At 71.5% G+C, this 229,810-nt stretch carries 204 protein-coding genes, 3 tRNA genes and 1 riboswitch (1 of these 208 cut by a window edge); of the genes, 112 read left to right on the plus strand and 95 right to left on the minus strand.

Annotation, left to right across the window (positions count from 1 at the left end; all coding sequences use genetic code 11):
- The first annotated feature begins 121 nt into the window (after positions 1-121).
- From ACFXGN_RS04700 to ACFXGN_RS04735, 8 genes are all read left to right on the plus strand, one after another.
- A complete protein-coding gene (locus ACFXGN_RS04700) occupies positions 122-937 on the plus strand; it encodes a YcnI family protein (RefSeq protein ID WP_384853456.1) in 816 nt (271 codons plus the stop codon).
- 48 nt (positions 938-985) lie between these two features.
- On the plus strand, positions 986-1,726 hold the full coding sequence (locus ACFXGN_RS04705) for an SCO family protein (protein ID WP_384853459.1): 741 nt from the start codon (positions 986-988) through the stop codon (positions 1,724-1,726).
- On the plus strand, positions 1,723-2,190 hold the full coding sequence (locus tag ACFXGN_RS04710) for a copper chaperone PCu(A)C (RefSeq protein ID WP_384853462.1): 468 nt from the start codon (positions 1,723-1,725) through the stop codon (positions 2,188-2,190). Before ACFXGN_RS04705 ends, ACFXGN_RS04710 begins: the two co-directional genes overlap by 4 nt.
- Positions 2,191-2,234: 44 nt before the next feature.
- The gene (locus ACFXGN_RS04715) at positions 2,235-4,274 is read left to right on the plus strand and encodes a copper resistance CopC/CopD family protein (RefSeq protein ID WP_384853464.1); all 2,040 of its coding nucleotides are present in this window, start codon (positions 2,235-2,237) and stop codon (positions 4,272-4,274) included.
- A 3-nt stretch (positions 4,275-4,277) separates the two neighbouring features.
- A complete protein-coding gene (gene efeB, locus ACFXGN_RS04720; RefSeq protein ID WP_384853467.1) occupies positions 4,278-5,573 on the plus strand; it encodes an iron uptake transporter deferrochelatase/peroxidase subunit in 1,296 nt (431 codons plus the stop codon).
- A 27-nt stretch (positions 5,574-5,600) separates the two neighbouring features.
- The gene (gene pheA, locus ACFXGN_RS04725) at positions 5,601-6,536 is read left to right on the plus strand and encodes a prephenate dehydratase (RefSeq protein ID WP_384853469.1); all 936 of its coding nucleotides are present in this window, start codon (positions 5,601-5,603) and stop codon (positions 6,534-6,536) included.
- 509 nt (positions 6,537-7,045) lie between these two features.
- The gene (gene serS / locus ACFXGN_RS04730; RefSeq protein WP_384853471.1) at positions 7,046-8,335 is read left to right on the plus strand and encodes a serine--tRNA ligase; all 1,290 of its coding nucleotides are present in this window, start codon (positions 7,046-7,048) and stop codon (positions 8,333-8,335) included.
- A complete protein-coding gene (locus ACFXGN_RS04735; protein WP_384853473.1) occupies positions 8,332-9,138 on the plus strand; it encodes an HAD family hydrolase in 807 nt (268 codons plus the stop codon). Before serS ends, ACFXGN_RS04735 begins: the two co-directional genes overlap by 4 nt.
- A gap of 123 nt (positions 9,139-9,261) precedes the next feature.
- Here the strand turns inward: ACFXGN_RS04735 and ACFXGN_RS04740 are convergent, their stop codons facing one another.
- Positions 9,262-9,879: a rhomboid-like protein gene (locus tag ACFXGN_RS04740; RefSeq protein ID WP_384854486.1), complete on the minus strand. Its 618-nt coding sequence runs from the start codon at positions 9,877-9,879 to the stop codon at positions 9,262-9,264.
- Positions 9,880-10,018: 139 nt separating this feature from the next.
- Positions 10,019-11,422, minus strand: a complete 1,404-nt coding sequence (gene lpdA / locus ACFXGN_RS04745; RefSeq protein WP_366445316.1) for a dihydrolipoyl dehydrogenase — start codon at positions 11,420-11,422, stop codon at positions 10,019-10,021.
- 121 nt (positions 11,423-11,543) lie between these two features.
- Here lpdA and ACFXGN_RS04750 point away from each other — a divergent pair, with 121 nt between their 5' ends.
- Positions 11,544-12,224 carry a FadR/GntR family transcriptional regulator gene (locus ACFXGN_RS04750; RefSeq protein ID WP_384853477.1) on the plus strand — a complete coding sequence of 227 codons (681 nt, stop codon included), beginning with the start codon at positions 11,544-11,546 and terminating at the stop codon, positions 12,222-12,224.
- 143 nt (positions 12,225-12,367) lie between these two features.
- Positions 12,368-13,636, plus strand: a complete 1,269-nt coding sequence (locus ACFXGN_RS04755; RefSeq protein WP_384854489.1) for a CynX/NimT family MFS transporter — start codon at positions 12,368-12,370, stop codon at positions 13,634-13,636.
- A gap of 87 nt (positions 13,637-13,723) precedes the next feature.
- Here the strand turns inward: ACFXGN_RS04755 and ACFXGN_RS04760 are convergent, their stop codons facing one another.
- The 4 genes from ACFXGN_RS04760 to ACFXGN_RS04775 form a co-directional block, all read right to left on the minus strand.
- The gene (locus ACFXGN_RS04760) at positions 13,724-14,443 is read right to left on the minus strand and encodes an ABC transporter permease (protein WP_384853480.1); all 720 of its coding nucleotides are present in this window, start codon (positions 14,441-14,443) and stop codon (positions 13,724-13,726) included.
- Positions 14,444-14,457: 14 nt separating this feature from the next.
- Positions 14,458-15,369, minus strand: a complete 912-nt coding sequence (locus ACFXGN_RS04765) for an ABC transporter ATP-binding protein (protein WP_366445311.1) — start codon at positions 15,367-15,369, stop codon at positions 14,458-14,460.
- 79 nt (positions 15,370-15,448) lie between these two features.
- Complete coding sequence (locus tag ACFXGN_RS04770; protein WP_384853483.1) at positions 15,449-16,360, minus strand: ABC transporter permease; 912 nt, start codon at positions 16,358-16,360, stop codon at positions 15,449-15,451.
- Positions 16,357-17,322 carry an ABC transporter ATP-binding protein gene (locus ACFXGN_RS04775; protein WP_384854492.1) on the minus strand — a complete coding sequence of 322 codons (966 nt, stop codon included), beginning with the start codon at positions 17,320-17,322 and terminating at the stop codon, positions 16,357-16,359. The genes ACFXGN_RS04770 and ACFXGN_RS04775 overlap by 4 nt, the downstream gene beginning before the upstream one ends.
- Before the next feature lie 283 nt (positions 17,323-17,605).
- Between ACFXGN_RS04775 and ACFXGN_RS04780 the strand changes: the two genes are divergently transcribed.
- The 6 genes from ACFXGN_RS04780 (at position 17,606) to ACFXGN_RS04805 (ending at position 23,671) form a co-directional block, all read left to right on the plus strand.
- Positions 17,606-18,451: a M24 family metallopeptidase gene (locus ACFXGN_RS04780; RefSeq protein ID WP_384853486.1), complete on the plus strand. Its 846-nt coding sequence runs from the start codon at positions 17,606-17,608 to the stop codon at positions 18,449-18,451.
- The gene (locus ACFXGN_RS04785; protein WP_384853488.1) at positions 18,451-20,313 is read left to right on the plus strand and encodes an SDR family oxidoreductase; all 1,863 of its coding nucleotides are present in this window, start codon (positions 18,451-18,453) and stop codon (positions 20,311-20,313) included. Before ACFXGN_RS04780 ends, ACFXGN_RS04785 begins: the two co-directional genes overlap by 1 nt.
- A 138-nt stretch (positions 20,314-20,451) precedes the next feature.
- On the plus strand, positions 20,452-21,399 hold the full coding sequence (locus ACFXGN_RS04790; RefSeq protein ID WP_384853490.1) for a MerR family transcriptional regulator: 948 nt from the start codon (positions 20,452-20,454) through the stop codon (positions 21,397-21,399).
- Positions 21,400-21,524: 125 nt separating this feature from the next.
- Positions 21,525-22,100, plus strand: a complete 576-nt coding sequence (locus ACFXGN_RS04795) for an RNA 2'-phosphotransferase (RefSeq protein WP_384853492.1) — start codon at positions 21,525-21,527, stop codon at positions 22,098-22,100.
- A gap of 15 nt (positions 22,101-22,115) precedes the next feature.
- Positions 22,116-22,568, plus strand: a complete 453-nt coding sequence (locus ACFXGN_RS04800) for a hypothetical protein (protein WP_384853495.1) — start codon at positions 22,116-22,118, stop codon at positions 22,566-22,568.
- A gap of 209 nt (positions 22,569-22,777) precedes the next feature.
- On the plus strand, positions 22,778-23,671 hold the full coding sequence (locus ACFXGN_RS04805; protein ID WP_384853496.1) for an LLM class flavin-dependent oxidoreductase: 894 nt from the start codon (positions 22,778-22,780) through the stop codon (positions 23,669-23,671).
- 128 nt (positions 23,672-23,799) lie between these two features.
- Here the strand turns inward: ACFXGN_RS04805 and ACFXGN_RS04810 are convergent, their stop codons facing one another.
- Positions 23,800-24,045, minus strand: a complete 246-nt coding sequence (locus ACFXGN_RS04810) for a hypothetical protein (protein ID WP_384853499.1) — start codon at positions 24,043-24,045, stop codon at positions 23,800-23,802.
- 172 nt (positions 24,046-24,217) lie between these two features.
- Positions 24,218-24,736, minus strand: a complete 519-nt coding sequence (locus ACFXGN_RS04815) for a MarR family winged helix-turn-helix transcriptional regulator (RefSeq protein ID WP_384853501.1) — start codon at positions 24,734-24,736, stop codon at positions 24,218-24,220.
- A 68-nt stretch (positions 24,737-24,804) separates the two neighbouring features.
- Here ACFXGN_RS04815 and ACFXGN_RS04820 point away from each other — a divergent pair, with 68 nt between their 5' ends.
- From ACFXGN_RS04820 to ACFXGN_RS04835, 4 genes are all read left to right on the plus strand, one after another.
- The gene (locus ACFXGN_RS04820; RefSeq protein WP_384853502.1) at positions 24,805-25,617 is read left to right on the plus strand and encodes a hypothetical protein; all 813 of its coding nucleotides are present in this window, start codon (positions 24,805-24,807) and stop codon (positions 25,615-25,617) included.
- A gap of 4 nt (positions 25,618-25,621) precedes the next feature.
- The gene (locus ACFXGN_RS04825; RefSeq protein ID WP_384853505.1) at positions 25,622-26,650 is read left to right on the plus strand and encodes an SGNH/GDSL hydrolase family protein; all 1,029 of its coding nucleotides are present in this window, start codon (positions 25,622-25,624) and stop codon (positions 26,648-26,650) included.
- A complete protein-coding gene (locus ACFXGN_RS04830; protein WP_384853508.1) occupies positions 26,647-27,357 on the plus strand; it encodes an NAD(P)-dependent oxidoreductase in 711 nt (236 codons plus the stop codon). Before ACFXGN_RS04825 ends, ACFXGN_RS04830 begins: the two co-directional genes overlap by 4 nt.
- Before the next feature lie 199 nt (positions 27,358-27,556).
- Positions 27,557-28,417: an HAD family hydrolase gene (locus tag ACFXGN_RS04835; RefSeq protein ID WP_384853510.1), complete on the plus strand. Its 861-nt coding sequence runs from the start codon at positions 27,557-27,559 to the stop codon at positions 28,415-28,417.
- Positions 28,418-28,436: 19 nt separating this feature from the next.
- On the opposite strand, the gene ACFXGN_RS04840 is transcribed toward ACFXGN_RS04835, so the two are convergent.
- The 5 genes from ACFXGN_RS04840 to hisC all read right to left on the minus strand — a co-directional run bounded on the left by ACFXGN_RS04840 (position 28,437) and on the right by hisC (position 38,278).
- Entirely contained in the window at positions 28,437-30,191 is a 1,755-nt protein-coding gene (locus ACFXGN_RS04840) for a GAF domain-containing sensor histidine kinase (protein ID WP_384853513.1), read from the minus strand.
- Positions 30,192-30,368: 177 nt separating this feature from the next.
- A complete protein-coding gene (gene cydD, locus ACFXGN_RS04845) occupies positions 30,369-34,079 on the minus strand; it encodes a thiol reductant ABC exporter subunit CydD (protein WP_384853516.1) in 3,711 nt (1,236 codons plus the stop codon).
- Between the two features lie 20 nt (positions 34,080-34,099).
- Entirely contained in the window at positions 34,100-35,101 is a 1,002-nt protein-coding gene (gene cydB / locus ACFXGN_RS04850) for a cytochrome d ubiquinol oxidase subunit II (RefSeq protein ID WP_384853519.1), read from the minus strand.
- 18 nt (positions 35,102-35,119) lie between these two features.
- The gene (locus ACFXGN_RS04855) at positions 35,120-36,628 is read right to left on the minus strand and encodes a cytochrome ubiquinol oxidase subunit I (RefSeq protein ID WP_384853521.1); all 1,509 of its coding nucleotides are present in this window, start codon (positions 36,626-36,628) and stop codon (positions 35,120-35,122) included.
- A 552-nt stretch (positions 36,629-37,180) separates the two neighbouring features.
- Positions 37,181-38,278: a histidinol-phosphate transaminase gene (gene hisC, locus ACFXGN_RS04860; protein WP_384853522.1), complete on the minus strand. Its 1,098-nt coding sequence runs from the start codon at positions 38,276-38,278 to the stop codon at positions 37,181-37,183.
- A 417-nt stretch (positions 38,279-38,695) separates the two neighbouring features.
- Between hisC and ACFXGN_RS04865 the strand changes: the two genes are divergently transcribed.
- The 3 genes from ACFXGN_RS04865 (at position 38,696) to ACFXGN_RS04875 (ending at position 42,373) form a co-directional block, all read left to right on the plus strand.
- Entirely contained in the window at positions 38,696-39,802 is a 1,107-nt protein-coding gene (locus ACFXGN_RS04865; protein WP_351783227.1) for a LacI family DNA-binding transcriptional regulator, read from the plus strand.
- A 298-nt stretch (positions 39,803-40,100) separates the two neighbouring features.
- Positions 40,101-41,567 (plus strand): metallophosphoesterase, encoded by a 1,467-nt coding sequence (locus tag ACFXGN_RS04870; protein ID WP_384853525.1) that lies wholly within the window; start codon positions 40,101-40,103, stop codon positions 41,565-41,567.
- A 161-nt stretch (positions 41,568-41,728) separates the two neighbouring features.
- On the plus strand, positions 41,729-42,373 hold the full coding sequence (locus ACFXGN_RS04875; RefSeq protein ID WP_384853528.1) for a hypothetical protein: 645 nt from the start codon (positions 41,729-41,731) through the stop codon (positions 42,371-42,373).
- 37 nt (positions 42,374-42,410) lie between these two features.
- Here ACFXGN_RS04875 and thiC read toward each other — a convergent pair whose 3' ends face one another.
- A complete protein-coding gene (thiC, locus tag ACFXGN_RS04880) occupies positions 42,411-44,192 on the minus strand; it encodes a phosphomethylpyrimidine synthase ThiC (RefSeq protein WP_384853529.1) in 1,782 nt (593 codons plus the stop codon).
- A riboswitch (TPP riboswitch) is annotated at positions 44,186-44,332 on the minus strand. (Overlaps the previous gene by 7 nt.)
- A gap of 71 nt (positions 44,333-44,403) precedes the next feature.
- On the opposite strand from thiC, the gene ACFXGN_RS04885 reads away from it, so the two are divergent.
- Positions 44,404-45,786, plus strand: coding sequence for a YibE/F family protein (locus ACFXGN_RS04885; RefSeq protein ID WP_384853532.1), 1,383 nt, complete (start codon positions 44,404-44,406; stop codon positions 45,784-45,786).
- Between the two features lie 175 nt (positions 45,787-45,961).
- Here ACFXGN_RS04885 and ACFXGN_RS04890 read toward each other — a convergent pair whose 3' ends face one another.
- From ACFXGN_RS04890 to ACFXGN_RS04905, 4 genes are all read right to left on the minus strand, one after another.
- Positions 45,962-46,405 (minus strand): SsgA family sporulation/cell division regulator, encoded by a 444-nt coding sequence (locus ACFXGN_RS04890; protein WP_351783574.1) that lies wholly within the window; start codon positions 46,403-46,405, stop codon positions 45,962-45,964.
- 136 nt (positions 46,406-46,541) lie between these two features.
- On the minus strand, positions 46,542-47,267 hold the full coding sequence (locus ACFXGN_RS04895; protein WP_384853533.1) for an IclR family transcriptional regulator: 726 nt from the start codon (positions 47,265-47,267) through the stop codon (positions 46,542-46,544).
- 283 nt (positions 47,268-47,550) lie between these two features.
- Positions 47,551-47,769: a DUF5326 family protein gene (locus tag ACFXGN_RS04900; protein ID WP_384853536.1), complete on the minus strand. Its 219-nt coding sequence runs from the start codon at positions 47,767-47,769 to the stop codon at positions 47,551-47,553.
- A 212-nt stretch (positions 47,770-47,981) separates the two neighbouring features.
- Positions 47,982-48,299 carry a cupin domain-containing protein gene (locus tag ACFXGN_RS04905; protein ID WP_366445286.1) on the minus strand — a complete coding sequence of 106 codons (318 nt, stop codon included), beginning with the start codon at positions 48,297-48,299 and terminating at the stop codon, positions 47,982-47,984.
- Positions 48,300-48,350: 51 nt separating this feature from the next.
- Between ACFXGN_RS04905 and ACFXGN_RS04910 the strand changes: the two genes are divergently transcribed.
- From ACFXGN_RS04910 to ACFXGN_RS04930, 5 genes are all read left to right on the plus strand, one after another.
- A complete protein-coding gene (locus tag ACFXGN_RS04910) occupies positions 48,351-48,740 on the plus strand; it encodes a phage holin family protein (RefSeq protein WP_384853539.1) in 390 nt (129 codons plus the stop codon).
- A 9-nt stretch (positions 48,741-48,749) separates the two neighbouring features.
- Positions 48,750-49,241, plus strand: a complete 492-nt coding sequence (locus ACFXGN_RS04915) for a low molecular weight protein-tyrosine-phosphatase (protein ID WP_384853542.1) — start codon at positions 48,750-48,752, stop codon at positions 49,239-49,241.
- An 11-nt stretch (positions 49,242-49,252) separates the two neighbouring features.
- Positions 49,253-50,383: a cystathionine gamma-lyase gene (locus tag ACFXGN_RS04920; protein WP_384854495.1), complete on the plus strand. Its 1,131-nt coding sequence runs from the start codon at positions 49,253-49,255 to the stop codon at positions 50,381-50,383.
- A 236-nt stretch (positions 50,384-50,619) separates the two neighbouring features.
- Complete coding sequence (locus ACFXGN_RS04925; RefSeq protein WP_384853545.1) at positions 50,620-51,516, plus strand: LysR family transcriptional regulator; 897 nt, start codon at positions 50,620-50,622, stop codon at positions 51,514-51,516.
- 35 nt (positions 51,517-51,551) lie between these two features.
- Entirely contained in the window at positions 51,552-52,031 is a 480-nt protein-coding gene (locus ACFXGN_RS04930) for an NUDIX hydrolase (RefSeq protein ID WP_351783247.1), read from the plus strand.
- Here the strand turns inward: ACFXGN_RS04930 and ACFXGN_RS04935 are convergent.
- Both ACFXGN_RS04935 and ACFXGN_RS04940 read right to left on the minus strand, forming a co-directional pair.
- Positions 51,974-53,380 carry a globin domain-containing protein gene (locus tag ACFXGN_RS04935; RefSeq protein ID WP_384854498.1) on the minus strand — a complete coding sequence of 469 codons (1,407 nt, stop codon included), beginning with the start codon at positions 53,378-53,380 and terminating at the stop codon, positions 51,974-51,976. The two genes, ACFXGN_RS04930 and ACFXGN_RS04935, sit on opposite strands and share 58 nt — an antisense overlap.
- A gap of 5 nt (positions 53,381-53,385) precedes the next feature.
- Positions 53,386-54,039 (minus strand): HAD family hydrolase, encoded by a 654-nt coding sequence (locus ACFXGN_RS04940; RefSeq protein ID WP_384853548.1) that lies wholly within the window; start codon positions 54,037-54,039, stop codon positions 53,386-53,388.
- Between the two features lie 99 nt (positions 54,040-54,138).
- Here ACFXGN_RS04940 and ACFXGN_RS04945 point away from each other — a divergent pair, with 99 nt between their 5' ends.
- From ACFXGN_RS04945 to ACFXGN_RS04955, 3 genes are all read left to right on the plus strand, one after another.
- Positions 54,139-55,002: a GNAT family N-acetyltransferase gene (locus tag ACFXGN_RS04945; protein WP_384853551.1), complete on the plus strand. Its 864-nt coding sequence runs from the start codon at positions 54,139-54,141 to the stop codon at positions 55,000-55,002.
- 97 nt (positions 55,003-55,099) lie between these two features.
- Positions 55,100-55,558 (plus strand): MarR family winged helix-turn-helix transcriptional regulator, encoded by a 459-nt coding sequence (locus ACFXGN_RS04950; protein WP_384853554.1) that lies wholly within the window; start codon positions 55,100-55,102, stop codon positions 55,556-55,558.
- 105 nt (positions 55,559-55,663) lie between these two features.
- Positions 55,664-56,116 (plus strand): GNAT family N-acetyltransferase, encoded by a 453-nt coding sequence (locus tag ACFXGN_RS04955; RefSeq protein WP_384853557.1) that lies wholly within the window; start codon positions 55,664-55,666, stop codon positions 56,114-56,116.
- 47 nt (positions 56,117-56,163) lie between these two features.
- Here ACFXGN_RS04955 and ACFXGN_RS04960 read toward each other — a convergent pair whose 3' ends face one another.
- Complete coding sequence (locus ACFXGN_RS04960) at positions 56,164-57,543, minus strand: serine hydrolase domain-containing protein (protein WP_384854501.1); 1,380 nt, start codon at positions 57,541-57,543, stop codon at positions 56,164-56,166.
- Positions 57,544-57,713: 170 nt separating this feature from the next.
- Entirely contained in the window at positions 57,714-59,195 is a 1,482-nt protein-coding gene (gene dnaB / locus ACFXGN_RS04965) for a replicative DNA helicase (RefSeq protein WP_384853559.1), read from the minus strand.
- Positions 59,196-59,617: 422 nt separating this feature from the next.
- Between dnaB and ACFXGN_RS04970 the strand changes: the two genes are divergently transcribed.
- Entirely contained in the window at positions 59,618-60,955 is a 1,338-nt protein-coding gene (locus ACFXGN_RS04970; protein ID WP_384853562.1) for an MATE family efflux transporter, read from the plus strand.
- Positions 60,956-61,102: 147 nt separating this feature from the next.
- Here the strand turns inward: ACFXGN_RS04970 and rplI are convergent, their stop codons facing one another.
- From rplI to rpsF, 4 genes are all read right to left on the minus strand, one after another.
- Entirely contained in the window at positions 61,103-61,549 is a 447-nt protein-coding gene (gene rplI, locus ACFXGN_RS04975; RefSeq protein WP_351783263.1) for a 50S ribosomal protein L9, read from the minus strand.
- A gap of 18 nt (positions 61,550-61,567) precedes the next feature.
- On the minus strand, positions 61,568-61,804 hold the full coding sequence (gene rpsR, locus ACFXGN_RS04980; protein ID WP_003956534.1) for a 30S ribosomal protein S18: 237 nt from the start codon (positions 61,802-61,804) through the stop codon (positions 61,568-61,570).
- Between the two features lie 57 nt (positions 61,805-61,861).
- Positions 61,862-62,464: a single-stranded DNA-binding protein gene (locus ACFXGN_RS04985; RefSeq protein ID WP_384853566.1), complete on the minus strand. Its 603-nt coding sequence runs from the start codon at positions 62,462-62,464 to the stop codon at positions 61,862-61,864.
- A 74-nt stretch (positions 62,465-62,538) separates the two neighbouring features.
- On the minus strand, positions 62,539-62,829 hold the full coding sequence (gene rpsF, locus ACFXGN_RS04990; protein ID WP_015034882.1) for a 30S ribosomal protein S6: 291 nt from the start codon (positions 62,827-62,829) through the stop codon (positions 62,539-62,541).
- A gap of 285 nt (positions 62,830-63,114) precedes the next feature.
- Between rpsF and ACFXGN_RS04995 the strand changes: the two genes are divergently transcribed.
- The 3 genes from ACFXGN_RS04995 to ACFXGN_RS05005 all read left to right on the plus strand — a co-directional run bounded on the left by ACFXGN_RS04995 (position 63,115) and on the right by ACFXGN_RS05005 (position 65,793).
- Positions 63,115-63,429 (plus strand): hypothetical protein, encoded by a 315-nt coding sequence (locus tag ACFXGN_RS04995; protein ID WP_384853568.1) that lies wholly within the window; start codon positions 63,115-63,117, stop codon positions 63,427-63,429.
- 120 nt (positions 63,430-63,549) lie between these two features.
- The gene (locus ACFXGN_RS05000; protein ID WP_384853571.1) at positions 63,550-64,668 is read left to right on the plus strand and encodes a lipid II:glycine glycyltransferase FemX; all 1,119 of its coding nucleotides are present in this window, start codon (positions 63,550-63,552) and stop codon (positions 64,666-64,668) included.
- Positions 64,669-64,761: 93 nt separating this feature from the next.
- Complete coding sequence (locus ACFXGN_RS05005) at positions 64,762-65,793, plus strand: alanine racemase (RefSeq protein WP_351783271.1); 1,032 nt, start codon at positions 64,762-64,764, stop codon at positions 65,791-65,793.
- Positions 65,794-65,808: 15 nt separating this feature from the next.
- Here the strand turns inward: ACFXGN_RS05005 and ACFXGN_RS05010 are convergent, their stop codons facing one another.
- Together ACFXGN_RS05010 and ACFXGN_RS05015 are read right to left on the minus strand one after the other, a co-directional pair.
- Positions 65,809-67,317 (minus strand): glycosyltransferase family 87 protein, encoded by a 1,509-nt coding sequence (locus tag ACFXGN_RS05010; RefSeq protein WP_384853573.1) that lies wholly within the window; start codon positions 67,315-67,317, stop codon positions 65,809-65,811.
- Between the two features lie 116 nt (positions 67,318-67,433).
- Positions 67,434-70,193 carry a transglycosylase domain-containing protein gene (locus ACFXGN_RS05015; protein WP_384853576.1) on the minus strand — a complete coding sequence of 920 codons (2,760 nt, stop codon included), beginning with the start codon at positions 70,191-70,193 and terminating at the stop codon, positions 67,434-67,436.
- Between the two features lie 371 nt (positions 70,194-70,564).
- Here ACFXGN_RS05015 and ACFXGN_RS05020 point away from each other — a divergent pair, with 371 nt between their 5' ends.
- From ACFXGN_RS05020 to ACFXGN_RS05030, 3 genes are all read left to right on the plus strand, one after another.
- Positions 70,565-71,245, plus strand: coding sequence for a helix-turn-helix transcriptional regulator (locus ACFXGN_RS05020; protein WP_384853579.1), 681 nt, complete (start codon positions 70,565-70,567; stop codon positions 71,243-71,245).
- Between the two features lie 47 nt (positions 71,246-71,292).
- A complete protein-coding gene (locus ACFXGN_RS05025; RefSeq protein ID WP_384853582.1) occupies positions 71,293-72,375 on the plus strand; it encodes an inositol-3-phosphate synthase in 1,083 nt (360 codons plus the stop codon).
- A gap of 76 nt (positions 72,376-72,451) precedes the next feature.
- Entirely contained in the window at positions 72,452-73,711 is a 1,260-nt protein-coding gene (locus tag ACFXGN_RS05030) for an MFS transporter (protein WP_384853585.1), read from the plus strand.
- Between the two features lie 100 nt (positions 73,712-73,811).
- Here the strand turns inward: ACFXGN_RS05030 and ACFXGN_RS05035 are convergent, their stop codons facing one another.
- Positions 73,812-75,278 carry a CCA tRNA nucleotidyltransferase gene (locus ACFXGN_RS05035; protein WP_384853587.1) on the minus strand — a complete coding sequence of 489 codons (1,467 nt, stop codon included), beginning with the start codon at positions 75,276-75,278 and terminating at the stop codon, positions 73,812-73,814.
- A 214-nt stretch (positions 75,279-75,492) separates the two neighbouring features.
- Between ACFXGN_RS05035 and ACFXGN_RS05040 the strand changes: the two genes are divergently transcribed.
- The 7 genes from ACFXGN_RS05040 (at position 75,493) to trxA (ending at position 85,426) form a co-directional block, all read left to right on the plus strand.
- Positions 75,493-77,940: a DUF6049 family protein gene (locus ACFXGN_RS05040; protein ID WP_384853590.1), complete on the plus strand. Its 2,448-nt coding sequence runs from the start codon at positions 75,493-75,495 to the stop codon at positions 77,938-77,940.
- A 45-nt stretch (positions 77,941-77,985) separates the two neighbouring features.
- On the plus strand, positions 77,986-80,346 hold the full coding sequence (gene murJ, locus ACFXGN_RS05045) for a murein biosynthesis integral membrane protein MurJ (RefSeq protein ID WP_384853592.1): 2,361 nt from the start codon (positions 77,986-77,988) through the stop codon (positions 80,344-80,346).
- Between the two features lie 117 nt (positions 80,347-80,463).
- Positions 80,464-82,188, plus strand: coding sequence for a protein kinase family protein (locus ACFXGN_RS05050; RefSeq protein ID WP_384853595.1), 1,725 nt, complete (start codon positions 80,464-80,466; stop codon positions 82,186-82,188).
- Between the two features lie 105 nt (positions 82,189-82,293).
- A complete protein-coding gene (sigM, locus tag ACFXGN_RS05055) occupies positions 82,294-83,004 on the plus strand; it encodes an RNA polymerase sigma factor SigM (RefSeq protein ID WP_384853598.1) in 711 nt (236 codons plus the stop codon).
- The gene (locus ACFXGN_RS05060; protein ID WP_384853600.1) at positions 83,001-83,942 is read left to right on the plus strand and encodes a hypothetical protein; all 942 of its coding nucleotides are present in this window, start codon (positions 83,001-83,003) and stop codon (positions 83,940-83,942) included. Before sigM ends, ACFXGN_RS05060 begins: the two co-directional genes overlap by 4 nt.
- Positions 83,943-84,080: 138 nt before the next feature.
- A complete protein-coding gene (trxB, locus tag ACFXGN_RS05065) occupies positions 84,081-85,046 on the plus strand; it encodes a thioredoxin-disulfide reductase (protein ID WP_384853603.1) in 966 nt (321 codons plus the stop codon).
- Positions 85,047-85,093: 47 nt separating this feature from the next.
- Entirely contained in the window at positions 85,094-85,426 is a 333-nt protein-coding gene (gene trxA, locus ACFXGN_RS05070; protein WP_384853606.1) for a thioredoxin, read from the plus strand.
- 132 nt (positions 85,427-85,558) lie between these two features.
- On the opposite strand, the gene ACFXGN_RS05075 is transcribed toward trxA, so the two are convergent.
- The 9 genes from ACFXGN_RS05075 to rpmH form a co-directional block, all read right to left on the minus strand.
- A complete protein-coding gene (locus ACFXGN_RS05075) occupies positions 85,559-86,176 on the minus strand; it encodes a GNAT family N-acetyltransferase (protein WP_384853609.1) in 618 nt (205 codons plus the stop codon).
- A gap of 157 nt (positions 86,177-86,333) precedes the next feature.
- Positions 86,334-87,413, minus strand: coding sequence for a ParB/RepB/Spo0J family partition protein (locus ACFXGN_RS05080; RefSeq protein ID WP_384853612.1), 1,080 nt, complete (start codon positions 87,411-87,413; stop codon positions 86,334-86,336).
- Positions 87,410-88,489, minus strand: a complete 1,080-nt coding sequence (locus ACFXGN_RS05085; protein ID WP_351783304.1) for an AAA family ATPase — start codon at positions 88,487-88,489, stop codon at positions 87,410-87,412. The genes ACFXGN_RS05080 and ACFXGN_RS05085 overlap by 4 nt, the downstream gene beginning before the upstream one ends.
- Positions 88,490-88,725: 236 nt before the next feature.
- On the minus strand, positions 88,726-89,442 hold the full coding sequence (gene rsmG, locus ACFXGN_RS05090) for a 16S rRNA (guanine(527)-N(7))-methyltransferase RsmG (RefSeq protein ID WP_384853615.1): 717 nt from the start codon (positions 89,440-89,442) through the stop codon (positions 88,726-88,728).
- Between the two features lie 117 nt (positions 89,443-89,559).
- The gene (locus tag ACFXGN_RS05095; RefSeq protein ID WP_351783308.1) at positions 89,560-90,069 is read right to left on the minus strand and encodes a R3H domain-containing nucleic acid-binding protein; all 510 of its coding nucleotides are present in this window, start codon (positions 90,067-90,069) and stop codon (positions 89,560-89,562) included.
- Positions 90,070-90,098: 29 nt separating this feature from the next.
- Positions 90,099-91,409, minus strand: coding sequence for a membrane protein insertase YidC (gene yidC / locus ACFXGN_RS05100; RefSeq protein ID WP_384853617.1), 1,311 nt, complete (start codon positions 91,407-91,409; stop codon positions 90,099-90,101).
- Between the two features lie 3 nt (positions 91,410-91,412).
- The gene (yidD, locus tag ACFXGN_RS05105; RefSeq protein ID WP_329855968.1) at positions 91,413-91,739 is read right to left on the minus strand and encodes a membrane protein insertion efficiency factor YidD; all 327 of its coding nucleotides are present in this window, start codon (positions 91,737-91,739) and stop codon (positions 91,413-91,415) included.
- Positions 91,736-92,107, minus strand: coding sequence for a ribonuclease P protein component (gene rnpA / locus ACFXGN_RS05110; RefSeq protein WP_384853620.1), 372 nt, complete (start codon positions 92,105-92,107; stop codon positions 91,736-91,738). The genes yidD and rnpA overlap by 4 nt, the downstream gene beginning before the upstream one ends.
- Before the next feature lie 22 nt (positions 92,108-92,129).
- The gene (gene rpmH, locus ACFXGN_RS05115) at positions 92,130-92,267 is read right to left on the minus strand and encodes a 50S ribosomal protein L34 (RefSeq protein WP_006381191.1); all 138 of its coding nucleotides are present in this window, start codon (positions 92,265-92,267) and stop codon (positions 92,130-92,132) included.
- A gap of 395 nt (positions 92,268-92,662) precedes the next feature.
- Here rpmH and dnaA point away from each other — a divergent pair, with 395 nt between their 5' ends.
- From dnaA to ACFXGN_RS05165, 10 genes are all read left to right on the plus strand, one after another.
- Positions 92,663-94,417: a chromosomal replication initiator protein DnaA gene (gene dnaA / locus ACFXGN_RS05120; RefSeq protein WP_384853622.1), complete on the plus strand. Its 1,755-nt coding sequence runs from the start codon at positions 92,663-92,665 to the stop codon at positions 94,415-94,417.
- Between the two features lie 1,145 nt (positions 94,418-95,562).
- A complete protein-coding gene (gene dnaN, locus ACFXGN_RS05125; protein WP_366443574.1) occupies positions 95,563-96,693 on the plus strand; it encodes a DNA polymerase III subunit beta in 1,131 nt (376 codons plus the stop codon).
- Positions 96,694-96,862: 169 nt separating this feature from the next.
- A complete protein-coding gene (gnd, locus tag ACFXGN_RS05130; protein WP_351783320.1) occupies positions 96,863-97,741 on the plus strand; it encodes a phosphogluconate dehydrogenase (NAD(+)-dependent, decarboxylating) in 879 nt (292 codons plus the stop codon).
- A gap of 56 nt (positions 97,742-97,797) precedes the next feature.
- On the plus strand, positions 97,798-98,919 hold the full coding sequence (gene recF / locus ACFXGN_RS05135; protein WP_384853627.1) for a DNA replication/repair protein RecF: 1,122 nt from the start codon (positions 97,798-97,800) through the stop codon (positions 98,917-98,919).
- Positions 98,916-99,467 (plus strand): DUF721 domain-containing protein, encoded by a 552-nt coding sequence (locus ACFXGN_RS05140; protein ID WP_384853630.1) that lies wholly within the window; start codon positions 98,916-98,918, stop codon positions 99,465-99,467. Before recF ends, ACFXGN_RS05140 begins: the two co-directional genes overlap by 4 nt.
- A 712-nt stretch (positions 99,468-100,179) precedes the next feature.
- The gene (gene gyrB / locus ACFXGN_RS05145) at positions 100,180-102,207 is read left to right on the plus strand and encodes a DNA topoisomerase (ATP-hydrolyzing) subunit B (RefSeq protein ID WP_384854503.1); all 2,028 of its coding nucleotides are present in this window, start codon (positions 100,180-100,182) and stop codon (positions 102,205-102,207) included.
- A 41-nt stretch (positions 102,208-102,248) separates the two neighbouring features.
- Positions 102,249-104,870: a DNA gyrase subunit A gene (gene gyrA, locus ACFXGN_RS05150; RefSeq protein ID WP_384853633.1), complete on the plus strand. Its 2,622-nt coding sequence runs from the start codon at positions 102,249-102,251 to the stop codon at positions 104,868-104,870.
- 4 nt (positions 104,871-104,874) lie between these two features.
- A complete protein-coding gene (locus ACFXGN_RS05155) occupies positions 104,875-105,537 on the plus strand; it encodes a DUF3566 domain-containing protein (RefSeq protein ID WP_384853636.1) in 663 nt (220 codons plus the stop codon).
- Positions 105,538-105,636: 99 nt separating this feature from the next.
- Positions 105,637-105,710: transfer RNA gene (locus tag ACFXGN_RS05160), tRNA-Ile, on the plus strand.
- 157 nt (positions 105,711-105,867) lie between these two features.
- Positions 105,868-106,002 (plus strand): DLW-39 family protein, encoded by a 135-nt coding sequence (locus ACFXGN_RS05165; protein WP_003958712.1) that lies wholly within the window; start codon positions 105,868-105,870, stop codon positions 106,000-106,002.
- Positions 106,003-106,479: 477 nt separating this feature from the next.
- On the opposite strand, the gene ACFXGN_RS05170 is transcribed toward ACFXGN_RS05165, so the two are convergent.
- On the minus strand, positions 106,480-107,028 hold the full coding sequence (locus tag ACFXGN_RS05170) for a DNA-binding protein (protein ID WP_351783332.1): 549 nt from the start codon (positions 107,026-107,028) through the stop codon (positions 106,480-106,482).
- A gap of 129 nt (positions 107,029-107,157) precedes the next feature.
- On the opposite strand from ACFXGN_RS05170, the gene ACFXGN_RS05175 reads away from it, so the two are divergent.
- Positions 107,158-107,230, plus strand: a tRNA-Ala gene (locus ACFXGN_RS05175).
- 132 nt (positions 107,231-107,362) lie between these two features.
- On the opposite strand, the gene ACFXGN_RS05180 is transcribed toward ACFXGN_RS05175, so the two are convergent.
- On the minus strand, positions 107,363-107,728 hold the full coding sequence (locus ACFXGN_RS05180) for a hypothetical protein (protein ID WP_384853639.1): 366 nt from the start codon (positions 107,726-107,728) through the stop codon (positions 107,363-107,365).
- 205 nt (positions 107,729-107,933) lie between these two features.
- Here ACFXGN_RS05180 and ACFXGN_RS05185 point away from each other — a divergent pair, with 205 nt between their 5' ends.
- Both ACFXGN_RS05185 and ACFXGN_RS05190 read left to right on the plus strand, forming a co-directional pair.
- A complete protein-coding gene (locus ACFXGN_RS05185; protein WP_384853642.1) occupies positions 107,934-108,200 on the plus strand; it encodes a GlsB/YeaQ/YmgE family stress response membrane protein in 267 nt (88 codons plus the stop codon).
- A gap of 178 nt (positions 108,201-108,378) precedes the next feature.
- The gene (locus ACFXGN_RS05190) at positions 108,379-108,762 is read left to right on the plus strand and encodes a DUF6344 domain-containing protein (protein ID WP_384853645.1); all 384 of its coding nucleotides are present in this window, start codon (positions 108,379-108,381) and stop codon (positions 108,760-108,762) included.
- Between the two features lie 717 nt (positions 108,763-109,479).
- Here ACFXGN_RS05190 and ACFXGN_RS05195 read toward each other — a convergent pair.
- Positions 109,480-110,181 (minus strand): DUF5324 family protein, encoded by a 702-nt coding sequence (locus ACFXGN_RS05195; protein WP_384853648.1) that lies wholly within the window; start codon positions 110,179-110,181, stop codon positions 109,480-109,482.
- A gap of 209 nt (positions 110,182-110,390) precedes the next feature.
- Between ACFXGN_RS05195 and ACFXGN_RS05200 the strand changes: the two genes are divergently transcribed.
- Both ACFXGN_RS05200 and ACFXGN_RS05205 read left to right on the plus strand, forming a co-directional pair.
- On the plus strand, positions 110,391-110,918 hold the full coding sequence (locus ACFXGN_RS05200; RefSeq protein ID WP_384853650.1) for a peptidylprolyl isomerase: 528 nt from the start codon (positions 110,391-110,393) through the stop codon (positions 110,916-110,918).
- 23 nt (positions 110,919-110,941) lie between these two features.
- On the plus strand, positions 110,942-111,826 hold the full coding sequence (locus tag ACFXGN_RS05205; RefSeq protein ID WP_384853653.1) for a rhomboid family intramembrane serine protease: 885 nt from the start codon (positions 110,942-110,944) through the stop codon (positions 111,824-111,826).
- Positions 111,827-112,217: 391 nt separating this feature from the next.
- Here the strand turns inward: ACFXGN_RS05205 and crgA are convergent, their stop codons facing one another.
- Positions 112,218-112,472 (minus strand): cell division protein CrgA, encoded by a 255-nt coding sequence (gene crgA / locus ACFXGN_RS05210; protein WP_306329356.1) that lies wholly within the window; start codon positions 112,470-112,472, stop codon positions 112,218-112,220.
- A gap of 140 nt (positions 112,473-112,612) precedes the next feature.
- Between crgA and ACFXGN_RS05215 the strand changes: the two genes are divergently transcribed.
- The 6 genes from ACFXGN_RS05215 to ACFXGN_RS05240 all read left to right on the plus strand — a co-directional run bounded on the left by ACFXGN_RS05215 (position 112,613) and on the right by ACFXGN_RS05240 (position 116,907).
- On the plus strand, positions 112,613-113,380 hold the full coding sequence (locus ACFXGN_RS05215; RefSeq protein ID WP_384853656.1) for a DUF881 domain-containing protein: 768 nt from the start codon (positions 112,613-112,615) through the stop codon (positions 113,378-113,380).
- A gap of 64 nt (positions 113,381-113,444) precedes the next feature.
- A complete protein-coding gene (locus tag ACFXGN_RS05220) occupies positions 113,445-114,131 on the plus strand; it encodes a class E sortase (RefSeq protein ID WP_384853658.1) in 687 nt (228 codons plus the stop codon).
- Between the two features lie 65 nt (positions 114,132-114,196).
- Complete coding sequence (locus ACFXGN_RS05225; protein WP_351783356.1) at positions 114,197-114,358, plus strand: hypothetical protein; 162 nt, start codon at positions 114,197-114,199, stop codon at positions 114,356-114,358.
- On the plus strand, positions 114,355-114,993 hold the full coding sequence (locus tag ACFXGN_RS05230) for an aminodeoxychorismate/anthranilate synthase component II (protein ID WP_384853661.1): 639 nt from the start codon (positions 114,355-114,357) through the stop codon (positions 114,991-114,993). Before ACFXGN_RS05225 ends, ACFXGN_RS05230 begins: the two co-directional genes overlap by 4 nt.
- Positions 114,990-116,192, plus strand: a complete 1,203-nt coding sequence (locus ACFXGN_RS05235; protein WP_384853664.1) for a class E sortase — start codon at positions 114,990-114,992, stop codon at positions 116,190-116,192. Before ACFXGN_RS05230 ends, ACFXGN_RS05235 begins: the two co-directional genes overlap by 4 nt.
- 40 nt (positions 116,193-116,232) lie before the next feature.
- Positions 116,233-116,907, plus strand: coding sequence for a class E sortase (locus ACFXGN_RS05240; RefSeq protein WP_384853667.1), 675 nt, complete (start codon positions 116,233-116,235; stop codon positions 116,905-116,907).
- Positions 116,908-117,044: 137 nt separating this feature from the next.
- On the opposite strand, the gene pknB is transcribed toward ACFXGN_RS05240, so the two are convergent.
- The 6 genes from pknB to ACFXGN_RS05270 form a co-directional block, all read right to left on the minus strand.
- Entirely contained in the window at positions 117,045-119,084 is a 2,040-nt protein-coding gene (gene pknB, locus ACFXGN_RS05245; RefSeq protein WP_384853669.1) for a Stk1 family PASTA domain-containing Ser/Thr kinase, read from the minus strand.
- A gap of 142 nt (positions 119,085-119,226) precedes the next feature.
- Positions 119,227-120,693: a peptidoglycan D,D-transpeptidase FtsI family protein gene (locus tag ACFXGN_RS05250; protein WP_384853671.1), complete on the minus strand. Its 1,467-nt coding sequence runs from the start codon at positions 120,691-120,693 to the stop codon at positions 119,227-119,229.
- Positions 120,690-122,132, minus strand: coding sequence for an FtsW/RodA/SpoVE family cell cycle protein (locus ACFXGN_RS05255; RefSeq protein ID WP_384853674.1), 1,443 nt, complete (start codon positions 122,130-122,132; stop codon positions 120,690-120,692). Before ACFXGN_RS05255 ends, ACFXGN_RS05250 begins: the two co-directional genes overlap by 4 nt.
- Positions 122,133-122,158: 26 nt before the next feature.
- Positions 122,159-123,643 carry a Stp1/IreP family PP2C-type Ser/Thr phosphatase gene (locus tag ACFXGN_RS05260; protein ID WP_384853677.1) on the minus strand — a complete coding sequence of 495 codons (1,485 nt, stop codon included), beginning with the start codon at positions 123,641-123,643 and terminating at the stop codon, positions 122,159-122,161.
- 215 nt (positions 123,644-123,858) lie between these two features.
- A complete protein-coding gene (locus ACFXGN_RS05265) occupies positions 123,859-124,383 on the minus strand; it encodes an FHA domain-containing protein (protein ID WP_384853679.1) in 525 nt (174 codons plus the stop codon).
- Positions 124,384-124,393: 10 nt separating this feature from the next.
- Positions 124,394-125,251, minus strand: coding sequence for an FhaA domain-containing protein (locus ACFXGN_RS05270; protein WP_384853682.1), 858 nt, complete (start codon positions 125,249-125,251; stop codon positions 124,394-124,396).
- Positions 125,252-125,783: 532 nt separating this feature from the next.
- On the opposite strand from ACFXGN_RS05270, the gene ACFXGN_RS05275 reads away from it, so the two are divergent.
- Positions 125,784-125,867 (plus strand) — tRNA-Leu (locus ACFXGN_RS05275).
- 364 nt (positions 125,868-126,231) lie between these two features.
- Here ACFXGN_RS05275 and ACFXGN_RS05280 read toward each other — a convergent pair.
- On the minus strand, positions 126,232-128,364 hold the full coding sequence (locus tag ACFXGN_RS05280) for a peptidoglycan recognition protein (protein ID WP_384854506.1): 2,133 nt from the start codon (positions 128,362-128,364) through the stop codon (positions 126,232-126,234).
- Positions 128,365-129,274: 910 nt separating this feature from the next.
- Between ACFXGN_RS05280 and ACFXGN_RS05285 the strand changes: the two genes are divergently transcribed.
- The 5 genes from ACFXGN_RS05285 to ACFXGN_RS05305 all read left to right on the plus strand — a co-directional run bounded on the left by ACFXGN_RS05285 (position 129,275) and on the right by ACFXGN_RS05305 (position 135,721).
- Positions 129,275-131,014, plus strand: coding sequence for a sensor histidine kinase (locus tag ACFXGN_RS05285; RefSeq protein WP_384853685.1), 1,740 nt, complete (start codon positions 129,275-129,277; stop codon positions 131,012-131,014).
- Positions 131,015-131,051: 37 nt separating this feature from the next.
- Positions 131,052-131,711 carry a response regulator gene (locus ACFXGN_RS05290; protein ID WP_384853688.1) on the plus strand — a complete coding sequence of 220 codons (660 nt, stop codon included), beginning with the start codon at positions 131,052-131,054 and terminating at the stop codon, positions 131,709-131,711.
- Between the two features lie 448 nt (positions 131,712-132,159).
- Positions 132,160-133,617, plus strand: coding sequence for a DUF2252 domain-containing protein (locus ACFXGN_RS05295; RefSeq protein ID WP_384853690.1), 1,458 nt, complete (start codon positions 132,160-132,162; stop codon positions 133,615-133,617).
- 881 nt (positions 133,618-134,498) lie between these two features.
- The gene (locus ACFXGN_RS05300; RefSeq protein ID WP_384853693.1) at positions 134,499-135,320 is read left to right on the plus strand and encodes a hypothetical protein; all 822 of its coding nucleotides are present in this window, start codon (positions 134,499-134,501) and stop codon (positions 135,318-135,320) included.
- A 56-nt stretch (positions 135,321-135,376) separates the two neighbouring features.
- Positions 135,377-135,721, plus strand: coding sequence for a rhodanese-like domain-containing protein (locus tag ACFXGN_RS05305; protein ID WP_384853696.1), 345 nt, complete (start codon positions 135,377-135,379; stop codon positions 135,719-135,721).
- A gap of 40 nt (positions 135,722-135,761) precedes the next feature.
- Here the strand turns inward: ACFXGN_RS05305 and ACFXGN_RS05310 are convergent, their stop codons facing one another.
- The 6 genes from ACFXGN_RS05310 to paaA all read right to left on the minus strand — a co-directional run bounded on the left by ACFXGN_RS05310 (position 135,762) and on the right by paaA (position 140,889).
- On the minus strand, positions 135,762-136,895 hold the full coding sequence (locus ACFXGN_RS05310) for an acyl-CoA dehydrogenase family protein (protein WP_384853699.1): 1,134 nt from the start codon (positions 136,893-136,895) through the stop codon (positions 135,762-135,764).
- A 196-nt stretch (positions 136,896-137,091) separates the two neighbouring features.
- Positions 137,092-138,180 carry a 2Fe-2S iron-sulfur cluster-binding protein gene (locus ACFXGN_RS05315; protein WP_384853702.1) on the minus strand — a complete coding sequence of 363 codons (1,089 nt, stop codon included), beginning with the start codon at positions 138,178-138,180 and terminating at the stop codon, positions 137,092-137,094.
- Positions 138,181-138,678 (minus strand): 1,2-phenylacetyl-CoA epoxidase subunit PaaD, encoded by a 498-nt coding sequence (gene paaD, locus ACFXGN_RS05320; protein ID WP_384853704.1) that lies wholly within the window; start codon positions 138,676-138,678, stop codon positions 138,181-138,183. It abuts the gene before it with no gap.
- Entirely contained in the window at positions 138,672-139,379 is a 708-nt protein-coding gene (gene paaC / locus ACFXGN_RS05325; protein WP_384854509.1) for a 1,2-phenylacetyl-CoA epoxidase subunit PaaC, read from the minus strand. Before paaC ends, paaD begins: the two co-directional genes overlap by 7 nt.
- A gap of 203 nt (positions 139,380-139,582) precedes the next feature.
- Positions 139,583-139,870: a 1,2-phenylacetyl-CoA epoxidase subunit PaaB gene (gene paaB, locus ACFXGN_RS05330; protein WP_384853707.1), complete on the minus strand. Its 288-nt coding sequence runs from the start codon at positions 139,868-139,870 to the stop codon at positions 139,583-139,585.
- Complete coding sequence (gene paaA, locus ACFXGN_RS05335) at positions 139,867-140,889, minus strand: 1,2-phenylacetyl-CoA epoxidase subunit PaaA (RefSeq protein ID WP_384853710.1); 1,023 nt, start codon at positions 140,887-140,889, stop codon at positions 139,867-139,869. The genes paaB and paaA overlap by 4 nt, the downstream gene beginning before the upstream one ends.
- 111 nt (positions 140,890-141,000) lie before the next feature.
- Here paaA and ACFXGN_RS05340 point away from each other — a divergent pair, with 111 nt between their 5' ends.
- The 3 genes from ACFXGN_RS05340 (at position 141,001) to ACFXGN_RS05350 (ending at position 144,061) form a co-directional block, all read left to right on the plus strand.
- The gene (locus ACFXGN_RS05340; protein WP_384853713.1) at positions 141,001-141,858 is read left to right on the plus strand and encodes a DUF5819 family protein; all 858 of its coding nucleotides are present in this window, start codon (positions 141,001-141,003) and stop codon (positions 141,856-141,858) included.
- A gap of 272 nt (positions 141,859-142,130) precedes the next feature.
- A complete protein-coding gene (locus ACFXGN_RS05345; RefSeq protein WP_384854511.1) occupies positions 142,131-143,387 on the plus strand; it encodes an HTTM domain-containing protein in 1,257 nt (418 codons plus the stop codon).
- Positions 143,384-144,061 carry a TrmH family RNA methyltransferase gene (locus ACFXGN_RS05350; RefSeq protein ID WP_384853715.1) on the plus strand — a complete coding sequence of 226 codons (678 nt, stop codon included), beginning with the start codon at positions 143,384-143,386 and terminating at the stop codon, positions 144,059-144,061. Before ACFXGN_RS05345 ends, ACFXGN_RS05350 begins: the two co-directional genes overlap by 4 nt.
- Positions 144,062-144,223: 162 nt before the next feature.
- Here ACFXGN_RS05350 and paaN read toward each other — a convergent pair whose 3' ends face one another.
- Positions 144,224-145,921, minus strand: coding sequence for a phenylacetic acid degradation protein PaaN (gene paaN / locus ACFXGN_RS05355; RefSeq protein ID WP_384853718.1), 1,698 nt, complete (start codon positions 145,919-145,921; stop codon positions 144,224-144,226).
- Between the two features lie 124 nt (positions 145,922-146,045).
- Between paaN and ACFXGN_RS05360 the strand changes: the two genes are divergently transcribed.
- Together ACFXGN_RS05360 and ACFXGN_RS05365 are read left to right on the plus strand one after the other, a co-directional pair.
- Positions 146,046-147,608, plus strand: coding sequence for a 3-hydroxyacyl-CoA dehydrogenase (locus tag ACFXGN_RS05360; protein ID WP_384853721.1), 1,563 nt, complete (start codon positions 146,046-146,048; stop codon positions 147,606-147,608).
- On the plus strand, positions 147,605-148,198 hold the full coding sequence (locus tag ACFXGN_RS05365) for a TetR/AcrR family transcriptional regulator (protein ID WP_384853724.1): 594 nt from the start codon (positions 147,605-147,607) through the stop codon (positions 148,196-148,198). Before ACFXGN_RS05360 ends, ACFXGN_RS05365 begins: the two co-directional genes overlap by 4 nt.
- Positions 148,199-148,494: 296 nt before the next feature.
- Here the strand turns inward: ACFXGN_RS05365 and ACFXGN_RS05370 are convergent, their stop codons facing one another.
- Positions 148,495-149,085, minus strand: a complete 591-nt coding sequence (locus tag ACFXGN_RS05370; RefSeq protein WP_384853727.1) for an Lrp/AsnC family transcriptional regulator — start codon at positions 149,083-149,085, stop codon at positions 148,495-148,497.
- 177 nt (positions 149,086-149,262) lie between these two features.
- Here ACFXGN_RS05370 and pdhA (ACFXGN_RS05375) point away from each other — a divergent pair, with 177 nt between their 5' ends.
- From pdhA (ACFXGN_RS05375) to ACFXGN_RS05405, 7 genes are all read left to right on the plus strand, one after another.
- Positions 149,263-150,420 (plus strand): pyruvate dehydrogenase (acetyl-transferring) E1 component subunit alpha, encoded by a 1,158-nt coding sequence (gene pdhA, locus ACFXGN_RS05375; protein ID WP_384854513.1) that lies wholly within the window; start codon positions 149,263-149,265, stop codon positions 150,418-150,420.
- Positions 150,420-151,466: an alpha-ketoacid dehydrogenase subunit beta gene (locus ACFXGN_RS05380; RefSeq protein WP_384853730.1), complete on the plus strand. Its 1,047-nt coding sequence runs from the start codon at positions 150,420-150,422 to the stop codon at positions 151,464-151,466. The genes pdhA (ACFXGN_RS05375) and ACFXGN_RS05380 overlap by 1 nt, the downstream gene beginning before the upstream one ends.
- Positions 151,466-152,908, plus strand: coding sequence for a dihydrolipoamide acetyltransferase family protein (locus ACFXGN_RS05385; protein ID WP_384853733.1), 1,443 nt, complete (start codon positions 151,466-151,468; stop codon positions 152,906-152,908). The genes ACFXGN_RS05380 and ACFXGN_RS05385 overlap by 1 nt, the downstream gene beginning before the upstream one ends.
- 487 nt (positions 152,909-153,395) lie before the next feature.
- A complete protein-coding gene (locus ACFXGN_RS05390; RefSeq protein ID WP_384853736.1) occupies positions 153,396-154,244 on the plus strand; it encodes an NTP transferase domain-containing protein in 849 nt (282 codons plus the stop codon).
- Positions 154,241-155,764 carry a molybdopterin molybdotransferase MoeA gene (locus tag ACFXGN_RS05395; RefSeq protein ID WP_384853738.1) on the plus strand — a complete coding sequence of 508 codons (1,524 nt, stop codon included), beginning with the start codon at positions 154,241-154,243 and terminating at the stop codon, positions 155,762-155,764. The genes ACFXGN_RS05390 and ACFXGN_RS05395 overlap by 4 nt, the downstream gene beginning before the upstream one ends.
- Entirely contained in the window at positions 155,761-156,846 is a 1,086-nt protein-coding gene (locus tag ACFXGN_RS05400; RefSeq protein ID WP_384853741.1) for a potassium channel family protein, read from the plus strand. Before ACFXGN_RS05395 ends, ACFXGN_RS05400 begins: the two co-directional genes overlap by 4 nt.
- A 48-nt stretch (positions 156,847-156,894) precedes the next feature.
- The gene (locus tag ACFXGN_RS05405) at positions 156,895-157,881 is read left to right on the plus strand and encodes an NAD(P)H-quinone oxidoreductase (protein WP_384853743.1); all 987 of its coding nucleotides are present in this window, start codon (positions 156,895-156,897) and stop codon (positions 157,879-157,881) included.
- A 224-nt stretch (positions 157,882-158,105) separates the two neighbouring features.
- Here the strand turns inward: ACFXGN_RS05405 and ACFXGN_RS05410 are convergent, their stop codons facing one another.
- The 6 genes from ACFXGN_RS05410 to ACFXGN_RS05435 form a co-directional block, all read right to left on the minus strand.
- The gene (locus tag ACFXGN_RS05410; protein WP_384853746.1) at positions 158,106-158,651 is read right to left on the minus strand and encodes a bacterial proteasome activator family protein; all 546 of its coding nucleotides are present in this window, start codon (positions 158,649-158,651) and stop codon (positions 158,106-158,108) included.
- Between the two features lie 98 nt (positions 158,652-158,749).
- Entirely contained in the window at positions 158,750-161,614 is a 2,865-nt protein-coding gene (locus ACFXGN_RS05415) for an ABC transporter permease (protein WP_384853749.1), read from the minus strand.
- Positions 161,611-162,345, minus strand: coding sequence for an ABC transporter ATP-binding protein (locus tag ACFXGN_RS05420; protein WP_384853752.1), 735 nt, complete (start codon positions 162,343-162,345; stop codon positions 161,611-161,613). The genes ACFXGN_RS05415 and ACFXGN_RS05420 overlap by 4 nt, the downstream gene beginning before the upstream one ends.
- 310 nt (positions 162,346-162,655) lie before the next feature.
- Entirely contained in the window at positions 162,656-163,375 is a 720-nt protein-coding gene (locus tag ACFXGN_RS05425) for a PadR family transcriptional regulator (protein ID WP_384853755.1), read from the minus strand.
- Between the two features lie 96 nt (positions 163,376-163,471).
- The gene (locus ACFXGN_RS05430) at positions 163,472-164,176 is read right to left on the minus strand and encodes a hypothetical protein (protein ID WP_384853758.1); all 705 of its coding nucleotides are present in this window, start codon (positions 164,174-164,176) and stop codon (positions 163,472-163,474) included.
- Positions 164,177-164,632: 456 nt separating this feature from the next.
- Positions 164,633-166,267 carry a protein kinase gene (locus tag ACFXGN_RS05435; RefSeq protein WP_384853761.1) on the minus strand — a complete coding sequence of 545 codons (1,635 nt, stop codon included), beginning with the start codon at positions 166,265-166,267 and terminating at the stop codon, positions 164,633-164,635.
- Between the two features lie 277 nt (positions 166,268-166,544).
- Here ACFXGN_RS05435 and ACFXGN_RS05440 point away from each other — a divergent pair, with 277 nt between their 5' ends.
- Positions 166,545-168,149 carry a protein kinase gene (locus ACFXGN_RS05440; RefSeq protein ID WP_384853764.1) on the plus strand — a complete coding sequence of 535 codons (1,605 nt, stop codon included), beginning with the start codon at positions 166,545-166,547 and terminating at the stop codon, positions 168,147-168,149.
- A gap of 109 nt (positions 168,150-168,258) precedes the next feature.
- Here ACFXGN_RS05440 and ACFXGN_RS05445 read toward each other — a convergent pair whose 3' ends face one another.
- The 3 genes from ACFXGN_RS05445 to ACFXGN_RS05455 all read right to left on the minus strand — a co-directional run bounded on the left by ACFXGN_RS05445 (position 168,259) and on the right by ACFXGN_RS05455 (position 170,707).
- A complete protein-coding gene (locus ACFXGN_RS05445; RefSeq protein WP_384853767.1) occupies positions 168,259-169,338 on the minus strand; it encodes a phosphotransferase in 1,080 nt (359 codons plus the stop codon).
- 15 nt (positions 169,339-169,353) lie between these two features.
- Positions 169,354-169,836, minus strand: coding sequence for a pyridoxamine 5'-phosphate oxidase family protein (locus tag ACFXGN_RS05450; protein ID WP_384853770.1), 483 nt, complete (start codon positions 169,834-169,836; stop codon positions 169,354-169,356).
- Positions 169,837-170,047: 211 nt separating this feature from the next.
- On the minus strand, positions 170,048-170,707 hold the full coding sequence (locus tag ACFXGN_RS05455) for a response regulator transcription factor (RefSeq protein ID WP_351783435.1): 660 nt from the start codon (positions 170,705-170,707) through the stop codon (positions 170,048-170,050).
- A gap of 367 nt (positions 170,708-171,074) precedes the next feature.
- Here ACFXGN_RS05455 and pdhA (ACFXGN_RS05460) point away from each other — a divergent pair, with 367 nt between their 5' ends.
- From pdhA (ACFXGN_RS05460) to ACFXGN_RS05480, 5 genes are all read left to right on the plus strand, one after another.
- A complete protein-coding gene (gene pdhA / locus ACFXGN_RS05460; protein ID WP_384853774.1) occupies positions 171,075-172,256 on the plus strand; it encodes a pyruvate dehydrogenase (acetyl-transferring) E1 component subunit alpha in 1,182 nt (393 codons plus the stop codon).
- Positions 172,257-172,258: 2 nt separating this feature from the next.
- On the plus strand, positions 172,259-173,239 hold the full coding sequence (locus tag ACFXGN_RS05465; RefSeq protein WP_384853775.1) for an alpha-ketoacid dehydrogenase subunit beta: 981 nt from the start codon (positions 172,259-172,261) through the stop codon (positions 173,237-173,239).
- A gap of 31 nt (positions 173,240-173,270) precedes the next feature.
- Positions 173,271-174,722 (plus strand): dihydrolipoamide acetyltransferase family protein, encoded by a 1,452-nt coding sequence (locus tag ACFXGN_RS05470; RefSeq protein ID WP_384854516.1) that lies wholly within the window; start codon positions 173,271-173,273, stop codon positions 174,720-174,722.
- 280 nt (positions 174,723-175,002) lie between these two features.
- Positions 175,003-175,656 (plus strand): GntR family transcriptional regulator, encoded by a 654-nt coding sequence (locus ACFXGN_RS05475; protein WP_384853777.1) that lies wholly within the window; start codon positions 175,003-175,005, stop codon positions 175,654-175,656.
- Complete coding sequence (locus ACFXGN_RS05480; protein ID WP_384853780.1) at positions 175,653-176,972, plus strand: nitrate/nitrite transporter; 1,320 nt, start codon at positions 175,653-175,655, stop codon at positions 176,970-176,972. The genes ACFXGN_RS05475 and ACFXGN_RS05480 overlap by 4 nt, the downstream gene beginning before the upstream one ends.
- A 154-nt stretch (positions 176,973-177,126) precedes the next feature.
- On the opposite strand, the gene ACFXGN_RS05485 is transcribed toward ACFXGN_RS05480, so the two are convergent.
- The gene (locus ACFXGN_RS05485; RefSeq protein WP_384853783.1) at positions 177,127-177,954 is read right to left on the minus strand and encodes a maleylpyruvate isomerase family mycothiol-dependent enzyme; all 828 of its coding nucleotides are present in this window, start codon (positions 177,952-177,954) and stop codon (positions 177,127-177,129) included.
- Between the two features lie 155 nt (positions 177,955-178,109).
- On the opposite strand from ACFXGN_RS05485, the gene ACFXGN_RS05490 reads away from it, so the two are divergent.
- Positions 178,110-178,913 (plus strand): carbon-nitrogen family hydrolase, encoded by an 804-nt coding sequence (locus ACFXGN_RS05490; protein ID WP_384853786.1) that lies wholly within the window; start codon positions 178,110-178,112, stop codon positions 178,911-178,913.
- Between the two features lie 19 nt (positions 178,914-178,932).
- Here the strand turns inward: ACFXGN_RS05490 and ACFXGN_RS05495 are convergent, their stop codons facing one another.
- Genes ACFXGN_RS05495 through ACFXGN_RS05505 form a run of 3 tightly spaced genes read right to left on the minus strand, consistent with a single transcriptional unit; the run spans position 178,933 to position 181,875 of the window.
- On the minus strand, positions 178,933-179,424 hold the full coding sequence (locus ACFXGN_RS05495) for an LURP-one-related/scramblase family protein (RefSeq protein WP_384853789.1): 492 nt from the start codon (positions 179,422-179,424) through the stop codon (positions 178,933-178,935).
- 58 nt (positions 179,425-179,482) lie between these two features.
- The gene (locus ACFXGN_RS05500; protein WP_384853791.1) at positions 179,483-180,235 is read right to left on the minus strand and encodes a hypothetical protein; all 753 of its coding nucleotides are present in this window, start codon (positions 180,233-180,235) and stop codon (positions 179,483-179,485) included.
- A 2-nt stretch (positions 180,236-180,237) separates the two neighbouring features.
- A complete protein-coding gene (locus ACFXGN_RS05505) occupies positions 180,238-181,875 on the minus strand; it encodes a hypothetical protein (RefSeq protein WP_384853792.1) in 1,638 nt (545 codons plus the stop codon).
- A gap of 480 nt (positions 181,876-182,355) precedes the next feature.
- Here ACFXGN_RS05505 and ACFXGN_RS05510 point away from each other — a divergent pair, with 480 nt between their 5' ends.
- Positions 182,356-184,170 carry an NHL domain-containing thioredoxin family protein gene (locus tag ACFXGN_RS05510; protein ID WP_384853794.1) on the plus strand — a complete coding sequence of 605 codons (1,815 nt, stop codon included), beginning with the start codon at positions 182,356-182,358 and terminating at the stop codon, positions 184,168-184,170.
- Between the two features lie 36 nt (positions 184,171-184,206).
- On the opposite strand, the gene ACFXGN_RS05515 is transcribed toward ACFXGN_RS05510, so the two are convergent.
- The 3 genes from ACFXGN_RS05515 to ACFXGN_RS05525 form a co-directional block, all read right to left on the minus strand.
- Entirely contained in the window at positions 184,207-184,551 is a 345-nt protein-coding gene (locus tag ACFXGN_RS05515; RefSeq protein WP_384853796.1) for a hypothetical protein, read from the minus strand.
- Between the two features lie 81 nt (positions 184,552-184,632).
- A complete protein-coding gene (locus ACFXGN_RS05520) occupies positions 184,633-185,940 on the minus strand; it encodes a M18 family aminopeptidase (protein WP_384853799.1) in 1,308 nt (435 codons plus the stop codon).
- A gap of 343 nt (positions 185,941-186,283) precedes the next feature.
- A complete protein-coding gene (locus ACFXGN_RS05525; RefSeq protein ID WP_384853801.1) occupies positions 186,284-188,113 on the minus strand; it encodes an acyl-CoA dehydrogenase in 1,830 nt (609 codons plus the stop codon).
- Between the two features lie 142 nt (positions 188,114-188,255).
- Here ACFXGN_RS05525 and ACFXGN_RS05530 point away from each other — a divergent pair, with 142 nt between their 5' ends.
- The 3 genes from ACFXGN_RS05530 to ACFXGN_RS05540 all read left to right on the plus strand — a co-directional run bounded on the left by ACFXGN_RS05530 (position 188,256) and on the right by ACFXGN_RS05540 (position 191,183).
- Entirely contained in the window at positions 188,256-188,768 is a 513-nt protein-coding gene (locus ACFXGN_RS05530) for an SseB family protein (RefSeq protein WP_384853802.1), read from the plus strand.
- Positions 188,769-188,914: 146 nt separating this feature from the next.
- The gene (locus tag ACFXGN_RS05535; protein WP_384853804.1) at positions 188,915-189,877 is read left to right on the plus strand and encodes a pirin family protein; all 963 of its coding nucleotides are present in this window, start codon (positions 188,915-188,917) and stop codon (positions 189,875-189,877) included.
- Between the two features lie 211 nt (positions 189,878-190,088).
- A complete protein-coding gene (locus ACFXGN_RS05540; protein ID WP_384853807.1) occupies positions 190,089-191,183 on the plus strand; it encodes an AI-2E family transporter in 1,095 nt (364 codons plus the stop codon).
- 99 nt (positions 191,184-191,282) lie between these two features.
- Here the strand turns inward: ACFXGN_RS05540 and ACFXGN_RS05545 are convergent, their stop codons facing one another.
- Positions 191,283-193,400, minus strand: coding sequence for a SpoIIE family protein phosphatase (locus ACFXGN_RS05545; RefSeq protein WP_384853809.1), 2,118 nt, complete (start codon positions 193,398-193,400; stop codon positions 191,283-191,285).
- A 403-nt stretch (positions 193,401-193,803) separates the two neighbouring features.
- Between ACFXGN_RS05545 and aspS the strand changes: the two genes are divergently transcribed.
- Positions 193,804-195,588, plus strand: coding sequence for an aspartate--tRNA ligase (aspS, locus tag ACFXGN_RS05550; RefSeq protein ID WP_384853812.1), 1,785 nt, complete (start codon positions 193,804-193,806; stop codon positions 195,586-195,588).
- A 101-nt stretch (positions 195,589-195,689) separates the two neighbouring features.
- Here aspS and ACFXGN_RS05555 read toward each other — a convergent pair whose 3' ends face one another.
- From ACFXGN_RS05555 to ACFXGN_RS05580, 6 genes are all read right to left on the minus strand, one after another.
- Positions 195,690-196,241, minus strand: coding sequence for a YceI family protein (locus ACFXGN_RS05555; protein ID WP_384853814.1), 552 nt, complete (start codon positions 196,239-196,241; stop codon positions 195,690-195,692).
- Between the two features lie 216 nt (positions 196,242-196,457).
- On the minus strand, positions 196,458-197,204 hold the full coding sequence (locus tag ACFXGN_RS05560; RefSeq protein WP_384853817.1) for a hypothetical protein: 747 nt from the start codon (positions 197,202-197,204) through the stop codon (positions 196,458-196,460).
- Positions 197,205-197,361: 157 nt separating this feature from the next.
- Complete coding sequence (locus ACFXGN_RS05565) at positions 197,362-197,610, minus strand: hypothetical protein (RefSeq protein WP_384853820.1); 249 nt, start codon at positions 197,608-197,610, stop codon at positions 197,362-197,364.
- Positions 197,611-197,615: 5 nt separating this feature from the next.
- Positions 197,616-198,542 carry a hypothetical protein gene (locus ACFXGN_RS05570; RefSeq protein ID WP_384853822.1) on the minus strand — a complete coding sequence of 309 codons (927 nt, stop codon included), beginning with the start codon at positions 198,540-198,542 and terminating at the stop codon, positions 197,616-197,618.
- Positions 198,523-199,566 carry a helix-turn-helix domain-containing protein gene (locus ACFXGN_RS05575; protein WP_384853825.1) on the minus strand — a complete coding sequence of 348 codons (1,044 nt, stop codon included), beginning with the start codon at positions 199,564-199,566 and terminating at the stop codon, positions 198,523-198,525. The genes ACFXGN_RS05570 and ACFXGN_RS05575 overlap by 20 nt, the downstream gene beginning before the upstream one ends.
- A 247-nt stretch (positions 199,567-199,813) precedes the next feature.
- Positions 199,814-200,287, minus strand: a complete 474-nt coding sequence (locus ACFXGN_RS05580; RefSeq protein ID WP_384853827.1) for an ATP-binding protein — start codon at positions 200,285-200,287, stop codon at positions 199,814-199,816.
- A 156-nt stretch (positions 200,288-200,443) separates the two neighbouring features.
- Between ACFXGN_RS05580 and ACFXGN_RS05585 the strand changes: the two genes are divergently transcribed.
- Positions 200,444-201,286, plus strand: coding sequence for a helix-turn-helix domain-containing protein (locus ACFXGN_RS05585; RefSeq protein ID WP_384853829.1), 843 nt, complete (start codon positions 200,444-200,446; stop codon positions 201,284-201,286).
- Positions 201,283-201,492 carry a DUF397 domain-containing protein gene (locus ACFXGN_RS05590; protein WP_384853832.1) on the plus strand — a complete coding sequence of 70 codons (210 nt, stop codon included), beginning with the start codon at positions 201,283-201,285 and terminating at the stop codon, positions 201,490-201,492. The genes ACFXGN_RS05585 and ACFXGN_RS05590 overlap by 4 nt, the downstream gene beginning before the upstream one ends.
- Positions 201,493-201,579: 87 nt before the next feature.
- Here the strand turns inward: ACFXGN_RS05590 and metG are convergent, their stop codons facing one another.
- Positions 201,580-203,184, minus strand: coding sequence for a methionine--tRNA ligase (gene metG / locus ACFXGN_RS05595; protein WP_384853834.1), 1,605 nt, complete (start codon positions 203,182-203,184; stop codon positions 201,580-201,582).
- 90 nt (positions 203,185-203,274) lie between these two features.
- Between metG and ACFXGN_RS05600 the strand changes: the two genes are divergently transcribed.
- Complete coding sequence (locus ACFXGN_RS05600; protein ID WP_384853837.1) at positions 203,275-203,931, plus strand: response regulator transcription factor; 657 nt, start codon at positions 203,275-203,277, stop codon at positions 203,929-203,931.
- Positions 203,932-203,980: 49 nt separating this feature from the next.
- Complete coding sequence (locus ACFXGN_RS05605) at positions 203,981-205,120, plus strand: sensor histidine kinase (RefSeq protein WP_384853840.1); 1,140 nt, start codon at positions 203,981-203,983, stop codon at positions 205,118-205,120.
- Between the two features lie 210 nt (positions 205,121-205,330).
- Here the strand turns inward: ACFXGN_RS05605 and ACFXGN_RS05610 are convergent, their stop codons facing one another.
- Entirely contained in the window at positions 205,331-207,613 is a 2,283-nt protein-coding gene (locus ACFXGN_RS05610; RefSeq protein WP_384853843.1) for a VWA domain-containing protein, read from the minus strand.
- A gap of 255 nt (positions 207,614-207,868) precedes the next feature.
- Here ACFXGN_RS05610 and ACFXGN_RS05615 point away from each other — a divergent pair, with 255 nt between their 5' ends.
- Positions 207,869-209,944: a PhoX family protein gene (locus ACFXGN_RS05615; protein WP_384853846.1), complete on the plus strand. Its 2,076-nt coding sequence runs from the start codon at positions 207,869-207,871 to the stop codon at positions 209,942-209,944.
- A gap of 56 nt (positions 209,945-210,000) precedes the next feature.
- On the opposite strand, the gene ACFXGN_RS05620 is transcribed toward ACFXGN_RS05615, so the two are convergent.
- From ACFXGN_RS05620 to ACFXGN_RS05630, 3 genes are all read right to left on the minus strand, one after another.
- Positions 210,001-210,987: a hypothetical protein gene (locus ACFXGN_RS05620; protein WP_384853849.1), complete on the minus strand. Its 987-nt coding sequence runs from the start codon at positions 210,985-210,987 to the stop codon at positions 210,001-210,003.
- 115 nt (positions 210,988-211,102) lie between these two features.
- Positions 211,103-212,581, minus strand: a complete 1,479-nt coding sequence (locus ACFXGN_RS05625; protein WP_384853851.1) for an APC family permease — start codon at positions 212,579-212,581, stop codon at positions 211,103-211,105.
- Positions 212,582-212,776: 195 nt separating this feature from the next.
- Positions 212,777-214,732 (minus strand): FUSC family protein, encoded by a 1,956-nt coding sequence (locus tag ACFXGN_RS05630; RefSeq protein ID WP_384853853.1) that lies wholly within the window; start codon positions 214,730-214,732, stop codon positions 212,777-212,779.
- Between the two features lie 27 nt (positions 214,733-214,759).
- Between ACFXGN_RS05630 and ACFXGN_RS05635 the strand changes: the two genes are divergently transcribed.
- Together ACFXGN_RS05635 and ACFXGN_RS05640 are read left to right on the plus strand one after the other, a co-directional pair.
- On the plus strand, positions 214,760-214,900 hold the full coding sequence (locus tag ACFXGN_RS05635; protein ID WP_384853856.1) for a hypothetical protein: 141 nt from the start codon (positions 214,760-214,762) through the stop codon (positions 214,898-214,900).
- A 341-nt stretch (positions 214,901-215,241) separates the two neighbouring features.
- On the plus strand, positions 215,242-216,459 hold the full coding sequence (locus ACFXGN_RS05640; RefSeq protein ID WP_384853859.1) for a serine hydrolase domain-containing protein: 1,218 nt from the start codon (positions 215,242-215,244) through the stop codon (positions 216,457-216,459).
- Between the two features lie 47 nt (positions 216,460-216,506).
- Here the strand turns inward: ACFXGN_RS05640 and ACFXGN_RS05645 are convergent, their stop codons facing one another.
- From ACFXGN_RS05645 to ACFXGN_RS05655, 3 genes are all read right to left on the minus strand, one after another.
- The gene (locus ACFXGN_RS05645; protein WP_384853862.1) at positions 216,507-216,743 is read right to left on the minus strand and encodes a DUF2630 family protein; all 237 of its coding nucleotides are present in this window, start codon (positions 216,741-216,743) and stop codon (positions 216,507-216,509) included.
- A gap of 87 nt (positions 216,744-216,830) precedes the next feature.
- A complete protein-coding gene (locus tag ACFXGN_RS05650; protein WP_384853865.1) occupies positions 216,831-217,262 on the minus strand; it encodes a hypothetical protein in 432 nt (143 codons plus the stop codon).
- Between the two features lie 35 nt (positions 217,263-217,297).
- On the minus strand, positions 217,298-217,735 hold the full coding sequence (locus ACFXGN_RS05655) for a hypothetical protein (RefSeq protein ID WP_384853868.1): 438 nt from the start codon (positions 217,733-217,735) through the stop codon (positions 217,298-217,300).
- Positions 217,736-218,067: 332 nt separating this feature from the next.
- On the opposite strand from ACFXGN_RS05655, the gene ACFXGN_RS05660 reads away from it, so the two are divergent.
- The gene (locus ACFXGN_RS05660; RefSeq protein ID WP_384854517.1) at positions 218,068-218,457 is read left to right on the plus strand and encodes a RidA family protein; all 390 of its coding nucleotides are present in this window, start codon (positions 218,068-218,070) and stop codon (positions 218,455-218,457) included.
- Positions 218,458-218,537: 80 nt separating this feature from the next.
- Entirely contained in the window at positions 218,538-218,942 is a 405-nt protein-coding gene (locus ACFXGN_RS05665; protein WP_384853870.1) for a hypothetical protein, read from the plus strand.
- 60 nt (positions 218,943-219,002) lie between these two features.
- Here ACFXGN_RS05665 and ACFXGN_RS05670 read toward each other — a convergent pair whose 3' ends face one another.
- The 3 genes from ACFXGN_RS05670 to ACFXGN_RS05680 form a co-directional block, all read right to left on the minus strand.
- Entirely contained in the window at positions 219,003-219,437 is a 435-nt protein-coding gene (locus ACFXGN_RS05670; protein ID WP_366443477.1) for a universal stress protein, read from the minus strand.
- Between the two features lie 61 nt (positions 219,438-219,498).
- Entirely contained in the window at positions 219,499-220,122 is a 624-nt protein-coding gene (locus ACFXGN_RS05675) for an FMN reductase (protein WP_384853874.1), read from the minus strand.
- 4 nt (positions 220,123-220,126) lie between these two features.
- On the minus strand, positions 220,127-221,218 hold the full coding sequence (locus ACFXGN_RS05680; RefSeq protein ID WP_384854519.1) for an LLM class flavin-dependent oxidoreductase: 1,092 nt from the start codon (positions 221,216-221,218) through the stop codon (positions 220,127-220,129).
- Between the two features lie 318 nt (positions 221,219-221,536).
- Here ACFXGN_RS05680 and ACFXGN_RS05685 point away from each other — a divergent pair, with 318 nt between their 5' ends.
- The 3 genes from ACFXGN_RS05685 to cobM all read left to right on the plus strand — a co-directional run bounded on the left by ACFXGN_RS05685 (position 221,537) and on the right by cobM (position 223,952).
- Entirely contained in the window at positions 221,537-221,665 is a 129-nt protein-coding gene (locus tag ACFXGN_RS05685) for a DUF6126 family protein (RefSeq protein ID WP_384853877.1), read from the plus strand.
- Between the two features lie 317 nt (positions 221,666-221,982).
- On the plus strand, positions 221,983-223,206 hold the full coding sequence (cbiE, locus tag ACFXGN_RS05690) for a precorrin-6y C5,15-methyltransferase (decarboxylating) subunit CbiE (protein ID WP_384853879.1): 1,224 nt from the start codon (positions 221,983-221,985) through the stop codon (positions 223,204-223,206).
- A complete protein-coding gene (cobM, locus tag ACFXGN_RS05695; RefSeq protein WP_384853882.1) occupies positions 223,203-223,952 on the plus strand; it encodes a precorrin-4 C(11)-methyltransferase in 750 nt (249 codons plus the stop codon). The genes cbiE and cobM overlap by 4 nt, the downstream gene beginning before the upstream one ends.
- 23 nt (positions 223,953-223,975) lie before the next feature.
- Here cobM and ACFXGN_RS05700 read toward each other — a convergent pair whose 3' ends face one another.
- Complete coding sequence (locus tag ACFXGN_RS05700; protein WP_384854521.1) at positions 223,976-224,050, minus strand: 50S ribosomal protein bL37; 75 nt, start codon at positions 224,048-224,050, stop codon at positions 223,976-223,978.
- Positions 224,051-224,173: 123 nt separating this feature from the next.
- Here ACFXGN_RS05700 and ACFXGN_RS05705 point away from each other — a divergent pair, with 123 nt between their 5' ends.
- Both ACFXGN_RS05705 and ACFXGN_RS05710 read left to right on the plus strand, forming a co-directional pair.
- Positions 224,174-224,446: a CopG family transcriptional regulator gene (locus ACFXGN_RS05705; RefSeq protein ID WP_384853884.1), complete on the plus strand. Its 273-nt coding sequence runs from the start codon at positions 224,174-224,176 to the stop codon at positions 224,444-224,446.
- Positions 224,443-224,862 (plus strand): hypothetical protein, encoded by a 420-nt coding sequence (locus tag ACFXGN_RS05710; protein WP_384853887.1) that lies wholly within the window; start codon positions 224,443-224,445, stop codon positions 224,860-224,862. Before ACFXGN_RS05705 ends, ACFXGN_RS05710 begins: the two co-directional genes overlap by 4 nt.
- Before the next feature lie 23 nt (positions 224,863-224,885).
- On the opposite strand, the gene ACFXGN_RS05715 is transcribed toward ACFXGN_RS05710, so the two are convergent.
- Entirely contained in the window at positions 224,886-226,010 is a 1,125-nt protein-coding gene (locus ACFXGN_RS05715) for a cobalt-precorrin-5B (C(1))-methyltransferase (protein ID WP_384853890.1), read from the minus strand.
- Positions 226,011-226,022: 12 nt separating this feature from the next.
- Here ACFXGN_RS05715 and ACFXGN_RS05720 point away from each other — a divergent pair, with 12 nt between their 5' ends.
- The gene (locus ACFXGN_RS05720) at positions 226,023-226,754 is read left to right on the plus strand and encodes a cobalt-precorrin-6A reductase (RefSeq protein WP_384853893.1); all 732 of its coding nucleotides are present in this window, start codon (positions 226,023-226,025) and stop codon (positions 226,752-226,754) included.
- Positions 226,755-226,757: 3 nt separating this feature from the next.
- Here ACFXGN_RS05720 and ACFXGN_RS05725 read toward each other — a convergent pair whose 3' ends face one another.
- Complete coding sequence (locus ACFXGN_RS05725; protein ID WP_384854524.1) at positions 226,758-228,458, minus strand: PA14 domain-containing protein; 1,701 nt, start codon at positions 228,456-228,458, stop codon at positions 226,758-226,760.
- Between the two features lie 487 nt (positions 228,459-228,945).
- Positions 228,946-229,810, minus strand: partial view of a precorrin-2 C(20)-methyltransferase gene (locus tag ACFXGN_RS05730; RefSeq protein WP_384853896.1) — the 3' portion only. Its footprint extends 638 nt past the window's final position; 865 of the gene's 1,503 nt are visible here — the last part of the coding sequence; the start codon falls outside the window, past its right edge; the stop codon is at positions 228,946-228,948.

Below are 229,810 nucleotides of genomic sequence, written 5' to 3' on the forward strand. Positions count from 1 at the left end.
CCGCCCGCGGACCGCTCGACACGAGAGCGCGACCGCGATCGTCCGCACGCCCGTGGAGGCTCCTTCCTCCGTCCGGCGCGCCGGACGCCACCCCTTCTCTCCTCGCTGGAGTGTTTCCGCCATGACCGTTCTCCGTGCCTCCTCCCCCTCCCGGGTCTCCGCCTCCCGGATCTCCGCCTCCCGCTCCCGGGTCTCCGCCTCCCGGGTCGCCCTCGCCGGTGGCATCGCCCTCTCCTCCGTCGTACTGCTGTCCGGCCCGGCGTTCGCCCATGTGAGCGTCCAGCCGCAGGGCGAGGCCGCCAAGGGCGGCTACGCGACCGTCAACATCAAGGTCCCCAACGAGCGCGACGACGCCTCCACCGTGAAGCTGGAGGTCAGCTTCCCGCTCGACCACCCGCTGGCCTCCGTCATGCCCCAGCCCATCCCCGGCTGGAAGGCCGAGGTGACCAGGACCAAGCTCAGCAAGCCGCTGGAGCTGCACGGCAAGAAGATCAACGAGGCCGTGTCCAAGGTGACCTGGACCGCCGACGGTTCGAAGATCGGCCCCGGCCAGTTCCAGCAGTTCCCGCTCTCCCTCGGCCAGCTGCCCGAGAACGCCGACCAGCTCGTCCTCAAGGCGATCCAGACGTACGACAACAAGGAGGTCGTGCGCTGGATCGAGGAGCAGAAGGAGGGCGCGGAGGAGCCGCAGAGCCCCGCCCCCGTCCTGAAGCTCTCCGCCGCCTCCGAGGACCACCACGGCGGCGCCGCCCCGTCCGCGTCCGCCGACGCGGGCAAGAAGGACGGCCACGACGGCAAGGCCGGTCACGACGGCGAGGAGAAGGCCGCCGCCGACTCCTCCGACACCACCGCCCGGATCCTCGGCGTCATCGGCATCCTCGTCGGTGTGGCCGGTGTCGCCTTCGGCGTCCTCGCCGGTCGCCGCCGCTCGGCCTGACGGCCGCCCCTCATCCCGAACACCCGGAAAGAAGCGGAAAGAACCAGCATGTCCGCAGAGAAGACATCCACCCCGAAGTCCGGTGACACCGACGAGGCCGCCCGCCCCGGCCGTCGCACCCCGCTGATCGTCGCCGCGGTCGCGATCGTCGCGGCGATCGGCGTCACCGCGGCGGTCGGCCTCGGCGGCGACGGCGACAAGGCGCCCGGCGCGGGCCCCGGCTCGGTCGCCGTGGTCTCCGGCGGCTCCGACTCCACCAAGGCGGCCACCGTCCTGGACCGGCCGTTCACCAAGCCCGACCTCGTCCTCACCGACACCGAGGGCAAGCCCTACGACCTGCGGGAGCGGACCAAGGGCAAGCCGACGCTGATCTACTTCGGCTACACCCACTGCCCCGACGTCTGCCCCATGACGCTGGGCAACATCGCCATCGCCATGAAGAAGCTCCCCCCGGCCGACCAGGAGAAGCTCCAGGTCGTCTTCGTCACCACCGACCCCGAGCGGGACACCCCGGCCTCCCTCGCCAAGTGGCTCCCGGCCGCGGGAGACGCCTCCTTCACCGGTCTCACCGGCGACTTCTCCACCATCCAGGCGGGTGCCCGCCAGATCGGCATCGGCATCGACCCGCCGAAGAAGCTGCCGGGCAACAAGGTCGTCTCCATGCACGGGGCCCAGGTGGTCGCCTTCTCGCCCACCACCGACCAGGGCTACGTCCTGTACGGCGAGGACGCCTCCGTCGACGACTACACCAAGGACCTGCCGAAGCTCGTCAAGGGGGAGAACCCGTGATCCGCCGCACCACCACCCTGTCCGCCGTCGTGGCGCTCGCCGCCGCTCTCGCGCTGACCGGGTGCTCGTCCTCGTCCGACGGCGCCACGGACGGCAAGCCGAAGCTGGAGGTCAGCGGCGCGTTCATGCCCCAGCCCGTGATGGACATGGCCGGTGGCTTCCTCACCGTCAAGAACACGGGCGGCACGGCCGACAAGCTGACGTCGGTCACCAGCCCGATCTCGGACGACATCACGATCCACGAGACGAAGAACCAGAAGATGCTGGAGGTGAAGTCCTTCGACATCCCCGCGAACGGCGAACTGAGGCTCTCCCGTGGTGGCAACCACATCATGTTCATGGAGCTGAAGCAGAAGCCCAAGCAGGGCGAGAAGGTCAGCATCGAGCTCCACTTCGAGAAGTCCGACCCCATCAAGGTCGACCTTCCCGTCGAATCCGCCGGCCACAACCCGCAGCAGCACTGAGCGAGTTGACGTAGTTCAGACAGAACTGACGGAGTGACCCAGAGATGACAACCACCGCCCCGCGCCTCGGCACCGCCCTGGCCCGGCTGCTGATCCTGGCAGCCGCGCTCCTCGGCACGCTGCTCGCCGGTGCCGCCCCCGCGTCCGCGCACGCGGCGCTGACCGGAAGCGACCCGAAGGACGGGGCGGTGGTCGCCACCGCGCCCGAGGAGGTCAACCTGACCTTCTCCGAGCAGGTCGCCATGAGCACCGACTCGATCCGGGTCCTCGACCCGGCGGGCCGCCGGGCCGACACCGGCGAGATACGCGACCTGTGCAGCGGCGCCATCGTCCGTTACGGAGTGGGGCTCCGGGCGGGTCTGCCCGACGGCACCTACACCGTGGCCTGGCAGACCGTCTCCGCCGACAGCCACCCCATCTCCGGCGCCTTCACCTTCTCCATCGGCGCCCCCTCCACCACCTCCGTCGCCCTGCCCGACCGGTCGGCGGGCGGCGGGATCGTCGGGACCCTCTACGGTCTCGCCCGCTACCTCTCCTACGCCGGTTTCGCCGTCCTCGTCGGCGGCGGAGCCTTCGTCCTGGCCTGCTGGCCGCGCGGCGCGAGCGTCCGGCCGGTCCAGCAGACCGTCGTACGGGGCTGGCTCACCCTCACCGGCGCCACCCTCGTCCTGCTGCTGCTGCGCAACCCCTACACCGGATCCGGCGAACTCTCCGACGCCTTCGACCTGGCCGGTCTGAAGTCCGTCCTGGAGACCAAGACCGGGGCCGCGCTCACCTCCCGGCTGCTGCTGCTCGGCGCTGCCGCGCTCTTCGTGGCCGTCCTCTTCGGCTCCTACGCCCGGCGCACCGACCCGAAGGAGAAGAAGGACCTCTCCTTCGGCCTGGCCCTCGGCGGCACGGTCGTCGCGGCGGGAATCGCCGGCACCTGGGCGCTGGCCGAGCACGCCTCGACCGGCATCCAGCCCGGCATCGCCATGCCGGTGGACATCCTGCACCTGCTCGCGGTCGCCGCCTGGCTTGGCGGTCTGACCGTGCTGCTCGTCTCCCTCTACCGCACGCCGTACGTCGACCGCTCGGCGGTCGAGCGGTTCTCCCGGGTCGCCTTCGGCGCCGTGCTGGTCCTCGCGGCCACCGGGCTCTACCAGTCCTGGCGCCAGGTCGGCTCCTGGTCCGCGCTCACCGGGACCCGCTACGGGCAGCTGCTGCTCGTCAAGATCGGTCTGATGTGCGTGCTCATCGGCATCGCCTGGATCTCGCGCCGCTGGACCCGCCGCCTGGCCGACGCCAAGCCCACCGGGGAAGCGCCCGAGAAGACCGGTCAGGCCGAGGAAACCGCTGAGACCGCTGAGACCGAGAAGGCCGAAGAGACCGGTGGGACCGGTGGGACCGGTGGGACCGGAGAAGCCGGTACGACCGGGGGCTCCGGGGAGGCCGGGGAGACGGCTGACGAGACGGCGACGGAGGCGGGCGACCCCGCGACGGACGAAGCCGCCACCGATCCCGAGCGGGCCGCGCAGCTCGCCCGGCAGCGGGTCGCCGTCGCCACCGCGCGGCGCAAGCGCGAGCGGGACGCCGACCCCGAGCGGGCCGGGCTGCGCCGCTCGGTGCTCACCGAGGCGGCCGTCGCCGTCGTCCTCCTCGCCGTGACCACCGTGCTCACCTCGACCGAACCCGGCCGCACCGAGGAGGAGGCGGCGGCGCGGGGCGGCAACGCCTCCTCCGGTCCCGCCGCCGTGCCCGACCGGCCCGTCGACATCCGGCTGCCCTTCGACACCGGCGGCGTCGAGGGCAAGGGCATCGTCCGGCTCAGCCTCGACCCCGGCCGCACCGGCGCCAACGCGCTCCACCTGTACGTCGAGCGCCCCAACGGCAAGCCTCTCGACGTGCCCGAGGTCAAGATCGCCCTCACTCTGGACGCGAAGGACATCGGCCCGCTGCCCGTCGCCCCCGACCGCATCCAGACAGGACACTGGAGCGCGAGCGGCGTGCAGATCCCGATCTCCGGCGACTGGCGGATCCAGGTGACCGTCCGTACCTCCGAGATCGACCAGACCACCGTCGAGAAGAACGTGAAGATCGGCTGATCCGTGACCGAGAACGACAACCTTGAGATCTCCCGGCGACGGCTGCTGGGCACCGTCGGCGCGGCGGGCGCGGCCGGACTCGTCATCGGCGCGGCCGGTGGCGTCGGGATCTCCGCGTCCGGGTCGGACGACGACGCGGGCGCCAACGGCCCCGGAGGCTCCCCGGCACTGACCTCCGTCGGGGCGACCGAGGTGATGTTTCACGGGAAACATCAGGCGGGCATCACCACACCGCTCCAGTCCCGGGGCCATCTGGTCGCCTTCGACCTGGCGCCGGGCGCCGGGCGCAAGGAGGCCACCGCCCTGCTGCGCCGCTGGTCGGCGACGGCGAAGGCGCTGATGGCGGGGAAGGCCCCGGCCGGGGACACCGGGATCGCCCTCGACGCGGGCCCGTCCTCCCTCACGGTCACCTTCGGCTTCGGCCGGACGTTCTTCGACCGCACCGGGCTCGCCGCGCGGCGGCCGGCCGCCCTCGACCCGCTGCCCGCCTTCTCCGCCGACGCGCTGGACCCCCGGCGCTCGGAGGGAGATCTGTGGGTGCAGATCGGTGCCGACGACGCCCTGGTCGCCTTCCACGCGCTGCGCGCCGTCCAGAAGGACGCGGGCGACGCGGCCCGGGTCCGCTGGCAGATGAACGGCTTCAACCGCTCGGCCGGGGCCACCCCGAGGCCGATGACCGCCCGGAACCTGATGGGCCAGGTCGACGGCACCGCCAACCCCAAGCCCACCGACCCCGACTTCGACGGGCGGATCTTCGTCCCGGCCGGAGCGGCCGGGACAGCCGGAGCGGCCGAGGCCACCGGGGCCGAGGAGTGGATGGCCGGAGGCTCGTACGCGGTGGTGCGCCGCATCCGGATGCTCCTCGACGACTGGGAGAAGCTGCCGCTCGGCGAGCAGGAGAAGGTGATCGGGCGCCGGAAGTCCGACGGGGCCCCGCTCACCGGCGGCTCCGAGACCACCGCGCTGGACCTGAACAAGTTCGGTCCCGACGGACAGCTGGTCATCCCGGACAACGCCCACTCCCGGATCTCCGCCCCCGAACAGAACGGCGGGGCGGCCATGCTGCGCAGGCCGTTCTCCTTCCACGACGGCATCGGTCCGGACGGGGTGCCGGACGCCGGGCTCCTCTTCGTCTGCTGGCAGGCGGACCCCCTCAAGGGCTTCGTCCCCGTGCAGCGCAAGCTCGACCGGGGCGACGCCCTGTCCACGTTCATCCGCCACGAGTCCAGCGGCCTCTTCGCGGTCCCCGGCGGCCCTGCCCGGGGCGAGTACGTGGGCCAGCGGCTCCTGGAGTCCTGAGCGTCCCGGGCCCATTAGGGTGACGGTATGTCCGCCACCCGGTACACGTATCTCGGCCCCGAGGGCACCTTCACCGAGGCCGCGCTGCGTACGCTGCCCGAGGCCGCGACACGGGAACTCGTCCCCATGGTCTCGGTCCCGGCCGCGCTCGACGCCGTACGGAACGGGGAGGCCGCCGCCGCGCTCGTGCCGATCGAGAACTCGGTCGAGGGCGGCGTGACCTCCACCCTCGACGAGCTGGCCTCCGGCCGCCCGCTGATGATCTACCGCGAGGTGCTGCTCCCGATCGCTTTCGCCCTGCTCGTACGGCCGGGGACCAAGCTCTCGGACATCAAGACGGTCACCGGTCATCCGGTGGCGCAGCCGCAGGTGCGGAACTGGCTGCGGGCGCATCTGACCACGGCCGTGTGGGAGTCGGCCGCCTCCAACGCGGACGGGGCCCGGCTGGTGCAGGAGGGCCGGTTCGACGCGGCCTTCGCGGGCGAGTTCGCGGCGGCGACGTACGGCCTCGAAGCGCTGGTGACGGAGATCCACGACGCGCAGAACGCCGAGACGCGCTTCGTGCTGGTGGGCAGGCCCGCCCGTCCGGCGGCTCCGACCGGCGCGGACAAGACCTCGGTGGTGCTGTGGCAGGGTGACGATCACGCGGGTGCCCTCCTCGAACTGCTCCAGGAATTCGCGGTGCGCGGGGTGAACCTGATGCTGATCCAGTCCCGGCCCACGGGGGCGGGGATCGGGAACTACTGCTTCGCCGTGGACGCCGAGGGCCATATCGCGGACCGCCGGGTGAGCGAGGCGCTGATGGGGCTCAAGCGGATCTGCCCCCAGGTGCGCTTCCTCGGCTCGTACCCGAGGGCGGGGGTCTCGGTCGAGCAGGTGCCGCCGCTGCGGCGCGGTACGTCGGACGAGGAGTTCACTTCGGCCTCCGACTGGTTGGCGAGGGCCCAGGACGGTCGGGCTTGATCCGATGATGGACGACCGCTCCCGAAGGCGGGAGCGGTCGTCCACAGGTACGAACCACTAGTCCTACCTGCGTATTTTCAGCTACCCGTAGCAGTTATCCACAGGTTCCCTCTTCGGCCTGGGGACAAGTCGACAGCCCACCCCGACAAGGTCGACAAATCGCCCTAGCCACATCCATGGCAGGGGCATCTGTCCACAGCCCCTCTCGCGCGACTTCGTCAGCACCCCTCGCCCCACCAACTCGTTGGAGCGAGGAGTTCCCACCCAAATGAGTGGCTCAATGGTGTTTGATCACGGAATTCCCAGGCTCGAAGCGGGAAATCCCCATGATGTTCTCCGTAGTCCACAGATCTTCCGCACAGCCTGTGGATAACTAAATGCACCTGCTCGGATCCCGGTATTCCCACGGGTATCAAAAGGGATGAAACGGCACACAGGGCATCCCGGGTGACAACACGCGTGACGTTATCCGGTAGGGGCCCGCGAACACGCACCGGTAGCCTGGTGGGGTGATTGACCTTCGCCTGCTCCGTGAGGACCCCGACCGTGTTCGCGCCTCCCAGCGCGCCCGTGGAGAGGACGTCGGCCTCGTCGACGCCCTGCTCTCCGCCGATGAGCGGCGCAGGTCGTCCGGCGTCCGCTTCGACGAACTCCGCTCCGAGCAGAAGGCGCTCGGCAAGCTGATCCCCAAGGCCTCTCCCGAGGAGCGCGCCGAGCTGCTCCAGAGGGCCGAGCAGCTCAAGGCCGACGTCAAGGCCGCCGGTGCCGAGCAGGACGAGGCCGACGAGACGGCCAAGTCGCTGCTGCTCAAGCTCGGGAACATCGTCCACACGGACGTCCCGGTCGGCGGCGAGGAGGACTTCGTCGTCCTGGAGACCCACGGCACCGTCCGCGACTTCGCGGCCGAGGGCTTCGAGCCCAAGGACCACCTGGAGCTGGGCGAGGCGCTCGGCGCCATCGACATGGAGCGGGGCGCCAAGGTCTCCGGCTCGCGCTTCTACTACCTCACCGGCGTGGGCGCCCTCCTGGAGCTCGCCCTGGTCAACGCGGCGATCGCGCAGGCCACCGAGGCCGGCTTCATCCCGATGCTGACCCCCGCGCTGGTCCGTCCGCGCGCCATGGAGGGCACCGGTTTCCTCGGCCAGGCCGCGGAGAACGTGTACCACCTGGAGAAGGACGACTACTACCTCGTCGGCACCTCCGAGGTCCCCCTCGCCGCGTACCACATGGACGAGATCATCGACGCCGACAAGCTGCCGCTGCGGTACGCGGGCTTCTCGCCCTGCTTCCGCCGCGAGGCGGGCACGTACGGCAAGGACACCCGGGGCATCTTCCGCGTCCACCAGTTCGACAAGGTCGAGATGTTCTCGTACGTCGCTCCGGAGGACGCCGAGGCCGAGCACCAGCGTCTCCTGGACTGGGAGAAGCAGTGGCTGACCGGCCTCGGGCTGCCCTTCCAGGTCATCGACGTCGCCACCGGCGACCTCGGCGCCTCCGCCTCCCGCAAGTACGACTGCGAGGCGTGGATCCCGACCCAGGGCAAGTACCGCGAGCTGACCTCCGCCTCGAACTGCGACAGCTTCCAGGCCCGCCGGCTCTCCGTCCGTATGCGGGACGAGCAGGGCGGCAAGAAGACCGTGCAGCCGCTGGCCACCCTGAACGGCACGCTGTGCGCCGTACCGCGCACGATCGTGGCGATCCTGGAGAACCACCAGCTCGCCGACGGCTCCGTACGGGTGCCCGAGGTGCTCAGGCCGTACCTCGGCGGCCGTGAGGTCCTGGAGCCGATCGCCAAGTGAGCCCCTTCCCCTACCGCCTGGTCGCGACGGATCTCGACGGCACGCTGCTGCGCGCCGACGAGTCCGTCTCCGACCGCACGCGGGAAGCGCTCGCCGCCGCGACGGCGGCGGGCGCCGCGCACATCGTCGTCACCGGCCGGGCGGTGCCCTGGACCCGGCACATCCTCGACGACCTCGGTTACGAGGGGATCGCGGTGTGCGGTCAGGGCGCGCAGGTCTACCACGCGGGCGAGCACCGGCTGCTGACCTCGCTGACCCTGGACCGGCAGCTCGCCGGGCTCGCGCTCTCCAAGATCGAGGCGGAGGTCGGCCCGGTGGCGCTGGCCGCCAGCCGGGACGGTCTGGAGGGCGAGGTCCTGATGGGCCCCGGCTACCAGGTGCAGGAAGGCCCGCTGCCGTACGTCCCGTACGAGGACCCGGCGGAGCTGTGGGCGGCCCCGCTGACCAAGCTCTACCTCCAGCACCCGACCCTGACGGACGACGAGCTGACCCGGACCGCCCGGGAGACCGTCGGCGGTCTCGTGGACGTCGTCATGGCGGGTCCCGGCATCGTGGAGATCCTGCCCCTCGGACTGAGCAAGGCGACCGGTCTCTCGCTCGCCGCGCGTCGGCTGGGCGTCAAGGCGGCGGAGACGATCGCCTTCGGCGACATGCCGAACGACATCCCGATGTTCGGCTGGGCGGCCCACGGCGTCGCCATGGGCAACGCGCACGAGGAACTGCGCGCGGTCGCCGACGAGGTGACCACGTCGAACGAGGAGGACGGCATCGCCGTCGTCCTGGAGCGTCTGCTGGCGGGCTGACGGCCCGCCGGAGACCTCCGGAAGCCCGGCGGAAAGGGGAAGGGGCGGCCTCGCGCGGACCAGGTCCACGCGCTCGAAGCGGCCACCCCTCCCTCCGGGAGATCCCCCGTTCCTCCCGCACAACTAGTGTGCGACGAGACCGTGTTCACGGGCGACCGGTTTTCCGCGGGTGAGCGGATAGCAGGCCAGGCCGATCGCGAGCGAGATCAGATGCCCGAGGTCGGTGTACGTACGGTCGGTGACGAACGGTACGACGAAGAAGGCCACCGCCCCCATCAGGTAGAACCAGCGCCAGGGCCGGGCCAGCCGGTAGGTGAGGACGCCCGCGGCGGCGGCGAGCCCGTAACTGACCCCGATGTCCACGACGTGCGCCATGCTGCGCGGGACGTCGTGGTGGCGGATGGCGGCCAGGACGACCTGCTGGCTGATCAGGGTCGCCGCGATGTGGGCCGTACCGACGGTGAAGAGCCATCTGGGGGTCCCCAGCCAGCGCTCCACGGGGGCGTGGAGCAGCTCGAACAGCATCGCGTACAGCAGTAGGTCGGCCGGGTTCTCGATCCAGAAGGCGCTGCCGAGCAGGGCGCGCACCGGATGGTGGGACAGCTGGTGCAGATTGCTGCTGTTGCGGTGGAGGAGGTAGGTCTCCAGGCCCTGTGGCGCGAGGGCGATGACGAGGCTGGTGATCGCGATGATCAGGAGCCAGACATGGGTGCCGGGTGACGAACGCACCCACGACCTGATCGGTCGGGACGGTTCGCCACCCGGTGCGGATCGGCTCTTCCCGCTGCTTCCGTCGACTCCGTCGTTTCCGTCGACTCCACTGGTTCCGCTGGCTTCGGTCGGCACCCTTCAGTGCCTATCACCCGGAGCCGGGAGAAACTCAGAAATTGATCATGTGTCCGGAAATGCCGTGGATCGCTTCCTTCACGGCCTCGCCCAGCGTCGGGTGGGCGTGGACGTTGCGCGCGACCTCGTGGACGGTGAGGTCCCACTGCTGGGCCAGGGTCAGTTCGGGCAGCAGTTCGGTGACGTCCGGGCCGATCAGGTGAGCGCCGATGATCTCGCCGTGGGTGCCGTCCGCGATGATCTTGACGAAGCCGGTGGCGTCGCCCAGACCGTGGGCCTTGCCGTTCGCCACGAACGGGAACTTGGCGACCTTGACGTCGAAGCCCTTCTCGCGGGCCTGCGCCTCGGTCCAGCCGAAGCTGGCGATCTGCGGCTGGCAGTAGGTCGCGCGGGGGATCATCGGGTAGTCGAGTTCCATCGTCTCGGCGTCCCCGATGGTCTCGGCGGCGATCACGCCCATGGCCTCGGCGGTGTGCGCGAGCATCAGCTTCGCGGTGACGTCGCCGATGGCGTAGATGTGCGGCACGGAGGTGCGGCAGCGGCCGTCCACGTCGATCGCGCCGCGCTCGGTGAGGGCCACGCCGGTGGCCTCCAGGCCGTAACCGGTGACGTTCGGCGCGAAGCCGATGGCCTGGAGGACCTTGTCGGCCTCCAGGACCTTGCTGACGCCGTCCTTGCCGGTGACGGTGACGCGGACCTGCGGGCCCGACTCGTCGATGGCCTCGACGCGGGTCGAGGTCAGGACGTCGATGCCGAGCTTGCGGTACTGCTTCGCCAGCTCCTTGGAGACCTCTTCGTCCTCCAGCGGCGCGATCCGGTCGAGGAACTCGACGATCGTGACCTTGGTGCCGTAGTTGCTGAGGACGTACGCGAACTCGATGCCGATGGCACCGGCGCCGGCGATGACGATCGACTTCGGGGCGTCCTCGGCGAGGATCTGCTCCTCGTACGACACGACGCGCTCGCTGCGGGCGGTGCCGGGGAGCAGCCGGGGGGTGGCTCCGGTCGCGATGACGCAGTTGTCGAAGGTGATCGTCTCCGAGGTGCCGTCGGACTTGGCGACCTGGAGGGTGTGCGCGTCGAGGAAGGTGCCCCGGCCGTCGAACTCGGTGATCCCGTTCTTCTTCATGAGGAAGTGGACGCCCTTGACGCGGCCGTCCGCGACCGAACGGCTGCGGCGGAACGCCTCCGTGTAGTCGAAGGAGACGGTGCCGTCGACCTTGATGCCGAAGGTCTTGGCCTCGTGCTGGAAGATGTGGGCGAGTTCGGCGTTGCGCAGCAGCGCCTTGGTGGGGATGCAGCCGACGTTCAGGCAGACCCCGCCCCAGTACTTCTCCTCGACGACCGCGACCCGCTTGCCCAGCTGGGCGGCGCGGATGGCGGCGACGTAGCCGCCGGGGCCAGCTCCGAGTACGACGACGTCGAAGCGGTCTGACATGACTGACTCCCGAGGGTGGTGAGGGTGTTCGGTCCGCGTACGGCCCCACAGTAGTCGGGAGTGCCCCGTCGAGTCAGTTGTAGGATGACTGGGCAACCGGGCAAATGAAGGGTGGGGCGGCATGGCTCTGAAGGCGGCGGGACGGACCTCGCTGGTGGACTCCGTGGTGGAGCAGCTACGGGCCCAGCTCGCGGGCGGGGAGTGGGCGGTCGGCGACCGCGTCCCGACCGAGCACGAGCTGGCGCAGCAGCTCGGCGTGGGCCGCAACACGGTCCGGGAGGCCGTCCGCGTCCTGGTCCACGCCGGTCTCCTGGAGTCCCGCCAGGGCAACGGCACCTTCGTCAGGTCGCACGCCGATCCGGCCGCCGTGCTGCGCGGGGTCCGGCACGCGGGCGCCTCCGACGTCCTCGAACTGCGGATCGCCCTGGAGGCCGAGGCCGCCCGGCTGGCCGCGGCCCGCCGGGACACCCATGACCTGCTGCGGCTGCGGGCGGCCCTGACCACCCTGCGCGAGGAGGGCGACCGGGACGCCGACGCGGACCTCGCCTTCCACCTCGCGGTCGTCGGCGCCACCCACAACACGGCCTTCGTCGAGGTCTACCGCTTCTTCTCGGCCCAGGTCCACGAGGTCCTGGTGGAGGCCCTCGGCGACCAGGAGATGCCGTCGGTCGACATCGACGCCCACGAGGCGCTGGTCACCGCGATCGAGGCGGGCGACCCGGACGCGGCGGAACGCCAGGCCCGCGAACTGCTCCGGCTCCCCATGGAGACGGTCGCGGCCCTGACGGAGCACTCCCGATGAGCACGGGGACACCGACGACGGGCCCGGGCCCGGGCCCGGCTACGGCTACGGCTACGGCTACGGCTACGGCTACGGCCAGCGATACGGGCGCGGTGGACGCCTTCGGTACCGGGCCGGGCGCGATGGAGGCCGGGCCCGGCGCGATGGGTGCCGGCGGGCCGTCGCCGCTCGTGGACGCCGGGGCCGGGGCAGCCGGGACCACGGCGGGGGCGGCCACCCGGCGGGCCCTGCTCGCCCACCCGGCGCTGCTGCTCGTCGGCATCGTGCTCGCCTCGCTGAACATGCGGGTCGCGCTCGCGAGCGTGGCGCCCCTGGTCGGCGAGGTGTCCGACACCTTCGGGCTCTCCGCGACGGCGAGTTCCCTCGTCACCTCGGTGCCGGTGCTCTTCCTCGGCGTCGGCGCCCTGGTGGCACCGTGGCTGGGCCGCCGCTTCGGGGCCGAACGCGTCCTCCTCGCGGCGCTGCTCCTGCTCGCCGTCGGCATCCTCGTGCGGCTGGGGCCCTCCGCCGCCGCGCTGTACGGCGGCGGTGTCCTCGTCGGCACCGCCATCGCCCTGCTCAATGTGCTCATGCCGGGTCTGATCAAGCGGGACTTCCCCGACCGGGCCGCGGCGATGACCTCCGTCTACACGGGCGCGATGATCGCCGGAGCGACGGTCGCGGCGGCAGCCGCCGTGCCCCTGGAGAAGGCCCTGGGCGGCGGCTGGCGGGCCTCGCTCGGCTTCTGGTCCCTGCTCGCCGTGGTCGCGGCGGTCTCCTGGCTGCCTCAGGTCCTGATCGCCCGGGGCCGGACGGGCCGTGCGGTGCGGGCCGTCCCGGCCACCGGGGCCGTCGCCCGCCCGGTGAGCGTCTGGCGCTCGGCCCTCGCCTGGCAGGTCACGCTGTTCATGGGGTTGCAGTCGCTCTGGTCGTACGTGCTGATCGCCTGGATGCCGACGATCTTCACCGATCACGGGATGAGCCGCTCCACGGCCGGTGTCGTCTTCGCCTTCAACAACCTGATCCAGGTCGCGGGCGCCTTCGTCGTGCCGCTGCTCGCCGGGCGGATGAGGAGCCAGCGTCCGCTGGTCGTCCTCGTCACCACGCTCGTCGCCGCCGGATACGCCGGTCTGCTGGTGGCCCCGGTGGAGGGGGCCTGGCTCTGGTCGGCGGTCCTCGGGGTCGGCCAGGGCGGTGCGGTCGGGCTCGCCCTGACCCTGATCGTGCTGCGCTCCGGGGACGCGGCCACCGCCGCCCGGCTCTCCGGGATGGCGCAGACGGTCGGCTATCTGCTGGCCGCCGCGGGGCCGCTCGCGGCCGGTGTCCTCCATCAGGCCACCGGCTCCTGGACCCTGCCGATCTGCGTGGTCCTGGTGGTCTGCGCGGCAGCCCTCGGTGTCGGACTGCTCGCCGCGCGGGACCGGGTGGTGTGAGAGGGGGGCGGTGCGGCTCCCGGTGGGGCCCACCGAGGTGGTGACCCGGAGGTCCGGAGCCGTACCGCTTCCGTCTCTTCCCCGGGCCTACTCCTCGCCCGCGAGGGTCAGTCTGCTGAGCTTGTGACCGGCGAACCAGGTCGCGGCGACCGTGACCGCCGCGAGGAGCGCGACCGCCGTCGGGAGGCCGACCTCGGAGCTGACCAGGCCGTCACCCGTGACCTTCTCGGCCAGGGCCAGCGCCCACTGCTGCACGCTGAGGGTCTTCGCCCCCGCGATCAGGGAGCCGAACAGGGCCTCCCACACCAGGGCGTAGACCAGGCCGATGACGACCGCGTGCCTGCTGACCGTGCCGAGCAGCAGGAACACCGCGCTGTACGTGATGGAGGCCACGAGCGCCGCCACCGTGTACGCCACGGCCACCTGCTGGCCGTTGCCGTTGAGGATGAACCCGGCGATGAACGTCGGCACCGCCGAGAAGACCATCGTCACCGCCACCGCCACGATCAGCTTGGTGAAGATGATCGAGTGCCGTTTCACCGGCTTCGACAGCAGATAGACGATCGAACCGTCGTCGATCTCGGGCCCGATCGCTCCCGTGCCCGCGATGACACCGATCAGCGGCACCATCGTGGCCAGGGCGAACCCGCCGAGGACATCGGCCGCCACCTGGTCGTCCGCCCCGTTGAAGAGGCGGACCGCCACCGCGATCAGCAGCAGGACGGCGGGCAGCAGGAAGAGGATCAGCGCCCTGCGGCGGCCGAGGAGGGCCCGGTAGGTGAGCCGGGCGACTGTGGGGTTGTACATCGGTCAGGCTCCTTTCAGGCCGCGACGAGGTACGAGAAGACCGATTCGAGGGACTCGTCCGAGGGCGAGACCGTCAGGAGCCGGATGTCCCGCTCCCGCGCCACCTTCGGCAGCAGCTCCGTGAACCGCCCGAAGTCCACCGCCTGCACCCGCAGTCCGCCGTCCGCCAGGTCCACCTCGATGCCCGCCGTGGACGGGTCGGCGATCAGCGCGGCGGCGAGCGCCCGGTCGTCGCTGGAGCGGACCAGATAGCGGTGCGGCCGGTCCGTCATCAGCCGTCGGATCTTGCGGAAGTCACCGGAGGCCGCGTGCCGTCCGGCCACGATCACCTCGATGTGCGAGGCCAGCTGCTCGACCTCCTCCAGGATGTGCGAGGAGAACAGGACCGTGCGCCCGTCCGCGCCCATCCGCCGCAGCAGGTCCATCAGCTGCATCCGCTGACGCGGGTCCATGCCGTTGAACGGCTCGTCGAGCAGCAGCACCGAAGGCTCGTGCACGAGGGCCGAGGCCATCTTCACGCGCTGCCGCATCCCCTTGCTGTACGTGGAGATCTTGCGGTCCTGCGCGTACTCCATCTCGACGGTGGCCAGCGCCCGCTGCGCCTCCTCGGCGCCGAGTCCCTGCAGTTCCGCGTTGGCCAGGACGAACTCGCGTCCGGTCAGGAAGTCGTACATCGCCTCCCGCTCGGGCACCACGCCTATCTCGCGGTAGACCGACTCGTTCCCCCAGATCGACCGGCCGTCGAGCGTGACGCTGCCGGTGGAGGGGTCGAGGAAGCCTCCCATCATGTTGATCAGCGTGGACTTCCCGGCGCCGTTGGGCCCGAGGAGGCCGGTGACGCCCGGACCCACCGTCATCGTGACGTCGTTCACGGCCACGACGTTCCCGAACCAGCGGGACACGTGGTCGATGGTGAGGATGCTCATGGGCGCTGCCCAATCCTTGGAAGGGTGGTGGCGGGCGACGGGACGCCGGTCGGGCACGGCCCGTTCGACGGGAGGGCGGTCACAGGCCGACCTTTCGGTAGCGGCGCATCAGGATGCCGTAGGTACCGGCGATGAGCGCGAGGACGACCAGCAGATAGACCGCGCCGGTCCCGGCACCCGGTCCCTCCCCTCCGGGGAAGGAGGAGGGCGCCCCGAGGAAGGCGGTCTGCACCCCGTCGATGAGGGTGATCGGCGAGAACAGGCCGAGCCAGGTGATGGCGTCCGGGTTGTCCGTGCCGTACGCGATGCCCTGGAGGGTCGAGACCGCCCCGTACGAGATGGTCAGCGCGGCGATCACGGCGGCGACGCCGAAGCCCCGGCGCGGGGTCAGGGCCGCCATGACCAGTCCGATGCCGCCGAAGAGCAGCGAGAGCAGCGTCACGGACACCAAGCCCTGGCCGAACATCTGCGTCTGGGTGCCGAAGTCCATCTTGGCCAGCAGCGAACCGATCCAGAGGATCACCAGCGGCACGGAGGTCAGCAGGAAGAGCGCCGAGGCCATCGCGGCGAACTTCGCGAACACGTAGTCCGCGCGCTCGATCGGACGGCAGAAGTACAGCGGGACCGTCCGGAACCGCAGGTCCCGGGAGACCGACTGCGGCGCCTGGGAGGCCAGATAGATGCCGATGACGAGCTGGAGGAAGATCGCGTACTGCGTGTACTCCAGCGACAGCTTGCTCTGCTTGGTGGCGACCGCGACCGCGACGATGATCAGCGCGGGCACGCACATCACCCCCGCCAGCAGCATCGGCAGGACCTTCGACTTGGCGCTGCGGCCCAGGCCGTAGGCGCCGCGCAGCGACTGCGAGAACAGCGACCTGCGCGCGTACGCCCGGCCGAGGCGCGGGCCGTCGTAGGACCGGTATCCGATGTTGTGGATGCGGGTCGTGTCGGGAGCGCCCTGGGCGGGCTGGGGGAGCTGGGTGCTCATCGGGCCGGCACCTCCTCGTGCTGCGGGGCCGCGTCGGGGCGGAAGACCTCGGCGATGTGGTGGCGGCGCTGCTCCATGCGGACCAGACCGAGGCCGAGACCGGCGACGGTGTCCCGCACGAGGTCGTACGTCTCCTCGCCGGGGGCTTCCAGGAGCAGGATGTGGCCCGCGCCGGGCAGGCCCTCCTCCACGCCCGCGTGGAGGGTCGCTCCGGCGGCAGTGAGGGCCGCGCGGAGCGCTGCCGCGCCGTCGGGGTGGGCGTCGGAGTCGGTGACCTCGACCGCGAGCGTCGCGGTCTGCCGGGTGAAGTCGCTGGTGGAGCTGGAGCGCAGGAGACGTCCGCCGTCGATGACGACGACGTGGTCGCAGGTGCGCTCCAGTTCGCCGAGGAGGTGCGAGGTGACGAGGACGGAGATGCCGAAGTCCGTCCAGACCCGCCGGATCAGGCCGAGCATCTCGTCGCGGCCGACCGGGTCGAGGCCGTTCGTCGGCTCGTCGAGGAGGACCAGTTTCGGGTCGTGGACCAGCGCCTGGGCGAGTTTCACCCGCTGCTTCATGCCCGTCGAGTAGCCGCCCATGGGGCGGTAGCGCTCCTCGTACAGACCGACGTGGCGCAGGGTGTCGGCGGTCCGCTCGCGGGCGGCGGTCGCGGGCAGCCCGGACATCCGCGCCATGTGGACGACGAACTCGGTGGCCGAGACGTCCGGTGGGAGGCAGTCGTGCTCGGGCATGTATCCCACGCGCTCGCGGATCTGGGCGCCGGAGGTCCGGACGTCCAGTCCGAGCACCTCCGCGCGGCCCTCCGTGGCGGGGGAGAGTCCGAGCAGGATCTTGATCATGGTGGACTTGCCGGCCCCGTTGGCACCCACGAGTCCGGTCACACCGGGCCCGATGTCCAGGGAGAGCCGGTCAAGAGCGGTCACCCGGGGGAACCGCTTGCTGAGGCTTTCGGTCGCGATCACAGTCACGATTCGAAGGTAGTGGCGTGCGCCACAGGAGTCGTCAGCCCAACGGCTCGATCCTTCTCCGACCAGAGGAGTACAAGCCAGTAGGGGAGGTCGCGACGAAAGTCTCTCGCTTTCGGGGTTTCGGGGGGCGGGGGCGCTGCTTCCGGCCGCCTTTCCGAGGGTTTTCCACAGGCCGCCGTCCGACCTCTTGACGCAGCCGCCGAGCATTGTCACATTCATCGATGTCAAGTTACGGACGCGTAGCGCAGTCGGGCGCTCACACGGGACGGCGGATGGCATGGCCTCAGCGTTGACAGGGGAACTCGCGGCGGAGCTGCGGGGGTTCAGGGAAGTGCAGCGGCTCTCCTACGAGTGCGCGGAGGCCGTCGCGGCGCAGCTCAGGCCCGGGGTGACCGAGCGCGAGGCCGCCCGGATGCAGCGCGAGTGGCTGTACGGGAGAGGGGTGCGGGACTGGTTCCACCGGCCCTTCGCCTGGTTCGGGGACCGTACGGCCTTCGTCGACTTCAAGGTGCCGCTCCAGTTCTTCCCGACGAACCGGCCGCTGGAGGCGGGGATGCCGTTCATCCTCGATATGGCGCCGGTCTACCGGGGGCACACGGCCGACATCGGCTACAGCGGCTGTCTGGGGCTCAACCCGCTGCACGACAGACTGCTCGCCGACCTCAGGGACCACCGCGAGCTGATCCTGCGGGAGGTCCGCGAGCGCCGCACGCTCCGCGAGATCTACCAGGACGTCGACCGGCTGATGGTCCGCCAGGGGTACGCGAACCGGCACCGGGCCTATCCCTTCGGCGTCATCGCCCACAAGATCGACCGGGTGCGGGAGCGCCGCTGGTCGCCGACGGTCTTCGGGTTCGGCGTCCAGGCGCTCAAGGGCCTCGCGGGCGACGCCCTGCACGGGCACCGGGACGGCTGGTCGCCGCTCTGGTCGCCGTACAAGTTCTCCGACCATCCTCCGCAGCCCGGTCTGTGGGCGGTCGAACCGCACCTCGGGTTCCGGGGTACGGGCGCGAAGTTCGAGGAGATCCTGGTCGTCACCGACTCCAGGGACCCCGAGCAGAGCGCTTTCTGGCTGGACGACGATCTGCCGCACGTGCGGCGCTGGAACGAGGGGGCGGTCTGATGGGGCGCGACGACCTGACGGCGGGGAGCGGCGGCGGCACGACCGGACGCGAGGCCCCCGGGTCCGGACCCGGGGGGCTCGCGGGGGCGCGGGAGCGGTGGGTCCGGACCGGCGGGATCGAGCTGTGCGTCGCCGAGCTCGGCGATCCGGACCGGCCCACCGTCCTCCTCGTCCATGGCTATCCGGACTCCAAGGAGGTCTGGTCGGAGGTCGCGGTCCGGCTCGCCGAGGACTTCCACGTGGTGCTCTACGACGTCCGGGGCCACGGCCGGTCCACGGCTCCGGCGCCGCTGCGCGGCGGCTTCACCCTGGAGAAACTGACGGACGACTTCCTTGCGGTCGCCGACGCCGTCAGCCCGGACCGGCCGGTCCACCTCGTCGGGCACGACTGGGGGTCCGTGCAGTCCTGGGAGTTCGTCACCGTCGCGCGCACCGAGGGCCGCGTCGCCTCCTTCACCTCGATGTCCGGGCCCTCCCTGGACCACTTCGGGCACTGGATCAAGCGCCGGATGACCCGCCCCACTCCGCGCCGGGTCGGCCAGCTCCTCGGCCAAGGCGCCAAGTCCTGGTACGTGTACCTGCTGCACACGCCCTACCTGCCGGAGCTGGCCTGGCGGGGGCCGCTCGGGAGGCGCTGGCCGAAGATGCTGGAGCGGGTCGAGAAGGTGCCCGCCGGTGACTACCCGACGCCCTCCCTGCCGAGCGACGCGGCGCACGGCGCCTGGCTCTACCGGGACAACGTCCGGGCCCGTCTCGGCAGGCCCCGCCCCGACGCGTACGCCCACGTGCCCGTGCAGCTGATCACACCGACCGGGGACGCCTTCCTCTCCGAGCGGCTCTACGACGACCTGGGCACCTGGGTGCCGGACCTGACCCGGCGCACCCTGCCCGCGAAGCACTGGGTGCCGCGCACCCGGCCGGACCAGCTGTCCGCCTGGATCGGCGCGTTCGTCCGGGCCAACGAGGGCCCGGCGGGTCGGGCGGCCGAGCCGCTCGCCGCGGCGGCGGCCAGAGGCGGGGTGAGGCCGGAGTACGCGGAGCGGTTCGGCGGGCAGCTGGTCCTGGTCACGGGGGCGGCCGGAGGCATCGGCCGGGCCACCGCCTTCGCCTTCGCGGAGGCAGGCGCCCGGGTCGTCGCCGTCGACCGGGACGCCGAGGGCGCGGGCCGCACGGCCGAGATGGCCCGGCTGATCGGCGCGCCCGACGCCTGGGGCGAGACGGCCGACGTCGCCGACGAGCAGGCGATGGAGAAGCTGGCCGCGAAGGTGGCGAGCGAGTACGGCGTCGTCGACGTCCTCGTCAACAACGCGGGGATCGGGCTCACCGGCTCCTTCTTCGACACGACGAGCGAGGAGTGGCAGCGGGTCCTCGACGTCAACCTGTGGGGCGTGATCCACGGTTGCCGGGTCTTCGGCGCCCAGATGAAGGCACGCGGGCAGGGCGGTCACATCGTGAACACCGCGTCCGCCGCCGCGTTCCAGCCGTCCCGGGCGCTGCCCGCGTACAGCACGTCGAAGGCCGCGGTGCTGATGCTCAGCGAGTGCCTGCGCGCCGAACTGGCCGACCAGGGCATCGGGGTGTCCGCGATCTGCCCCGGGATCGTCAACACCGGCATCACGGCGACCACGCGGTTCGCCGGGGTCACCGACGAGGCGGAGGAGAAGCGGCGCCAGAAGAAGGCGTCCCGGCTGTACGGCCTGCGGAACTATCCGCCGGAGAAGGTCGCGGACGCGGTCCTGGGGGCGGTCCTGCACGACCGGGCGGTGGTCCCGGTGACCCCCGAGGCCCGGGGCGCGCACCTCCTGTCCCGGCTGAGCCCGGGAGTGCTGCGGTCCCTCGCCCGGTGGCAGCCGCCGACGTAGCGGGCGGGGGCGCGCGGTCACGCGGGGGTGGGGGCCGGGGCGCTTCCGCGCGGGGCCGGAGGTGGTGGCACGGTCGTACGATCCCTGGTGGGAGGGCCCCGCGACGGCGGGGTGGGCGAGCGGTCGGTGGGAGCGGGTTTGTCCGAGCAGTCAGCACAGCCGGAGTACCGGATCGAGGATCTCGCCCATCACAGCGGGGCCACGGTCCGGACGATCCGTGCCTACCAGGACCGTGGCCTGCTGCCCCGTCCGGAGCGGCGGGGCAGGTCGAACGTGTACGGGGACGCCCACCTCGCGCGGCTGCGGCAGATCGCCGACCTCCTCGACCGGGGCTACACCCTGGCCTCGATCAAGGAACTCCTGGAGGCCTGGGACACCGGCCGGGGTCTCGGCGGGGTCCTCGGTCTCGTCGCGGAGGTGCACGGCCCCTGGACGGACGAGGAGGCGGCCCGCATCTCCCGCGCGGAGCTGGACGCCCGCTTCGGCGGCGCCCCGGACGAGACGGCCATCCGGGAGGCGGTCGAGCTGGGCGTACTGGAGCGGCTCACGGACCGGGAGACCGAGGAGTACCTCGTACCGAGCCCCCAGGAGCTGGCGGTGGCCGTCGAGTTGTACGCGGCCGGGGTCCCGCTGCCCGCGATCACCGGGCACCTGAGGGAACTTCGGGACCAGGTGGAGCACATCGCCTCCCGTTTCCTGGAGTTCACGACGGAGTACGTGTTCGCGCGCTATCTGGAGCACCGGCCCCCGACGGACGCGGACGCGGTCGAGGCGGCGGCGATGGTGCGGCGGCTCCGTCCGCTCGCCCAGCAGACCGTGGACGCCGAACTGGCCCGTGCCATGCAGATCCTGGCGACCCGTCACCTTCAGTCACATCTGTCGCCCGAAGCGCCCCCCGTGAAGGACGACGAACCGCGTTCCGTACCGCTTCCGGCCGCCACCCTCAGGGCCGTTCAGGATCTGACAGGCCCCGACGGGGTCACCGCCTTCGTCGCCGCCGCCACCGAACGAGAAGTACAGAAAAGAACATTGGATACGCTTTGCTCAATAGACCCAGAAAGTCAAGAACTTGGGCAAATGCCCTGAAAAGCGAGACTCGTTGTCCACAGAAAAGCCAACTTGCCTGTGGATAAGTCGGGTTGACTGTGGACCAAACCTGCTCAGACGAAAATTGATGGATCGAAACGATCGGGCTCCGGCATCCTGACGGGATGCATCCCCACCGGAAGGACCGAGAGCGCTCACCGGACGAGCTCCGCAGGGTGAAGGTCTCGAAGTACCTGTCCAAGCACCTGCGCCACCAGCCCGAGCGCATCGGTCTCGTCCTCGACGCCCACGGCTGGACCGAGATCGACGCACTGCTCCGGGCCGTCGAGCGGCACCGCTTCCCCGTCAGCCGCGAGGAACTCGACCGTGTCGTCGCCGATGACGACAAGAAGCGCTACGCGATCGAGGGCACCCGCATCCGGGCCAACCAGGGACACACCGTCGCCGTGGACCTGGACCTGCCGCCCTCGGAGCCGCCCGCGCACCTCTACCACGGCACGGTCGCGGTCCGGCTGCCCTCGATCCGGGCCGAGGGACTGCTCCCCATGGCCCGCCACCATGTGCACCTCTCCTCCGACCGTGAGACCGCGACCCGGGTCGGCGCCCGCCGGGGCCGACCGGTGGTGCTCGGCGTCGACGCGGGTGCCATGCACCGGGCCGGACACGTCTTCCACGTCAGCGCCAACGGGGTCTGGCTGACCGACGCCGTCCCACCGGAGTTCCTGCGCCTCCCGGGCTGAGGCAGGATCATGCCCATGGCACATCCGCACCTGCCCAGCACAGAGGCCGCCGTCGTCGCGCTCCGGGCCGTCGCCCAAGAGTTCGGTCTGGAGATGAGCGTGACCGACGACATCGGCGCCGACCAGACGTCCCGGCGCACCTCGTCCGGCGCCTTCTCCGTCCTCGACACCGACGGTTCACTGCCCCACGAGGCCTTCGTCGAACTGGGCGGCTCCCCCTCGGTCGACGTCCAGATCTATCCCGAGGACGACGCCCGGATCACCGTGGACGGCATCGAGTTCGCCGATGTGCCGCGCGACGCGGTCCCCGCCTTCGTCCGCTCCGTCCACGGCGGCCTCGCGCATGTGAAGGGCCGTCTCTTCCCGCCCGGCTGGTGGCTGGTCGTCCCGCTGCCCGGCGACGAGACGTACAAGGAACTCGTCCCCGGTGTCGCGCTGACCCCGTGGATGAGCGGCCGGACCCGCTGACCCGGACCCGCTGACCGGCGCACGACCGAATCGCTTCCCGAGCGACATCCATCGCGCGTCCGTCCCTCATCCGTCCCTCGTCTGTCCCCCATCCGACGCCCGGCCACGTCCGGACCGCGCCCGGACCGCGCCCGGACCGCCTCGGGTCCCCGACCAGCGCCGGAGGGAAGGCCCGTGCCGAGGAGGGGCGGCGCGCGTAGGGTGACGCCATGCGCTTGAGTACGGTGATCCTCCCCATCCACCGGTGGAGCGAGGGCCAGAAGACCTGGCGGCGGGCCGAGGACCTCGGATTCCATGCCGCGTACACCTACGACCACCTCTCCTGGCGGACCTTCCGGGACGGCCCGTGGTTCGGCGCCCTGCCCACGCTCACCGCGGCGGCGACGGCCACCGAGCGGATCCGGCTCGGCACGCTCGTGACCTCGCCGAACTTCCGGCACCCGGTGACCCTCGCCAAGGAACTGATGTCGCTCGACGACATCTCCGACGGCCGGGTCACGCTCGGCATCGGCGCGGGCGGCAACGGCTTCGACGCGACCGCGCTGGGCCAGGAGCCGTGGACGCCGAAAGAACGGGCCGACCGCTTCGCCGAGTTCGTGGCACTGCTCGACCGGCTGCTCACCGAGGAGTCGGTCACCGAGCGCGGCACGTTCTACTCCGCCGACGAGGCCCGGAGCATCCCCGGCTGCGTCCAGCGCCCGCGCCTGCCGTTCGCGGTCGCGGCGACCGGGCCGCGCGGGCTGAAGCTGGCAGCGCGGTACGGGCAGGCATGGGTGACGACCGGCGACCCGAAGATCTTCGAGGAAGGCACCCCGGAAGAGTCGGTGGCGGCCCTGCGCGGCCAGATCGAGAAGCTCGGCAAGGCCTGCGCCGAGACCGGACGCGAGGTGGCCGCGCTCGACAAGGTGCTGCTGACCGGGTTCACCCCGGACCGCAACCGGCCGCTGGAGTCCGTCGACGCCTTCGTCGACTTCGCCGGTCGGCACCGTGAGATCGGCTTCACCGAGATCGTGATCCACTGGCCGATCCCCGACTCCGACTTCGCCACCGACCAGGCGGTGTTCGAGCGGATCGCCACCGAGGCCCTCGCCCAACTGGGCTGATCCACAACGCACGGAACCGGACCGCCCGGCGGCTCGTACCGCATGTCACGACCGCCCGGCGGTCCCTGCATACGTCAGCCCGACCGGCGGGCCCTCCCGATGTCAGCCGGACCGGCGGTCCCCGTACGTCACCCGGCGCCCGGCGCGTCGGGCGAAGCGACGCACGCGGTGCCGGGACCGGACGGGCCCGGTGAGGACAGCGGCCTTCCGTGGCCCACGACGTCGACCAGACTCGCCAGGACATCGCCGACCAGCACCGGTTCACGGGCGGGATGACCCGCGCCCGACCCCTCGCACTCCGGGCAGAGCACCATGCCGAGGCTCCCGACCCACATCCCGTACGGGGCGCCGCAGGAGTCGCACATGTCGCTCAACCATCCCGAGTCCATACCCCCGCCCCCCTGAGACGCCTGCCCTTCCCAGAGGTCTTCCCCGTCACGGCGAAAACGAACGGATGTTTACGGCCACGTAGGGACAGACCGTCGCACGTCCCACGGCGCCGGGTGCCCACGGTCCGGGATTCCGCAGTTCAGGGCCCCGCGCCGCTCAGCCGCGCCCCGGCCGCTTCGGCAGACCCCGGTAGCCGGGGTGCACCCCGGGCGTGAGCCCCTGCTGCTCCGCGACCCGGCCGAGCAGATCGGTCAGCCGGGCCCGGTCCTCCGCGTCCAGCGCCGCGAAGAGGTCGTCCTCGTGCGCGGCGGCCACCTCCCGTACGCCCTCAAGGGCCCGTCGGCCGCCCTCGGACACGTACAGCTCGTGGTGGCGACGGTCCTCGACGCTACGGCGGCGCTCCACGAACCCCCTGCGCTCCAGATTGTCGATGAGCGCGACGACCCGGCTCGGCACGACGCCGAGGTCCGCCGCGAGGGAGCGCTGACTCCTGCCGGGCTCCGTGGCGATCATCCGCAGCAGGCCGACGTCCGGCGGCGCGAGGCCGAGTTCGCCGACGCGCTCGCCGAAACGGCCCGCCGCGTGCGCCCCGAGCTGGGCCAGCAGAAACGCCCCTCCGCGTGGGGGCGGAGGCGTTGTCCCGGGATCTTCCGCTGCTTGCCGGTCGCTGCTCACGGGGTTATCGTACGCGAAAAGAATGATTCTCCACTGTGAACCATTCAATCAAGAGAACGGATAGTGCCGTGTCCACAGAGAGCTGGAGCGCATCCCGGCCGACCGAGGCCCACCACGAGCGCAGGGACGCCCAGGGAGGACCGCCGCCGGGCGTGCTCGCCGTGGTGTTCACCGCGCTCTTCCTGGTGGGACTCGTCCTCAGCACCGTGCTCGCGGGCGGCGAGCCGTTCCCCTCCCCCTTCGGCGACACCGCCGAGATCGTGGCCTGGTTCCGCGCCCACCCCGACGCCGTCCAGGTCTCCGGCGCCCTCCAGTTCGGCGCCTCGGTGCCGCTGGCCATCTACGCCGCCACCGTCTCGGCCCGGCTGCACCGGCTCGGTGTCCGCGCCCCCGGCGCGACCATCGCCCTGGCCGGCGGCCTGCTCGCCTCCGGGTTCCTGGCCTGCTGCGGCCTGATCAGCTGGACCCTGTCCCGTACGGAGGTCCTCGAACTGCCGCAGCTCGTCCGCGCCCTGCAGTACCTGGCCTTCGCCACCGGAGGCCCCGGGCACGTGGTCGCGCTCGGCCTGCTCGTGGCCGGGATCGCCGTGCCCGGACTCCTCGCCGGACTGCTCCCGCGCACCCTGGCGCTGACCGGCCTGGTCCTCGCGGCCGTCGCCGAACTGTCCGCCCTCACCCTGCTCCTCGACGGCGCCGCGCTCCTGCTGCCGCTGGCCCGGTTCACCTGCCTCGGCTGGCTGATCGCCGCCGGGTTCCTGCTGCCGCGCCACCGCTCCCAGGCCCGTGCCGCAGCCCGCAGGGGAGGCACCGGCGGCTCCGCCCGTACCAGCGTCACCACGAACACCGCCGACTCCACCAGCCACAGCCATGAGGAGGCCTGAGCCCGTGCCCGAGAACGAAAACGAGCCCATGTCCGAGTCCCTGCCCGAGCCCGAGAACGACACCGGCCGGGCCGGGCCGAGCAGCCCGGCCGACCCCGCTGAGCCGAGCAGCGCGGCCGACCCCGCCGTCCCGGCCCGGCCGAAGGACCGGACCGGGGAACCGTCACCGACCGCCAAGCTCCTGCGTTTCCAGCAGCCGGAGAAGACCCTGCGCTACCTCGGCGAACTCTCCGACGACCGGATCGCCGGGCTCTTCGGCCTGGACGGCGACGCCTACCGCGCCCGACTGCGCGCCTACGACGACCAGGTACGGGAGACGGCCGCCGGACTCCTCAAGGACCCCGGCTTCGCCGACCGGGTCGGCCGACTGCCCTTCCGGCCCGGCCAGCTGGTCGTGGCACTCGGCGAGAGCACCACCGCCGACCGGCTGTCCTGGTGCGAGGTCCTGCGCCACCTCCTCCCGCAGGACGTACGGCTCGTGAACCTCGCGGTCTCCGGACAGACCACCACCCAGGCCCTCGCCCAACTGCCCCAGCTGTCCCGCTTCCGCCCCGACTGGGTCCTGTGCATGATCGGCGCGAACGACACCCAACGCCTCGGCAGCTCCCCGGGAGCACCCGGCACCCGGCTGGTCAGCGCGGCGGAGACCGAGCGCAATCTGCACGCCCTGCGCGCGCTCGCCGCCCCGGACGCGGCCGACCGCTGGGTCTGGCTCACCCCGAGCGGGGTGGACCAGGAACGCGCCGACTCCTACCCGCACTTCCTCCGCGCGGGGATCGGCTGGGCCGCCCAGGACATCGACGGCATCGCCGACTTCCTCCTCGGCCGTCCCGAACCCACGGTCGACACCCGGCGGGTGACGGCCGGTCTGCACCTCGACGACGGGATCCACCTCACGCCGGAGGGCCAGCGGGCCGTCGCCGTCGCCCTGGTCGACACGCTCGCGGAACGCACCCCGCCCGGCGCCACCACGGCCCGGATCGCGCCCGGCGCCTCCGTGGAAGCGGGCCCTTCCCGACCGGTGGCGCCATGAGGCTGCTGCTCTTCGGCGTCACCGGCGGGACCGGGGCGCACCTGCTCTCCCAGGCACTCGCCGCCGGACACCGGGTCACCGCCGTCGCCCGCGACCCCGCCCGGGTACGGACGGGCGACCCGGAGGGCGGTCCCCCGGCCGGAGGCCCCGGTGCCGGACCGTCGGCCGGGTACGGAAGTCCCGAGGCCCGGCTGACGGTCCTGCGCGGGGACGCGCTGGCCCCCGAGGGCTGGCGGGAGGCCGTGGCCGGGCACGACGCCGTCGTGTCCTGCCTCGGCAGCACCGACCGCAGGCACCCGACGACCGTCTACTCGCAGGGCACCCGGCACCTCGTCGAGGCCATGCGCGCGTCGGGGGTGCGGCGGCTGCTCTGCCTCTCCTCGGCCGGACTCGAAGTCACCCCCGACCTCCCGCTGCCGCAGCGGCTCGTCACCCGGCATGTGATCCAGCGGCTCTACCGGCACGGTTACGCCGACATGGCCCGGATGGAGGGCCTCCTGTCCTCGGCGGTCGCGGAGGAGACGCTCTGGACCGTGGTACGGCCCCCGATGCTCACCGACGGACCGGCGACCGGCCGCTACCGGACCGTCGTCGGCGGACACCTGGAGCGCCCGAAGTCCCTCTCCCGCGCCGATCTCGCGCACTGCCTGCTCGGCCTCGTCGAAGACCCCCGCACCCATCGGACCGTGGTGGAGGCCGCGTACTGAACCAGCCGCCCGGCGCCCGAGAACCGGGGGCTGGGGGCCGGGGGCCGGGGCCCAGGGACCGGCATCCGACGACTGCCGTCCGACATCCGACGACCAGCATCCGACGACTGCCATCCGACCGGCTGAAACCGGACAACGGGATCCACTCATATGTGCGGCTCCCCGCACGCCCGTGCGCCCGGTGCGGAAGAATGGGGCGGTGACCTCTCCCCGTGCCCCGCGCACCTCCGCCCCGGCGCCCCGGCTGATCGCCACCGACCTCGACGGCACACTGCTGCGTGACGACAAGACCGTCTCCGCGCGCACGGTCGCCGCCCTCGCCGCCGCCGAGCGGGCGGGCATCGAGGTCTTCTTCGTCACCGGCCGCCCGGCCCGCTGGATGGACGTCGTGAGCGAGCACGTACACGGCCACGGCCTGGCGATCTGCGCGAACGGCGCCGCCGTCGTCGACCTCCGCGCGGGAGGCACCTTCCTGAAGGTGCGCCCGCTGGAGCGGCCGGTCGCCCTCGATGTCGTACGGGCCCTGCGGGAGGCCGCACCCGGCATCTCCTTCGCGGTCGAGCAGACCACCGGCATCCACTACGAGCCGCTGTACCCGCCGTTCTTCCTCGACCCCGGCGCGACCATCGCCACCGCCGAGAACCTCCTCTTCGAAGAGGCGCCGGGCGCCGCCGCCCCCGTACTGAAGCTGCTCGCGAAGCATCCCGAACTCGATCCCGACGAGTTCCTCGCGGTGGCGCGGAAGGCCGCCGGACACCTGGCCGCGTTCACCCGGTCCAGCCCCACCGCCCTCATCGAGATCAGCGGTCCCGGTGTCTCCAAGGCCTCCACCCTGGCCCGGTGCTGCGCCGAGCGCGGGATCACCGCCGAGGAGGTCGTCGCGTTCGGCGACATGCCCAACGACATCGAGATGCTGAGCTGGGCGGGCCGCTCGTACGCGATGGGCAACGCCCACCCCGACGTGATCGCCGCCGCCACCGACCGCACCTCCGCCAACGACGAGGACGGGGTGGCCGCCGTCATCGAGCAACTGGTGGCCGAGGTCGCCGCCGCCCGCTGAACCGGTGCCGTCGAGGCCCCTACAGCGGGGCCTCCCACACCACCGTCGTGCCGCCGCCGTCCTCGCCGAGGCCCGGCCCGCACCAGCTCGCGCCGCCGAGCGACTCGGCCCGGCGCGCCAGATTGCGCAGACCGCTGCGCCGGCCTCCCTCGGGGAGGCCGATCCCGTCGTCCGCGACCGAGAGCCGTACTCCCGAGGAACCGTCGGGCAGGGTGACACCGGCGTCGACGACCACCTCGATCCTGCTCGCCCGCGCGTGCCGGAAGGCGTTGGAGAGCGCCTCGCGCAGCGCCGCGATCAGGTTCTTGCCGGTGAGCTCGCCGACCGTCGCGTCGATCGCGCCCAGGAAACGGTGGGCGGGCTTGAAGCCGAGCGGCACCGCCGCCATGTTGATCTCCCGCAGCACCCGGGTGCGCAGCCCCGACGGGGCCTCGGCGGGCCCCTGCTGGAGCGCGAAGATCGCCGTACGGATCTCCTGGATGGTCACGTCCAGCTCGTCCACGGCCTTGCCGACACCCTCGCGCACGGCCGGGACGATCGACCTGCGCTGTGCGCTCTCCAGCATCATGCCGGTCGCGAAGAGCCGTTGGATGACGAGATCGTGCAGGTCACGGGCGATCCGGTCGCGGTCCTCGTACACGGCGAGGCGCTCCCGGTCCCGCTGGGCGTCCGCCATCATCAGGGCCAGTGCCGCCTGCGAGGCGAACTGGGTCGCGAGCGTCCGTTCGGCCTCGGTGAACTGGCGCGCGCCGCGCACCCGGGGGGTGGCGAGCGCGCCCAGCACCCGCCCGCCGCTCTGCAGCGGCAGCATCATGCTCGGCCCGTACGAGGAGTTCAGCCGGGTGATCATGCGCGGGTCCGTCGACGCGTCCGCCACGAAGACGGGCTCGCCGTCCAGCAGCAGCCGGGCCACCGCGCTCTCCGGCGGGATCACCACGCCCAGCGATCTGGTGGACCTCGGCGAGGAGACGGCGACGATCTCCAGCCCGCCGTCCTCGGCGGGCAGCAGCACGATCCCCGCGTCCGCGTCCGCGAGGCGCCTGGCCTGCTCGGCGACGACGGAGAGGGCGTCGTCGGCGTCACCGCCGGAGAGCAGCGCGGTGGTGACGGCGACCGAGCCGTCGATCCACCGCTCGCGCTGCCGGGCCGCCTCGTACAGCCGGGCGTTGCCGATGGCGATGCCCGCCTCGGTGGCGAGCACCCTGACCATGTGGACGTCGTAGTCGTTGAACTCGCCGCCGCCGTGCTTCTCGGCCAGGTACAGATTGCCGAAGATCTCGCCCTGGACGCGGATCGGGACGCCGAGGAAGGTCCGCATCGGAGGGTGGCCCGGCGGGAAGCCCGCCGAGCGGGGGTCGGTGGACAGATCGGCGAGGCGGATCGTCCGGGGGTCCCGGATCAGCGCGCCGAGCAGCCCCGCGTGCCCGTCCGGCCGGTGCCCGATGCGGCGGGCCACGTCCTCGTCGACGCCGAAGGTGACGAAGTCGGAGAGGCCCTTGCCCTCGTCGTCGACGACTCCGATCGCCGCGTAGCGGGCGTCGGCGAGTTCGGCGGCGGTCTCGCAGATGCGGTCGAGCGTCGTGTGGAGTTCGAGCCCGGTGCCGACCGACCGCATGGCCTCCAGGAGCTGTGGCACGCGTGCGGTCAGCTCGGTGGACAGCCCCTGGAGGCTGCGGGTGGCCCGGGTGGCTGCCTCCAGGGGGTCCTGGACTGCTTCCGAGGTGTCCGGGTCGTCTTCCAGGGGGTCCGGGGCGTCGGACGCTGCGGCGGTCATGGGGTTGAGCCTAGTAAGTCCCATTTGACGAGAAAAGTCGAACGTCGGCCCCGGACCGGATGGGGGCTGGGGGAACGGCCGCCGCTGATGACGAAGACGACGCGGATCACTCGCCACGGCCCCGTACCCAGGGCCCGGCCCCGGGTGCGTACCGGGGCCGGGTACAGCCGCCGGGCCTCAGGCCGGGACAGCCGTGGCTTCCGCGATCCCCGCGTCCTCCGTGGTCTCCGTGATCTCCTTGGTCTCCGCGTCCTCCGCGCCGACGACGAGCAGATCGGTCGCGCGTTCCTGCTCCAGCATCCGGCGCAACGGGCCGTCCACCGATGCCAGCTCCGCGTACGGGCCGTGCTGCACGGTCCGGCCCTCGTCCAGGACGATGACCTCGTCGACCGCGTCGAGCCCGTGCAGCCGGTGGGTGATGAGGACGGTCGTACGGCCCTCGGTGGCCCGCAGCAGATCGTCGGTGAGCGCGTCGGCGGTGGGCAGGTCCAGGTGCTCGGCGGGCTCGTCGAGGACGAGGACGGGGAAGTCCGCGAGGAGCGCGCGGGCCAGCGCGAGCCGCTGCCGCTGCCCGCCGGAGAGCCGGGAGCCGTGTTCACCCACGAGGGTGTCGAGACCGTCCGGCAGACCGTCCGCCCAGTCGAGCAGCCGGGCCCCGCGCAGTGCCTCGCGCAGTTCGGCGTCGTCGGCGTCGGTACGGGCGAGGCGCAGGTTCTCGCGGACGGAACTGTCGAAGAGGTGCGCGTCCTGGGCGCAGAGGCCGACGAACCGCCGTACCTGGTCGCCGTCGAGCGCGCCCGCGGGCACCCCGCCGATCCGGTACGCGCCGTGCTCCACGTCCAGGAAGCGCAGCAGCACCTGGGCGAGCGTGGTCTTGCCGGAACCGGAGGCGCCGACCACGGCGACCCGGCGCCCGGCGTCCAGGGTCAGCCGGAAATCGGCGAGCGCGGCCCGCTCCTGCCCGGCGTGCCGGGCGGAGAGCCCGTCGAGCTCCAGCGGGAAGGGGCTCTCCGGGGGCGTCTCGGGCCGGACCGGCTCCCGTACGGGCACGGGCGCGTCCAGCATGTCGAAGACCCGCTCGGAGCTGTGCTTGACGCGCTGCCGGTACTGGACGGCGAGGGGCAGTCCGTTGACCGCCTCGAAGGCGGCGAGCGGTGTCAGGACGACCACGGCGAGGGACACCCCGCCGAGCCGCCCGTCCGCCACCGCCTGGACGCCGACGACCGCGGCGGCCACCACTGTCAGACCGCAGACCAGGGCGGAGAGACCGGCGCCGAGGGCTGCGGCGGCGGCCTGCCGGGAGGCGATACCGGTCAGGGTCCGGTCGGCGCTCCTGGCCCGCTCGATCCGGCCGCGCAGCGCACCGGCCACGGTCAGCTCGGCGCAGCCCCTGAGCAGATCGGCCACGGCGGTCGCGAGGGCGCCGCGCGCGGGGGCGAGCCGGCGTTCGGCACGGCGGGCCAGGGTGCCGCTCGCCAGGGGCACGAGGATGCCCGCGACCAGCAGTCCGACGGCGAGGACCGCACCTGCCTCGGGGAGCAGCCAGGCGGTGAAGCCGACGGAGCCGAGGCCCACGAGGAGCGCGGCGCCCGCCGGGAGCAGCCAGCGCAGCCAGTAGTCCTGGAGCGCGTCGACGTCCTGGACGAGCCGGGCGAGCAGATCGCCCCTGCGGGTGCGGGCCAGCCCGGCCGGGGCGATCCGCTCCAGGCGCCGGTAGACGGAGACCCGCAGTTCGGCGAGCATCCGCAGTACGGCGTCGTGCGAGACGAGCCGCTCGGTGTACCGGAAGAAGGCCCGCCCGATGCCGAAGGCACGGGTGGCGGTGACGGCCATCATCAGATAGAGCACGGGCGGCTGTTCGGAAGCACGGGAGATGAGCCAGCCGGACACGGCCATGAGCCCGACGGCGGAGCCGAGGGCGAGGCTGCCGAGCAACAGGGCGAGCGCCATCCGCCCCCTGAGCTCCCCGGCCATGCCCCGCACCCGCCCGAGCACGGACCCACCGGCGGCCCGGGGGACGGACCCGGCCTGAGACCCGGCCTGAGATCCGGCCTGAGATCCGATCTCGGCCCCAGACCCGGGCTCGAACTCGAACCCGAACCCGCCGAAGACACCGGCCCGAGCATCGACATCAACACCGGCACCGGCACCGGCACCAGTCAGGCCGGTACCGCCGACCCCGGCACCTTCGAGAGCCGCTCCCACCCGGGCCCCCGCCGGAACGGGCTGCGCCGGAACGGGCTCCGCCGGGGCGATCCGTACCACCCGGTCGGCCACCGCGAGTAGTGCCGGGCGGTGGACGACGAGGAGCACCGTCCGGTCGGCGGCGAGGCGGCGGACCGCCTCGACCACACCCGCCTCCGTCTCGCCGTCCAGCGCGGCCGTCGGCTCATCGAGCAGCAGCAGGGGCCGGTCCGCGAGGAACGCGCGGGCGAGCGCGAGACGCTGTCGCTGCCCCGCCGACAGCCCGGCGCCGTCCTCGCCGAGCGGCGTCTCGCTCCCCTGCGGGAGTCCCGCGACGAACCCGTCCGCCCCGGCGTCCCGCAGCGCCCGCAGCACCTCCTCCTCGGAAGCGTCCGGTCGGGCCAGCCGTACGTTCTCGGCGACCGTGCCCGCGAAGAGGTACGGGCGCTGCGGAACCCAGGCGATCCGCGACCGCCAGGCCTCCAGGTCGAGCGTGGCGAGGTCCTCGCCGCCGACGCGGACGGAACCGCCCGGCTCCGGCACGGCGAACCCGAGCACGACATCGAGCAGCGTCGACTTCCCGGTCCCGCTCGGACCCACCAGGGCCACCGTCTCACCGGGTTCGACGGTCAGCGTCGTCACGTCGAGCGAGGGCTCGGCGCGTCCGGGATGGCGTACGGTCACGCCGTCCAGCTCCAGGCGCACCGAGTCCGGGACCGCGCCCGAGCCGCCCGCCCGTACCGGGTGCTCCAGGACCTCGAAGATCTCCTCCGCCGCCGCGAGGCCCTCCGCCGCCGCGTGGAACTGGGCCCCGACCTGACGCAGCGGGAGGTACGCCTCCGGGGCGAGCACGAGGATGACGAGTCCGGTGTACAGATCGAGGTCGCCGTGGACGAGCCGCATACCGATGGTCACGGCGACGAGCGCGACCGACAGGGTCGCGAGGAGTTCCAGCGCGAAGGAGGAGAGGAAGGCGATCCGCAGGGTGCGCATCGTCGCCCGGCGGTACTCCGAGGTGATCGCGCGGATCGACTCGGCCTGGGCCTTCGCCCGGCCGAAGATCTTGAGGGTGGGAAGTCCGGCGACGACGTCCAGGAAGTGGCCGGAGAGCCGGGAGAGCAGCTTCCACTGACGGTCCATGCGGGCCTGGGTGTACCAGCCGATCAGGACCATGAAGAGGGGGATGAGCGGCAGGGTGCCGACGATGATCGCCGCCGAGACCCAGTCCTCAGTGACGACCCGGGCCAGGACGGCCATCGGAACGACCACCGCGAGACCCAACTGAGGGAGGTAGCGGGCGAAGTAGTCGTCCAGGGCGTCCACGCCCCGGGTGGCGAGGGCGATCAGCGAGCCCGTCCGCTGCCCGCTCAGCCAGCCGGGTCCGAGGGCGGCTGCCCGGTCGAGCAGACGGCCGCGCAGTTCGGACTTGACCGCCGCGCTCGCCCGGTGGGCGGCGAGTTCGGTCAGCCAGGAGACCAGCCCCCGTGCCAGCGCCACTCCGGCGAGCAGCAGCAGGGGCGTGGTCAGGGCGGAGACCGACCGGTCCTGTTGGAAGGACCCCACCACGATCTCGGCGATGAGCATCGCCTGGGCGATGACCAGCGCCGCTCCGACGAGACCGAGCACGACCACCGCGAGCAGGAAGACACGGGTGGCCCTGGCGTACCGGAGCAGACGCGGATCGATCGGTTTCACGTGAAACATTGCTCCCTGGAGAGGACCGGCTAGTGGGCGTCGGCGATGTGCTGGGTGCCGATCCGCTTGCGGAACACCCAGTAGGTCCAGCTCTGGTAGAGCAGCACCAGCGGGGTCGCGATCCCCGCGCACCAGGTCATGATCTTGAGCGTGTACGGGCTCGACGACGCGTTCGTCACGGTGAGGCTCCACTCGGGGTTCAGCGAGGAAGGCATGACGTCCGGGAAGAGAGCCAGGAAGAGCATCGCCACGGCGGCGGCAATGGTGACGCCCGAGAGCGCGAACGACCAGCCCTCGCGCCCCGCCTTGATCGCGACGATCGCTCCGACCAGGGCCACCACGGCGATCAGCATCGCCGCGAGGCTCCAACTGTCCCCCGTGTCGGCCTGGGTCCAGATCAGGAAGCCGAGCGCGAGCACCGCCGCACCGAGCCCGAGCTTGAGCGCGAGCGCCCGCGCCCGGGTCCGGATGTCACCGACCGTCTTGAGCGAGACGAAGACCGCCCCGTGGAAGGTGAAGAGGGTGAGCGTGACCAGACCGCCGAGGATCGCGTAGGGGTTGAGCAGGTCCCAGAAGGTGCCGACGTACTCCATCTCCGCGTCGATCTTCACGCCCCGGACGATGTTGCCGAAGGCCACGCCCCAGAGGAACGCGGGGATCAGCGAGGTCCAGAAGATGGCCTGTTCCCAGTTGCGCTGCCAGTTCTCCTCGGGCCGCTTCGCCCGGTACTCGAAGGCGACGCCCCGGATGATCAGACAGACCAGGATGATCAGCAGCGGCAGATAGAACCCGGAGAAGAGCGTCGCGTACCACTCGGGGAACGCGGCGAAGGTCGCGCCTCCGGCGGTGAGCAGCCACACCTCGTTGCCGTCCCAGACGGGTCCGATGGTGTTGATGAGGACCCGCTTCTCGGTCCTGCCACGGGCGAGCAGCTTGGTCAGGATGCCGACCCCGAAGTCGAAGCCTTCGAGGAAGAAGTAGCCGATCCAGAGGACGGCGATGAGTACGAACCAGACGTCGTGGAGTTCCATGCCTCGATCTCCTGAGCCTCAGTACGAGAAGGCCATGGGGCGGTCGGGGTCACGAGAGTCCCCGCCGATCTTGGTGGGCGGGTTGAGGTCGTCCTCGGTGAGCTCCGGCGGGCCCGCCTTGACGTACTTCACGAGCAGCTTGACCTCGATCACGGCGAGGATCGCGTAGAGCGTCGTGAAGATGATCATCGAGGTGAGGACCTCGCCCTGGGAGACGCCGGGGGAGACCGCGTCCTTGGTGCGGAGCACGCCGTAGACGACCCAGGGCTGACGGCCCATCTCGGTGAAGATCCAGCCCCAGGAGTTGGCGATGAGCGGGAACGCCATGGTCCAGAGGGCGATGATCCAGTACCACTTGCCCAGCCGGGGGCTGAGCGCCTTCCGCCGGAACAGGACCAGGTTCGGCACTTCGTCCTCACCGGTCCTCAGGCCGGGTGCCAGCAGGAACTTCCTTCGGGTCAGCCAGAGCCCGATCAGACCGATGGTCAGCGAGGCCATGCCGAAGCCGATCATCCAGCGGAAGCCCCAGTAGGCGACGGGGATGTTGGGCCGGTAGTCGCCGGGCCCGAACTTCTCCTGCTCGGACTTGTTGACGTCGTTGATGCCGGGGACGAAGGAGTCGAAGTCACCGTTGGCGAGGAAGGACAGCAGGCCGGGGATCTCGATGGCGACCTTGTTGTGCCCCTCGTCGACATCGCCGTAGGCGAAGATCGAGAAGGGGGCCGGGGCCTCGCCGTCCCAGAGGGCCTCGGCGGCGGCCATCTTCATCGGCTGCTGCTTGAACATGACCTTGCCGAGCAGGTCACCGCTGATGGCGGTGCCGAGACCGGCGATGATCAGGGTGACCAGGCCGACCCGGAGCGAGGTCCGCATCACCGGGATGTGCTTCTTGCGGGCCAGGTGGTAGGCGGAGATGCCGACCATGAACGCGCCGCCGACCAGGAAGGCGGCCGTCATGGTGTGGAAGAACTGGGTGAGGGCGGTGTCCTGGGTGAGCACGCGCCAGAAGTCGGTGAGCTCCGCCCGGCCGCGCTCCTCGTTGATGCGGTAGCCGACGGGGTGCTGCATCCAGGAGTTGGCCGCGAGGATGAAGTACGCGGAGAGGACGGTGCCGATCGACACCATCCAGATGCAGGCGAGGTGGATGCGCTTCGGCAGCTTGTCCCAGCCGAAGATCCACAGACCGATGAAGGTCGACTCGAAGAAGAAGGCGATGAGGGCCTCGAAGGCGAGCGGCGCCCCGAAGATGTCACCGACGAACCGGGAGTAGTCGGACCAGTTCATGCCGAACTGGAACTCCTGGACGATGCCGGTGACGACACCCATGGCGATGTTGATCAGGAAGAGCTTGCCCCAGAACTTCGTCGCCCGGAGGTACTTCTCCTTCTCCGTCCGCACCCAGGCGGTCTGGAGTCCGGCGGTGAGCGCGGCGAGGGAGATCGTCAGGGGGACGAAGAGGAAGTGGTAGACGGTGGTGATGCCGAACTGCCAACGCGCCAGGGTCTCTGGCGCAAGAGCGAGGTCCACGTCGTTTTCTCCTTACATCGCCGTGGTCACACCGGCAGTTTGCCCTGCTAATCCCATGAATTACGGGATGAACCAGGACACGCTTGTGAACGCGTTCACATTCACAAGCATTATGGACCATACGAAATCCGTATCTTCGACCGGGGGTCCCCTCCTGGAGACCACCCTGGCCGGCCGATCGGTCCGCCCCCCGTCGACGACTTCCCGGCGACTTCACCGCCTGCCGGATCCCGGGCCCGACCCTCGGACACGCGTCGTCGGACACGCGCCGTCCGGCCCGCCGGACACACCACGGCGACCCTGACGGAGACCCCCACGAGCACGGCACCCGTGAGAAGCCTCCCGCTCTCCTCCGTCACCCACGTCCAGGGCGAGAAGGTCTCCTCCGACGGCGACCCCGGCCCCCAGGTCCCGGCCCCCAGGTCCCGGCGCCCAGGCCCGGCCACCGGACCCAGACCCCCGTCCGCGAAGGCGACCCGATCCGGGTGGAACACGTACGGGGCCGGTCACCGGACCCACCGGCGACCGGCCCCGCAGCTCACCGGCAGCCGGTCAGCCCTCCCGGCGGAAGCCCTCCGCCGCCTTCAGGAACAGGTCGTTCGCCTCGGTCTCACCGATCGTGACGCGCACGCCCTCGCCCGCGAACGGCCGCACCATCACACCGTGCCGCTCGCACTCCGCCGCGAAGTCCGCCGTCCGCTCGCCGAGCCGCAGCCAGACGAAGTTGGCCTGCGTGTCCGGCACCGTCCAGCCCTGGGCCACGAGCCCCGCGTGGACCCGCTCGCGCTCCGCCACCAGGGAGCCGACCCGCCCGAGCAGCTCGTCCTCGGCGCGCAGCGACGCCACCGCCGCGTCCTGCGCCAGCTGGCTCACCCCGAACGGCACCGCCGTCTTGCGCAGCGCCGCCGCGACCGGCTCGTGGGCGACCGCGAAACCGACCCGCAGCCCCGCCAGGCCGTACGCCTTCGAGAAGGTGCGCAGCACGGCGACGTTCGGCCGGTCGCGGTACAGCTCGATGCCGTCCGGGATCCCGGCGTCGCGGACGAACTCGCGGTAGGCCTCGTCGATCACGACCAGGACGTCGGAGGGGACCCGGTCGAGGAAGCGTTCCAGCTCGGCCCGGCGCACAGCGGTGCCCGTGGGGTTGTTGGGGTTGCAGACGAAGATCAGCCGGGTCCGGTCGGTGATCGCCCCGGCCATCGCGTCGAGGTCGTGCACCTCGCCCTCGGTCAGCGGCACCTGCACCGAGGTCGCCCCGCTGATCTGCGTGATGATCGGGTACGCCTCGAAGGAGCGCCAGGCGTAGATCACCTCGTCGCCGGGGCCCGAGGTCGCCTGAAGCAGCGACTGGGCGACGCCGACCGAGCCGGTGCCGGTGGCCAGGTGCGAGACGGGGACGCCGAAGCGGTCGGCCAGTTCCTCGGTGAGGCCCGCGCAGGCCATGTCCGGGTACCGGTTGAAGTTCGCGGCGGCGGCCAGCGTGCTCTCCAGGACACCGGGCAGCGGCGGGTACGGGTTCTCGTTGGAGGACAGCTTGAAGGCCACGGGGCCGCCCGCCGCCGCGGGCCTGCCCGGCTTGTAGGTGGGCACGCCGTCCAGCTCGGCGCGCAGCTTCGGGCTGCCGGTGCTCGTCCCGCTGGTCTCGCTCACAGTGTGGCCTCCTCGACCGTACGTACCGCCAATGCTCCTCACCTTAAGAGGATTCGCCCCCGCTGCGAATGGCCTGTGGACAACCCGCCGCGAACGACCTGTGGACAACGGGAGGGAAACGCCCCGGACGCGCCACCCCTTCCTGCCCGACAGACCAGGGGGCGCACGCATGGGTAGCGCGCGCCGGTGGCGAGCGCCGTAGCGCGCATCCCCCGTAGAGGTGAGTTGAGACCTCTTCGAGACCTCGCCCTCTCGCCAGGTCGACGTGGTCCAATTCCGATGGAACCCACGACAATCACTCTAACTGCCTTTGATTTATTGGGCCTTGATGCTTTTCGATCATGCAGAAACGTGCCTGTCAACGCCTGCATATGCGACCGGCCGAACCCCCCTTTGTCGCCCTACTATCGGCTCGCCATGACAGCAGCAGGGAAGCACCAGGTGAGCCGGGCACAGACCCGGGGAAGCCGGCAGGGCCGAGCAGGCATCCGGGACGTGGCCGCCGCCGCCGGGGTCTCCATCACGACTGTCTCCGACGCGCTCAACGGCAAGGGCCGACTCCCCGACGCCACCCGGCGCCACGTCCGCGAGGTCGCCGACCGGCTGGGGTACCGCCCCTCCGCGGCGGCCCGCACGCTCCGCACCGGCAAGTCGGGACTCATCGGCCTGACCGTGACCACGTACGGGGATGAACCTTTCACCTTCACCGAATTCGCGTATTTCGCGGAGATGGCCAGAGCCGCCACATCGGCCGCACTCGCCCGGGGCTACGCCCTGGTCATCCTCCCCGCCACCTCCCGCCATGACGTCTGGTCGAACGTCGCCCTCGACGGCACCGTCGTCATCGACCCCTCCGACCACGACCCGGTCGTCACCGAACTGGTCCGCCAGGGCCTGCCCGTCGTCTCCGACGGACGTCCCGCCGGCACCCTTCCGGTCACCGCCTGGGTCGACAACGACCACGAAGCCGCCGTCCTCGACCTGCTCGACCACCTCGCCGACGCCGGCGCCCGCCGCATCGGCCTTCTCACCGGAACCACCACCGACACGTACACCCGCCTGTCCACCACCGCGTACCTGAACTGGTGCGAACGGGTGGGCCAGGACCCCGTCTACGAGGCCTATCCGGCGCACGACCCGTGCGCGGGCGCCGTCGCGGCCGACCGGCTGCTCGCCCGCCCGGACCGGCCGGACGCCGTCTACGGACTCTTCGACCCCAACGGAACCGACCTCCTCGCAGCCGCGCGCCGCTACGGACTCCGCGTCCCGGACGACCTGCTGCTGGTCTGCTGCAGCGAGTCGACCGTCTACGCCACCACCGAACCGCCCATCACGACGCTCTCGCTCAAGCCACGCCGGATCGGCACCGCCGTCGTCCAGCTCCTCATCGACGCCATCGAGGGGATCGAGACCGACGGCCCGGTCGAGCAGGTGATACCGACCGAACTCATCGTCCGCACCTCCTCGCAGCGCCGCTCGCCCCGTACGACGGTCAGCCCGCCGCGCTCGCCCTCGAAGGACTGAGAAGTCCCGACGGAACGCCCCGCACCGGAACCTCCGACGGGGCGCCACCCCACCGCCGTCCCGCCCCTGCCCGTGGGCCGGGACGGCCAAACCGGCCGACGCACCGGCCTCTACCCTGGACTAGACCTTCCCAAATCGGGCGAATCAACCAGTGAACCCGGAGTGGACCCGGATTCACCACCCCTGGTGCGTCACACAGCACGACCCTCATTCCTATGATGGGCGCACGACATCGCGGGCCACCCCCACCAGGCCGGTCCGCGATGTGCAGGGCATCGCGACGGTGGTGGAGGGGTCCATGACTCAGGGGGCCGGGCAGGAGCCCGTGGCGCGCACGGCGACATTGCGTGACTTCCGAGTACCGCCGTACGCGCGCGTGCCCGTACAGGGCCACGCCTCCGAGCCGACCTCCGGGGAACCGCTGCCGGTCCCGCCACCGGTCGAGGCCCCGCCAGCCGAGCAGCCGCACCACACGGCGCCCGAGCGCCCCCCGGCCCCCCCGCACCCGGTCGACCACGACCCCCGTACGGCCCCGATGCCCACCACCGCGCCCGAGCAGCCGTGGCACCCGGGACACCCGCACGCCCCGGCCGCCCCGGGACAGCAGGACCAGGCCGACCACGCCGCCGGACACCAGCTCCCCCCGTACCCGTCCGAGCCGCCCCGGCACCCCGCGGGACCCCCGCCCAGCGCCCCCCCGCCCTCCGAGCCGACCCTGCTCCTCGGCCACCGCACCCCGCCCGCGTACCCCGCCCCGGCCGCCTCCGCGATCGTCTCCGTCGCCACCGGCCACCCCGGCAACGCCTTCCCGGACGGCGAACTCCCCGAGGGATACACCCCGACCGAGCGCGACCTGCCCGTCATCGGCCCCGGCGACACCCTCCGGCTCTCCGTCGCCCCCGAGGCCGTCACCGCGGCCGAACCCTCCTCCGGGAACGGCGAGGGACCCGGCCCGCTCTTCGTCGTCGGTGACGTCCACGGCTACCTCGACGAACTGACCTCCGCCCTCCACGCCCAGGGCCTCATCGACGAGAACGGCGACTGGTCCGCCGGGAACGCCCGCCTCTGGTTCCTCGGCGACTTCACCGACCGGGGCCCCGACGGCATCGGCGTCATCGACCTCGTCATGCGCCTGTCCGCCCAGGCAGCGGCTGCGGGCGGCTACTGCAAGGCCCTCATGGGCAACCACGAACTGCTGCTCATCGGCGCCAAGCGGTTCGGCGACACCCCGGTCAACTCCGGCGCGGGCACCGCCACCTTCCAGGCCGCCTGGCTGCTCAACGGCGGGCAGAAGCACGACATGGACCGCCTCCAGGACGTCCACCTCCAGTGGATGTCCCGGCTCGACGCCGTGGTGCGGGAGGACGACCACCTCCTGCTGCACTCCGACACCACCGCGTACCTGGAGTACGGCGAGACCATCGAGGACGTCAACGACACGGTCCACGAACTCCTCAACCGGAACGACGCCGACGAGGTCTGGGACCTCTTCCGCAAGTTCACCAAGCGCTTCGCCTTCCGCGACGAAGGCGGCCCGCAGGCCGTGCGGGAGCTGCTCTCCACCTACGGCGGCCGACGGATCGTGCACGGCCACAGCCCCATCCCGTACCTCCTCGGCCAGGTCGGCGCGGAGGACGGCGAGGACGACACCAGACCGGTCGTCGACGGACCGCACGTCTACGCCGAGGGCCTCGCCATCGCCATGGACGGCGGAGTGACCATGGCCGGAAAACTCCTGGTCGTCCAACTGCCCCTGACCGGCTGACGCGTCACCCTGCGCATCCGGGGACGTCGAATTCCGGAAACACCCTGTCAGCCCGTGGGGCCCCCGTCCTACCATCGGGGTCCATTGGTAGCAGGCTCTCCTCCGTTTCCGCTCGACCGACCGTTCGCCACGGCTGATCCGCGGCCACGGACCATCGGGGGATGCACATGAACGTGGCTCCGCACCTGCTGACCGAGGACCGCGCCGAGTACGAGCGGGTCCTCGACGACGCACTGAACACCGCCCGCACCCGTCCGGATCTCGACGGAGCGGGCGACCGCCTCACCCTCGTACAGCTGCGTGCCCTCACGCTGAACGCGACCACTCTGGTCACCAGCGCGGCGGCGAGCGAGTACGAGCACTACGTGAAGGTCCGCGAGCAGCACCGCGCGGCCCTCGGCAGCCGCCCCTCGACCGCCGACCGTCCGGGACCGGACGGCGCGGGTGTCGTCGCCGTCCTCACCGTCATGGTGCCCGTCCTCGCGGGCGCGGCGGCCGTCATCCTCCTGCTGACGGGCGCGGTCCTGCACGCCCTCACCCCGACCGTGGCGTTCGGCGCGACGCTGCTCACCGCCGGTCTGGTCTTCGGGACGGTGGCCGCGGCGGGACTGCTCTGCGCCGCCGTGGGACTCCTCGTGACGGCCCTGCGCAACGGCCCCGCGGAGGTGGGCGAGGACGTCGTGGAGGACGAGCTGTCCCGCGCCCGGGAGGCCTGGCGCCTGGCCCTCCTCGAACGCGGGATCGTGCCCTTCCTCCACGACGTCCTCGCCGCCGCCGCACCCGGGCCCGACACCCCGGACGGCTGAGACCGGTACCGGTACCGGTCTCAGCGACGGCGGTGGATCAGTCCGCGAGCGGGAGGTACACGCGGTTGCCGCTCGCGGCGAACTCCTGGGACTTCCCGGCCATCCCCGCCTCGATCTCCTCCTGGGTACCGCCGTGCTCCCGCCGGATGTCCTGCGAGATCTTCATCGAACAGAACTTCGGCCCGCACATGGAACAGAAGTGCGCCGTCTTCGCGGGCTCCGCGGGCAGCGTCTCGTCATGGAACTCACGCGCGGTGTCGGGGTCGAGCGCCAGGTTGAACTGGTCCTCCCAGCGGAACTCGAACCGCGCGTCGGACAGCGCGTCGTCCCATTCCTGCGCGCCCGGATGCCCCTTGGCCAGGTCCGCCGCGTGCGCCGCGATCTTGTACGTGATGACACCGGTCTTCACGTCGTCCCGGTTCGGCAGCCCCAGGTGCTCCTTGGGCGTGACGTAGCAGAGCATCGCCGTGCCCCACCAGGCGATCATCGCCGCGCCGATGCCGGAGGTGATGTGGTCGTACGCGGGCGCCACGTCCGTCGTCAGCGGACCGAGCGTGTAGAACGGCGCCTCCTCGCAGATCTCCTGCTGGAGGTCGATGTTCTCCTTGATCTTGTGCATCGGGACGTGCCCGGGGCCCTCGATCATCGTCTGCACGTGGTGCCGCTTGGCGATCGTGTTCAGCTCGCCGAGCGTGCGCAGCTCCGCGAACTGCGCCTCGTCGTTGGCGTCCGCGATCGAACCGGGGCGCAGTCCGTCGCCGAGCGAGTACGTGACGTCGTAGGCCGCGAGGATCTCGCAGAGCTCCTCGAAGTGCGTGTAGAGGAAGTTCTCCTTGTGGTGCGCGAGGCACCAGGCGGCCATGATCGAGCCGCCGCGCGAGACGATGCCGGTCTTGCGGCGCGCGGTGAGCGGCACGTACGGCAGGAGTACGCCGGCGTGCACGGTCATGTAGTCCACGCCCTGCTCGGCCTGTTCGACGACCGTGTCCTTGTAGATCTCCCAGGTCAGTTCCTCGGCCCTGCCGTCGACCTTCTCCAGCGCCTGGTAGAGCGGCACGGTGCCGATCGGTACGGGGGAGTTGCGCAGGACCCACTCGCGGGTGGTGTGGATGTTGCGGCCGGTGGACAGGTCCATGACCGTGTCGGCGCCCCACTTGGTCGCCCAGGTCATCTTCTCCACCTCCTCCTCGATGGAGGAGGTGACGGCGGAGTTGCCGATGTTGGCGTTGACCTTCACCAGGAACCGCTTGCCGATGATCATCGGCTCGATCTCGGGGTGGTTGACGTTCGCGGGCAGCACCGCGCGGCCCGCCGCGATCTCCTCCCGCACGACCTCGGGGGAGACGTTCTCCCGGATCGCCACGTACTCCATCTCCGGGGTGATCTCGCCCCGGCGGGCGTACGCGAGCTGGGTCACCGCCCTGCCCTCGCGGCCCCGGCGGGGCAGCCGGGGCCGGCCGGGAAAGACGGCGTCGAGGTTCTTGAGCCCGCCGCGCGGCGAGGTGTGCTTGATGCCGTCGTCCTCGGGGCGGACCGGGCGCCCCGCGTACTCCTCGGTGTCACCGCGCGCGACGATCCAGTTCTCGCGCAGGGCCGAGAGGCCCCGCCGCACATCGGTGTCGACGGTCGGGTCGGTGTACGGGCCGGAGGTGTCGTACAGCGTGACGTCCCGGCCGTTGGTGAGGTGCACCTGACGGACCGGCACCCGGAGGTCGGGGCGCGAGCCCTGGACGTACCCCTTGTGCCAACCGGGCGTGCGCTGCTGCCCGTCGGCCCGGTTCTGGTCGGAGGCAGGCGTGCGTGCATCCTGAATGGTCATGAGACCGATCTCCCTACGCCGGCATTACCCGGTAACAGGTTCGGCGGTCGGCGCAGCCCTTTCCCGTACGTACATCAGTACGCGCGTACGGTGATCAGCGCCCTCTCAGCCCGGTGCTCCGAGCTCCCGCGTGTGCAAAGGTGCCACCACGCTAGCGCCATCCCTGGCGTGCTGAACAGTGGGCCCCTGCCGTTCTTGCGATGATCGGTCGGTGACTTCCCCCCATCAGACCCCCGAACCGCACGGCCACGGGCACGGCCATGGGCACAGCCACAGCCACGGTCCCGCCGCCCCGGTCTCCCGCCATCTGCGCAAGGTCATCGCCGCGATCCTGATCCCGTTCGCCACCGCCGTGGTGGTCGGTCTGGTGGTGCTGTGGCCGGGCGGCACCCCGGCGCACGAGCGCACCGGAGTCGGCTTCGACCGGCAGACGGAGCAGGGCAAGGTCGTCTCCGTGCAGTACGTCGACTGCGCGTCGGTCAATGCCGGGCAGGTCCCGCCGACCGGAGACACCTCCACCCCGGAGGGGCGCGAGGCCGTCGACTCCCGGCGGGGGCAGTGCGCGAAGGCGACGGTCGAGGTCGCCAGCGGGCCGGAGAAGGGGCGGCGGTTCACCGAGATCGTGCAGCCGGACGCGCCCCGTCAACTCCACCAGGGACAGGGCGTGGTGGTGGCGTACGCCCCCGACGCGCCCCACGATCTCCAGTACTCCGTGACGGACGTCAACCGGAAGCTGCCGATCGCCCTGCTCGCGGGGATCTTCGCGCTCGCGGTGGTGCTCGTCGGACGGCTGCGGGGCCTGATGGCGCTCGTCGCGCTCGTCATCAGCTTCCTCGTGCTGACGTTCTTCATCCTGCCCGCGATCCTGGAGGGATCGAATCCGCTGGTCGTGGCGGTGGTCGGATCGAGCGTGATCATGCTGGCCGCGCTCTATCTGTGCCATGGCCTCTCGGCCCGCACCTCGGTCGCGGTGCTCGGGACGCTGATCTCGCTGCTGCTGATCGGTCTGCTCGGGTCGCTCTTCATCGACTGGGCCTCGCTGAGCGGCAACACCGACGACAACACCGGACTGATCCACGGCCTCTACCCGGACATCGACATGTCCGGTCTGCTGCTCGCCGGAATCATCATCGGATCGCTCGGTGTGCTCGACGACGTCACGGTCACCCAGACCTCGGCCGTCTGGGAACTGCACCAGGCCGACCCGGACATGGGGCCGCGCGCGCTGTACCGGGCCGGGATCCGGATCGGCCGCGACCACATCGCCTCGGTGGTGAACACCCTGGTGCTGGCGTACGCGGGCGCCGCCCTTCCGCTGCTTCTCCTGTTCTCGATCGCGCAGAGCAGCATGGGGACGGTGGCCAACAGCGAGTTGGTCGCCGAGGAGATCGTCCGGACCCTGGTCGGCTCGATCGGACTGGTCGCCTCCGTGCCGCTCACCACGGCGCTCGCGGCCCTGGTGGTCTCCGCCGACCGGGAACGGGCCGGAGGCGCGGGGCGTGCCGGGGGGCCGACGGCGGCCGGTGACCGTACGGGAGCGGGCGCCCGGAGGGCGACTGGCGCGCGGGGCGGGCGCCGTCGCCGCGCCAAGTGAGGGCCGCGGGACGGCGGGTACCGGCGAACAGCCAGGACAGGAGGCCCGTTCACACCGGTCGGTACGGGAAAGGTGTCACCGTGCTGGTGGGTACGGGGACGGTGAGGGCGTCGTCGTGCGGGACGCCCCGGGCGCGGGGGAAGATGTCGGCCCCGTGCCGGGTGGTGGGCGCCGGTCAGGCCGCCGGGCCCGCGCTCTCCTCGGCGAGGATGCGGCCGAGCGCGGCTTCCAGATTGTCCTCGAAGTCGCCCAGGTTCCGTTCCTGACCGAGCGGGACCAGCTTGTCCGTGCGGTCGAGGAACGCGACGAGCGGTGGCGCGCTGGCCCGGAACAGGGCCCGGTCGCTTCCGACCTGGAGCCTGATGGAGACGTCCGAGAGACCCTCCGGCTCCGTCGGGGCGATGTGCACATCGCCCTCCCCGCTCGGCCTGTTGATCCCGTCGAGCAGCAGTTCCCGGCCGAACGCCCAGGTCACCGGAGCGTCTCCGGGGAGATGGAAGGTCATCCGCACCGCGTAGGGATCACGGGTCTCGTACCGCAGTTCCACCGGGATCCTGAACGAGAGCTCCTCGGAGACGAGGAAGCTCATCAGGACCTCGGCCTGAACCGACTCTCGCATCATGTACCCCGCAGTAGATGAAGCAGTTGTGTAAACAGCTGCTGAAAGCTGTGACCGAAACGGCCAGGAATGATCCCCCGTGGCCCTCTTGACGCAATCGTGCTGTACGCGCTAGCAGATCACAAGGAGTGATTTTTCAGATACTGATAGAGAAAGCGAGGGAGTTGAAGAGCTTTCCGATCTCCATGCGTAGCCGCTCGATTGCTGGGAGCAACCGTTCTTCCTGGTGGAGGGGCAAGGAAATCGCCACAGTGGCGGCTGTGGAGCCTGCCGTGATGGGGATCGCGGCACAAACCGTGCCGAGCGCATATTCCTGACGCTCCACCAGGGGCTCCATTCGCCCCAAACCACCCAAACGCTCCAAAAGAGCACGATGGTTACGCAGCGTATACGGCGTGATGGCTTCGACCGGATGTCGGTCGAGGTGGTCTTGACGAGATTTCAGATCGAGTTGGCTCAACAGACACTGCCCGATCGCGTGGGCGTGCGCGGTCTCGCGGAAGTCGGCCCACTCCTCCACTGCGGGGGAGGAGGGGGTGTCCGCGACCGAGACGAGTTCGACCTCGCCGTCGCGGTAGAGGGCGAAGTAGACCGGCACACCGATCTCGTCCCGCCAGCGCGCCAGGGAGTCCTCGATCTTGATGCGACGATTCTGCACAGCTCCGCCACCGGCGAGCCGGACGGCTGCCTCCCCGAGGAGGAACACACCCTTCTCGCGGCGCAGATAGCCCTCATGCGTCAGGGTGCGCAGCAGGTGGTACGTGGTGGGCAGCGGAAGGCCCGTCTCACGGGCGAGCTGTTTGGCCGGAGCGCCGTCCGTGTGTGAGGCCACGGCCTCCAGGAGTCTCAGCGCTCGCTGCACCGAGCCGATCAGGGTAGGCGCAGAAGTCTGCGTAACCGTGGCCAAAGGTCACCCCCAGGCGAGACGACGGATGCACCGCACCCGCCCGCGGGGGCCGCCCCCGCGCGCCCGCCGGGCCTGGGAAACCGCCGGTCAGAACGGAGGTCTACGCCTGTAGTCCCCAACGCGGCGGAGAGATTCCACTCTAGTGGCAGCCCCAGGGCCCCTGTCCTGATTCAGCCGGTGCGTTCCCCCGGCCGGGCTAACGCGCCACAACGGCTTCGTACCCGATGAGCGGCATGTGCTACCAGTCCTCCTTGGAGCGGCCGGAGGAGCTGAACTTCCGTACGACGTAGATCAGTCCGGCGACGAGGGCCACGAAGAGCAGCACCTTGAAGAGCAGACCGATCACGAAGGTCAGGACGCTGGTGATCAACCCGCCGAAGACGATCAGGACCAGGGCCGGTATGGCGACCCACTTCACCCACCAGGGCATCCCCGCGAGAATCTGCTGTACGGCCATCGTCCTACCTCGCTCTCGAATCCGTTCCGCGCACTCCGCGCCGAACACTCCCAAGGCTAGGTGTCGCAAGCGGCCCTTGGGGGCCCTGCGGCCCCCGCTCTCCCCTGATCCGCCCCCTAGGGGCCAGCCCCCTCCGGAGCCCCTGCCTCCGGGCCGACCCCTAAGGGCTCGCCCCGGAGGGCCCGGCGCTCCACCGGGCGGACGGCCCGCGCTCAGCCCTCCGGCGGCGAGAAGACCACGAGCACCCGCAGGTCCTCGCTGATGTGGTGGAACTTGTGCTCCACCCCTGCCGGTACGTAGACCACACTGCCCCGCGCCACCTGGGTCGTCTCCGTCCCCACCGTGATCGACGCCCGTCCGCTCACCACGAAGTACACCTCGTCCTGACGGTGCGGCTGCTGCGGATCGAGCGCCCCGGCGTCCAGCGCGTACAGGCCCACCGACATGTTCCGCTCCCGCAGGAACTGGAGATAGGCGCCCTGATTCGCGGCACGCTCCGCCTCCAGTTCGTCCAGTCGGAATGCCTTCATCGCCTGTCAGCCCCTGCCCTCGGCCCGATCGTGTCTGCCACGATCAGACACATGAAGAATTTCGTAGTCAAGACGCTCGCCAACGCGGGCGCCCTGGGAGTCGCCATCTGGCTGCTCCAGGACATCACCCTGACCGGCGACGACCCGAACGCGACCACCGGCAACAAGATCCTGTCCCTCATTCTCGTCGCCCTGCTCTTCGGGCTCGTGAACTTCCTGGTCAAGCCGGTCGTCAAACTGCTGACGTTTCCCCTCTTCATCCTGACCCTCGGTCTGATCACCCTCGTGGTGAACGCCCTGATGCTGCTCCTGACCTCGTGGCTGGCCGAGCAGTTCGACCTCAGTTTCCACGTCGAGGGCTTCTGGACCGCCGTCCTCGGCGGCCTGATCATCTCCATCGTGTCGTGGGCGCTGAACGTCGTGCTCCCCGACGGCGACTGAGCACGACCCGTGACCTATCGCGTCTGCTTCGTCTGCACGGGCAACATCTGCCGCTCGCCGATGGCCGAGCACGTCTTCCGCCGGTATCTGGAGGACGCCGGTCTCGGCGACGCGGTGGTGGTCGACAGCGCGGGCACCGGCGGCTGGCACCAGGGCGACCCCGCCGATCCCCGTACCGTCTCCGTGCTCGACGGGAACGGATACTCCTCCGCGCACGCCGCACGCCAGTTCCGGGCCTCCTGGTTCCCGGCCCTCGACCTGGTGATCGCGCTGGACGAAGGGCATCTGCGGGAGCTCCGCGGACTCGCCCGTACGCCCGGGGAAGCCGGGCGAATACGCCTGCTGCGCTCCTACGACCCGGCCGCGGGGGACACGCTCGACGTCCCCGACCCCTACTACGGGGACCGCGGGGGCTTCGAGGAGTGCCTTGAGATGGTGGAGGCCGCGAGCGAGGGACTGCTCGCGGCCGTACGCCGAGAACTGGAGAACCGGACACCGTGAACCAGCACCACATGGGCGACGGCACACGCGCCGTGCGCGCCGGGCTGCCCGAGCCCGTGAAGTACGAGCCGACCCTGCCGGGACCGGTCTTCGCCGCGCACTACCACCTGCCCGGCGAACCGACCGGCCCGTACGCCTACGGCCGCGACGACAACCCCACCTGGACCCATCTGGAGCGGGCGATCGGCGAACTGGAGGCGCCGGGGGAGCGGGACGTCGAGACGCTGGTCTTCGCCTCCGGCATGGCCGCGATCTCCGCCGTCCTCTTCTCCCAGCTGAGGGCGGGCGACACGGTCGTGATGCCGACCGACGGCTACCAGGCCCTGCCCCTCCTCCATCAGCAGCTGCGGGCCTTCGGCGTCGAGGTCCGTACCGCGCCGACCGGCGGGGACGCCCAGCTCGACGTGCTGGACGGGGCCAAGCTGCTCTGGATCGAGACCCCCTCCAACCCCGGGCTCGACGTCTGCGACGTCCGGCGCCTGGTACGCGCGGCGCACTCCGGGGGGACCCTCGTCGCCGTCGACAACACCCTCGCCACCCCGCTCGGCCAGCGTCCGCTGGAGCTGGGCGCCGACTTCTCCGTCGCCAGCGACACCAAGGGCATGACCGGACACGGCGACGTCCTGCTCGGTCACGTCAGCTGCCGCGACCCCGAGCGCGCGGCGGAGGTACGCCGCTGGCGCAAGGTCGTCGGTGCCGTCCCCGGCCCCATGGAAGCCTGGATCGCGCACCGCTCGCTCGCCACCCTCCAACTGCGGATCGACCGCCAGTGCTCCACGGCGCTCGCGCTCGCCCAGGCGCTCGCCGGGCGCTCCGACGTGACCGGACTGCGCCACCCCGGTCTTCCGGACGACCCCTCCCACCAGGTCGCCGGGCGCCAGATGCGCCGCTTCGGCTCCGTGGTCTCCTTCGAGCTGGCGGACCGCGAGCGGGCCGAACGCTTCCTCGGAGCGCTGCGGCTCGTGGAGGAGGCCACCAGTTTCGGCGGTGTGCGCTCCACGGCGGAGCGACGCGGGCGCTGGGGCGGGGACGCCGTCGCGGAGGGCTTCATCCGTTTCTCGGTCGGCGCCGAGGACCCGGAGGACCTGATCGCCGACGTGCTGCGGGCGCTCGACGAGACCGGGGGAGCGGCGGGAACCTGATCCCGCCGCTCCTGCGCCCAGGCACACGGAACGGGGTGTTCCGAGCCTCCCCCCTCATGGCTCGGAACACCCCGGTTCCGGCGCGGAAACCGCTTGAACAAGGCTAGTTGACTGTGTGTCGGTGTCCAATCACGGTAGCGACAGAGGCCTATCGACTTATTTATAGTTGGACGGTCCTGAGGCGCAGTCAGCCGACCGCCTGAGTCGAACGGCCCCACGGCCGGGAGGGGGCGGACATGGATCTGGCCCTGCTGCGCACGTTCGTCGCGGTGCACCGGGCCGGTTCCTTCACCCGCGCCGCCGCACTCCTCGGACTCTCCCAGCCGGCCGTCACCAGCCAGATCCGGACCCTGGAACGGCAGCTCGGCCGCCCACTCTTCCTCAGGCAGGCCCGCGGGGTCACCCCCACCACCGTCGGCGACGAACTCGCCCACCGGGCCGCGCCCCATCTGGACGCCCTCGTCGAGATCGCCGACACCGGTCTCGACCGGGAGAACGGCGTCCGCACCCTCCATCTCGCGGGCCCCCCGGAGTTCACCGCGCTCCGCGTCCTGCCCGCCCTCACCCCCCTGGTCGGCCAGGGTCTCGCCGTACGGGTGTCCTTCCTCGGGAACACGGAGGAGATCCTCGACGGGCTCGCGGCCGGTCACCACGACCTCGCCGTCACCACCGCCCGCCCCCGGGGCGGACTCCTCGTCGCGACCCCGCTCTGCGACGAGGAGTACGTCCTGGTCGCCGCGCCCCGCTGGGCCGCCCGGCTCACCCCCGACGTCCTGCTCGCCAAGGGCGCGCTGGTCCTGGAGCAGCTGCCGGTGGTCGAGGTGCACGAGTCGCTGCCGTTCGTCGCCCGCTACTGGGCGAGCGTCTTCGAGACCAGACCGGCGGTCGCCGCCACCGTCATCGCCCCCGACCTGCGGGCCGTCCGCGACTCCGCGGCCTCGGGCGCGGGCCTGGCCGTGCTCCCCCGGTATCTGTGCGAGGAAGCCCTGGCCCAGGGGCGGCTCGTGGCCCTGCTCGAACCCCCGGTCCCTCCGCTGCGGACCTACTTCCTCGTGGTGCGGACGGGCACGCTCGCGCTGTCGCCCCTCGCCCGCGCTCACGAGGGCCTGCTGCGCGCCGCTGCCGCCTGGTGAGTTTCAGTACCGCCCGGACGGGCCATTTTCTTCCCATGAACGAACGGCCCGTGATCAAGCGCACCGCACGCGCCATCCTGCTCGACGGGGACGACCTCGTCCTCATCAAGCGCACCAAGCCGGGGATGGATCCCTACTGGCTCACGCCCGGCGGCGGCGTGGAACCCTCCGACCCCACCGTCGTCGAGGCCCTGCACCGGGAGGTGCACGAGGAACTCGGCGCCAAGATCACCGATGTGGTGCCCTGTTTCGTCGACACCGTCGAGCACATCGTGGACGGCGGCGTCTCCGGAGTGAAGGTCCAGCACTTCTTCGTGTGCAGGCTCGACTCCATGGACACCTCGCTGCGTCACGGCCCCGAGATCGAGGAACCGGTCGGCGAGTACGAGATCGTCCGGGTCCCGTTCAGCCGGGTCGGCATCGCCGCCGTGCACCTCGTCCCCCTCTCCCTGCGCCACTACCTCGACGGCAACATCGAGGGCGTCCGCGCCATGCACGCCCCCGACCTGGGCTGATCCACCGGAGTCAGCTCGGCGAGGAAGTCGTGCCGGATGCGCTCGGCGGGGACGCCCGCGCCCCGCAGCACGTCCACGCCCCGCCGGACCATGCCGAGCGGGCCCGAGAGATAGGCGTCGCGCCCGTCCCAGGGGCCGAGGCCGCCGATCGCCTCGGGCAGCCGCCCCTGCTTCTCGGTCACCGGATGGACCGAGAGCCACGGGAAGGTCCTCTGGAGCCGCAGCATCGTGTCGATGTCGTAGAGGTCGTGGCCGCTGCGCGCCCCGTAGAAGACATCGACCGGGCGCCGGTCCCCGTGCTCCGCCACGTCCTCGACCAGAGCCTTGATCGGCGCTATCCCGGTACCCCCGCCGAGGCAGAGCAGCCCGGTGTCCGTGGCGTGGTCGACGGTCATGGAACCGGCCGGGGGGCCGAGCCGGAGGACGTCCCCCGGGCGGGCCCGGTGGACCAGCGCGTTGGACACCCAGCCGGCCGGGACCGCCTTGACGTGGAGGGAGATCAGCCCGTCGGGCCGGGGCGCGGAGGCGAACGAGTAGTGCCGCCAGACCCGGGGCCACCACGGGGTCTCCAGCGTCGTGTACTGCCCCGCCAGGAAACGGTACGGCTGATCGGGCCGGAGCGTGACGACGGCGATGTCCGGGGTGCGCAGGTCGTGGGAGACGACCTCGGCGTGCCACCAGGAGGGCGCCGAGCGCTCGTCCACCGCCGCCGCGTCGATCATGATCTGCGAGATCGTCGTGTACGTACGGACCCAGGCCGCCTCGGTCTCCTGGTCCCAGCTCGTCGTCGCGTACCGCGAGAGCGCCCCGATGAGCGCCTCGCCGACGGCCGGATAGTGCCCGGAGTGCGTGCCGTACTTACGGTGCCCCCGGCCGAGGTTCTCCAGGTACGCGGTGAGCACCGGGGTGTCGTCGAGGTGCTCCGCCGCCGTCAGGAGGGCCTGGAGGAGCCGGTCCCGCTGGGTGTCCATGGCGGCCGGAAACATCTCGCGCAGCGCGGGGTTCCCGATGAAGAGCAGGGCGTAGAAGTACGAGGTCACCCGGTCGGCGATCGGGGCGATCTCGGCCAGGGTGCGACGGACGAGCAGCGCGTCGGCGGACGCTCCCCCGGCTGCCCGGGGCTCGTTCCCGGCCGCCGGAACCGCCCCGGAGCCGTCCCGCGACGGTGTCCCGTACGTGTCCGTCGCCCCGGGCCCGCGGCCGTCCACGGCCTCCGGAGCCCTCGTGGTGGTCGGAGCATCCATCATGTGCCTCGCCCTCGCGCTGGCCTGGCTTCCGTGCTCGAAGCATGAGCCCCTTCGGCAATGCCCCGGACGGAAAGCGGCGTTCTCGGGCCAGAGAGCGGGGATTCTGGTTAAGCTGCGCGGTTTTGGACCAGGGCGTAGGCCTCGCGCAGATCTCCTCCCGTATAGCTGTGCCGCGACAACCCGGCGAGATGGTGGTCCGCGTTCACCGCCACGGTGTCCGGCACGATCGCGAAGAGTTCCGCGTCGGACATCGAGTCCCCGTAGGCGACGCAGTCGGCCGCGTCGATGCCGTACTCCGCGCAGAGCCGCCGGGCGATCCGCACCTTCGCCCTCGCGTCGAGGATGCCGGGCCGGTGGATCTGCTTGGTGAAGGGGACGGCCGGCCAGCGCGAACCGTGCGTCGCGTCGGCGCCCCAGTCGAGCAGCCGCTCCACGAAGAAGTCGGGCGAGAGGGAGATCACCGCACAGCGGTCACCCCGCTCCCTGATGTCGGCCCAGACCTCACGGATGCCGTCGAGCCAGGGCGCCCCTTCGAAGGCGGCCGTGACCTGTGCGACGGTCAGCTCGGACCAGAGCGCGCGGGCCCGGACGGCGAACTCGTCCGGGGTGAGCCCGCGCAGGAAGCCCTCTTCCAGGGCGGCGATCTCCTCGACCAGACCGAGCTGCCGGGAGATCTCCACGGCTGCGGCCGACCCCCGGATCAGTGTGCCGTCGAGGTCGAAGAGATGGAGGCGTCGCTTGCGAGGTTCCACGTGAAACATCGTGCTCGTCCCACGGGATGGAATCAACACCCCTCGGATCTCGGTCAGATCCCCTAAAACGGTGGACGGAAGATCACTCCATCGGACAGCCTGGAAGACATGCCGATCTCCCCCGCCGCGCTCGCTCAGCTCCCCGTCCGGCGTCTCACCTCGAACGACCTCCTCGCCTGCGCCGACCTCTCCGAGAACCGGGGCTGGCTGCGCGAAGAGCACAAGTGGGGCCTGCTGCTCACCGCGGGAACCGGGTACGGCATCGACGACCCCGACGGCTCCGGGCTGGCCGCCTGCTCCGTCGTCACCTCCTACGGTCCCGGGCTCTCGGCGATCGGCATGATGCTCGTCGCCGAGCGCTACGCGCGCCAAGGCGTGGGACGTCGGCTCATGCGGCACGTCCTGACGGAGATCGGAGACACCCCGGCCACCCTGTACGCCACCGCCAACGGGCAGCCGCTGTACGAGCAGCTCGGTTTCACGGAGATCAGCCGGTCGGAGATGGTCCGGGGCCGCTTCACCTTCGCCGAACCCGACCCCGACGTCACGGTCCGCCCGGCCACGGCGGACGACCTTCCGGCGATCCTGCGTCTGGACCACGAGATCTTCGGCCTCGACCGGACGCACATCATCACCCGGCTCCCCGCGTTCGCGGACCACCTCCGGGTCGCGGAGGGGAACGGCGGGCTCACCGGTTTCGCGGCGAGCTGGCCCAACATGGACACCCATGTCGTCGGGCCGCTGATCGCCCAGGACCCGGACACCGCCAAGGCGCTGATCGCCTCACTGGCCGCAGCGACCGAGCGACCGCTCCGCACGGACATCGATGTGCGCCACACCTCCCTCCTGACCTGGCTCAAGGGGAACGGCATCGATTCGATCGCCAACAACTCGGTGATGGTCCACGGCCTTCCCGACCTCCCTGGCGACCAGCTCCGCCGTTTCGCGCCCCTGACGGTCGCAGCCGGATAGCGCACGGCAGCACCCCGAGAATTACTTGCGCACGCGCACTATTGCGTCGCATCGTCTACCCTGGGCCGGGAAGCCACTCCGGCGCCGAGGAGAGAGCATGACCGCGACGGACCCCGCACTCACCGCGCTGTCCCAGCGCTGGTGCGCCCTCAGCCTGCTGCACGGCCGGATCGAGTCGCACATCGAGCGCGCCCTGGAGAGCCGTCACGGTCTGAGCGTGCGCGAGTACTCCCTCCTCGACGTCCTCAGCCGCCAGCACAACGGGCCCGGCGGGCACCTGCAGATGAAGCAGGTCGCCGACGCGGTCGTCCTCAGCCAGAGCGCCACCACCCGGCTGGTCACCCGCCTCGAAGACCGGGGGCTGCTCACCCGGTACCTCTGCACCACCGACCGGCGCGGCATCTACACAGACGTCACCGAGACCGGGCAGAAACTCCTCGACGAAGCCCGCCCCACCAACGACAGCGCACTGCGCGAAGCCCTCGACGAGGCGGCGAAGAACCCGGAGCTGACACCGCTGGTCCAGGTGCTGGAGGGCCAGGCCGCCTCCGCGTGATCAGGACGTCCCCCCGCTGACCGGACCGTCTCCGCATCGCGCGGCGACCAGCGGCGATGCCGTCCAGAGACGCCACAGCAGACGCTCCCGCGTACCCTGCGGGTCATGAGCGATCTTGAGATACGGCCCACGACCGCCGGAGACCTCCCCGCCATCGTCGCGATGCTCGCGGACGACCCGCTGGGCGCACAGAGAGAGTCCCCCGAAGACCTCACGCCGTACCTCGCGGCCTTCGACGTCCTCGCGGACGACCCCCACCAGCATCTCGTGGTGGCCGTCCGCGGAGGCCAGGTCGTAGGGACCCTCCAGCTGACAGTGATCCCGGGACTCTCCCGCCGGGGCACCGTCCGCTCGATCATCGAGGCCGTACGCGTCCGCGCGGACGAGCGCGGCAGCGGTCTCGGGACCCAGCTCATCGAGTGGGCCGTCGAGGAGTCCCGGCGCCTGGGCTGCCGACTCGTCCAGCTGACCTCCGACGTCAGCCGCACGGATGCCCACCGCTTCTACGAACGTCTCGGCTTCGAGGCTTCCCACGTGGGCTTCAAGAAGAGCCTCTGACGCACTCCGGGACACGGGGGTGTTTCACGTGAAACACCCCCTCCGGCTCAGAGGCCGCGCCAGCCCGCCTCGTCCACCCCGCCCGGAACCGCGTCCGAGGGGGCGTAGGGCTCCCGCGTGAAGACGAACGAGCCGAGGTCGAGATGGCTGACACCGCCGTCGGCACGCCGTACCACCCGGAGGGTCTCCCCCTCGTAGTAGCCGTTCAGTCCGACCCAGCCGCCGTCGGGCAGCGCCCGGAAACTCGCCCCGCGCCCGACCCCCCGCAGGGGTTCGAGAACGACACTCCGCTCAGACCCGACGCGCAGCCCATAGGCGTACGTGCCCCAGTACCAGGGCCCGGTCAGCGACAGCAGCTCCTCGTCGGCCTCGCCCTCGGGAAGCGGCCTCCAGGGCTCCGGGAAGCGCGGCTCGGCCTCCGCCACGATCCGGATGAGATCGGCGGCCACAGCCCCCGGCTGCGGCCCCGAGGTGGCATTGGCGAGGACGATCCCCGCCAGCCCCTCCTCCACGCACACCCACAGAGCGGCGAGGAAGCCCGGGAGCGAACCGGTGTGACCGATGAAGGTCAGGCCGTCCCTGCGCGCCAGCTGAAGGCCGAGCCCGTAGCTCAGCTCCCACTCCCCCTCGGCTCCGGGCGCACCCGGGGCCCGCATCTCCTTCACGGTGGCGGCGGCGAGCACCCGCTCGTCACCGGCCGCGAGGAACGCGCCGAACCGGGCGAGGTCCGCCGCCGTCGACCACAGCTGCCCGGCAGGTGCCATCAGGCCCAGGTCCTCGGACGGCTCGGGCAGCATCACATCGGCCCAGGGGTGCACGGCCCAGCCACCGGCGTGCGGGGCGACCGGCTCCGGCGTCGTCCGGTCCATCCCCAGAGGCTCCAGGATCTCGCTGCGCAGCGCCTCCGTCCAGGGCACCCCGCGCACGGCCTCGACCAGCGAACCGAGGAGGGTGTAGCCCGGGTTGGAGTAGTGGTGGCGGCGCCCAGGCGTCCTCAGGAACGGCTGATCCCCCAGCACGTCGGAGAGCTCGGGCCGCAACGCGGCCGAGGACCGCTCCCACCACGCACCGGGCGTCTCGGCGGCGAGACCGCCACTGTGACCGAGGAGCTGGGCGATCGTCACCTCGCCGACGCCCGTGCCCTTGAGATGCCGCTCCAGCGGATCGTCGAGCCCCAGGAGCCCCTCGTCCCGCAGCCGCATCACCAACACGGCGGTGAACACCTTGGTGAGGGAGCCGATCCTGAACTGTGTGTCCGCGTCCGGCGCGTGCCCGTCCACGCAGCTGCGCGACCCGCTCCACACCAGCGCCCCGTCCCGCACCACGGCCCCCACCACCGAGGGGGCCCGCCCCTCGGCCTGCGCGACGGCGACCCGATGCGACAGCGCCCGCTCGGTTCCGGGCAACAGCCCGTCAGAAGAAGTCATCATGCCCCCATCCAACGCCACCCGCCCGCGGAAATCCCCCGAAGGCTCAGCCGCTCCACCCCGAGACGGCCCGCCGGGCCACCACCCGAAGCGGAAGCCGAGCCCTCCTCACCCTGAGCGGCCCGGGCCGGACGCGGGCCTTCCGCGGCGCCGCTCCCGGGGGCGGACCGTCACGTCTGTGCCATGTCGACGAAGCGGGAGTAGTGGCCCTGGAAGGCGACGGTGATCGTGGCCGTCGGGCCGTTTCGGTGCTTGCCGACGATGATGTCGGCCTCGCCCGCGCGCGGGGACTCCTTCTCGTAGGCGTCCTCGCGGTGGAGCAGGATCACCATGTCGGCGTCCTGCTCGATGGAGCCGGACTCACGCAGGTCGGAGACCATCGGCTTCTTGTCGGTGCGCTGTTCGGGGCCACGGTTCAGCTGGGAGAGCGCGATCACCGGCAGTTCCAGCTCCTTGGCGAGGAGCTTGAGGTTTCGCGACATGTCGGAGACCTCCTGCTGACGGCTCTCCTGCCGCTTCGAGCCACCCGACTGCATCAGCTGGAGGTAGTCGATGATGACGAGCTTGAGGCCGTTGCGCTGCTTGAGCCGACGGCACTTCGCACGGATCTCCATCATCGACAGGTTCGGGGAGTCGTCGATGAAGAGCGGCGCCTGCGAGACGTCCGGCATCCGGCGGGCCAACCGCGTCCAGTCCTCGTCGGTCATCGTTCCGGAGCGCATGTGGTGGAGCGCGACCCTCGCCTCGGCCGAGAGCAGACGCATCGCGATCTCGTTGCGGCCCATTTCGAGGGAGAAGATGACGCTGGGCAGGTTGTGCTTGATGGACGCCGCCCGCGCGAAGTCCAGGGCGAGCGTCGACTTACCCATGGCGGGACGGGCCGCGATGATGATCATCTGACCGGGATGGAGACCGTTGGTGAGCGAGTCGAGGTCGGTGAAGCCGGTCGGCACCCCCGTCATCTCGCCGCTTCGGGAGCCGATCGCCTCGATCTCGTCGAGCGCCCCCTCCATGATGTCGCCGAGCGGCAGGTAGTCCTCGGTGGTGCGCTGCTCGGTGACCGCGTAGATCTCGGCCTGGGCCGAGTTCACGATCTCGTCGACGTCCCCGTCGGCCGCGTATCCCATCTGCGTGATCTTGGTCCCGGCCTCCACGAGGCGCCGCAGGACGGCCCGCTCGTGGACGATCTCCGCGTAGTACGAGGCGTTGGCCGCCGTCGGCACCGACTGGACCAGGGTGTGGAGGTAGGAGGCACCGCCGACACGGGTGATCTCACCGCGCTTGGTGAGCTCCGCGCCGACCGTGATCGGGTCGGCCGGCTCACCCTTGGCGTAGAGGTCGAGGATCGCCGCGTAGACGGTCTCGTGCGCGGGCTTGTAGAAGTCGTGGCCCTTGATGATCTCGACGACGTCCGCGATGGCGTCCTTGGAGAGCAACATGCCGCCGAGGACCGACTGCTCGGCGTCGAGGTCCTGCGGCGGAACACGTTCGAAGCCGGAGAGCCCGCCGTCCCAGGGACCGTCGCCCCCGCGCTCGTGCTGGTCGTCACGCCCTCGCCCGCGACCACGCCCCTCACCCCGGGTACGGGTGGGCAGCCGGTCGCTCGGTCCGCTGTCCGCCCAGGGGTCGTCCATCGGCTCGGGAACGCTCACCAAGCACCTCTTCCCGTCCGCTCCGCGGACCTCGCCGTGCCACTCTTCCTTACGCCACGCCTTGATCGACGAGTGGCTGCGCGACCGCTTCTGGCGCGTCGGGCGCCGGACCACGGTAGGCCCGCGAGGGGCATCAGCCAATCTGGTTATCCACAGGCCCTGTGGGTGAAGGCCCCAATACTGTGGAGAACTCCCCGGAACCTGTGCACGGAGCGGGGGACAGCCATGTGGACAAACTCATAAGGGTCCTCCCAACACCGCCCTGACCTGCAATTTCACCATCCACCGGCTGTGGGGGAGAAAAACTTTCCCCGCTGGATCAAGATCAGAACAAACGGCCCACACCCGAAGCCCCTCACCCTCGACAAGTAAGGGATGAAGGAGCATTGCATCTCTTACCTGTGGAAGATTAGATTGCTCCCATGACCCAGGCCCCCGCGACCTCCAGAGCCGTCCGCCGGCAGCACGACCGAGAGATCGTCTCCCTCGCCCTGCCCGCGTTCGGCGCCCTCGTCGCCGAGCCTCTCTTCCTCATGGTCGACAGTGCCATCGTCGGGCACCTCGGCACGCCGCAACTCGCGGGTCTCGCGATCGCCGCCGCTCTGCTCTCCACCGCCGTCAGCGTCTTCGTCTTCCTCGCCTACGCCACCACCGCCGCCGTCTCCCGACGCGTCGGCGCGGGTGACATCGCCGCCGCCATCCGGCAGGGCATGGACGGCATCTGGCTCGCGATCCTCCTCGGTGCCGCCGTCGTCGCGCTGACCTTCCCCACGGCACCCTGGCTCGTGGACGTCTTCGGCGCCTCCGACACCTCGGCCCCCTACGCGATCACCTATCTGAGGATCTCCAGCCTCGGCATCCCGGCGATGCTGGTGGTCCTGGCCGCCACGGGCGTCCTGCGCGGCCTCCAGAACACCCGTACACCGCTCTACGTGGCCATCGGCGGCTTCGCGGCCAACGGCGCCCTCAACCTCGGACTGGTCTACGGAGCGGGGTTCGGCATCGCCGGTTCCGCCTGGGGCACCGTCATCGCCCAGTACGGCATGGCCGCCGTCTACCTCGTCGTGGTCGTCCGGGGCGCCCGGCGCCATGGCGCCTCCCTCCGTCCCGACACGGCCGGCATCCGCGCCTCCGCCCAGGCAGGCATCCCTCTCCTGGTCCGTACGCTCTCGCTCCGCGCGGTCCTGATGATCGCCACAGCCGTCGCGGCACGGATGGGAGACACCGAGGTCGCCGCCCACCAGATCATCCTGTCCCTGTGGAGCCTGATGGCCTTCGCCCTCGACGCGATCGCCATCGCGGGCCAGGCCATCATCGGGCGGTACCTCGGTGCGGGCGACACCGACGGCGCCCGTCAGGTCTGCCGCCGCATGGTCCAGTGGGGCGTGGTCTCCGGAGTGGTGCTCGGCGCGCTGCTGATCGCGGCCCGCCCCCTCTTCGTACCGCTCTTCACCGATGACGCCACCGTCCAGAACGCTCTGCTCCCCGCCCTGCTCGTGGTCGCGGTCTCCCAGCCGATCTCCGGGGTCGTCTTCGTCCTCGACGGCGTTCTGATGGGCGCGGGCGACGGCCCCTACCTGGCCTGGGCCATGCTGCTGACCCTGGCCGTCTTCGCCCCGGTCGCCCTTCTGGTTCCCGCACTCGGCGGCGGACTGACCGCCCTCTGGTGGGCGATGACCCTGATGATGTCGGTCCGTATGGCGACGCTCTGGCTGCGGTCCCGCTCCGGCCGCTGGATCGTCACGGGCGCCACCCGCTGACGTTTCACGTGAAACACCCCTTCGTGGAACATCCGAACGTTTCACGTGAAACGCGACGCACCGAGCAGGTCACCACACAGCGGAAGGGCCGCACCCCGAGGGGTACGGCCCTTCCTCACTGCTGAGCGCAGACTGCCCGGGGCAGCGTTACGCGGCGACGACCTCGACGCCGAGCTTCGCGGCAACCTCGGGGTGCAGACGCACGGACACCTGGTGCGAGCCCAGGGTCTTGATCGGCGAACCGAGCTCGACGCGACGCTTGTCGACGTCGGGGCCACCCGCGGACTTGATCGCCGTGGCGATGTCGGCCGGGGTCACGGAGCCGAAGAGACGGCCGGCGTCGCCGGAGCGAACGGCCAGGCGCACCTTCGTACCCTCGAGGCGGGCCTTGATCTCGTTGGCCTGCTCGATGGTCGCGATCTCGTGGATCTTGCGGGCGCGGCGGATCTGCGCCACGTCCTTCTCGCCACCCTTGGTCCAGCGGATCGCGAAACCACGCGGGACCAGGTAGTTGCGAGCGTAGCCGTCCTTGACGTCGACGACGTCGCCAGCGGCACCGAGGCCAGAAACCTCGTGGGTCAGGATGATCTTCATTGGTCGGTCACCCTTTCCTTATCGCGCGGTGGACGTGTAGGGCAGCAGCGCCATCTCACGGCTGTTCTTGACGGCCGTGGCGACGTCACGCTGGTGCTGCGTGCAGTTGCCGGTCACGCGGCGGGCACGGATCTTGCCGCGGTCGGAAATGAACTTCCGCAGCATGTTCGTGTCCTTGTAGTCCACGTACACGGTCTTGTCCTTGCAGAACGCGCAGACCTTCTTCTTAGGCTTGCGCACAGGCGGCTTCGCCATGGTGTTTCTCCTGTGTGATCAAGAAGTGGGGGTACGAGCTGCTTCCGGGGCTTCGCCCTAGAAGGGAGGCTCGTCCGAGTAGCCGCCGCCGCTGCCGCTGCCGCCGCTGGAGTTTCCACCCCAGCTGCCGCCGCCACCCTGCTGCTGGCCGCCGGAGGGGCTGCCGGTCGCCCACGGGTCGTCGGCGGGAGCACCGCCGCCGCCCTGCTGGGCACCGCCGCCGGAGTTTCCACCCCAGCTGCCGCCTCCGCCGCCCTGCTGCTGACCGCCGCCGTAGCCGCCCTGGCCGCCTCGACCGGTGGTCTTGGTGACCTTGGCCGTGGCGTTCTTGAGGCTGGGGCCGACTTCCTCGACGTCCAGCTCGTAGACCGTGCGCTTGACGCCCTCACGGTCCTCGTAGGACCGCTGCTTCAGCCGGCCCTGCACGACGACGCGCATACCTCGCTGAAGCGACTCCGCGACGTTCTCCGCCGCCTGACGCCAGACCGAGCAGGTCAGGAAGAGGCTTTCGCCGTCCTTCCACTCATTGGTCTGACGGTCGAAGGTGCGGGGGGTGGACGCGATACGGAACTTCGCGACCGCCGCACCGGACGGGGTGAAGCGCAGCTCGGGGTCGTCGACAAGATTGCCGACGACCGTGATGACGGTCTCGCCTGCCATGGGGGTACCTCTCGGCGGGATTGCTTCTGGCTGCTTTGCTGCTACTCGGACCCGATGACCACTGAGCTAGAAGCTCAGTGGGTCTCGGGACGGAGGACCTTGGTCCGGAGGACCGACTCGTTCAGGTTGAGCTGGCGGTCGAGCTCCTTGACGACCGCAGGCTCGGCCTGCAGGTCGATGACCGAGTAGATGCCCTCGGGCTTCTTCTTGATCTCGTAGGCGAGACGACGACGGCCCCAGGTGTCGACCTTCTCGACCTTTCCGTTGCCCTCACGGACGACAGAAAGGAAGTTCTCGATCAGCGGGGAGACAGCGCGCTCCTCGAGATCGGGGTCGAGGATGACCATCACTTCGTAGTGACGCATGTGGAACCCACCTCCTTTGGACTCAGCGGCCACGGTCGTTCCGTGGCAGGAGGGTCGTGATGCGTGCGCAACGGTATCGGCGACCACTGACGATCCGCCCCCGTGAACGAGGGAGGAACCGCCGATCCAGGACGGACCAGGGCAGACACCGCTGCAGACCGTACAGACTACCCGCACATCGCCCTGCGGTTGAAATTCACCGGTGAGGGGACGCAATCTGTACACAACGGATGACGGCGGCGCTACGATGCGCCGCCTTCCGGCAAGCACGCCAGGAGGTGCCCCATGGCACAGGCAATGCGACCCGACCCCGGCCACTCCCTCTTCGCGACCGACGGCAAGCCCCATCCGATCCAGGACACCCTGGTCGGAGTGACACTGGTGCTGGGCGTCCTCGCCTTCGTCACCGCGCAGTTCTCCAGCCTGCACCTGCTGAGTTCCTGGGCAGGCCTGGTCGGCATCCTGACCGGCGGCTACGGACAGTTCATCTCCGTGACCACCCGCGAGCGCTTCCTGCTGATCGTCGGTCTGGGCATGTCAGCGGTGGGCTTCTTCCTCGGAATGGCCCACGGCGGACTCTTCGGCGGCGTCATCGGCTAGGCCGAGCGGCACGTCAGGGCATACGCGCCCCTCCGGGGCGCTCCTCGGTCACAGTAGGCTTCGGCGCGAGAGCCGGAGCCCCTGACCGAATGGGGACACACCTGCCGAGGAGCGCCCCGCATGAGCCTGACCCTGAGGACCATCAGCCGTGAGCAGCATCTGGCATTCATCCAGAGCCAGCCCGCCGCGAGTCACTGCCAGGTCCCGGCATGGGCTGATGTGAAGACGGAGTGGCGCTCGGAGAACCTCGGCTGGTTCGACAGGACCGGCGAGCTCGTGGGCGTCGGCCTCGTGCTCTACCGCCAGCTCCCGAAGATCAAGCGCTATCTGGCCTACCTGCCCGAGGGCCCGGTCATCAACTGGCACGCGCCGAACCTCGACGAGTGGCTCCAGCCGATGCTGGCGCACCTCAAGCAGCAGGGCGCCTTCTCCGTGAAGATGGGCCCGCCGGTCGTCATCCGGCGCTGGAACTCGGCCGCCATCAAGTCCGGCATCCAGGACCCGGACGTCAAGCGCCTCAAGGACGTCGAGGCCTCCCACATCGAGCCGCGCGCCTTCGAGGTCGCGGACCGGCTGCGGAGGATGGGCTGGCAGCAGGCCGAGGACGGCGGGGCCGGCTTCGGCGACGTACAGCCCCGGTACGTCTTCCAGGTGCCGCTGGCGAACCGCTCGCTCGACGACGTCCTCAAGGGCTTCAACCAGCTGTGGCGCCGGAACATCAAGAAGGCCGAGAAGGCGGGTGTCGAGGTCGTCCAGGGCGGCTACGAGGACCTGGCCGAGTGGCAGCGCCTGTACGAGATCACGGCCGTCCGGGACCACTTCCGGCCGCGCCCGCTCTCGTACTTCCAGCGCATGTGGACCGTCCTCAACAGCGAGGACCCCAACCGCATGAGGCTGTACTTCGCACGGCACGACGGCGTGAACCTCTCCGCGGCGACGATGCTCGTCGTCGGCGGACACGTCTGGTACTCCTACGGTGCCTCCGACAACATCGGCCGTGAGGTCCGGCCCTCGAACGCGATGCAGTGGCGCATGTTGCGCGACGCGTACGCGATGGGCGCGACCGTCTACGACCTGCGGGGCATCTCCGACTCGCTCGACGAGACCGACCACCTCTTCGGTCTCATCCAGTTCAAGGTCGGCACGGGCGGCGAGGCCGTCGAGTACGTCGGCGAGTGGGACTTCCCGCTGAACAAGCTGCTGCACAAGGCCCTCGACATCTACATGTCGCGCCGCTGACCCGTGTCGTACCGCTGACCTTTCCGTAGTCTCGTACATACCTTTGAATCACCGCTGAATCACCGCTGCCATCAGAAAGGTTCCGGGCCGGCCATGGCGCTCTCCCTCTACGTCGACACCGCTCGCTGGCGCGCGCACCAGAAGAGCGTCCTCGACCAGTTCCCGGGGGTCATCCCGGTCTGCAAGGGCAACGGATACGGCTTCGGCCACGAGCGCCTCTCGGAGGAGGCCGCCCGGTTCGGTGCCGACATGCTCGCCGTGGGCACCACCTACGAAGCCGCGCGCATCAAGGACTGGTTCAGTGGCGACCTGCTGGTCCTGACCCCGTTCCGACGGGGTGAGGAACCGGTTCCGCTGCCCGACCGGGTCGTCCGTTCCGTGTCCTCCGTCGACGGGGTCCACGCCCTCGTGGGCGCCCGGGTCGTCATCGAGTGCATGAGCTCGATGAAGCGGCACGGCGTCCGCGAGGAGGAGCTCCCGCAGCTCCACGCCGCCATCGAGGACGTACGTCTGGAGGGCTTCGCGCTGCACCTCCCGCTGGACCGGCCGGACGGCACCGACGCCGTCGAGGAGGTCATCGGCTGGATGGACCGGCTGCGGGCCGCCCGGCTGCCGCTGCACACCCTGTTCGTGAGCCATCTGCGGGCCGAGGAGCAGGCCAGGCTCCAGCAGCAGTTCCCGCAGACCCGGTTCCGGGCGCGGATCGGCACCCGGCTGTGGCTGGGTGACCACGAGTCCACGGAGTACCGGGGATCCGTCCTCGACGTGACCCGGGTCACGAAGGGCGACCGCTTCGGCTACCGCCAGCAGAAGGCGGCGTCGGACGGCTGGCTGGTCGTCGTCGCCGGTGGCACCTCGCACGGTGTGGGCCTGGAGGCGCCCAAGGCGATGCACGGCGTCATGCCGCGCGCCAAGGGTGTCGCGCGGGCGGGTCTGGCCACCGTGAACCGGAACCTGTCGCCGTTCGTCTGGGCCGGGAAGCAGCGCTGGTTCGCCGAACCGCCGCACATGCAGGTGTCGATCCTGTTCGTGCCCGCGGACGCGCAGGAGCCCCGGGTCGGCGACGAACTGGTGGCGCATCTCCGCCACACCACGACGCAGTTCGACCGGCTCGTCGAGCGCTGAGCCGGCCGGTCCCGCTCACCCCCGGGGGGTCTCCTCCCCGGGGGTTCCCCATGCCACCCGCCGCATCCCGTCCCCGGCCGGGGACGGGGACGGCGGCAGGGCCCTGTCCGCGGCGACGACGTCCTCCGCACCGTCCAGGACGCCTCCGGAGGGGTCGTCCGAGCCGTCCTGCCGGACGGGGTCCTTCTCGGGCTTGAGGATGTCCCGTACGACCATCACGCACAGGTACAGGGTGCCGAGCAGGTGCAGGACGATCGCGAACTGGTAGCCGTCCACCGGCAGGCCCTGCTTGTTGCCGCTGGTGGTGAACGCCAGGTACATCCAGACGCCGACGAAGTACATGACCTCGCACGCCTGCCAGATCAGGAAGTCGCGCCAGCGCGGCCGGGCGAGGGCCGCCAGCGGGACCAGCCACAGGACGTACTGCGGTGAGTAGACCTTGTTGGTCAGGACGAACGCGGCGACGACCAGGAACGCCAGCTGCGCGAAGCGGGGCCTGCGGGGCGCCGTGAAGGCCAGGTAGGCGAGGCCCGCGACCGCCATCACCATGAGCACCAGGGCGTACAGGTTGGCCCGCTCCGGCGGGATCCCCTGGCCCGTGCGCTGGCTGATCAGCAGCCAGACCGAACCGAAGTCGACGTTCCGGTCCCGGCTGAAGAGGTAGAACTGCTTCCAGCCCTCGGGGGCGAGCAGCATCACGGGCAGGTTCACCACCAGCCACGCCCCGGCCGCGCCGAGCACGGCGGTGCCGAACTCTCGCCACTTCCCGGCCCGCCAGCAGAGCAGGAGCAGCGGGCAGAGGAGCAGGGCGGGGTAGAACTTGGCGGCGGTCGCGAGGCCGAGCAGGACCCCGAAGGCGAGCGGACGCTCCCGCGACCACATCATGACGGCGGCGGCGGTCAGGGCGACGGCCAGCAGGTCCCAGTTGATCGTGGCGGTGAGCGCGATCGAGGGCGCCAGGGCGACGAGCAGGCCGTCCCAGGGGCGCAGGCGGTGGGTGCGGGCCACACAGACCGCGAGAACGGCCGCGCAGACCATCAGAAGGCCCGCGTTGGCCAGCCAGTACCCCTGCTCGCGCTGCATGGTGTCGCCGCCGCCCGGCGTCAGCCAGGCCGCGACCTCCATGAACAGCCCCGTGAGGACGGGGTACTCCAGGAACGGTATGTCGCCGCCCAGCCGGTCGAAGTAGGGGACCAGGCCGTCCGCGAAGCCCCGCCCCGTGAAGAGGTGCGGGATGTCCGAGTAGCAGGCGTGGGTGTACTGGGAGGTCGTGCCGCGGAACCAGGCCCAGTTGTAGCAGGGGAGCTTCTGCACCATGCCGAGGGCGAACATCCCGATGGCCACGAGAGCGATCACCCGCACCGGGGTCACCTGTCCGGTGCGGGTGACGGCCCGGCGGCCGTAGGGCCCGCCGATCAGTTCGCTGCCCGCGGCGGCCACTTCGTCCCGGCGGGTGGGGGCGACCGTCCGCGAGCGGCCCTGCGGCCGGTCCTGCGGCGCGCTCGTCTTCTGGAGGCTCGGCATGGGGGACATCCTGCCGTACGTCCCCGGGAATGCGGCGAGGACCGCCGCGGCCGGCCCCGTACGGAAGGTACGGAGCGACCGCGACGGCCCTCGGGTGGTGCGCTGGTGGAGCGGGATCAGGGGATCCAGGACCCGTCACCGGGTCTTCCTGGTCCGCCGCTTCCGTTCCCCGGCCCGTTGCCATCCGTCGGTGTGTCGGTCGGTGTCGGTGATTCGGTCTCGGGTGGCGGAGTGGTGGTGGGCTGTCCCGTGTTGCCCCCGGGGTTGCCCGGGTTGTTGCACTCCCAGTCCCAGACACCGCACGTCGTCTTGCCCGGCTTGGGCGTCTTCGTCGCCGGGGGGGTCGTCGTGGCGGTGGCCGGGGGAGTCGTCGTCGGCGTCTCGGAGTCGGTGGGAGTCGGCGTGGGAGTCGGCGACGGGGTCGGGCTGGTGGCGCCGCCGCCGTAGACCGGCTCGGCGTTGTCCAGGTCCATCGGTTCGGGGAACTTGACCTTCGGCATCTTCTCGACCGCCGTGGTCATGTAGTCCTTCCAGATCCGCGACGGGAACGACGAGCCGTGGATCTTCGGCTGGTCGCCCGTGCCGTACATCTCCTCGAACTCGCGGTTCTTCTTCGTCTCGTCGTCGTCGAAGCGGTACATGTCGATCGCGGTCGACAGCTGCGCGGTGTAGCCCACGAACCAGGCGGACTTGTTGCCGTCGGTGGTACCGGTCTTGCCCGCCACGTCACGGCCCGGGATGGCGGCCTTGCGGCCGGTGCCCTTCGGGTCCTCCACGACGTCGCGCAGGATGTCGGTGACGTTGCTGGCGATGGCCGGGGAGAAGGCCTCGTTGGACTTCGCCTTGTGTGTGTAGATCTCCTCGCCGCCCTTGCGGACCTTCCTCACCGAGAACGGATCGTTCTGCTCACCGCTGTTGGCGAAGGTCGCGTAGGTGCCCGCCATCCGGATCGCGCTCGGGCTGGAGATGCCGAGCGAGAACGAGGGCACCTCGCCCTGGACGAGCGAGTCCTTGCGCAGACCGGCGGAGATCGACGCCTCGCGGACCTTGTCGATGCCGACGTCCATGCCGAGCTGGACGTACGGCGAGTTCGCCGAGCGGATCATGGCCTCGCGAAGGGTCATGTCGCCGTAGCTCGCGCCGTCGTCATTGGTCTGGCGCCACTCGTCGCCCTTCTCGTTGTGCCAGACGTCGCCGTTGTAGCGCCTGACCTGCAGCTTGTCCTTGCCGGAGTAGCGGCTCTTGTCCGGATTGACGAGCGTCCGGGAGGACGCGTCCTGAACGTTGCCCAGCTTCGGATCCCGTACGCCGTACTTCATCGCGGCGGCCAGCACGAAGGGCTTGAACGTCGAGCCGACCTGGGCACCGGTCGTGTCGGCGTTGTTGGTGAAGTGCTTGGTGGCATCGACACCGCCGTAGATCGCGACGATCGCACCGGTCTTCACATCCACCGAGGCACCGCCGAACTGCACGTTGGTGTCGGTCTTCGGCCGCTTCTTCGGGTCGATGTACTCGTCGAGGATCTTCGTGACGGACTTCTCCAGGGCCTGCACCTTCGGCTTCTCGAAGGTGGTGTGGATCTCGAAGCCGCCGCGCTCCAGTTCCTTGGCCCCGTAGCCCCTGTCGTTGTTGTTGATGAAGTTCGCCTTGGCCGTGCTGACGAGGTAGCCGATCTGGCCGGTCAGCTGGGCGTCCTGCTTGCGCTTCTGGACCTTCGGGAAGGTCGTGTACTTCGCGCGCTCCTCGGCACTGATCTTCTTGTCTTTGACCATCTCGTTGAGGATCCACTTCCACCGCTTGGTGGCCCGGTCGAGGTTCTTCTCGGGGGTGGCCCTGGCGTCGTACTCCGGATAGCCGGCCGGGTCGTAGTAGGTCGCGCCCTTCAGGACCGCGGCGAGCAGCGCCGACTCGCTGACGTTGAGCTCCTCCGCGTCCTTGTCGAAGTAGGCGCGGGCCGCCGCCTGGATGCCGTAGGCACCCCGGCCGTAGTACGCGGTGTTGAGGTATCCGGCCATGATGTCGGACTTCTCGAGCTCGTTGCCGACCTTCATGGAGATGAAGAGTTCCTTCACCTTCCGGGTGACGGTCTGCGACTGGTCGTTGAGCCGGTTGTTCTTCACGTACTGCTGGGTGATGGTCGACCCGCCCTGGGTGTCACCGCCCTTGGCCATGTTCCACACGGCGCGGCCGATGCCCTTCGGGTCGATGCCCGAGTCGTCCCAGAAGGTCTTGTTCTCGGCCGAGATCACGGCCTCCTGCATGACCTTCGGGATATCCTCGATCCCGATGATCTGCCGGTTGGCACCGCTGCCGGTCGCGACCATGCGGGTGTCGTCGGCCCAGTAGTAGATGTTGTTCTGCGAGGTCGCTTCCACGTCCTCCTTCGGGATGACCACGTTGTAGTACGCGAAGACCGAGCCGCCCAGCAGGACGCCGAACCCGACCAGGAACGTGCCCGTCACGAGCTTCCACGACGGCATCCAGCGACGCCATCCGTACTTTCCGTGACGGGGATAGTCGATGATCCGCTTCCTGCCCGGCGGAGGTCCGCCGGAGCCCCGCCCGGGACCGCCGCCACGGCCTCCTCCGCCGCCGCCACCGCGTCGGCCGCCACCGGGGCCACCGGGACCCGTGTCGGCCCCCTTCCTGCGGCTGCCGCGCTGGGCGGCCCTGCGGGCCTCCGCGCGACCCCCGTAGGGGCGCGGCTCCTCTCCGGCGGGAGAAGAGGGTCCGTACGAGGCCGACGGGGCCTCCGTACCGACGTCCTGGGCCGGGGCCGACCTGCGGCCCATCGGCTGCTGGGCAGCGCGCCGTGCCGCCGCGCGACCGCCCGTGGGCGGCTGCTGCGGCGGCATTTTGCGACGGTGCTCGCTCATCGAACGACTACTCCTCGGGCAGGCGCGTACGCCTGGAAGCGGCAGTTGAGTTCCGGTCCCCCGAAATGCGCACGGCCGGAACCCCATCGGAGGCCCCTCCGTACCGCAGCCGGTCACCCGCAGCACTGACGCCTGACGGCGTCTCTCGGTTCCCGGTGGTCTGCATGTCGCACACCCTACGCACGGCCAAAACCCGTCCAGGACCGGACTTCCCCTCAAATCAGGCAAGTCGATCCCTGTGAATCGATGATGTGACGCCGGTCACGGTGCTCCCACTTGTCGAGACCTCCGGCCCGTTCTATCGTGCTGATGTATCGAGTCGATACATCAGCACGACATAAGGGTCCCGTGGACGGAGGAGGAGGCGACGAATGAGCAGACGCTCCGGCATTCTCGAGTTCGCCGTTCTCGGCCTGCTGCGCGAGGCCCCGATGCACGGATACGAGCTGCGGAAGCGCCTCAACACCTCGCTGGGCGTCTTCCGGGCGTTCAGCTACGGGACGCTGTACCCCTGCCTCAAGACGCTGGTCGCCAACGGCTGGTTGATCGAGGAACCGGGCAGCGCTCTTGAGGACGCCCTCGCCGCTACGCTCGCGGGACGCCGGGCCAAGATCGTCTACCGGCTGACCCCGGCAGGCAAGGATCACTTCGAGGAACTGCTCTCCCACACCGGCCCGGACTCCTGGGAGGACGAGCACTTCGCCGCACGCTTCGCCTTCTTCGGGCAGACCGAGCGCGAGGTGCGGATGCGCGTCCTGGAGGGCCGCCGCAGCCGGCTGGAGGAGCGCCTGGAGAAGATGCGCGCCTCTCTGGCCCGTACCCGCGAGCGCCTCGACGACTACACGCTTGAGCTGCAGCGCCACGGCATGGAATCCGTGGAGCGCGAAGTGCGCTGGCTGAACGAGCTCATCGAGAGCGAGCGGGCGGGACGGGACCAGCGGTCCGGTCCCGACGCCCCCGCTCCGCACGACAACGATTCTGGAGAGACGGGCGGCCTGCCCCGGCACGGGGGCAGTACCCGGCCGGATCCGTCCGACGACACCGCCAAGTGAAGCCCGCGCACAGCAGGGCTTCCACGATTACACAGGGAGCAATCGGAATGGGTTCGGTTCGCGTAGCCATCGTCGGCGTGGGCAACTGCGCCGCCTCGCTGGTGCAGGGCGTCGAGTACTACAAGGACGCCGACCCGGCGGCCAAGGTCCCCGGCCTGATGCACGTCCAGTTCGGCGACTACCACGTCGGTGACGTCGAGTTCGTCGCCGCCTTCGATGTCGACGCGAAGAAGGTCGGCCTCGACCTCTCCGACGCCATCGGCGCCAGCGAGAACAACACCATCAAGATCTGTGACGTCCCGAGCAACGGCGTCACGGTCCAGCGCGGCCACACCCTCGACGGTCTCGGCAAGTACTACCGCCTGACCATCGAGGAGTCCGCCGAGGAGCCGGTCGACGTCGTCCAGATCCTCAAGGACCGTCAGGTCGACGTTCTCATCTGCTACCTGCCCGTGGGTTCCGAGGCCGCCGCGAAGTTCTACGCGCAGTGCGCCATCGACGCCAAGGTCGCCTTCGTCAACGCCCTCCCGGTCTTCATCGCCGGCACCAAGGAGTGGGCGGACAAGTTCACCGAGGCGGGCGTCCCGATCGTCGGTGACGACATCAAGTCGCAGGTCGGCGCGACCATCACGCACCGCGTGATGGCCAAGCTGTTCGAGGACCGCGGTGTCCGCCTGGAGCGCACGATGCAGCTCAACGTCGGCGGCAACATGGACTTCAAGAACATGCTGGAGCGCGACCGCCTGGAGTCCAAGAAGATCTCCAAGACCCAGGCCGTCACCTCGCAGATCCCCGACCGCGAGCTGGGCGAGAAGAACGTCCACATCGGCCCGTCGGACTACGTGGCCTGGCTGGACGACCGCAAGTGGGCGTACGTCCGTCTCGAGGGCCGTGCCTTCGGTGACGTCCCGCTGAACCTCGAGTACAAGCTCGAGGTGTGGGACTCCCCGAACTCCGCCGGTGTCATCATCGACGCCCTGCGCGCCGCGAAGATCGCCAAGGACCGCGGTATCGGCGGCCCGATCCTCTCCGCGTCGAGCTACTTCATGAAGAGCCCGCCGGTCCAGTACTTCGACGACGAGGCCCTGGCCAACGTCGAGAAGTTCATCAAGGGCGAGGTCGAGCGCTAAAGCGCCCCACCGATGACGTCGAGGGCCCCCGGAGCATGTGCTCCGGGGGCCCTCCTCGTATGTGAGTCTTGCTGCCATGTCCGTCGTACGTGATCTGCGCGTACTCCTGCGCCTGACCGACTTCCGCCGTCTGCTCGCCGTCCGGCTGCTCTCCCAGTGCGCCGACGGCGTCTACCAGGTGGCCCTGGCCACGTACGTCGTCTTCTCCCCCGAGAAACAGACCTCCCCCGCGGCGATCGCATCCGCCATGGCGGTCCTCCTGCTCCCGTACTCCCTCGTCGGCCCCTTCGCGGGTGTCCTCCTCGACCGCTGGCAGCGCCGTCAGGTCTTCCTGTACGGCAACCTCCTGCGCGCCCTGCTCGCCTTCGGGACGGCCGCGCTCGTCCTCGCGTCCGTCCCCGACTGGCTGTTCTACGCCTCCGCGCTCTCCGTCACGGCCGTCAACCGCTTCGTTCTCGCTGGGCTCTCCGCCTCGCTCCCGCGTGTCGTCGACAAGGAGCGGCTCGTCGTCGCGAACTCGCTCTCCCCCACCGCGGGCACCCTCGCCGCGACCCTGGGCGGCGGCCTCGCCTTCGGTATCCAACTGCTCGCCGGTCATTCCGACGCCGCCGTGGTCGCCTTCGGGGCCGTGCTCTATCTGTGCGCCGCCCTCGCCTCGCTCCGCATGTCCCGGGAACTCCTCGGACCCGATCCGGGCAGCACTCCGCCGTCCCTCGGCTCGTCCCTGGTCATGACTGCCCGAGGTCTCATCGCCGGACTGCGGCACCTCTCCGAGCGACGGCCCGCCGCCCGCGCCCTCGTCGCGGTGACCCTCATGCGCTTCTGTTACGGCGCCCTGTTCGTCACCGTGCTCATGCTCTGCCGGTACGCCTGGAGTTCCACGGAGTCCGAGGGGCTCAAGCTTCTGGGGCTGGCCGTCGCCATGTCCGGCGCGGGGTTCTTCGCGGCCGCCGTCCTCTCCCCGTGGGCGGTGGGACGGCTCGGTCCCTTCGGGTGGATGGCCGTGTGCGCCGGGACGGCCGCCGTACTGGAACCGGTGCTGGGTCTGACCTTCGCCCCCGTACCGTTCCTGATCGCCGCCTTCGTCCTCGGGCTCATCACCCAGGGAGGGAAGATCGCCACGGACACGGTCGTCCAGACATCGGTGGACGACGCCTACCGGGGCCGGGTCTTCTCGCTGTACGACGTGCTGTTCAACGTCGCCTTCGTGAGTGCCGCGGGTGTCGCGGCCCTGATGCTGCCACCCGACGGCCGGTCCGCCCTGCTGATCGTGCTGGTGGCCGTGATCTACGCGGCGATCGCGCTGGCCCTGCGCGGGGGACGCGCAAAGGGGTGATGTTCCACGTGAAACATCACCCCTCGACTCTTCGGCGCTGCCCGTGGTCGACGTCTCACGCTCCGCGTTTCACGTGAAACATCGACGGGCCACGTCCGGCTCAGCTCTGCTCGGCCCACCACTCCTTGAGCGCGGCGACGGCCTGGGCGTGCTCCATCGGACCGTTCTCGAGGCGCAGCTCCAGCAGGAACTTGTACGCCCGGCCGATGGCCGGCCCGGGGCCGATGCCCAGGATCTCCTGGATCTCGTTGCCGTCGAGGTCGGGACGGATCGAGTCCAGCTCCTCCTGCTCCTGGAGCTGGGCGATGCGCTCCTCCAGGCCGTCGTAGGCGCGGGAGAGCGCGGCTGCCTTGCGCTTGTTGCGGGTGGTGCAGTCGGAGCGGGTGAGCTTGTGAAGACGGGAGAGCATCGGTCCGGCGTCGCGGACATAGCGGCGCACGGCCGAGTCGGTCCACTCCCCGGTCCCGTAGCCGTGGAAGCGCAGATGCAGCTCCACCAGCTGCGAGACATCCTTGATCATCTCGTTGGAGTACTTGAGCGCGGTCATGCGCTTCTTGGTCATCTTCGCGCCCACCACCTCGTGGTGGTGGAAGGAGACCCGGCCGTCCTTCTCGAAGCGACGGGTCCGCGGCTTGCCGATGTCGTGGAACAGGGCCGCGATCCGCAGCACCAGGTCCGGGCCGTCCTCCTCCAGGTCGATCGCCTGGTCGAGGACGGTCAGCGAGTGCTCGTAGACGTCCTTGTGCCGGTGGTGCTCGTCGCTCTCCAGCCGCAGTGCCGGCAGCTCGGGGAGGACATGGTCGGCGAGACCGGTGTCCACGAGGAGCGCGAGGCCCTTACGGGGGTGCGCGGAGAGGAGCAGCTTGTTGAACTCCTCGCGGACGCGTTCGGCGGAGACGATCTCGATCCGGCCCGCCATCTCCTGCATCGCCGTGACGACCTCAGGGGCGACGTCGAAGTCCAGCTGCGCGGCGAAGCGCGCGGCCCTCATCATCCGCAGCGGATCGTCGGAGAAGGACTCCTCGGGCGTGCCCGGCGTACGCAGCACCCGGGCCGCGAGGTCCTCCAGACCGCCGTACGGGTCGATGAACCGCTTCTCCGGGAGGGCCACGGCCATGGCGTTGACCGTGAAGTCGCGTCGGACGAGGTCCTCGTCGATGGAATCGCCGTAGGAGACCTCGGGCTTCCGCGAGGTCCGGTCGTACGCCTCCGAGCGGTACGTGGTGACCTCGACCTGGAAACGCTGCTCCACGTCCCCGACCTGGGCGTCCTTCTGGCAACCGACCGTCCCGAAGGCGATGCCGACCTCCCACACGGCGTCGGCCCATGGGCGGACGATCTTCAGTACGTCCTCGGGGCGGGCGTCGGTGGTGAAGTCCAGGTCGTTGCCGAGCCTGCCGAGCAGCGCGTCGCGTACCGAGCCGCCGACGAGCGCGAGGCTGAACCCGGCCTCCTGGAATCGGCGGGCGAGGTCGTCGGCGACGGGGGACACACGCAGCAGTTCACTGACCGCTCGGTGCTGCACCTGGCTCAGTGCGGTCGGGATGTCTTCGTTGGCGTTCGGCACAACAGAAAAGGGTACGTGCCCCGGCTCGCGACGTTGTCCCCGTTTTTTCTCCGGGCACCGGCACCCGGACCGGGCGCCCGGAGGGCGGACGAAGATCGCCTGGAGCACTCCCCGGCACTTGCCCCCGGGATGCCTCGTTACCATGCCTGGACACAGCAACCGGGAAGCACCCACCCCACGGGCATCACGGGCAACGACGAGGACGGGCGAACGCGTGGCCGAGGCGGCAGACATCCAGGGAACAAGTCCCTCACCTGCTCGCCGGTGGCTACGGCGCACCATCACCGTGGCCGTGGGGGCACCGCTCCTCGCCGGACTGCTCCAGGCGCCCGCGGTCACGTCCACGGCGTCCGCCGCCGAGGACGCCACCGGTTCGAAGACCGTCGACGTGTCCCTCGACACACTGAGCCCCAGCGCGCCCGTCGAGGGGGACACGGTCAAGGTCACCGGGACGGTCACCAACCGGGGCAAGAAGACGATCACCGACGCGACCGTGGATCTGCGGGTCGGGCCCCGGATGACGAGCCGCAGCGAGATCGACCAGGCGACGGACCGGACCGGCTACCGGGACGACAGCGACCCGGCGCCGCTCGAAGACGCCCCGGTGGTGAAGATTCCCCGGCTCGCCGCCGGTCTCAGCGCGGACTTCTCGTTCTCCGTGCCGGTCTCCGAACTCGGGCTCGACGACGCGGGCGTGTATCAGCTGGGCGTGTCCCTCACCGGGCAGACCTCGGACCGGCGCTACGACCGGGTCCTCGGCATCGAGCGGACGTTCCTGCCGTACCAGCCCGATCCCACCGAGAAGAAGACCCGGCTCACCTACCTCTGGCCGTTGATCTCCTCCGCCCATGTCTCCGCGGAGACCGCCACGGACGACCAGCAGACCCCCGTCTTCGAGGACGATGCCCTGGCCACCGAGCTGAAGCCGGGCGGGCGCCTCGACCAGCTCGTCTCCCTCGGCAAGGACCTCCCCGTCACCTGGGTGGTCGACCCGGACCTGCTGGCCTCCGTCGACGCCATGGCGAACGGCTACCGGGTCAAGGAGGGGTCCCTGCACGTCCCCGGCAAGAACCAGGCCGTCGCCAGGAGCTGGCTGGACGCGCTGGAGAAGGCGGTCCAGGGCCGCAAGGTCGTCGCGCTCCCCTTCGCGGACCCCGACCTCGCCTCCCTGGCCCACCGGGGCAAGGACGTCCCCGGCTCCCTCGAACACCTCCAGTCGGCGACCGCGCTCGCCGGGATCACCGTCGAGACCGTGCTGCACACCCGTGCCGCCACCGACTTCGCGTGGCCCGCCGACGGGGCCGTGGACCCGTCCATCGTGGCCGTCGCGACCTCGGCGGGCGCCGACAAGGTGATCGCCCGCAGCGACAGCGTCCGCGACGAGCTCTCCTACACACCGACGGCGGCCCGCCCCTTCGGCACCGGGAGCACCACGGCTGTCGTGAGCGACGCCCTGCTGTCCACGGCGTTCGAAGGGGACATGCTCCGCGCCGAGAACTCCACCCGGGCGGTCCAGGAGTTCCTCTCCCAGTCCCTCGCGGTCACCCTGGAGCAGCCGGAGGACCAGCGGAGCATCGTCGTCGCCCCCCAGCGGGTGCCGAGCATCTCCCAGGCACAGACCATGGCGAGCGCGCTGAAGGGCCTGTCCGGTCGCCGTTGGACCCAGCCGAGCGACCTCGTCGCCGCCGCCGCGGCCAAGCCCGACCCGGACGCCTCCACCCGGGTGCCCAGCAGCTCCCGCTACCCCAAGAAGCTGCGCGACCGGGAGCTGCCCGTCCAGGCCTTCCGCGACATGAAGACCACCCGCGACGAGCTGGACGACTTCAAGGTCATCCTGACCCAGCCGGACCGTGTCGTGACGCCCTTCGGCAACGCGATCAACCGCGAGATGTCCACCTCGTGGCGGGGGCAGGCCAGGGCTGCCGCGCTCTACCGGATCAACGTCCTGGAGTACCTGCAGACCCTCACCGAGGGGGTGCAGCTCGTCGACAAGTCGGACCTCACTCTTTCGGGCCGCAGTGCCACCATCCCGGTGACCGTCCAGAACAAGCTGCTCCAGGGCGTGGAGAACCTGGAACTGCGGCTCGTGTCCAGCAACAAGGGCAGGCTCAAGCTCAACGGTGACGAAGGCGTCGCCGAACTCCCCGTGAAGGTCAACGGCGGCCACAGCCAGTCCGTGAAGTTCACCGCCACCGCCAGCGTCAACGGCCAGGTGCCGATGACCGCCCAGCTCTACACCGGGGACGGCACCCCGTACGGGCAGCCGATGACGTTCATCGTGAAGGTCTCCGAGATCACCGCCACGGTGATGCTGGTGATCGCCGGTGGTGTCCTGCTGCTCGTCCTCGCAGGAGTACGGATGTACACCCAGCGCAAGCGGGTGGCCGCCCGCAACGCCGAGGCCGGAACGGCGGAGGCAGAGGCGGCGGAGGCGGACACTCAGCAGGCCGAGGCCACCGAGGACATCGAGAACGCCGACGCCCAGAGGACGGACGACGATCCGGCCCCGGACGACAGCCCGCCCCCGGTCCCCGGGGCGGCTTCCGGGACGGTGCCGGAGCGGGCGGACAGCGACGAAGCCGAGCAGCCGAGTGACCCGGAGCCGGACACCGGGTCCGAAAGCGGCGACCCGTCGGGCCCAGGTGAGAAAGTGGACCGTTGAGCGATGCCGTGGCCGGTCGGCCGGGGACGATGAGGTGGGGTAACCATGAACGCGCCGTACGACGGTGACCGCGGCCAGGGCGCTGGTGGCGCCGCGCCGTCCGGTGGGACGCCCGCGGCACCCTCCGGTCCCGGCCACCCGCCGGTGCCGCCCCCGCAGGAGCAGAACCCCTACGCGCAGGGCGCCCCGCCACAGACCCCGTACGCCCCGTACCAGGGACAGACCCCGTACGACCAGGGTCCGTACCCCCAGCCCCACGCACAGGGGCAGTACGCCCCCAACCCTGGACAGGGCCAGTACGCCCCCGTCCAGGGGCAGGGGCAGGGACCGTACGAGCAGAATCCGTACGCGCAGGACCCCTACGTCCAGGACGCCTACACCCACGACCCCTACCGGGCCCAGGACCTCTCCGCGCAGGACCCCGTGTCCGAGGCGCTCTACGACCGCGCCGCGCACCCCCCGCCCCCGCCCGGCACCTACCAGGAGCCCCAGCCGCTCTACGCGCAGCCGACCGCTCCCCAGCACGCCCCCGACCCCCGGGTCTGGGCGCAGACCCCGGCACCGGAGCCCGACGGCACCTCCCGCCATCTGCCCTATGGCGACGACGCCCGCACGGTCCAGTTCACCGGCGTCGACGACCTGGTGACCCGGGCAGGCGAGGACGGCCCGGAGCCGGACGCCTTCGCCCACCTCTACCGGGACCAGCAGACTCCCGGCCAGGTGCCCCCGCCCACTCCGGAGCCCGACCCGCTGCCCGCCCCCGCACCCAAGAAGTCCGGCCGTGCCTCCGGACTCCTGAAGTCGAGCGCGGTGATGGCCGCGGGCACCCTGGTCTCCCGGCTCACCGGCTTCGTCCGCAGCCTGGTCATCACCGGCGCGCTCGGCGCCGCCCTGCTCGGCGACACCTTCACCATCGCCTACACGCTGCCGACGATGATCTACATCCTCACCGTCGGCGGCGGCCTCAACTCGGTCTTCGTCCCGCAGCTCGTCCGGTCGATGAAGAACGACGAGGACGGCGGCGAGGCGTACGCCAACCGGCTGCTCACCCTCGTCATGGTGGCGCTCGGCCTGATCGTCGCCGTGGCCGTCTTCGCCGCGCCGCTGCTCATCCGGCTGATGTCCAACACCATCGCCGACGACGCCGCCGCGAACAGCGTGGCCGTGACGTTCGCCCGCTACTGCCTGCCCACGATCTTCTTCATGGGCGTACACGTGGTGATGGGCCAGATCCTCAACGCCCGCGGCAAGTTCGGCGCGATGATGTGGACGCCGGTCCTCAACAACATCGTCATGATCGTCACCTTTGGGCTGTTCATCTGGGTCTACGGCACCTCCGCCGAGTCCCAGATGGGCGTGCAGACCATCCCGGACGACGGCATCCGGCTGCTGGGCATCGGCACCCTGCTCGGCCTCGTCGTGCAGGCCCTGGCGATGATCCCGTACCTGCGCGAGACGGGCTTCCGCTTCCGGCCCCGCTTCGACTGGAAGGGCCACGGGCTCGGCAAGACCGTCAAGCTCGCCAAGTGGACCGTCCTCTTCGTCCTCGCCAACCAGGCGGGCGTCCTCGTCGTCACCCAACTCGCCACCGCCGCCGGTGAGGAGTCCGGGATGAACGGCGCCGGCTTCCTCGCCTACTCGAACGCCCAGCTGATCTGGGGGATGCCGCAGGCCATCATCACGGTCTCCGTGATGGCCGCGCTGCTGCCCCGCATCTCCCGCGCCGCCCACGACGACGATCCGGGCGCCGTCCGCGACGACATCTCGCAGGGCCTGCGGAACTCCGCCGTCGCGATCGTCCCAGTCTCCTTCGCCTTCCTGGCGCTGGGCGTCCCGATGTGCACCCTCCTCTACGCGTCCAGCGGCATCGAGGCCGCCCAGGGCATGGGCTTCATCCTGATGGCCTTCGGCCTCGGCCTGATCCCCTACTCCGTGCAGTACGTCGTGCTCCGCGGCTTCTACGCCTACGAGGACACCCGGACGCCCTTCTACAACACGGTCATCGTCGCCGCCGTCAACGCGGCGGCCTCGGCGCTCTGCTACGTCGTCCTGCCCGCCCGCTGGGCCGTCGTCGGCATGGCAGCCTCGTACGGCCTCGCGTACGCGGTCGGCGTCGGCATCGCCTGGCGCCGCCTCCGGAAGCGGCTCGGCGGCGACCTGGACGGCACGCACGTGCTGCGGACCTACGCCCGGCTCTGCATGGCCTCCGTGCCCGCCGCGATCGTCTCCGGCGCGATCGGCTTCGGTCTGCTGAAGCTCCTCGGTGAGGGCGCGCTGGGCTCGCTCGTCGCCCTGCTCGTCGGCGGAGCGGTCCTCCTCGGTGTCTTCTTCCTGGCCGCCAAACGTATGCGGATCGCGGAGCTGAACACCCTGGTCGGCATGGTGCGCGGACGACTCGGACGCTGATCCGGTACGGCAGGGCAACCATCGGGGGGAGCCGCGTGTCGTGCATAGCGTCCGACTGTGGGCACAATTGGCTTGGCTGTTGGATGTGGCGCAACGGATGGGGAGGCAGGAACGACGGTGGCGGAACGTAGCACGGCCGCCGTCGACGTGGCCGACAACAGCGGTGACGACCCGCTGACCGCCAAGGCGGACACGGCCGCGACCGACGGGGTGGCGGAGGAAAAGAAGACGGCGGAGAACACCGCCGAGGCCACGGAGAAGAAGGCGGTCGAACGACAGAGCGGCGAACAGCCCTCGATCACGGCTCCCGAGCTGCACAGCGGCCACAAGCTGGCCAGGCGCTACCGGCTGGAGGAGTGCGTCACCCGTCTGGACGGCTTCAGCAGTTGGCGTGCCGTCGACGAGAAACTGCGGCGCGCGGTCGGGGTCCACCTGCTGCCCGCGGACCATCCACGGGCCCGCTCGGTCCTCGCGGCGGCCCGTTCCTCGGCGCTGCTCGGCGACCCCCGGTTCGTCCAGGTCCTCGACGCCGTCGAGGAGAACGACCTGGTCTACGTCGTGCACGAGTGGCTGCCCGACTCCACCGAGCTGACCGCGCTGCTCGCGGCCGGTCCGCTGGAGGCCCACGACGCCTACCAGCTCGTCAGCCAGGTCTCCCAGGCCATGGCCGCCGCCCACCGCGAGGGCCTCTCGCACCTCCGGCTCACGCCGAGCGCCGTCCTGCGCAGCTCCACCGGCCAGTACCGCATCCGTGGCCTGGCCGTGAACGCCGCCCTGCGCGGCATCACCGCCGAGCGCCCGCAGCGCAGCGACACCGAGGCCATCGGCGCCCTCCTGTACGCCGCCCTCACCCAGCGCTGGCCGTACGACAGCGACGCCTACGGCCTCTCCGGGCTTCCCAAGGGCATCGGGCTGCTCCCGCCCGACCAGGTCCGGGCAGGGGTCCACCGGGGCCTGTCGGAGATCGCCATGCGCGCCCTGGCCAACGACGGGGCCACCGCCTCGCGCCAGGAGCCGCCCTGCACCACCCCGGACGAACTGGCCAAGGCCGTGGCCGCGATGCCGCGGGTGAAGCCGCCGGAGCCGGAGTTCACCGCCCCGCCCGAGTACCAGCGCACCACCTACCAGCAGGGCACCTACGGGCGCCCCCAGCCCCGCCCGGTGATCACCCAGCCGGTGATCGTCCCTCCGCACCCGTTGCAGAGCCGTACGGGCAAGGCGCTCAAGTGGACCGTCTCCGCTCTGCTGATCGCCGCCCTGGGCATCGGCAGCTGGCAGATCGCGGACCAGCTCATCGGCAAGAAGCCCACCGTCGAGACGCCGACGACGGCCCCGACCCTCGACGACGAGAAGCCGGAGCCGCCCAAGCCGCTGACGATCACCTCGGCCCAGGAGTTCGCCCCCGACGGCAAGCCGCAGAACCTGGAGAGCGTCGGCGACACCTACGACAACGACAGCTCGTCGTACTGGCGCACCAGGACCTTCCTCGACGGCCCCGTCCTGGCGCCGTACAAGCAGGGCGTCGGCATCGTCTACGACCTCGGGAGCGAGCAGAACGTCTCGTCCGCCTCGATAGCGCTCCGCTACGGAGGCCCGAAGACCGCGATCACCCTGTACGCGGCGGACTCGCTCTCCCCGTCCGGCACCCCGGACTCCATGAAGAAGATCGCCGCGGTCGAGACCTCGGGATCGACCGCGAACCCGGAGACGAAGACCCCGGTCAAGGCCCGTTACGTGCTGCTCTGGATGACCTCCGTGCCGTACTCCACGGGCGACCAGTACTTCGGCGCCGGTTACAAGCAGGCCATCACCAACGTGTCGTTCCAGGGCACGCCCCGGTAACCGACCGTGCACCACCATGAGCGCCGGGCCCCGCCCGGCGCTCATTTACTTCCGGGCACGGACCGGATTGAATGCCTGCACGGCTGCCGAGCGAGGAGGGGACCCGTGACGCCTGCGGCTGACGACCTCCGGACCGCCGCCGACGAGGATCTCCTGGCCCGCCATGTCGCCGGGGACCCCGACGCCTTCGGTGAGCTGGTCCGGCGGCACCGCGACCGGCTGTGGGCCGTGGCCCTGCGGACCATGAGGGACCCCGAGGAGGCGGCCGACGCCGTCCAGGACGCCCTGGTGTCCGCCTTCCGGTCCGCCCACACCTTCCGTGGCCGGTCGGCCGTCACGACCTGGCTGCACCGGATCACCGTGAACGCCTGTCTCGACCGGGTGCGCAGGACCGCCTCGCGCAGGACCTCACCCGTCGACGACACCGCCCGCTTCGAACAACTCCTCGAACCCCATGAGTCCGCCGAGGCCCCGGCCGAGCGCCAGGACCTGCACCGGGAACTCCTCGCCGCCCTCGGCACCCTCACCCCCGACCAGCGCGCCGCACTCGTCCTGGTCGACATGCAGGGATATCCGGTGGCGGAGGCGGCCCGTATCCTCGACGTTCCCACCGGCACCGTGAAGAGCCGCTGTGCGCGCGGGCGGGCACGCCTGCTGCCACTGGTCACTCATCTGCGCGCCGACACCGTGGGTAACGAGCCCCTTGAAGGGGGAAGGAACCGGACGCCGGGGGCATCCGTCCCAACGGTGCCGGGACCGAAGGACATCGGACCGACTGATTCAGCTGCTGTGAAGGGCGGAGGTGGGCGCACGTGACTTCCACGGCCGGCAGGGCCGACACCACACAGCACCCGGACGTCTCGGAGATCTCCGACCTGACCGAGGGACTGCTTCCACCGAGCCGCTCCACGGTCGTCCGCAGACATCTGGAGGGCTGTCCCCTCTGCGACGACGTGCGGGCCTCCCTGGAGGAGATCCGGGGCCTGCTGGGCACCCTGCCCGGTCCGCCGCGTATGCCCGCCGAGATCGCGGGCCGGATCGACGCCGCTCTGGCCGCCGAGGCCCTTCTCAGCGCCACCAGGCCCGAGAACGACAGCGATGTTCCACGTGAAACATCGCGCATCCCCGTGAAGGTGTCTCCCTCCACCCCCTCGTCCCCCGCCGTCGACCGTCCCGGTGGCCGCTCCGGAGCGGCTACCGGCCCCGGACGGGGTGCTCGGCCTCGGCGTCGACGCGTCACCCTGCTGGCCACGATCGGCGCCGCCTTCGGCGCCGTCGTCCTCGGAGCGGGTCTGTATCTCAGCCAGGCCCACGATCCGACCTCGAACAGCACGGCGGCGGACACCAGGAAGGCCGACATGGCCGCCGGAGCGGCCTTCACTCCGTTCTCCGGGTCCCCGGTCGAAGACCGGGTGCAGACCCTCCTGCACGAGAACGGCACCGCCAAGACACCCCAGGGCGTCGGGCCCGGGTCGATGTCCACCGGAACCGACGGCCCGACTCCCCGGCAGAACAGGGAAGCCGCCGTCCCCGGCTGCGTCCTGGCGGGGACCGGACGCACCGACGCGGTACTGGGCCAGGAACTCGGCGAGTACCGGGGAACACCGGCCTACCTGCTCGTTCTGACCGACCCCGCGGACAACAACCGGGTCCAGGCGTATGTACTCGACGCCTCCTGTGCGAACGACTCCGCCGGTGGGGCCGGAAACACGACCGCCCGTGTCCTGTTCAGCGAGACGTACGCCCGCTCCTGACCCTTCCTCCCGCCGGGCTCAGATGCCATGCGGCGGTCTCGGGAATGCACGCCCCTTAGTATCCGTTGGGTGGGGTGAGAGTGACCGAGACAATCGCCCCGTAGGCAGTGGCAGTCTGCAGAGACAAGGAAGAAACCCGTGAGCGACGTCCGTAACGTGATCATCATCGGCTCCGGGCCCGCGGGATACACCGCTGCCCTCTACACGGCCCGCGCGTCGCTGAACCCCCTCGTCTTCGAAGGAGCGGTCACCGCGGGTGGCGCCCTGATGAACACGACCGAGGTCGAGAACTTCCCCGGATTCCGTGACGGCATCATGGGCCCCGACCTCATGGACAACATGCGCGCCCAGGCCGAGCGCTTCGGCGCCGAGCTGGTTCCCGACGACGTCATCGCCGTGGACCTGACCGGTGACATCAAGACCGTCACCGACACCGCCGGCACCGTGCACCGCGCCAAGGCCGTCATCGTCACCACCGGCTCGCAGCACCGCAAGCTCGGTCTCCCCAACGAGGACACTCTCTCCGGCCGCGGTGTCTCCTGGTGCGCGACCTGCGACGGCTTCTTCTTCAAGGACCAGGACATCGCCGTCGTCGGCGGCGGCGACACCGCGATCGAAGAGGCCACCTTCCTCTCGCGCTTCGCCAAGTCCGTCACGATCGTCCACCGCCGGGACACCCTGCGCGCCTCGAAGGCGATGCAGGATCGCGCCTTCGCCGACCCGAAGATCTCCTTCGCCTGGGACAGCGAGGTCACCGAGATCCACGGAGAGCAGAAGCTCACCGGGGTGACCCTGCGCGACACGAAGACCGGCGAGACCCGTCAGCTGCCCGTCACCGGCCTCTTCATCGCCGTCGGCCACGACCCGCGGACCGAGCTCTTCAAGGGCCAGCTGGACCTGGACGACGAGGGCTACCTCAAGGTCTCTGCCCCCTCCACCCGCACGAACCTCACGGGTGTCTTCGGCGCCGGTGACGTCGTCGACCACACCTACCGTCAGGCCATCACGGCAGCCGGTACCGGCTGCTCCGCCGCCCTGGACTCCGAGCGCTTCCTGGCCGCCCTCGCGGACAGCGAGAAGCTGGCGGAGACCCCTGCGGTCTGAACCCGACTCTCCCCACCCCTACACCCCGCGAGATCAAGGAGGCCGCTGTGGCCCTCAAGTCTGTGACCGACGCTTCCTTCGACGAAGACGTCCTCAAGAGCGACAAGCCCGTCCTGGTGGACTTCTGGGCTGCCTGGTGCGGCCCGTGCCGTCAGATCGCGCCGTCGCTGGAGGCCATCGCCGCCGAGCACGGTGAGATCGAGGTCGTGAAGCTCAACATCGACGAGAACCCGGCCACCGCCGCCAAGTACGGCGTGATGTCGATCCCGACGCTGAACGTGTACCAGAACGGCGAGGTCGTGAAGACGATCGTCGGTGCCAAGCCGAAGGCCGCCATCCTGCGCGACCTGGAGGGCTTCGTCGAGCCGACCAAGGCCTGACACCCTCGTTGTTTCACGTGAAACAGCGGCAACGTTTCACGTGAAACAGAAACGGCCCGCCCCTGCCAGGGGCGGGCCGTTCTCGTACCCCGATACCAGGACCACGCACGTCTGGTCTGCTCGGCAGGGTTCTCAGAGCGGTCGCAGGACCGGCTCCTTCTGGACCGCCCCGAGAAGACGGTCGAGCGCCATCTCGACGTCCTCCTTCCAGGAGAGCGCCGTTCGCAGTTCCAGCCGCATCCTCGGAAAGGCCGGGTGCGGCCGTACGGTCTTGAAGCCCACCGCGAGCAGATGATCGGCCGGCAGCACACAGGCCGGTTCCTTCCAGCGGGCGTCCCCGAAGGCCTCGATCGCCTTGAATCCCCGCCGCAGCAGATCCTTGGCCACCGTCTGCACCACCACCCGTCCCAGCCCCTGCCCCTGGTAGCCGGGCATGATCCAGGCGGTCATCAGCTGTGCCGCGTCGGCCGCCACCGGACTCGTCGGGAAAGCCGTCGATCGCGGTACATAGGCCGGGGGAGCGTAGAGGACATAGCCGACCGGCACCTCGTCGACATAGACCACCCGTCCGCAGGAACCCCATTCCAGGAGGACGCCCGAGATCCAGGCTTCCTTCTCCCGCTCGGCGCGACCCGCCTTCATCGCCGCCTCACCGCTGACCGGGTCGAGCTCCCAGAAGACGCAGGAGCGGCACCGCTTGGGCAGGTCCGGAAGGTTGTCCAGCGTGAGCGGTACGAGCCGACGCCCCACGGCTGCTCCTCGTTTCCTCGCGGACGAGTACGGATACGCCTCTCGGAATCGTATCGACCGGGAGATCCGTACGACACCGCCCGCAGGCAAAGGGCGAGCCGCGTTCCGGTGGAAACCGGAGCACGGCCCGCCCTGGGCACGCGGACGGCGGAAGGGATCAGCCCTGCCTGCCCTCCCCCGCGTTCTTCTGGTCCATGACCCGGCCCTCGCCGGGGGCGAGGCTCGACAGGATGCGCTCCAGATCCTCCATCGAGGCGAACTCGACGACGATCTTGCCCTTCTTCTGGCCGAGGTCGACCTTCACCCGGGTCTCGAAGCGGTCCGAGAGACGAGAGGCCAGATCCGTGAGCGCGGGCGACACCCGGGCACCCGCGCGCGGCCCCTTCGGCTTGACGGCACCGGCGGGCTCCTCGGAGCCCATGAGGCTCACGATCTCCTCCACGGAACGCACCGAGAGCCCCTCGGAGACGATCCGGTACGCCAGCTTGTCCTGGGCCTCGGAATCCTCCACACCGAGCAGCGCACGGGCGTGTCCGGCGGAGAGCACTCCGGCGGCGACCCGCCGCTGCACCGTCGGCGAGAGACGCAGCAGACGCAGGGTGTTGGAGATCTGCGGCCGGGAGCGTCCGATCCGCTCCGCGAGCTGGTCGTGGGTGCAGCCGAAGTCCTTGAGGAGCTGCTCGTAGGCGTGCGCCTCCTCGATCGCGTTCAGCTGGGCGCGGTGCAGATTCTCCAGGAGGGCGTCCAGGAGCATCTTCTCGTCGTCGGTGTCCCGCACGATCGCGGGAATGGTCTCCAGACCGGCCGCCTTGGACGCCCGAAGCCGCCGTTCGCCCATGACGAGCTCGTAGCTCTCGGCATCGGTCCTGCGGACGACGACGGGCTGGAGGAGACCGACCTCCTTGATGGAGACGACCAGCTCCGCGAGGGCGTCCTCGTCGAAGACCTCACGCGGCTGATGCCGGTTGGGGGTGATGCTGGCGAGCGGAAGCTCGGTGAAGTAGGCACCGGCCGGAGGCTGGGGAAGACCCTGGTTCCCGGCGCCGTTCCACGTCTCCGGGGACCGCGTGCTCTGCGGGAGGTTCGCCAGTTTCGCGGCGGCCACCCCCCGGACCGGTGCGAGTACCGGGGCTCCGGTGGGGGAGGCCCCGTTGTCGGCCTGCGCCTGCCGTTCCTGGGAAGCGGCGGGGATCAGCGCACCGAGCCCACGCCCCAGTCCTCTACGTCGCTCACTCACTGGATCCCCTCCGACATGCTGTGCTGGTTGTTCCGGTGCCCGACATGGTGGGCGTGCTGCGGGTCGTAGTGCACGGCGGCCCCCCGCAGGGCGATCTCACGGGCCGCTTCGAGGTACGACAGGGCACCACTGGAGCCCGGGTCGTAGGTGAGCACGGTCTGTCCGTAGCTGGGTGCCTCCGAGATGCGGACCGATCGCGGGATGCTGGTCCGCAGGACCTCCTCGGCGAAGTGGGTGCGCACTTCTTCGGCGACCTGCGAGGCGAGCCTCGTCCTGCCGTCGTACATGGTGAGCAGGATCGTCGAGACATGCAGTCCGGGGTTGAGGTGTCCCCGCACGAGATCGACGTTCCGCAGGAGCTGACCGAGCCCCTCCAGCGCGTAGTACTCGCACTGGATCGGGATCAGGACCTCGGCACCGGCCACCATCGCGTTGACCGTGAGGAGACCGAGGGAGGGCGGACAGTCGATCAGGATGTAGTCGAGCGGCTGCTCGTACGCCTGGATCGCCCGCTGGAGCCTGCTCTCCCGTGCCACCAGCGACACCAGCTCGATCTCCGCACCGGCGAGATCGATGGTGGCGGGTGCACAGAAGAGACCTTCGACATCCTTGACGGGCTGGACCACTTCGGAGAGCGGCCTGCTGTCCACCAGGACGTCGTAGATCGAGGGGACCTCGGCGTGATGATCGATGCCCAGCGCCGTGGAGGCGTTGCCCTGCGGGTCCAGATCGATGACCAGGACACGGGCACCGTGCAGTGCCAGGGAGGCGGCGAGATTGACCGTCGTGGTCGTCTTGCCCACGCCGCCCTTCTGGTTGGCGACCACCATCACGCGCGTCTGAGCGGGGCGGGGAAGTCCCTCACCGGCACGGCCCAGGGCCTCTACGGCCAGCTGGGCAGCGTGCCCCATGGGGGTGTCGTCCATCGGGGGCGGTGTTTCACGTGAAACATCCTCCCCCGCCGATTCGATTCGGGGACCGGGGACCGCATCGGTCATCGGTCCCGCGATGTTGGCGTCGGACCGCAAGGATTCACTCTCCTCGGCTTCAGGCTCGCGATGGGAAGAGCCTGTCATGCTTTCGGGGTCGTGAACCAGCGAGGTCGGTGGTTCTGTGGATGAATCCACCTCTGTGAACAACCCCGTGACCCTCGTGGGTGGATTCAGCCGGGGGCGACGGTCCCGAGGCGCGGCGGCCGCGCGCCCGCGATCGATGATCCCTTGCAGCAGTGAGCGACGTTTCACGTGAAACACCTTGCCCCCGCTGCCGCACCAGGACCGTCCGACACTCCGAAATGGGACGTATGCGGACTTCAGCGACGCCGACGGGTCTTACTCGTCCGCGCGGCCTTGGCCCGCTTGGCGGCGAACCGCACACCACCGGGGCTCTCGCCGACCTCCACCCGGACGACCGTGGACAGTGGATCGACGATCCCCTCGCCCACGTGCAGGATCGAGGTCTCCACCACGCCGAGACGGGCGAGCGCGGCACGTGCTCCGCTGATCTCCTCCTCGGCGGTGTCGCCCTTGAGCGCGAGCATCTCGCCGTACGGACGCAGCAGGGGGACGCCCCAGCCCGCCAGCCGGTCCAGCGGGGCCACCGCTCGGGCGGTCACCACATGCACGGGGGTGATCTTGCCGAGCATCTCCTCCGCTCGTCCCCGGGCCACGGTCACATGGTCGAGCCCGAGCAGTTCGACGACCTCCTGGAGGAAGTTCGTCCGACGCAGAAGGGGCTCAAGGAGCGTGATCTTCAGATCGGGCCGGACCAGAGCCAGCGGGATGCCGGGCAGGCCGGCGCCTGAGCCCACATCGCAGACCGTGACGCCCTCGGGGACGACCTCCGAGAGGACGGCACAGTTCAGCAGGTGGCGTTCCCAGAGACGCGGAACCTCACGCGGACCGATGAGGCCGCGCTTCACACCCGCGTCGGCCAGGAGCTCCGCGTACCGCACGGCCTCCGGGAAGTACTCACCGAAGACTGTCCGCGCCTGCTCCGGAGCCTCGGGGAGCTCCGCTTCCTCCGTCACGGGAACCGTCCTTCCGTACCGCACGTCCAGCGTGCGAGCGCACTGTGGTGGCTGACTATCGGGCTGACAAAGATCGGCCCCGCCTGCGAACAGACGGGGCCGACACTACGTGAGGGTTCAGGCCGGAAGCACGACGACGAAGCGCTGCGGCTCCTCGCCCTCGGACTCGCTGCGCAGACCGGCGGCGGCGATCGCGTCGTGCACGACCTTGCGCTCGAACGGCGTCATCGGGTCCAGCTTGACCGGCTGGCCCGAGGTCTTCACCTCGTTCGCGGCCTTGGCGCCCAGTTCGGCGAGCTCGGCGCGCTTCTGGGCGCGGAAGCCCGCGATGTCCAGCATCAGGCGGCTGCGGTCACCGGTCTCACGGTGCACGGCCAGCCGGGTCAGCTCCTGAAGGGCCTCCAGGACCTCACCGTCGCGGCCCACGAGCTTCTGCAGTTCGCGGCCGTTGGAGTCGCTGATGATCGAGACCGCGGCGCGGTCCGCCTCGACGTCCATGTCGATGTCGCCGTCGAGGTCGGCGATGTCGAGCAGGCCTTCGAGGTAGTCGGCCGCGATCTCACCCTCCTGCTCCAGGCGGGTCAGGGTGTCGCCCTCGGCAGCGGCGGTGGTGGTGCCTTCCGTCACGGATGGACTCCTTCTTGCTTCTGGGCGGCTTACTTCTTGGAGGACGGGTGCTTGGGCCGCTGCTGGCCCTTGCGCTGACCGGACTTGCCCTGGCGGGAGCCTCCGGAGTTGGCACGGCTCGGGCGGCCGGGCTTGTCGGCCGGTGCCGCGTCCTTCGACTCGTCCTTGGCCGTGGACTTCTTCACGAGCGAGGGGCCCTCCGAGGGGCCCTCGTCCTCGGCGGCGGGCTCGGAGGTCTCCTCGGTGTCCGCTGCCGCGTCCTTGGACGCGCCGGCCTGGCGCTGGGCCTTGGTCTGGCGCTTGGGCTGCTGACGCTTGGCCGCACCGCCCTCGGCCTCGGCGGCGACCGTGTCGCTCTTGAGCACGTTGCCGTCGGTCTGGGCGGCGAAACCGGCCTTGGCGAGGCCTGCGAAGAAGCGGCGCTCGTTCTCGTTGCGGTCGCCGCCCTTGGCCACGATGGCCTTGACGATGTTCTTCCGGCGACGGCCGCGGACCTCACCGTGCTGCGTGACGTTCTTCAGCAGCCGCTGGAGGTAGGAGTCCTGCGCCTTGCTGCCCGGGGTCGGGTTCTGGCTGATCACGTACATCTGCTGACCCATGGTCCACACGTTGGTGGTCAGCCAGTAGACGAGGACACCGACGGGGAAGTTGACACCCATGACGGCGAAGATCACCGGGAAGATGTACATGAGCATCTTCTGCTGCTGCATGTACGGCGTCTTCACCGAGAGGTCGACGTTCTTCATCATCAGCTGGCGCTGGGTGAAGAACTGCGAGGCCGACATCAGGACGATCATGATCGCGGTGACGATGCGGACATCGGTGAGCGAGGCCTGGAGCGCTGCGACCTTCTCGGCGCTGTCCGTGAACTTGGCGGCCAGCGGGGCACCGAAGATGTGGGCCTGACGGGCGCTCTCCAGCAGCGGCTGGTCGATGACGCCGATGACCTTGCCCGAGGCGATCGAGGACAGCACGTGGTACAGCGCGAAGAAGAACGGCGACTGGGCCAGGATGGGAAGGCACGAGGAGAGCGGGTTGGTGCCCGTCTCCTTGTACAGCTTCATCATCTCTTCGGACTGACGCTGCTTGTCGCTCTTGTAGCGCTCCTGGATCGCCTTCATCTTCGGCTGGAGCGCCTGCATGTTCCGCGTCGACTTGATCTGCTTGACGAACAGCGGGATCAGACAGATGCGGATCAGCACCACGAGGGACACGATGGACAGGCCCCAGGCCCAGCCCGTGTCAGGGCCGAAGACCGCCCCGTACACCTTGTGGAACTGGACGATGACCCAGGAAACAGGCCAGGTGATGAAGCTGAACAGACTGGCGATCGTGTCCACTAATCAGGCTCCTTGAGCATTGGGCGAGGTCTCGGCGGCCGGGCTCGTCTCGGCGGGGGACCCGCCCTTGTCGCCACGCAGCGCGTTCCGCAGCATCTCGTGCCAGCGGGGGCGCTTGCGCGCGGGGACGTGGTCCACTCCGCCGGGCGACCACGGATTGCACCGCAGGATGCGCCAGGCGGTCAGGGCCGTGCCCTTGATCGCGCCATGCCGGTCGATGGCCGTGAATCCGTAGTGGGAACACGACGGGTAGTACCGGCAGACGGGCCCCAGAAGGGGGCTGATCGTCCACTGGTACAGCTTGATGAGAGCAAGGAGCGGGTACTTCATCGCGCGCCCCCTCCCAGTAGCCGCTGAAGAGCGGCGTCCAGGTCTCGGGCCAGCTGTGCGTGGTCGGCGTCACCGGCGCCGGGCAACGCCCGTACGACCACCAAGCTACCGGGGGGCAGCTCGGTGAGACGGTCTCGCATGAGATGGCGGAGGCGACGCTTCACCTGGTTGCGTACGACCGCACCGCCTACGGCTTTGCTCACGACGAAACCCGCACGCGTCAGGGGAGCGCTCTCCCCAGGCGCGTGCGGGTCCGTTGCACCGCTGCGTAGGTGGACGACAAGGAGCGGGCGCCCGGCCCTGCGTCCTCGTCGTACCGCAGTTGCGAAGTCCTCGCGCCGCCTCAGCCGATTCTCGGTAGGCAGCACGTCATGACCTGTTTGAGATGGATCAGGCGGACAGGCTCGCGCGACCCTTGCCACGGCGGTTCGCCAGGATGGCGCGGCCGGCACGGGTGCGCATACGCAGACGGAAGCCGTGGGTCTTCGCACGACGACGGTTGTTCGGCTGGAAGGTGCGCTTGCTCACTCGGGGGCTCCAGAAATGATTCGTAGATGGCGGGACATCGCCTGGCTGTCACCGTGCGCCCACGAGTAGCTCGCAATACGCCCGAGTGCACCGCTTCACAATCACAGACCGTGATCTTTGCCCATCGGAGGCAGGCGGCAGCAGCCATCGACAACTCGACCTGGTCACGGTACGCGCGGCTACGCCATCCGGTCAAACCGACCTGTCGCCACCTCCCATTGTGCACAGGCTGTGGACAACAACTTGAACCACGTCAGGCGGCGCGACTACCTTGGACAGACTCCACAATCTTTTCCGTTCTGTCCTCTCCTGTCCTCACGGACCCGTCCTCACGGACACCGACCCACCGTCCCCGAGAACCACACCATCGTGGGACCTGCGAGAAAGCGTGCCCTGTGGCTGACGTACCTGCCGATCTTGCCGCAGTGTGGCCACGCGTCCTGGAGCGTCTCCTCGCCGAGGGCCAGCAGGGGATCGAGCCCAAGGACAAGCAGTGGATCGAACGCTGCCAGCCGCTCGCCCTGGTCGCCGACACGGCGCTGCTCGCCGTCCCCAACGAGTGGGGCAAGCGCGTCCTGGAGGGCCGTCTGGCCCCGCTGATCAGCGAGACCCTCAGCCATGAGTGCGGCAGGCCGATCCGGATCGCGATCACCGTCGACGAGTCGGTCGGGGAGCCGTCGCCGCCCGCTCCCCCCGCGCAGCAGCCGCAGCAGTCCCGGTACGACGAGCGCGGGCAGTCGGAGACGTACGAGAAGTACGACGGCTACGGTCACCGGCCGATGCCCGACGACGGGCTGCCCACCGCGCGCCCCGCCTACCCGGACTACGGGCAGCAGCGGCCCGACCCCGGCGCCTGGCCGCGGACCCAGGAGGACCTGTCCTGGCAGCAGCCGCGGCTCGGCGGCTACCAGGAGCGCGCGCCGTACACCGGACCCGAGCAGTCCCGGCAGCCGCGCTACGACGAGCCGTCCCGGGGCTACGAGCCGCAGCGGCCCGAGCGCTCCGAGCTGCCCGACCCGCAGGGCCACGGCGCCCGCCCCGGCCCCCGGCCGGGCGGTCCCGTGCCGGGCCCGGGTTCCTCCTCCACCGGGCAGGGCGCGGGCGCGCCGGGCGAGCAGCACGCGCGGCTGAACCCCCGGTACCTCTTCGACACGTTCGTGATCGGTTCCTCGAACCGGTTCGCGCACGCCGCCGCCGTCGCGGTGGCGGAGGCGCCGGCGAAGGCGTACAACCCGCTTTTCATCTACGGCGAGTCGGGCCTCGGCAAGACCCACCTGCTGCACGCGATCGGGCACTACGCGCGGAGCCTCTACCCGGGCACGCGCGTGCGGTACGTGAGCTCGGAGGAGTTCACCAACGAGTTCATCAACTCGATCCGGGACGGCAAGGGCGACGCCTTCCGCAAGCGCTACCGCGATGTGGACATCCTGCTCGTCGACGACATCCAGTTCCTCGCGAGCAAGGAGTCGACGCAGGAGGAGTTCTTCCACACCTTCAACACCCTGCACAACGCGAACAAGCAGATCGTGCTCTCCTCGGACCGGCCGCCCCGGCAGCTGGTGACCCTGGAGGACCGGCTCCGCAACCGCTTCGAGTGGGGCCTCACCACCGATGTGCAGCCGCCGGAGCTGGAGACCCGGATCGCGATCCTCCGGAAGAAGGCGGTGCAGGAGCAGCTGAACGCCCCGCCGGAGGTGCTGGAGTTCATCGCCTCCCGGATCTCGCGGAACATCCGCGAGCTGGAGGGCGCGCTGATCCGGGTGACCGCCTTCGCGAGCCTCAACCGGCAGCCGGTGGACCTGGGGCTGACCGAGATCGTCCTCAAGGACCTGATCCCGGGCGACGACGACTCGTCGCCGGAGATCACCGCACCGGCGATCATGGCGGCCACGGCCGACTACTTCGGGCTCACGGTGGAGGACCTGTGCGGATCGTCGCGCAGCCGCGTCCTGGTGACGGCACGGCAGATCGCCATGTACCTGTGCCGGGAGCTGACGGACCTGTCGTTGCCGAAGATCGGCGCGCAGTTCGGCGGGCGTGACCACACGACGGTGATGCACGCGGACCGGAAGATCCGCGCGCTGATGGCGGAGCGGCGCTCCATCTACAACCAGGTCACCGAGCTGACCAACCGCATCAAGAACGGCTGACGGGCGGGCGGCGCGACCGCCGGACCCAAGGGCGCCCCGGGACACCTCCCGGGGCGCCCTTCGCCGTTCCCGGACCTCTTGTCCCGTACGCGGTCGAGGGGCGGCCGGCCCGGCGTACGGCCGGGCCCGGACGTCGGCCTGGCCCGGCCCGCTCGGACCCGGTCCTGGCGCCGAGGGGCCCGGATCCCGTCCCGAGCGGAGTCCCCCGGCGCAGCGACTGAGGCGGGTCCCGAGCCGCCCCGTGACGCTCCCCGAGCCGTCCCCTGACGTTCCCGAGCCCTCTCCAGAACCGCTCCAGAACCGCTCCAGATCCTCCTGAGCCCTCTTCGGACCCCCTCCGAACCCCCTCCGGACCCCTTCTCGGAGCCTTCCGGAGCGCCTGCGGGGCCGTACGCGGCTGTGCACGGACAGTCGCAGGGGCGCCGGGCTGTTCGATTAAGCCGCTCCGGTGGCAGGTTCTCCACAGATTGGGGGATGATCTCCCGTCCACAGGGTGGGGACTACGAAGTTATCCGGATCGTGTCCACAGACCCGGCTGGTGACAGATCATCACCCCAGGTCAGCACCCTGTGGAATTGTGCATAAAAGATCTCCACAGGCTGTGGATAAAACTTTCGTCCACAGGAGGCTCCGAAGGTTGTCCACCGGCAACCCACAGGCAGCGGCCCGTTGCCCACAGCTTCTCCACACCTCTGTCCACTGTTCGGCAACAAAACGGCCATGGTCACCGCGCCGAGTGAAAGCCGTCACACCGAGGTGGACGGTTGGGCTGTGGGGAACCTGGGTAAAGCTGGGGACATCGCTGGGGAGAACTCACCCTCGCCTGTGCATGGCCTGTGCAGAACTTTCGGGTGTCCACAGAGACACCGGGTTTTCCACCGGCTCCACCCACAGGCTCGGTGGACAAAAAACAGGGCCTGACCTGCGAATACGGGGTTATCCACCGTTTCCACAGGCCCTACTACTACTCCTACTTAGAGTTAGCTAGGAATCCGCTTCGAAGTGGGGCCTGTGCACAACTCGCCGCCGGAGCTCGGACGCCTGCTCGACCCGACTTGACCCCGAGCAGCACCGAGTGTCGGCGGCGTACGTCAGACTGGTTCTCGCAGTCGACGAAGAGCCAGCAACAGCAGGAGGCGGTTCCGGTGAAGATCCGGGTGGAGCGCGATGTACTCGCGGAGGCGGTGGCCTGGGTGGCCCGCAGCCTTCCGGCCCGTCCGCCGGCGCCCGTGCTCGCGGGCCTTCTGCTGAAGGCCGAGGACGGCGCGCTGAGCTTCTCCAGCTTCGACTACGAGGTCTCGGCCCGTGTCTCCGTCGGCGCGGAGGTCGAGGAGGACGGCACCGTCCTGGTCTCCGGCCGTCTGCTCGCCGACATCTGCCGCGCCCTCCCCAACCGCCCGGTGGAGATCTCCACCGACGGCGTCCGGGCGACCGTGGTCTGCGGCTCCTCCCGCTTCACCCTCCACACCCTGCCCGTGGAGGAGTACCCCGCGCTGCCCGAGATGCCGACCGCCACCGGCACCGTCCCCGGTGAGGTCTTCGCCTCCGCCGCCGCGCAGGTGGCCATCGCCGCCGGCCGTGACGACACGCTGCCCGTCCTCACCGGTGTGCGCATCGAGATCGAGGGCGACACCGTCACCCTGGCCTCCACCGACCGCTACCGCTTCGCGGTCCGCGAGTTCCTGTGGAAGCCGGAGTCCCCGGACGCCTCCGCCGTCGCCCTGGTGCCCGCGAAGACCCTCCTGGACACCGCGAAGGCGCTCACCAGCGGTGACACGGTCACCCTGGCGCTCTCCGGCTCCGGCAAGGGCGAGGGCCTGATCGGCTTCGAGGGCGCGGGCCGCCGCACCACCACCCGGCTCCTCGAGGGCGACCTGCCGAAGTACCGGACGCTCTTCCCGACCGAGTTCAACTCGATCGCCGTGATCGAGACCGCGCCGTTCGTCGAGGCCGTCAAGCGCGTGGCCCTGGTGGCCGAGCGCAACACCCCGGTGCGGCTGAGCTTCGAGCAGGGCGTGCTGATCCTCGAGGCCGGTTCCAGCGACGACGCACAGGCTGTGGAGCGGGTCGACGCGAAGCTGGAGGGCGACGACATCTCGATCGCCTTCAACCCGACCTTCCTGCTCGACGGACTGAGCGCGATCGACTCCCCGGTCGCCCAGCTCTCCTTCACGACCTCCACCAAGCCCGCGCTGCTCAGCGGCAGGGCGGCCGTGGACGCCGAGGCGGACGAGGCGTACAAGTACCTGATCATGCCGGTGCGGCTCTCCGGCTGACCCCGGGTCCGGGGACGCCCCCGGAGGCCGCCCGTGGCCGGTGCGGCCCTCCGGCCGAGCGCCCCGTACGGGGCTTCGCCTGAGCGGCTGACCCCACAGGTGTGCACCCGCGTCCGGGCGTAGGCTCGGACGCGGGTACGAACCGCACACGACGCTTAAGGAATCTCTGATGGAGCTCGGTCTCGTCGGTCTCGGCAAGATGGGCGGCAACATGCGCGAGCGCATCCGCCGCGCAGGCCACACCGTCATCGGATACGACCGCAACCCGGACCTCGCCGATGTCCACAGCCTGGAAGAGCTTGTGGGCAAGCTCAAGGGTCCGCGCGTCGTGTGGGTGATGGTCCCGGCCGGTGCCGCGACCCAGTCCACCATCGACGAGCTGGCCGAACTGCTCTCCCCCGGCGACATCGTCGTGGACGGCGGCAACTCCCGCTGGACCGACGACGAGAAGCACGCGGAGGAGCTGGCGGCCAAGGGCATCGGCTTCGTCGACTGCGGTGTCTCCGGCGGCGTCTGGGGCCTGGAGAACGGCTACGCGCTGATGTACGGCGGCTCCGCCGAGGACGTGGCGAGGGTCCAGCCGATCTTCGACGCCCTCAAGCCCGAGGGAGAGTTCGGCTCGGTCCACGCGGGCAAGGTCGGCGCGGGCCACTTCGCCAAGATGGTCCACAACGGCATCGAGTACGCCATGATGCAGGCCTACGCCGAGGGCTGGGAGCTCCTGGAGAAGGTCGACTCCGTCACCGATGTGCGCGAGGTCTTCCGCTCCTGGCAGGAGGGCACGGTCATCCGTTCCTGGCTGCTCGACCTCGCGGTGAACGCGCTGGACGAGGACGAGCACCTGGACGCGCTCCGGGGCTACGCGCAGGACTCCGGCGAGGGCCGGTGGACCGTCGAGGCGGCCATCGACAACGCGGTGCCGCTCCCGGCGATCACCGCCTCGCTGTTCGCGCGGTTCGCCTCGCGGCAGGACGACTCCCCGCAGATGAAGATGATCGCCGCGCTGCGCAACCAGTTCGGCGGCCACGCGGTCGAGTCCAAGAAGTAGTCCACAGGCTGTGCACCCGGTGGTGCGCAGCCACCGGGGAAGGTCGGCGCCCAACCATGCACGTCACGCATCTCTCGCTGGCCGACTTCCGCTCGTACGCCCGGGTCGAGGTCCCGCTCGACCCGGGCGTCACCGCTTTCGTGGGCGCCAACGGCCAGGGCAAGACCAATCTGGTCGAGGCCGTCGGCTATCTCGCGACCCTGTCCAGCCACCGGGTCGCCTCCGACGCGCCGCTGGTGCGGAGGGGAGCCGAGCGCGCCGTCGTGCGCGCCGCCGTCACCCAGGGCGAGCGCTCCCAGCTCATCGAGCTCGAACTCAACCCGGGCCGCGCCAACCGCGCCCGTATCAACAGGTCCTCGCAGGTCAGACCGCGTGACGTGGTCGGCATCCTGCGGACCGTGCTGTTCGCGCCGGAAGACCTCGCCCTGGTGAAGGGCGACCCGGGCGAGCGCCGGCGCTTCCTCGACGAACTCATCACGGCGCGCACGCCGCGCATGGCGGGCGTGCGCTCCGACTACGAGCGCGTGCTCAAGCAGCGCAACACGCTCCTGAAGTCGGCGGCGATGGCCCGACGGCACGGCGGTCGCGGCATGGACCTGTCGACGCTCGACGTCTGGGACCAGCACCTGGCCCGTACCGGGGCGGAGCTGCTCGCCCAGCGGCTCGACCTGATCTCCGTACTCCAGCCGCTCGCGGACAAGGCGTACGAGCAGCTGGCGCCCGGCGGAGGACCGCTGCTCCTCGAGTACCGGCCGTCCGCGCCCGGCGCCGGACACACCCGCGAGGAGCTGTACGAGCAGGTGCTCGCCGCCCTGGGAGAGGTGCGCAAGCAGGAGGTCGAGCGGGGCGTCACCCTGGTCGGTCCGCACCGCGACGAACTGCTCCTCAGTCTCGGCGACCTGCCCGCCAAGGGGTACGCGAGCCACGGCGAGTCCTGGTCGTACGCGCTGGCGCTCCGGCTCGCCTCGTACGACCTGCTGCGGAGCGAGGGCAACGAACCGGTCCTCGTCCTCGACGACGTCTTCGCCGAACTCGACGCACGGCGGCGCGAACGGCTCGCCGAGCTGGTGGCGGACGGCGAGCAGGTCCTCGTCACCGCGGCCGTCGACGACGACGTGCCGGGTGTCCTCGCCGGGGCGCGTTACACGGTGACGGGCGGGACGGTCGAGCGGACATGAGCGAAGGTTCCCCACAGCCTGTGGACAGGCCCGCGGTCCCCGAACCCTCCGGGGTGGACCTCGCGAGGGTCGCCCTGCGCGCCGCCAAGGAGCAGGCGAAGGCGCGGGGCGCCGCCGCCCAGCAGAAGAAGCAGGCCCGGCGCGGGGGCGGACTGCGCTCCGGCGCGCGCGCCGACGGGCGCGACCCGATGGAGCTGGGCGCCGCGATCAACCGGCTGATCACCGAGCGGGGCTGGGAGACGCCCGCGGCCGTCGGCGGAGTCATGGGCCGCTGGCCGCAGATCGTCGGCGAGGACCTGGCCAAGCACTGCGTACCGCTGAAGTTCGACGACGAGCCGGACGCGCGCGTGCTGACCGTGCAGTGCGACTCGACCGCCTGGGCGACCCAGCTGCGGCTGCTCGCCCCCCGGCTCGTCGCCCGCCTCAACGAGGACCTGGGGCACGGCACGGTACGGGTGATCAAGGTCCTCGGCCCCGGTGCGCCCCGGCGCGGCTACGGACCGCTCAGGGCCCCCGGCAGCGTCGGGCCCGGGGACACGTACGGGTAGGGCCGCCCTTCCACGAGGCGGGGCGAGGTGTGGGGCGCGAGGCCGTGAGGCGGGGCGAAAGGGGCGTGCGCCGCGCGCCCGCCGAAAGTGTGCGCGCCCTCACACGAGCCGCCCCCGCACACCCCCCCGTACGACCCGCCCCACCCGGATCGCTCCCACCGGATCGCCCTCACCTCGGGCCGTCGTCGCTCCAGGCAGCCCCCACCCGGCCGTCCTCCCGCGCGGGCGCCCCGGCGCGGTCCGCCTTCCCGCGCCCCCGCGCCCGCCCCACCCGGCTCCTCGGCGGACGGCCCGTCATCGCGCGCCCCTACCCCCCACCCGCCCCGCGCGCCCATGTGCCCGCGCCCGGGCGCTCGTACACGCGCGTTCGTACGGATGTCCCGATTCCACCGCACCCCGCCCCGCCGCCCGGGGGTTCCGTCCGGCCCCCGCCCGCCCGTTCCACCCCCGCGGGTCGGTGCCCGTGACCCGGCGGGCCGGACACCCACAGCGAGACATCGACCCCGAAGCGCTGGGTGGCCGTCAGGGGGCTCTGAAGCCCCTGTCCGGATATGGGGAGTCGTCTCGCTCCCGCTCAGGGCGGCACATGCGGACTCAGGTACCGGCAAACCCCCATGACTGTCGGCGCTACCGGTAGACTGGAAGGTAATCCCGCCACCCCGCGGAAATGTCGAACGACGCAGCCGGCTCCCGTATGCCCGGAGAACGGCCTGTGCTGTGCCAGAAAGGGCGCTTCGTGGCCGATTCCGGCGACCCCAACGAGAACAACCAGTACACCGCCAACAACATCCAGGTCCTCGAGGGCCTGGATGCGGTGCGCAAGCGCCCCGGCATGTACATCGGCTCGACCGGCGAGCGCGGTCTGCACCACATGGTGCAGGAGGTCGTCGACAACTCGGTCGACGAAGCCCTGGCCGGTCACGCCGACACCATCGACGTGACGATCCTGCCCGACGGCGGCGTGCGCGTGATCGACAACGGCCGCGGCATCCCGGTGGGCATCGTGGCCTCCGAGGGCAAGCCGGCCGTCGAGGTCGTCCTGACCGTGCTGCACGCGGGCGGCAAGTTCGGCGGCGGCGGCTACGCCGTCTCCGGCGGTCTGCACGGCGTCGGCGTGTCGGTCGTGAACGCCCTGTCCACGAGGATCGCCGTCGAGATCAAGACGGACGGTCACCGCTGGACGCAGGAGTACGCGATGGGCGTCCCGACCGCCCCGCTCGTCCAGCACGAGGCGACCGAGGAGACCGGCACCTCGGTCACCTTCTGGGCCGACCCGGACATCTTCGAGACCACCGAGTACTCCTTCGAGACGCTCGCGCGCCGCTTCCAGGAGATGGCCTTCCTCAACAAGGGCCTCACCCTGACGCTCACGGACGAGCGCGAGTCGGCGAAGGCCACGGTCGGGGCGGACGTCCCCGCCACGGAGTCCACCGAGCCCGCCGCCCGCACGGTGAAGTACCACTACGAGGGCGGCATCGTCGACTTCGTGAAGTACCTCAACTCGCGCAAGGGCGAGCTGATCCACCCCACGGTGATCGACCTGGAGGCGGAGGACAAGGAGAAGAGCCTGTCCCTCGAGGTCGCGATGCAGTGGAACAGCGGCTACAGCGAGGGCGTGTACTCCTTCGCCAACATCATCCACACCCACGAGGGCGGCACGCACGAGGAGGGCTTCCGGGCGGCGCTGACCTCGCTGATCAACAAGTACGCGCGCGACAAGAAGCTGCTCCGCGAGAAGGACGACAACCTCACGGGCGACGACATCCGCGAGGGCCTGACGGCGATCATCTCGGTCAAGCTGAGCGAGCCGCAGTTCGAGGGCCAGACCAAGACCAAGCTGGGCAACACGGAGGCCAAGACCTTCGTGCAGCGCGCGGTCTACGAGCACCTCAACGACTGGCTCGACCGCAACCCGATCGAGGCCGCGGACATCATCCGCAAGTCGATCCAGGCCGCCACCGCGCGCGTGGCCGCGCGCAAGGCGCGCGACCTGACCCGCCGCAAGGGCCTCCTGGAGTCGGCGTCGCTGCCGGGCAAGCTCTCCGACTGCCAGTCGAACGACCCGTCCAAGTGCGAGATCTTCATCGTCGAGGGCGACTCCGCCGGTGGTTCGGCCAAGTCCGGCCGCAACCCGATGTACCAGGCCATCCTGCCGATCCGCGGCAAGATCCTGAACGTCGAGAAGGCGCGGATCGACAAGATCCTGCAGAACACCGAGGTCCAGGCGCTGATCAGCGCCTTCGGCACCGGGGTGCACGAGGACTTCGACATCGAGAAGCTCCGCTACCACAAGATCATCCTGATGGCGGACGCCGACGTCGACGGCCAGCACATCAACACCCTGCTCCTGACCTTCCTCTTCCGCTTCATGCGACCGCTGGTCGAGGCCGGGCACGTCTACCTCTCCCGCCCGCCGCTCTACAAGATCAAGTGGGGCCGGGACGACTTCGAGTACGCCTACTCGGACCGGGAGCGGGACGCGCTCGTCGAGCTGGGCAAGCAGAACGGCAAGCGGATCAGGGAAGACTCGATCCAGCGCTTCAAGGGCCTCGGCGAGATGAACGCCGAGGAGCTGCGCGTCACCACCATGGACGTCGAGCACCGCGTCCTCGGCCAGGTCACCCTGGACGACGCGGCCCAGGCCGACGACCTCTTCTCGGTCCTCATGGGTGAGGACGTCGAGGCACGCCGTTCGTTCATCCAGCGCAACGCCAAGGACGTTCGCTTCCTCGACATCTGAGTCGGTCCCCGCTGACCGTACGAAAGGACTGACGACCAGCAATGGCCGACGAAACCACGCCCACCGGCACCACCGAAGAGCAGGAACCCGTCATGCGGATCGAGCCCGTCGGGCTCGAGACCGAGATGCAGCGCTCGTACCTCGACTACGCGATGTCCGTCATCGTGTCCCGCGCGCTGCCCGACGTACGGGACGGCCTCAAGCCCGTCCACCGGCGCGTGCTGTACGCGATGTACGACGGCGGCTACCGGCCCGAGAAGGGCTTCTACAAGTGCGCCCGCGTCGTCGGTGACGTCATGGGCACGTACCACCCGCACGGCGACTCCTCGATCTACGACGCGCTCGTCCGGCTCGCCCAGCCCTGGTCGATGCGGATGCCGCTCGTCGACTCCAACGGCAACTTCGGCTCCCCGGGCAACGACCCGGCCGCCGCCATGCGCTACACCGAGTGCAAGATGGCGCCGCTGTCGATGGAGATGCTCCGCGACATCGACGAGGAGACCGTCGACTTCACGGACAACTACGACGGCCGCAACAAGGAGCCCACGGTCCTCCCGGCCCGGTTCCCGAACCTGCTGGTCAACGGCTCCGCGGGCATCGCCGTCGGCATGGCCACCAACATCCCGCCGCACAACCTGCGCGAGGTCGCGGCCGGTGCCCAGTGGGCCCTGGAACACCCCGAGGCCAGCCACGAGGAGCTCCTCGACGCCCTGATCGAGCGGATCAAGGGCCCGGACTTCCCCACCGGCGCGCTCGTCGTCGGCCGCAAGGGCATCGAGGAGGCGTACCGCACCGGTCGCGGCTCCATCACGATGCGCGCGGTCGTCGAGGTCGAGGAGATCCAGAACCGCCAGTGCCTGGTGGTCACGGAGCTGCCGTACCAGACCAACCCGGACAACCTCGCGCAGAAGATCGCCGACCTGGTCAAGGACGGCAAGGTCGGCGGCATCGCCGACGTCCGCGACGAGACCTCGTCCCGGACCGGCCAGCGCCTGGTGATCGTGCTCAAGCGCGACGCCGTCGCCAAGGTCGTCCTCAACAACCTGTACAAGCACACCGATCTCCAGACGAACTTCGGCGCGAACATGCTGGCGCTCGTCGACGGCGTGCCGCGCACCCTCTCGCTCGACGCGTTCATCCGCCACTGGGTGACGCACCAGATCGAGGTCATCGTGCGCCGGACCCGCTTCCGGCTGCGCAAGGCCGAGGAGCGCGCCCACATCCTGCGCGGTCTGCTCAAGGCGCTCGACGCGATCGACGAGGTCATCGCGCTCATCCGGCGCAGCGACACCGTCGAGATCGCCCGCGGCGGCCTGATGGAGCTCCTCCGGATCGACGAGATCCAGGCCAACGCGATCCTGGAGATGCAGCTCCGCCGGCTCGCCGCCCTGGAGCGCCAGAAGATCGTCGCCGAGCACGACGAGCTCCAGGCGAAGATCAACGAGTACAACGCGATCCTGGCCTCCCCGGAGCGCCAGCGCTCGATCGTCAGCGAGGAGCTGGCCGCGCTCGTCGAGAGGTTCGGCGACGACCGCCGGTCCAAGCTCGTGCCCTTCGACGGTGACATGTCCATCGAGGACCTGATCGCCGAGGAGGACATCGTCGTCACCATCTCGCGCGGTGGCTACGTGAAGCGGACGAAGACCGAGGACTACCGCTCGCAGAAGCGCGGCGGCAAGGGCGTGCGCGGCACGAAGCTGAAGCAGGACGACATCGTCGACCACTTCTTCGTCTCCACGACCCACCACTGGCTGCTGTTCTTCACGAACAAGGGCCGGGTCTACCGCGTGAAGGCGTACGAGCTGCCCGACGCGGGCCGGGACGCGCGCGGCCAGCACGTCGCCAACCTGCTGGCCTTCCAGCCGGACGAGCAGATCGCGCAGATCCTGGCGATCCGCGACTACGAGGCCGCGCCGTACCTGGTGCTCGCGACCAAGGCCGGTCTGGTGAAGAAGACCGCGCTGAAGGACTACGACTCGCCGCGCGCCGGAGGTGTCATCGCGATCAACCTGCGCGAGACCGAGAACGGCGCGGACGACGAGCTGATCGGCGCCGAGCTGGTCTCCGCCGAGGACGATCTGCTGCTCGTCAGCAAGAAGGCGCAGTCGATCCGCTTCACCGCCACGGACGACGCGCTGCGTCCGATGGGACGCGCCACCTCGGGCGTCAAGGGGATGAGTTTCCGCGAGGACGACGAGCTGCTCTCGATGAATGTCGTCCGGCCCGGTACGTTCGTCTTCACCGCGACCGACGGCGGCTACGCGAAGCGCACCGCCGTCGACGAGTACCGGGTCCAGGGCCGTGGCGGCCTCGGCATCAAGGCTGCCAAGATCGTGGAGGACCGGGGCTCGCTCGTGGGCGCGCTGGTGGTCGAGGAGACGGACGAGATCCTCGCCATCACGCTGTCCGGCGGTGTGATCCGTACGCGAGTCAGCGAAGTCAGGGAGACCGGCCGTGACACGATGGGCGTCCAGCTGATCAACCTGGGCAAGCGTGACGCCGTCGTCGGCATCGCGCGCAACGCCGAGGCGAGCGGTGACGACGAGGTGGACGAGTCCGACGAGGCCGTGGAGGCGTCGGAGGACACGGTGGTCGAGACCGTGGTGGTCGAGACCGGGACAGTCGAGGGCACGGAGCTCTCGGCAGGGGAGCACGAGGAGTGAGAGCGTGAGTGGAGCCACGGGCGCCGGATCGGCGGCTGCCGGAGCTTCTGCTGGTGCTGGAGCGAACGGCGCCCGTGGCTCCGCCACGGACTCCCAGGGGGTTGCGGTGACGGACACTCGGGGGCAGCAGCCCCCGTACGAGACCTACAACGGGCCGCTGCCCGGCGAGCGCACGGGTGCGCAGCCGACGGGGCCCTACCATCCGCCGCAGGCGTACGGCGCTTCGGCGCCGGGCGGCCAGCAGACGGGGACCGGTGCCGTGCGCCGACCGCGTACCGGGGCGCGTACGACGCCCCGGACGCGCAAGGCGCGGCTGCGGGTGGCCAAGGCCGATCCGTGGTCGGTGATGAAGGTGAGCTTCCTGCTCTCCATCGCGCTGGGCATCTGCACGGTCGTCGCGGCGGCCGTGCTGTGGATGGTCATGGACGCCATGGGCGTCTTCTCCACGGTCGGCGGCACGATCAGCGAGGCGACGGGCTCGAACGAGTCCAACGGCTTCGACCTGCAGTCGTTCCTGTCGCTGCCGAGGGTGCTGATGTTCACCTCGGTGATCGCGGTGATCGACGTGGTGCTGATGACCGCCCTGGCGACGCTGGGCGCGTTCATCTACAACCTGTCGGCGGGCTTCGTGGGCGGTGTGGAGCTGACGCTCGCCGAGGACGAGTAGGGCGTGCGGGGCCGGCCCGGGAACGGATTTTGGGACTGGCCCCCACGTGCGCTAATCTTCAGGAGTCAGCGCGCGGGACATACTCCGCAGAAGCGCGGCGGGGCTATAGCTCAGTTGGTTAGAGCGCATCCCTGATAAGGATGAGGCCACAGGTTCAAATCCTGTTAGCCCCACAGTGACGATCGACCCGGACGGTACTCCGTCCGGGTCGATCTGTTTGTCCGGGCGTGGTCGGAGGTTTGAACCTCGCACAGGTCACCGATCGGTATCGGTCGATGTGTAGAGTGGGCGCCAGAAGTCCCCTACGTCAACGAAGGACGAGGTCGCGCGGTGAAGAAGCTTCTCCTGGTCGCACTGGCCGCCATCGGCGGGCTCCTCGTGTACCGCCAGATCCAGGCGGATCGCGCCGAGCAGGACCTGTGGACGGAGGCGACCGACTCCGTGCCCGCAGGTTCCGGTGTCTGAGTCGAAGAACGTCTGTGGGTGAAGCCCCGGCCGCGCGTGAGCGGGCCGGGGCTTCGCTCTGTCTGAGCGTTTTTTCCTTGCCCGTGTGAAGCGCCGAGGCGGATCGTCGTACGGGGCGTGCGGGGCCCCACGGGAGCCGGGGGGCGCGCGGGGCCCACAGGGGCTGTTGGGGCCCTCGGAGGCCGTGGGAGCTGCCGGGAGTGGCAGAGGGCGCTGTCGTGGCAGCTGTGAGGCTCTCGGGGCCCTCCGGGCTCCGAGGCCCTTGGGGCCCTCCGGACTCTTGGGGCTCTCCGGGCGGAAACCCGGGGGCGGCGGCCTCAGTTGGTCGCGGACAGCGTGCGCGGGGAGCCACCGGCGACGAGGTTCCTGGTGCACAGGACCTCGTCGCCGGTGGCTCCCCCGCCCGTCGCGCCCCGCCCGTTCCCCGTCGCGGACCCGCCGGTGTCGTGTCGTCCGCCGGTGGTGCCGCCGGACGGTCTAGTTCTGGTGCGACTCGTAGTGGGCGACGGCGTCCGCCGTGCGACCCGCGCCGTACACCCGGAGGAACTCCGCCAGTTCCGGGTGGGCCGGGGCGAGGGAGTCGGCGGCGTCGATGATGTCGCCCGCCGCCGCTACGGAGCGCAGCAGCGACTGGATCTCGCGGACCACCCGGCGCACGGTCGGCGCGCCGGAGCCGTTGGTGGGCTGGGTGGCGCCGGTGAGGACGGAACCGCCCTGCGACTTCTTGACCTCGTCCATCCGGTCGGCGGCCTCGGCGGCGCTGACGCTGCCGTCGGCGACCTGGACGGCGAGCTCCTGGAGGGCCTGGACGCGCTGGACGACGGCCGGGTTGCCGATCTTGGCCCGCTGGCCGCTCATCAGCTGGGACAGCATGGGCGCGGAGAGTCCGAGGACGGCCGCGAGCCTGGCCTGATTGAGCCCGAGGTCGTCGATCAGCCGACGGAAGAGCGCCCCCAACGGCTCCCCGTACCAACTGCGCTGAAGCTCTCTGGCTCTGGCCGTGGCTTCCTGCTGCGCTGCGTCCATGACTTACTCCCCATCCCTGCGGTTCGCCACCGCGAACCTCGCTCAGCATCTTACGGAGCGTGGTCGTGGACCGGGAGTCCTATCCTTTTGCCGGACATGGGGGGTGACCCGGTACGCTGTCCTCGTTCCGGGGCCTTAGCTCAGTTGGTAGAGCGCTGTCTTTGCATGGCAGATGTCAGGGGTTCGACTCCCCTAGGCTCCACGTGACGAGACCCCTCCGGCCCGTGTTCTCCACGGGCCGGAGGGGTCTTTTCGGTCTTCTCGCCGGTGGTGCTCGCGGCCGTCGGCGGCGGGCACCACTGGTCCGCCCGGTCCGCCGGGTCCGGCCGGGTGCTCAGGCGCGGTCCGTCAGTTCCTCCGCGTACACCTGGGACAGCGGCTGCGGGCCGATGTACTGCTGGCAGTTGCACGGCCCGGCCTCGTACCGCACGGGCTTGCGGTGCTCGTCCCAGGCCGTCGGCACCTCGACCCGCTCGTGACACCGGCCCTGCTTGTCGTGCTTGGCCAGGTGGTGGGTGCATCCGCAGACCGGTTCGGGCGTGCGGTGGGTGGCGTCCAGCGCCAGACGCTCCTGTTTCGCCGCCTCCAGGACCTCCATCCTGCGCTCGTGGCGATGGCGCAGCGCGGTGCGGACGTTGTCCGCCGCCCATGCGAAGCCCCCCGTCCAGAACAGGATGAGAACCAACCAGACCCAGTTCATCCGCTCCCCTTCCCCCGTCGTCTCTCCTCAGAATAGGACGGCTCCCCGGCCGTACGAGAGGGTGCGACGGAGGGTTTCGCGAGCCGTACGAGAGGGCGCGACGGAAGGTTTCGCGCGGGGGGCCGGGGGCAGGTCGGCGTCGAGGGCCGGTGCTCACCCGCACCCGGTCCCGTCCACTCACGCCCCACCGGAAGGCAGCTCACCCATGGGCATCATCAGCTGGATCGTTCTCGGCCTCCTGGCCGGAGCCGTGGCGAAGTTCCTCCTGCCCGGACGTGATCCGGGGGGCCTCATCGGCACCACCCTCATCGGCGTCGCCGGGTCCTTCCTCGGCGGCTGGCTCTCCGCGACCTTCCTGGACCGCCCGATACAGAACGAGTTCTACGACCCCGCCACCTGGGGCGCGGCCATCGGCGGCGCCCTGGTGCTGCTGATCGGCTACCGGATCCTGTTCGGCAACTCCCGGAACTGACCGCGCCGGGGCCCGTGGGTTCCGGCCCACTGGTCCGGACGGGTGGTGTTCATCGGAAGAACTGCGCGGCGGCGGCCACGGTCCGTGCACATCGGGAGCGCATCCCCATCATGAGAAAAGTACGTAAAGCGCGCAACCCGAAATGAACCATCCGAGAACATCACGAAAGTGAGGGGCCATGGCCACCGCCAAGGTCAAGCAGTTCTGGACCGCCTTCCTCTCCGTCCTCTTCGCCCTGCTCTCCTCCGTCGGTCTGGCGGGCACCGCCGCGGCCGGCCAGCCGCAGGCCGTCCACCAGCCCGAGGAGCCGGTCACCGCCCCGGTCCGCGTCGCCACCGTCGCCGCCGCGCCGGGCGGGCGGGCGGAGGTCTCCGTACCGGCGCAGCGGACGCACCGGTGGACGCTCGCCGGGGACCGCTCCCTGCCGCCCACGCTCAAGCAGCGCATCGCCGCCGAGGCCCACGGGTCCTCGCCCGCCGCGCGGCACCGCTCGTCGGCCGGTGCCCCGGCCGTGAGCGACGAGCCCGCCGCGCTGACCGAGCTGGCGCTCGCCGCCGCGTAGGGCCCGGTGACCACGATCGCGCGCGTCCTTCCGCGCGTCCCGGCCGCACGGTCGCTCCGCACGGCACGTCTCCCCGTACGTCCCGCTCCCTCCACACGTCACGCACCCCGGTACGTCCACGGGCAGCCGGTACGGCACTCCGGCCGCTTCCCCGGGTACGTCGCTCCGCGCACCTCATGGTCGCGGGGGCCCGTAGGACCTGTAGGACTTGTAGGACCTGTAGTTCCGCGGCCCTGTGGGACCCGTGGCTCGGCAGGACCCGTGGAACCGCAGGACCGGCGAGCCAGGCAGGTTCTCTCCGCCCGGCGACAGGACCCGTCAGTGCCGCGAGGTCCGCGAGGTCCGGAAGCCCTGTGGCTCCGGGACCCCAGCAGGACTCTCCGGCCCCGCAAGGCTTCTCCGTCACGCAAGGCTTCTCAGCCCCACAAGCCCCACAGGCACAACTAGCCTCATAGGCCCACGAGTAGACCCACAGAACCACAAGCTCCACGGCCTCGGCCGGAGCTGACAAGTCGCCCCGGACCTACGGACCGAGCCGGACCCACCAGTCCAGCCGGACCCACCAGTCCAGCCGGACCCACAGGTCCAGCCGGAGCCACCAGACCCATCAGTCCCATCAGCCCAGACCCACCAGTCCCACCGGTCCAGCCAGACCCACAAGCTCCGTCAGATCCCTGTGCCCTGCCAGATCCGCAAGCCCCGTGAGATGCGTCGGCCTCAGCGGCGCTCGTCGTGTTCGTCGGCCTCTTCGGCCGCGGCGACGGCATCCGCCCCGGTCTCCGCCTCCGGGTCGAGGGAAGCCACCTTGCCGTCCACCGACGACAGGACGGTGCCCTCGTCCACCTCGGTGGGAGCGGGCGGTTCGACCAGCCAGTCGGGGTTGGCCTGCTTGTCCCAGCACTTCCAGGCGGCGAACGCGCCGCCGACCAGGAGCCCCAGGACCACCAGGCTCTTGGTGAGGCGTCCGGCCCTGGCCCGGCGCTCGTGTTTCCGTACGATCCTCTGGACGTCCCCCGGCGTCACCTGACCGCGCAGCGCGGCCCAGGCGGCGGTGGAACGCGACCCGGCCTCCTCCAGGACGGGACCGGTCGCGGCGACCGCGTGCTCGACGCGGGGAACGGTGTAGTCGGCCGCCTGTCGCGCGGCCAGGCGGGTCTTGACCGCCGCACGGTGTGCGGCCGCGTCGACCCGCGGCGGTACATGCGGTGCGACGTACGCGTCGTACCGCGCACGAGCCTGCTCCCGGGCCACGCACGCGGCCTTCGAGACCTTCGGCGCGAGCAGCACGCGCGCTTCGTGCGCGTAGTGCGCGGCCTGGTCCTTCGCCGTGCCTGCGTACGGCGCCACCACTTCCGCGGCGTGCAGAACGTTCTCCTTCGCCGAACCTGTGGCGGCGCGCACGCTGTCCATGCGGGTCACGGGATTCCTCCTCCTCGGTGGTGATGTCGCCCGCTGGCGATGTCGGTTTTTCACCTTTCCATCCTTTTCGGAATCATGCCCGCCGGAGCGAGGTCCGGCATGTGGGGCGGGCATCCGGGTCATGCGAGGATCGGACACGCCAGAGACAGGCGTGACATGACACGGCCCGGCCGTGGCAGAACACGACACGACGTGGACGGAAGGCGACCGTGGCCGAGCAGCTGTACGCGATCATCAAGACCAGCCAGGGGGACATCGAGGTCCGGCTGATGCCGTTCCACGCCCCGAAGACCGTCCGGAACTTCGTCGAACTCGCCTCCGGCGAGCGCGAGTGGACCCACCCCGCGACCGGCAAGGTCTCCTCCGACCCGCTGTACGACGGCACGGTCTTCCACCGGGTCATCGAGGGGTTCATGATCCAGGGCGGCGACCCGCTCGGTGACGGCACCGGCGACCCGGGGTACTCCTTCGCCGACGAGTTCCACCCGGAGCTGTTCTTCGACCGGCCCTATCTGCTGGCCATGGCCAACGCGGGACCGGGCACCAACGGCTCGCAGTTCTTCGTCACCGTCGCCCCCGCGACCTGGCTGAACCGCAAGCACACCATCTTCGGCGAGGTCGTGGACAAGGAGAGCCGCAAGGTCGTCGACGCCGTCGTGGCCCTGCCGACCGACCCGCACACCGAGCGCCCGCTCCAGGACGTGGTCGTCGACACCGTGGTGATCGAGAAGCGCTGAGCCGGAAGGGACGGGAACCCCGTATGGATCCGAAGCCCTCCACGGACCCGCAGGCCGGTCCGGCGCGCTGCTACCGCCACCCGGAGGCCGAGACCGGCATCCGCTGCACCCGCTGCGACAAGCCGATCTGCACCGCGTGCATGGTCTCCGCCGCCGTCGGCTTCCAGTGCCCCGACTGCGTGCGCGGCGGCTCCGGTACCGGCCACTCCGCCGACGCCAACCGCCCGAGGACGCTCGCGGGCGGCCGGATCGAGGGCGACGGACGGTTCGTCACCAAGATCCTCATCGGGATCAACCTCGCCGTCTACCTCGCGGTCCTCGTCTTCGGCGACCGGCTGGTGGACCGGCTGGTGCTCATCGGGCACGCGTACAACCCGTTCCTCGGCGAGGTCGTCGGGGTCGCGGACGGCGAGTGGTACCGGCTGCTCACCTCGGCCTTCCTCCACCAGGAGGTCTGGCACATCCTCTTCAACGTGATGGGCCTGTGGGTGATCGGCGGGATCGTCGAGCCCGAACTGGGCCGGGTCCGGTTCGCCGCGCTGTGCCTGCTCTCCGGGCTCTCCGGCTCGGCGCTCGCCTATCTCGTCGCCGCGCCCAACCAGCCGTCGCTCGGTGCCTCCGGCGTCGTCTACGGGCTCATCGGCGCCTGGGTGGTGCTGGCCCGCAGGCGTCGGCACGACATGCGTCCGGTGATCCTCTTCGTGGCGCTCTCGCTCCTCGTGACTTTCACCCGTCCGGGGATCTCCTGGGAGGCGCACGTCGGTGGTCTGGTCGCGGGCCTCCTGGTGACGTACGCCCTCGTGCACGCGCCCCGGGCCCGCCGTGACCTCGTGCAGTACGGGGCCTGCGGCCTGGTCCTGCTGATCGACCTGGGGATCGTGCTGGCCCGTTCGGCGGCGCTCACCTGAGTGCGGAGGGCTCTGGATGAGCTTTTCGACGAGCTTTCCCCAGAGTTATCCACAGTGCGTGGCGGGTTGTCCCCGCTGGGTGGGGAAACGCAGCGCCCCTCGCCTCTGACCTGGGGTTTTCCCGGGGAGGCGAGGGGCGTCACTCGTTCGAGCGAGGGTGATTCCGGTCATACCGGCGTCAACTTGGCGCGAGTTATCCACAGATCTTCTGAAGTTATCCAGTGCTGTGCACAACGCTGTGGATAAGCTCAGGGGAGAACTTGACGAGCGGCCGTCGGAGCGGTCCGGTCGTCGTCCCCCCGTACGGCACCGCTCGGGCGGACCGGTGCCGTACGGGGGTGCGATGCCGTACGACGAGGGCGCGGTGCCGTACGACGGCGGGGCGGGCCCGCTACTTCCACTGGGTGGAGACGCCGAACCCGGCCGCGATGAAGCCGAAGCCCACCACGATGTTCCAGTTCCGGATCGACTCGATCGGCATCGAACCGTCGGTGACGTAGAAGACCACGATCCACACCAGACCGATGGCGAACAGCGCCAGCATCACCGGCGCCACCCAGCTGCGGTTCGTCAGCTTGATGTTGGTCGCCTGCTTCGCGGGCGGAGGCGTGAAGTCGGCCTTCTTGCGGATACGTGACTTCGGCACGAGGGACTCTCCTGTCGATGCGCTGCGTGACCGCGCAGGGAACTGTGGCTGGCGCCGGGATGTGACGAAGGAGGACGTCTGCGTCCCCCAGGCGTCCGTTAGCGTAGTGGTTCCGCGGCACCGAAGGGGATCAGGGTACGTTGAGCAATTCCATCGGTACTCCCGAAGGACCCGGCCGCACCGCCCGATGGCGGCCCGTCCGGGCCCTCACCCTCGCCGTTTTCGCCCTCGCCGGACTGATCTTCGTCACCAGCTTCAACACCGCCAAGGGCACCAACATCCGCACCGACGCCTCGCTGCTGCGCCTCTCCGACCTGATCGAGGAACGCAGCCACAAGAACGAGGGCCTCGACGAGACCGCCGCCGCCCTGCGCGCCGAGGTCGACTCCCTCGCCGCCCGCGACGACGGCTCGACCCGCGCCGAGGACGAGAAGCTCGCCGCCCTGGAGGCGGACGCGGGCACCACCGAGATCTCCGGCTCCGGCCTCACCGTCACCCTCGACGACGCCCCGCCGAACGCCCAGGCCGCCCCCGGCTACCCCGAACCGCAGGCCAACGACCTCGTCATCCACCAGCAGGACCTCCAGGCCGTCGTCAACGCCCTGTGGCAGGGCGGCGCCGAGGGCATCCGGGTCATGGACCAGCGGCTCATCTCCACCAGCGCCGTCCGCTGCGTCGGCAACACCCTGATCCTCCAGGGCCGCGTCTACTCGCCCCCGTACAAGATCACCGCCGTCGGGAACCGGGGGAAGCTGAGCGAGGCGCTCACCGAGTCCGAGGCGATCAAGAAGTACAAGCTGTACGTGAAGGCCTACGGGCTCGGCTGGAAAGTCGACGAGCACAAGGCGATGACTCTGCCCGGCTACTCGGGCACAGTGGACCTCCACCAGGCCGAGCCGGTGAGCTGACCCACGACCCGCCCCCGGCCCTGTGCGGCGCGGTGCGGTGCGGGCGGGAAGAGCGGGAGGGCGCGTGCGGCTCGTCGTACGGACCTTCAGCGAGCTGTGCCTCACCGTCGGCACCCTGATCGTCCTCTTCGTCGTGTACGTCCTGTACTGGACCGGCGTCCAGGCCCGGGGCGCGGGCGGCGAGCAGATCGACACCCTCCAGCGCCAGTGGGCCGCCGCCCCCGCGACCGCTCCCGCCGCCCCCGGGAGACCGTCCCCCGCCGCGCAGCCACCCCCCTACGCCCCCGGCAAGGGCCTCGCCGTCATGTACGTGCCCCGGCTCGGCGCGGACTGGAAGTGGCCCGTCCTCGAAGGCACCGGCCCGGACGTCCTGCGCAAGGGCCTCGGCCACTACGCGGCCACCGCCCGCCTCGGCGCGACCGGCAACTTCGCCGTCGCCGGACACCGCCGCACCCACGGGGACCCCTTCAAGGACTTCCCCCGGCTGCGCCCCGGCGACGCGGTGGTCCTCACCGACGGGACGACCTGGTTCACGTACCGGATCGACCGGGGCCCCTACCGGACCGTCCCCACCGACGTCGGCGTCGTCGACCCCGTGCCCCGGAAGTCGGGACACCGGGGCCCCGGCCGCTACCTCACCCTCACCACCTGCGACCCCGAGTGGGGCAGCAGCCACCGGCTCGTCGTCTGGGCCCACCTCGACGCCACCCGCCCGGTCGCCGACGGTCTTCCGAGGGCTTTGGACAGCTGACCCCCCTGCGGCCCCCTCGCCCCGTACTCTGGTGCCCGTAACGAACGGAAGGGGCGGTCGACGTCATGTACGGCTGGATCTGGCGGCATCTGCCGGGCAACGCGTGGGTGCGGGCGCTGCTCTCGGTCGTGCTGGTCCTCGCGATCGTCTACGCCCTCTTCCAGTACGTGTTCCCCTGGGCGGAGCCCCTGCTTCCGTTCAACGATGTGACGGTGGACGGCCAGTGAACGCGCGCATTCTCGTCGTCGACAACTACGACAGCTTCGTCTTCAACCTCGTCCAGTACCTGTACCAGCTCGGTGCCGAGTGCGAGGTCCTGCGCAACGACGAGGTCGGCCTGAGCCACGCCCAGGACGGCTTCGACGGCGTCCTGCTCTCGCCGGGACCCGGCGCGCCCGAACAGGCCGGCATCTGCGTCGACATGGTCCGGCACTGCGCGGACACCGGGGTGCCCGTCTTCGGCGTCTGCCTCGGGATGCAGTCGATGGCCGTCGCGTACGGCGGGGTCGTCGACCGGGCGCCCGAGCTGCTGCACGGCAAGACCTCCCCCGTCGTCCACGAGGGCCGGGGCGTCTTCACCGGGTTGCCGTCGCCGTTCACCGCGACCCGCTACCACTCACTGGCCGCCGAACCCACCGCCCTCCCCGCCGAGCTCGAAGTCACCGCGCGCACCGAGGACGGCATCATCATGGGCCTCCGCCACCGCGAACTGGCCGTCGAGGGAGTCCAGTTCCACCCGGAGTCCGTCCTCACCGAGCACGGGCACCTGATGCTGGCGAACTGGCTGGAACAGTGCGGCGACACGGGGGCGGTCGAGCGGTCGGCGGGGCTCGCGCCGGTGGTGGGCAAGGCCGTCGCGTGACGACGGGCTCTCCGTGGTTCCGGGCGCCGGACGAGCCCGGCCCCGAGCCGATACCCCCGGACCCCTACGGGTCACCCGCACCCGGCTACGGGCGGAATCCCGCACCGGACCACGCCCACACACCCCCGCGCGGCTACGGCGAAGCCCCCCCGCGGGGATACGGGGAAGCGCCCCCCCAGGGCTACGGCGTCCTGCCCGCGCGGGGCCACGGAGAAGCGCCCGCACCCGAGGCCCCCTACGGGAACCCCTACGAGGAGCCCTACACGCCCCCGTACGAGGTGCCCGAGGCGCCCGAGCCCTCCCGGGTCCCGCTCGACGCCACGGCGCCCCTGCGGGCCGTGGAGCCCCTTCCCGGGCCCGGCCGTGCCGAGCGGCGCAGGGCCGCCAAGGGAGGCCGCGCCAGGAACCGCAAGGCCGGTCCCGCCGAGACCCGCCCCCCGGCCGGGGCTCCGGCCGCCGCCGCCCCCGGTCGGCCCCTCTCCCGCGTCGAGGCCCGCCGCGCCGCCCGCGCCGCCAAGGAGAGCGTCGGCGTCGTCGCCAGCCGGGTCGTCGGCGAACTCTTCATCACCTTCGGCGTCGTCATGCTGCTCTTCGTCACCTACCAGCTGTGGTGGACCAACGTCCTCGCCGGGCAGGAGACCGACCGGGCCAAGGAGCAGATCGAGGACACCTGGTCCAGGGGCGGCGAAGGGGCCGCCGAACCGGACGCCTTCGAACCCGGCCAGGGCTTCGCCATCATGTACATCCCCAAGCTGGACGTCGTCGTCCCCGTCGCCGAGGGCATCGACAAGGCCAAGGTCCTCGACAAGGGCATGGTCGGCCACTACGGCGAGGGCGGCCTCAAGACGGCCATGCCCTCCGACAAGCAGGGCAACTTCGCCGTCGCGGGCCACCGCAACACCCACGGCGAACCCTTCCGGTACATCAACCGGCTGGAGCCCGGCGACCCCATCGTCGTCGAGACCCGGAACACGTACTACACCTACGAGATGGCGAGCATCCTCCCGCAGACCTCGCCCTCGAACGTCGCCGTCATCGACCCCGTGCCGAAGGCCTCCGGCTTCACCGGGCCCGGCCGGTACATCACGCTGACCACCTGCACCCCCGAGTTCACCAGCACGTACCGGATGATCGTGTGGGGCAAGCTGGTCGAGGAGCGCCCGCGGAGCAAGGGCAAGCCCCCGGCGCTCGTAGGCTGAGACCGCACACCTCCTCCGTACGGGACGACAGGACGACCTAGTGGCACGCGTGCGCAACCGGATCGCCGGGATCATCAGCGTCTTCGGCGAACTCCTCATCACGGCGGGCCTGGTGCTCGGCCTCTTCGTCGTCTACTCCCTGTGGTGGACCAACGTCCTCGCCGACCGCGCCGCCGACCAGGACGGCGCCCAGGTCCGCGACAGCTGGGCCGACGGACCCGGGGCGCTCGACACCAAGGACGGCATCGGCTTCCTCCATGTGCCCGCCATGAAGAACGGCGAGGTCCTGGTCAAGCGGGGCACCGGCAGCGACGTCCTCAACCACGGCGTCGCCGGGTACTACACCGATCCCGTCAAGTCCGCGCTCCCGCAGGACGAGCGGGGCAACTTCACGCTCGCCGCCCACCGCGACGGACACGGCGCCAAGTTCCACAACATCCACAAGTTGAAGAACGGCGACCCGATCGTGTTCGAGACCAGGGACACCTGGTTCGTCTACAAGGTCTACAAGACCCTGCCGGAGACCACGAAGTACAACGTGGACGTCCTCCAGCCGGTGCCCCGCGAGTCCGGGAAGACCAAGCCCGGCCGGTACATCACGCTCACCACCTGCACCCCGATGTACACCTCCGACTACCGGTACATCGTCTGGGGCGAGCTGGAGCGCACGGAGAAGGTCGACCGCGACCGCACCCCTCCGGCCGAACTCCGCTGACCTGATCAGCGGGTCATCGGGCAGGACATCAGGGCAGGACATCAGGGCAGGGCATCGGGCAGGGCATGAGGAAGGGCCCCGGCGTCCTGACGGATACCGGGGCCCTTCCTCATGTCACGCCGTCACGCTCGCGGGCGTCAGCCGAACCAGCCGCCGTCACCGGGGTTGTCCCCGTTGCCGCTGTCGCCGCCGTTCCCGTTGCCGTTCCCACCGATGGTGAACACGGTCACCGTGTCACCGGTGTTGGCCATCTGCCCCGCACCCGGCAGCGAGTTGATCACCGTGGCGTTCTCGTCGGTCGAACCCTGCTGCTGGACGACCAGACCCAGGCCCTCCAACTGCTGCTTGACGTCCTTGAACTTCTTGCCGCCGATGTCACCGGGGATCTGGACCTGCGTCTGCTGCGGCCCCTTCGAGACCCGGAGCTTGACCTCGGAGTTCTGGGCCGCGGGCGTGTTCCCCTCCGGGGACTGGCTCAGGACCTCGTCCTTGGGCTTGTCGTTGTCGACGTACTCCGTGACCACGGTGAAGCCCAGCCCCTTGAGCTGCTGCTCCGCCTGCGCCAGCGGGTTGCCGACCACCAGCGGGACCGTCTTCTGCTTCTGCTTCGAGACGGTGATCGTCACCTCGGAGTTCTTCTCCGCCTTGGTGCCGCCGTCGGGGTTCTGGCGCAGGACCGAGCCGGGTTCCTCGTCGGACTCCTCCTGCTCGACCTTCACCTTGAAGCCCTTGGCCTTCAGCGACTCCTCGGCCCGCGCCTGCGACTGCTCGACGACGTCCGGGACCTCCAGGAGGGGCGCGCCCTCGGAGACGTACACCTGGATCGTGCCGCCGACGTCCATCTTCGCGGTGCCGTCCGCGGCCGGGTTCTGCCGGCAGATGGCGCCCTTGGGCTGGTCGCAGCGCTCGGTGCCGGCCTCGACGACCTTCACCTTGGCGTTCTCCTCGGTCGACTTCGCCTGCGCGAGGGTCTGGCCGACGAACTGCGGCACGGTGAGCTGCTGGGGGCGGTCGTTGTTGTTGAACAGGGAGACGCCGATGAAGATCGCGCCGACCAGCACCAGGACACCCGCGAGCGCCAGGAAGATCGTCGACGCGCTGGACTTCTTCGGGCCGCCCCGGCGCCGGTCCGGACGGTCGTCGTAACCGCCGTAGCCCCCGTAACCGCCGTCGTCCGGGCCGATCGGGGGCATCATCGACGTCTGGCCCGCCGGGTCGGCCTGGCGCAGCGCCGTCGTCGGCTGGTCCTCCGGCGGGTAGCCGCCGTAGCCCCCGCCGTACGGGGGCGTGCCCGCCATGCCCATCCCCATGCCCATCGCGGCGGCCGCCGCGACCGGCTGCCCGTCGAGGCACGCCTCGATGTCCGCGCGCATCTCGTCGGCGGACTGGTACCGGTAGTCGGGGTCCTTGACCAGCGCCTTGAGGACGATGGCGTCCATCTCGGGCGTGATCTCGGGGTCGAAGTTGCTCGGCGGCTGCGGCTCCTCGCGGACGTGCTGGTACGCGACCGCGACCGGGGAGTCGCCGATGAACGGGGGCCGGACGCTGAGCAGCTCGTAGAGCAGACAGCCCGCGGAGTACAGGTCGGAGCGGGCGTCGACCTGCTCGCCCTTGGCCTGCTCGGGGGAGAGGTACTGGGCGGTGCCGATCACCGCGGCGGTCTGCGTCATCGTCATGCCCGCGTCGCCCATGGCGCGCGCGATGCCGAAGTCCATGACCTTGACCTGGCCGGTGCGCGTCAGCATGACGTTCGCCGGTTTGATGTCACGGTGCACGATGCCCGCGCGGTGCGAGTACTCCAGGGCCTGGAGGATGCCGACCGTCATTTCGAGGGTGCGCTCGGGCAGCAGCTTCCGCCCGGAGTGCAGCAGCTCGCGCAGGGTCGACCCGTCGACGTACTCCATCACGATGTACGGGATGGAGACCCCGTCGACGTAGTCCTCGCCGGTGTCGTAGACCGCGACGATCGCCGGATGGTTCAGCGAGGCGGCGGACTGTGCCTCACGGCGGAACCGGGCCTGGAAGGACGGATCGCGGGCCAGGTCGGCCCGCAGCGTCTTCACGGCGACGGTGCGGCCGAGCCGGGTGTCCTGACCGAGGTAGACCTCGGCCATGCCACCGCGGCCGAGCACCGAGCCCAGCTCGTACCGGCCGCCGAGGCGACGCGGCTCTTCCATAGCTAATCCAGCCCTCTCCGTCTGTCCCGACCGCACCCTGGGGTGGTCCGGCGGTGTGTGCTGTTCGCGCATACGCTACCGGCCCCGGGCGGGCCTTCCGCCGGGGACCGGTACCTGATACCCGACCGGTACATGCGCGCGATCAGCCCCGGGTCTTCAGGACCGCCTTCATGACGGCCTTCGCGATCGGGGCCGCGAGACCGCCACCGCTGATGTCCTCGCGGCTCGTGCCCGCCGAGTCCTCGACGATGACGGCGACCGCGACGGGGGAGCCCTCGGCGGTCTTCGCGTAGGAGATGAACCAGGCGTACGGGCGCTCCGCGTTCTTCTCGCCGTGCTGGGCCGTACCCGTCTTGCCGCCGACCTTCACACCGTCCATCTTCAGGTCGGCGTTGCCGCCGGTGCCCTTGGTGACGACGTTCTCCATCATCCGCTGGAGCAGCTGGGCGTTCTGCGGGGAGACCGGCCGGCTCATCTCCTTGGGCTCGGTCTGCTTGATGACGTCGAGGTTCGGGGCGCGCAGCTGGTCGATCATGTACGGCTGCATCAGCTTGCCGTCGTTGGCGATGGCCGCCGTGACCATCGCCATCTGGAGCGGGGTGGTCGCGGTGTTGAACTGGCCGATCGAGGAGAGCGCGTTGCCGCCGCGGTCGGCCTTCTTGTCGTAGACCGAGGAGGAGGAGCGGACCGGGGTGAACTGCTCGGCGTTGAAGCCGAACTTCTCGGCCGTCTCCACCATCTTGTCGCGGCCGACGTCGTCGCCGAGCTTGGCGAAGACCGAGTTGCAGGAGACTTCGAGGGCCCGGTTGAGGCTGGCGTTGGCGCAGCCCCCGGAGTGGTTGACCATCTCCACCTTGGAGAGGGGGAGCTTCCAGCCGTCGGGCGTGTCGGTCGGCGCGTCGATGTTGGTGACCTCGCCGTTCTCCAGGGCGGCGGCGGCGGTGACGACCTTGAAGACGGAACCGGGCGGGTAGACCTCGCGGATCGCCCGGTTCAGCTTCGGCTTGTTCTTGTCCTTCTCCAGCGCCACCCACGCCTTCTCGTCCTTGCCGGAGTAGCCGGCGAAGGCGGTGGGGTCGTACGAGGGGGTGGACGCCATCGCGAGGATCTTGCCGGTCTTCGGGTCGATGGCGACGACGGCGCCGGTCTTCTTGCCGAGTCCCTCGAAGGCGGCCTTCTGCGCGGCACTGTTCAGGGTGGTGACGACGTCGCCGCCCTTCTTCTTCTCGCCGGTGAACATGGCGAGGGTGCGGTCGAAGAAGAGCCGGTCGTCGTTGCCGGTGAGGATGCCGTCCTCGATCTTCTCGATCTGGTTGGCGTCGTACGCCTGCGAGGCGTAGCCGGTGACCGGGGCCCACATCGGGCCGTCGGCGTAGGTGCGCTTGAACCTGTAGTACGGGTCCTTGGAGTCCACGGAGCCGGTGATCGGCTTGCCGTCGACGACGATGTTGCCGCGCTCGTTCGCGTAGCGCTCGATCCGGACCCGGGTGTTCTTGGGATGTGCGTTCAGCTCGTCGGCGCGGACGAACTGGAGCCAGTTGTCGCGCAGGAGCAGGGCGAGGACGAGCAGGCCGCAGAAGATCGCGACCCGGCGCAGCGGCTTGTTCACGGACGGACCACCTGGGTCATCTCGGCGTCGGGGGACGGGGCGGGCGCGGGCGCGGGGCGCCGTGCGGTGTCGCTGATCCGGATCAGGATGCCGATCAGGGCCCAGTTGGCGATCACGGAGGAGCCGCCGTACGCGAGGAACGGCATCGTCATGCCGGTGAGCGGGATGAGGCCCATCACACCGCCCGCGACGACGAAGATCTGGAGCGCGAAGGCGCCGGAGAGGCCCATCGCGAGCAGCTTGCCGAAGGGGTCGCGGGCGGCGAGGGCGGTGCGGACACCGCGCTCGATGATCAGCCCGTAGAGGAGCAGGAAGACCATCACACCGGTGAGTCCGAGTTCCTCGCCGACGGTGGCGAAGATGAAGTCGGAGTTCGCGGCGAAGCCGATGAGGTCCGAGTTGCCCTGGCCGAGACCGGTGCCGAGGATGCCGCCGGAGCCGAAGGACATCAGCACCTGTGACATCTGGTCACAGGCGTACGCCATGTTGCTGTCCGGAGGGGCCGTCTTCAGGCACTCGAAGGGGTCGAGCCAGGCGGCCACGCGGGACTGCACGTGGCTGGCGAACGAGCTGACGAGGACCGCGCCGCCCGCCGCCATCAGCAGACCCATGACGATCCAGCTGGTCCGCTCCGTCGCCACGTACAGCATGATCACGAACATGCCGAAGAACAGCAGCGAGGTGCCCAGGTCGTTCTCGAAGACCAGGATGAGGAGGCTGACCGCCCAGATCGTCAGGATCGGGCCGAGGTCACGGCCGCGCGGCAGGTAGAGCCCCATGAAACGGCGGCTGGCCAGGGCCAGCGCGTCCCGCTTCACCATCAGGTACCCGGAGAAGAACACCGCGAGGACCAGCTTGGCGAACTCGCCGGGCTGGATCGAGAACCCGGCGACGTTGATCCAGATCTTGGCGCCGAAGACGTCCGTGCCGAGGCCGGGGACGAGCGGCAGCAGCAGCAGGACGAGCGAGACCGCCATCGAGATGTACGTGTAGCGCTGCAGGACGCGGTGGTCCTTCAGGAGCAGCAGCACGCCGACGAACATGGCGATGCCGATCGCCGAGTACATCATCTGACTGGGGGCGTCCGGGCTGAACGTGCCGTACCGGCGCATGGAGGTGGCGATCAGCCGAGGCGACTGGTCGAGGCGCCAGATCAGCACCAGGCCCATGCCGTTGAGCAGGGTCGCCAGCGGCAGCAGCAGCGGGTCCGCGTACGGCGCCCACTTCCGCACCACCAGGTGCGCGACCCCGGCGAGCAGGGCCAGGCCGAGCCCGTACCCGAGCATTCCTGCCGGGACCCTGCCGTCGATCGCCAGGCCCACGTTGAGGTACGCGAACACCGGGATGACGACGGCGAACGCGAGCAGCGCCAGCTCGGTGTTGCGGCGGCTCGGTGCCTCGATCGCGCCGATCGTGGTCGTGTTGGTGACAACGCTCATGGTGGTGAAAGGCCCCCTACGGGTGCTTACTGCTTGCCGCAGTTCGAGGCCAGCTTCTGCTCCTCAGCGGTGAGCGAGGGACCCGGCGACGGAGCGGCTGTGGTGGGCTTGGATTCGGGGGTGCCGGTGGCGTCCGGCTTCGGCGTGGCGGCGGCCCGGTCGGCGGTCTTCTCGGCGGCGGCCCGGCGCTGCTCGGCCTTCTTGCAGGCCGAGGCCTGCAGGGCCAGCTCGGAGATCTTCGTCTCGGCCTTGCCGAGGCTGCCGCCCGCGATCGTGTCCTCGACCTGCTTCCGCTGGTAGGCGGGGAGGTACTTGAGTTCGATCTCGGGATGGTCCTTCTCGACCTTCGACAGCGAGACCCACGCCAGGTCCTGGCTGATGCCCTGGTAGAGGGCCACGTGCTGGTCCTTGGACCCGACGAAGTACTGCTTCTGCGTCCAGCGCCAGCCGCCGTAGAGACCGCCGCCGACGAGCGCCAGCACGAGGAGGAGGTAGAAGGAGCGCAGCAGCCACTTGCGGCCGGTCCGCGGCTTCACGAAGTCGTCGTCCGTGTACGACTCGAAGGAACCCTGCGGGGGCATCCCGCCGTAGCCGTGGCCGTCGCCGCTGCCGGGCGGGCCGAAACCGCCCGCGGGCGGCTGCTGGTGCGGGGCCCGGCGGCCCAGCCCGGAGGCGCGGCCCGCCGGGGTCTGCATCGCCCCGCCGTCGTTCAGCTGGGCCTGGTTCTCGGCGACCGCGCCCACGATGACCGGGGTGTCGCTGAGGTGGCCGGCGAGGGTGTCGCCGCCGTCGACGTCCAGGACGTCGGCGACGATCACCGTGATGTTGTCGGGGCCGCCGCCGCGCAGCGCGAGCTGGATCAGCTCCTGCACGGTCTCCTGCGGACCCTGGTAGCTGGCGAGGGTGTCCTCGAGGGTCTGGTGCGAGACGACGCCCGACAGACCGTCCGAGCAGATCAGATAGCGGTCGCCGGCCCGGACCTCGCGGATCGACAGATCGGGCTCGACGTGGTCGCCGCTGCCGAGCGCCCGCATGAGGAGCGAACGCTGCGGGTGGGTCGTCGCCTCCTCCTCGGTGATCCGGCCCTCGTCGACCAGCCGCTGCACCCAGGTGTGGTCCTGGGTGATCTGGGTCAGCAGACCGTCGCGCAGGAGATACGCGCGGGAGTCGCCGACGTGCACCAGACCGAGCCGCTGACCGGTCCACAGCAGGGCGGTGAGCGTGGTGCCCATGCCCTCCAGCTGCGGGTCCTCCTCGACCATCATCCGGAGCTGGTCGTTGGCGCGCTGCACCGCCGTGCCCAGCGAGGTGAGGATGTCGGAGCCCGGGACGTCGTCGTCGAGGGTGACGAGCGTGGAGATCACCTCGGAGGAGGCGACCTCACCGGCGGCCTGGCCGCCCATGCCGTCGGCGATGGCGAGGAGCCGGGGCCCGGCGTAGCCCGAGTCCTCGTTCCCCTCGCGGATCATGCCCTTGTGCGAGCCCGCGGCGAATCGCAGGGACAGACTCATGCGCACCTGCCCTGTGGAAGCCGCATCGGGGTACAGCCGGTCTCGACCCACACTGCCCACCCTCCGGTCGATCCGGTCACGCCGGTCGCTCCAGTCGCTCCAGTCGCTCCGGTCGCTCCGGGCGTTTCGGTCGCTCCGGTCAGGAGCGCGGAACGGCCTCCGGAAGGGCCCGTCCCGACTCGCTCGCTCCGCTGCCGCCTATTCATGATGTGGCACTACTTCCGCAGCTCGATGACGGTCTTGCCGATGCGGATCGGCGCGCCCAGCGGAATCGGGGTCGCGGTGGTGAGACGGCTCCGGTCGAGATACGTGCCGTTGGTGGACCCGAGGTCCTCCACGATCCACTGGCCGTCCCGGTCCGGGTAGATCCTGGCGTGCCTGCTGGAGGCGTAGTCGTCGTCGAGGACGATCGTCGAGTCGTGCGCCCGGCCCAGCGTGATCGTCTGGCCCTGGAGGGCGACGGTCGTGCCGGTGAGGGTGCCTTCGGAGACGACCAGCTTGGTCGGGGCGCCACGGCGCTGCCGCCCGCCGCCCGTGCTCTGCTGGCCGCGCTGCTGTGGTGGCGCGGCGGTCTGCCGCGCCTGCTGCTGCTGCGGTCGCGCCTCCTGGCGCCGCGAACCGCGCTGGGTGACCCGCGTACCGAAGAGGTCGCTGCGGATGACCTGGACGGCCACGATGACGAACAGCCACAGAACGGCCAGGAAACCCAACCGCATGACCGTCAGGGTCAGCTCTGACATTGCCCCCGCTTCACCCTTCGGCTTGCCGGTAAACGATGGTGGTGCTGCCCACGACGATCCGCGAGCCGTCGCGGAGCGTAGCGCGGGTGGTGTGCTGCCCGTCCACCACGATGCCGTTGGTGGATCCCAGATCCTGGATCGTCGAGGGCGTTCCGGTCCGGATCTCGCAGTGCCGGCGGGAGACGCCGGGATCGTCGATCCTCACGTCCGCGTCGGTGCTGCGGCCGAGGACCAGGGTCGGGCGGGAGATCTGGTGGCGGGTGCCGTTGATCTCGATCCAGCGGCGCGTCTGGGCGCCCGCGCCACCTTGCGCGGCGGGGCCGGGGGGCCCTGCCGACGGCCGGTGGCCGGGGGCGCCGGGAGGCGGGGAGGCGGGCATCGGCGGGGCGGCGGCCGGGGGGTACCCGTAGCCGCCCCGGCCCTGCGCCGGGCCCTGCTGCTGGTGGGGCTGGTGGGAGGGCTGTCCGCCCACGGGCGGCTGCGGCTGGGACGTGCTCGACGCCAGCGTGCGGCTGCGGACGCGGTACAGACCGGTGTCGAGGTCTTCGGCCTTCTCCAGATTGACCTTGATCGGGCCCATGAAGGTGTACCGCTGCTGCTTCGCGTAGTCCCTGACCAGGCCCGCGAGCTCGTCGCCGAGCTGGCCCGAGTAGGGGCTGAGGCGCTCGTAGTCCGGCGCGCTCAGTTCCACGATGAAGTCGTTGGGGACGACGGTCCGCTCGCGGTTCCAGATCTGCGCGTTGTTGTCGCACTCGCGCTGGAGCGCGCCCGCGATCTCCACCGGCTGGACCTCGGACTTGAAGACCTTGGCGAAGGTGCCGTTGACCAGACCTTCGAGACGCTGCTCGAAACGCTTCATGACTCCCATGGGGCACCTCCTCCGTCGTTGTCGTCCTGGTACTGCTTACTGATCGTATCCACGCGTCGGGAAATCGGCTGGTTCCCCTTCCCCGCCCTGTGGACGAGTGTCACCTCTCACAGGCTTTCCCCAGGGATCGTAGAGGTGGCCTGTGGACAGTGTCCCGCACGCGGCTGTGGGCGGACGGCGAGAGGGCCCTCCGGGCGGTGTCCGGGACGGTCGCTCCGGAAGTCTCCGGGGGGTCCTGAGGGGTCTCGGGGGGTTCCCGGACGGTCTTCGGACGTCTCCCGGGTGGGTCCTGGAGCGGGTCCGGGGGTGGTCCTGGGGTGGTTCCGGGGGTGGTTCCGGGAGGTCCTGGGACGGTCCGTCCGCTTCCTCCTCCGGTACTCCTCCGTCACTGTGGCCTCCTCTCCCTCTTCACCTTGTTCTGCGCGAGCCCAGCCGAAACAACGGATGTGAATCCACGGCCTGCGACGTGCTAATCTTCAGATGTCGCCAGGCGATCACACCGAAAGGTGAGGGAGCCCGGAGCACACCCAATGCGCGGGTGGCGGAATAGGCAGACGCGCTGGATTCAGGTTCCAGTGCCCGAAAGGGCGTGGGGGTTCAACTCCCCCCTCGCGCACAGATGAAGCGGTCGGCATCGTGATCACGATGCCGACCGCTTCTTTTTGCCCGTCGGCCGGGTGCCGGTTTGTTCGTCCTTGCTTTTGTCCGGCTCTCCCTCGCTCCTTGCTTCCGGCTTCCGGCTTCCGGTTTTCTTCTCCGGTCCGGTCCGGCCGACTCGTCCGGTTCGATCGTTTCGAGCGGTCCGTCGGATCCGGCTGGTCCGCCCACGGGCCCTGGCCGCCGGACAGGCCCGGCCCGCTCGGCGTTGTGAGATAGCACTCAGGCCGCCGGAGGCCGTCTCCGCGAACGGAGACGGCCCGCCGGATGAACCCGGCGGGCCGTCGAGGAGAAGCGTCACCGGACACCGGTGGCGCCTCCGGTCACTTGAGGTAGACGAGACCGTCGGTGGTGACGGCGGGCCGTCCGGTGGTGCCGACCACGACGATCTTCACGGTGTGCTTGGCGCTGGTGGCCCAGGTCCTGGTCCAGAGCGCGTCGCGGTACTTGGTGGTGGACGACTTCAGGTCGACCGTGGCGGCCTTCACTCCGTCGACGTAGACGTGGGCCTGGCCGGACGTGGCCGCGCGGGAGACGGTCCAGGCCGCCGACCGTCCGGTGAACGTCCACGTCAGGGACGCGTTCTTGGCCGAGCTGGTGAGGGACTTGCCACCGAGGTAACTGGTGGACGACTTGGCCGTCCAGGTGCCGGTCTTGGCGGCTGCCGTCTCCTGGAGGATCACCGGGGTGCCCGACACGGAAGCGGCGGCGGTGTTGCCCGCCCGGTCGTACGCGGTCATGTTCCAGGCCGTCGCGGCGCCGGACTTGGCGGTGTGGGCGGCGCTGGTGACGGTGGGCCCGTAGACCGAGGCGAGCGGCGCCGTCAGCCGTACTTCCCTCAGCGCGTTGCTGTCGGCGGCCTTCCAGCTCAGGGTGACCGGGACGGCGGTGGTGTTCACGGTCCCGGTACGCAGGGCCAGTGCGGGCTTGGTGGTGAAGGTGGGCGCGGTGGTCTCCACGATCACGGTCGCCGCCGGGCCGGTGATCTGCTTGCCGGAGATGTGGGTGGCCCGTACGGCCACGGTGTGGGTGCCGCGCGCCAGGGTGGCCCCGGCCGAGGTCGCGTTCCCCGCGGCGGTGCCGACGGGCTTGCCGTCGACGAGCAGCTCGTACTGCTTGATCAGGGCGGCGGGCGTGGGGTTCGCCCAGTTCACCGTGATCGCGGCCTTGGTGTAGTACGTCGTGCCGGACGCGTTCGCGCCGGTGATCGACTTGACGGCCGGTGCGGTGCCGGGCCCGGCGGCCCAGCTCCGGACGGTGCCGAGCTGATCGTAGAAGGCGTTGCCGGGGCACTGGGTGTTGAAGCCGTCGCGGTGGCCGTGGATGACGGGGAACGGGAGCTGGGCGCCCTTGGCCCAGGACTTCCGGAAGTAGTTGGTCCCCGCGTCACCCGCGGTGAGGGTGGTGGTGCCCGCCGGGTCGACGCCGTACTGGCCCAGCTTCCACGCGGCGATCCGGGCGACCGAGGTCATCGCCTCCGGCGAGGGAGCGGCGTCGGTGTAGGTGCCCAGGACGGAGATGCCGGTGGTCTCGCTGTTGAAGCCGTAGGCGTGGGCGCCCTGGACGGGCTGGTCCACCCCGCCCTTGCGGCCCTCGTAGACCACACCGCACTTGTCGACGAGGAAGTTGTAGCCGATGTCCTTCCAGCCGAGCTGTTTGACGTGGTACGCGTAGATGCCGCGGACCACCTTCGGGGCGTCGGCGCAGGTGTAGGCGTTGGACTCGGCGGTGTGGTGGACCACGACCGCCTTGATCCGGCCACCGGCCAGATAGCCCGGGTCCTCCGGACTGATCGACTCGTCCGCGCCCCAGCCCGCCCGTGAGGTGATCGGCGGCCGGGGGGCCGTCGACGGCCTCGGGGGCGCGGTGGTGGGCGCGGTGGACGTCGGGCTCGCCGTCGTGGACGGGGAGGTCGACGTGGACGGTGAGGTGGACGGGGACGTCGTCGTGGACGGCGAGGCGGACGAGGGCGACGCGGAGGGCGTGCCGGTCGTCGGCGTCGGGGCGGTGGTCGTGGGCGCGCCCGTCGTCGGCGCGGTGGACGGCGTACCGGTGGTGGAGGCGTCGGGCGTCGGCGTTCCGTCCGGTGCCGGGGTCGTGGACTCCGTGCCCGGGGCGGTGGGTTCCGTGGTGGACTCCAGGGCGAACGCCGCCGGGGCCATGCCCCGCACACCGCCGGTGCCGGGGTCGACCATGTCCAGGCGCAGCCCTGCGGGCAGTCCGGCGGAGGACTTTCCGGCGGACTTTCCGGCCGAGGTGACGCGGACCTCGACGCCGTCGGACGGACCCACCCAGGCGGGTTCGGTGCCACCTCGGGCGGCACCGCTCTCGCCCTGGCCGCTGTCGTCCGCCAGCCGCAGCCAGCCGGACCAGGTCCCGGATCCAGTGGCCCGGGTCCGCACCTCGACCGTGCCGCCCACGCGCGCGCGTGGATCGGTCCAGGTCACGCCCACCATGCTGAACGGCGCGGTGTCCCCCTGCTGGAGGGACGCGCTGCGGCTGTCCGCGCTCGTCGCCAGCTGTGCGGTGCGTTCCCGGGTGCTCACGGGACCGGCCGCTCCGCCGTCCTGCCCGGCGGGCGGCTCGCCGCTGCCGTTCACCCCCTGGAACACCAGCGCCCCGGCCAGCACCGCGACCGCCGTGGCGGCCGTACCCCATATTCGACGCCGCTTCACGCAGCCCGCCCTTCGAGAACATCGCGGAGGGCACGCGGTAGATCGACACGCGTGCCGCAGGTGATGTACGTGGTGATGTACGCGATGACGTACGTGGGGAAAGGTACAGGCCTGGTACGGCAGGTCTGTCGGCCACCGTCGGCCCGGGTGGGCGCGGTGCTTCGGGTGGGGCGGTACGAAGCGGACGGCCCGGAACAGGTCGGTCGGTACGGGGTCCGGTGATCGCGAACCGGGGGTGTGGGCCTGGCGCATTCGAGCGGGGCGGTTCGGGAGGGTCGTCCGGGGTGACTCGGAGTGGTCCGGGCTGGTCCGGGCTGGTTTTGTTCGGGCGGTTTGTGCTGGTTTAGGTCGGGCTGATTCATGCCGCTTCATACTGGTTCGAGTCGTCCGGGCTGATCGTCGTATCGCCGATCTTCGGCTTGGAGTGTCCGACGGGCTTCTCGGGTGGGAGGAGGGCTCCTCCATCGAGACTTTTGTCGCCGCAGGGCGCGACGAAAGGAGGAAGCCGGGTGAGGGGTCCGCTGCCTAGGGTGCGAGCGTGGAAGCTATGTCGAAATCGGAGAAGCACGGCTCGCCGGGGCCGGGGCCGGAGGCCTTGGCCGTGGCTGGGTGCGGGGAGCCGGCCGGGCCGAGCCTTGGCGGGGGCTCCGGTCCCGGCCGGGCCCTCCGGCCGGGGCGGGGCGCCGGGGTCGTGGGCGCGCTCGCCGCCGCGTGGGCGTGGTTCGCCGCGCCGGGGCAGTGGTCGGGGCGCAGGACCACCGGCGAGCTGGCGCTCGCCGCCGTCGTCGCGCTGCTCGGTGCCGGGACCGAGGAGATCCTCGGCGGCGAGGGCTGGCGGCTGGCCGCCGTCGCCGCCGGTTCCGCCGTGCTCTCCCTGACCCGGCGCCGGCTCCCCACGAGCGTGCTGGTCGTGTCCGCCGGGCTCGCGCCCTTCATACCGGGCCTCGGCCCCCTGCTGCTGGTGGTGGGCTGGTCGTCGGGACGGTACGTGGTGGGCGCCGGGCGCGCCCTCGCCGCGTTCATCGCGGCCTTCGTGCTGAACGTCGGCGGAACGCTCCTGAACGCCTGGGACTCGCAGCGGGTGCTCACGCTCGCCTTCATGGCGGCCCTCTTCTACCTGGGCACCATCCTGGCGCCGGGCCTCGCGCACCGTTACTGGACCCAGCGCCGGACCCTGCTGCACGCGCTCCAGGAGCACAACGCGCAACTGCTGCGGGAGCGTTCCATGGTGGTCTGGCAGGCGCGGCAGCGGGAGCGGCAGCGCATCGCCCACGACATGCACGACAGCCTCGGCCACCAACTGGCCCTGATCGCCGTGCACACGGGGGCACTGGAGGTCGACCGGGAGCTCGGCGACCGGCAGCGCGAGGTGGTCGGCGTCCTGCGGAACGCGTCGGTGACGGCGATGCACGAGCTGCGCGAGGTCGTCGGAATACTCCGGGACGGCAGCGGCGTCTCGGGCGACGCGGCGGTGACCACGCTGGCCGGGGACGAGACCGGCAGGGCCACGCGGGGCATCGCGGGCATCGAGGGCCTTGTCGAGTCGGCACGGGCCGCCGGGACCGAGGTGGGCCTGCGACGGTCGGGGGAGGCACGCTCGCTGGAACCGGCCGCCGACCACGCCGCGTACAGGATCGTGCAGGAGGCGCTGACGAACGCCTACAAGTACGCCCCGGGCACCCCGATCGGTGTCGAACTCCGCTACGAGCCAGACACTTTCGTCGTCGAGGTCGTCAACGAACGGCCCACGGAAGGCCCGTCGAAGGACGTGGTGAGCGGTGGCCAGGGTCTGACCGGCCTCGCGGAGCGGGCGCGTCTGGTCGGCGGCATGTGCCATGCGGGCCCGGCCGACGGGGGCGGGTTCCGGGTCGCGGGAATGCTGCCGTACGGGGCCGCGCCGATCGCCGAAGCGGCGCCTTTGGTCGATGCGGCCGACGACTTCCGGCAGCAGACCACGAGGCCCCTGGTGGGCGATGGTCGTCCGGTCGTGGTCGGACCGGCCGACTGGACGTTCACGGAGCGGGAGCTCGCTATGGCGGTGCATGGGGGCAGGGGCAGAAGCACGGGCGGTTCGGTCGCGCTGGGGTGCGGGATAGCGTTCGCCGCGGTGGTGCTCCTCGTCGTCGCGGCGGGCTTCGGCCTCTACTTCCTGGTGGGCTCCATGAAGGAAGGCATGATCGATCCCGAGGAGTACGACGTGGTGAAGGTCGGGATGGCCGAGACGAAGGTCCGGGACATGCTGCCCTCGGGCGACACGATCACCACGGCCGGACTCTCCGGCAAGGGCCCTGCCCGGCCGGAGGGCGCGGAGTGCCTGGTACTCATGTCCTCGATGGTCAGCGACGACTTCAACAAGGAGCCCGTCTTCCGGTTCTGTTTCAAGGACGGCAAGCTGATCGAGAAGAAGTCGTACGAGATCGAGTCGCGGTAGGACGGGACCGCTCGTACCGGAGCGCGGGGGAACAGCTGTGGCAGGCCAGCCCATCAGGGTCGTGATCGCCGACGACGAGCCTCTGATCAGGGCCGGGATCAGGATGATCCTCAACTCGGACCAGGAGATCGAGGTCGTCGGCGAGGCCGCCGACGGGCGGCAGGCGATCGAGCAGGCCCGCGCGCACGCGGCCGACGTGGTGCTGCTCGACATCCAGATGCCGGTGCTCGACGGGCTCTCGGCACTGCCCGAGCTGCGCCGGGCGGCCCCGGCGGCCAGGGTGATCGTCCTGACGACGTTCGGCGAGCGGGAGAACGTACTGCGGGCGCTGGAGCACGGCGGGTCGGGGTTCCTGCTCAAGGACACGGCGCCCGCGGAGCTGATCCGCGCGGTACGGGCTGCCGCCTCGGGGGACGCCTATCTGTCCCCGGCGGCGACCCGGCACGTGGTGGAGCGGCTGGCCTCCAGCCGTGAGGCGTCCCGCGCCGAGGAGGCGCGGGGCCGGGTGGCGGGCCTGAGCGAGAAGGAGCGCGGAGTGCTGGCGCTGCTCGGCGAGGGTCTGTCCAACGCGGACGCGGGACGACGGCTGCACATGAGCGAGGCGACGGTGAAGACATACGTGAGCCGCATCCTGTCCAAGCTGGGCTGTGAGAACCGGGTCCAGGCCGCTCTCCTCGCCAGGGACGCGGGGCTGTAGGGACGGGCCGGTGGGGATTCGGCCGGGTGCCGGTGCCGGGTGCGAGGCGTCAGGTGCCGGGTGTCTGGTACGGGCTTCGGGGCGGGCGCGGTTGTGGGTGCTGGGTGCGGGCCCTGGATGTTGGGTCCTGGATCGAGTGGGTACGGGTGCCGGGCGCGGCTTCGGACCAGGTGAGGGTGCGGTTCCTTCCGGTTGCGGAGGGTGGTCCCTTCCGGTGCGAGGCTGGGTGGTGGGGGTGGTCCTGCCTGTTCTGCGATCCCGGCCGGGTGGTGGCGTGGTGGCGAGTCCGTGGCGGGGCGAGCGGTGTGGAATGGGCTGCTCCCAGGGTTTTCCACAGGCTGGCATCGCCTTCGTCCCGACGTTTTCCACAGGGGGAGACGGCCGCTGAGGCACGGCGGTAACGTCGGCGCCGGATGATGTTGGAGTTCGCATCGGGGGAGGACATGCCATGGACGTGATCCAGGCCGTGGTGCCGGGACAGCGCGGTACCGAAGGCGACGGGGACGGCGCTCGTATCCCGCACGTCCCGGGCTTCGCTCGACGCGGGGCAGCCGGTGCCACCTCTCCCAGGACTATGGGCAAGGAACTCCGCGACCGCGTCCCCCGCTCCGCGCACAGCCGTCCGGCCCTCGCCGCCGACCGCCCGGACGCCGTCCGTGCCGTCGAGGAGTCGAACCTGGGCCGTGTTCCCGACCTCGCCCCCATCAGGGTCGGCCGCATGGCGGCAAGCCCCTTCACCTTCCTCAGGGGCTCCGCGGGGCTCATGGCCCACGACCTGGCCGACACCCCGGTCACCGGTATCGCCGCCCAGCTCTGCGGCGACGCCCACGCCGCCAACTTCGGCCTCTACGGTGACGCCCGGGGCCAACTCGTCATGGACCTCAACGACTTCGACGAAACCGTCGTCGGACCCTGGGAATGGGACCTGAAGAGGCTCGCCACCTCCCTCGTCCTCGCCGGACGCGAGGTCGGCGCCGACGAGGACGTCTGCCGCGCCGCGGCCTTCGACACCGTAGGCGCCTACCGGCGCACCATGCGCCTGCTCTCCCGTCTCCCCGCCCTCGACTCCTGGAACGCGATAGCCGACGAGGAACTCGTCTCCCACACCGACGCCCGGGACCTCCTCGGCACCCTGGAACGGGTCTCCGCCAAGGCGCGCAACAACACCAGCGCCCGGTTCGCGGCCCGCTCCACCGAAGCCGTGACCGACGCCGAAGGCGGAGGCCGCAGATTCGTCGACGCGCCTCCGGTCCTCCGGCGGGTCCCCGACGCCGAGGCCGCAGCCGTCGCCGCCTCCCTCGGCGCCTACCTGGAGACCGTGTCCGAGGACCGTCTGCCGCTCCTCGCGCGGTACACCGTCCACGACGTCGCCTTCCGCGTCGTCGGCACCGGCAGCGTCGGCACCCGCTCCTACGTCGTCCTGCTCCTCGACCACCGGGGCGAACCCCTGGTCCTCCAGGTGAAGGAGGCCAGACCGTCCGCCCTGCTGCCCCACCTACCGACCGCGGGCTTCTCCGTGCCGGACGCGGGCCACGAGGGTCGTCGGGTGGTCCTCGGGCAGAAGAGGATGCAGGTCGTCAGCGACATCCTGCTCGGTTGGACCAGCGTCCAGGGGCGTCCCTTCCAGGTGCGCCAGTTCCGCAACCGCAAGGGCAGTGTCGACCCCGCCGCGCTCACGCCGGACCAGGTCGACGACTACGGCCGGATGACCGGCGCGCTGCTCGCCCGCGCCCATGCCCACAGCGCGGACCCGCGCCTGATATCCGGGTACTGCGGCAAGAACGAGGAGTTCGACGAAGCCGTCGCCGCCTTCGCCGTCTCCTACGCCGACCGCACCACGGCCGACCACACCGACCTGCTCACCGCCGTCCGAGCCGGCCGCATAGCGGCGGAACTCGGCGTCTGACCGGCACCACCACCGGCCGCCGTTCCCCTTATCCCTGTCCGACTGCCGACTGCCGACTGCCGACTGCCGACTGCCGACTGCCGACTGCCGCTGGGTGGTGGTCGCCGGGCGATGAGCGATGGCGCTGGGAGGGTTGTTGCCTGGCTGAGTGGCTTGCTCCCTGACTTCTGACTGGCTGAGCCGCCTGAGCCGTCTGACCGGTGACGACCGGATGGCAGTGCCTGACGTGCGAGGGCCTGGTGGTGACGACCGGGCTTGGCAGATGGGTGGCGGCACCGGAGGAAGCACTCGGAAGGCCGGGGCGAGGGGTGGCGGCTGAGCGAGGGCGGCGCGTACGGGCGGCGGCTGGACGGCCGCGAAGGGACGGCCGCGAAGGGGCGGCGGTGCGCGGAGTGTGGCGGCCGGAAGACGGCGGTCTGAAGGAGGCGCCCAGGCGGTGGCGAGGGGCGTCGGGGCTTGACCGCCGATGTCGGACCGGCGGCGGCAGTGCGCTGTGCGGGCTGGGCAGCGGTGGGAGGGGTGGAGGGGGTGGGGAGGGAGGGGGAGGGGAGGGGGGGAAGCCCCCCGGAGGCCCGTAGGCTGGGCCGGGACGAGCCGGAACGAGGACGTGGACGGGCGTGGACGTGAGCGTGCACCAGGGTGCGAACGAGGGCCCCGAGGCGGCCGGTGGCGGGCAGCCGGAGGCCGGGCGGTCTTCGGCCGAAGGGACCGGGGCGGGGTTCGAGCCCGGTTTTGAGCCTGGTTTCGAGTCCGGGTCCGAGCAGGGCGAACGGTCCGGGGACGGGTCCGGGGTTGATGCTGGGCTTGATCGGGCCGATCAGGATCAGGCCGAGTTCGGGGCCGGTGCGGACGAGCGTTCCGAGCCCGGGGCGCGGTCAGGGGTGGAGCCTGGGGCGGACGAGCGGTCCGAGGCCGGAGTCGGGCAGGACGAGCGGCCTGAGGCTCGGCTTGAGCGGGCTGTGCGGGTGGCCGAGCAGGCGCTGATCGAGTTCGAGATCGCTGTCGAGACCTTCCGTGTCGAGGTGGACAACTTCTCGCGGCTGCACCACCAGAAGCTCGGTCCGATGTATGCGCGGCTCGATGAGCTCGACGCGCGGATCGCGGAGGCGCGGGCCGCCCGTACCGGTGACCCCGAGGACGTACGGAAGGCCGAGGAGGCGCGGGCGGCGGTGCTGCCGATGCCCGGGGTCGAGGAGCTGTTCCACGACTGGATCGACTCGGACGGCCTGTCGCCCGAGGCCGCGGCGATGCTCACCGAAGGCCCGGTGCAGCCGCCCAAGCGGGTCCGGCCCAGCGACGAGGTCCGTAGGCTCTACAGGGACCTGGCGCGCAAGGCCCACCCGGACCTGGCCCGCGAGGAGGCCGAGCGCAAGCGCCGCGAGGAGTTCATCACCCGGGTGAACGCCGCCTACGCCCGTGGTGACGAGGCGCTGCTGCGCGAGTTGCTCGCCGAGTGGGAGGCCGGTCCGGCCCCGGCCGAGGAGCGGCTGAGCGAGAACGAGGAGCTGTACGCGCGTCTGGAGTGGCTGGCACAGCGCAAGGACCTGCTGTCGGCGCTGGCGCGTGAGCTGGAGGAGAGCGCGATCGGCGCGATGCTGCGGATGGCGCCGGACGACCCGGACCGTCTTCTGGAGGAGATCGCCGAGCAGCTGCTCGCGCAGGTCGCCGAGCGTGAGGGCGAGCTGGCGGGGCTGGTGCAGTAGGTTTTCGGGTGCGTCCGAGTTCCTTCGGGCGGTACTCACGAGAGAAGGCCGTTCCCATGAATTTCTCCCCGCTGCCCTCGGTGGACGCGGCTTCCGTGCCGGCCGATGCCCTGGTGCTGGACGTCAGGGAGGACGACGAGTGGGCCGCCGGGCACGTCGAGGGCGCGCTGCACGTGCCGATGAGCGGCTTCGTCGCCCGCTTCGGTGAGGTGACGGAGGCGGTCGCGGACCGTGGCCGGGCTTATGTGATGTGCCGGGTCGGCGGCCGGTCGGCGCAGGTCACGCAGTATCTGGTGCAGCAGGGCTTCGACGCGGTGAACATCGACGGCGGGATGCTCGCCTGGGACGGTGCCGGGCGTCCGATGGTCGGCGACGGCGACAGCCCGGCCTTCGTCCTCTGACGGGGGCGGCGGGGGCGCCGGGGGCGGCGCCCGGTGCGCGTCAGCCGAGGGGATGGGCGGCCAGCAGGTCGCCGAGTGCCTCCTCGTGGGCGGCGGCGGGGCCGAGCGAGAGTTCCAGGTGCTTGGCCCAGGCGTGATAGCGGTGCAGCGGGTAGTCGGTGTCGGCGCCGAAGCCGCCGTGCAGGTGCTGGGCGGTCTGCACCACCCGCCGTACTCCTTCGGAGGCCCAGATCTTCGCGACGGCGATGTCGCCCGTGACGGGGAGCGGGCCTCCCGTGTCGGCGCCGAGGCGCCAGGCGGCCTGCCAGAGGGTGGCTTCCATGGCGCGCAGGTCGATGTAGCGGTCGGCGGCCTGGACGGCGACGGCCTGGAAGGTGGCCACGGGGTGGCCGAACTGTTCGCGTTTCCCGGTGTACTGGCTCGTCATGGCGAGCACGGCTTCGCCGAGGCCGAGGGCGAGCGCGCAGGTGCCGGTGGTGAGGAGTCCGCGCAGCCGTTCCCAGGCGCCGTCCGCGTCGATGACATCGGCGGTGTCGAGGCGGACGCCGTCGAGGTGCAGTTCGGCGAGGAGTTCGCCGTGGGTGGAGTACTGCGCGGTGAGGCCGAGACCGTCGTGGGCGCGGGGCACCAGGGCGAGGACGGTACGGCCGTCGGCGGTGTGTGCCGGTACGGCGATGAGGTCGGCGCCGTGGGCCCAGGGGACGGCGGTCTGCTGTCCGTCGAGGATCCAGTGGTCGCCGTCGCGGCGTGCGGTGACGGCCCGTTCGGCGGGGTCGTGTCCGGTGCGCCCCTGGGAGGCGGCGGTGAGGACCAGCTCGCCACGGCCGACGCGGGGGAGTATCCGGGCGGCGGTCCCGGGGGGCGCGTACCGGTCGACGGTCATCGCGACGGCGCTGGTCTCCAGGAGGGGGACGCGGGCGAGGACGCGAGCCGATTCCCGCAGCACGAGGCAGAGGGCGACCGGGTCGAGGCCCGAGCCGCCGTGTCGTGGGGAGACGGTGAGCGCGAGGAGGTCGGCGGCGGCGAGCCGGGCCCAGAGGGGCCGGTCGAGGTCCTCGGCGACCGCGCCGGGAGTGAGCGCGGGGCTGGGTACGGAGTCGGGTGCGACGTCGGAGAAGACCGCCTCGGCCGCCTCCACGGCCGCCCGCTGCTCTTCGGTGAAGGTGAAGTCCACTGCCCTGCCCTCCCGTTGGGACCCGTTTGCCTGACGGTTCGTCAAGATAGAACAGGTTCTAGTGGAAGGGAATGCGCGGCACCGCCCGTACTTCACGGGGTGTGGTCGTCCGGACCCCCCGGAGGCAGTGGCGCCCATGAGGTCCGGGCGCTGCCGCCGGTCCGGTGCCGTCCGGTCCGGTGCCGTCCGGTGCGGGTCAGCGGTCGAAGTCCAGTTCCACGTCCGGGGTGACCGGGTGGGACTGGCAGGCCAGGACGTATCCGGCTTCCGTCTCCTCGGGTTCGAGCGCGAAGTTGCGGTCCATCCGTACCTCGCCGCCGACGAGGAAGGCGCGGCAGGTGCCGCACACCCCGCCCTTGCAGGCGTACGGGGCGTCCGCGCGGGCCCGGAGCACCGTGTCGAGGAGGGTCTCGCCCCGGTCCACCGGCCAGCTGCCGGACCGTCCGTGCAGGGTCGCGGTCAGGGTGGCGTGGGCGGGGGCGTCGGCCGCCGGGGCGCCGACGGGCGTGGAGCCGTCGTCGACGTGGAAGATCTCCTGATGGACGCGGGCGCGGTCGACGCCGAGTCCGCGCAGGGCCCGCTCGGCTCCCTGGACCAGCCCGAAGGGGCCGCAGAGGAACCAGCCTTCGATGGTGCCGACCGGCAGCAGCGCGGGCAGCAGCGCGGAGAGCCGCTCCTGGTCGAGACGGCCGGACGGCAGCCCGGACTGCTGCTCCTCCCGGGAGAGCACGGTGACCAGCTGGAAGCGGTCGGGGTGACGGTCCTTGAGGTCGGCGACCTCGTCGAGGAACATCGTGGACGCCTCGGTGCGGTCGCTGCGGATCAGACAGAACCGGGCCTCGGGCTCGCGGGCGAGCAGGGTGGCAGCGATGGACAGGACCGGGGTGATGCCGCTGCCGCCGACGATCGCGGCGAAGTGGCCGGGGCGCGGGGCGAGCGTGAATCGGCCCCGGGGTTCCATGACGTCGACGAGGTCGCCGACGGCCAGTTCCTTGAGCGCGTACGTGGAGAACGCGCCGCCGTCGACGCGCCGGATGCCGACGCGCAGCACGGGGGGTTCGCCGGGCGGGGAGGCGGGGGCGCAGATCGAGTAGGTGCGCCGGACGTCCTCCCCCCGCCGGTCCGTGCGGCGCAGGGCGAGGTGCTGGCCGGGGAGGTGCCGGTAGGCCTCGTGGAGCTCGGGCGGGACGGCGAAGGTGACGGCCACGGAGTCGTCGGTGAGCTGCTCGACGCCGCTCACCGTGAGCGGGTGGAACCCGGCCCGCTCGGCGCCTGGGGACACCATCTACAACTCCTTGAAGTGGTCGAACGGTTCGAGGCAGGCGGTGCAGCGGCGGAGCGCCTTGCACGCGGTCGAGGAGAAACGGCTGAGCAGTTCGGTGTCGGTGGAGCCGCAGTGGGGGCAGCGGATCGCGAGGGTGAGGGGGACGGGGCCGCCCGCCGGGCCCTGCGGGCGGGGCGGGGCGACGCCGAACTCGGCCAGTTTCCGGCGGCCTTCCTCGCTGATGTCGTCGGTGGACCAGGCGGGGCTGAGGACCGTGACGACGCAGACGTCGGGGACGCCGTGCTCGTGGAGGGCGCGCTCGATGTCCGAGGACATGGCTTCGACGGCCGGGCAGCCGGTGTAGGTGGGGGTGAGGGAGACCTCGACGCTGCCGGGGCCGGTGATGTGGACACCGCGCAGTACGCCCAGTTCGGCCAGGGTGAGGACGGGCAGCTCGGGATCGAGGACGGCGCCGGCGATCCGGGCGAGTTCCTCTTCCAGGGCGGTTGCGGTCACCATGTCGCCCCCGGGTGGCTGCGGTGCAGGTGCTGCATCTCGGCGAGCATCGGTCCGAAGGGTTCGGTGTGCAGGCCTTGGCGGCCCGCCCCGGCGGCCCAGGCTCCGGTGCGGGGGCCGGAGGGCACGGTGAGGGTGGCTCTGCCGAGGACGTCGGTGACGGCGGCCAGCCAGTCGTCCTCCAGGGCCGGATGGTCCACGTCGATGCCGTCGACGGGACGGAAGAGTTCGCCGGTGTACCGCCAGAGGGCGTCACAGGCCCGCTGGGCGCGGGTGTGGCTCTCGTCGGTGCCGTCGCCGAGGCGCAGGATCCACTGCTCGGCGTGGTCCCGGTGGTAGGCGACTTCCTTGACGGCTTTGGCGGCGAGCCCGACGAAGGGGCCTTCGCCGGTGGCCAGCCGCCCGTACAGGAGGTGCTGGTAGGTGGAGAAGTAGAGCTGCCGGACGATGGTGTGGGCGAAGTCGCCGTTCGGCTGCTCGACGAGCTGGACGTTCCGGAAGGAGCGTTCCTCGCGGAGGTAGGCGAGTTCGTCCTCGTCGCCGACGAGGGAGAGCAGAACGCGGGCCTGACCGAGGAGGTCGAGCGCGATGTTGGCGAGGGCGACCTCCTCCTCCAGGACGGGGGCGGAGCCCGCCCACTCCCCCAGGCGGTGGGAGAGGACGAGGGCGTCGTCGCCGAGGGCGAGCGCCGCTTCGACGGGCACGCCGGTCGGGGGCGTCCGGGTGCCGGTGGCGACCGTGGGGACGCTCCGGGGCCGTTCCCCGGTCGTGGTCGTGGTCGTGGTCGTGGCCGGGGCCGCAGGGGCGGGGCCGCTGGTCCGTTCCCCGGTCGCGGTCACCGTGGCGGGCCCGCCGCTGCTGGTCCGGTCCTCGGGTGTGGCGGTGTGCTCGTGGGTTCCGGCGGTGCTCACAGGTGCTTCACCCCCTCCGGGATCTCGTAGAACGTCGGGTGGCGGTAGGGCTTGTCGGCGGCCGGTTCGAAGAACGAGTCCTTCTCGTCGGGGGAGGAGGCGGTGATCTCCGTGGAGGGGACGACCCAGATGGACACGCCCTCGCTCCTGCGGGTGTACAGGTCGCGGGCGTTGCGCAGGGCCATCTCCGCGTCGGGGGCGTGGAGACTGCCCGCGTGGGTGTGGGACAGTCCGCGCCTGGAGCGCACGAACACCTCCCACAGCGGCCAACCGTCGCTCGTCATCCCTGTACCTCCCCGTGCTCGCCGGTGTGCTGGTGCTTCTTCGCGTGGGCGGCGGCGGCCTCTCTGACCCAGGCGCCGTCCTCGTGGGCCTGGCGGCGCCTGGTGAGCCGCTGCTCGTTGCACGGGCCGTTCCCCTTGAGGACGTCCCAGAACTCGGTCCAGTCGATCGGGCCGAAGTCGTGGTGCCCGCGCTCCTCGTTCCACCGGAGGTCGGGGTCGGGGAGGGTGAGTCCGAGGGCCTCGGCCTGGGGCACGGCGATGTCGACGAAGCGCTGCCGCAGTTCGTCGTTGGAGTGGCGCTTGATCTTCCAGGCCATCGCCTGGGCGGTGTGGGTGGACTCGTCGTCCGGCGGGCCGAACATCATCAGGGAGGGCCACCACCAGCGGTCCACGGCGTCCTGGGCCATGGCGTGCTGGGCCTCGGTGCCGTTCGACAGGGCGAGCAGTGCCTCGTACCCCTGGCGCTGGTGGAAGGACTCCTCCTTGCAGACGCGGACCATCGCGCGGGCGTACGGCCCGTAGGAGCAGCGGCAGAGGGGGACCTGGTTGGTGATCGCGGCGCCGTCGACCAGCCAGCCGATGGCGCCGACGTCGGCCCAGGTCAGGGTGGGGTAGTTGAAGATCGAGGAGTACTTCTGGCGGCCCGAGTGGAGCTTGTCGAGGAGTTCGTCGCGGCTGGTGCCGAGGGTCTCCGCCGCGCTGTAGAGGTACAGGCCGTGGCCCGCCTCGTCCTGCACCTTGGCCATGAGGATGGCCTTGCGGCGCAGCGAGGGCGCGCGGGTGATCCAGTTCGCCTCGGGCTGCATCCCGATGATCTCGGAGTGGGCGTGCTGCGCGATCTGCCGGACGAGCGAGGCGCGGTACGCCTCGGGCATCCAGTCGCGCGGCTCGATCCGCTCGTCGGCGGCCACCGCGGCGTCGAACAGGGCCTCGTGGGCGGCCTGCTCGGCGGCCGTGGCCGCCTCCGACACGCCGGGCACGCCCCTGCTCTCCGCTGTCCCTGCCGTCACTGCGGTCATCGGACCCCCTACCGACCGATCGTTCGGTTGAATGACTTCAATGGTGGGTCGACGGCCCGTATGGTGTCAACCCTGTGGATAACCGAGTGGGCCGATCGGGATCGGGGCGGGATGGACGCGTACGTCGAGAAGGACGCGGCCGGAGTGGACGGCGACCCTCCGGGACCCCTCGCCCCCGGCCCCGCCGAAGCACCCCCCGGAGACCCCGCGACCGGTCCCGACGGGGCGCACCCGGGGGCCCCCGCGACCGGCCGGGACCCGTCGCGGCCCGGCCGCGCGAGCGGGGGGATCATGGCCCTGTCCCTGCCCTACCAGGTCGTTCTCGCCGTGGCGCTCGCCGTCACCGCGGTCTTCGCCTGCGTCCATCTGGCCATGGTCTTCCTGCACGTCGCTCCGTCGAACACGCTGACCAAACGGCACGGTCAGGCCGTCGACGACTGGATCTACCCCGAGTTCGAACAGAACTGGAAGCTCTTCGCGCCCAACCCGCTCCAGCAGAACGTCTCCGTCGAGGCCCGCGCCGAGATCGCCACCGGTGACGGCACCCTCCGCACCAGCGGCTGGATCGACCTCACCGCCCAGGACACCGAGGCCGTCCGGCACAACCCGATGCCCAGCCACACCCAGCAGAACGAGCTGCGCCGGGCCATCGACTTCTACTTCGGCACGCACACCGAGGATCACCGCTCCCAGGGGACGCGCGGCGAGCTCTCGGAGCGGTACATGCGCCGGATCGCGGTGTTCCGGCTCGATGCCCTCCCCTCCCTCGCGGGCACCGACGGGCGGGGGCTCAGCGGCGAGGTGCGGCGCGTTCAGCTCCGCGCCGTCTCCCGGCCCGTCCCCGCGCCCGCGTGGAGCACCGAGAAGACCGACACCGCCGCCTCCTACCGCGACCTCCCGTGGTGGCGGGTCACCGACACCGACCGGCCCACCGAGGCCGACCGAAGCCGCACGGAGGCGGGCCGATGACCGACGCGACCCCGGAACCGACGCCGCAGCCCGGCCCGCAGCCCGGCCCGCAGCCCGGCCCGGAGCCCGGCTCGGAACCGACCTCGGCCCCGGGGCCCGGCCCGGAGCCCACTCCCGAACCGGCCCCGGGGCCCACCCCTGTCCCCCTCTCGAAGCCCGCCCCCGCCTTCGTGCCGGTGGGGGAGGCTGGAGGCGGGGCGGGGCCCGGGGGCGTGGGGGCTCTCGAACCCGGAGCTGTGCCGAGCGGAGTCGTACATCCTGGGAGAAGTGCCATCCAGGTCGGGGCCGGGGCCGGATCCGGGGCTGGGGGCGCTCGGGCGCGTGAGCCCTTCGACCGGCGGCTCGCGCGGGCCGTCCAGACCGTCACCGGCCGCTCCCTCGGCGCCTACCAGAGCGCGATCGTCCGGATCGGCTTCGCGCTGACCTGGCTGGTCTTCCTGCTGCGCGAGCTGCCCCACCGGCACGAGCTGTACGGCCCCGACAGCCCTTGGTCCTGGGAGCTGGCCCACCGGCTGATCGCCGACAACCGGGCCTTCACCGTGCTCCTGTGGTCGGACGGGAACTTGTGGTTCGAGTTCGTCTACGCCGTCGCGGTCCTCTCCGCCGTCCTGCTCCTGCTGGGCTGGCGCACCCGCGCCGTCTCCGTGGTCTTCATGGTCGGCGTGCTGTCACTGCTGAACCGGTCCGTCTTCGTCGGCGACGGCGGCGACAACGTCCTCCACCTCGCCGCGATCTACCTGGTCTTCACCCGCTGCTCCCAGGTGTGGTCCCTCGACGCCCGGCGGGCGGCCCGCGAGGCGCGCGCCGCCCGTGCCGGGGAGCCGCCGCGCCAGGACCGCGTCGGCCCGCTCCTGTGGACCGTCCTCGGCGGTTTCCTCCTCGCCACGACCTGGTTCAGCGCTGTCAGCGGCGAGTGGTGGCTGCCAGTGCTGCTGTGGGTGCTGTGGCTGGGGAACGGCCTGTGGTGGCTGGTCTGCCGACAGGCCCCCGACGAGCCGCGCACCCTGCTCGACGCCCTGGCGAACCTCGCCCACAACACCGCCCTCCTCGTGCTCATGGCCGAGGTCTGCCTGATCTACGCCACGGCGGGCTGGTACAAGATCCAGGGCTCGCGCTGGCAGGACGGCACCGCGCTGTTCTACCCGCTCAACCTGGACTACTTCACCCCCTGGCCGGCCCTCTCCGAGCTGCTCGGCACCAGCGGGACCATGGTGATGCTGCTGACCTACGGCACGGTCCTGGTGCAGGTCGCCTTCCCGTTCACGCTCTTCCACCGCAAGGTGAAGAACGTGCTGCTCGTGGCGATGATGCTGGAGCACGCCGGGATCGCGGTCCTGCTGGGGCTGCCGGTCTTCTCCCTCGCGATGATCTCCGCCGACGCCGTGTTCCTGCCCACCCCGTTCCTGGTGGCGCTCGGCGTCCGGGCCGCACGGGGCCGGGACCGGCTGCTGCGGCGGCCGGGCACCGGGAAGCTGCCGCGGCAGCGCCGTACGGGTGAGGAGCCCGCCCCCCGTACCCTCGTCGGGTGAGCACCACCGAACAGAGTCCCGGACCCGGGTCCGCCGAGCCGGTCCAGTACGACGAGGGCTTCGGCCCCGAGATCGGCGTCGGGCCGCACCCGGAGCCGTGGCCCGAGGGCGAGCGGTACGACCCCGAGCTGCTGGCCGGGGGCGACCGGCGCAATGTGGTGGACCGCTACCGGTACTGGACACATGAGGCGGTCGTCGCCGACCTCGACACCCGGCGGCACGACTTCCACGTGGCCGTGGAGAACTGGGGCCACGACTTCAACATCGGCTCGGTGGTGCGCACCGCCAACGCGTTCCTCGCGAAGGAGGTCCACATCGTGGGCCGCCGCCGCTGGAACCGTCGTGGCGCCATGGTCACCGACCGCTACCAGCACGTCCGGCACCATCCCGACACGGCGTCGCTGACCTCGTGGGCGGCGGCCGAGGGCATTCCGGTCATCGGCATCGACAACCTGCCGGGCGCCGTGCCGCTGGAGCGGACCGTGCTGCCGCGCCGCTGCGTGCTGCTGTTCGGACAGGAGGGTCCCGGGCTCACCGAGGAGGCCCGCGCGCACGTGGAGACGGTCTGCTCGATCGCCCAGTTCGGCTCGACCCGCTCCATCAACGCGGGGGCCGCCGCCGCCATCGCCATGCACGCGTGGGTGCAGCGGTACGCGGAGATCGAGAGCGCCTGACGGAGGCCGAGGCTCTCGCGGAGCCCGTCCCGGCCGGAGCCGGAGGCCCTGGTGGAGCCGGAGATCCGGTGGAGCTGGAGATCCGCTGGGGCCGGAGCGGTCCGGCGGGCGAGGCGGCCCGACCCGCGTGGGGACCTCCGGAGGTCCCCACGCGCGCGTGGTTCAGGCCTGGCGGCGGACCTCCACCACCCGGAAGCGGTTGGCGACGAAGGCGCCGTCGCACAGGGCCGCGTTGGCGGCCGGATTGCCCCCCGAGCCGTGGAAGTCGGAGAACGCGGCCGTCTGGTTCACATAGACCCCTCCGGTGAGGTTCAGCGAGAGCTGGGCCGACTCCTCCAGGCAGACCTCCTCCACCGCCCGCTCGGTCTCCGCCGAGGTCGTGTACGCCCCGACCGTCATCGCGCCCTTCTCGCGGACCGTGCGCCGCAGCAGCTCCAGCGCGTCCTCGGTGGAGTCCACCGAGACGGCGAAGGAGACCGGGCCGAAGCACTCCGAGAAGTACGCGGCCTGGGCGTCGGGCTTGGAACCGTCCAGCTTCACGACGACCGGGGTGCGGACCACGGCGTCCGGATACTCCGGATTGACCACCTCGCGGGAGGCGAGCGCCACCTCGCCGAGCCCGGCGGCGGCTTCCAGGCGCGCCTTCACGTCCGGGTTGACCAGGGCGCCGAGCAGCCCGTTCGCCCGTGCGTCGTCGCCCAGCAGGCCGTCGACCGCCGAGGCGAGGTCCGCGACGACCTCGTCGTACGACTTGGGCCCCTGGTCGGTGGCGATGCCCCCGCGGGGGATCAGCAGGTTCTGCGGGGTGGTGCACATCTGGCCGCTGTACAGGGAGAGGGAGAACGCCAGGTTGCCGAGCATCCCCCGGTAGTCGTCGGTGGAGTCGATCACGACCGTGTTGACGCCGGCCTTCTCGGTGTAGACCTGCGCCTGGCGGGCGTTCTCCTCCAGCCAGTCGCCGAAGGCGGTGGAGCCCGTGTAGTCGATGATCCGGACCTCGGGGCGCACGGCGAGGGTCTTGGCGATGCCCTCGCCGGGCCGCTCGACGGCGAGCGTCACCAGGTTCGGGTCGAAACCGGTCTCGGCGAGGACCTCGCGGGCGACGCGGACGGTGAGCGCGAGCGGCAGCACCGCGCGCGGGTGCGGCTTGACCAGGACCGGGTTGCCGGTGGCGAGGGAGGCGAACAGGCCCGGATAGCCGTTCCACGTGGGGAAGGTGTTGCAGCCGATGACGAGGGCGACGCCCCGGCCGACCGGGGTGAACTCCTTGCTCAGCTCCAGGGGGTCCCTCTTGCCCTGCGGCTTGGACCAGTCGGCCCGTCCGGCGGGCGTGCGGGTCTGCTCCGCGTACGCGTACGCCACGGCTTCGAGACCGCGGTCCTGGGCGTGCGGGCCACCGGCCTGGAACGCCATCATGAACGCCTGTCCGCTGGTGTGCATGACGGCGTGCGCGAACTCATGGGTGCGGGCGGAGATCCGGGCGAGGATCTCCAGACAGACCAGGGCGCGGGTCTCGGGCCCCGCGTCCCGCCAGGCGCCGGTGCCCGCGCGCATCGCGGGGAGCAGGACGTCGATGTCGGCGTGCGGGTACTCGACGCCGAGGGCCGGGCCGTACGGCGAGGTCTCGCCACCGGTCCAGCCGTCCGTGCCGGGCTGGTCCAGCTCGAAGCGGGTGTTCAGGACGGCCTGGTGGGCGGCGAGCCCCGCCGCCGCGTCGAGCGAGCCGTCCGCCCCGTACGCCTTCGGGTGCTCGGGGTACGGCGACCAGTAGGCACGGGTCCGGATGGTGGCGAGCGCCTGGTCGAGCGTGGACCGGTGCTTCTCGGCCAGACGGTCGATGGTCGGCTGAGCGGTGGCCATGGATGGACCAACTCCTCGTCGAGCTGGGCAGGGAGACGCGTACGGAGTTAGAGTAACCGAACGATCGGTCGGGACAAGGGGGCCTGTCGATCCTGTGGAAAACCCATCGGGGAGGATCACTCCAATGAGCGCCAACGTGACCGTCAGGGGGAGCGACGACGTGACCGCCAGTGAGCCCGCCGCCGTGGGACGCGACCGCACCGTCGCCGTCGTCGGCACCGGCACCATGGGCCAGGGCATCGCCCAGGTCGCCCTGGTCGCGGGACACCCCGTCCGCCTCTACGACAGCGCCCCCGGCCGCGCCGAGGAGGCCGTCAAGGCCCTCGCCGCCCGCCTCGGCCGGCTCGTGGAGAAGGGCCGCCTGGACGCCGTCGCGCGCGAGGACGCCCTCGGACGCCTGCACGCGGCCCGGGACCTCGCGGACCTCGCCGACGCGGCGCTCGTCGTCGAGGCGGTCGTCGAGCTGCTCCCCGTCAAGCAGCGGCTCTTCGCCGACCTGGAGGAGGTCGTCGCCGACGACGCCGTCCTCGCCACCAACACCTCCTCCCTCTCCGTCACCGCCGTCGCGGGCGGCCTGAGACTGCCGGGACGTCTCGTCGGACTGCACTTCTTCAACCCGGCGCCGCTGCTCCCGCTCGTCGAGGTCGTCAGCGGCTTCGCCACCGACCCGGACGTCGCCACGCGCGCGTACGGCACGGTGAAGGGCTGGGGCAAGACCCCGGTGCGCTGCGCCGACACCCCCGGCTTCATCGTCAACCGGATCGCCCGTCCCTTCTACGCGGAGGCGCTGCGGGTCTTCGAGGAGGGCGCCGCCGACCCGGCCACCATCGACGCGGCCCTGCGCGAGTGCGGCGGCTTCCGCATGGGCCCCTTCGAGCTGACCGACCTCATCGGCCAGGACGTCAACGAGGCCGTCACCCGCTCCGTCTGGGAGTCCTTCCACCAGGACCCCAAGTTCACGCCCTCGCTCGCCCAGCGCAGGCTCGTGGAGTCCGGGCGCCTCGGCCGCAAGACGGGCCGGGGCTGGTTCTCGTACGCCGAGGGCGACGAGCGGCCCGCGCCGGACACCGCGCCGCCCGCCGGGGCGCCGGGACGGATCGTGGTCCGGGGCGGCCTCGGCCCGGCGGAACCACTGGCCGGGCTCTTCGAGGAGGCCGGGATCCAGGTCCGGCGCGAGGACGGCGACGGCCACGTCCTGCTGCCCGGCGGCGGCAGGCTCCGCCTCGCGGACGGCGAGGCGTCCTTCGAGCACGGCACCGAGGAGATCGTCCACTTCGACCTCGCCCTGGACTACGCGCGGGCCACCCGGATCGTGCTCTCGACCCGTGAGGGCACCTCGGAGGAGACCCTCGCGGAAGCGGTCGGCCTCTTCCAGGCCCTCGGCAAGCGGGTGTCCGTGATCGGCGACGTACCCGGCATGATCGTGGCCCGTACGGTCGCGATGCTCGCCGATCTCGCGGCCGACGCCGTCGACCGGGGCGTCGCCACCGCCGAGGACGTGGACACCGCCATGCGGCTCGGGGTCAACTATCCGGTGGGGCCGCTCGAATGGGCCGGAAAAGTGGGCCACGCGCGCGTACGGGGGCTGCTCGGCGCCCTGCACGAGCGCTGCCCGACGGGCCGGTACGCGCCCAGCCCGGCCCTCGCGCGCCGGGCGTACGCCGAGGACGCGGAGGACTCCCGATGACGACCGCCAGACGTGACACCTACACCCCCGAGACACTGCTCTCCGTCGCCGTCCGGATCTTCAACGAGCGCGGCTACGACGGCACCTCCATGGAGCACCTCTCCAAGGCGGCGGGCATCTCCAAGTCGTCGATCTACCACCATGTGTCCGGCAAGGAGGAGCTGCTGCGGCGGGCCGTCAGCCGGGCCCTCGACGGGCTCTTCGCGATCCTCGACGAGCCGGGCGCCGGGGACGGCAGGGCCGTCGAGCGGGTCGAGTACGTCACGCGCCGCACGGTCGAGGTGCTGCTCGCGGAGCTGCCGTACGTGACGCTGCTGCTCCGGGTGCGGGGCAACACGGCCACCGAGCGGTGGGCCATGGAACGGCGCCGCGAGTTCGACCACAAGGTCGCCGAGCTGCTCAGGGCCGCCGCCGACGAGGGCGACCTGCGGACCGATGTGGACATCCGGCTGGCGACCAGGCTCCTCTTCGGCATGATCAACTCGCTGGTGGAGTGGTACCGGCCGCACCCGGACGCGGCGGCGGAGCGCGAGCAGCTCGCCGAGACCGTCGCCAGGCTGGCCTTCGACGGGCTGCGGACGGCCCGCTGAGGGCCGTCGGGGACCGGCCCGGCGAAGTCCTCTGACCGGCCCTGACCGGGGCGGCGCCCTGGACCGGGGCGGCCGGCCGAGGTGTCCGGGTCGCCTGAGTCGGCCGGGGTGACTGAGCCGTCCGAGCCGCCTGGGTCGGCCGGGGTGACTGAGCCGTTCGGGGGCGCTTGGCCGGGATGGGTGCGATCGGGTCGGCGGGACTCCGGGACCGGCCCCGCCGAGGTGTCCGGGATCCGGCCCGGCCGGGATCCCGGCCCCTCCGGGTCCTGTGGTCGGCAGGACCCGGAAGCGGCGGTCTAGGCCCCCGGGCCCGCGTTCAGGTCCGTCTCCTCGAAGACCAGCAACGTGCGCGTGGACAGCACTTCCGGGATCGACTGGAGCCGGGTGAGCACCAGCTCCCGCAGCGTCCGGTTGTCCGGCGTGTGCACCAGGAGCAGTACGTCGAAGTCCCCGCTGACCAGCGCGATGTGCGTGGCCCCCGGCAGGGCCCGGAGCTGCTCGCGGACCGTCCGCCAGGAGTTCTGGACGATCTTGAGCGTGATGTAGGCGGAGGCGCCGTGCCCCGCCCGCTCGTGGTTGACGCGGGCGCTGAAGCCCCGGATCACCCCGTCGTCGATGAGCCGGTTGATGCGCGCGTACGCGTTGGCCCGCGAGACGTGCACCCGCTCGGCCACGGAGCGCACCGAGGCGCGCCCGTCCGTTTGCAGCAACCGCAGGATGTCGCGGTCGATCGCGTCCAGGGGCCGGGCCGGGAGGCTCGCCGGGGGCATGTCGAACGGGGTGCTCAGGGTCTCCCCCGGCACCTCGCCCCCCGCCCCGCCGGGACCGGGGCCCGCTCCGTCCGCCGGGACCCCGTCCCGGCCGACGGCCATTTGTTCATCCGCCATGTCCCCCCGCCTCTCTCCCGTGGACGACCTGCACCCATCCCAGGCTGTGGAGAACCGTTTGTCCACAGGCTGAAGGTGCCTGTAGCCAAAATGCCTCCACGACCGAACAATCGGTAGGTGAGGCGCGCCACACTCGCGCCACCCGCCTTCGGGTCTTATGCCCGCTCCCACGAGGAGGTGGACTCGTTGCAACAGCGCAGTTCGACAGTCCAAGAGCCGCCCGGTGCCGTCCCGACCCGGCCCGTCCCGCCCCCGGCGTGGCAGCCCCGCACCGACCCCGCCCCGCTGCTGCCCGACGCCGAGCCGCTGCGCGTGCTCGGCACGGACGCCGTGGCCGACACCGATCCCGCACTGCTGCTCCGGCTCTACGCGGAACTGGTCCGTGGCCGCCGGTACAACGCGCAGGCCACCGCCCTCACCAAGCAGGGCCGCCTCGCCGTGTACCCGTCGACCACCGGGCAGGAGGCGTGCGAGATCGCCGCCGCCCTCGCCCTGGAGGACCGGGACTGGCTCTTCCCCTCGTACCGCGACACGCTCGCGGCGGTCGCCCGCGGCCTCGACCCCGTCCAGGCGCTGACCCTGCTGCGCGGCGACTGGCACACCGGGTACGACCCGCGGGAGCACCGCGTGGCGCCGCTCTGCACCCCGCTGGCGACCCAGCTCCCGCACGCGGTGGGCCTGGCCCACGCCGCCCGCCTCAAGGGCGACGACGTCGTCGTCCTCGCCATGGTCGGCGACGGCGGCACCAGCGAGGGCGACTTCCACGAGGCCCTGAACTTCGCGGCCGTCTGGCGGGCGCCCGTGGTCTTCCTCGTGCAGAACAACGGCTTCGCGATCTCCGTCCCGCTGGCCAAGCAGACCGCCGCTCCCTCCCTCGCCCACAAGGGCGTGGGATACGGGATGCCCGGCCGGCTCGTCGACGGCAACGACGCGGTCGCCGTGCACCAGGTGCTCACCGAGGCCGTGTCCCGCGCCCGGCGAGGCGGCGGCCCCACCCTCGTCGAAGCCGTCACCTACCGGATCGACGCCCACACCAACGCCGACGACGCCACCCGCTACCGCCCGGCCGACGAGGTCGAGACCTGGCGGGCGCACGACCCGATCCTCCTCATCGAACGGGAACTCGACGCGCGCGGACTCCTCGACGAGGACACCCGGCGCGCGGCGGCCGACGCCGCCGAGACGATGGCCGCCGACCTGCGCGAACGGATGAACGCCGACCCGGTGCTCGACCCCATGGACCTCTTCTCCCACGTGTACGCGGAGCAGACCGCGCAGCTGCGCGAACAGGCGGCGCAGCTGCGCGCCGAGCTCGAAGCCGAGGGTGAGGCGTGATGACGACGGCGACGACCCGACCCACGGCGGGCAGGACCGCCGGGGCCGCAGGACGGCCCAAGCCCGCCACCATGGCGCAGGCGCTCCAGCGCGCCATGCGCGACGCCATGGCCGAGGACCCCACCGTCCATGTGATGGGCGAGGACGTCGGCACCCTCGGCGGTGTCTTCCGCGTCACCGACGGGCTCGCCGCGGAGTTCGGCGAGGACCGTTGCACCGACACCCCGCTGGCCGAGGCGGGCATCCTCGGCGCGGCGGTCGGCATGGCCATGTACGGGCTGCGCCCGGTGGTCGAGATGCAGTTCGACGCCTTCGCCTACCCGGCGTTCGAGCAGTTGATCTCACACGTCGCCAAGATGCGCAACCGCACCCGCGGCGCGATGCCGATGCCGATCGTCATCCGTGTCCCGTACGGCGGCGGGATCGGCGGCGTCGAGCACCACAGCGACTCCTCCGAGGCCTACTACACGGCCACGCCGGGGCTCCACGTCGTCACCCCGGCCACCGTCGAGGACGCCTACGGACTGCTGCGCGCGGCCATCGCCTCCGACGACCCGGTGGTCTTCCTGGAGCCCAAGCGGCTCTACTGGTCCAAGTCCGACTGGTCCCCCGAGGCGCCCGCGCCCGTCGAGCCGATCGGCCGGGCCGTCGTCCGCCGCCCCGGCACCGGGGCCACCCTGATCACCTACGGCCCCTCCGTGCCGGTCTGTCTGGAGGCGGCCGAAGCCGCGCAGGCCGAGGGCTGGGACCTGGAGGTCGTGGACCTGCGTTCGCTCGTGCCCTTCGACGACGAGACCGTCTGCGCCTCGGTCCGGCGCACCGGCCGCGCGGTCGTGGTCCACGAGTCGACCGGATTCGGCGGCCCCGGCGCGGAGATCGCCGCGCGGGTGACCGAGCGCTGCTTCCACCATCTGGAGGCGCCGGTGCTGCGGGTCGCGGGCTTCGACATCCCGTACCCGCCGCCGATGCTCGAACGCCACCACCTGCCGGGCGTGGACCGGATCCTGGACGCGGTCGCGCGGCTCCAGTGGGAGACGGAGAACTGATGGCCCAGGTCCTTGAGTTCAAGCTGCCCGACCTCGGCGAGGGACTCACCGAGGCGGAGATCGTGCGCTGGCTGGTGGCCGTCGGTGACGTCGTCGCCGTCGACCAGCCGGTCGTCGAGGTCGAGACGGCCAAGGCCATGGTCGAGGTGCCCTGCCCGTACGGCGGCGTGGTCACCGCCCGGTACGGCGAGGAGGGCACCGAGCTTCCCGTCGGCGCCCCGCTCCTGACGGTCGCCGTGGGCGGTACGGAGCCGACGGAGGCCCCAGGGAGCGACGGGACGCCCGCCCCGGACGCGGAGACCGCCGCCGACACGGCCGTCTCCTCGGAGTACTCGGGCAATGTGCTCGTCGGCTACGGCACGGCGGGGCCCGCCGCCCGCCGCCGCCGGGTGCGCCCCGCGAACCCGGCGGTGCCACGGACCTCCGCCGTGCGGACTCCCGTCGCTCCGGCTCCCGTCGCTCCGGCTCCGGCTCGGGCGTCCGCCTCGGCTGCCGCTCCGGCTCCCCTCCCGGTCGCCGTCGCCGGGCACGGGCCGGTGCCGGTCATCTCGCCCCTCGTACGGAAGCTGGCCAGGGACCAGGGGCTCGACCTGCGGGAGGTCCGCGGATCGGGGCCCGAGGGCCTGATCCTGCGCGTCGACGTGGAACGGGCCCTCGCGGCCCCCGAGGACACCGCCGCCGCTGCCGCCCCGGCCGTCGTCACCGCGACGCCCGCCCCGGCGGCCGTCCCCGCCGTCCCCGCCGCCGCTCGGGCCGGTGAACGGATTCCGCTGCGCGGGGTCCGTGGCGCCGTCGCGGAGAAGCTGTCCCGCAGCCGTACGGAGATCCCCGACGCGACCTGCTGGGTCGACGCCGACGCGACCGAGCTGATGGGCGCGCGGACGGCGATGAACGCGGCGGGCGGCCCGAAGATCTCGCTGCTCGCGCTGTTCGCCCGGATCTGTGTCCACGCCCTGGCCCGGTTCCCCGAGCTCAACTCGACCGTGGACACCGCCGCCCGGGAGATCGTCCGGCTCCCCGACGTGCACCTCGGCTTCGCCGCCCAGACCCCGCGCGGTCTGGTGGTGCCCGTGGTCAAGGACGCGGGCTCCCGCTCCGCGGAGTCGCTGACGGCCGAGTTCGCCCGGCTGACCGGGGCCGCCCGGGACTCCGCGCTCACCCTGGCCGACCTGACCGGCGGCACGTTCACCCTCAACAACTACGGGGTGTTCGGGGTCGACGGGTCCACACCGATCATCAACCACCCCGAGGCGGCCATGCTCGGCGTCGGCCGGATCGTCCCGAAGCCCTGGGTCCATCGGGGCGAACTGGCCGTCAGGCAGGTCGTGCAGCTCTCCCTCACCTTCGACCACCGGGTCTGCGACGGCGGTACGGCGGGCGGCTTCCTGCGGTACGTGGCGGACTGCGTCGAACAGCCCGCCGTCCTGCTCCGCACGCTCTGACACCCTCCGTCCCTCCGCGCGGTCCGTCGGCTCCTCCGCGCGTTCCGACCCCCCACGGGAACGGGTCCGGTATCCGTCCGGCCCGCTCCGGAGGGGACCCGGCACCTCGTCGGGTCCCCTCCGGTGGGGCGCTCCGGCACCCTGCCGACCCCGCCCCTCCACCTTGCTGATCGCGTATCCCGTATCCCGTATCCCGTATCCCGTATCCCGTATCGCGCATTCCGTATCGGGCGTTCCGCATTCCGCCGGGGCCGTCCCAGGCACGGTGCCGGGCTCGTTCCCGGTGGGGTGCCGGGGCTGTCCCGCCCCTGTCCTTCGCCGTGCCCCCAGTGCTCCGCCGGGCCGGTCCCGGCCCTCCGTCAGGCCCGTTCCACCATCCCGCCGGGCCACGCCGGGCCCGTACCCCGCGCGTTCTCCTCCGCTCCCGGGCGTCTCCACGGGTGGGTGGGCCGGACGTCGGGAGACCCCGGCGGCCCATACTGCTGGGGTGACCACCGCACATGATGTCGTCGTGCTCGCCGGAGGAGCTGCCAGGCGCCTCGGCGGTTCCGACAAACCCGGGGTACGGATCGGGGGCCGGACCCTGCTCGACCGGGTCCTCGCCGCCTGCCCCGACGCGGGCCGGACAGTGGTCGTCGGCGACCCCCGCCCGACCCTCCGCCCCGTCCGCTGGACCAGGGAGGACCCGCCCGGCGGCGGCCCGACGGCCGCCCTCGGCGCCGGAGTCCGGGAGACCGGCGCCGATGTCCTCCTCGTCCTCTCCGCCGACCTGCCGTTCCTCGACGGCACCACCGTCCGGGACCTCCTGACGGCCCTCGACGAGGACCCCCGGGCCGACGCCGCGCTCCTGACCGACGCCGGTGGACGGGACCAGCCGCTCGTCGCCGCGTACCGGTCCGGCCCGCTGCGCCGGGCGCTCGACGGTCTCGCACGGGACCACGGAGCCCTCGCCCATCTGCCGTTGCGCCACCTCACGGCGCTGCTCCGGCCCGTCCGGGTCCCGGCGGGACCGCTGGCGTCCTTCGACTGCGACACCTGGGAGGACATCGCCACGGCCCGAGCCCGGATCAGGGAGCATGGGACCGTGCTGGACGAATGGATCACCGCAGTCAAGGACGAACTGGGCATCGACCTGGCCGTCGACACCGGCGTACTGCTGGACCTGGCCCGCGACGCCGCCCACGGGGTGGCCCGGCCCGCCGCGCCCCTGACCACCTTCCTGGTCGGGTACGCGGCGGCGCGCGCCGACGGCGGACCGGAGGCGGTCGCCGAGGCCGCCCGCAAGGCCGCCGCGCTGGCCCAGCGCTGGGCGGCCGAGCAGGACGAGGCCGGATGAGCCTGCGGGAGTCCGCCCCGGTGACCCCGGGGCCCGGGGGCGGTGCGTCCGCACCGCGTCCGCACCGCGCCACCGCCTGGCCCGAGGCGCGGGCCGTCGCCGCCCGCGCCGGAGCCCACGCGCGGGGCGTCAGGAAGGCGTCGGCCGTACCGCTCTGGTCGGCACTCGGCGGGGTCCTGGCGGAACCGCTGACGGCCCTCACCGATCTGCCGCCCTTCGACACCTCCGCCATGGACGGCTGGGCCGTCGCGGGACCCGGCCCCTGGGCGGTCCGCGCGGAGACCGCCGTACTCGCCGGGCACGCCTCCGGGACCGGGACGGCGCCGGAGCCCGCCGACGGCGAGGCGGTACGGATCGCCACCGGCGCCCGCGTCCCGCCCGGCACCACCGCCGTCGTCCGCACCGAACACGCCCGCACCGAGGCACCCCGCACGGACGACCGTGCCGGGAGCCCCGTGCTGCGCGCCCTGCGCGAGGTCGTGCCCGGCCAGGACATCCGGCCCCGGGGCCAGGAGTGCCGCTCCGGCGACGAACTGCTTCCCGCGGGCACCCTCGTGACCCCCGCCGTGCTCGGCCTCGCGGCGGCGGCGGGCTACGACGGGCTCTCCGTGCTCCCCCGCCCCCGGGTGGAGATCCTGGTCCTCGGTGACGAACTGCTGACGGCGGGACTCCCCCGCGAGGGGCTCATCCGGGACGCCCTCGGCCCGATGCTCGGGCCCTGGTTCGCCTCGCTCGGCGCCGACGTCCTCGGTACCCGCCGCATCGGCGACGACGCCGAGGAGCTGTACGAGGCCGTCACCGGTTCCACCGCCGACCTGGTCGTGACCACGGGCGGAACGGCCGCGGGTCCCGTCGACCACGTCCACGGCGTGCTCGGCAGGGCGGGCGCGACCCTCCTCGTGGACGGGGTGAAGGTCAGGCCGGGCCATCCGATGCTGCTCGCCCGTCTCGGCGCGGGACCGGAAGGCCCCATGTCCGTCCGGCACCTGGTCGGACTGCCCGGCAACCCGCTCGCGGCGGTCTCCGGCCTCCTGACCCTCGCCGCCCCCCTCCTCGAAGCCCTGGCGGAGACGCCCCGGGGCCCCGCGCGACCCCCGGGACCGGAAACGACCCCGGGACCGGAAACGACCCCAGGTCCCGAGCCGATCCCAGGTCCCGAGCCGACCCCGGGTCCCGAGCTGGCCCCTGGTCCTGAGACGACCCCGGAGCCGGAGACGGCCCCGGGAAGCGGTCTCCAACCCCGCCCCGGGACCCCCGCCCCCGCCCGCGTGCCCGTCCGGGACGAGGTGCGGGGGCATCCCTACGACACGCGGCTCGTCCCCGTCGTCCGCCGGGGCGGCCGGGCCGTACCGCTTCGCTACGACGGACCCGCCATGCTCCGCGGCATCGCCGCCGCCGACGGCCTCGCCGTCGTCCCGCCCGGCGGCGCAGCCCCCGGCCAGGAACTGGACGTCCTCGACCTTCCCCGGCCCCTGGACGAAAGGGCCGCGACGGCGGCCCGAGGAGCGTGTTTCACGTGAAACTTCCCAGTCGTGACGTGATGGCCCGCCGGGCGGACGAACGGATCGCGGGTCCGAGCATCCGGCTGCCCCGACGGGTCGTCGAACGGCCGTTGCGCCAGGTCGGCATCCGGCTGCTCATGGCACTGGCCGTGCTCGCCGTGACGGTCGTGATCGTCTACATCGACCGCGAGGGTTACCACGACAACGCCAACGAGACGCTCGACTTCCTCGACTGCGCCTACTACGCGACCGTGACGCTCTCCACCACCGGATACGGCGACATCGTCCCGTACAGCGACTCGGCGCGGCTCGCCAACATCCTGCTGGTCACGCCCCTGCGCGTGCTGTTTCTGATCATCCTGGTCGGCACCACTCTCGAGGTCCTCACGGAGCGGACCCGGGAGGAGTTCCGGCAGAACCGCTGGAGGTCCACCTTGCGCGACCACACCGTCATCGTCGGCTTCGGCACCAAGGGACGGTCCGCGATCCAGACCCTCTGCGCGACGGGCCTGAGCAAGGAGCAGATCGTCATCGTCGATCCCTCCAGCAAGGTCATCGAGACGGCGAACGCGGACGGGTTCGTCGGTGTCGTCGGCGACGGCACCCGCAGTGCCGTCCTGCTCCGTGCCGAGGTGCAGCGGGCACGGCAGATCGTCATCGCCACCCAGCGCGACGACACGGCCGTCCTGGTCACCCTCACCGCGCGCCAGCTCAACAGGGGCGCGAAGATCGTCGCGGCGGTCCGTGAGGAGGAGAACGCGCCGCTGCTGCGCCAGTCCGGTGCCGACGCGGTCATCACCAGCGCCAGCGCCGCCGGGCGGCTGCTCGGTCTGTCCGTACTGAGCCCCAGCGCGGGCACGGTGATGGAGGACCTGATCCAGCAGGGCTCCGGTCTCGACCTGGTGGAACGCCCGGTGACCAAGAGCGAGGTCGGCAAGAGCGTGCGGGAGACCGGAGACCTGGTGGTGAGCGTGCTGCGTGGCCACCGGCTGCTCAGTTACGACGATCCCGCCGCCAGCCCGCTCCAGCTCACCGACCGGGTGATCACCATCGTGCGCGCGGCGCCGGTCACCCCGCTCAGCACCCCGCCCGAGGACTGAGCGCGGAGCCCTGGGCCGGGACGCGTCGGCGGGAGTAGCCTCGCCGCCATGTACGCGATCACGATTCCGGAACCCGGCGGCCCCGAGGCTCTCGTCTGGGCCGAGGTGCCCGACCCCGTACCCGGTGAGGGCGAGGTCCTCGTCGAGGTGGTGGCCAGTGCCGTCAACCGCGCCGATCTGCTCCAGCGGCAGGGCTCCTACAACCCGCCGCCGGGCAGTTCCCCGTACCCCGGTCTGGAGTGTTCGGGGCGGATCGCCGCACTCGGTCCCGGGGTGGTGGGCTGGGCGGTCGGCGACGAGGTGTGCGCGCTGCTCGCGGGCGGCGGATACGCGGAGAAGGTCGTCGTCCCGGCGGGGCAGCTGCTGCCCGTGCCGGAGGGCGTGGACCTGGCCACGGCCGCCGCGCTGCCCGAGGTGGCCTGCACCGTCTGGTCCAACATCTTCATGATCGCCCACCTGCGGCCGGGGGAGACCCTGCTGGTGCACGGGGGCGCGAGCGGGATCGGCACGATGGCGATCCAGCTGGCGAAGGCGGTCGGGGCACGGGTCGCGGTGACCGCCGGAAGCCCGGAGAAGCTGGCGCGCTGCGCGGAACTCGGGGCGGACGTCCTCATCGACTACCGCGAGCAGGACTTCGTCGCGGAGCTGGCCGGGGCGACGGACAGGGCGGGCGCGGACGTCATCCTGGACATCGTCGGCGCCAAGTACCTGGAGCGGAACGTGAGGGCGCTGGCAATGAACGGCCGCCTCGTCGTGATCGGACTCCAGGGCGGGGTGAAGGGCGAGCTGAACCTCGGGGCGCTGCTCGCGAAGCGCGCCGCCGTCATGGCGACCACGCTGCGGTCCCGTCCCGTGGACGAGAAGGCGGCGATCGTCGCCGCCGTCAGGGAGCACGTCTGGCCGCTGATCGCCGCCGGTACGGTCCGTCCGGTCGTCGACCGGACGCTGCCGCTCGCGGAGGCGGCCGAAGGGCACCGGGCGCTGGAGTCCGGCGCCCCTGTCGGCAAGGTCCTGCTGCTCGCGCCCCGGAGCTGACCGGGAACGGACACGCGGAAGGGGCCCGGCACACGAATGCCGGGCCCCTTTTCATGAGCCCTGCGAGCCCCCATGGGTCCTACGCGAGCCCGCGAGCCCCACAGGCCCCACGAGCCGGTGGTGGCGGGCGGGTCGGCGCCGGTCGTACGAGCCGGGTGGTTCCCGCACCGCCGACCCGCCGGGCCCCGTCCGCCCCGGGCCGTACGCCCGTACGCCCGTGTCCGCTACAGGTACGGGCCCGAGCGGACCGCGTGGCCGTGGCCGTGGTCGTCGTCATCGTCGTGGCCGGAGCCGGGCGGGAGCGCCCTGCGCATCTGCTCCAGCTGGGCGCGGGCCGCCATCTGCTGGGCGAACAGCGCCGTCTGGATGCCGTGGAAGAGGCCCTCGAGCCAGCCCACCAGCTGCGCCTGCGCGATGCGCAGCTCGGCCTCGGAGGGGATCGCCTCGTCCGTGAACGGCAGCGAGAGCCGCTCCAGCTCCTCCACCAGCTCGGGCGCGAGCCCGTCCTCCAGTTCCTTGACGGAGCTGGCGTGGATGTTCTTGAGGCGGACGCGGCTGGCCTCGTCGAGGGGTGCCGCGCGTACTTCCTCCAGGAGCTGCTTGATCATGCTGCCGATGCGCATGACCTTCGCGGGCTGCTCGACCATTTCCGTCACCGGGACCTCGCGGGGCTCGTCGTCGCTCTGAACGCCGCTGAGCGGCATCCCGTCCTGTCCCACGACGAGGATCGGGGGGCTCTCCTGCGACCTGTCATTCCTCGGCATCTCCATGCCGCCATTCTCTCGTACACATGAGTCATCACGAGGGTGTGCCCCCGCACGAGGGTGATCCACCCTCGTACAGGGGCACAGGATGGAAACGGAGACCGTCAGGTCGCCGCGCGCCGGGACAGCGCGCCGCGCGAGCGCGTCACGAGGGCGGCGAGCAGCGCGGCACCGAGCGGTACGGCGACGAGCAGGCCCAGGAGGGTCTCCCACGGGACGACGATCGGGACGTACGGCGGGGGCGTGTTGGCCGCCCAGCCCTCGGCGAGGCTCATCTCGTAGAAGCGCATCTGCTCGCGCCCCTCGGTGAGCCGGAGGCCCATCGCGGGCAGCATTCCGGCCGCCGATCCGAGGATCACACCCATCGCTGCGACGACTCCGCACTGGAATCCGCTGAGGGTACGGCGGACCCGGGGCGGGGCGCCGACGGCGGCGAGCGTCTTCAGGTCGGCCTCGGCGTCGGCCTGCGCGAGGCCGGTGGCGATACCGGCGGCCCCGATGGTGACCAGGCCCGCGAAGAGGGAGAGCGCGACGAGGATCAGGGTGTACTCCTCGACGAACCCCTCCTCCACGTGCAACTGGATGTCGCCGCCGAGCTTGGTGAGCTCGGCGTCGAGCTTCTGACGGGCCTCGCCGTCCGGCAGCTGCTCGGTGGTGACGTAGGTGCCCAGCGGGACCGTGGCGAGACCGGCCGCCTTGGCGGTGGCCGGGGTCATCAGGCCCTGGAGTCCGTAGGTCTTCGGGTCCCCGGGCACCTGATAGGCGGGGATGGAACTGACCTTCCCGGGGGCGGGGAGGTTCTTCTCGGAGGCCTTGTCGGCGGCGGCGAGGTCGGTGACCTGCTTGATGCCGACGGTGCCGTTCTTGGCGACCTGGGCGCGGGAGAAGCTGACGATCTTCCCCTCGGCCAGGGCCTTCTCGGCACCGGCGTCCTGGATGCCGAGGACCTTGAGGAGCTTGGCGTCACCGACCAACAGACCGGAGTCGGTGATGACGTTGCCCCCACCGGGCGACTGCGCGCAGCGCCAGTCGTCGGAGAGCATCTTCCGGCGCTGCTCGGGCGTGAACTTCTCGGCGGGGTCGCTGCCGTCCGTGCTCGCCACGTACAGGGGGCACTCGTGGGCCGGAGGGATGACGACCTGGTAGTGGCCACAGCCCGCCGAACGGCTCCAGGGGTCGCAGCCGGGCTTGCCGACCGAGACGCGGTCGACATCGGCGCGCACGGCCACCGGGAAGTAGCGCTGGATGGCCTCGCGGACGGCGGGAACGTCCCGGCCGCCCTCCTCCATGATGGTGGCGGAGACCGCTCCGTACGGCAGCTTGGCCTCGTACACGGCCCTGTTCCCGGCCTCGCGGCTGGCCATGTAGGTGGAGACGGCGACCGTGCCCGCGACGGCGGCGAGGACGGCGGCGACGGCGGGAGCCGTACGGCCCCGGTTGCGCACGGCGTCGCGCAGGGCGAGGCGCGGCGACAGCGGCAGCCAGCGTCCGGTCCGTCCGAACAGGCCCACCAGAGCCGGGGTCATGGCGACGACACCCAGTTCGGCGAGGGCCGAGCCGAGCGCCACGAGGGCGACCTGCTGCGAGACCAGCGAACCGAAGAGGGCCACCGCGGCCCCCAGAAGGAGGGCGCCGAGCCCGATCAGGGGCAGGACCCGGCTGCCGCGGCGGACACCCCGACGACCGGTGAGCGAGGCCAGGACGGTCTGCCGGGAGGCGGTGATGGCCGGAACGATCGCGGCGAGCACACCGGTGAGGACGGCGAGCAGCGCGATGCCGAGGATCTCGAGCGGCCGGACGTCGAAGCTGCCGAACCGCTGCCCCATGAAGTCTTCGAGGAACGGCTGGAGGAGCAGGGTGAGGATGAAGGCGAAGCTCGTGCCGAGGACCGCCGCGACGACACCGATGACCAGACCGCCGCTGAGGACGATGGCCCGAATATGGCTACGGGCACCGCCGTTGGCCCCGACCAGACCGAGCTGACGGCGCGAGCGACGGGCGCCGACCGCGAAGGCGGGACCGGCCAGCAGACAGATCTCCAGCATCGCCAGACCCACGACGGTGACCAGGGAGGCGAGTTCGGCGGCACTGGCCGCCGGACCGGCGTTGTAGTTGCCCCACCCTTCCTTCTGGTAGATCGGCACCTCGGAATCGGCGGGCGGGTCGAGGAGCACGGCGCGCGAGGCGACGACCACGCCCTTGGCGTTGATCTCCTTGACCATGTTCCACGTGAAACCACCGGACTTGCTGACCAGATAGGTGGTGGCACTGCCCGGACCGGGCATACCGGCCTTGTCGGAGGCCTTCTTGTACGGAGCCAGGAACGCTCCCGGCAGCGCGTTGACCTGAGTGCTCTTCAGGGAGCTGGGAATCTCGTAGGAGCCGACGATCCGGTACACACGATCGAAGTTGCGGGCGGAAAGGGTCGATCCGACCTTCAGACCGCTGACCTCAAGGAACCGCGAGGTCGCCATGACCTCGTCGTTCTTCTCGGGGTGACGCCCCTCCAGGAGCGTCATGATGCCCCGGGCCATCGGGTCGGACGCCTTCAGCTCACGGACGTCGGTGGCGAGCAGACCGTGCGCCGTCGTCAGCTTGGCCCCGCCCGTGGTGTCCGTGAGGACCTCGGCACCCGGGGGGAAGGCCTTGGCGATGTCGGCGGGACCGCTGGGCCACATCTGGTCCTTGTAGTCCTTGGCCGGGGCGTTCATGTCGCCGGACGGATCCTGGAGGATCGGGACACCGCCGTACTGCGGGTCCGAGAACCGGGCGTCGGCCGCGCCCAGTTGGCGCCCGGCCTCCTCGGCGGGGGACAGCTCCGAGCTGCGGAAGGTCAGGTCGAGGGCGCCGACGCCCAGGATGGGCAGCGCGATCATGGCGAGGACGAGGGCGCTGCGGCCCTTGGAACGCCAGGCGTCGCGGCGGGCGATCCGGATCGCGGCCCGCCAGGAGTGGAACCAGGTCTTCACGCTTCGGCCACCTGGCCCGACAGCAGGGAGTCGGCGTCGCTGCGCACGGTCTGGTCGACGATGGCACCGTCCCGCAGGAACACGACCCGGTCCGCCCAGGCGGCGAAACGGGGCTCGTGGGTGACGAGGACACCGGCGGCGCCCGCGTCGCAGCGGCTGCGCAGCAGGGCCAGCACGGACTCGCCGGTCTCGGAGTCCAGGGCGCCGGTCGGCTCGTCGGCGAGGACGAGCCGACGGTCGCCGACCAGGGCGCGGGCGATGGCCACGCGCTGCTGCTGACCGCCGGACATCTCGTCGGGGAAGCGGTCGGCGAGGTGGCCGAGCCCCATCTCCTCCAGGGCCCGCACGGCCTCGACTCGCGCCTTGCGGGCGGAGATGCCGTCCAGCTCGCGGGGCAGGGCCACGTTCTCGGCGGCGGTGAGCGCCGGTATGAGGTTGTAGTCCTGGAAGACGTAGCCGATGCTGCGCCGCCGCAGGGCGGCGAGCTGCTTGGTGCCGACGGTGGTGATGTCGGTGTCCTCGACGACCACCTGTCCCGAGGTGGGGATGTCGAGCCCGCCCGCGATGGTGAGCAGCGTGGACTTACCGGAACCGGACGGGCCCATGACGGCGACGAGTTCGCCCGGGTACACGGCGAGGTCGATGCCGCGCAGGGCGTGCACCTCGGTGGCGCCCGAGCCGTGGACACGGGTCAGGTTCTTGAGTTGCAGCACGGGCTGCGGTGCGGACATGAGGGGTCCCCCCTTGGGCGTACGCGGCGGTTCGCCGGGTACGGGAGCGAGCGGTGGAAGGTGATGCGGAAGAGGTGCGGGCGGGGCCGACCGTGCGGTCGGCGCGTGCCGCCCAGGGGCCGGGCTTCGATGGCGGACGCGGAGGTCCGGTCACCGGGCCGGGCGGTGTCGGTGGTGCTGGTGGTGGTTGACGGTGCCGCCGATGCCGACAGACTCGACGGTGCCGGTGATGCCGGTGATGCCGGTGATGCCGGTGATGCCGGTGATGCCGGTGGTGCCGGTGGTGCCGACAGGCTCGACGGTGCCGGGCCTACGGACTCGACGGAGCCGACGATGCCGGCGAGGCCGATAGTCCGACGGGACTCGCAGGGCTGATGGGGTCAGTGGGGCCTGTGTGACCGACGGGACCGGCCGCGCCGGATTCCGCCCCTGCCCCCGGCCCTGTCTCGGCCCCCGTCCCCGTCCCTGTCCCGGCTGATCCGCCGGTCGTCGACAGGCGGATCAGCCGGGACTCGCAGTGGTCGAGCCAGCGGGCCTCCGCCTCGGTCTGGAAGATCAGCTGCTCCAGGACGAGCAGCCAGGCCACGTCGTCCCGCTCCCGGGCCCCGCCGCTCTCGACCGCGACGAGCGCCTGGGCCTTGAGACGGGTGTAGTCCTGCATCGCCTGCACGGTGTGGCGGCGCTGGGACTGGATGACGTCACGGATGTCGACACAGGGGGCGCCCACGGCCATGGCGAGCTTGATCGCCAGTTCGTCACGGGCGGGGCTGGTGCGGTCCACCGGCTTCTCGAACCAGGTCCGCAGTTCGGCGCGCCCGGTGTCGGTGATCGCGTAGAGCGCGTGCCCGGCCGCGTCCTCGCCGCCCTGGGCGACCATGCCGTCGCGCTCGAGACGGCTGAGGGTCGTGTAGACCTGACCGACGTTGAGCGGCCAGGTGGACCCGGTGCGCGACTCGAACTCCGTACGGAGCTGAGAGCCGTAGCGAGGGCCGCGTTCGAGGAGGGCGAGAAGCCCATGGCGGATCGACATACTCAGTATGTATACCGGGTATGGAGAGAGGGACAACCGTCCTGAGACGGAAGCGGCGGGTCCGCCTCAAGGGGGACAGGGGCGGTCCCGGAGGGCTCAGCGGCGCCGCATCCGCAGCCCGAGGAACCCGATTCCCAGCCCCATCAGAGTGAGCCCCACACCCAGGGTGCGCACGGGAACCCCCTGGTCGCCCAGGGTTTCGGGGGCTTCGGCGAGCAGCCGGGGCGCGGCGGCCGGGCGGCTGGCGGACGGCTTCTCCGGAAGGACCACGTCCTCCTCGGGTACCGTCCAGGCCCCCTCCTCGCCGCTCCGGTGACGCCCCGATTCTGTAGCGGTTTCGGTACGGGAGACATCGGGAGGGGCGGGCGGGTCGCTCGCGGAGACGGTCGGACCCGGCGGGCGTCCGGGCCGCTCGTGCCCCTCCGCGGCGGGCCGTCCGGCCAGGGAGGCGGAGCCGCTGGGGGCGGGGGCGTCGGTGGGCTCGGCGCTCGGCGCGGCGGAGCCGGTCCCGGCGGGCGCGGGCGCCACCGGCGCTCCGGCGTTCCCGGTACGCCCCGGGGGAGCCGCGGGCACGGTGGCGGCCACGGTCGACGACGGCGCGGCCGTCGGCGGGCGGGCGGTGGAGGAGGGGGGCGGCGGCGGTACGGTCCCGGGCGGCGCGGTCGCCGGGGCCACGGCCGTCGAGGTGGCCCGGGGCGCTTCGGCCCGAAGCCTCCCGGGAGCGGTACCGCCGCCCTCCCCGGACGCCTCGCGCGCGGCGGTGCCCCCTCCCGTGGCGCTCCCGGCGGAGGCGTCCGCCACGGGCACGCTCCTGGCGGAGGAGTTCCCCATCGGGACGCCCCGGGCGGAGGCGCTCCCGGTGGAGACGGCTCCGGCCGGGCTCCGCCCCGGGCCCCCCGGGGCCGCTCCGTACCCGGCTGGAGCCCCGTACAAGGTGCACGCGCAGGCGAAAGCGCAGGTGAGCGCGGGTCCGAGGGCCCGCGCCCGTGTCCTGCGGAGTGCTGGAGTCACCGGGTGACCCCCTCCCGTACAGAGCCGCCGAGATGGTCCGCCCAGCGTCACATGGAGGAACGGTCCCGGCATCCGGGACGGCTCGGAGGAGGGACGGCCGACCCGTCACGAGAGAGCACCGGCCACCCGTCATGAGAGAGGACCGGCCGTCCCCGTCACGAAAGCGAATCGGCCGCCCCGTCACGCATGAGGGGGAGCCGCCCCGTCACGCAAGAGAAAGAGGAGGAACGGCGGCCGGGGCGCCCGTCACTGCGGCGGGTTGCCCGTAGAGATCTTGAGCGTGAACTCGGCGTCCTTGTCGGCGATGTCCTCACCGGCCGGCGGGTACTGCTCCAGGACCGTGCCTTCGCCGTAGGTCGCCTCGTCCACCGGGGTCTGGGTCATGATCTTCCAGCCCGCCGCCTGGACGCAGTCCTTCACCGACTGGATGTTCTTGTACGTGAAGTTGGGGACCTCGAACTTCTCGGGGTCGTCGCTCGACTCGGTCGGCTGGGTGCACTTCTTCGGGTCGATCGTCTTGCTCAGATCGGGGCCCTTGTGGCCCGGCGCCGCCGTCTGGTCCCGCTGGGAGGTGCCGCCGGTGCCGCCCGCCTTCGGGTCCGGATCCTCCTTGGTCAGGTCGAGGGAGTAGACCAGGCCGCCGACCGCGAGCAGGGCGACGACGACCGCGCCCACGAGGAGCCGGGTGTTCCGCCGGGGGCCGCCGCCCGCCGGGGCGGGCGCGGGCGTGTGCACCGGCGCGTAGGGCGCGGGGGCCGGTGCCTGGTACGCCGGGGCGGGCGTCGGCGCCTGCTGCGGATAGCCGTACGCCGGGGCGGCCGACGGGGTCGCGGGACCGTAGGGACCCGGCTGCGGTGCGGGCGGCAGGTACGGCTGGTGGACCTGCGGCGCGGTGTACGGGCCCGGCGGCGGGGTCTGGCCGACCGGCGGGAAGACCGCGGAACCGACCCCCGCGCCACTGCTGACCGGGCCGCCCTGGACGATCACCGGCGCACCGGTCTGGCCCGCCGCGAGGACCCGCAGGCACTCGTCACGCATGGCCGAGGCGCTCGGAAACCGCTCGTTCGGGTTCTTCCGCAGCGCGCGGGCGACGAGCGCGTCCATCGCGGGCGTCACCGCGCGGTTGACGGACGACGGCGCGACGGGCTCCTCCTGCACATGCGCGTAGGCGATGGCCAGCGGGGAGTCGGCGTCGAAGGGGAGACGGCCGGTCAGCAGCTGGAAGAGCATGATGCCGACCGAGTAGAGGTCGGAGCGGGCGTCGACCGGGCGGCCGAGGGCCTGCTCGGGGGAGAGGTACTGAGGGGTGCCGACGACCATGCCGGTCTGCGTCATCGACGTGACGCCGGACTGCATGGCCCGCGCGATGCCGAAGTCCATGACCTTGACCACGCCCCGCCGGGTCGTCATCACGTTGCCCGGCTTGATGTCCCGGTGGACCAGGCCCATCTCGTGGCTGACCTCCAGGGCGGCGAGCACATCGGCCGTGACCCTCAGCGCCTTGTCGGCGGGCATCGCCCCGTACTGCCGGACGTCGGAGGCGAGGACCGAGCCGAGCGGCTGCCCCTCCACGTACTCCATGACGATGTACGGCATGACCGCGCCGTCGAGGGTGTCCTCGCCGGTGTCGAAGACCGAGACGATGTTGGTGTGCGACAGCTTGGCGACCGCCTGCGCCTCGCGCCGGAACCGTTCGCGGAACGACTGCTCGCGGCCCAGCTCCGTGTGCAGCGTCTTGATCGCGACCTGCCGGTCGAGGGCACTGTCGTAGGCCAGGTACACGGATGCCATGCCGCCCTCGCCGAGAAGGTCGCGCAGCTGGTACCGGCCACCCGCGACCGAACCGCCCGCATAGCGGCCCCGTGCGCCGTCCTGGCTCATCTGTGCTTCCCCCATTACGCGCGCGTGGCGGCGTCGATCCCGTATTTCCCGGCCAAGTCTGCCCCAGGGCATCGCCACGTCAAGCCGGGTGCCCGTTCCGTGACCCTCCGCACAGGAAGGTCCCCCGGGGCGATTTCACCGGGGCGGAGGAATCCCACCGAATTTGCACAGGTGTACGTGAACGGGGTTGGATGGCCGGTCCATCTCGGATCGTGATGTCGTACGAAGCCTGTAGCGTGACGACTGGACACGGCACGACAGACGACGGCGAGGACTGATGGCACCCGAATCCGGATCAGGCGGCGGTGTGCCGGACGCGGCAGCGGAGTCCTGGGGCGTCGGTGGGGTCGTCGGTGACGGGCGCTACCGCCTGACGCACCGTCTGGGCCGCGGCGGCATGGCCGAGGTGTTCGCCGCCGAGGACGTACGGCTCGGCCGCACCGTCGCCGTCAAGCTGCTCCGCGCGGACCTCGCCGAGGACCCGGTCTCCAAGGCCCGTTTCACCCGCGAGGCACAGTCCGTCGCGGGCCTGAACCACCACGCGATCGTCGCCGTGTACGACTCCGGCGAGGACTTCGTCGGCGGCCGTCCCGTGCCGTACATCGTGATGGAGCTGGTCGAGGGCCGCACCATCCGCGAGCTGCTGCTCAGCGCCGAGGCACCGGGCCCCGAGCAGGCCCTCATCATCGTCTCCGGGGTGCTGGAGGCGCTGGCCTACTCGCATCAGCACGGGATCGTGCACCGGGACATCAAGCCCGCCAACGTGATCATCACCAACAGCGGCGCCGTGAAGGTCATGGACTTCGGCATCGCCCGTGCCCTGCACGGCGCGCAGTCGACGATGACGCAGACCGGCATGGTCATGGGCACCCCGCAGTACCTCTCCCCCGAGCAGGCGCTCGGCAAGGCCGTCGACCACCGCTCCGACCTGTACGCGACGGGCTGCCTCCTCTACGAGCTCCTCGCGCTGCGGCCCCCGTTCACCGGCGAGACCCCGCTGTCCGTGGTGTACCAGCACGTCCAGGACGCCCCGGTGCCGCCGTCCGAGGTGACGCACGCCGTGCCGCCGGAGCTCGACGGCCTGGTCATGCGCTCGCTGGCGAAGGACCCGGACGACCGGTTCCAGAGCGCCGAGGAGATGCGCGGCCTCATCCAGTACGGCCTCCAGATGCTCCAGCACCAGGGCGGCCACACCGGCACGTGGAACACCGGACCGGTCGAGACGCACAGCGGCGGGCACACCCCGGCCGCCGGGATGACCGCGACGACCGCGATGGGTCACCCGATGCACGGCGAGACCGCGCAGGGCCCGATCCTCCCGCCGATGAACCCGGACGACGGCGGGTACGGCGGTTACGACGGCGGCGCGGGCGGCACCGGGGGCTACGGCCAGGGCGGTGCCTACGGCCAGGGCGGCGGTGGCAACGGCGGGCGCGGCAAGGTGTGGCTGTTCGCCGCGCTCGCGCTGATCGCGGTCGTCGCCGGGGTCGTCTTCGCCCTGGACAAGACGGGCGACACGGGGGGCAAGACCGGCGGCGACCCGCCGACGGTCACCGGCCCGCCGTCGACGGCCCCGGAGGAGCCCGCTCCCTCGGACGAGCCGTCCGACCACCAGTCGACGGACCAGGGCTCCTCGAACGGCGGCTCCCCGCAGCAGCCGTGGACCCCGCCGCCCACGAAGGATCCGACGACCGAACCGCCGAAGACGGTGGATCCGACGACCGAGCCGACGACGGAGCCCCCGAAGACGCCGAAGCCGACGACGGAGCCGCCGAAGACGCAGGAGCCGACGACCCAGCCGCCGGACACGCCGGATCCGACGACGGACCCCTCGGGCGAGCCGGGCACCCAGCCTCCGGGCGGCGGCTCCCAGACGGGCTGACCGGCCCCGCGAGCCACACCGACCCCCGGACCCGCCGTCGCGGGTGCCGGGGGTCCGTGCCGTCCGGGGTCTGGCCGGGACTTCGCGGGAGCGTACGGGCCCGGCCCGGTCACCCCGTGAACGCGTCCCGTACCGCCTCGTACTCGCGGGTCCACCACACCGCCAGCGCCGACACCACCGGGAACAGCGGATCGGCCCGCCGGTCGTGGAGCCGGTAGCGCCAGTGCAGGATCCAGAAGTCGTTGAGCCGCTCCCACCACACCCGGTGGGCCGCCTCCGCCAGCTCGGCCCGTCCGGCGCCCGTCGCACGCCGGTACGCGCGCGCGTAGGCCCGCACCTTGTCCAGGGCCAGCTCGCCCTCCGGCCGTACGAAGAAGATGGCCGCCGCCCGGACCGCCTCCTCGGCCCGGGGGCGTAAGCCGAGCCGGTCCCAGTCGATGATCGCGGCGGGCTCGGCGCCCTGGTAGAGCAGGTTCAGCGGGTGGAAGTCGCCGTGCACCCAGGCGGTGGCGGCGGCGGGCGGCGGGCGGTGGTGGGCGTGCCGGGCGAGAAGCCTGCGCCGCTCCCTGAGCCGGTGCTCGGCGAGCGCGTCGAAGCCGTCGCGGGGGCGGTGGGCGCGGGCCAGCCGGAGCAGTTCCTCGACCTCCCGGAAGGTGTCCGGGAGGTCCGCGCTCGCGCAGACTCCGTGGTCGGGGGTGCGTCCGTCCTGCCCCGGGTGGCCCATCACCTGGTCCAGGGCGGTGTGGACCTGCCCGAGCAGGGTGCCGAGGCGCTGGGAGCAGCAGGTGGAGAGCTGGGCGCCGTCGCGGTGCCGGCCGTCGATCCAGGGGTGCAGGGCGTAGCAGTGGCCGTCGACGACGGTGACCGTGCGGCCGGTGGAGTCGGCGAGGGGCGGGGCGACGGGCAGACCGAGGGCGTGCAGCCGCTGGGTCGCGCGGTGCTGACGGGCGATGGTGGCGCGGTCGGCGGTGGGCGCGTCCAGGTGCTGTTTCAGGAAGTAGGTGCCGCGGCTGGTGGAGAGGCGGAAGCCCCGGTTGAGCAGCCCCTCGGTGACGGGCACGCAGGAGAGGGCCTCTCCCGCGTGCCGGTGGCGTCGCATGAGGGCGCCGAGGGGCGGGGCGGCCACGGGCCGGGCGGGGGATGCCCGGTGGGCGTTCGGCGGGGTGAGCGTTTCAGATGAGCGCGGCACCCGCCAGATGGTAGATCACGCTACGTGGTGGAGATGGCGCTGTACGGAGCGGTCGGCGGCCGGTCGGGTGGCGGAGGCTCCGGCCGGTCGGCTCATGGAGGTCTCGCCGGGGTAGTCGAGCGCGTGGACCGTCACGAACTGCGGTTCGATCCGCATGAAGACCGGGACGAAGGGCTCGCCGTCGACGGTGTCCGGTGCCGTGCCGAAGTCCGCCAGCTCCGCGGCGGTGGGTTCGACGATCCCGGCGGTGCCGGTGAACTGCACGGACCAGAGCCGTCCGGCACCGGAGTTGAAGTTGTCCGCGCCGTACGCGACGACGCTGCCGTTGCAGGCGCGGTGGTAGCCGAGCCCCTCGTGCAGACGGAGCAGGACGTGTCCGCCGGACACGATGTGCCGGGCGGGGGCGACGAACGGCATGGCTCGCATACTGGTGGCCACCCGGCCGTAGGACACGCGGCTGAGCAGCTCTAGGGCGCGGTTCTCGTCGGTGGTGGACATGGTCACCACTCTCCGCCACCGCGGCCCGTCGGGAAAGGGGCCCCGGCCCCGCTTTCGTGGGGACATAGGTCCCGAAACCCGCGACGGGCCCGGCCGGGCCCCGCTGACGAGCCCCGTCGGCGCGGCCACCGGCCCCGCTGAGGGGCTCCCGGGACCTTCGGCTGCCCCGCCCCGCCCGGAGCCGTCGCGGCTCCCGGGCGGCGGGGTCACGTCAGCGGCGTTCGGCCTGGAGCCGGGCCACGTACGCGGCGGCCTGGGAGCGCCGCTCCATGCCCAGCTTCGACAGCAGGCTGGAGACGTAGTTCTTGATGGTCTTCTCCGCGAGGTGGAGCCGCTCGCCGATGACCCGGTTGGTCAGGCCCTCACCGATCAGGTCCAGGATCTTGCGCTCCTGGTCGGTGAGGTTGGAGAGCTTGTCGTCGCGCTTGGGGTTGTTGCCGTCGCGCAGCCGCTCCAGGACGCGGGCCGTCGCCACCGGGTCGAGCAGCGACTTGCCCGCGGCCACGTCCCGCACCGCGTTCAGCAGCTCGTTGCCGCGGATGGCCTTGAGGACGTATCCCGAGGCACCGGCCATGATCGCGTCGAAGAGCGCCTCGTCGTCCGCGTACGAGGTCAGCATCAGACATTTGACGCTCTCGTCCTGGGAGCGGATCTCACGGCACACCTCGACACCGCTGCCGTCCGGCAGCCGCACGTCGAGAACCGCGACGTCCGGGCGGGTCGCGGGGATCCTGACCAGCGCGTCCGCCGCCGTCCCGGCCTCGCCGACCACCTCGATGTCGTCCTCCACGGAGAGCAGCTCGTGGACGCCGCGCCGGACGACTTCATGGTCGTCCAGCAGAAATACCCGGATTTTTCCTTCTTCGCGCACGCAGCCAGTCTCACATATTGGCTCTTCCCGCGCCCGGGGTGCGCGGGATAACGTGCCGGATGTTCCGGCGGCCCTCCGAAGCCGTTGCCGACGCGCTGACCAGCCGCTGTTCCCCGTTTTCTCGATTTACTTGGAAATCCAAGCAAAATCGCAGGTCAAGTGGGGTTTCGCGGGAATGCCGCGCGATGGGTAACGTGCCTATGACAGGGCGCTCGCCGGGGCACCTGTCACGCCCGACCCCGGCCGCGTCGCACCCACCCTGTGCGAAGGGTACGGATAAGGCGGAGAGCCTCCCCTTGCCCAGCGGCAGGGGGGACCCAGGCCCTATCGGCGAACCCGGGGGCCGGACCGACGGAGGAGCACGCACGTGACCGTGGAGAGCACTGCCGCGCGCAAGACGACGCGACGCAGCAGCGGCACCAAGCGCACCGCAAGCGCGAGCACGAGCACCACCAGGAAGACGAGCGCCGGCGCGGCGGAGCCCGAGCTCGTCCAGCTGCTGACGCCCGAGGGAGAGCGCGTCCAGCACCCCGACTACGACATCGACCTGAGCGCCGAGGAACTGCGCGGGCTCTACCGGGACATGGTCCTCACCCGTCGTTTCGACGCCGAGGCCACCTCGCTCCAGCGGCAGGGCGAACTGGGCCTGTGGGCCTCGCTGCTCGGCCAGGAGGCGGCCCAGATCGGTTCCGGGCGGGCCCTGCGGGACGACGACTACGTCTTCCCGACCTACCGGGAGCACGGCGTCGCCTGGGTCCGGGGCGTGGACCCCACGAACCTGCTGGGAATGTTCCGCGGTGTGAACCACGGTGGCTGGGATCCCAACAGCAACAATTTCCACCTGTACACGATCGTCATCGGTTCGCAGACCCTGCACGCCACCGGTTATGCGATGGGCATCGCCAAGGACGGCGCGGATTCCGCCGTGATCGCCTACTTCGGCGACGGAGCGTCCAGCCAGGGCGATGTGAACGAGGCTTTCACCTTCTCCGCGGTCTACAACGCGCCCGTCGTGTTCTTCTGTCAGAACAATCAGTGGGCGATCTCCGAGCCCACCGAGAAGCAGACCCGTGTTCCGCTCTACCAGCGCGCCCGGGGCTTCGGCTTCCCGGGCGTCCGGGTGGACGGCAACGACGTCCTGGCCTGTCTCGCGGTGACGAGGTCCGCCCTGGAGCGGGCCCGCCGGGGCGAGGGCCCCACGCTCGTCGAGGCGTTCACCTACCGGATGGGCGCCCACACCACCTCCGACGACCCGACGAAGTACCGCAGGGACGAGGAGCGGGAGGCGTGGGAGGCCAAGGACCCGATCCTGCGCCTCAAGACGTACCTGGAGCGCGAGGGCCACGCCGACGCGGCCTTCTTCGAGGAGCTGGAGGCGGAGAGCGAGGCCCTCGGCAAGCGCGTCCGCGAGGCCGTGCGTTCCATGCCCGACCCCGAGGACACGGCGATCTTCGAGCACGTCTACGCGGACGGGCACACGCTGGTGGACGAGGAGCGCGCCCAGTTCGCCGCCTACCAGGCGTCCTTCGCGGATGGCGAGGTCAAGTAACCATGGCTGTACAGAAGCTTCCGCTGGCGAAGGCGCTCAACGAGTCGCTCCGCAAGGCGCTGGAGACCGATCCCAAGGTCCTCATCATGGGCGAGGACGTCGGCAAGCTCGGTGGTGTGTTCCGGGTGACCGACGGTCTGCAGAAGGACTTCGGCGAGGACCGGGTGATCGACACCCCGCTGGCCGAGTCCGGGATCGTCGGCACCGCGATCGGTCTGGCCCTGCGCGGCTACCGCCCGGTCGTGGAGATCCAGTTCGACGGTTTCGTCTTCCCCGCGTACGACCAGATCGTCACGCAGCTCGCGAAGATGCACGCCCGCTCCCTCGGCAAGATCAAGATGCCGGTCGTCATCCGCATTCCGTACGGCGGCGGGATCGGCGCGGTCGAGCACCACTCGGAGTCCCCCGAGGCCCTGTTCGCGCATGTCGCGGGTCTGAAGGTGGTCTCCCCCTCGAACTCGTCGGACGCCTACTGGATGCTCCAGCAGGCGATCCTGAGCGACGACCCGGTGATCTTCTTCGAGCCGAAGCGGCGTTACTGGGACAAGAGCGAGGTCGACACCGAGGCCCTCCCGGGCGAGCTGCACAAGGCCCGGGTGGCGCGCGAGGGCACCGATCTGACGCTGGCCGCGTACGGCCCGATGGTGAAGGTCTGCCTGGGGGCCGCGGCGGCGGCGGAGGAGGAGGGCCGGTCGGTCGAGGTCCTGGACCTGCGCTCGATGTCCCCGATCGACTTCGACGCGATCCAGCGGTCGGTGGAGAAGACCGGCCGTCTGGTCGTCGTCCACGAGGCCCCGGTCTTCTACGGCTCCGGCGCGGAGATCGCGGCCCGGATCACGGAGCGGTGCTTCTACCACCTGGAGGCCCCCGTCCTGCGGGTCGGCGGCTACCACGCGCCGTATCCGCCGGCGCGGCTGGAGGAGGAGTACCTGCCGGGTCTCGACCGTGTGCTCGACGCTGTCGACCGCTCGCTGGCGTACTGAGGAGAGCATCGTGACGATCCGCGAATTCAAGATGCCCGACGTGGGCGAGGGCCTGACCGAGGCCGAGATCCTCAAGTGGTACGTGCAGCCGGGCGACACCGTCGCCGACGGACAGGTCGTCTGCGAGGTCGAGACCGCGAAGGCGGCCGTCGAGCTGCCGAGCCCCTTCGACGGCACGGTCCACGAGCTGCTCTTCCCCGAGGGCACCACGGTCGACGTCGGCCAGGTCATCATCTCGGTGAACGTCGGCGGCGACGCGCCCGAGGCCCCGGCGTCCTCGGCCGCCCCGGCCGCCCCCGCGTCCGTCCCCGCCCCGGCGCCGGTCGTCGAGGAGGACGACGAGCCGCAGGTCCGTCAGCCGGTCCTCGTCGGCTACGGCGTGGCCGCCAGCTCCACCAAGCGCAGGCCCCGCAAGGGCGCACCGGGCACGGCTCCGGCGGCTCCCGCCGTCCCCGCCGCGACCGTGGCGGTCCCGGGCCCCGCGCCGGTGGCCGCCCCCGTACCGGAGCGGCTCGACGGGCACGCGTCGGGCGGGGCCCGGCCGCTGGCCAAGCCGCCGGTGCGGAAGCTCGCCAAGGACCTCGGCGTGGACCTCACCACGGTCACCCCGACCGGTCCCGACGGCGTCATCACCCGTGAGGACGTCCACGCGGCCGTCGCTCCGGCGGAGAGCCCCGCCGTCCCGGTGACCACCCCGGCCGCTCCGGTCGCTCCGGCTCCGGAGCCCGTGGCCGTCCCGGTCGAGACCCCGGCCGCTCCGGCGGCCCTCGGGCAGTCCGGTGTCCGGGAGACGCGCGTCCCGGTCAAGGGCGTACGGAAGGCGACGGCGGCGGCGATGGTCGGCTCGGCGTTCACCGCGCCGCACGTCACCGAGTTCGTGACCTTCGACATCACCCGCACGATGAAGCTGGTCGAGGAGCTGAAGTCCGGCAAGGACATGGCCGGGCTGCGGGTCAACCCGCTCCTGATCATCGCCAAGGCGGTCCTGGTCGCGGTCCGGCGCAACCCGGAGATCAACGCCGCCTGGGACGAGGCGGCGCAGGAGATCGTCCTCAAGCACTACGTGAACCTGGGCATCGCCGCGGCCACCCCGCGCGGACTGCTCGTCCCGAACATCAAGGACGCGCACGCCCAGACCCTGCCGGAGCTGTCCGCCTCCCTCAGCGAGCTGGTCGGCACCGCCCGCGAGGGGAAGACGACCCCGGCGGCGATGCAGGGCGGAACCTTCACCATCACCAACGTCGGCGTCTTCGGCGTCGACACCGGTACGCCCATCCTGAACCCCGGCGAGTCCGCGATCCTCGCGGTCGGTGCGATCAAGCTCCAGCCCTGGGTCCACAAGGGCAAGGTGAAGCCCCGCCAGGTCACCACCCTCGCGCTCTCCTTCGACCACCGCCTGGTCGACGGCGAACTCGGATCCAGGTTCCTGGCCGACGTCGCCGCGATCCTGGAGCAGCCGAAGCGGCTGATCACCTGGAGCTGAGCGCCAGGACCGCCCCTTCCTGATCCCGCCCACCCGCGAGACCCGGAAGAGGAGCCTCAGCCGCGATGCGCGGGTTGGGCTGTTTCACGTGAAACGGTGATGGGTTGGGCTGTTTCGAGCGGAACAGCCCAACCCGTCGCTGTTTCAAGCGGAACAGTCCCGCCCGTCACCCTTTCAGGCGGAACGACCCGAGCCGCCACCGTTTCACGTGAAACAGGTAACCCGTCCACGATATGGACCGGGCTCTCTGTTGTACCTGTGTTGTATCTATGCTGTGCCCATGCCATCAGCCCCGGTCAAGCAGCCCCCCGCGGCCGACCGCGTCTACGCACACGTCAAACAGGCCGTACTCGACCGGCGCTACGAGGGGGGCACCCTCCTCACCGAGGGCGAACTCGCCACGGCCGTCGGAGTGTCCAGGACTCCCGTCCGCGAGGCGCTGCTCAAGCTGGAGATGGAAGGGCTGCTCAAGCTCTATCCGAAGAAGGGCGCCCTCGTCCTCGCCGTCTCCGCCCAGGAGATCGCCGACGTCGTGGAGACCCGGCTGCTCGTCGAGGAGTTCGCCGTCCGACGGGTCGTCCCCGCCCCCGCCCCGCTCGTCGCCCGGCTGGAAGAACTCCTGGAGGAGCAGAAGCTCCGGGCAGCCGCGGGCGACCTCGCCGAGGTCGCCGCCACCGACCGCTGCTTCCACGTCGAGATCGTGCGGTACGCGGGCAACCAGATCCTCTCCCGCCTCTACGACCAACTGCGCGACCGCCAGCTCCGCATGGGCGTGGCCGTCATGCAGTCCCAGCCGGACCGGGTCGCCAAGAACATCACCGAGCACGCCGAGATGCTCGACCGCATCAAGGCGGGCGACGCCGACGGCGCCGCGCTCTGCGTCCGCCGCCACCTCAGCTGGGTCAAGGTCCTCGTCAGGGGCGAGGAACGGTGAGCCGGGGCAGCCGCAACGGCTACGGATCGGCCGTCACCCTCCCCGGCGACCCGCCCGGCGGACGCCGCGCCGCCCTCGTCTGGGGCGTCGGCGTCGCCGTCTACTTCGTCGCCGTCATCTTCCGCACGTCCCTCGGGGTCGCCGGACTCGACGCCGCCGACCGCTTCGACGTCAACGCCTCCGCGCTCTCCACCTTCTCCATACTCCAGCTGCTGGTCTACGCGGGGATGCAGATACCCGTCGGCCTGATGGTCGACCGGCTCGGCACCAAGAAGGTCCTCGCCCTCGGCGTCGTCCTCTTCACCCTCGGCCAGCTCGGCTTCGCGCTCTCCCCCTCGTACGGCACCGCGCTCGCCTCCCGCGCGCTCCTCGGCTGCGGCGACGCCATGACCTTCATCAGCGTCCTGCGGCTCGGCACCCGCTGGTTCCCCGCCCGCCGGGGCCCGCTCATCGGACAGGTCGCCGCCCTCTTCGGCATGGCGGGCAACCTGGTCTCCACCGTCTTCGTCGCCCGCGCCCTGCACGGACTCGGCTGGACGACCACCTTCGTCGGCAGCTCCTTCGCCGGAGTCCTCGTCCTCGTCCTGCTGCTGCTCTTCCTCAAGGACCACCCCGAGGGGCACGAGCCCCAGCCCCTGTCCCACGCGGGCGCCGCCTTCGTCCGCCGCCAGATCGCCGCGTCCTGGCGGGAGCCCGGCACCCGGCTCGGCATGTGGGTGCACTTCACCACCCAGTTCCCCGCGATGGTCTTCCTGCTCCTGTGGGGGCTCCCGTACCTCGTCGAGGCGCAGGGCCAGTCCCGGTCGGCCGCCGGAAGCCTGCTCACCCTGGTCGTCCTGTCGAACATGGCCGTCGGCCTCGCGTACGGGCAGATCATCGCCCGCCACCACGCGGCCCGCGTCCCGCTCGCCCTCGGCACCGTCGCCGCCACCGCCCTGCTCTGGGCGTCGGTCCTCGTCCATCCCGGACACGCCCCGATGTGGCTGCTCGTCACCCTCTGCGTGGTCCTCGGCGCCTGCGGACCGGCCTCGATGATCGGCTTCGACTTCGCCCGCCCGGCGAATCCGCCGGAACGCCAGGGCACCGCCTCGGGGATCGTCAACATGGGAGGCTTCGTCGCCTCGATGACGACCCTGTTCGCGGTGGGCGTTCTCCTCGACGCGACCGGGGGCGACTACCGGATCGCGTTCTCCTCGGTCTTCGTCCTCGAAGCCCTCGGGGTCGTCCAGATCCTGCGGCTCAAGGCCCGCAGCCACCGCAGGGAACGCGAACGGCTCGTCGCCAGCCGCGTGGAGGCCGTACACGTCCCCGTCTGAGACGGACCCTCACGAGAAAAGAGACGCGAGGAAGACGCCAGGCAGGAGTGAGGCAGGACGGGAAGCGGGGCGCGAGGGGAGCGGACGCGGGCGGGCGGCCGACAGGGCGCGGCCACGGGGGCGAGGCGCGTACGGGAAGACCGTGGGCGCGGACCTACCGGGGCGTCACCGCGAAGTTGTCGAGGATCGCGCGCGCCAGGTCCTCGTCGCCCTCCGTCTTGAGCAGGTCGGCCACCTCGCCCGCCCGGACCCGCCCGCAGGCGAGCCGCACGTACGTCTCCCAGTCCGTCGCCAGCGTCACCGCCGGGCCCAGCGAGGGCGCGCCGTCGACCGACCCCCGGCCCTCCGCGTCCACCCGTACCGTCCGCAGGAACTCCACCGGCCCGGTCACGTCGATGACCACCGCCGAGGGCGCGGGTGCCCCCGCGTCCTTCGCGACCACCTTCGGCAGCGCTTCGAGCAGCACGTCCCGGGTGACGTGCGCCCCCGCCGAGTCCAGATTGCCCGGCCGCCCGAGCGCCGCCCGCAGGTCCTGCTCGTGCACCCACACGTCGAAGGCGCGCATCCGGTACGCCAGTTCCAGGGACTGCTCGACGCCGAGGGGGGCGCGGACCAGACGCTCGGGAGGACGGTTCTCGTTGCGGAGCTTGCGGGCCCGGCGGATCAGGATGTACTCCAGCTCCGAGGTCATCTCCGGCGCCGTGTGGTGCCGCCGCACATCGACCTGGACCTCCATGTAGCGCGCGAAGTCACTGCGTACATGGTAGAGATCGCGGGGCAGCGAGTGGATCGGACGCGGGTCCCCGAGCATCTCCGTCTCCATGCCGATGACATGGGACACGATGTCCCGAACCGACCAGCCCGGACACGGCGTCGGCCGGTTCCACTCCCCCTCCGCGAGCGGCTGCACCAGCTCGGCTATCGCCTCGATGGAATGGGTCCAGGCGTCGGCGTAGTTCTGGAGGCTGGGATGGACGGTCACGGGACCCCTCGGCGGTTCTTCGGTGCGCGGGCTGAAAACACGGCTGGGTGGGAGGCTCGAACGCTAAGTTACGCTGCCCGAAGGCACCCCGGCAGTGCTTTCGTGTGACGATCGTAGGCCTGTGTTGACGGCTCGAATGCCAGGACGGTGGTAGTGTGCGCGCCTCGCTGATCCAGATCGCGGTAGACCCGGACGAACCGGTCGACGCCCGTCGCGCCCGCGCGGCGGACCTCGTACGAGCGGAATCCGGCCATGCGGACCTCGTGGTCCTCCCCGAACTGTGGCCCGTCGGGGCCTTCGACTACGAACGGTTCGCCGCCGAGTCCGAACCGATGGACGGCCCCACGCACCGGGCGATGGCGGAAGCCGCCCGCGACGCCGGGGTCTGGCTGCACGCCGGTTCGTTCGTCGAGGCACGGGACGGGGCCCTCTACAACACCTCGCTCGTCCTCTCCCCGGACGGCGGACTCGCCGCTTCCTACCGGAAGATCCACCGCTTCGGCTTCGACAAGGGCGAGGCGGTCCTGATGGCCGCCGGGGAGGACCTGGTCACCGTCGGTCTGCCACGGCTGACCATCGGCCTCGGCACCTGCTACGACCTGCGCTTCCCCGAACTGTTCCGGGGCCTCGTCGACGCCGGAGCCCAGGCCTTCGTCCTCCCGGCGGGCTGGCCCGAACGGCGCCGCGCCCACTGGAGCCTGCTCGCCCGCGCCCGCGCGGTGGAGAACCAGGCGTACGTCCTCGCCTGCGGTACGGCGGGCACGAACGGCGGTGTCGAGCAGGCGGGCCACTCGGTCGTCGTCGACCCCTGGGGCGAGGTCCTCGCCGAGGCGGGGCCCGGCGAGGAGGTCCTGCGGGCCGTCCTCGACCCGGCGAAGGTCACGGAGACCCGCGAGCAGTTCCCCGCGCTGAAGGACCGTGTCCTGGGCGTCGCCGCGCCCCCGTCCCGGGAGCGCTGAGCACGGACGGCGGGGCGGGTCAGTCCTCGCGCTCCCGCTCCGCCATCCGGATCACACAGACCGCCACCGCGAGGAGGAGGGCCGCGTCGGCGTCCTCGCGGACCACGTTCACCGCGTACGCGTCCCGGACGTGGAACCACTGCCGGGAGATGTGGGCGAGCAGTTCGCCCTCGTACTCGACGGCGAACTCCCGGTCCAGGACGCGCCCGCTGACGTCCAGTACGGTGCCCTCGACCAGCGTGACCCGGAAGTGGTTGCGGAGCAGCGAGAGGCGTTTGCGGCGTACGGTCGCCAGCGGGCGCTCGTCCCGTTCGATCGTCATCGTGTCGCGGACGCTGAACATCTTCTGCCGCAGGGTGACGAGGATCTGCCCGTCGGGGTCCTTCAGTTCCAGCGTGTCGCGCAGCCGCAGCGCCTTCCCGTCGACGAGGAAGGCGTGGCGGCCCCGCTCGTCCTCGATCCAGTAGTCGTCACCGATCGCGAAGATCTTGTCCCGTACGAGATATTTCACGGCGTCATGTCTGCCCCGTGGCGGCGGTTTCTCACCGGTCATCGACGGTCATCACCGGTCATGTCCCGAAATAGCGGGTGAACGGGGTCGGGTTGGCCCCGAACATCGCGCCGAAGGGCGCGTCCAGCTGATGGATCAGCAGCACCGTGAAGGCGATGAACCCGGCGAGGCCCATCACCATCACGACATGCGTCCTGCTCTGGCTGATCCCGAAGAGGAACATGAAGGCGAGCGTGAGGAAGCCGCCGATGATCAGGCCCGCCCACAGCACGGGGGAGAGGCTCGTCTGCACCGCCGCCTCCCGGCTGCGCCGCGCGTCGTCGACGTAGCCGATCTGGGCGAGCGCCTCCTGGCCCGCGATCTGCTCGGGCGGCTTCGCGGAGTCGGGGATCGCACTGGCCTGCCGCAGCCGGGCGAGCAGGTCCCAGCCCGAGCGGCCCAGGGGTTCGCGGGCCTCCATCACGGGCCACTCGACGTCGACGACGTGGCGGGCGTACGCGGAGGCCGCGTCCCGCAGCGGCTGCTGGTGTCCCGGGGGGTAGGCGTCGGCGAGCAGATACGTCTGGTGCAGGGCGCTGGCCTCGGCCTGGACGGAGTCGGAGGCGGCGGAGCTGGTGTCCCAGACGGACACCAGACAGAGGCCGAGCACGAGGGCGTAGAGCACCGACACCATCATGGCGATGTACTCGGCGACGTCCTCGCGGGGTTCCTCGTCCTCGCCGACCGGGAACAGCCGGGTCTTGGCGTAGACGGAGACGGCGGCGACGAGGGCGACTCCGCCGGTGACGACGAGCGTTTCGGTCAGGGCCACGGTCAGGTCCTCCGGTTGCCGAGGAGGGCGGCGGCGAGGGCCGCCGGGATCAGGAGCAGCAGCAGGATCGTCACGATCCCGAGCTCGCCCGCCTGGCGCCCGCGCCGCTGGACCCGGGCGAGGAGCCCCTCGTTCTCGGCGGCGGCCCGGCGGGCGGCGACGGGCGGAGTGGTGGTGCCGGAGGTACTGGCAGCACTGGTGGTGCCAGCGGTGCCAGCGGTCCCAGCGGTGCCGGTGGCGCTGCCGGACCCGGTGGTGCCCGCGCCTCCCGTACTTCCCCCGCCTCCCCCGCCTCCCGTGGCCCCCGCGACCGCCCCGGTGCCGCCCGCGCCCGCACCGGCACCTCCGATGCCCAGGGCGCCGGTGCCACCGGTGGCACCCGCCGGGCCGACACCTCCCACGCCTCCGCCACCGGCTCCCGCACCGGCCACCCCACCGGCCCCCGCACCCGCCCCTCCGCCGGTTCCGCCCCCGCCGGTCCCGGCCCCCGGAGGTACGGCCGCCAGGGCGGCGGTGCCGGGCGCGGCGATCCCCGGCGGCGGGAGGGCACCGGGCGCCACGAGTCCGGGCAGCAGCAGTCCGGGTACGGCCGCCCCGGGCACGGGCGCTCCGGGTACGGCCGCTCCGGGCCCGGCGGCCCCCGGCACCGGGATTCCGGCCCCGGGCGCCGGAAGGACCCGCCCGCCCGGACCCCGTACGGGATTCCTTACGGGACCCCCGGGGGGATTCCCTACGGATCCCGGCCCGGTCCCCTGCCGTCCCGGCACGGTGAAGTCCGCCGCCGCGCGGGCCACGAGCGTCGGCGCCGGGACCCGGGCGCCGTCCGGCCCGTAGGTGGTCACCCGGTCGCTCCCGGAGGCGGTCCCGGTGCTCCGGTAGGTGCCGGGGGCCCGTCGCACGGTGGCCGTGCAGCGGGCCGACGCGCCCGGCGCGAGCACCGGGACGGTCCCCGGCCGCCCGGCGCAGTCCACGGCGGCGGCGCCGAGACCGAGGGCGGGGTCGGTCACGAGGACCGCGTACAGGGGCCGGTCGCCCCGGTTGGCCACCGTGTACGTGACGGTGGTGGGGGCGGTGTCGGCCGCGCGGAGCGGGCTCCGCCCACCGGCCCGCTCCGGAACGGTCGGCACGGCCCGCCGGACGGGGGCGCTGCGTCCCGCCCGGCCCCCGGCGGCGGGCGCCGGGGCCGGTCCGAGGGGGCCCACGGTGACGCGTTCGGTGAGGGCGAGGGCTCCGGCGATCCCGGCGTACCCGGTGCGGACGGTGGCCGTGAGGACCTTCCGCAGGGAGGGCACGGTGGCCCGCACCCGTACCGTGCCCCGGTGTTCTCCCGGCGCGGCCGTGAAACGGGCGACGCACTCCAGCCGCCCGAGCGCGGGGAGCGGGCCCCGGGGGCAGCGGACGGCCCCAGCGGGCACCTCGGGGTCGAGGACCCGCACCCCGTACAGATGGGCCTCGCTCCGGTTCAGGAGCCGGTACCGCTTCACGACGGGCGCGCCGGCCCGCACGTCGGGCGGGTGCGGTCCGCCGCCGTCACGTCCGTTGACGGTGACGACGACCCGCAGGGAGTCGTCCCCGACGCCACCGGCCCGCGCGGGACCGGCGGGCAGCGCGACGAAGGAGAGCAGGGTCGGACCGGCCACGAGAACGAGACAGCCCAGCCGCACGGCCCCTGAGGGGAGGACCCGGGCGATCCCTGACGGGAAGCCCCCTACGGGCTCCGGAGGGAAGCCCCGTACGCGCTCCGGTGGGAAGTCCCCTACGGGCTCCGACGAGAGGTCCCGTACGGGCTCCGACGGCTTGTCTCCTACGGGCTCCGAGGAGAGGTCCCCTACGGGCTCCGACGGGACGAGCCGGGCGCGGCCCCACGGGAGCATCCGGCCACCGCCCCGGAGAGCCCTCGGCAGGGTCGGGGGGAACCCGGGAAGAACCCGGGCGACGGCCCCCGGCAGGGCGGCCAGGCGCTGCCGGGACCTCCCCCACCGACGAGAAAAGTAAGACGATCTGATCGCACGCTCCGCCATGTGGGCCATGCTGACCAGCGCCCGCCCCCACCCCGCCCCCGGACACGCGCCTCCGCCCCTCCCGGCCCCCGCTTTCCACCCGTACGGCACCCTTGACCCATGAGCGACTCCGCCCCCGCGACCCCGTCCGCGCCCGCGCCCCGCCGTGCCCGAGTCCGTGCCCCCGAGCTGATCGGCAAGGGCGGCTGGCTGAACACCGGAGGCGAAGAGCTGACCCTCGCCGATCTGCGAGGCAAGTGCGTCATCCTCGATTTCTGGACCTTCTGCTGTGTGAACTGCCTGCACGTCCTCGACGAGCTGCGCGAGCTGGAGGAGAAGCACCGCGACACCCTCGTGATCGTCGGGGTGCACTCGCCGAAGTTCGTCCACGAGGCCGAGCACCGGGCGGTCGTGGACGCCGTCGAGCGGTACGGGGTCCACCACCCCGTACTGGACGACCCGGAGCTGGCGACCTGGAAGCAGTACGCCGTCCGTGCCTGGCCGACGCTCGTCGTCATCGACCCGGAGGGGTACGTCGTCGCCCAGCACGCGGGCGAGGGGCACGCCAACGCGCTCCGGATGCTGGTGGAGGAGCTGGAGGCCGAGCACGGGGCCAAGGGCACCCTGCGGCGCGGCGACGGCCCCTACGTGGCCCCCGAGCCCGTCGCCACCGGCCTCCGCTTCCCCGGCAAGGCGATCCTGCTGCCCTCGGGGAACCTCCTGGTCTCCGACACCACCCGGCACCAGCTGGTGGAGCTGGCGGCCGACGGCGAGACCGTCGTGCGCCGCATCGGCGAGGGCGTGTTCCGCGAGCCGCAGGGCCTGGCCGCGCTGCCCGACGGCAGGGTCGTCGTCGCCGACACCGTGCACCACGCCTTGCGGGTCCTCGACCCGGAGACCGGCGCGGTCGAGCGGATCGCGGGCACCGGCAGGCAGTGGTGGCAGGGTTCCCCGACCTCGGGCCCGGCCGTGGAGGTGGACCTGTCCTCGCCGTGGGACGTCGCCTGGTGGCAGGGCCGGGTGTGGATCGCGATGGCGGGCGTCCACCAGCTGTGGACGTACGACCCGGCCACGGGGACCGTCGAGGTCGCCGCGGGCACCACCAACGAGGGCCTCGTGGACGGTCCCGCCGCCGAGGCGTGGTTCTCGCAGCCGTCCGGGCTGGCCGCGACCGAGGACCGGCTGTGGGTCGCGGACTCGGAGTCCAGCGCGCTGCGCTGGATCGAGCGGGACGGCGACGGGTACGCGGTGCGGACCGCCGTCGGCACCGGGCTCTTCGACTTCGGACACCGCGACGGCGCCGCCGGACAGGCCCTCTTCCAGCACCCGCTGGGCGTGACGGCGCTGCCGGACGGCTCGGTCGCGGTCTCCGACACGTACAACCACGCCCTGCGCCGCTTCGACCCGGCGACCGGCGAGGTCACCACCCTGGCCACGGATCTGCGCGAGCCCAGCGACGCGGTCCTCGTCGACGGCGACATCGTGGTCGTCGAGTCGGCCCGGCACCGGCTGACCCGGCTGCGGCTGCCCGAGGAGGCCGTCCGGGTGGAGGCGGTCGCGCACCGCACCCGCCGGGAGGCCACCGAGATCGCCCCGGGCACGCTGCGGCTCGACGTCGTCTTCCGGGCGCCGGGCGGGCAGAAACTGGACGAGCGGTACGGCCCCTCGACCCGCCTCCTGGTCTCCTCGACACCGCCGGAGCTGCTGCTCGGCGGCGAGGGCACGGGGACGGACCTCTTCCGCGAGCTCGCGCTGAACCCGGAGGTCGAGGAGGGCGTCCTGCACGTGTCGGCGATGGCCGCGTCCTGCGACGACGACCCGGCGAACGCGTACCCGGCCTGCCACGTCCACCAGCAGGACTGGGGCGTCCCGGTGAAGGTCACGGAGACGGGCGCGACCCGCCTCCCCCTGATCCTCGCGGGCCTCGACGCCTGACCCCCGGGCCCCGGCCCGCGGTCCGACGACCGCGGGTCAGCGCACGGTCCCCTGGTTCTTGGACGGGAGGCCGGCGGCGGCGTCCAGGCACCCGGCGACCCAGGCCGCCGGGTTGTGGACGGCGCGGGCGCCGCCCATGCCGTCGCGTTCCATGCGGGCGCACTCGCCGTCGAGGAGGGCGCGGGTGCGGGAGCCGTCGACGTCGTAGCCGCGGATGCGGGAGGCCTGGACGAAGCCGCCCTCGTAGGCGATGTCGTCGGCCCACGGGGGCCGGTCGTTGTACCGGCCGATCAGGAGCGCCGCCGCCGCCGTGCCCAGGAGCACGGCGGCGGCGATGACGGCGGCGAACTTCCGCGGCGGCGGACCCTCGTGACGGTGCATGGGGACGAGGCTGCCAGCGGGGACCTTTCGCGGATGTTTCCGCGCGGGTCCGGTCCGTCAGGGGGGGCGGCCGGGGGAGCCTCAGCCCTCCAAGAACGCGACCAGGGCGTTGGCGAGGAGGTAGGGGTCCTCGGCGCCGCAGAGTTCGCGGGCGCTGTGCATGGAGAGGATCGCCACGCCGATGTCGACGGTCTTGATGCCGTGGCGGGCGGCGGTGATGGGGCCGATCGTCGTGCCGCACGGCATGTCGTTGTTGGAGACGAACGACTGCCAGGGCACGCCCGCCTTCTCGCAGGCGGCGGCGAAGACGGCCCGGCCGCTGCCGTCGGTGGCGTACCGCTGGTTGACGTTCACCTTGAGGATGGGGCCGCCGTTGACGCGGGGCTGGTGCGTCGGGTCGTGCCGCTCCGCGTAGTTGGGGTGGACGGCGTGGCCGGTGTCGGAGGAGAGGCAGACGGTGCCCGCGAAGGCCCGCGCGCGGTCCTCGTAGCTTCCTCCGCGCGCGTAGACCGAACGCTCCAGGACATTGCCGAGCAGCGGGCCGTGGGCGCCGGTGTCGGCCTCGGAGCCGTTCTCCTCGTGGTCGAAGGCGGCGAGGACGGGGATGTACGGCAGGTCGTCGCGGCCCGCGAGGGAGGCGAGGGCGGCGACGGAGGCGTGCACGGAGACCAGGTTGTCCATGCGCGGCCCGGCGAGCAGTTCGCGGTCGCGGCCGAGGTAGGCGGGGGCCTCGACGGCGTGCACCATCAGGTCCCAGCCGGTGACGTCCTCGGCGTCCACGCCCGCTTCGGCGGCGACGAAGGCGATCAGGTCGCCCTCGTGGACGTCGCCGATGCCCCAGACGGGCTGCATGTGCCGCTGCCGGTCGAGCTTGAGGCCGTCGTTGACCTGCCGGTCGAGGTGGATGGCGAGCTGCGGGACGCGCAGCAGCGGCCGGTCGACGTTGACCAGGTGGTGGCTGCCGTCGCGGAGGGTGAGGCGTCCGGCGAGGCCGAGGTCGCGGTCGAGCCAGGTGTTGAGGAGGGTGCCGCCGTAGATCTCGACGGCGACCTGCCGCCAGCCCCGCGAGCCCAGGTCGGGCTGCGGCTTGACGCGCAGGTTGGGGGAGTCGGTGTGGGCGCCGACGATGCGGTACGGGGTGTGGGCGGCGGCTCCGGCGGGGACGTACCAGGCGATGATCGCGCCGCCGCGGATCACGTACTTCCCGCCGCTCGTCCCGTCCCAGGACGCGGTCTCCTCGACCCGGTGGAACCCGGCCTTCTCCAGCCGCTCGGCGGCGCTCTGGACCGCGTGGTACGGGGACGGCGAGGCCGTCAGGAAGGTCATCAGGTCGTCGGTGTGGCCGCGGTCGAAGGGGCCTGCGGTGGGACGGGAAGCTGCGCTGCTCATGGGTTCACCTTACGCAGGACCGGGATCTCTCCTGTACGGACCGGGAACGGTGTCCGTCCCGTACGGGACCCGGTTCCGTACGATCCCGGGCGCGGGCTCGCCCGTGAGGGACCCGCCCGCGGGGGTCCCGTGGGCCGCGAGCCCGGCCCTTACGGGGCGGCCCTGAGGCGTACCCGGCCCCGGAGGAGCGGACACGGCCCGGAGAAGCCCACCGGGCCGGGGGAAGCCCACCGGGCCCGGGGAGGCGCACCGGCCCCGGGAAGCCCACCTGTTCCGGAGAAGCGGACACGGCCGCCCCCCTCCCCGGGGGCGGCCGTGCGCCTGGTCGGACGGGGCGCGTCGGTCAGAACGCGGCCTCGTCCAGGTCCATCAGCGACCCGTCGACGGCCTCGGCGAGGGCGCGCTCGGCGGTGACGCCGGGCAGGACGTTCGCCGCGAAGAACTTCGCGGCGGCGATCTTGCCCTGGTAGAAGGCGACGTCCTTGCCGGAGGCCCCGGCGGCGAGCTTCTCGGCGGCGACGGCGGCGCTCTTCAGGAGCAGGTAGCCGACGACGACGTCGCCGGAGGCGAGCAGCAGGCGGGTGGTGTTGAGGCCGACCTTGTAGATGTTCCTGACGTCCTCGCCGGTGGCGGTGAGGTCGGTGAGCATGGCGCCGACGATGCCTTCGAGGTCGACGGCGGCCTTGGCGAGGGAGTCGCGGGCGGTGGCGAGGTCGTCGCCGCCGGTGCCGACGGCGAGGAACTTCTTGATCTCCTCGGCGAGGGCGTTCAGGGAGGCGCCCTGGTCGCGGACGATCTTGCGGAAGAAGAAGTCCTGGCCCTGGATGGCGGTGGTGCCCTCGTAGAGGGTGTCGATCTTGGCGTCCCGGATGTACTGCTCGATCGGGTACTCCTGGAGGAATCCGGAGCCGCCGAAGATCTGGAGGGACTGCGCGAGCTGCTCGTAGCCCTTCTCGGAGCCGTAGCCCTTGACGATGGGGAGCAGCAGGTCGTTGAGGCCGTGGAGGGCCTTGCTGTCCTCGCCCGCGGCTTCCCTGACGGCGATCTCGTCCTGGACGGAGGCGGTGTAGAGGACGAGGGTGCGCATCCCCTCGGCGTACGCCTTCTGCGTCATGAGGGAGCGGCGCACGTCGGGGTGGTGGGTGATGGTGACCTTGGGCGCGGCCTTGTCCATGAAGTCGGCCAGGTCGGTGCCCTGGACGCGCTCCTTGGCGTACTCCAGGGCGTTGAGGTAGCCGGTGGAGAGGGTGGAGATCGCCTTCGTGCCGACCATCATGCGGGCGAACTCGATGATGAGGAACATCTGGCGGATGCCGTCGTGCTTGTCGCCGATGAGCCAGCCCTTGGCGGGGTGCTGGTCGCCGAAGGTCATCTCGCAGGTGTTGGAGGCCTTGAGGCCCATCTTGTGCTCGACGTTGGTGGCGTAGACGCCGTTGCGGGCGCCCAGTTCGCCGGTCTCCCAGTCGAACTCGTACTTGGGGACGAGGAAGAGGGAGAGGCCCTTGGTGCCGGGTCCTGCGCCCTCGGGGCGGGCGAGGACGTAGTGGAGGATGTTCTCCTCCATGTCGTGCTCGCCGGAGGTGATGAAGCGCTTGACGCCCTCGATGTGCCAGGAGCCGTCCTCCTGCTGGACGGCCTTGGTGCGGCCCGCGCCGACGTCGGAGCCCGCGTCGGGCTCGGTGAGGACCATGGTGGAGCCCCAGCGCTTCTCGACCGCGATCTGGGCGGCCTTCTTCTGCGCCTCGTTGCCCTCGTTGTAGAGGACGCCCGCGAAGGCGGGGCCGGAGGAGTACATCCAGATGGCCGGGTTGGCGCCGAGGAGCAGTTCCGCGTAGGACCAGACGAGGGAGCGCGGGGCGAGGGTGCCGCCGATGCCCTCGGGGATGCCGAGGCGCCAGTACTCGGAGTCCATGAAGGCCTTGTAGGACTTCCTGAAGCTCGCCGGTACGGGGGCGGTGTGGGTCTCGGGGTCGAAGACCGGGGGGTTGCGGTCCGCGTCGGCGAAGGACTCCGCGAGCTCGTTCTCGGCGAGGCGGCGGACCTCGTCGAGGATGCTCCGGGCGGTCTCGACGTCCATCTCCTCGAACGGCCCGGTGCCGTACACCTTGTCGCGGCCGAGCACCTCGAAGAGGTTGAACTCGATGTCGCGGAGATTCGACTTGTAGTGCCCCATGGCGACGGCTCCGTAAGGCTCGGGGAGGCAGGTTCCTCGTACACGTACCAGCGAGTGCAAAACGCTCTCACCGATGATGCTACCCACCGGTAATAAGAGCAACCCCTCTCGGGCCGACTGTGACGCAGTAGGCTCGTGGCCCATGTACGGCTACGACCAGAATCCGGGCGCCCAGCAGTACGCGCAGCCCCAGCAGCAGTACGCCCCCCAGGACGGGATGCAGGGCGGGGCGCAGGGCGGGATGCCGGGTGCCGGGTACGGACAGCAGCAGCCGCCGCCGCTCTATCCGGAGCCCTCGCCCCCCTCCCTCGCCGACGCCGTACGCGCCTTCACGACGGGCACGCTCGCGCCCGAGGACTTCCAGCAGATCTTCGCGACCTCCAAGGTCTACTGCCCGCGCGGCGACGGCCCCGGGTTCCTGGCCCTGCACAACACCCAGCACCCGGTCATCCCGATGTTCACCTCGCTGAAGGAGCTGCGGCGGTACGCGGGCAAGGAGTCGAAGTACTTCGTGATCACCGGCGCCGAGGTGATCGACCTGCTGCCCACCGGGTACGGCTTCGTCCTCGACATGGAGGGCGACCACCGGATGGTCTTCGACGCGAAGGCCGTGGAGCAGATGGTCGACTTCGCGATGCGGCGGATGTACGGCTGACGCAGGCTGGAGACGGAGCGGGCGCCCGGGAGGAATTCCTCCCGGGCGCTCCGCGTTGGGACTGGCAGAAAGTTAAGCGTTCAACTAAAGTGAGGGCACGAGGTCGGAGAAGGCCGCGCCCCGAGGCCCGTACCAGGAGGTCCGTCATGCCCGCCGTGACTGTCGAGAACCCGCTCACCCTGCCGCGCGTCGTGGCTTCCGCCGACGCCGTCGCCCGTCCCGTGCTGGCCGTCACCACGGCTCCCACGGGCTTCGAGGGCGAGGGCTTCCCGGTTCGCCGCGCGTTCGCCGGGGTCAACTACCAGTACCTCGACCCGTTCATCATGATGGACCAGATGGGTGAGGTGGAGTACGCGCCCGGCGAGCCCAAGGGCACTCCCTGGCACCCCCACCGGGGCTTCGAGACCGTCACCTACATCATCGACGGCGTCTTCGACCACCAGGACTCCAACGGCGGCGGCGGCACCATCACCAACGGTGACACCCAGTGGATGACGGCGGGCTCCGGCCTCCTCCACATCGAGGCGCCGCCGGAGTCCCTCGTCGTCAGCGGCGGCCTGTTCCACGGCCTCCAGCTGTGGGTCAACCTGCCCGCCGCCGACAAGATGATGGCCCCCCGCTACCAGGACATCCGCGGCGGTCAGGTCCAGCTCCTCACCTCCCCCGACGGCGGCGCGCTGCTCCGCGTCATCGCCGGTGAGCTCGACGGGCATGAGGGGCCGGGCATCACCCACACCCCGATCACGATGATCCACGCGACCCTGCGGCCGGGCGCCGAGATCACCCTGCCGTGGCGCGAGGACTTCAACGGCCTCGCGTACGTCCTCGCCGGACGCGGCACCGTCGGAGAGGAGCGGCGTCCGGTCCACACCGGCCAGACCGCCGTCTTCGGCAAGGGCGGCTCGCTGACCGTCCGCGCGGACGACAAGCAGGACGGGAACACCCCCGACCTGGAGATCGCCCTCCTCGGCGGGCGGCCGATCCGTGAGCCGATGGCCCACTACGGCCCGTTCGTCATGAACACCCAGGCCGAACTCCGCCAGGCCTTCGAGGACTTCCAGGCGGGCCGCCTCGGCACGGTCCCGGCGGTCCACGGCATGGGCGAGTAGGACGCCCCGGCCCACCACCGGACGGCGGGGGCCCGTGCCCGGGGTTACCCGGGTGCGGGTCCCCGCCGTCTCCCTTACGGGTTTTCTTTTGCGGGGCGGGGTTCCCTTACGGGGGGGGCAACTCCCCTTACGGGGCCGGGGGAGGCCGCCCCGCCACCCGTACGGCCGTCAGCGCGCGACGGCACGCCCGCGCGCGTGATCCGGTGGGGACGTGCAGCCGACGCCCCCGCTCCTCCCCGAACCCGCCCGCCGGGTCGCCGCCTGGTGCGGTGTCCTCCTGCTGGTCGCCGGTGTCGCCGCCGTCGGGATCTGGCTGTGCGTCGTCTTCAAGACGGCGGTCACCCCCGTCCTGCTCGCGATCCTCGGCACCGCCCTCCTCGGTCCCCTCTACCGGCGCCTGCTCCGGATGAAGGTCCGCGAGTCGCTGGCCGCCGCGCTGACCGTCGTCGCCGTCCTCGCGGTCGTCGGCGGGGCCACGTACATCGTGGCCGCCGCCCTCCTGGAGACCGGCGACCAGATCATCGCCTCGCTGCGGCAGGCGGGCACCGACATCGCCAAGCACCTGGGCGCGGCCGGGACCTCCCTGGAGGACCTCGCCAAGAACGCCGAGAGCCTCCTCAAGCAGTTCGGCGGCACCGCCGCCTCCGGTGTGCTGACCGGCATCAGCGTCGTCGGCGAGATGCTCGCCACCGCCGTGCTCGCGCTGCTGCTGATCTTCTTCTTCCTGCGGGACTCCGACCGGGCCGCCGGGGCGCTGCGCTCCCTGGCGCCCCCGGCCACCGGCGACCTCGTCGAGGCGATGGCCCGCCGTGCCTTCGAGGCGGTCGAGGGCTTCATGCGGGGAACGACCCTGGTGGCGCTCGTCGACGCGGTCCTCATCGGGATCGGGCTCGTCGTCCTCCAGGTGCCCGGTGCGGTGGGGCTGGCCGCGCTGGTGTTCGTCACGGCCTACATCCCGTACCTCGGGGCCTTCCTCTCGGGCGCGGTCGCGGTGCTCGTCGCCCTCGCCGACCGGGGTTTCGTCATCGCCCTGTGGGTGCTGGGGATCGTCCTCGCGGTGCAGGTCATCGAGGGGAACGTGCTCCAGCCGATGGTGCAGAGCCGGACCGTGCAGATGCACCCGGCGGCGGTGATGCTGGCGATCACGGCGGGGGCGTCCGTCGCGGGCATCCTCGGAATGCTGCTCGCCGTCCCGCTGACGGCCGCCGCGACCGGCGTCCTCGGCGAACTCCGCACGCGGTACGGGACCCCACCGGCTCCCCCGGCTCCCCCGGTCCCTCCGGAGGAACCCGCCCCGGCGGGGTGACCCGTACGGGCGAGGACAGCCCCGGTGCTCAGCTCCGGGTGCTCGGCCCCGCCCCCGTCCCCGTCCCCTCCCCGGGCGCGGAAGCGCGTCCCGCCCCGCTCACCCCGTCCCCGGCTCCCCCGGGTTCTCGTTCAGTTCGAACCAGATCGACTTGCCCTCGCCGCGCGGGTCCACGCCCCACGCGTCCGCCAGCATCTCCATCAGGACCAGGCCCCGGCCGCTCGACGCCATCTCGCCCGGGTGGCGCTTGTGGGGCAGTTCGTCGCTGGTGTCGGAGACCTCCACGCGCAGCCGCCGGGCCTTCTCCCCGCAGGCCACCTCCGCGACGAGCAGCGCGTCGCCGTCGGTGTGGACGAGGACGTTGGTGACCATCTCGGAGACCATCAGGACCGCCGAGTCGAGCTGGTCCCCGTCCGCCCAGTCGTGCAGCAGCTGCCGCATCTGCTCCCGCGCCTCCGCGATCCGCTCCGGCTCCGCCTGGGCGATCGTCATGAGGGTGCGGCGGGGAGGCTCCGGCGGTGCGCCCGCCGGACGGCGGGAGAGCAGCAGGACCGCGATGTCGTCCTCGCGGCGGTCGGCGAGCGGCCCGGTCGTGTGGTGCGAACGGGGCCCGTGGACGGCCTCCACCAGCGTGTCGGCGAGTTGTTCCAGGTCCTCGCCGTCATGGGTCTCCAGGAGCGCGCGCACCCGCTCCCAGCCGCTGTCGAGGTCGTGGCCGCCGGTCTCCAGGAGGCCGTCGGTGCAGATCATCAAGGTCTCGCCGGGGTCGAGGGTGAGCCGGGTGGTGGGGTAGTCGGTGTCGGGGTCGATGCCGAGGGGCAGCCCGCCGGCGGTCGGCCGCAGCAGAACCGTTCCGTCGTTCATCCGCACCGCCGGATCGGGGTGTCCGGCCCGTGCGATGTCCACCGCGCCCGTCTCCAGGTCCACCTCCAGATAGAGGCAGGTGGCGAAGCGCGGCCCGCCCTCGGCCTCCCCGTCGTCGCCGTCGGTGATCCCGTACAGGAAGCGCGAGGCACGGGAGAGGACCGCGTCCGGCCGGTGTCCCTCGGAGGCGTACGCGCGCAGGGCGATCCGCAGTTGCCCCATCAGGGCCGCCGCCCGTACGTCGTGGCCCTGGACGTCGCCGATGACCAGGGCGATCCGTCCGGCGCCGCGCCCGCCGGTCCTGGAGGTGCCGCCGGGCAGCCGGATCATGTCGTACCAGTCGCCGCCGACCTGGAGCCCGCCGCCGGTCGGCACGTACCGGGCGGCCACCCGGATGCCGGGGATGCCGGGCCCGAGGGCCGGCAGCATCGTCCGCTGGAGCCCGAGGGACAGTTCCCGCTCGGACTCGGCCACGCCCGCGCGGGCGAGGGCCTGGGCGAGCATCCGCGCCACCGTGGTGAGGACCGAGCGCTCGTCGGGGGTGAACGCCACCGGGTGCTTGAAGGCGGCCATCCACGCGCCCATGGTCCGGCCCGCGACGACCAGCGGCACGAAGGCCCAGGAGCGGCGTCCGAAGCGCTGGGCGAGGGGCCAGGTCACGGGGTAGCGGCGCAGGTAGTCGTCGGGGGAGGGCAGATAGATCGCGCGGCCGGTCCTGGTGACCTCCGCCGCCGGGTAGTCGGTGGCCAGGGACATCGAGGAGAAGGGGCCCTCGTCGCCCTCGCTGTGCCCGTGGTGCCCGATGACGGTGAGCCGGTCGCCCGCCACGCCGAAGACGGCGAGCCCGTCGGGGGAGAAGCCGGGCATCGACAGGGAGGCCGCGACCCGCAGCACCTCGGCCGTCGACCTGGCCTCCGCGAGCGCCCGGCCCGCGTCCAGCAGGAACGCCTCGCGGGAGCGGCGCCAGTCGCCGGTGACGGGTGTCCGGGCGGCGGTGCCGGGCAGTTGCTCGGCGACCTCCTGGAGGGTGCCGACGAGCAGGTAGTCGTCGCCCTCGACGAGCGGCTTGGACCTGCTCCGTACGGTACGGATCACCCGGCCGCGCTCGTTCATGATCCGCAGCCGGGCCTCGGCGAGGGTGCCCTCGGCGACGGCGAGGTTCACGACGCCGTCGATCTCGTTCCAGTCGACCGGGTGGAAACGCGAGCGGACGGCCGCCTCGGTGAGCCGTACGGGTGCGGCGGGCAGCCCGAGCAGCCGGGCGGCCTCGGCGTCGAGCGAGACGATCCCGGACGCGTTGTCCCAGCGCCACAGGCCGGTCGCGACGGCGGCCAGGACGTCCTCGGTGCGCATTGCCCTACTTTATGAATATCGGACACCAGATCGCCACTGAGCGTATGCGACGAGCGATCCCACGGTGGAGCGGCGCCGGAGCGAGCGGTGGGGCGGTAGTGACGTACGTGGTGGGGCGGTGGTGGCGTACGTGGTGGGGCGGCGGTGACGTACGCGGTGGACCGGACCCGGAGCACACGGTGGAGCGGCGGTGGCGTGCACGCCAGCTCCACGGGGGAACGGACCCGGAGCACATGGTGGAGCGGCGGTGGCGTACACCCTGGCTCCACGGGGGAGTGGTGCCGGAGCACACGGTGGGGCGGCGGTGGAGTATTCGGAGGGCGATCACGGGGCGGCCGGTAGTCTGGGGAAGGCTTGACCCCGTCACGCCTCCCCACCGATCCCGAAGACTGGATGAACGACGATGCATCGGTACAGGTCCCACACCTGCGGCGAGCTCCGCGCCTCTGACGTCGGCACCGACGTCCGGCTCAGCGGCTGGCTGCACAATCGGCGCGACCTGGGCGGCATCCTCTTCATCGATCTGCGCGACCACTACGGCATCACGCAGCTCGTCGCCCGGCCCGGCACCGCCGCCGCCGAGGTCCTCGACAAGCTGACGAAGGAGACCGTCGTCCGCGTCGACGGCAAGGTCGTCTCGCGCGGCGCGGAGAACGTCAACGCGGAGCTGGCCACCGGCGAGATCGAGATCGAGGCCGTCGAGGTCGAGGTCCTGGGCGCCGCGAAGCAGATCCCCTTCACCATCAACGCCGACGACGGCGTCAACGAGGAGCGGCGCCTGGAGTACCGCTTCCTCGACCTGCGCCGCGAGCGGATGCACCGCAACATCATGCTGCGCTCCGCCGTCATCGCCTCCATCCGCTCCAAGATGGTGGCCCTCGGCTTCAACGAGATGGCGACCCCGATCCTCACCGCGACCTCCCCCGAGGGCGCCCGTGACTTCGTCGTCCCGTCCCGCCTCAACCCGGGCAAGTTCTACGCGCTGCCGCAGGCGCCGCAGCAGTTCAAGCAGCTGCTGATGATCTCCGGCTTCGACCGGTACTTCCAGATCGCGCCCTGCTTCCGCGACGAGGACGCCCGCGCGGACCGCTCGCCCGGCGAGTTCTACCAGCTCGACGTCGAGATGAGCTTCGTCGAGCAGGAGGACGTCTTCCAGCCGATCGAGAAGCTCATGACGGAGCTGTTCGAGGAGTTCGGCGGCGGTCGTCACGTCACCTCGCCGTTCCCGCGCATCCCGTTCCGCCAGTCGATGCTGAAGTACGGCAACGACAAGCCGGACCTGCGCACCTCGCTCGAACTCGTCGACATCACCGATGTCTTCGAGGGCTCGGAGTTCAAGGCGTTCGCGGGCAAGCACGTCCGCGCGCTCGCCGTCCCGGACACGGGTGACCAGCCGCGCAAGTTCTTCGACGGGCTCGGCGACTTCGCGGTCTCCCTCGGCGCGAAGGGCCTGGCCTGGGTCCGCGTCGGCGAGGCGGGCGCCCTGACCGGCCCGATCGCGAAGTTCCTCACCGAGGAGAACGTCAAGGTCCTCACCGAGCGCCTGGGCCTGGAGCCCGGCCACGCGGTCTTCTTCGGCGCGGGCGAGTTCGACGAGGTCTCCAAGATCATGGGCCCGGTCCGGGTCGAGGCCGCCAAGCGCGCCGGTCAGTTCGAAGAGAACGTCTTCCGCTTCGCGTGGATCGTGGACTTCCCGATGTACGAGAAGGACGAGGAGACTGGCAAGATCGACTTCTCGCACAACCCGTTCTCGATGCCGCAGGGCGGCCTTGAGGCCCTGGAGACCCAGGACCCGCTGGACGTCCTCGGCTGGCAGTACGACATCGTCTGCAACGGCATCGAGCTCTCCTCCGGCGCCATCCGGAACCACGAGCCCGACATCATGTTCAAGGCCTTCGAGATCGCGGGCTACGCGCGCGAGACCGTCGAGACCGAGTTCGCCGGAATGCTGCGCGCCTTCCAGTTCGGCGCCCCGCCGCACGGCGGCATCGCCCCGGGCGTCGACCGCATCGTGATGCTCCTCGCCGACGAGCCGAACATCCGGGAGACCATCGCGTTCCCGCTGAACGGCAACGCGCAGGACCTCATGATGGGCGCCCCCACGGAACTGGAGGAGGCCCGTCTGCGCGAGCTGAACATCCAGCTCCGCAAGCCGGTCGAGAAGACGGCGGAGAAGTCCGGGGAGTAGTCCTCGGGAGTACGTGGAAGGGGCCCGGGAACCGCGCGAAGCGGTCCCCGGGCCCCTTTCCGTGTGTGCTTCCGTGTGTGTTTCCGGGTGGGCGGGGGCTCTCAGCCCTGCTTGATCGCGGAGAGGTCGAACTCCAGGACGATCTTGTCGCCGACGAGGACGCCGCCGCCCTCCAGGGCCGCGTTCCAGGTCACGCCGAACTCCTTGCGGGAGATGGTCACCGAGCCCTCCAGGCCGACCCGCAGGTTGCCGTAGGGGTCGACGGCGTTGCCGGTGTACTCGAAGTCGATGGTGACGGGGCGGGTGGTGTCCTTGACCGTCAGATCGCCGGTGACGCGGTAGTCGGTGTCGGAACGGACCTCGACCCCGGTGGCGCGGAAGGTGATGTCGGGGAAGCTGGGGACATCGAGGAAGTCGTTGGTGCGCAGGTGCTGGTCGCGCTGCTCGACGCCGGTGTCGATGCTCTCGGCCTTGATCACCACCTGCCCGGTGGAGCGGGTGGGGTCGGTGCCGTCCAGGTGGGCGGTGCCTTCGAACTGGTAGAACGCCCCGCGGACCTTGGTCACCATGGCGTGCCGGGCGACGAAGCCGATCCGGCTGTGGGCGATGTCGAGGACGTAGTCCCCGGTGAGCTCGGGCAAGCTGACAGCCATCTTCGACGTGCCTCCGTAGGACGGTGACCCCGGCGACGGGCCGCCCGGATCGTTCCGCCCCACGCTAGGGGGAGACGGGCCCGGCGGCCCGATGGACGCACGGGAAGTCACCGGAGTGCACTCCGGTGACTCCCGGCGTCCAGCGCCGACTCCCGGCGACTCCCGGCGACTCCCGGCGACTGCGGCGCGGGGAGGCTCGGAGGGTGTCGCCGTGCGTCAGGCGCGCTTCTCCGAGGCGGTCCGGAACCGCAGGGCGGACTCGGCGGCCTCGGGGAGCCCCTTCTCGTCCACCAGCAGCACGTTGCCGAACGTGGCGGAGTCGGTCCACGCGCACACGACCGGCCGTCCTCCGGTCTTCGCCGTCACGTAGCCGCAGCTCAACCGGCCGCCCCAGGGCCCCGCCTCGAAGTCGGTGACCTGGGTCGCCTTCGCTCCGGCGAAGAAGTTGCGCAGCTCCTGGGCCATGGTGTCCGCGTTCTTCTCCTCGGCCAGTTCCGCGTCCCATTCGGCGGTGTTGATCTGGAGGATGGCTCCCAGGGGTCCCTCGCCGGGGCCGTCGTAGTACCAGCGCTTGCCCTGGGGCGCGCGGAACGCCTTGTCGTAGGCGGCGATCTCCTCGCCCGTGAGCAGTTGGTAGGCGCCGACCTGCGGGGCGGCGTCGACGAACCGCTCCATGACGACGGGGGACGCCGTGGCGCTGGGCGGCTCTCCCTCGTAGCTGCACGCCCGCACCAGACCCACGACGGCGACGACCAGCAGCACCCCGGTGACGATGTTGCGCCGCCGCAGGGCCGTCGACAGGACCTGCTCGGCCTCGACCCCACCGGTGGCCACGGGCCCCTGCCGCCAGGTCCGGGTGAGGAACCAGACGGCTCCCATCAGCACGGCGGTGACGAGGAGTGCGCCGATCGCCTGACCGGCGGCGTAGCTCTGCGAGGAGGGGTCGATGGATAGCGTGTACATGCCGGAATCGTAGACACGCGTTCGCATGAGTGTTCGCATGGGGGTGGCCCCGGCCCCACACCGGTGACGGCGTGGGACCGGGGCCGAGTGAGCGGGGACCTGACCGACGCTCCGGCGCCGACCGGGGGATGCCCCGTTCGGCGTACCCGGAGAACTCCTATGCGTCCTCGTCCGTGAAGACTTCTTCGGTGGTGGTGGCGGTGACTGCTCGTACGAGCCAGCGGTGGAGGGTGTCGGGGTCGTCGCAGTGTTCGACCCGTTCGCGTACGGCGTCGGTGACGGTGAGGCCGCGCTGTTCGAGGACGGTCAGTATGGCGGCGGCACTGCCTTGCGCGCGGCCTTCGTCGCGGATTTCCTCGGAGAGGTAGGACGTGTAGAAGGAGAGGTCCACGGCTTTGCGCCCCACCCCTTCTATGCGTCCTCGTCCGTGAAGATTTCTTCGGTGGTGGTGGCGGTGATTGCTCGTACGAGCCAGCGGTGGAGGGTGTCGGGGTCGTCGCAGTGTTCGACGCGTTCGCGTACGGCGTCGGTGACGGTGAGGCCGCGCTGTTCGAGGACGGTCAGTATGGCGTCGGCACTGCCCTGCGCGCGACCTTCGTCCCGGCCTTGCGCGCGGCCTTCGTCGCGGCCTTGCGCGCGGCCTTCGTCGCGGATTTCCTCGGAGAGGTAGGACGTGTAGAAGGAGAGGTCCACGGCCACCAGGTTCCTCCAGAGTTCTCTGACCGGGCGGTTGCCCAGGCCCTGTGCGGTGAATTCGATGATGGGGTCGGCGACGTCCTCGGGGACGTCCTTCAGCGCGGCGGACAGTGCTTTCAGTATGGCACCGATGTCCGGATCGCCCGCGTGCGTGATGGCCGACAGAGCCGTCAGCGCCAGGTCGGCGCCCGCTTCGGCCGGGTCGGTGATCACCGGCATGTTGTGGGGGCCCACGACGACCGGCTGCACGGTCAGTGTGGGCAGGTGCGGCGGCCCGCTGCTCACCGGCCGACCGGCCCATTCGGCCGTCGCCCGGTCCTGGCACACGACGAGCAGCGCCGTCGGCAGCCGGTACTTCGTCCAGAGGTACGCGGTGTAGTACGCCCAGCTCGCCGGTTTGGCCGGGTCCTTCTTCCCCTGCGCCTCGATGGCCAGCAGCAGCGAGCCGTCGTGCGCGCTGTCGAGCCGTAACAGGGTGTCCACCCTGCGCTCGACGGGGGCCGATTCGGTGAGGTCGGTGGGCAGGACGGTGACGTCCACGGGCGGCGGCAGCGAGAACCCCAGCAGTCCGGACAGGCGGCTGAACAGCCTGGTGTCGTGCTGGAAGATCCGGTGCATCGCCTCATGTGGTGAGCTGACCATGGGTTTCCTTGGTTCGGCAGGATGTGCACTTGCCCGGTTCCGGGCCTCGGTAGGCCCGGTCGCAGGTGTCGCAGTTGTGGAGGGGGTACGGGGGCGGCGGCCGTTCCTCCGGCGGCCGGAACGGCGGCAGCGGCGGCAACCGCGCCGTCAGCCGGTGGGCCAGCAGGGCGGCCGGGCGGTACAGGGGCTCCCTCGGCAGACCGCTGGTCAGGGCCTGGTGGATCGCCTCGGGCGGCAGCTCGCGCTCCAGCCAGGCGACCACCCCCGGCGCCAGGTGCTCGGCCTCCGCCGCCGAGATCAGAAGGCGGGGGTCGCCCTGGCGGAGCCCCGACAGGACCCCCACCGCCGTGCGCAGCAGGTCAGGGGTGGCGTACGCGGGTGCCGGGACGGCCGACAGCGCCTTGCGCCGGGGCCGTTCCCGCTGGTCGGAGCGGTGGGGCGCGTTCCCGGGCGGTCGGGTCCACAGCGACTGTGCCTGCCTCTCGGGCCATCGCGCCCGCTTCTCCGGCCCCGTTTCCGCGCGTCGGGCCGGGGCATCCGGCCGGTTCTGCGGGCGTCGGCGCGGGATCTTCGAGCGGTCCTGGTTCCCCGTGCGCCGGGGTGGCGGTTCCGGCCTCGGCCGGGTGCCGCGCCCCGCCCCCGTACGGTCCGGCTGGTTGCACGAGACCGTGCGGGTGACGACCCGGCCGCTCGCCGTGCGTTCCTTGCCGCGCCGCAGGTAGCCGTGGGTCTCCAGCTCCCGCAGGCCCCCCGCGATCCGGGCCGTGCCCTCCGGGAAGCGGTCCGCCAGGGACCTGATGTCCACGGGCGATCCGGCGGGCAGCGACTGGATGTGCGTCGCCAGGCCGATGGCCGTCAGCGACAGCTCCCCGTGCTGCGCGAGGTGGTTCCCCACCACCGTGAAGTGAGTGGTGTGCGGGGTGTTCTCGTGGACGACTCCGCGAGAAGTCCCCCCGGAGGGGTGGTTCTTGGGCCCACCACGGGACGGGGCGGGGGCCTGAGCGCTAAAGTCTTGGCTGTCCATCGGGAAGGGTTTGCTTCCTTGGTGGTCGGGCCATCGGAAGGTGTTGCTTCGCGATGGTCAGGCCCTCGCACTGGGATTGCCGTCCCGGCGGGGGCCTTCGTCTGTCTGGGCTCTGTTGGGCAGAGCGTAGATCAAACAACCCACCCCAAAGCCAGCCCAGTTGGGCATATTCACCCGAGCGAGTGACGCGCGTTCCCGGGAGGGAAAGGGTGGGGCCGGTGGGGTTCCTTTCTCTCCGGTGGTTCTTTCAGGAGACCGCCCGCGCCACCGGCGACCGGGCTTCCGGACGCCGGTCGGCGGGGACGTCGAGCTCCGCCCACACCGTTTTTCGCGGTACGGGTCCCAGGTCCACGCCCCAGCGGTCCGCCAGCGCCTCCACCAGCAGCATTCCCCGCCCGGACTCCGCCTCCGGCGCTGGAATCGGGAGCGTGGGAAGGACCTCCGCCCGGGTGTCGGTCACCTCGATGCGGAGCGTCCGGGGCGAATTCAGCAGGGCGAGACGGAAATCGCGGCCCCCGACCCTGCCGTGCGTCGCCGCGTTCGCCGCCAGCTCGGCCACGATGTGGCGGGCCGCCTCCGTCACCCCGTACGACACCCCCTGCTCGCGCAGCCATTCCACGGCGAGCAGCCGCGCGAGGCGCGCTCCGCGCGGGGTGGGGGAGAGCAGGACGGTGAAATGGCCGGTCGGCACGGGTACTTGGGTGGTGTTCTCCTGGTTCACCTCACCGAGCGTGGCCGTCGCTGGCTACCGTGAACAGTGACTCAGCCGATGCGTAGGGTGACTGTCCGGAGCTTGTCCACCGTTGTCCGGTCTGTCGGAACCTCCTTCACGGGTAGGGGGCCGCGGGCTGAAACAGGACAGACGGAGGAGTGCGGGATGTCGGTGGAAGAAAGCAGCTGGGAGGTCGACCCGGACGACGACTGGGGTGTCGCCGTCATCGCCACCGTGGGCAGGCAACTGAAGCTGCGGCGGGAAGCGGTGGGTATCCGGGCCGCCGATTTCGCCGATGCGATCGGATACAGCGAAGACCTCGTCTACAAGATCGAGGGTGGGAAACGGATTCCCCGCCCGGAGTATCTGGACAAGGCGGACGCGGCCCTCGGAGCGGACGGACTGCTGGCGGCCATGAAGGAGGACGTCGCCAAGGTCAGGTACCCCAAGAAGGTTCGAGATCTGGCGAAGACGGAGGCACGCGCGGTCGAAATGCAGCTGTACGACCCGCTGAACGTGCACGGTCTGCTCCAGACGCCCGAGTACGCGCGCGGGCTGCTTCTCATGCGGCGTCCCGCGTACACGGAGGATGAGGTCGAGCGGTACATGGCGGCCCGTGTGGCCCGCAAAGTGGTGTTCGAGCGGGACCCCGCGCCCGAGCTGAGTTTCGTTCTGGAGGAGTGGACGCTCCGCCGCCCCTTGGGCGGGCGCGAGATGCTGCGGCGTCAGCTGGAACACCTTCTGGAGGTGGCGGAGTTGCGTCAGGTGGAGCTTCAGGTGATGCCGATGGCACGCGAGGAGCACGCCGGTGTGGACGGCGCCATCGAGGTGCTGAAGTTCGAGGACGGCTCGGCTGTGGGACGGTCACCGGCGGTGGCCAACGGAAGGCCGGTGACCGACCTGCGGCAGCTCCGTATCCTGGAATTGCGTTACGGCATCATCCGGACTCAGGCCCTCACGCCCTGTGAGTCCACCGACGTCATCCAGGGACTGCTAGGAGAGACATGACGCACAGCACCTCCGCCGGGGACGTCTCTGGCCTCGTGTGGTTCAAGAGCAGCTACAGCAGCGGCAGCGAAGGTGACTCCTGCGTCGAGGTCGCCGCCACCCCCGCCGTCGTCCACGTCCGTGACTCCAAGGACGTCGGCGGTCCCCGGCTCGCTCTCGGGACCGGAGCCTGGGCCGGGTTCGTGGCCTATGCGGTGGGTGCCTGAGGTACTCCCGGTACGGCGAAGGCCGCCGGCACCTCCCCGGCAGGGGAAGCGCGGCGGCCCTCGGCGTACAGCCGTGACGGGAGGACGTCAGTCCTTCTTCTCCTCCAGGCGGGGGAACAGCACCGCGCCCTTCGTGATCGTCGTGCCCGCCGGTAGGCGGCCCCACGTGCCCGCGTCCTGGAGCGGCTGGGCGGACAGGGCGCCCAGGGACGCCTCCGCGCCCAGCGAGTCCCACAGCGCGCGCGAGGTCTCCGGCATGATCGGGTTCAGCAGGACCGCGACCCCTCGGAGCGACTCGGAAGCCGTGTAGAGGATCGTCGCCAGACGCGCCCGGCCCTCGTCCGACTCGTCCTTCGCGACCTTCCACGGCTCCTGCTCCGTGATGTAGCCGTTGACCTGCTTCACGAAGTCGAAGATCGCCAGGATGCCGGCCTGGAAGTCCAGCTCCTCGCCGATCTTCGCGTCGGCCGTCGCCACGGCCTTCGCCAGACCCTCGTGGATCGCCGTCTCGGCCTCGCCGTCCGCCGTCGACGCGGGCAGCTCGCCGCCGAAGTACTTGCCGACCATCGCCGCCACGCGCGAGGCGAGGTTGCCGTAGTCGTTGGCCAGCTCCGAGGTGTAGCGCGCGGAGAAGTCCTCCCACGAGAACGAGCCGTCGCTGCCGAAGGCGATCGCCCGCAGGAAGTACCAGCGGTACGCGTCCACGCCGAAGTGCGAGGTCAGGTCCTGCGGCTTGATGCCGGTCAGGTTCGACTTCGACATCTTCTCGCCGCCGACCATCAGCCAGCCGTTGGCCGCGACCCGGCCCGGGACCGGCAGGCCCTGCGCCATCAGCATCGCCGGCCAGATCACCGCGTGGAACCGCAGGATGTCCTTGCCGACCAGGTGCACGTCCGCCGGGAACGTCTCCTCGAACTTCTCCTGGTTCGCGCCGTAGCCCACGGCCGTCGCGTAGTTCAGGAGCGCGTCGACCCACACGTAGATGACGTGCTTGTCGTCCCACGGGATCGGGATGCCCCAGTCGAACGTCGAGCGCGAGATCGACAGGTCCTGAAGGCCCTGCCGGACGAAGTTCACGACCTCGTTGCGCGCCGACTCCGGCTGGATGAAGCCCGGGTTCGCCTCGTAGAACTCAAGGAGCTTCGGGCCGTACTCGCTCAGCTTGAAGAAGTAGTTCTCCTCCTTGAGGATCTCCACCGGCTTCTTGTGGATCGGGCACAGCTTCGTGCCGTCCTCGGCCTCGATGAGGTCGCCGGGGAGCTTGTACTCCTCACAGCCCACGCAGTACGGGCCCTCGTAGCCGCCCTTGTAGATCTCGTCCTTGTCGTACAGGTCCTGCACGAACTCCTGGACGCGGTCCGTGTGGCGCTTCTGCGTCGTACGGATGAAGTCGTCGTTCGCGATGTCCAGGTGCTCCCAGAGGGGCTTCCACGCCTCCTCCACGAGCTTGTCGCACCATGCCTGGGGCGTGACGTCGTTCGCCTCGGCCGTGCGCATGATCTTCTGACCGTGCTCGTCCGTGCCGGTGAGGAACCACACCTTCTCGCCGCGCTGACGGTGCCAGCGCGTGAGCACGTCGCCTGCGACGGTCGTGTAGGCGTGGCCCAGGTGAGGAGCGTCGTTGACGTAGTAGATGGGGGTCGTGACGTAGAACGCCTTCGTCCCCCGCTTCTCGGATCCAGTGGCCGCCATGGCCGAAATCCTAACGGGCGTACGAAGATCCACTCACATCGATAAACCCCGGTCGGAACCCGGGGCGCGGGCGCGGGGAGGATGGGTGCCATGCGCGTACTCGTAGCGGAGGACGAGCGGGACCTCGCCGCGCTCGTCGCCATCGGCCTGCGGCGGGCCGGATTCGCCGTCGACACCGTCCACAGCGGCTCCGCCGCCCTCGACCACCTCGCCCTCCACCCGTACGACGTGCTCGTCCTCGACCGCGACCTGCCCGGCGTCCACGGCGACGACGTCGCCCGGCGGCTCGTCGCCGCGGGCTCCCCCACCCGCATCCTCATGCTCACCGCCGCCACCGCCACCGAGGACCGCGTCACCGGGCTGGACCTCGGCGCCGACGACTACCTCGGCAAACCCTTCGACTTCCCCGAGCTGGTCTCCCGCGTCCGCGCCCTGCGCCGCCGCGCCGCCCGCCCGCCGCTGCCCCCGCTCCTGGAGCGGTACGGGCTCCGCGTCGACACCGTCCGGCGGACCGCCCACCGCGACGGGCGCGACCTCGACCTCTCCCCCAAGGAGTTCACCGTCCTCCAGATCCTCCTGGAGGCCGAGGGCGCCGCCGTCTCCGCCGAACAGCTCCTCGACCGTGCCTGGGACGTCCACGCCGACCCCTTCACCGGGGCCGTACGCGTCTGCATGAGCAAGCTCCGCGCCAAGCTCGGCGAGCCCGCTCTGATCGGCACCGTCCAGGGCGTCGGGTACCGGCTGTGACGGCTGTGATCCTCCGTGCGGGTGCCCGTCCCGGGCCGGGGCGCTCGCTGTGACCCCCCGCGACGACGCCTATCTCGGCTCCGGGTCCACCATCCGCACCCGGATCGCCCTCGTCTACGGCGGCGCCTTCCTCGTCCTCGGGGCGCTGCTGCTGCTCGTCGTCGACCTGCTCGTCCTCGCCGGGACCGTCGACGCGACCGAGGAGATCGTCGCCGGTGCCGGTGCCGGTGCCGGTGCCGGTGCCGGTGCCGGTGCGGGTGCGGGTGCGGGTGCCGGTCCCGGTGCCGTCGGTCCCGGCGGGGACATCGCCGCGCTCGGCGACGAGCTCAGCCGGGCCGTGGGCGAGCAGATGCTGCTGTGGTCCTCCCTCGGCCTGCTCGTCACCGCCTGCTGCGCCGTCGTCGTCGGCTGGTGGACCGCGGGACGCGCCCTGCGGCCCGTCCACGAGATGACCGCCCGCGCCCGCCGCCTCTCCGAACGCACCCTGCACGACCGGATCGCCGTCCGGGGGCCCGACGACGAGCTCAAGGAACTCGGCGACACCATCGACGCGCTCCTCGGGCGGCTGGAGACCGCCTTCGACAGCCAGCGCCGGTTCATCGCCAACGCCTCCCACGAACTGCGCACCCCGCTCGCCACCCAGCGCGCCGCGATCCAGATCGGTCTGGACGACGACTGCGCCGTACGGGACGTGCTCCTCGCCGCCAACCGGCGCAGCGAACGGCTCATCGACGGGCTCCTGCTCCTCGCCCGGGGCGAGCGCGGGCTCGCCGAACGCGAGGACGTGCCGCTCGGCGAGGTCGTCGGGGAGGAGCACGCGGACGCGGACGTCACCGGGGACGGCGGGACCGTCCGGGGCAGCCGGGTCCTCCTCGGGCACCTCGTACGGAACCTCGTCGCCAACGCGGTCGCCTACAACGTGCCCGGCGGCACCGTCTCCGTCCGGGTAGCCGCCGGGATCCTGACCGTCGTCAACACCGGGCCCGTCGTCCCCGCCGAGGGCGTCGAAGCCCTCTTCGAACCCTTCCGGCGCGGCGAGGGCCGCGACCGCACCGGGCCCGGCGCGGGCCTCGGCCTCTCCATCGTCCGGTCCATCGCCACCGCCCACGGCGGCACGGCGACGGCCCGCGCCCGGCCCGCCGGGGAGGGGGGCGGCCTGGTGGTGACGGTGACCCTGCCGGTCGAGTAGCTCGGGGCGGTGACCTTGCCGGTCGGGCGGTGGTTTCGGGGCCTCCGCGCGGTGACCTTGCCGGTCGGGCCGTGGTTTCGGGGGTCGGGCCGTGACCTCGGCCGCCGGGCGGGTGGGGGTCCGGCGGACGCTCCGGTACGGCGACGGGGGCGGTGACCCTTTCCGGTCACCGCCCCCGTCGTGTCCGCCGCGTCCGTCAGGACCCGGGACTCAGAGCTCCAGGCCCGCCAGCAGCCCCTCGTAGAACGCGGTGTGCGCGGTGTCCGAGGGGGTCGTGCCCGCGAGGAACGTGCCCGTACGCGGAGTGCCGTCGAGCTTCCGTACGAAGTCGAAGGCCTTGTTGTCCTCCTCGCCCCAGGCCACGAACCGCCAGTGCAGCGGGCGGTCCGCCGCCTCCGCCAGGGCCTGCGCCGCCGCCGTCTTCGACTCCGGCGCGCCGTCCGTCTGGAAGACCACCAGGGCCGTACGGGCCGGGTCCGCCTTCGCGTGGTGGGCGAGGACCTCCTCCACCGCGCGGTGGTAGTTCGTCCGGCCCAGTCGGCCCAGGGTCGCGTTGACCTCCTCCACCCGGGTGGGGGTCAGGGTCTCCGGGGTCAGCTCGACCGTGCCGTCGACGTCCGTCGAGAAGAACACCGTCGTCACCGTCGCGGTCTCGTCCAGGTGCGCCGCCAGCGCGGTCACCTGCTCCGCGAGCCGTTGCACGGAGCCGTCCTTGAAGTACCCGCGCATCGAACCGGAACGGTCCACCACCAGGTACACGGCGGCCCGGCGCCCGGCCAGCCCCTGCTTCGCCAGCCGCGCCCCGGCGGCCTCGTAGGCGTCCGCGAGGTGCGGGGCGACGGATCCGCCTCCGGCGGGGGCGGTCGTCCCGGTGGTCCCGTCCGCCGGGACGCCCGGGATGACCGGGACGACCGGGACGACCGGCTCGGGCCGCGCCTCCGGCTCCGCGCCGGATCCGGCCTCCGGCCGCGCCAGGCTCTCGTCGGACTCCGCCGACGGCTCGCCGGGCTCGCCCGCCTCCGCCTCGCCCGCCGCCTCGGCGGGTGCTTCCGGCGTGCCCTCCGGCTGTGCGACGGGTGCTTCCGGCGTGGCCTCCGCCTCGGCGGCGGGCGCCTCCGGCTCGGTCTCCGGCTCGGTCTTCGTGGTGGTGGCCTCGGTGGGCTCCGCCTCCGTGATCTCGGGGACCTCGGCCGCTTCCGCCTCCGGCGGGGCCGGGGCGTCGTCGGCCTGGTCCTGCCGCGCCTCGGCCTCGGCCTCGGCCTCGGCCTCGGGCGCCGGGTCGGCGGCTACGGCTTCGGTCTCCGTGGCCGCCGCCTCGGCGACGGGTGCTTCCGGCTCGGTCTCCGGCTGGGCCTCTGTGGCGGTGCCCTCGGCGGGTGCCGTCTCCGGGGTGTCCGTCGCCGTCCCGGCCTCGGCCTGCGGCTCCGGCGCGTCGGTCTCGGCCTCCGGCGGCGCCGGGGTCTCGTCGGACTCGGCCGTCGGCTCTGCGACGAGTGCCTCCGGTGCGGACTCGGTGGGCTCCGCCTTCGTGCCCTCGGCCGATTCGACCGTCTCGGCGACGGGCGCGGTCTCCGGTTCCGGTGCGTCGGCCGTGGTCAGGGCCTCGGCGATGGGCGCCTCCGCTGTGTCGGTCGCCTCGGCCTCCGCGACCGCTTCCTCCGGTGCGGTCTCCGGTTCCGGTGCGTCGGCCGTGGTCGCGGCCTCGGCGTCGGGTGCCTCCGCCTTGGTGGTGTCCTCGGCCGCTGCCTCGGACTCCGTTCCGCTCTTCGCCTCGGCGGCCTCCGCCTCCGGTGCGTCCGCCGGGGTCACGGCCTCCGCGTCGGGCGCTTCCGCTTCGGCGGTCTCCGGCTCCTCCGCCGTGTCGGCCACCTCGGGCTCCGCGACCGCTTCCTGCGGTGCGGACTCGGCGCTCTCCTCCTGCGGTTCGGCGCTGTCCGCGTCGGCCACCGCCTCCGCCTTCACGGGCGCGCTCGCCGCAGGCGCCTCGGCGGCGATCGACTCCGCCTCGACCGTGGGCCGTTCGGCCTCAGCCGTAGCCGCCGTCTCGGCCTCAGCCGCGGGCTCTCCGGATTCGGCCTCGGACGTGTCCGACTCAACGGCCTTCTCCGCCACAGGCGTTTCGGTCGCCGCCCGGTCCGCCGGGGCCGTCTCCGGCTCGGCAACCGGCTCCGCCACGGCCTTCTCCGCCTCGGGACCCGCGTCCGCCGCCGCAGGCGACTCCGCGGGCTCGGTCGACGCGACCGGCTCCGTGGCCGGTGCGGGCTCGGCCGCCGCGGGCGACTCCGTGACCGTCTCCGCCGGAGGCTCCTCCGTGCGGGCCTTCGGGATCTGGGGGTTGTCGAAGGACGCCGACACCAGGTCGTCGGCCGCTCGGCGGGCCGCGTCCTCCGGGGTGTCCTCGGGGGTCTCACGCGTCTGGGACGGGACAGAGGCCGCAGGGGACTCCTCGCGGTCCCGGCCGAACACCTTGCGCAGCATGTTCCGAATACCCATGGGCGAAGCCTTTCGCATGAGTGGAGTGCTTGTGAATGTCCGTACTGGGCGTTTCGGGACGTTCATCCCTGGCCAGGGCGGACACGTAAGGTTAGCGGCCGTCCCGTCCCCCGCCGATGACCCGGTCGTCCCCGGTTGTCGCGCATTCATCCGGTGTTCACCCCACGGCCGTCCCCGGGCAGAGACGCGCACCTAGCGTCACGGCCGAGAGAACCCGACACCATGTCGGCGCGGTGTGCGCCGGAGGAGGACGACGTGCGCAGACTGCTGCCGCTGTTGAGCACCAACCCGCACGGGGGCGGCCGTTCCGCCCTCACCTGCCGGTACCGCTGCGGGGACGCCTGCTTCCAGGAGGTGCCCAACACCAGTGCCAACGAGTACGTCGGCGACATCATCGCCGGTGCCCTCTCCCGCCGTTCCGCCCTGCGCGCCGCCGCCGTCGTGACGGTGGCCTCCGCCGCGGGCGGGGCCCTGGCCCTCGGCACCGCCCCCGAGGCGTCCGCCCTCCCGCAGGCGCCCACCGGTCACGGCAAGGGCCACGGCCACGGTCACGGCAAGGCCGACGGCGCCCGGGGCCTGCGCTTCAGCCCGGTCGCCCCCAACACCGCCGACCGGGTCACCGTCCCCGCCGGGTACGCCCAGAACGTGGTCGTCCGCTGGGGCGAGCCCATCCTGCGCGGCGCGCCCGCCTTCGACTCCGAGAAGCAGTCGGCGAAGGCCCAGGCCGGTCAGTTCGGCTACAACAACGACTTCCTCTCGCTGCTGCCGCTGCCGGGCGAGCACGGCCGCCAGGTCCTCGTGGCGAACCACGAGTACACCGACGAGGTCCTGATGTTCCGCGGCTACGACCCCGCGAACCCGACCCGCGAGCAGGCCGAGATCGCCTGGGCCGCGCACGGTCTGTCGGTCCTCGTCGTCCAGGAGGAGCGCCGTACCGGCAGGCTCACCCCGGTCACCCGCCACCCCCTCAACCGGCGGCTGCACACCACCAGCCGCTTCGAGGTCACCGGCCCCGCCGCGGGCGGCGCCCTGCTGCGCACCTCCGCCGACCCGACGGGCCGCAGGGTCCTCGGCACGCTGAACAACTGCGCGGGCGGCACCACCCCGTGGGGCACGACCCTGCACGGCGAGGAGAACTTCAACCAGTACTTCGCCAACGGTTCCAGCGCCACGGACAAGCGCTACGGCGTCGGCACCGGGGCCAGCGAGCGCAAGTGGGAGCGGTTCGACGGGCGCTTCGACCTGAAGCGGGAGCCGAACGAGGTCCACCGCTTCGGCTGGGTCGTCGAGCTCGACCCGTACGACCCCGACTCCACGCCCCGCAAGCGCACCGCGCTCGGCCGCTTCAAGCACGAGGCCGCGCAGCCCCGGCTCACCGAGGACGGGCGTCCCGTCGTCTACATGGGCGACGACGAGCGCTTCGACTACTTCTACAAGTTCGTCTCCTCGAAGCGGATGCGGAAGGGGAACTCGCGCGGTGCCCGCGAGCACAACCTGACCCTGCTCGACGAGGGCACGCTGTACGTGGCCAAGCTGACCGGCGACTCCCCGGCGGCCGAGATCGACGGCACCGGCAAGCTCCCGGACGACGGCGAGTTCGACGGCACCGGCAGCTGGATCCCGCTGGCCACCGGGAACGTCAGCCACGTCCCCGGCATGACCGCCGAGGAGGTGTACGTCTTCACCCGCCTCGCCGGTGACAAGGTCGGCGCGACGAAGATGGACCGCCCCGAGGACGTCGAGCCCAGCCCGCGCACCGGCCGGGTGTACGTCGCGCTCACCAACAACTCCGACCGTGGCAAGCCGGGCAAGGCCCCCGCCGACGAGGCCAACCCGCGCAACCTCAACAAGCACGGCCAGATCCTGGAACTCGCCGAGAACTGGGACGACCCGGCCTCCGACGGCTTCGCCTGGCGCCTCTTCCTGGTCGCGGGCGACCCGGACGACCCGTCCACGTACTTCGCCGGATTCCCCAAGGACAAGGTCTCCCCGATCTCCTGCCCGGACAACGTGGCCTTCGACCCGCACGGCAACCTGTGGATCTCCACCGACGGCAACCAGCTCGGCTCGCACGACGGGCTGTTCGGCGTCGCCACCCGTGGCGAGCGGCGCGGTGAGCTGAAGCAGTTCCTGACCGTGCCGAGGGGCGCCGAGACCTGCGGCCCGATCGTCCAGGACCGGCGCGTCCTGGTCGCGGTGCAGCACCCGGGCGAGATCGACGGCGCCTCCGTCGAGAAGCCCGCCTCGGTCTGGCCCGACGGCCCTGGGAAGATCGTCCGCCCGTCGGTGGTGGCGGTCTGGCGTACGGACGGCGACGACATCGGCGTCTGAGCCTCCGGGCCCCCGGGCCCGGACGGGACCACCGGAGGGCCCCGGGGCGGAGCGCCTCACTCCGTCCCCAGGCCCTCCCTGAACCGTACGAACTGCTCCTCGGGGTCCCCGGTGTAGGCCCAGGGCACCCACGCCGCCCGGGTCCCGAGCATCCCGAGGAGCTCCCGGGCGATCTCCACCTGGCCCGCGTAACAGGCCGCGTGCGCGAGGAAGTTGAGGTCGCCGACCTCCTCCGGGGCGACCGGCAGGCCGGGCTCCCGGCCGCCGATCCAGCGCGCGTACGTCCGGCGCAGCTCGGTGACCGCGAGTTCGTGCTTCCAGTGCTGGTCGAAGCCGCGCACCGGACCGCGTCCGAGCGCGCCGTCCGCGATGTACCGGTACTCCTCGACCCGGGCGACCTGCACGAGCACCGGCAGCGGGGAGCCGGGCGGCGCGACGCCCGCCGCGTCGCGGGCGAAGTCGTACATGCTGCCGTGCGTCCCGTGCCACCGCGCCGACCAGTAGCGGAGCACCTGGATGTGGCCCTCCGTGTTGTACGGGTCGCGGCGCCGCAACTCGTCGAACCAGTGCCGCAGTTCCCGGCGCGGCACCCCGCCCTCGTACAGCCGGGCGACGGAGAGCAGCGACACCCACGGCATGGGGTCGGCGGGGGCCGCCTCGGCGGCGCACCGGCAGGCGATGACGGCCGCGTCGATCCGGGCCCGGTCGATCGCGGCGCCCCGGCCCGCGGCGATGGCCGCGTCGAAGACCCGGACGACCTCGGTCGCGGCGCGCAGCACGGCCGCGTCGGGGTTGCCCGGTTCGGCGGCCCGCCAGGTCTCCACGGTGGAGCTGCCCGCGGCGGCGTGCGACAGGAGCCGCAGCCGGTGGGTGCGGCGCGCCCAGTGGCCGCCGGTGGCGGCGAGCAGGTCCCGTACGCCCTGCCAGCGGCCGATGACGATGTCGTGGCGGGCCTCGGTCAGCGCGCGGTCCCCGAAGTCCGGGTCGAAGTCGGGCGCGAAGCGTGTCGTACGTGCCGTGCGTGAGCGTCGGCGTACGGCCATCGGGACGACCTCCTCCGGTTCGGCTTACGTCCTGTCAGATGCGTGGTGGCGGGCTCCGGTTGTGCCTCCGGCGGGGCGGTGGGCCTCCGTCGTTCCCGTCCGGTCGGGGGCGGGGTCAGAAGTCGGTGGCGTAGCTCTTGTCTCGACCGCCGTCGCGGGGGCGGCCCGCCGGTCCCGAGCCCTCGGCGGCGGCGGCGAGCGCGGCGACCGCGTCGAGCCGGGCCGGACGGTAGTAGTCGCTGCCCTTGCGCCAGTACACGGTCAGCGGTACGAGGCCGAGGGCGAGGCCGCCGAGGCCGATGGTGAGGGCGGTGGTGGAGAGGGAGCCGAGGGACTGGACGAAGGCCCACAGCATGAACCCGGAGCCGAGCAGCGGCCAGAGCCCGCCCAGGACCAGGTTCCGTACGGAGCGCAGCAGGAGCGACTTGTAGGCGACGACGGCGGCGATCCCGGCGAGCCCGTAGTAGAAGGCGATCTGGAGTCCGATGGCGGAGACGGCGTCGCGGAGGATCTGCTGGAGGGAGCCCGCGGCGGCGGCTGCCGCGAACAGCAGGAGGGCGGCGGCGCCGACGGCGACGACCGCGACCCACGGGGTGTTCCAGCGGGGGTGGACCGTGCCGAGCGCGGCGGGCAGGGTCCGGTCGCGGCCCATCGCGAAGAGCGAGCGGGTGACCTGGATGAGGGTGGTCTCCAGGGTGGCGACGGTGGACAGCAGGACGGCGATCAGGAGGAGCTTCCCGCCGACGCCGGGCCAGATCTCCTGGCCGAGGACGGCGAGCACGTTGGGCCCGGCGTCCTTGATCTCCTCGGCGCTCAGCAGGACGTTCACGGCGACGGTGAAGGTCACGAAGAGGAGGAAGACGAAGCCGACGCCGACGAGGGCGGCGAGTCCCGCGGTGCGTCTGCTGTCGCGGGTCTCCTCGCTGAGGTTGCTGGTGACGTCCCAGCCCCAGTAGTAGAAGGCGGCGATGAGCGCCCCGGCGGCGAAGCCGTGGGTGCTGTCGAAGCCGTCGAGGCCGAACCAGGACCAGTCGAAGGCGGTGGCCCCGCCCCGGTGGGCGAGGGCGGCGAGCACGAACCCGCCGAGGATCAGCATCTCGGTGCCGGACATGATCAGTTGGGCCCGTACGGTGAGCCGGGCGCCGCCGAGGACGACGAGCAGCATGATCAGGAACCAGCCCGCGCCGACGGCGGCGGAGAGCACGGTGTCGTCGGCGAGGTCCTGGTCGACGAGGGCGAGGGTGAGGGACCCGGCGGGCAGCGAACCGGCCACCATGAAGACGGTGGCGGCGAAGACGAGGGCCCAGCCGGAGAGGAAGCCGAGGAAGGGGTGGAGGGTGCGGCCCACCCAGGAGTAGCCCGCGCCGGCGTTGACGTCGATCCGGCCGAGCCGGGCGTACGCGAGGACGATGCCGAACATGGGTATCGCGCAGTACAGCAGGGCGGCGGGGCCCGCGTAGCCGACGGTGCCGAAGAGGACGGCGGTGGTCGCGGTGAGGGAGTAGGCGGGCGCGCTGCCCGCGACGGCCATGACGATGGTGTCGAAGGTGCCGAGGACGTTGGGCTGGAGCCCTCTGTTCGTCGTGGTGCGCATGGCGTGGTCCTCGGGGCGCGGGGGTGGGGCAGGGCGAAGTGGCGCGCCCGACCGTCCGGTTGCCGAGGGCGGCGGGCGCGGAGCACGGTGAATCGAGCGCATCGTAGTCGCCCGGGTGGCGTGGGGTAACGGCGGTGGGGAGGGTTCCGTCCGGTGACCACCGGTCCGTCCGCCCGTGCGTCTCCGGGGGAGGGTTCACCGCAGGTCGGGACCGGCGATGGCGCGGGCCGCGCGGACCTCTCCCCGGACCGGGGCGAGGACGCCGTCGTCGTCGCCGGGGAGTTCCGCGCGGACCGCGAAGAGGGTGTCCGTGCCGCGCAGTCCGTCGGCGAGTTCGCGCAGTTCGCGGGTGACGGCGGCGACCTCGTCGGGGTCGGGGGCCGGGGCGCCGTGGTGGACGCGGATGCGGGCGGCGGTGGTGGCGTCCACGATCCGTTCGACGGCGACGACCAGCGGCCACCAGGCGGCGGCGCGGGGGCCGGTGGGCGGCGGTTCGGTGAGGGCCCGCTGGAACTCGGAGCGGACCGTGGACAGATCGCGGTAGAGCTTGCGCCGGGCCCGCAGCCGTTCGCCCTGGTCGCCCGGGGGGCCGCCGAAGGCGCACGCCACATAGGCGGCGGTGTCGGCGACGGAGTCCGCGAGCCGGTCGCCGACGCGGGTGCCCCAGGACTCGGGCCACAGCAGGTATCCGGCGATCAGCGTGATGCCGCAGCCGATGAGGGAGTCGTACAGCCGGGGCAGGACCAGGTCGAAGCCCTGCTGGTTGAGGGTGTCGGAGAGCAGCAGGATGACCGGGGTGATGGCCGCCGTCTGGAAGGCGTACCCCTTCACGGAGAACGCCGGGATGAGGGCGGCGAGCAGGCACATCACGGGCACGTCCCACCAGCCCCGGGGGACTTCGGCGAGGACGAGCGCGGCGAGGACCAGGCCGACGGCGGTGCCGAGGGCGCGGAGCACCGCGCGGGAGAAGACCGAGCCGAAGTCGGGCTTCATGACGAAGGTGACGGTGAGCGCCACCCAGTAGGAGCGGGGGACGGCGATCAGCGAGACGAGGGCCTGGGCGAGGCCGATGCAGAGGGCGAGCCGCAGGCCGTACCGCCAGGACGCCTCGGAGAGCAGGACGGCGCGGGCGGTGCGGCGGACCCTGACCCGGAGCGCGGCGGGCCCGCCGAGCCGGTCGCCGACGTCGTACAGATCGGGTTCGGCCTGGTGGACGACGGTGGCGGCGTGCCGCAGGGCGTGGTCGACGGCCTTCTCGGCGGGCCGTTCGGGGGCGGGCAGTTCGAGTGCGGGGGCGCCGGTGCGGCCCTCCTCGACGGCGGCGGCGAGGTCGCGCACGGCCGCCGGGACGGCGGGGGACAGCGGGCCGTGGAGCAGTGCCCTGAGGTGGGCGGCGGGGGCGGCCTCCACGAGCGGGATGACCACGTTGAGCTGGGCGAGCAGCCGGACCAGGGAGGGCGCGCGGCCGTGCTGGCGGGCGCGGCGGGCGAGGACGAGGTCGTAGGACTGGTTGAGGGAGGCGGTGACGGCCTGCCGTCTCTCGTCGTACGCGGGCGTGCCGGTGGCGTCGTACAGCTCGGCGACCGTGCGGTAGGTGGCGGCGACGGCGGCGCGTTCGGGGGCGGCGCGGCGGAAGGGCCAGCCGAGCAGGGTGAGGACGAGGACGAAGAGGCCGCCGAGGGTGAGGAGGAGCGGGGCCTTCCACCAGGGGTCGGGCATCGGGAGTCCGGCGCCGACGACGGCGTTGAGCAGCAGCAGGAGGCCGGAGACGGAGGCGACCGCGCCGATCGAGGAGATCATCCCGGAGACGAGCGCGACCAGGGTGAGGGCTCCGACGGCGAGCCAGCCGTGGCCGAAGACGAGGGTGCCGAGGGTGACGCCGACGGCGCCGAAGAGCTGCGGCACGGCGATGTTGAAGATCCGCATCCGGTAGGCGTCGGCGGTGTCGCCGATGACGCCGGAGAGGGCGCCCATGGAGACGAGCGCGCCGTAGGCGGGCCGGTCGGTGGCGAGCCCGACGGCGAGCGGCGCGGACAGGGCGACGGCGGCGCGCAGGACGGCGGCCCAGGGGATCGGCGCGGGGGCCGGACGCAGCCCGGCGGTGAGCCAGGCGGGGGGACTGAGCCGGACGGGGGCTGCGGGGCGTGCCATGTCCCCAACGTACGTCGCGGGTCGTCCGTGGAGATCGTCGTGGGCGGTGGCGGCGGCGGCGTTGTCATCGGTGGCGGTGGCGGTGGCGGTGGCGGTGGCGGTGGCGGCGGTGTTGTCGTCGACGTCGGTGGCGGCGTCGGTGGCGTGGCCGTCGAGCGGGCGGTGTGATCCGCGCGTCGGCTCGTGTCGGTTCGCGCCGCCTCGCGTCGTGGGCCCCGGCTGTCTCCCCCCCCATAGCGTTCATCCTCAATTCATTGCAACGCTCGCGAGGAGGGTGTTGCATTAGCCTTGAGCGTCGTTGCAATGATTTTACGGCTTTGACCTGCATTGATGTCGATCACGCGCAACTCGATCATTGCCGGAATGGCGAACGCAACGTAGCGTTTCTCTTGTCGGAAACGTTGAGCCGAAGGGGAGAGCGGTACGGAAGTCCGCTGTCCCCACCCCGGTCGCCACCGTCCTCCCCCGGCGCCGGACCTCGTCACAGACCTCAAGGAGCACACGCCACCATGTCTCTCACCCTCACCGGCCAGGACCGTCCCGAGCTGCAGAAGACCATCGAGGAGATGGTCGCGTCCGGCATCACCGGCGTGACGATGCGCGTGCACGACGAGCGGGGGGAGTGGGTCGGCAGCGCCGGGGTCCGCGAGCTGGGCGGGACCGCGAAGCCGCCGGTCGACGGACACGTCCGGATCGGCAGCAGCACCAAGACCTTCACCGCGACCGTGGTGCTGAAGCTGGTGGACGAGGGCCTGATCGAGCTGGACGCCCCGGTGGCCGACCACCTGCCCGAGTTCGGGCTGGACCCGAAGATCACGGTACGGATGCTGCTCCAGCACACCAGCGGGGTGTTCAACTTCACCGGCGAGTACTACGAGGACGGGACGTTCGTACCGGGGATAGCCGCCACGACCGCGGGCCAGGAGTGGGTGGACGGCCGGTTCAGGACCTACCGGCCCGAGGAGCTCGTACGGCTGGCGCTGTCCAAGCCCGCGCGGTTCAGCCCGGGGACGGACTGGAACTACTCCAACACCAACTACGTGCTGGCCAGGCTGCTGGTCGAGAAGGTCACCGGCCGCTCGCTCCCCGAGGAGATGCGGCGGCTGGTCCTGGAGCCGCTCGGGCTGTCGGACACCCTGCTGCCGGAGACCGGCACGGAGCTCCCCGAGCCGTACGCCCACGCCTACTACCGGTACGAGGACGGAGGCAGGGAGGAGACCGTCGACGTCACCCGCCAGAACCCCTCCTGGATCTCCACCGGCGGAGACATGATCTCCACGACCCGGGACCTCCACACGTTCATCTCCGCGCTGACCGGCGGCGAGCTCCTGCCGGCCCCGCTGCTGGCCGAGATGTGCGACCCGCACCCCAAGGCCGGATACGGCCTGGGCGTGATGGTGCAGGACACGGGCGACGGCGGCACGGTCATCACCCACAACGGCGGCATCGCGGGCCACGCGGCACTGATGTACAGCACGCCCGACGGCAGCAGGACCCTGACCGCCGCGGTGAACTACGTCGACGACGCCGGGCTGTCCATGGCGGCGGCGTTCCAGACGGCGGTGCTGAGGATCGTCGGGGAGGTCTTCGGCGGCGGACAGGCCGACGGGACCGACGCGGCCGGGACCGACACCGCCGGGACGGACACCGATGGGACCGACGCGGCCGGGACGGACACCGACGGGACCGACGCGGCCGGGACCGACACCGCCGGGTCGACCCGATAGGCGCCCTCAGGGCCGAGGGCCCGGACGGGCGGGCCACCGCGAGCACGTCAGTTGCGGTAGGACTCGACCTCGGTGGCCGGGCGGACGGCGGCGGTGTCCGGGTTCTCGCCGAACTCGCTCTTCGCGCGGCGCTGCCGCAGCAGGTCCCAGCACTGGTCCAGACGGACCTCCAGCTCGGTGAGGCGGGCCCGTTCCTCGGGGAGGAGACCGCCCGAGCGGGCCCGCAGGGCCCGCTCCTCCTCCACGAGGGAGCCGATGTCGTCCAGGATCTCCTCGTTGTCCATGCCTTCCAGCGTGGCCGATCGGCGCGGTCCGCGCAGGTCGAGACCGGCGGGACCGGCCCGGACGCGGCCCGGACGCGGCCCGTGCCGTCAGTGCCGCAGGGCCTGGGCGATCTCCGCCTTGGTGGCGCCCGACAGCGTCCGGTTGCTGCGGGCCGTACCGGACTTGGACTGGCCGGGCGGGACTCCGTCGATGTTCAGGACGACCGAGTCGAGGTAGTTCCCGTCGGTGTCCCGGAAGGTCACCATGACCGTGTAGTCGGCGGCCTTGTCCTTGGGGTTGGTGGCGGTGATGTCGGCGACCGTGCGGTCCCCGTCGGCGCGGGTGGCGCCCGCCTTCACGTCGCCGGTGGCGTTGACCCCGTCCTTGACCTTGTCCATCGTCTCCTGGGCGGCCGAGGCGACGGCCGCCGTGGCGGAGGAGAGGGCGCTGCCCGCCGCGTCCTTGGCGGCGTCGCACCCGGTGAGGGCGAGCGCGGCGGTGGCGGTGAGGGCCAGGGTGATGCCGGTGGTGCGTCTCATGGGATCTCCTCTCGGACGACCGCGCGGGGGCCGTCTCAGGGCCTCGCGGTGTCCCCGCCGTACGACTCGTCGGTGGCCAGCGCCCAGATCACGAAGACCGAGATGGCCATGGAGAAGAGGGCCCACCAGGGCTGGTAGGGCAGGAAGAGGAAGTGCATGACGATGTTGAGGGAGGCGAGGGAGATACCGGCGACCCGGCCCCATTCGGCGCCCTTGAGGATGCCGTAGCCGGCGATGGCGACGACCACGCCGAGGGCGAGGTGGATCCAGCCCCAGGTGGTCAGGTTGAACTTGAAGACGTAGTCGCCGACGCGGGCGTAGACGTCGTCCTCGGCGATGCCCGCGATGCCCTGGAAGATGTCCAGGAATCCGGTGACCAGCATGAGGACACCCGCGAAGAGGGTGCCGCCCGCCGCCCAGGCACCCGAGGCGGACTTCTTCGGTTCGCGCGGAGGCGCGGTGTTCTGGCTCATGCTCCTCATCGTGCGAGCGTCCGGCCGTTTCCGACCGTCCACCTGGTCCGTACGGGTGAGGGGCGGAGCCGGTCCGCGTTGTCGGACCCCGGCCGTAGGCTGCCCGACGCGCCGCCGTCCGGGCCGTACCGGTCCGGGCGCCCGGGACCGGACAAGGATTCCCGGGACCGAACAGGAAGGGACGACCCCGCATGACCGACCGGACCACCACCGGCACCACCGCGACCGCTTCCACCCCCTCGACCGGCACCTCCGCCGAGCCCCCCGCGACCGGCACCCCCGCCGGGTCCGCCGTCACCGCCCCCGGCACCGCCCCCGCCGACGGGCGGGTCATCACCAACCCCGGCACCCTCCACGACCCCACCCCCTTCGGATACGCGCACGCCGTCTCCGCACCCGGCGAACTCGTCTTCATCGCCGGGCAGTACGCCTCCGACGCCACCGGCGCGCCCGTCCCCGGGGACTTCGCGGACCAGGTCGAGCTGTCGCTGACCCGGCTGCGGCAGGCCCTGGAAGGGGTCGGGCTCGGCCCGGAGCACGTCGTCCGGCTCGGTTCGTACGTCGTCGGGCACGACCTGGCCAAACTGGAGGTCCTGGGCGCGGCGCTGCGCGCGCACTTCGGTGACCGGCTGCCCGCCCAGACCCTCAGCGGGGTCGCGGCGCTCGCCCTGCCCGGGATGCTCTACGAGATCGACGCGGTGGCCGTGCGGCCCGCCGGCTGATCCACTTGCGCGGGCCGGGACGCGGGTGTGACCTGGAGGGTGCGGGACCGCAGCAGGGGGGCGAGACGAAGGAGCTTGCCATGGCCGCACACGCAGCGACGCCGGTGAGGCGCCCGTTCCGAGTGCACGGCTGGGTGTTCCCGGCCGTCACCGGTGTCCTGTACGGCCTGTACGCGGCGACGGTGGCCCGGCACGGCGGCCCGACGACCCTGGGGCAGCTGTGGCTGGGGCTGATCTCGGCCGTGGTCCTGACGGTGGGCATCCACACGCTCCGGCGGTACGGCAGGGCGCTGCCCCGTGAGCCGCGGGCCGCCGCCTGGGGCGTGCTGACCGGCGGCGCGGTCGGCTTCCTGTTCAGCCTCTCCGGGGCCAGCGTGCTGTCCTCCAGCGGCCTGGGCCTGGCGTTCGCCGTGGTCACGACGGCGGCGGCGTACTACCTCTTCTACACCCACGAGGACGCCCAGGGCCGCCCCGCGCCGTACTGACGCGGACCGGCCGGAGACACGGCGGCGGGGCCCCTCGCGCGAGGGGCCCCGCCGTGCCGTTCAGTCCTCGGCGCCGCCCCTGACCACGACCACCGGGCACGGGGCGTGCTGGGTGACATGGGTGGAGACCGAGCCGAGCATGGCGGCCTTGAAGCCGCTGTAGCCCCGGTCGCCGACGACGAGGAGCTCCGCGCCGCGCGCCGCGTCGAGGAGCGCCTGGGTGGCGTTGCCGCCCACGACCGTCCGGACGACCGGGGCCGCCTGTTCCGGGGTGAGCGTCGAGGACAGGGACTCGTCGAGGATCTGCCGGGCGAGCCGTTCGGGGTCGAACTCCGCCGGTACGCCGGGCACGAGCGTCGCCCACGAGGCCGGGTACTCCCAGCCGATCACCGTCTGCAGCGTGTCCCCGGTGAGGGCCGCCTGCCGGGCCGCCCACCTCAGCGCCTTCAGGGAAGGCGCCGATCCGTCCACGCCCACCACGATCCTGCCGGCCATCGCCGACCTCCGTTCGCTGTACGGCACATATGAACCATGCGCCACCAACGTAACAAACCGCTCAATCGAGGCGGAGGTCGGCCAGTTGCCGTTCGAAGGGGACGACCTCCTCGTCGTCCGCCGCGCGCTCCGGGCGGGCCGCGACGGCCTCGGCGAACTCGGTGCCCGCGCGGGTGACGCGGGCGGGCAGCCCCTCGGTGTACTCGTCGCCGCCGCTGCCCCAGTCCTCCGAGGCCGCGTAGACGGCGGTCGGGACGACGAGGGCCCGCAGATAGGCGAAGAGCGGTCGCAGGGCGTGGTCGAGGACGAGCGAGTGCCGGGCGGTGCCGCCGGTGGCCCCGATCAGGACCGGGGTGCCGGTGAGCGCGGCCGGGTCGATCAGGTCGAAGAACGACTTGAACAGACCGCTGTAGGAGGCGGTGAAGACCGGGGTCACGGCGATGACCCCGTCCGCGCCGGTCACCTCGTCGATGGCCTCCTGGAGCCGCTCCGAGGGGAAGCCGGTGACGAGGTGGTGGGCGATGTCCACCGCCAGGTCGCGGAGTTCGACGACCTGGACGTCGACGGCGTACTCCCGCTCGGCCAGCCGGTACCGGGCGGCCTGGAGGAGCCGGTCGGCGAGCAGCCGGGTGGAGGACGGCGAGCTGAGGCCCGCCGAGACGGCGACCAGTTTCAGGGTGCGCACGGTGTCATGCCTCCTTCGTGGTGGCGGGGCCGCCGGTGACGGCGGGGTGGAGCGGGGCGGTGGCGGGGACGTCGGCGGGGCGCAGGGCCTCGAACTCCTTGCGGAGCACCGGGACGACCTCCTCGCCGAGCAGGTCGAGCTGTTCGAGGACCGTCTTGAGCGGCAGTCCCGCGTGGTCGACCAGGAACAGCTGGCGCTGGTAGTCGCCCACGTAGTCGCGGAAGGACAGGGTCCGCTCGATGACCTCCTGCGGCGAGCCGACGGTCAGCGGGGTCTCGCGGCTGAAGTCCTCCAGGGAGGGGCCGTGGCCGTAGACCGGCGCGTTGTCGAAGTACGGGCGGAACTCCCGTACCGCGTCCTGGGAGTTCCTCCGCAGGAAGACCTGGCCGCCGAGGCCGACGATCGCCTGCTCGGGGGTGCCGTGGCCGTAGTGGGCGTACCGCTGCCGGTAGAGGCGGACCATCTTCTCGGTGTGCTGCTTGGGCCAGAAGATGTGGTTGGCGAAGAAGCCGTCGCCGTAGTAGGCGGCCTGCTCGGCGATCTCCGGGGAGCGGATGGAGCCGTGCCAGACGAACGGCGGGACGCCGTCGAGCGGGCGCGGGGTGGAGGTGAAGCCCTGGAGGGCGGAGCGGAACTTGCCCTCCCAGTCCACCACGTCCTCCCGCCACAGCTTGTGGAGGAGCGCGTAGTGCTCGATGGCGAGCGGGATGCCCTGGCGGATGTCCTGGCCGAACCACGGGTAGACCGGGCCGGTGTTGCCGCGCCCCATCATCAGGTCCACGCGGCCGTCGGCGAGGTGCTGGAGGGTCGCGTAGTCCTCGGCGATCTTCACCGGGTCGTTGGTGGTGATGAGGGTGGTGGAGGTGGAGAGGATCAGGTTCTCCGTGCGGGCGGCGATGTGCCCGAGGAGGGTGGTGGGGGAGGACGGCACGAACGGCGGGTTGTGGTGCTCGCCGGTCGCGAAGACGTCGAGCCCGACCTCCTCCGCCTTGAGCGCGATGGCGACGGTGTTCTTGATGCGCTCGTGCTCGGTGGGGGTGCGGCCGGTGGTGGGGTCGGTCGTCACGTCGCCGACGGTGAAGATCCCGAACTGCATCGTGCTCACCTCTCGCCTTCCTGGTCTCCGCGCTCCCCGTGGTCGGCGGGTCTCTCGCGGTTCTTGGTTGAATCTTAAACCATCTCGTCCAACGGTGCCACCCCTCCCCCTATTCCGGCCCGCGCGCCACCCCGTACGACAGGACCCTTCCGGTCGTACGGGGGCCGGGTTCCGGCCGGTGCGGAGGCGGGTTCCGTACGGTACGGAGGGCGGGCGGAGGACTGATCGCGGCCTGGGTGGTGGCCGAGCCGTGGCCGGTGCGGCGGCCGGGTCGCGGTCCGTACGGCCGAAAGGGGCGCGGCCCGTACGCTGGACCGCGTGACCGATCAGGAGCGCTGGAAGGAACGCGGGGTGATGCTCCGCGTCTTCGTGTACGTCTTCGCCACGCACGCCTTCGCGGGCTTCGTCTGGATCCTCTTCTACGTGGGCCAGAACGCCCAGAAGTGACACGGGGGCGCGTGCGCGCCGACCGGGACGGGCCGGACCGGGGAGCCGGGCCCCCGCCCAGGCCGGGCCCCTCGCGCGGCCGGGCGTACCCGGGGTGGACCCGGTGAGAGGCCCGGGGGACCCGGAAGGAGATCCGGGGCGGACCCCGCAGGGAGATCAGAGGTGGACCCAGGGTGAGGCCCGGGGCAGACCCGGAGCGAGGTCCGGGGTGGACCCGCAGTGAGGCCCGGGTGCGGACCCGGGTGAGGGCCGGGGTGAGGGCCGTCGCCCCCCCCGTCACCCCTCCCACCTGGGCCCCCTCCCGTAGAGTCCCCGACGTGAACGGTGCGATACACGTCGTCGGAATCGGCGCGGACGGCTGGGACGGGCTCCCCGAGGCCTCCCGCCGCGTCCTGCGCTCCGCCGAGGTCCTCCTCGGCGCCCCCCGTCAGCTCGGACTGCTCCCCGCCGCCGACTGCCCCGGCGAACGCGTCGCCTGGCCCTCCCCGCTGCGCCCCGCCGTCCCCGGACTGCTCGCCGCCCACGAGGGCCGCGCCGTCGCCGTCCTCGCCAGCGGCGACCCCTCCTTCCACGGCATCGCCCGCACCCTCGCCGGGGCCGTCGGCGCCGACCGGCTGCGCGTCCACCCACACCCCTCCTCCGTCTCGTACGCCTGCGCCCGCCTCGGCTGGCCCCTGGACGCGGTCGACACCGTCTCCCTCGTCGCCCGGCCCCTCGCCGCGCTCTCCGCCGCGCTCCACCCCGGACGCCGCCTCCTCGTCCTCGGCGAGGGCCCCGGGACCCCCGCCCTGGTCGCCGCCCTCCTCCGGGACACCGGCTGGGGCGGCACCCGCGTCCGGGTCCTCGAACAGCTCGGCGGCCCCCGCGAACGGCTCCTCGACGCCACCGCCGCCGACTGGCCGCACGAACGGACCGACGCCCTCCACGTCCTCGCCCTCGACTGCGTCCGCGACCCCGGCACCCTGCGCCTGGGCACCGTCCCCGGACTCCCCGACGAGGCGTACGAGCACGACGGGCAGCTCACCAAGCGGTACGTGCGCGCCGCCACGCTCGCCGCCCTCGCCCCCGCGCCCGGCGAACTCCTCTGGGACGTCGGCGGCGGCTCCGGCTCCATCGGCGTCGAATGGATGCGGGCCCACCGCGACTGCCGGGCGATCACCGTCGAGAAGTCCCCCGAGCGGGCCGCCCGCATCGCCCGCAACGCCGACGCCCTCGGCGTCCCCGCCCTGCGCGTGGTGACCGCCGCCGCACCGGACGGCCTCGCCGGGCTCGACCGGCCCGACGCGGTCTTCGTCGGCGGCGGGCTCACCGCCCCCGGCCTCCTCGACGCCTGCTGGGCCGCGCTGCCCCCCGGCGGACGGCTCGTCGCCAACACCGTGACCCTGGAGTCCGAGGCGGTGCTCGCCGCCCGCCACCGCCGCCACGGCGGCGAACTGGTCCGGCTCGCCACCGCCACCGCCGTCCCCGTCGGCGGCTTCACCGGCTGGCGCCAGGCGATGCCGGTCACCCAGTGGTCCGTCACCAAGGAAGAGGAAGCATGACCGTCTACTTCATCGGCGCGGGCCCCGGCGCCGCCGACCTCATCACGGTGCGCGGCGCCCGTACGCTCGCCTCCTGCGGGGTCTGTCTGTACGCGGGCTCCCTCGTTCCCGTGGAACTGCTCGCCGAGTGCCCGCCGGACGCGAAGCTCGTCGACACCGCGCGGATGGACCTCGACCAGATCGTCGCCGAGATCACCGCCGCCCACGCGGCCGGCCGGGACGTGGCCCGGCTGCACTCCGGCGACCCGTCCGTCTTCAGCGCCATGGCCGAGCAGATGCGCAGGCTCGACGCGCTCGGCATCCCGTACGAGGTCGTGCCCGGCGTCCCCGCGTTCGCCGCGGCGGCGGCGGCGCTCAAGCGGGAGCTGACCGTGCCCACCGTCGGCCAGACCGTCGTCCTCACCCGGATCGCCCAGCAGGCCACCCCGATGCCCGAGGGCGAGGACCTCGCCACCCTGGGCCGCAGCGGCGCGCTCCTCGTGCTGCACCTCGGCGCCCGGTACGTCGACCGGATCGTCTCCGAACTGCTCCCCCACTACGGCGCCGACTGCCCCGCCGCCGTCGTCGCCCTGGCCAGCCGCCCCGACGAGACCGTCCTGCGGGGGACCCTGGGCGACATCGCGGAACAGACGAGGGCGGCGGGCATCACGAAGACCGCCGTCATCCTGGTCGGCCGGACGCTGGCCGCGTCCGCGTTCCGCGACAGCCACCTGTACGACCCGGCCCGGGACCGCCACAGCTGCTGAGGCGGTCCCCGCGGCCGGACGGATCAGGTGTTCGGCCGCTTGCCGTGGTTCGCGCCCTTCTTCCGCCGCGCCCGGCGCTTGTTGCCCCGCTTCGACATGGCGTTCCTCCCGTTCGGTAGGGGTATGTCCTGGACAGCCTAGGTTCGTCGGACAGGGGTCGCACGTCGTCGGCCGGGCCCGTTTCCAGTACGGCGGCGAGTACGGCGAGTATGGTGGTGAGTATGGCAACCAAGAAGGTGACGGTGACGATCCCGGAGGACCTCCTGGAGGAGGTCCGTGCCGAGGCGGCCGAGTACGGCCTTTCGGCCTATGTGGCCGAGGCGCTGCGCCTCCGGCGCGACCGGGACCGGCTCAGGGAGCTCGTCGACTGGCTGGAGGAGGAGCACGGCCCCGTCTCCGGTCCGGAGCGGGCGGCGGCCGCCGCCGAGCTGGACGCGCTCGACGCCGAGCACGCGCGGCGCCGGGAGCCCCGGAAGGACCGGGACGCCGCGTGACCAAGCGGACCGGAGAGAACGCGCCCCTGCGCGTCTTCGTGCTCGACAGCGAGGCCCTGTCGCTCGCGGTACGGGGCGACCGCGCGATGATCGCCCGGCTCGAACTCGCCGCGAGCGGGGCCGCCGAGGTCGTCACCTCGCCGATGACCCTGATCGAGGCGTACGACGCCAGGACGACGGAACGGCGCTGGGACTGGGTCCTGTCCCGTGTGCGCGTGGCGGACATCGGCAGGGAGGAGGCCCGCGAGGCGCGTCGGCTCCTGGCGGACGCCGGACTGCACGGCCACCGCCACGCCATCGACGCCGTGCTCGCCGTCGTGGCCTCGCGGCAGCCGGGCCAGGTCACCGTGTTCACCTCGGACGTCGAAGACCTGGAACAGCTGGTCCCCGGACGGATCGTCGTCTTCCGGGTCTGAGCCCCGGGGCGGCTCCGTCACCCCTACACCCCGGGCCCCGCCGGACCCGCCCGTCCCACCACCGCTCCCGCCCGGTCGATACAGACCACGTCCACCGCCACCGGCGCGCCCCGCAGGACCGCCAGGGCCTCGTCACGGGCGCGGGCCGCCACCAGATCGCCCAGCGGGACCCCGGCCGCCTCGCAGAGCCGCAGCGCCGCCAGGCCCGTGTTCGCGGCGGCCACCTCCGCCGCCAGGGACTCCGGCGCGCCGCCCGCCCGCGCCAGGTCCGCCAGGAAGCCCTTGTCGACCTGCGAGCGGGCCGAGTGCAGGTCCAGATGGCCCGCCGCCAGCTTGGACAGCTTCGCGAAGCCGCCGCAGACCGTGAGCCGGTCCACCGGATGGCGGCGGACGTACTTCAGGACCGCGCCCGCGAAGTCGCCCATGTCGAGCAGGGCGATCTCCGGCAGGTCGTACAGCTCCCGCACGGTCCGCTCCGACGTCGAACCGGTGCAGCCCGCCACGTGGCGCAGCCCGCCCGCGCGGGCCACGTCCACGCCCCGGCGGATCGAGTCGATCCACGCCGAGCACGAGTACGGCACGACGATCCCCGTCGTGCCGAGGATCGACAGACCGCCGAGGATGCCGATCCGGGGGTTCCAGGTGGACCGGGCGATCTCCGCCCCGTGGTCCACGGAGATCGTGATCTCGACGTCCCCGGTCCCGCCGTGCGCCGCCGCGACCGCCGCCACGTGCTCCCGCATGAGCTGCCGGGGCACCGGGTTGATCGCCGGTTCGCCGACCTCAAGGGGCAGGCCCGGCAGGGTCACCGTGCCGACGCCCTCGCCCGCCCGGAAGACCACCCCTGAGCCCGGCGGGAGGAGCCGTACCGTCGCCCTGATCACCGCCCCGTGCGTCACGTCCGGGTCGTCGCCCGCGTCCTTCGTCACCGCCGCCATCGCCGTACCGCCCGCGCGGGACTCGGCGGTCAGCGCGAACGACGGCCGCTGCCCCTTCGGCAGCGTCACCGTCACCGGGTCGGGGAAGTCGCCGGTCAGGAGCGCCGTGTACGCGGCCGTCGTCGCCGCCGTCGCACAGGCACCGGTCGTCCAGCCGGGCCGCAGACCGGTGTGCTTGAGTTGGGCCTCACGCCCGCCGCCTGATGTCACGAAGGGGCTCCTGTGCACGTACTCATTCTCGGGGGCACCACCGAGGCCCGCGCCCTCGCCGGGCTGCTGCACGCCCGCCCCGGACTGCGGGTGACCAGTTCGCTCGCCGGGCGGGTGGCCAGGCCCCGGCTGCCCGAGGGCGAGGTCAGGATCGGCGGCTTCGGCGGGGCCGACGGGCTCGCCGGGTGGATCGGCGGGCACGCCGTGGACGCGGTCATCGACGCCACGCATCCCTTCGCCGGGCGGATCAGCTTCAACGCGGCCCGTGCGGCCGCCACCGCCCATGTTCCCCTGCTGGCGCTGCGCCGCCCCGGCTGGGTCCCGGCCGCCGGGGACCGCTGGACGTCCGTACCGTCCCTGGAGGCGGCGGCCGACGCGCTCGGCGGCCTCGGGGAGCGGGTGTTCCTGACCACCGGCCGGATGGGGCTCGCGGCCTTCGCGGGGCTCCCGCAGTGGTTCCTGGTCCGCTCGGTGGACGCCCCCGACGGACCGGTCCCGGCCCGTACCGAGGTCCTCCTCGACCGGGGGCCCTTCACCCTGGACGGCGAGCGGGAGCTGCTGGCCCGGCACCGGATCGACGTCCTGGTGACCAAGGACAGCGGGGGCGCGGCGACCGCCCCGAAACTGGCGGCGGCCCGCGAGGCGGGCCTGCCGGTCGTGGTGGTCGTCCGCCCCCCGGTCCCGGCGGACGTACCGGTGGCGGCGACCCCCGAGGAGGCCGCCGCCTGGGTGCTCGGGCGCTGAGGCTCAGCCCCCGGCGGGGGTGTTCAGCTCGGTGATCTCGACCCACGACACCCGGTCGAGGTCGGTGGTCGCCAGGGAGTTGCCCCAGCGGTCGACGGCGACGACGGCGTAGCGGTTCGTGTCGCCGTCCTGGACGGAGCCGTAGAGGTGCGAGGTGACGTCGGCGGGGAAGTACTCGACGCGCCGGTAGACCCAGACGCCGCCGCCCGGCTCCTCGTCGTCGGGCCAGAACTCGCCCCTGAGCAGCTCGTAGTGGTCCAGGTCGGGCTCGGTGCTCGCCGCCCACTCCAGGAACACCCCGTCCGGGCGGGCCGTGCCCTTGAGCCCGGCGACGGGCGCCGGGGCGACCTGGTCGCCCGGGGTGGTGAGGGTGAACGGGGCGGAGTGCGCCGACTCGTGGCCCGCCGCGTCGACGGCGGTCACCGTGTACCGGTACGTCGAGCCGGGCAGGGCCCCGCGGTCGGCGTACGAGCGCCCGGTGACCTCGGTGTACGCGCCGCCGTCCCGGTAGACCCGGTAGGAGACCACGTCACGGTCGGCGGGCGCGGCCCAGTCGAGGAAGGCGGCGCGGGCGGCGAGGGCGTACTCGCCGGTCAGACCGGTGGGCGCGCCCGGGGCGAAGTCGCCGTGGGAGGCGGTGACGGCGGTGCGGCCCGAGGTGTTCCCGGCGGCGTCGACGGCCGACACCCAGTAGCCGTAGCCGGTCTTCTCGGTGACGGCGGTGTCGGTCCACGAGGTGGCGGTGACCCCGGTGGCGACCTGGACGACGGGGGCCGTCGGGGCGGTGCCGGTGCGCCGGTGCACGGTGTAGCGGGCGGCGCCCGCGACGGGCTTCCAGGTCAGGGTGACACCGGCGCGCGCGTCGGCGGCGGTGACTCCGGCCGGGGCGGCGGGGGCGGTGCGGTCCACGGTGGTGACGGTGAGGTCGACGCCGCCCGGGGACTCGTTGCCCGCCCGGTCGACGGCCCGCAGTTCGTAGAGGAACCTCTCCCCGGTGGCGGGCGGGGTGTCGGTGGACGAGGTGCCGGTGATCAGCGTGGTGGGGCTGCCGACCCTGGTCCACACCGTGGTGGTGGACAGTCGCCGGTAGAGGCGGTAACCGGCGTGGTCCATCTCCTTGTTGGCCGCCCACTTCAGGGTGGTCCGGTTGAGGTTCCGGTCGTAGGCGGCGGACGCGCCCGCCGGGGCGAGCGGCTTGACCCGGTCGACGGAGGCCGAAGTGTTCGGCGTGTAGCCGAACTTGACGTTGGCGGCGCCGGTCCAGTGGGCGTAGTCCACGCGGATCGTGTGCCGTCCGGCCGGGACGGTGACCGCGACGGCCTTCTTCTGGGTGGTGGAGACGTTCCGCCACAGGTCGGTCTTCCGGACGCCGTCGAGGTAGACGCGGATGCCGTCCTGCGCCTCGGCGGTGAAGGTGAACGGGCCGCCGGAGCCGAAGTCGCGGGTGAGCGACCAGCGGACGGAGAAGTTGTCCTTGGGCAGGGTGACGCCCGCGGGGTCGCCGAGGCCGTAGTTCTCGGCGATGGCGCTGTCGCAGGCGGTCAGCTTCGGGGTGCCGCTGAAGGTGGGGTTGCCGTAGTACTGCGCCGTCCACACGGGGGAGGCGCAGCTGACGGCGGCGGTGGCCGGGGCGGCGGCGAGCAGGCCGCCGGACGCGGCGAGGGCGGCCGTGGCGGCCAGTGCGCTCAGCCGGTGACGAGTCATCACGAAGAGGGGCCCTTTCCGGACCTACGGGAGACAGATGGTGCGGGGGGAGGGCGACGGGCGGTGCGGGTGGGGCCGGTCCACCGCTGTCGCCTCGGGACTTTACCGTCCCTTTCCCTTGCGGCGACAGGGGTTTCACGCCGGGGCGCGGCTGCGGCCGGGGACGGGGGTGCGGTCGGGGGCGGGGGTGCCGCCCCGGTCCGGTGTGGGCCCCCCGGCCGGTGTGGGCCCCCGGTCCGGTGCGGGGTGCGCCTCCGGGTCCGGTGCGAGGTCCTGCCTCGGTTCGCGCCGGGGCGCGGCTCCGGTCCGGGGCGGGGCGGGGCGGTGCGCGCCTCCGGATCCGGTACGGGGCGCCGCCCCGGCCGCTGTGGGCCCCGGTCCGGTGTGGGCCCCGGTCCGGTGTGGGCCCCCCGGCCGGTGTGGGCCCCCCGTCCGTCCGGGGCCGGTTCCGGGCGCTCCCCCGTCCGGCGGGGGAGCGCCCAGGAGGTCACCCGTACCGGCGGGGGGTCCAGGTGATCGTGCGGCCGTCCGCGCGTTCCACCGCGCGGGTCTGCGAGGAGCCGATCAGGAGCAGGGTCCGCATGTCGACCTCGGACGGCTCCAGGGTCTCCAGGGTCACCACCCGCACCGACTGCTCGGGGCCGCCGACGTCCCGGGCGACGACCACCGGGGTCCCCGGGGCGCGCAGCGCCAGCAGCAGCTCGCGGGCGGCGGCCACCTGGTGCGTACGGGACTTCGAGCCCGGGTTGTAGAGGGCGATGACCAGATCGGCCTCCGCGGCGGCGCGCAGCCGCGCCTCGATGACCTCCCAGGGCTTGAGCCGGTCCGACAGGGAGATCGTCGCGTAGTCGTGGCCGAGGGGCGCGCCCGCCGCGGCGGCGGCGGCGTTGGCGGCGGTCACCCCCGGGAGGACCCGTACGGGCACGTCGGCGTAGGCCGGTTCGCAGGCGACCTCCAGGACGGCGGTGGCCATCGCGAAGACGCCCGGGTCGCCGCCGGAGACGACCGCGACCCGGTGGCCCCGGCGGGCCAGGTCGAGGGCGAACTCGGCGCGCTCGGACTCGGCCTTGTTGTCGGAGCCGTGCCGGACCTGCCCGGGGCGCAGCACCGGCACCCGGGCCAGGTAGGTGGTGTAGCCGACGAGGACGTCGGCGTTGACGAGGGCGCCGCGCGACTCGGGGGTGAGCCAGGGCGCCCCGGCGGGGCCGGTGCCGACGACGACGACCTCGCCCCGGTCCCGTACGGGGGGCACGGCGTCGACCCGGGAGGGCAGGACGGCCACCGAGAAGTAGGGGACGGTCGCGGGGTCGACACCGGCGAGGTCGCCGGTCCGCTCGCCGGGCATGAAGGCG

The sequence above is a fragment of the Streptomyces sp. NPDC059247 genome (assembly GCF_042754005.1).
Taxonomy (GTDB): Bacteria; Actinomycetota; Actinomycetes; order Streptomycetales; family Streptomycetaceae; genus Streptomyces.

Coding starts and splice junctions, on each gene's coding strand:
- ACFXGN_RS05295 (WP_384853690.1), top strand. CDS start 132,160: ATGGACGTGATCCAGGCCGTGGTGCCGGGACAGCGCGGTACCGAAGGC.
- ACFXGN_RS05205 (WP_384853653.1), top strand. CDS start 110,942: ATGGATCCGAAGCCCTCCACGGACCCGCAGGCCGGTCCGGCGCGCTGC.
- ACFXGN_RS04905 (WP_366445286.1), bottom strand. CDS start 48,299: ATGAAGGCATTCCGACTGGACGAACTGGAGGCGGAGCGTGCCGCGAAT.
- ACFXGN_RS05000 (WP_384853571.1), top strand. CDS start 63,550: ATGAGCCTGACCCTGAGGACCATCAGCCGTGAGCAGCATCTGGCATTC.
- ACFXGN_RS04770 (WP_384853483.1), bottom strand. CDS start 16,360: ATGAGCACCCAGCTCCCCCAGCCCGCCCAGGGCGCTCCCGACACGACC.
- ACFXGN_RS05005 (WP_351783271.1), top strand. CDS start 64,762: ATGGCGCTCTCCCTCTACGTCGACACCGCTCGCTGGCGCGCGCACCAG.
- pheA (WP_384853469.1), top strand. CDS start 5,601: ATGTCCGCCACCCGGTACACGTATCTCGGCCCCGAGGGCACCTTCACC.
- ACFXGN_RS05315 (WP_384853702.1), bottom strand. CDS start 138,180: ATGGTGTCCCCAGGCGCCGAGCGGGCCGGGTTCCACCCGCTCACGGTG.
- ACFXGN_RS05170 (WP_351783332.1), bottom strand. CDS start 107,028: ATGGACGCAGCGCAGCAGGAAGCCACGGCCAGAGCCAGAGAGCTTCAG.
- lpdA (WP_366445316.1), bottom strand. CDS start 11,422: ATGTCAGACCGCTTCGACGTCGTCGTACTCGGAGCTGGCCCCGGCGGC.
- ACFXGN_RS05190 (WP_384853645.1), top strand. CDS start 108,379: ATGGCCACCGCCAAGGTCAAGCAGTTCTGGACCGCCTTCCTCTCCGTC.
- ACFXGN_RS05465 (WP_384853775.1), top strand. CDS start 172,259: ATGGCTGTACAGAAGCTTCCGCTGGCGAAGGCGCTCAACGAGTCGCTC.
- ACFXGN_RS05680 (WP_384854519.1), bottom strand. CDS start 221,218: ATGCAGTTCGGGATCTTCACCGTCGGCGACGTGACGACCGACCCCACC.
- ACFXGN_RS05425 (WP_384853755.1), bottom strand. CDS start 163,375: ATGTCGATCCGCCATGGGCTTCTCGCCCTCCTCGAACGCGGCCCTCGC.
- ACFXGN_RS05470 (WP_384854516.1), top strand. CDS start 173,271: ATGCCCGACGTGGGCGAGGGCCTGACCGAGGCCGAGATCCTCAAGTGG.
- paaD (WP_384853704.1), bottom strand. CDS start 138,678: ATGGTGACCGCAACCGCCCTGGAAGAGGAACTCGCCCGGATCGCCGGC.
- ACFXGN_RS05185 (WP_384853642.1), top strand. CDS start 107,934: ATGGGCATCATCAGCTGGATCGTTCTCGGCCTCCTGGCCGGAGCCGTG.
- ACFXGN_RS05600 (WP_384853837.1), top strand. CDS start 203,275: ATGCGCGTACTCGTAGCGGAGGACGAGCGGGACCTCGCCGCGCTCGTC.
- paaN (WP_384853718.1), bottom strand. CDS start 145,921: ATGGCCACCGCTCAGCCGACCATCGACCGTCTGGCCGAGAAGCACCGG.
- ACFXGN_RS05630 (WP_384853853.1), bottom strand. CDS start 214,732: ATGGCACGCCCCGCAGCCCCCGTCCGGCTCAGTCCCCCCGCCTGGCTC.
- ACFXGN_RS04830 (WP_384853508.1), top strand. CDS start 26,647: ATGAGGCTGCTGCTCTTCGGCGTCACCGGCGGGACCGGGGCGCACCTG.
- pknB (WP_384853669.1), bottom strand. CDS start 119,084: ATGGAAGAGCCGCGTCGCCTCGGCGGCCGGTACGAGCTGGGCTCGGTG.
- yidD (WP_329855968.1), bottom strand. CDS start 91,739: ATGAAGTACCCGCTCCTTGCTCTCATCAAGCTGTACCAGTGGACGATC.
- ACFXGN_RS05410 (WP_384853746.1), bottom strand. CDS start 158,651: ATGGAGATGCCGAGGAATGACAGGTCGCAGGAGAGCCCCCCGATCCTC.
- ACFXGN_RS04970 (WP_384853562.1), top strand. CDS start 59,618: ATGACCCAGGCCCCCGCGACCTCCAGAGCCGTCCGCCGGCAGCACGAC.
- ACFXGN_RS05575 (WP_384853825.1), bottom strand. CDS start 199,566: ATGGACAGCCAAGACTTTAGCGCTCAGGCCCCCGCCCCGTCCCGTGGT.
- ACFXGN_RS05545 (WP_384853809.1), bottom strand. CDS start 193,400: ATGCGCACCGAGGACGTCCTGGCCGCCGTCGCGACCGGCCTGTGGCGC.
- ACFXGN_RS04805 (WP_384853496.1), top strand. CDS start 22,778: ATGCGCTTGAGTACGGTGATCCTCCCCATCCACCGGTGGAGCGAGGGC.
- ACFXGN_RS05525 (WP_384853801.1), bottom strand. CDS start 188,113: ATGGGGCACTACAAGTCGAATCTCCGCGACATCGAGTTCAACCTCTTC.
- ACFXGN_RS05640 (WP_384853859.1), top strand. CDS start 215,242: ATGTCTCTCACCCTCACCGGCCAGGACCGTCCCGAGCTGCAGAAGACC.
- ACFXGN_RS04750 (WP_384853477.1), top strand. CDS start 11,544: ATGGCTCTGAAGGCGGCGGGACGGACCTCGCTGGTGGACTCCGTGGTG.
- ACFXGN_RS04865 (WP_351783227.1), top strand. CDS start 38,696: ATGACAGCAGCAGGGAAGCACCAGGTGAGCCGGGCACAGACCCGGGGA.
- ACFXGN_RS05555 (WP_384853814.1), bottom strand. CDS start 196,241: ATGGCTGTCAGCTTGCCCGAGCTCACCGGGGACTACGTCCTCGACATC.
- cydB (WP_384853519.1), bottom strand. CDS start 35,101: ATGGAACTCCACGACGTCTGGTTCGTACTCATCGCCGTCCTCTGGATC.
- murJ (WP_384853592.1), top strand. CDS start 77,986: ATGAACGCGCCGTACGACGGTGACCGCGGCCAGGGCGCTGGTGGCGCC.
- ACFXGN_RS04755 (WP_384854489.1), top strand. CDS start 12,368: ATGGGTGCCGGCGGGCCGTCGCCGCTCGTGGACGCCGGGGCCGGGGCA.
- ACFXGN_RS05140 (WP_384853630.1), top strand. CDS start 98,916: ATGAGCGAAGGTTCCCCACAGCCTGTGGACAGGCCCGCGGTCCCCGAA.
- recF (WP_384853627.1), top strand. CDS start 97,798: ATGCACGTCACGCATCTCTCGCTGGCCGACTTCCGCTCGTACGCCCGG.
- ACFXGN_RS05585 (WP_384853829.1), top strand. CDS start 200,444: ATGTCGGTGGAAGAAAGCAGCTGGGAGGTCGACCCGGACGACGACTGG.
- ACFXGN_RS04900 (WP_384853536.1), bottom strand. CDS start 47,769: ATGGCCGTACAGCAGATTCTCGCGGGGATGCCCTGGTGGGTGAAGTGG.
- ACFXGN_RS05030 (WP_384853585.1), top strand. CDS start 72,452: ATGTCCGTCGTACGTGATCTGCGCGTACTCCTGCGCCTGACCGACTTC.
- ACFXGN_RS04985 (WP_384853566.1), bottom strand. CDS start 62,464: ATGGCAGGCGAGACCGTCATCACGGTCGTCGGCAATCTTGTCGACGAC.
- ACFXGN_RS05515 (WP_384853796.1), bottom strand. CDS start 184,551: ATGCACCGTCACGAGGGTCCGCCGCCGCGGAAGTTCGCCGCCGTCATC.
- ACFXGN_RS05610 (WP_384853843.1), bottom strand. CDS start 207,613: ATGGGTATTCGGAACATGCTGCGCAAGGTGTTCGGCCGGGACCGCGAG.
- ACFXGN_RS04795 (WP_384853492.1), top strand. CDS start 21,525: ATGCATCCCCACCGGAAGGACCGAGAGCGCTCACCGGACGAGCTCCGC.
- ACFXGN_RS04715 (WP_384853464.1), top strand. CDS start 2,235: ATGACAACCACCGCCCCGCGCCTCGGCACCGCCCTGGCCCGGCTGCTG.
- ACFXGN_RS04800 (WP_384853495.1), top strand. CDS start 22,116: ATGGCACATCCGCACCTGCCCAGCACAGAGGCCGCCGTCGTCGCGCTC.
- rpsR (WP_003956534.1), bottom strand. CDS start 61,804: ATGGCGAAGCCGCCTGTGCGCAAGCCTAAGAAGAAGGTCTGCGCGTTC.
- ACFXGN_RS05450 (WP_384853770.1), bottom strand. CDS start 169,836: ATGTCCACCACCGACGAGAACCGCGCCCTAGAGCTGCTCAGCCGCGTG.
- ACFXGN_RS04700 (WP_384853456.1), top strand. CDS start 122: ATGACCGTTCTCCGTGCCTCCTCCCCCTCCCGGGTCTCCGCCTCCCGG.
- ACFXGN_RS04875 (WP_384853528.1), top strand. CDS start 41,729: ATGCACATGAACGTGGCTCCGCACCTGCTGACCGAGGACCGCGCCGAG.
- ACFXGN_RS05650 (WP_384853865.1), bottom strand. CDS start 217,262: ATGAGACGCACCACCGGCATCACCCTGGCCCTCACCGCCACCGCCGCG.
- ACFXGN_RS05015 (WP_384853576.1), bottom strand. CDS start 70,193: ATGAGCGAGCACCGTCGCAAAATGCCGCCGCAGCAGCCGCCCACGGGC.
- ACFXGN_RS04960 (WP_384854501.1), bottom strand. CDS start 57,543: ATGACTTCTTCTGACGGGCTGTTGCCCGGAACCGAGCGGGCGCTGTCG.
- ACFXGN_RS05725 (WP_384854524.1), bottom strand. CDS start 228,458: ATGACTCGTCACCGGCTGAGCGCACTGGCCGCCACGGCCGCCCTCGCC.
- ACFXGN_RS04870 (WP_384853525.1), top strand. CDS start 40,101: ATGACTCAGGGGGCCGGGCAGGAGCCCGTGGCGCGCACGGCGACATTG.
- ACFXGN_RS05510 (WP_384853794.1), top strand. CDS start 182,356: ATGAGCGACTCCGCCCCCGCGACCCCGTCCGCGCCCGCGCCCCGCCGT.
- ACFXGN_RS05570 (WP_384853822.1), bottom strand. CDS start 198,542: ATGGTCAGCTCACCACATGAGGCGATGCACCGGATCTTCCAGCACGAC.
- ACFXGN_RS05025 (WP_384853582.1), top strand. CDS start 71,293: ATGGGTTCGGTTCGCGTAGCCATCGTCGGCGTGGGCAACTGCGCCGCC.
- ACFXGN_RS04840 (WP_384853513.1), bottom strand. CDS start 30,191: ATGACCGCCGCAGCGTCCGACGCCCCGGACCCCCTGGAAGACGACCCG.
- rpsF (WP_015034882.1), bottom strand. CDS start 62,829: ATGCGTCACTACGAAGTGATGGTCATCCTCGACCCCGATCTCGAGGAG.
- ACFXGN_RS05340 (WP_384853713.1), top strand. CDS start 141,001: ATGGACGCGTACGTCGAGAAGGACGCGGCCGGAGTGGACGGCGACCCT.
- ACFXGN_RS05625 (WP_384853851.1), bottom strand. CDS start 212,581: ATGCGCACCACGACGAACAGAGGGCTCCAGCCCAACGTCCTCGGCACC.
- ACFXGN_RS04940 (WP_384853548.1), bottom strand. CDS start 54,039: ATGTTTCACGTGGAACCTCGCAAGCGACGCCTCCATCTCTTCGACCTC.
- ACFXGN_RS04930 (WP_351783247.1), top strand. CDS start 51,552: ATGAACGAACGGCCCGTGATCAAGCGCACCGCACGCGCCATCCTGCTC.
- ACFXGN_RS04705 (WP_384853459.1), top strand. CDS start 986: ATGTCCGCAGAGAAGACATCCACCCCGAAGTCCGGTGACACCGACGAG.
- gyrA (WP_384853633.1), top strand. CDS start 102,249: ATGGCCGACGAAACCACGCCCACCGGCACCACCGAAGAGCAGGAACCC.
- aspS (WP_384853812.1), top strand. CDS start 193,804: ATGCATCGGTACAGGTCCCACACCTGCGGCGAGCTCCGCGCCTCTGAC.
- ACFXGN_RS05255 (WP_384853674.1), bottom strand. CDS start 122,132: ATGAGCGTTGTCACCAACACGACCACGATCGGCGCGATCGAGGCACCG.
- ACFXGN_RS04925 (WP_384853545.1), top strand. CDS start 50,620: ATGGATCTGGCCCTGCTGCGCACGTTCGTCGCGGTGCACCGGGCCGGT.
- ACFXGN_RS04995 (WP_384853568.1), top strand. CDS start 63,115: ATGGCACAGGCAATGCGACCCGACCCCGGCCACTCCCTCTTCGCGACC.
- ACFXGN_RS05665 (WP_384853870.1), top strand. CDS start 218,538: ATGGCCGCACACGCAGCGACGCCGGTGAGGCGCCCGTTCCGAGTGCAC.
- ACFXGN_RS05420 (WP_384853752.1), bottom strand. CDS start 162,345: ATGTCCGCACCGCAGCCCGTGCTGCAACTCAAGAACCTGACCCGTGTC.
- ACFXGN_RS05360 (WP_384853721.1), top strand. CDS start 146,046: ATGAGCGCCAACGTGACCGTCAGGGGGAGCGACGACGTGACCGCCAGT.
- ACFXGN_RS04765 (WP_366445311.1), bottom strand. CDS start 15,369: ATGAGCATCCTCACCATCGACCACGTGTCCCGCTGGTTCGGGAACGTC.
- cobM (WP_384853882.1), top strand. CDS start 223,203: ATGACCGTCTACTTCATCGGCGCGGGCCCCGGCGCCGCCGACCTCATC.
- ACFXGN_RS04910 (WP_384853539.1), top strand. CDS start 48,351: ATGAAGAATTTCGTAGTCAAGACGCTCGCCAACGCGGGCGCCCTGGGA.
- ACFXGN_RS04785 (WP_384853488.1), top strand. CDS start 18,451: ATGGGGCGCGACGACCTGACGGCGGGGAGCGGCGGCGGCACGACCGGA.
- ACFXGN_RS05520 (WP_384853799.1), bottom strand. CDS start 185,940: ATGAGCAGCGCAGCTTCCCGTCCCACCGCAGGCCCCTTCGACCGCGGC.
- rplI (WP_351783263.1), bottom strand. CDS start 61,549: ATGAAGATCATCCTGACCCACGAGGTTTCTGGCCTCGGTGCCGCTGGC.
- ACFXGN_RS05645 (WP_384853862.1), bottom strand. CDS start 216,743: ATGGACAACGAGGAGATCCTGGACGACATCGGCTCCCTCGTGGAGGAG.
- ACFXGN_RS05020 (WP_384853579.1), top strand. CDS start 70,565: ATGAGCAGACGCTCCGGCATTCTCGAGTTCGCCGTTCTCGGCCTGCTG.
- ACFXGN_RS04760 (WP_384853480.1), bottom strand. CDS start 14,443: ATGTACAACCCCACAGTCGCCCGGCTCACCTACCGGGCCCTCCTCGGC.
- ACFXGN_RS04950 (WP_384853554.1), top strand. CDS start 55,100: ATGACCGCGACGGACCCCGCACTCACCGCGCTGTCCCAGCGCTGGTGC.
- ACFXGN_RS05385 (WP_384853733.1), top strand. CDS start 151,466: ATGGCCCAGGTCCTTGAGTTCAAGCTGCCCGACCTCGGCGAGGGACTC.
- ACFXGN_RS05535 (WP_384853804.1), top strand. CDS start 188,915: ATGCCCGCCGTGACTGTCGAGAACCCGCTCACCCTGCCGCGCGTCGTG.
- ACFXGN_RS05280 (WP_384854506.1), bottom strand. CDS start 128,364: ATGGTGGGCGTGACCTGGACCGATCCACGCGCGCGCGTGGGCGGCACG.
- ACFXGN_RS05705 (WP_384853884.1), top strand. CDS start 224,174: ATGGCAACCAAGAAGGTGACGGTGACGATCCCGGAGGACCTCCTGGAG.
- ACFXGN_RS05560 (WP_384853817.1), bottom strand. CDS start 197,204: ATGTACACGCTATCCATCGACCCCTCCTCGCAGAGCTACGCCGCCGGT.
- ACFXGN_RS05260 (WP_384853677.1), bottom strand. CDS start 123,643: ATGAGTCTGTCCCTGCGATTCGCCGCGGGCTCGCACAAGGGCATGATC.
- ACFXGN_RS05670 (WP_366443477.1), bottom strand. CDS start 219,437: ATGGCCGGCAGGATCGTGGTGGGCGTGGACGGATCGGCGCCTTCCCTG.
- ACFXGN_RS05370 (WP_384853727.1), bottom strand. CDS start 149,085: ATGGCGGATGAACAAATGGCCGTCGGCCGGGACGGGGTCCCGGCGGAC.
- ACFXGN_RS04955 (WP_384853557.1), top strand. CDS start 55,664: ATGAGCGATCTTGAGATACGGCCCACGACCGCCGGAGACCTCCCCGCC.
- paaB (WP_384853707.1), bottom strand. CDS start 139,870: ATGACGAGCGACGGTTGGCCGCTGTGGGAGGTGTTCGTGCGCTCCAGG.
- ACFXGN_RS04920 (WP_384854495.1), top strand. CDS start 49,253: ATGGGCGACGGCACACGCGCCGTGCGCGCCGGGCTGCCCGAGCCCGTG.
- ACFXGN_RS05180 (WP_384853639.1), bottom strand. CDS start 107,728: ATGAACTGGGTCTGGTTGGTTCTCATCCTGTTCTGGACGGGGGGCTTC.
- ACFXGN_RS04945 (WP_384853551.1), top strand. CDS start 54,139: ATGCCGATCTCCCCCGCCGCGCTCGCTCAGCTCCCCGTCCGGCGTCTC.
- ACFXGN_RS04890 (WP_351783574.1), bottom strand. CDS start 46,405: ATGCGAGAGTCGGTTCAGGCCGAGGTCCTGATGAGCTTCCTCGTCTCC.
- metG (WP_384853834.1), bottom strand. CDS start 203,184: ATGGCGGCCACTGGATCCGAGAAGCGGGGGACGAAGGCGTTCTACGTC.
- ACFXGN_RS05405 (WP_384853743.1), top strand. CDS start 156,895: ATGTACGCGATCACGATTCCGGAACCCGGCGGCCCCGAGGCTCTCGTC.
- ACFXGN_RS05475 (WP_384853777.1), top strand. CDS start 175,003: ATGCCATCAGCCCCGGTCAAGCAGCCCCCCGCGGCCGACCGCGTCTAC.
- ACFXGN_RS05620 (WP_384853849.1), bottom strand. CDS start 210,987: ATGGCCGTACGCCGACGCTCACGCACGGCACGTACGACACGCTTCGCG.
- ACFXGN_RS05270 (WP_384853682.1), bottom strand. CDS start 125,251: ATGGGAGTCATGAAGCGTTTCGAGCAGCGTCTCGAAGGTCTGGTCAAC.
- ACFXGN_RS05380 (WP_384853730.1), top strand. CDS start 150,420: ATGACGACGGCGACGACCCGACCCACGGCGGGCAGGACCGCCGGGGCC.
- ACFXGN_RS05395 (WP_384853738.1), top strand. CDS start 154,241: ATGAGCCTGCGGGAGTCCGCCCCGGTGACCCCGGGGCCCGGGGGCGGT.
- thiC (WP_384853529.1), bottom strand. CDS start 44,192: ATGACCATTCAGGATGCACGCACGCCTGCCTCCGACCAGAACCGGGCC.
- ACFXGN_RS05225 (WP_351783356.1), top strand. CDS start 114,197: ATGTACGGCTGGATCTGGCGGCATCTGCCGGGCAACGCGTGGGTGCGG.
- ACFXGN_RS05010 (WP_384853573.1), bottom strand. CDS start 67,317: ATGCCGAGCCTCCAGAAGACGAGCGCGCCGCAGGACCGGCCGCAGGGC.
- gnd (WP_351783320.1), top strand. CDS start 96,863: ATGGAGCTCGGTCTCGTCGGTCTCGGCAAGATGGGCGGCAACATGCGC.
- ACFXGN_RS05440 (WP_384853764.1), top strand. CDS start 166,545: ATGGCACCCGAATCCGGATCAGGCGGCGGTGTGCCGGACGCGGCAGCG.
- ACFXGN_RS04780 (WP_384853486.1), top strand. CDS start 17,606: ATGGCCTCAGCGTTGACAGGGGAACTCGCGGCGGAGCTGCGGGGGTTC.
- paaA (WP_384853710.1), bottom strand. CDS start 140,889: ATGACCGCAGTGACGGCAGGGACAGCGGAGAGCAGGGGCGTGCCCGGC.
- ACFXGN_RS05365 (WP_384853724.1), top strand. CDS start 147,605: ATGACGACCGCCAGACGTGACACCTACACCCCCGAGACACTGCTCTCC.
- ACFXGN_RS05265 (WP_384853679.1), bottom strand. CDS start 124,383: ATGTCAGAGCTGACCCTGACGGTCATGCGGTTGGGTTTCCTGGCCGTT.
- ACFXGN_RS05435 (WP_384853761.1), bottom strand. CDS start 166,267: ATGAGCCAGGACGGCGCACGGGGCCGCTATGCGGGCGGTTCGGTCGCG.
- ACFXGN_RS05085 (WP_351783304.1), bottom strand. CDS start 88,489: ATGACAGGCTCTTCCCATCGCGAGCCTGAAGCCGAGGAGAGTGAATCC.
- ACFXGN_RS05530 (WP_384853802.1), top strand. CDS start 188,256: ATGTACGGCTACGACCAGAATCCGGGCGCCCAGCAGTACGCGCAGCCC.
- ACFXGN_RS05305 (WP_384853696.1), top strand. CDS start 135,377: ATGAATTTCTCCCCGCTGCCCTCGGTGGACGCGGCTTCCGTGCCGGCC.
- cydD (WP_384853516.1), bottom strand. CDS start 34,079: ATGTTTCACGTGAAACCGATCGATCCGCGTCTGCTCCGGTACGCCAGG.
- ACFXGN_RS05655 (WP_384853868.1), bottom strand. CDS start 217,735: ATGAGCCAGAACACCGCGCCTCCGCGCGAACCGAAGAAGTCCGCCTCG.
- ACFXGN_RS05590 (WP_384853832.1), top strand. CDS start 201,283: ATGACGCACAGCACCTCCGCCGGGGACGTCTCTGGCCTCGTGTGGTTC.